Here is a 228,350-nt window from a genome sequence, read left to right as displayed (position 1 = left end):
AGCGTGGCGCACTAAACGTGACAAACAGACAGCCAGATGAGGGCTGTGCTTACAATGCATATATTTTAAAGGAGATAAATGGTGGGCGATGAGAGACTCGAACTCCCGACATCTTCGGTGTAAACGAAGCGCTCTACCAACTGAGCTAATCGCCCGACTGATTTGTCAGTCGCGTGAGAGCCGTTTAGGCAATTCGTGCGCCAAGCGCAAGAGCAAATTTTGGCAATTCGCACAGTTTCGACCATTTTTCCAAAATGACCAAATTCGATGCGCTCATAACACCCGAACTATCGGTAGCTGAGCGGACGATAGAGTTGTTTTCAAGGGGATCGGGCTGGCGCTCCTGATGCCACGTAACATAGGCGTTCGATAAAAAGCACAGCTGCCTTTGGCTTCTAACGCACAAATATGACGCGGATTTAAAAATCAGAAGAAACTAATTCTATTTTATCACATTTCACTAATTAATCTTTCTTGAATTTTCCCCGTGGGGAAAATCGCATTATCTCGCAATGTATTTGGAACATGGAGAAGAATTATAATGCGTAATGTCATTCGCGTTTCTTTGACCGGCCTCTTTCTCGGTGCAAATCTCACAGCAGCCCTCGCGCAGGCGACGCCAGAGCAGATGGAAATGGCCTATAGTGCAGCCCGCAATCAGCTCGGCGTGCTGACCTATTGCAAGGACAAGGGCTATACCGACGAGGCAGCCATCGAAATCCAGAACAAAATGCTTGGATTGATCCCTCCTCCCGCCGATACGTCCAAAGCCGAAGCCGCCGAAGAAACCGGCAAGCAGGGCAAGGTTTCCGTCATGGGTATGGAACAGGATCTCGCCACCAGCGCAAAGGCGCAGAATATTTCGGAAGAAAAGCTGTGCCAGACCATGGCAGATGCCGTGAAGCAGGCCGGTGCGCAGCTCCCCAAGTAAGGCAGCTGGATAAGCGAAAAGAACCCCGCTCAGGCGGGGTTTTGTTTTTTTGGCTTTGTGCGTCGAAAATGATCTTTCAGCGGCAATGCTTGGGTATATTTCAGCAATTTATTAATCATACACGGCGCTTATCTTCTGTTTACCATGCAACTTAAGGGCGCAAAAAGAATTGCCCGTGTAATTTGGCTCCAGGTCAAGACGACCAGCTAATAAAAGCAGAGTCTCAGGAGCAACACATGTCCAAGCTTTTCTCGCGTTTTCGCAAAAATGAATCCGGCGCAACCGCTATCGAATACGGCCTCATCGCCGCTCTAATCGCAGTCGTGATCATCGGCGCAACACAGTTACTCGGAACGAGCATTCGCACCCAGTTTACGGCGATCTCCACTGCTATCACCGGCGCTGGAACAGGCAACTAATTCAATCTTCTTCAAAAGTGCAGGGGTGCCCGGCACCCTGCACTTTTGAACGCGCTTTAAATTTCATGCACCCGTTATTCAATTCCTCGATTTGATATATTTTCTGTCTCATTCTTTAAAAATTCGTCAGATATAGAATGTCTGATGATCGGTATGGGTAGAAGGCCCGTGCTCATATTGCGGAAATCAGCTATCACACCGTAATCTTTAGTGATTTTGCCGATTCACGCCGTTTCTGCATAATGTTCGTCGAAAGAATGTTTGCCAAATGCTGCAACATTCAGCGATGTACAGCGTTCGAGCTTTGAAGGAGCGAAGGCCATGTCATTAAAATCACTTCTGATCGCCGTTGGCATAGGCATATCCGGACTGACGCTCACCGGGTGCGTGTCCGAAGGCTATTATGGCAGCGGCGGCGGCTACTACGACCCTTACTATGTGCAGGGCAGCTATATCGGCACCGGCGTTGTCTATGATAGCGGACGCTATTATCGCAATTACCCGCGTTATTATCGTGATTCACGCTATCGCGATTACCGTTATCGGGATCGGGATCGTCGCCCGAATTACAACAGACCGGACCGTCCGCGCCCGCCGCAAGGTGAGCGTCCGCGTCCACCGCAAGCCGAGCGCCCATCGCAACCACGCCCGGAAGCACGGCCTTCGGGCAGCAACAGGCCCCGCGCCTATATCAGACCGCGAGGCAATGAGCCGCGGTAGGTCGAGAATCAAAAAGGCTGCGAATTTCGCAGCCTTTTCTTTTTTCAGAGCTTGATCACATATTCCTTGCGGGTGGTTTCCAGCACGTCCCAGCTGCCCTTGAAGCCGGGGCGAATGACAAAACTGTCGCCCGCCTTGACTTCACGGCTTGCGCCGCCCTCCTCGCTCACAATCGAGCGACCGGATAGAATGTGACAGAACTCCCATTCGTCATATTCGATCCGCCATTTTCCCGGCGTGCTTTCCCATATGCCGGCAAAGAGGGTGCCATCGGCATTTTCTTCCAGATTCCATGTTCGGAATTTTGGATCGCCGGAAAGAACGCGCTCCGGCAAAGGAGCGCCTTCTTCCGGTTCAATGCCGGTCAGGTCGAAGTCGAGAAACCGGCTCATCCGGTCAGACCTTGGCAAGAGCCTGTTCGATATCGGCTATGATATCGTCGGCATCCTCGATGCCGATAGACAGGCGCACGACATCCGGACCAGCTCCAGCCGCCACTTTCTGCTCGTCGCTCAGCTGCCGATGTGTGGTCGAGGCCGGATGAATCACGAGCGAACGCGTGTCGCCGATATTGGCGAGCAGCGAGAACAGGTCGAGGCTATCCACGAATTTCACGCCCGCATCATAGCCGCCCTTGAGACCGAAGGTGAAAACCGAGCCTGCGCCCTTCGGCGAATATTTCTGCTGAAGCGCATGATATTTGTCATGTGGCAGACCAGCATAGTTCACCCACGATACCTTCTCGTGACCATGCAGCCAGGAGGCAACCTTCTGCGCATTGTCGCAATGGCGCTGCATGCGCAACGGCAGAGTTTCCACACCGGTTAGAATCTGGAAGGCGTTGAATGGCGAAATCGCCGGGCCGAAATCGCGGAGACCCAGCACGCGGGCAGCGATGGCAAAGGAGATGTTGCCGAAGGTCTTGTGCAGTTCCAGACCGGCATAATCCGGGCGCGGTTCGGTCAAAAGCGGATAATTGCCAGACTTCGCCCAGTCGAAGGTTCCGCCGTCGATGAGGATGCCGCCCATGGAATTACCATGGCCGCCAATGAACTTGGTCAGCGAATGCACGACAATATCCGCGCCGTGTTCGATCGGGCGCACGAGATAGGGCGAAGCAAGCGTATTGTCTACGATCAAAGGCAGGCCATGCTTATGGGCGATTTCGGCAATCGCTTCGATATCCACGACTATGCCGCCCGGATTAGCGAAGCTTTCAATGAAGATTGCGCGCGTTTTGCCATCGATCTGCTTGGCAAAGTCGGTCGGATTGCTGGCATCGGCCCAACGCACCTGCCAGCCGAAGGATTTAAACGACTGGCCGAACTGGTTGATCGAGCCGCCATAAAGCTGGCGCGCAGCGACGAAATTATCGCCCGGCTGCAAAAGCGTATGGAAAACGAGCAGCTGCGCAGCATGCCCCGATGCCGTCGCGACAGCTGCGGTGCCGCCTTCAAGCGCTGCGATGCGCTCTTCCAGCACCGCCGTCGTCGGATTGGTAATACGTGTATAAATATTGCCGAACGCCTGTAGCCCGAACAGGGAGGCCGCATGATCCGCATCTTCGAACACGAAGGACGTCGTCTGATAGATTGGCGTTGCACGCGCGCCAGTTGTCGGATCAGGCTTCGCGCCTGCGTGAACGGCCAGTGTTTCTATGCCGGGTGAGCGTTTGGACATCTATTCCTCCTGATAACGAATGCCACTCTTTGAGAGCGGACGTTAGGCTCTGCCAAAAAGAAAGCAAAGGAGGAATTTTTCGACTGATATCAAAGCGCGGAATTTTATTCTCGCTTCATACGCTACCCGATCAAGCGCGGGTATTCTATCGCGGGACAACGATCCATGATGACGGTCAGCCCTGCTTCTTCGGCACGCTTGCCAGCTTCTTCATGAACAACGCCGAGCTGCGTCCACAAAACGGATGGACGCTGCTTCATGGCGAGGATTTCATCCACAATACCCGGCAGCGAATAAGGCTCACGAAACACATCGACCATGTCGACCTGCTCTTCAATATCGGCCAGACGCGCCACGACGCGCTGGCCGTGAATTTCCTTGCCGACCTGCCCCGGATTGACGGGAATGACGCGGTAGCCCTTGGAGAGCAGAAACTCCATCACGCCATTGCTTGGGCGCTCGGGCTTCGGGGAGGCACCAAGAAGCGCAATTGTTTTGACGGATTGGAGAATGTTGCGAATTTGGTCGCCAGACGGATTGTTCATGTTCTTACCTCACCAGTCTCAACTGCGCGACCGTATTTATCGTTCGCACGACAGGATGCCGCTTGCAACACAAGGGTCCACGCTTCTATTCCTATAAAGATTGGGAGGACTGGATGAATATCAATATGACAAGACACACAAGTCTGGCTCCGGTGATGGATATCGACGAGCTGCGCGCTTTCATGAAGCGTGAGTTTCCGCAGCTTGGTAAGAGTTTCGAGATTGTTGCGATTGATGAAGGTTCCACCACGATGCGCCTTCACGCCGACGAGCAACATCTGCGTCCCGGCGGCACGGTTTCCGGCCCTGCGCTATTCGCCCTGGCCGATGTTGCTGCCTATGCGGCTATTCTGGCGCATATCGGCCCGGTCGCGCTGGCGGTGACCACCAATCTCAACATCAATTTCCTGCGCAAGCCCTCACCCGGCGCGGTGGAAGCTGTCGCGAGACTTCTGAAGCTTGGAAAACGCCTCGCCGTCCTCGATATCAGCCTGACTGATGGCGCGACTGGCGAACTGGTTGCTCATGCAACAGCGACTTATTCAATCCCACCGCGTTAAAAGCACCACAAAAACATACGGTATTATAATACCAAATAATCAAGTAATTGATTTCATTATGTTTTTAAAATCATCGTGCAAATACGGGACTTGACGGCGGGGCAGAGTTTGTGTATCGACCCGCCGGAAGCGCGCGAAACTTAATTTTTGCACGCCCGTTCGGGTTGGATATCACCAACACAAGCAACAAAAAAAGCCCTGATGTTCATATCGGGGATTAGTCTAAGGAAGACTTCAATGGCAACTTTTTCTCAGAAGCCGGCTGAAGTGGTGAAGAAGTGGGTACTGATCGACGCCGAAGGTCTCGTCGTTGGTCGTCTCGCAACTATCGTCGCCAATCGCCTGCGTGGCAAGCACAAAGCAACCTTCACCCCGCACGTTGACGATGGCGATAATGTCATCATCATCAATGCCGACAAGGTTGTTCTGACCGGCAAGAAGTACACCGACAAGGTTTATTACTGGCACACCGGCCATCCGGGCGGCATCAAGGAGCGCACTGCTCGCCAGATTCTCGAAGGCCGTTTCCCGGAACGCGTTCTCGAGAAGGCTATTGAGCGTATGATCCCACGTGGTCCGCTCGGCCGTCGCCAGATGAAGAACCTGCGCGTTTATGCAGGTCCGAACCATCAGCATGAAGCTCAGCAGCCGGAAGTCCTCGACGTCGCAGCGCTGAACCGCAAGAACAAAGGGAATGCATAATCATGGCTGAGCAGCTCAACTCGCTCGAAGAACTCGGCACTGTTGCCAAGACCGAAGCTGCCGCTCCGGTTCACGTCCAGAAGCTGGACGCACAGGGCCGCGCTTATGCCACCGGCAAGCGTAAGGACGCCGTTGCACGCGTTTGGGTCAAGCCGGGTTCCGGCAAGATCACCGTCAACGACAAGGAATTCGAAAAGTACTTCGCACGTCCGGTCCTGCAGATGATCCTCCAGCAGCCGATCATCGCTTCGAACCGCGCTGGCCAGTTCGACATCGTTGCTACCGTTGCCGGTGGCGGCCTGTCCGGTCAGGCTGGTGCCGTTCGTCACGGTATTTCGAAGGCCCTCACCTACTACGAACCGGGCCTGCGCACGGTTCTCAAGAAGGGTGGCTTCCTGACCCGCGATAGCCGCGTCGTCGAACGTAAGAAGTACGGTAAGGCCAAGGCTCGCCGTTCGTTCCAGTTCTCGAAGCGCTAATCCGTTTCAAGGAATATTCCCAAGCGCTCCGGCGCTTGGGACCAAATTTCCGAACGGTGATATTTCCGTCGTTCGGATCTACAAAAAAGCGAGCCGCAAGGCTCGCTTTTTTGGTTTCTACCGTCCTCCGACCCCTATTCAAAGGAGGCTAATTTACACTATACTTATGTTATTTTATATTTTTCAAGTATTTTTATTTTAAAATTTTTTAACAGGATAATTACTTTGACCTATATTCCTTTTGGGAAAGTCAATATTATATTGACTGCACTCGCCCCTGTTCAATTTTTACTTTCTTCTGCAGCTTACTCCCAGAGCATAACCGACAATGTCGAGAAAGCTTATTTCGACAGGGCCATCATCTTCGGCGACAGCTTGAGCGATAACGGCGCATTCAGTGAGTTTTTCATAGAAAAACTTAAAAAAATGTACACGACCGACGGACGCTTCAGCAATGGACGCGTCTGGAACGAGTACCTTTTCCGAGACCAGGAAAGGGGCACGAAATTTCGACCAACTCGTCAGCCCCCGGTGATTTTGGCAGCAACACCCCGAACGGTGGCACCAGTGTGAACTACGCCATAGGCGGCATAAAGTATGAGAACCACAAAATACCGGGGATGATCCCCTCTATTGCTGAGGAGGTGACCGAGTTCATTCGTGGGACGAATACCGTTTATCCTCAGACCATCTCTCCTCACACCATCGTGTCTTTATGGGCGGGTGGCAATGATGCTTTGGATGCAATCAAGCACGATGAATCCACGCGAGTGAAAGCTGCATTTAGCGGAAATGAATTGTTCACTTCACTGGAACGCCTTTATCAGGTGGGAGCGCGGCAATTTCTGGTGCCCGACATGCCTGATTTTTCGAAAGTTCCGCGCTATGCAAATGCGCCCGGCGTCATTGCTCGAGAAGCAACCGATGATTTCAACAAGGCCATCGCCACCAGCATCGCTGCCTTTAAGGAAAAGCATCCGGATGCTGTGGTCTACGCCCCAGACGTAGCTGGCATCCTTGACATGGTGGTGAAGCACCCCGGCGTTTTCGGCTTCTCGAATGCGACAGGAAATTGTGTCGATACGCCCTCATGTCTCGACCAGCCGCGCGGTTCCGCAATCCAGAATGAATATGTTTTCTGGGATGATATTCATCCGACGACCCGCACACACAATTACATTGCCAACTACGTGCGGGAATATTGGTCAAACCCCGACTTAGCTGGTTTCTACGCCCGGTCTCCCAATGGCCTGTTCAAGACCGAGCGCAACTTCTTCTTTCCGACATCCGATAAGATCGTATCGGGCTATCTGGATGGAAACAGATCACTGTACAAGATGAACGCCGGAAAGCTGACGCTGACGGGAGAAAACAAATACACCGGCAACAGCTTCGTGGCGGAAGGCGGGTTGGCGCTTGGTAATGGCGGCGAAACCGGCTCCGTCATCGGCGACGTTGATTTGATGCAGAAAGACGCCTTTCTGACGTTCAATCGCAGCAACCTGCTCGAATTCGACGGCAAGATTACCGGCGATGGTCGCGTACAGCAGGTTGGAGACGGCATGACCATCCTTAACGGGCAGAACAGCTACAAAGGGGTGACCGACATTTACGCTGGGGAATTAAAGGTAAACGGCTCAATCACTTCGCCGGTTCTGGTCCACTCCGGCGGTACACTGAGCGGCACCGGTTTTACCGGCAGCATAGTGGCTGGAGCCGGTGCGCATGTTTCCCCCGGCGACTACCGTTCGCCGCGCATGAAACCATTGAACGTGAATGGCGATATCGATCTGAAATCTGGCAGTGTTCTCGACGTGAAGGTCGATGCCAACGGCAACACTTCAGGGATTTATGCTAGCAACAAGGCTATGCTCGCCGGGAGCGTTAAATTCGGCGGCCATCCAAAGTTGACCGTTGACGAAATCAACGCCCGGGTAGGCAAAACAAGCGTGTTCGTGATGGCCGACAACGGGGTCAATGGCCGCTTCAGCGACGTTCTTCCCACCTATCACTTCATCACCGAAAAACTTGAATACAGGCCGAATGAAGTCGAAGTCACCTTCGCAACGGCGGGCAAGTCATTTGCAGAATCGGCGGTAAGCAACCAGCAACGAAGGGTTGCCAACGCATTGCAGGCGCTCGGCCACGATCAAAAGCTCTACAAGAACGTGCTTACATCGCGGATGGAAGACGATTTGTCAGAGGCCTATACCGAGCTGTCTGGCGATATTTACGCATCCACGCTGATATCGCTTCTTTATGACAACCAGTTGCCACGCGAAGCCGTGACACAGCGCATGAATGATCTGTCCGACAGTCGCTTCAATCATTCGGCGCTGAATGCTCCGCTCAAAAGCGGCGTATGGGGACAAGCCTATAATTCCAGAGCGCATTTCCAGAGCATTGGAGAAGCGCAAGCCATGAGCCGCAGCGCGACGGGCTTTATCACCGGCATTGACGGCCAACTGTCGGATAATTGGCAATTGGGTCTCTTCGCCGGTTATCTGCAATCCTCGCTCAATAGCGGCCTGTCGTCTGCGAAAGTCGATAGCTATCAGATCGGCGCCTATGGCGGCTATGCATGGAAAAACTTCAACCTGACTTTTGGTGGCAATGCCAATCTGCACGACATCGACAGCAAGCGCACAATCCGCTTCAGGGAAGTTTCAAACGATAATCGCGCAAGCTACAAAGGCAACAGCTTCCAGGGTTTTGCGGAACTCGGCTACAATATCGATACCAGTCTGGCGCTGCTGGAGCCATTTGCGGGCATTTCCTATGCCTATGCGAAAACCAATGGTTTTACGGAAAATGCGGCTGTGACCGCCCTCTCCGGCTCTGGCGCCACCGGCGACCTTTTAACCAACTATCTCGGCGTGCGTCTTTCGAACAAATACGCACTCTCCGAAAACACCAGCGTCAACACCAAACTGGCGCTCGGCTGGCAGCATAATAGCGCCGACCAGCCGGAAACAATGCTGCGTTTCAGCGACGGTCCCGGCTTCATGGTTGAAGGTCTGCCGCTCGACAAAAACATGTTCTACGCACAGGCCGGGTTGGACCTCAATCTGGCGCATAACACGTCTCTCGGATTGCACTACCGGGGACAATTCGCAAACAAGGCGCAGGATCACGCCATTAAAGTGAACCTCGCGGTCAACTTCTGACGATCAAACAACGGAAAGCGGGCCTTCGGGTCCGCTTTTTGCTATGAATTTCAGGAATCAGCCAGCAGGGAGCCAGCATGATGTCGTCCAGCCGCTTTGCCGTCACACCGGAGCCACCTTATTACGTCGTGAGTTTTGCCTCGCAGCGCATTGGTGACGACGATGGCTACGCCGATATGGCGGTGCGCATGGCGGAACTCGCAGCGCAACAACCCGGCTATCTTGGCGTCGAGAGCGCCCGAGACGCGGAAGGTTTTGGCATAACGAACTCGTTCTGGGCGGACGAAGACAGCATTCGCGCATGGAAGCGCGAAGTGGACCACCTTGTGGCGCAAAAGCTTGGTCGCCAGCAGTGGTATGAGACCTATCGCGTGCGCATTGGCCGTGTCGAACGCGCTTACGGTTTTGATAGAGACTAAAACCTCTTCCCAATTTCTGGCGTGACCGGTTATAGAAGTCAGAACTTCACCGGGGAACGGCCATGCCATCCAAGACCATTGATCACGCATTTACCGCACGCAGCCTGACGAGCGCTGCGACCGACCCGACCCATGCGGGCGTGCTGTCTTTCATGCGGCGCGTCTACACCAAGTCGCTGAAGGGCGCGGAAGCCGTTGTCTGGGGCATTCCGTTCGACGCGGCTGTGTCCAACCGGCCCGGCGCGCGTTTCGGTCCGCAGGCCATCCGGCGCGCATCGACCATTTTCGACAATGACCCGCAATATCCGTTCCAGCGCGACCTGTTCGAAAACCTCGCTGTGATCGATTACGGTGACTGCCTGCTCGACTACGGCAACCATTACAAGACGCCCGCCACGATCGAGCGTGAAGCAACAAAGATCCTCAAATCCGATGCATTTTTGCTGACACTTGGCGGCGATCATTTCGTGACATGGCCGCTTCTGAAAGCCCATGCCGCGAAATATGGCCCGCTGGCGCTCGTGCAGTTCGACGCCCATCAGGACACATGGTTCGACGACGGCAAGCGGATCGATCATGGTTCCTTCGTCGCCCGCGCCGTGCGTGATGGCATCATCGATCCCGATCATTCGATTCAGGTCGGCATTCGCACCCATGCGCCGGAAGATTGCGGCATCAAGATCATTTACGGTCACGAAGTCGAAGACATGACGGCGGCAGAGATTGCCGACACCATTTTGAAACGCACTGCGGGCAAGAAGACCTATCTGACCTTCGATATTGATTGCCTTGATCCGGCCTTTGCGCCCGGCACGGGCACGCCGGTGGCGGGCGGCCCTTCGTCCGCCAAGATGCTGTCGATCCTGCGCAAGCTCACGCCGCTTGACTTCGTCGGTGCGGATGTGGTCGAGGTTGCACCAGCCTATGATCATGCCGATATTACGGCTATCGCTGGAGCGACAATCGCAATGTATTATCTGGGTCTGCTGGCAGAGCAGAAAGAACGACGATGACGGTGCCGCGTTTATGCGGTTGAGAAACTGATTCAAGCGGTTGAAAGACCAATTCCGGATATTGTCGTAACTTTATGAAATCAAAAGGCAAAAGCATGAAACCGAAAATCTTCATCGATGGCGAACACGGCACCACCGGCCTGCAAATCCGCAGCCGTCTGGCCGAGCGCGACGATCTTGAAGTGATTTCAATCCCGGAAGCCGAGCGGCGCAACAAGGATTTGCGCGCCGACTATCTGCGCTCTGCCGACATTGCCATTCTGTGCCTGCCCGACGACGCTTCGAAAGAGGCCGTCTCCCTGCTGCGGGATCACAATTCGACCCGCATCATCGATACTTCGACCGCCCATCGCGTGCATCCGGAATGGGCCTATGGTTTTGCCGAACTGGCCAAAGGCCAGCGCGAACGCATCGCCGAAACGAGACTCGTCGCCAATCCGGGCTGCTATCCAACCGGCGCGATCGCGCTTGTTCGCCCACTACGCGACGCAGGGCTGTTGCCGTCTGACTATCCGGTCAGCGTCAATGCCGTCTCCGGCTATACCGGCGGCGGCAAGCAGCTGATTGCGCAGATGGAAGACAAGAACAATCCGGACTATCTGGCCGCTAACAACTTCCTTTATGGCCTGCCGTTGCATCACAAGCATGTGCCGGAATTGCAGCTGCATGGACGCCTCGACCGTCGCCCGATCTTCAGCCCGAGCGTCGGACGTTTCCCGCAGGGCATGATCGTGCAGGTTCCGCTGTTCCTGAACGAGCTTGAAGGCAGGCCGTCGCTGACAAAGATTCACGCAGCCCTGAGCGAGCATTATGCCGGTCAGGACATTGTCGAAGTCGTGCCACTGGAGGAAAGCGGCAAGCTTCCGCGCGTCGATGCGGAAGAACTTGCCGGCAAGGACGGCATGAAGCTCTTTGTCTTCGGCACCGAAGGCGACGATCAGGTCAATCTGGTCGCCCTACTCGACAATCTCGGCAAAGGTGCTTCGGGTGCCGCTGTCCAGAACATGAACCTCATGCTTGGCAAAGCCTGATGACGACTGAACCGGTATTCCCCGGAAAATGGAATGTCGGTTCGTTCGAACCACTGGCGGATACGCATTCAAGCCTCGTCTGGAAGGTCGAACGCATCGATCATCCGGGCGAGGTTTTTGTTATCAAGCAGCTGAAACCCGCCGGAATGGAGGAAATGCGCGGTGCGCATTATCTGCGCTGGCAGGATGGGCACGGCGCGGCGCGCCTGTACGATCTTGAAGATACGTCGATGCTGCTCGAATATGCGGGCAACTATCATCTCGACGAACACCTCAAAAGCGGGCTTGACGCAGATTGTCTGGTGATCTTCGGGCAGGTTCTGGAAGCATTGCACACACCCTCGCCTGCGCCGGTGCCGTCAGACCTGCAACCGCTCGACAGGCACTTCTCCGGCCTTTTCGCAGTCGCAGATCAGACGCCGATCTATGCGGAAGCCGCAGCGCTTGCAAAAGAGCTGCTGGCGACGCCGCACAAGCCCATTCCGCTGCATGGCGACATCCACCACGAAAACATCCTGCGGGGACAGCGCGGCTGGCTTGCCATCGATCCACACGGGCTGATTGGCGATGCGGCCTTCGATGCCGCCAATATCTTTTACAATCCGCTGGATCGTGACGATCTCTGCCTCGACCTTGATCGCGCAAAGCGCATGGCCGAGCATTTCGCGCCAATCATTGGTCGCTCGCCGTCCTATATTCTTGATTATGCCTTTGCCTATGGCTGTCTTTCAGCCGCGTGGCACCGCGAGGATGGCAATGGTGCCGACGAAGCGCGGGAGCTGAAGATTGCCACCGCGCTGAGATATTTGCGCCAGACGGCTTATCCTGCGTAAGCGCCCTTGGTGCCGCGCCAGTGCGCGACTGCGAAAGCCAGTACGATCAATGCGACGAACTGATGTGTCAGGCCCATATGCAGCGGCACGCTCATCAGCAACGTTCCAATGCCGATGACCGCCTGCACCAGAACCAGGCCGAGCAGAACAATCGTGCGGCGCGCATGGGTGGTGCCCGGCGCGTCTTTCCACACCTGAACGGCATGGAGAACAGTGAGAACTAGCACCGTATAGGCGAACATGCGATGCACGAACTGTACGGTTTTCGGGTTTTCAAACAAATTGCGCCACCATGGCGACTGTATGAAGAGGTCGGACGGAATGATCGCGCCGTCCATCAAAGGCCAGGTGTTGTAGGTGAGACCGGCATGAAGCCCGGCCACCAGACCACCAAGATAGATCTGCACCAGAACGGCAAAGACCAGCCACCCGGCGAAGCGCTGCACGGATCGCTCCGCCGGACGCTCGGTATAGGTGACAAGTCCTCTGGCAATGTAGAAGACCGCGGTAATGATCACGCAGGCCGTGGTGAGATGGATTGCAAGCCGGTACTGGCTGACACTGGTAAGCTCGCTCAGACCGGATGCAACCATCCACCAGCCAATGGCGCCCTGAAAGCCGCCCAGCGCCAGAAGCCCCAGCATACGGTATTTCAGCCCGCCCTTCAGACGCCCCGTCGCCCAGAAGAAAGCAAGCGGCACCGCAACCAGAAAGCCGACGAAGCGCGCCAGCAGGCGATGCGCCCACTCCCACCAAAAAATATACTGAAACTCTTCAAGGGACATGCCCTTGTTGATCTGCTGATATTGCGGGATCTGGCGATATTTATCGAACTCTTCCACCCATTCAGCATGGTTGAGCGGGGGAATGACGCCATGGATAGGCTTCCATTCGGTGATGGAAAGGCCAGAGCCGGTCATGCGGGTGGCCCCGCCCACCATCACGATGGCGATCAGCACGACAAAAACCGCATAAAGCCAATAGCGCACAAGGCGCCGGTCGCGTTCGTCCTTCGACGTTCTCGAACTCCGCTCTCCGCGCTGCGCCATCGATGCTGCCGTCATGCCGTTCTTCCTTCAAACCATCTGGAGCGATACATGCCGCATCGACCCGTCAGTTACAAGGCAAGTCCACGCGACATGCCGCCGCGTTTTTTGCCCTTTCGCAGATCAGGCACAGCGGTTAGTGATGGTGCGGGGAAAAGGAGAGACGCAATCATGCCCGTTAGGCTGAAGAAACTGATCGGCACATTTCTGCTGGTAACGCTGGTGATCGTCTATGCGGTTCTGGCTACGATCATCGCCGTCGCGCATCTCGGCAATTCTCCGGCATGGGTGCATCTCCTCTATTTCATTGTTTCAGGCCTGCTCTGGGTCCTGCCAGCCATGGCGATCATCTGGTGGATGGCGCAGCCACCGCGTAAAAAGCAGCTCTGAGCATATTCAAGGGGCGCAATACAGCATGACTGAGCGGGGCAACATGGCGGGATCGGCCACGCTTACGGAACGCATTATCAGCGATTATTCCGAAATCGAGCGTCTCTGGGCGATAGGGCCTGCCCTGCACGGCGCACCGCAATCCTTCGCCTGGATTGATTGCTGGCATCGTTGCGTCAACACTGACTGTTTCGTCGCCGGAATTTTCGATGCTGAACGCCCGGTTTTTCTCCTGCCTCTGGAAGTCATCCGCCGAAATGGCATGACGATCGCGCGCTATCCCGGCGGCAGCCATGCCAACGGTAATTTCCCTTGGTTGGCCGCAGCACGGTCATCCGCAGTCAACCGCAAAGCTCTGGACCGGCTCATTGCCGCCATATGCAAGGCGCGACCGGATATCGACGCTTTGGCGCTGACGCGCCAGCTTGACGCCGTTGATGATATCGACAATCCGCTTTTTACCCTTGGGCAGAAACGAAACCCGAATCCGGTCCTGATGGTCTCGCTTCATGGTGGTTTTGACGCGGTGCTTGATCGCACCAACCGTCGCCGCAGATTGAAGAAGCACCGCCAGCATGAGCGCCGCTATCAGGAAGCCGGCGGCTGGCGCATTGAACAGCCGCAGACACAGGACGAATCCGACAGCGTTCTCGACCTTTACTTCGCCATGAAAGCCGGACGTTTCCGGCAGATGGGCATAAGCGACCCGTTTGCCGGCAAAGCCGTGCAGACTTTTTTCAAGGCACTCTACGGGCAGGCTCTCACGGCACCAGCGCCCATCTGCGAATTGCGGTTTCTGGAAGTGGGCGGCATTATCCGCTCGATCGTCGGCAAAAACCTCATCGCCACTGGACCGACAGCCGAATTTGCCGCCATCGCCGATGACGATATGGTCCATGCCAGCCCCGGCGAATTTCTGTTCTTCGAAGACATAAAGCGCTGTTGCGATGCCGGTTATGCGGTCTACAGTTTTGGTGTAGGCGATGAACCCTACAAGCGCGACTGGTGCGATATCGAGCTTGAAATCTTCGATACCGTTCTGCCACTCTCGGCCAAAGGCAGGCTTTTTGGGGCGTTGCAATCCTTGCGCAGAGCCGTCGCCAGCACAATCAAGCGCAATCCCCGGCTCTGGCGGCTCGCCAAGCGCATCCGAGCAAGGCTTGCCCGGAGGTAAATAGCGATTTTGATTCAGCTTTCCGCTTTAAGACGCTGTTTTTGAATCGAATTATGCGCGTGGCTGCGGGGTCTTGTCGTCCATCAGAATGACGACATCTTCATAGCCACCCTGATCAAGATCGAGTGCGGCAAGCGCTACATCATTGTTCTCGGGATCGACAATGCTCATCACAACCGTCGCGTCATTATCAGCAACACGGCGAATCTGTGCAGAGGAAGATGGGCCGCATTCCACGATCACGAAGTCATAAACGGTTTCGAGCGCATCGAGAATGAGCGGCAGACGATCGACGGCGCGCATGGCTTCAACCGGGTCTGCTGCACCGAGCGGCACGACATGCGCCTGCGAAAAGCGGTCGCTATGAATGACTTCATTGAAGCGTTTCTCGCCAGTTAGAAGCTCGGTGATGCCGGGCAATTTATGCCCGTCGAGCATTGCGCTCCCCACCGTGCCCTGAGCTGTCATATCCACTAGAAGCGCACGCTTGCCACGGTCGGCCAGATCGCGCAACAGCCGCACAGTCGTTGCCGACGCTTCGTCTCCTTCGGGCGAAACCACAACAATGCGCTTGTCGCGACCGTCGAGCAGACGATTGGCAATGGCTTCCACGCCATTTGGGTTCTTCGTTGCAGGCATGGTCGTCTCCTTCGCCGGTGGCGCAGGTGTCGTCTGTGCGTCAGAGCCAGACGATCTCGTGATAAAAGGCACTGTCCAGGACCGGCGCGGAGCAGCAACCGGCACTTCCTGCTCGGAAAGGGTCGGCGGAACGGCAGCCGCTTGGGCGGCAGCGGTAATCACCGGCATTTCGATTTCCTCGACAGCCTCGACGCGTCGGCCATCGGCGGTCACGAAGGCCCGCCCGCTGAACAGTTCACGCAGCAACACGAAGATCGAGAGTAACAGCAGCCCCGCCACAAAGGTTGCAGCAACAGTCGGCAAAACCATTGGGAAATAGGGAAGCGCTGGTGCGTCGCCCGACAGAATGCGTGCATCGACAGGCACATAATTGCGATCAATACGGGAAGCTGCCTCACGATAACGGGTCAGATAGGTTTCCAGAAGCTCGCGCTGCGCTGCCGCCTCGCGTTCGAGTGCGCGCAACTCGACTTCCTGATCGCCTGCCTGCGCGGCTTGCGACTGCACGCGGTTCAGTTCGCGGGTCAGCTCGTCTTCACGCAGCTTTGCCGTCGTGACATCGTTTTCAAGACTGGCAAGCAGCTTGCGCCCTTCCGCCTTGGTCTGGCGATCAAGGTCGGCCAATTGCGAGCGCAGCGCCTTGATGCGCGGATGGCCATCAAGAAGCGTCGTCGACAAATCGGCAATCTGGGCGTTAAGTTCGATGCGGCGCTCGGCGAGCCGCTGCATCATGCCGGAAGCAACAACTTCGGGCAGCGTATCGACCGGTGTGCCTGCAGAAAGCGCCTTGCGAACACTTGCCGCCCTCGCTTCCGCCGTGGCGCGATCAGAGCGCACACGCGTCAGGTCCGTCGAAACTTCGGAAAGCTGCTGCGATGCAATCGTATTGTTGGTCTGCCCGGTCAATAATCCACGCGAGGCGCGGTAATCGGCGACTTTTTTCTCGGCATCGCGTACACGTGTGCGTAAGTCTTCGATTTCCGGCGCAAGCCAGTTAGTCGCATCGTCATTCGATTGCAGCTTCGCCGCGCTCTGTAGCGCGATATATTCTTCCGCGACTGTATTGGCGATTTGTGCAGCCAACTGAGGATTAGCAGAGGTGTACTGCACTGCGATAACGCGCGAGCCCGTGATATTATACACTTGCAGGTGCTTACGCAGTCGCTGCAGAACCCGCTCATCGGGAGAGAGTTTCTCCGGATTGGCTATCATGCCGAGAAGAATCAGAATCCGGCTGTAAGGCCTTACTTCAATTGAAGTAAATGCCTCATTGTTCGGCAAATCCAACTTGTCGGAAACACGTCTCATGAGATCGTTAGACGTCAGAATCTCTATCTGGCTCTTCACGCCTTCCGGGTCCAGCACCGGGCGCTCGGCAGGATTATCTCCATTGGGCCGCGTGAAGACGGACTCGCGGGTTTCGATAATGATGCGGGTTTCCGCGCGGTAATCCGGCGTCAAAAGCAGACAAATGATCCACGCCAGCGCCGCCATGAGAAGAGCGCCACCAACAATCAAAAGCCAGTTACGGCGCAAGCTTCCAAAAAGCGCGCCTATATCGATGTCTGCGTCTTTCAACGACGAATCGACTTCCGCCATTTCGTTACTCCGCGGGCGCCCGCCGATCATTGACAATCGTCATTCCATCCAGGCCGCATACCCATTTCCGGCCGGAAAAGTAAACGCTTAAGGTAACCATAGAGTTAAGCACTCGACTTTCTGCGTTCTTCATGGGGCATCGCTGACAAAACCACGCAGGATCGTTTTCTATATATTTCAAAGTGCTTAAATGCTCTCGTTACTCTTTCGCCCTCTTCTGGAAAGTTTTTTGACCATCGCCGCACATCTTTACCAGCCATTAACCCTAATCAATCGATAACGCAGTAACAGGAATTCATCTGATCGCGCTTCGGCACCGGTCAGTTTCCATAAATGCGGGTGATGCTTTTCGGGGATACCGAGGCGAGACATGATGGCGAAGACAATTCACAACAAGCGCACAGGCCGTGCTTTGCTCACGGCGCTCGGTCTTGCGGCGATGACGCTGTCATCCGCCTGCACGAGCTACCGCCCTGCACCGCCGGCTTTTCACGAAGCGCTGAACCAGCCCTATATGCTGGATGCGGGCGACCGCGTGCGCATCACCGTTTTCGAACAGGCAAGCCTGACCAACACCTATAGCGTGGATCAGGCAGGCTACGTGGCTTTCCCGCTTGTCGGCAGCATTCCAGCGCGCGGCAAGACCGCAAAGCAGCTTGAAGGCCTGATCGCATCGAAACTGCGCGGCGGTTATCTGCGCGACCCGGATGTCAGCGTGGAAATCGACCGCTATCGCCCGATCTTCGTCATGGGCGAAGTGGGCGCGGCCGGGCAATATTCCTATGTGCCGGGCATGACGGTGCAAAAAGCCATTGCAGCCGCAGGCGGTTTCAGCCCGCGCGCCAATCAGGAGAATGCCGATATCACCCGCCAGTTCAATGGCAAGGTGCTGACAGGCCGGGTTCTGATCTCCGATCCGATCCTGCCCGGCGATACGATTTATGTCCGCGAACGTCTGTTCTGATGGCGATTGATGGCTGATGACAACACCGTTTCCCCTCTGCGTATCGTCCACTGCTTTCGCGAGCCCACTGGCGGATTATTCCGCCATGTCCGCGATCTGGTCGGCGTACAGGCGGAAAAAGGTCACCTTGTCGGGCTCGTCTGCGACGCAACAACAGGCGGTCCTAGAGAGGACGCGCTTCTAGAAGAATTGCGGCCCAAGCTTGCGCTGGGCCTGCATCGAATTGCCATGCAACGCCATATTGGTATCGGCGATGCAGCGGCAGCGTTCAAAGCATACCGCGTTGTCAAGACATTGCGGCCGGACATCTTGCACGGACATGGCGCCAAAGGCGGCGTCTATGCCCGATTGTTCGGCTCTGTTCTACGGGTTTTTAGGTCTCGCGTAGCCCGTATCTATTCACCGCATGGCGGAAGCCTGCATTTCGACCAGAAGACACGCCGCGGCGGCGCTGTCTTTCTGGTCGAGCGACTTCTCGCCCCGATGACCGATGCGGTCATGTTCGTTTCCAACTTCGAGAAACGAATCTATGAGGAAAAGGTCGGACGGCCTTATGGCCTCCATGCGGTGGTCTATAACGGCCTGGCCGATGACGAATTCATTCCCGTTCCCGACGCGCCCGATGCCAGCGACCTTCTGTTCGTCGGCACGATGCGCGATCTGAAAGGCCCGGATATCCTGATCCGCGCCATCGCAGAGCTGCGTGATCAACACGACCTGCCGCTCAGCGCCACCATGGTCGGCGATGGCGCTGAAAAGCCGACCTTTACGGCGCTTGCAAGCGAACTTGCCCTTGGCGCACAAATTCGGTTTCTGCCCGGCATGGCGGCGCGCGATGCATTTGCCCTTGGTCGCCTGATGGTGGTTCCTTCCCGCGCGGAGGCTTTTCCCTATATCGTGCTGGAAGCGCTCGCTGCCGGAAAAACCGTCATCGCCAGCCGCGTCGGCGGTATTCCAGAGATATTCGGCCCCGCATCTCCCGCCCTGTTCGAGCCGACCGTGGAAGCGCTGGTCGCCAAAATCCTTGAACTCAGAGCCGACAACAGCGATTTCGATGTGCAAATGCCCGAAAATTCACGACTTCGTGAACGTTTCAGCGTGCAGTCCATGGCTCATTCTATAGAATTGATTTACCGTGAAACACATTCTTGAGTATTCAGCAGGTCCGATACCTGCGTGTTTCAGAGATTTCTTAGGAATCTGACGGTACACATCCTCCTGTAAACTGATAAGCGAGACATTATCGTGCGGGACAATGATGCTTTTTCTCCATTCGGACGCAAGGCGATTGAAGCCAGCGCCAAGCAGGATTCGAAGCCGCAAGAACCGGTGGAACTCAGCCCTCTGGCGCGCAGCATAGCCGCGCAATATCAGCGGGACACGTTTTCGCCGCTCATGCTCAGCGGCGTCGTGCGTCTGGTTGAGTTCGGCCTCATCTTCCTGATGGGCATATTAAGCCTTGGCTATTATATCGGGCTTCAAAGCGATTATCTGCTCTATTACCCGCTGATCGTCATCGCTGGCGGCGTGCTTTATGTCGCCCTGATGGAAATCAACGACGGCTATCAGGTCAACATCCTCAGAAGTCCCACCCACCATTTGCGGCGGCTGATCATCAGTTGGGCGGCAACGCTCGGCACGCTTGCACTGGTTGGCTTTCTCTTCAAGGTCTCGGCGCATTTCTCGCGCGGCTGGTTCCTCATCTGGGCCGTCAGCACCATCGCCGTCATTCTGATATCCCGCCTTTTCATTGCCTGGAAAATCCGCCGCTGGGCACGCAATGGCACTATGGAACGCCGCGCCGTAATCGTTGGCGGCGGCCCCAATGCCGAAGCGCTGATCCGCTCTCTTGAGCAGCAGCCCGATAACGATATCCGTATTTGCGGTATTTTCGACGACCGCGACGACAAGCGCTCGCCGCCCGTGGTCGCCGGTTATCCCAAGCTCGGCAATATCAACGAACTGATCGAATTTGCGCGCATCGCGCATATCGATCTGCTGATCGTGTCGCTGCCGATCAGCGCGGAAGCGCGTGTCCTCGCCCTTCTCAAGAAGCTCTGGGTGCTGCCCGTCGATATTCGTCTGTCCGCGCTCAACAATCACCTGCGCTTCCGTCCGCGCTCTTATTCCTATGTTGGCTCGGTGCCGATGCTGGATATTTTCGACAAGCCGATCAACGACTGGGATTCGGTCGCAAAACGTATTTTCGACATCGCCTTCAGTCTCATTGGCATTGTGGTGCTGTCGCCGATCATGATTGGCGCCGCCATCGCCATCAAGCTCGACAGCAAGGGGCCGGTTTTCTTCAAGCAGAAGCGCCATGGCTTCAACAATGAAGTCATCAATGTCTGGAAGTTCCGCTCGATGTATACCGAGCAGTGTGACCCGACGGCGCGCAATGCGGTGACGAAGAACGATCCGCGCGTTACCCGCGTCGGACGCTTCATCCGCAAGACCTCCATCGACGAACTGCCGCAGTTCTTCAACGTCGTCGCCGGATCGCTATCGCTGGTCGGTCCGCGCCCCCATGCCGTGGCAGCGCATTCCAACAATCTTCTCTATAATGAAGTGGTCGATGGCTATTTCGCACGCCACCGCGTCAAGCCGGGCGTGACCGGCTGGGCCCAGATCAATGGCTGGCGCGGCGAGATCGACAATGAAGAGAAGATCATGATGCGCACTGAATACGACCTTTATTACATCGAAAACTGGTCGCTCTGGTTCGATCTCAAGATTCTTTTCCTGACACCCGTTCGCCTTCTCAACACGGAAAACGCTTATTGAGCCAGGCAGCGTCCATAGTTGCGCCGATGCGCAATTCAGCGCCCCCCCGGGGCGCGACGGCGCATCAACGCCGGGCGCTGGACCGCCTGATCGTCAACTTCGCAGTTGGGTTGGGCGTGTTTCTGCTGGGTTTCGTGCTGAGCGAACCTGCGCCTTATGAAGTTTATATGGCGGGGCTGATTGCAATTGCTCTGCTGTTCGGGCTTCGCCTGAGCCGAACCAACCTCGTTCTGCTGGCTATCCTCGCGGTCTTCAACTTTGGCGGGGTCTTGTCGACCTTGCAGATGGCCGACCTCAAAAACGCGCCGCTTTATATCGCCGTTTCGCTGTTCCTCGCCTTCACTTCGGTTTTCTTTGCCGCAATGATCGAGATGGATTACCGGCGGCTGCAAACGATCTTCAAGGCCTATCTGTTTGTCGGCCTGATAGCCGCCTTTCTCGGTATTGCGGGCTATCTCAGTCTATTCCCCGGTGCCGATCTCTTCACGCGCTACGGGCGAGCCAAAGGCGCATTTCAGGACCCGAACGTGTTCGGCCCATTTCTTATTCTGCCGTTGAGTTGGACAGTCTATCGCGTCCTCACCGGACGTGCGCGCGACATGCTGGTCTATCTGCCTGCTGCCGCCATCCTGACGCTCGGCGTGCTGTTCTCGTTTTCGCGCGCAGCCTGGGCGATGGTGCCCCTCGCCTGCATGGTAATCCTGCTTACCCTGTTCCTACAAACCAACAATAATCGCTTTCGCCTGCGCCTCCTCGTGCTGTCCTTGCTGGCGGTTGCCGCTGTGGTGATCGGGCTGCTGATCCTCATCGAAATCCCCGGCATCGGCGATTTCTTTCTGCAGCGCGCGCAACTCGAACAAAGCTATGACGCCGATCGTATGGGGCGCTTTGCCCGCCACTGGTATGGCATGGTGCTTGCCACCCAGCATCCGCTCGGCATCGGCCCGCTGGAGTTCGGTCCGATGTTCGGCGAAGACACGCATAACAACTGGCTCAAAGCCGCGCTCGATTATGGCTGGGTCGGCTTTGTGGCCTTCGTCACGCTGACATTCATGACGCTTGGCATCGGCTTTCGCCAGCTTTTCCGCAACAGGCCGTGGCAGCCTTATCTGCTCTGCGCTTATGCGACCTATCTGGGGCATGTGCTGATCGGCAATGTTATCGACACCGATCATTGGCGGCATTTCTATCTGCTGTTCGGGATCATCTGGGGTTGCGCCGGGCTTGAATATAAACACCGGCGTCAAAATTCCCGGCCCGTCGTCCGCCAGCCAGCACAAGCATAGGAGCCCGCTTGCAGTTCATCATCTATGCCGCCGCCGCAATCTGCGAAATCGCCGGTTGTTTTGCTTTCTGGGCGTGGCTGAAACTCGATAAATCGCCGCTCTGGCTCATTCCCGGTATGGCGTCGCTGGCGCTCTTCGCCTACTGCCTGACACTGATCGAGAGCGATACGGCGGGCCGCGCCTATGCGGCCTATGGCGGCATCTACATTGTCGCCTCCATTTTATGGATATGGATTGCCGAAGGCGCAAAGCCGGACCGTTGGGATATGACCGGCGCATGCGTGGCTCTGGCAGGCACCTGCATCATCCTGTTCGCCCCGCGAACATAAGCGATACTGGTAGTTTTCCAGATATCAATTGTGCGCATTTTGCCTTTTTGCCACTTTTAGGGCTTGCGGAAAATACCTTTGCATTCTAAGGCTTTCCCCGGCTCGGAGCGTAGCGCAGCCCGGTAGCGCACTTGACTGGGGGTCAAGGGGTCGTGGGTTCGAATCCCGCCGCTCCGACCATTTTCTTCCCCATATTGTTTTTTCTGAACAATCTCCGCTTTGCGGAGAGCGACAAACCGGTTTAACTCCACCATAAATCATGCGGAGGAGTTCGAGCTTGAAAAACGTCCTGATAACCGGCGGTAGCCGTGGCATTGGCAGAGCAACGGCATTGCGTTGCGCCGCGGACGGTTGGTCCATCGCCCTCAATTACGCCGGAAACACCTCGGCAGCAGCGGAAACTACCGACGGTCTGAAACGTGCAGGCGCCAAAGCCATTGCGCTGCAAGGCGATATTTCACACGAAGAAGACGTTATTTCCATTTACGACCGCGCGGAACAGGAATTGGGCAAGCTGCAAGGCGTTGTTTTGAATGCCGGTATCGTCGCGCAGACGATGCCGCTCGCCGAGATGAGCGCGGAACGTCTGCGCACCATGTTCGATGTCAATGTCTACGGCACCTATCTCTGCGCACGCGAAGCAGCGCGCCGCGTTCAACCGGGCGGTTCCATCGTCATCGTTTCCTCGATGGCGGCAAAGCTCGGCTCACCGTTCGAATATGTGGATTATGCAGGTGCCAAAGGCGCGCTCGACACGTTGACCATCGGCCTGTCGCGGGAGCTCGCACCGAAAGGCATCCGGGTCAATGCGGTTCGCCCCGGTTTGATCGAAACGGAAATCCACGCGAGCGGCGGCAATCCCGACCGGGCCAAAACGCTCGGTGCCGGAACCCCGATGGGACGCGCAGGAAAAGCCGAGGAAGTCGCGGAAGCAATCTATTGGTTGCTCAACGACGCCCCCAGCTACACGACCGCCTCGTTCATCGAGGTCGCAGGTGGGCGCTGACCGGAGTTACATGTCCCGGAGCTGATACGTCTCTGGAACATAGCGGTAGCCCGCACCGTCCTTCTCCAGATAAGCTACTGCCGGGAAGGGCATATGATAGCCGATGAAAGGCAGGCGCTCGACCGCCAGCATGTCGAAGACGCGCTTGCGCGTCGCGACGGCGGTCTCCTTGTCCACATCGAAAGCTACATGCCAATCGGGCCGTTGCAAGGTGATGACAAAATGATTGGCGGTGTCCGAAATCAGCACCAGTTGCTTGCCACCGGATTCGACGCGAAATATCAGATGGCCCGGCGTGTGACCGAAAGCTGCCAAGGCGTGAATGCCCGGGACGACTTCGCTTTTGTCCTCCAGAAAGGTGATCTTCTCGGCCAGCGGTTTCACATTCTTGCCGACAAGCTCGGCACCACCCTTCATCGGACTATCCAGTCGTGCGGGGTCGGTCCAGAAATCGAACTCCTTTTGTCCGGCTGCATAACGGGCATTGGCGAAGGCAGGCTTACCGCCTTCCATAAGGCCGCCAATGTGGTCACCATGAAAATGGCTAAGCACGACGAGCGAAACGTCAGAGGCCTTATAGCCTGATGCTTCCAGCGCACTGACAAGTTTGCCCTGCCCGTTTGCGCGCGCACCGGCACCCATGCCCGTGTCGAATAGGACGAGGTCCTTGCCAGTGTTGATGAGCACCGGCGTAAAGCTATTCACAAATCGGTCAGCAGGCAGCATGTTCGTTTCAAGCAGCGCAGCGACTTCCTTCGGGTCCTGATTGATCGCATAGGTTTTTTCAGGCGCCTCGCCTGCCCGGCGTCCATCAGACAATGTGGTGATTTCAAATTCACCGAGCTGGAAGCGATGGAAACCCGGATTTTCAACTTGCGACGGTTTTTGCACGTTTGAACTGCCCGTTTCGGCTGCTGCTTGGGCAAGGGCCAACGGCGAAAGCGCCATCCCCGCACCGGCAGCAGATGCTGCAACAATGAAATTACGTCTTGAGATGGTCATTGATCGATCTCCTGGCATAATTGTGAGTAAGAATGACAGGATAAACGAAAACAACAGCCGATCCACGACAGAAGCAATCAAGTTAATGTTGGTAGCAATTTCGTCATGCATCTTGCCACAGCACCAGCGAGACACTATCTATCTGGCGCGCGGGACGACCCGCGCCACTGTTTGCATAGGGGACGGCCCCATAGGAGCATCCTATGTTACGGCCAATCGAACCAACCAGCATCAAGCACATCGTCAGGTCCAGAAACACTGGCGGCCACTTGGCCAGCCTTGGCGGTTTCGCACGTTTCGCGTTTGTGAATTCAACGGAACCAATGACATCGGACTTTTGAGAAACTGATTCATCGAAACAGTTTAAGTCCTTGATTTTACCCATTTCCAAAAATGGAGCATACAAATGGCATGGGTCTATCTGGCTATCGCCGGCATTCTTGAGGTCGTCTGGGCATTCTTCATGAAAAAGTCGGAAGGCTTCTCTCTTCTGACACCCAGCATCATCACACTGGTCACGATGATCGGCAGCTTCCTGCTGCTTTCCATCGCCATGCGCAGCCTGCCGCTCGGCACGGCCTATGCGATCTGGACCGGCATCGGCGCAGTTGGCGCTTTCGTAGTCGGCATCTTCATTCTCGGGGAAACCGCAAGTTTCTTCCGCGTTGCAAGCGTTATGCTCATTCTCGCGGGCATCATCGGCCTGAAACTCTCGTCCAGCTGACGATATAAAAAAGGGAGGCCACGGCCTCCCTTTTGTCGATCCTAGCGAACCTGATCCAGCAATCGTTTGCATTCCAGAAGATCGAAAAGCGCTTCCTGCAAGAGCGAGCGGTTGTCCTTCGACGGACGCTTACCGTCCGCGCCAATGGGGCCGTCATCCTCGCCTTTCAGCAAGCCGAACAGCTTGCGTGACGGCTGCGGCGCCTTGATGCCACTCGGCAAGGCCATTTCATTGTCGGCAGCTTCTTCCGCTGCACGCTTGTCAGCCGCAGCCTGCTTCTGGCGCGAGATGACTTCGATGGCCTGCACATCGCCATTGCCCAGAGCAATGATAAACTGCGGATTGTTTTCGCGCAGCAGACGCTGCACGCCCTTGATCGTATAGCCTTGATCGTAGAGCAGATGGCGAATGCCCTTGAGCAGCTCAACATCGATTGGACGATAATAGCGGCGACCGCCGCCACGCTTCATCGGCTTGATCTGTGTAAAGCGCGTTTCCCAGAAACGCAGCACATGCTGGGGAAGATCAAGATCCTCCGCAACCTCACTGATCGTCCTGAATGCATCAGGGCTCTTGTCCATCCACCTGCCCTTTCCAGCAGCAACGGCCCGCTCACCGAGCGATCCGTATAGGCTTTGAAATCCACTTGCGGTCCGCACGATACACGGACAGTGACAATAAGGCGGAATGCCACCAGTTTTCAAAAACCGTGGCCTACTTATACTGTCCGAACGCCGATTGAAACCCGAGGCGTTTCACGCTGAAACTCTTTCCGAAAAGCCTGTGCGCTCCCGGATTCGAATATTAGCGAAATGATTCGTTCCACTATCTCCATTATATAATATCAGAGCTTTATGCGCATCCCTTCACATGGATGACGCTCAACAGCCAGCTTTTGACAGAGGAACAGCGGGGGCACATGGGGCGAGACAGCACCGCCTTCCGGCGAAGCAGGCCCTGTTCCGCGATGTGAGATGGATCAAGACGGCAGCGCAAAAGCAATCATCGTCTTGCCCCAGAACGCGCAAGCCGCCGCTTTTGCCACCTGATCTGGAAAACAAATGCCGCCCGAAGGAACTGGGGCGGCATCGATCTGGATTATTTGCTCTTGGTTTCGCGCTTCTGATGTTCCTGCAGAATGCGCTGCTTGAGAACATTGGAAGCCTTGAAGGTCATCACGCGTCGCGGAAGAATTGGTACTTCTTCGCCGGTCTTCGGATTGCGACCGATACGTTCGTTCTTGTCGCGGACCTGAAAAGTGGCAAATGACGACAGCTTCACTGTTTCGCCATTGACGATTGCGTCACAGACCTCATCGAGAATCATCTCGACCAAAGCCGCCGACTCCGTTCTGGAAAGACCGACCTTCCGGTAAACAGCCTCTGCCAGATCAGCCCGCGTGACCGTTTTACCTCCCATAACCGAACCCACCTGGTTAGCGTTTGAACAGATAATATCCTTACGTGACAGGACGTTACACAAATAAAAGCGGCTCGGTCAAGCCGCGAGTTCCCTCGCGGTGGATCAATTTTGTTGCTTTTCTTTTCCGATCCGATTCCGAACGTGACCCGACGCGCCTGTTTTGCGGCGATTGGCTTACCAGCGCAGCAAAACCGCACCCCAGGTAAATCCGCCGCCCATGGCTTCGAGAAGAACCAGATCGCCCTTCTTGATACGACCGTCGGCAACGGCTGTGGCCAGCGCCAGCGGCACCGATGCAGCCGAGGTGTTGCCGTGGCGGTCAACGGTGATGACGACCTTGTTCTCGGCGATATTCAGTTTCTTGGCCGAAGCATCGATGATGCGCTTATTGGCCTGATGCGGCACAAACCAGTCGATATCGTCTGCCGTAAGGCCCGTTTCCGCGAAGGAAGCTTCGATAACGTCGGTGATCATGCCGACAGCGTGCTTGAAGACCTCACGGCCTTCCATGCGCAAGTGGCCGACGGTCTGCGTCGTCGAAGGGCCGCCATCCACATAGAGCTTTTCCTTGTGGTTGCCGTCCGAGCGCAGATTTGCAGCCAGAACGCCACGGTCCGAGGTCAGGCCCTTGCCTTCGGCAGCTTCCAGCACAACAGCGCCAGCGCCATCACCAAACAGAACGCAGGTTGTGCGGTCGGTCCAGTCGAGAATGCGCGAGAAGGTTTCCGCACCAATGACCAAAACGCGCTCGGCCATGCCGCCGCGAATATAAAGGTCGGCGGTGGTGATCGCATAGATGAAGCCGCTGCAAACGGCCTGCATATCGAAAGCGAAACCGGAGGTAATGCCAAGCTCACGCTGGATTTCTACCGCACTCGCCGGGAACGTGTTGTTCGGCGTCGATGTGGCGACCAGCACAAGGTCGATATCGGATGGCTGCAGGCCTGCATTTTCGATGGCCGCGCGCGCGGCGGCTGCACCCAGCGAAACCGTGGTTTCGCCCTCACCCGCGATATGGCGTTGGCGAATGCCCGTGCGCTGCACGATCCATTCGTCCGAGGTCTCTATGACACCCTCAAAATCGGTGTTCTTCATGACCCGCTTCGGCAATGCCGAACCGATACCCCGCACGACAGATCGTATCATTTTTTATTCCTGTCCTCATAAGCGAACGGAACGGGGCTATTGCCCGCACCGTCGAAATCCGCGCCCATTCAGGGCAAATAATTACCTGGCCGCTTCGCCGCCTTCACTGGACGAAACATGCGGGTGACTGTGGTGAAAATGCGCCAGATCGGCTTCAATTTTCTGCAAAAGACGATTGCGCACCATGTCGTAGCCCACTTCGACTGCCGAGCAGAAGCCTTCGGCGCTCGCGCCGCCATGGCTCTTGATGACAATGCCGCTCAAGCCGAGGAACACGCCGCCATTGACCTTGTTCGGGTCCATCTTTTCGCGAAGGCGATCAAAAGCGCCCTTGGCAAAGACATAGCCGATCTTGGCCAGCAAAGTGCGGCTCATGGCCTGACGGAGCAATGTCGCCATCTGACGCGCCGTGCCTTCAGCGGCCTTCAGAGCGATATTGCCGGTGAAGCCTTCGGTCACCACGACATCGACGCTACCTTTGCCAATGTCGTTGCCTTCCACGAAGCCGGAATATTGCAGACCATCCAGCGGCGTATCGCGCAGGATCTGCCCGGCTTCCTTGATTTCATCGAGGCCCTTGACCTCTTCCGTGCCCACATTCAGCAGGCCGACCGTCGGCTTGCGCACTTCAAACAGCGCCCGCGCCATGCCAGCGCCCATGACGGCGTAATCGACCAGCTGACGCGCATCGGCCCCAATCGTCGCGCCAACGTCCAGCACGATGCTTTCACCGCGCAGCGTCGGCCAGATGCCCGCAAGCGCCGGACGTTCGACATCCGACATCATGCGCAGGCAGAATTTCGACATGGCCATGAGTGCACCGGTATTGCCCGCGGAAACGCAGGCATCGGCTTCACCCGTCTTCACCGCTTCAATGGCCTTCCACATCGTGGACTTGCCGCGCCCGTTGCGCAGCGCCTGGCTTGGCTTGTCGTCCATACCGATGGCGACTTCGCAGGCACGAAACTCGGATGCGGCCTGCAACTTCGGAAAGCGCGCCAGCACCGGTTCAACCTGTCCGGCCAGACCGAAAAAGATAAAACGCATGTCGGGGTGGCGCTCAAGCGCCTTTGCCGCGCCGGGGACGACCACTTCAGGACCGAAATCACCGCCCATCGCGTCAATCGATATTTTTACCACTCTTGATTATTCCTGTTCGATCCCTGCTCGCCCCCTGCTCCCGGGCCGCGCTCGGGGCGCGACAGGGCTTTCGGCGAAAATAGTGGTTTTGCGTTACCGTACAACAATATTCTGTCAAACGCGGCGCAAATCACCGTCAATTACGACTTGTCGCGCCATTCCGACAGCTTTGCAAAGGGCGAAACAGGCTTGTCACCCTCATCACCGGCATCGCCAAAGACCTGAGGTTCTGCTTCGTCAGGCAAACCGGGTTTGCGCGGATAAGGATCGATAGCCAGTTCGAAGAACTCTTCGGCAACCGCGCCCACATCGATCCGGTCGCCGACAAAGGTTTCCGGGCTATCGGCACCGTCTGCATCCAGCATCATTTCACCGCTTTCGTCGAGTTGAACCCGGGCCAGACGCGAATTTTCCGGCACGAAGATCGTATCGACTTCTTCCGCAATCACATTGGTCAGCGGCTCCAGCGTGGTGACACAAGCCTGCACGATTTCCGCATCGATGCGACCGCGCACACGAATGCCGTCTTTTTTCCACGGCGTCAGCAGAAATTCAGCCGAGAACGCGTTCACCGCCTCAAGCGCATGGCTGGCGGCAAGCGCGGCGCGTTCTTTCTCATCGGTGCCGATTGTCACTGTCACGCCCTTCTGGGGCAGGTGCAGAACCGGAACGGGATAGGTCAGCGCCGGCTTGTCAGTCATTTTGTTTTGCCTCTTCAGTATTATCATGCGTCAGCGCGAGCGCTGGATCTTCGGCATCCATAAAGGAAATCTCGCCAGCCACCAGAGTGCTGTCGTCGATTGCGCGCAACCGGTCGCGACAACGCAGAACATATTCGCCTAAATGGCGAGCTTGTGGCCAAAATTCCAGATCAGGCCGAATATTTCGCGTCAGCGCGGCTGCTAGCGCTTCCGCATCGTCGGTGTCTAGCGCCGCGCCGTAGGTGGCGACCCGGCCATAAAACATGCGGGCAAGTTTTTTCATGCGTTTTGGAACACCCTGATCGCCGATTCCCAACTCGCGCAGCGAGTGGTCGACATCCTTGAAAAACTCGTCGGCCACCTCCTGGGCAAGCGCCATCAGAGCCGGATTGTCGCCGCGCATCCGGTGCAGTGTCAGGAAAATATGCACCGACAACATCTCATACCGGCCAAGTGGCGTATCCGGCACATGAAATTGTGCATAAAACCGTTTTTGCCGCGCCGCTGCCACGATCGCCTCGTAAACGCGAAGCACGATAGCCTCATTGGCCTTCGATTTGCGGCGGAAAAGTTGGAGAATCATCCCTGTACGACCGTTCCAGTTGCATATAGAAGCAAGGTGGTTTACCGAAGTTCTCCCGACGGCGAAAGTGCCGCGCTGATAATAGAATTATGGAGAGGTCTTTGTTGCAGCGGATTTTCTCAACTGTGCGTTCCGGCGCATCAACAGGCGCACGCAAGCAGCGTGCTCTTCTGGCTGGTACGGCAATTCTGTTTTCGGCCGCCCTCGCCGGATGCAACACCGCGTCCACGCTGAACCCGTCCGAGACGCTGACGGAAGGCTATGTGCTGGATCAGCAGGCGCTTGATTCGGTGCCGGTCGGCTCCAGCCGCGAGCAGGTGCTGCTGGCGCTTGGCACGCCGTCGACCACCGCGACCTTCGACAACGAAGTGTTCTATTACATTTCGCAGAAGCGCCATCGCATGGCTCAGTTCATGAAGCCGAAGCTGGTTGATCGCCAGATTCTCGCAATCTATTTCGACAAGGACGGCAAGGTTCAGAATATCGCCAATTACGGCATGCAGGACGGCAAGCTGTTCGATTTCGTATCGCGCACCACGCCAACCGGCGGCAAGGACCAGACCTTCTTGGGCCAGGTTATCCAGGGCGTTTCCAAAGCTCCGACCTCCGTGCCCGGAGCGGGAGCAGGCGGACCGGGCGGCAGCTGATCGCCGCAATATCTTATCCAAAGGAAAACCCGCCTCTCGGCGGGTTTTCTGTTTTCAGGATTTGAAAACGGATCAAGCCATATGCGCCAGCACTGCAAGCAGCAGAAGCGCCACGATATTGGTGATCTTGATCGCCGGATTGACCGCGGGACCGGCAGTATCCTTGTACGGATCGCCAACCGTATCGCCCGTCACCGACGCTTTATGCGCTTCCGAACCCTTGAGGTGCTTCACGCCATCGGCGTCGGTAAAGCCGTCTTCGAAGCTCTTCTTGGCATTGTCCCATGCACCCCCACCGGAGGTCATGGAAATGGCCACGAACAGCCCATTGACGATGACGCCGAGCAGCGACGCGCCAAGCGCTGCGAAGGCCGCCGCCTTGGAGCCCGAAATCAGCAGCACGCCGAAATAGACGACGAGCGGCGCCAGCACCGGCAGAAGCGACGGAATGATCATTTCGCGGATTGCCGCTTTGGTCAGAAGATCGACCGCGCGGGCATAATCCGGGCGTTCCTTGCCGGTCATAATGCCCGGCTTTTCCTTGAACTGGCGACGAACCTCCTGCACCACGGCCCCGCCTGCGCGACCCACAGCCGTCATGGCCATACCGCCGAACAGATAAGGGATAAGGCCGCCGAAGATCAGACCTGCCACCACATAGGGGTTGGACAGATCGAACGAAACCGGCCCCATATCCGCAAAGTACGGATAGGTCTGGCCGTTGGCAGCGAAGTAAGCAAGGTCGTTGGAATAGGCTGCGAACAGCACCAGAGCGCCCAAGCCCGCTGAACCGATGGCATAGCCCTTGGTCACGGCCTTGGTCGTGTTGCCGACCGCATCCAGCGCATCGGTGGACTTGCGCACGTCCGGGTCGAGACCGGCCATTTCCGCAATACCACCGGCGTTGTCAGTTACCGGTCCGAAGGCATCGAGCGCCACGATCATCCCGGCAATGCCCAGCATGGCCGTGACCGCAATAGCCGTGCCGAAGAGACCGGCAAGCTGATAGGTGCTGATGATGCCGCCAACAATCACGATGGCAGGCAAGGCGGTTGATTCCAGCGAAACGGCAAGGCCCTGAATGACATTTGTGCCATGCCCCGTCACGGAAGCCTGTGCGATGGAATTGACGGGACGCTTGTTGGTGCCTGTATAATATTCGGTAATCACCACGATCAGACCCGTCACGATCAGACCGATCAGCCCGCAGATGAAGAGATTGGTGCCGGTGATGCTCTTTCCGGCCACAGTGCCGATTTCGCCCCAGCCAATCGTCAGCGTGTTGGCCACACCAAGCCCGATGATGGACAAGAGGCCCGTCACGATCAGGCCTTTATAGAGCGCGCCCATGATGGAGCCGTTGACGCCAAGCTTGACGAAGAACGTGCCTGCTATCGAGGTGATCACGCAGGCTCCGCAGATCATCAGCGGATAGAGCATGACGCTCGACAACACGTCCGAACCATTGAAGAAGATCGCGCCCAGAACCATGGTGGCGACCACGGTAACGGCGTAGGTCTCGAACAGATCGGCCGCCATACCGGCGCAATCGCCGACATTATCGCCGACATTATCGGCGATGGTTGCCGGATTGCGCGGATCATCTTCCGGAATACCGGCTTCCACCTTGCCGACGAGATCACCGCCGACATCCGCACCCTTGGTGAAGATGCCGCCGCCGAGACGCGCGAAGATCGAAATCAGCGACGCGCCAAAGCCGAGCGCCACCAGTGCATCGATAACCGTGCGGTCGGCAGGTGCATAGCCCAGCCAGACAGTGAGAATGAAATAATAAACGGAGACACCAAGCAGAGCGAGACCAGCCACCAGAAGGCCGGTAACGGCACCGGACTTGAAAGCCATTTCAAGCCCGCCTGCCAGACTCAAGGAAGCGGCCTGCGCTGTGCGCACATTGGCGCGCACTGAAACATGCATCCCGATAAAGCCTGTGACGCCGGACAGGATTGCGCCGATCAGAAAGCCGATGGCGGCGCTCAGCGACAGCAAATACCATGCGGCGAGGAACACGACGATTCCGACAATCGCAATCGTGGAATATTGTCGTGTAAGATAGGCCGACGCACCCTCGCGGATGGCGCCAGCGATTTCCTGCATACGCGGTGTTCCCTGATCGGCCGCCAGGATCGAACGGATCGACCAGAAGGCGAAAAGAACGGAAACCACGCCGCAGGCAATAACGAGAAGTAAAACTGCCACTCCCATTTGCATAAAGGCCAACTCCTATTGAGTTTGCGCCGGCTACCGTCAGCTTGACCTCAGATAACATCCGTTTACTCGGCAATTAACGGCAGGCATATGCGCATGAAGGCCCGAAAACCCCTCCCCGGGCCGATTAGAGCGGCATGGAAAGTGCTTGAAGCCACCACTTCGTACCGGGCTTCAACGGTATAGTTTCATCAGGAACTTAACGCCTTGAAATCAAATAATTACAAAGTTCCCTTGCAGTCGAGCATTCTCAATGCCGCATGACCAACATGCGAAACGGTTTAACAAACGTCAAGACGTTCTTTGCCAGCATACAATGAAAGAAGGGCTGTGATTTCTCACAGCCCTTCTTGCTTTTATCAATCTCTAAAACCGCTCTTAGTGGCGCGGCTTGGTCCCACGGCTTTCACCGCGAATAACGAAGGCAAGGCGGTCGAGCACGGCATTGACGAGCTTCGGCTCGTCTTCGGTGTAGAAAGCCTTGGCGATATCGACATATTCCGAGACAATGACGGCGGTCGGCACATCGTTGCGCGAGGTCAGCTCCCATGCACCGGCGCGCAAGATCGCGCGCAGCGTGGAATCGAGACGCGACAGCGGCCAGTCCTCGGTCAATGCCTGATGGATCATCGGATCAAGCTTGAGCTGGCTGTCGACAACACCGGCGACGATGGCGCGGAACCATTGCGGATCGGCATCGAGATATTGCGTACCATCCACTTCCTTGCCGAGGCGGAAGGCTTCGTATTCTGCGACCACTTCCATCACGCCCGTACCGGCAACGTCCATCTGGTAGAGCGCCTGCACGGCTGCAAGCCGGGCAACGCCACGCTTGTTCGCCGTACGCGGCAGGTTTGGTGTCGGGCGACCTTCTGCGGAAGAACTCATAATATTCACGCTCCGAACTTCTTGCGCAGATCAATCATGGTCAGTGCGGCGCGGGCAGCAAAACCGCCCTTGTCCTTGTCTTCACGACGCGCGCGCACCCATGCCTGTTCGTCATTCTCGACGGTCAGAATGCCGTTGCCGATGGCAAGGCTTTCTTCAACGGCCAAATCGGTCAGCGCACGGCAGGATTCGTTTGCAACGATGTCGAAATGATAGGTCTCACCACGGATCACCGTGCCCAGCGCGACATAACCGTCATATTCGGTGCCGTCATTGTCGGCGCCATCGAGGGCAAAGGAAATGGTGGCCGGAATTTCCAGCGCGCCCGGTACGGTCACGACGTCATAGGTGGCGCCCGCATCGTCCAGAGCCGCCTTTGCGCCATCAAGAAGTGCATCGGCAAGATCGTCGTAGAAACGTGCTTCAACAATAAGCAAATGCGGCGCGCGCGCCTCGTGATCGGACATGAGAAACTCCATGACAAATTTTGCGGACCGCAAGACCTGCGGTCAACGCTTAAATCGGGATATGCTTTTACAGCCTGGAATTTTAGGCTGTAAGCCTATTTCCGATATTGCGCAAGCCTTGCCGCATAGCGTGCGAGCTGGTCGATCTCGATATTCACCTTGTCACCCGCTTTTCGCTGACCCCAGGTTGTCACTTCCAGCGAATGGCGGATGAGCAAAACGTCAAATTCATTACCGTTCACACCGTTGACCGTCAGCGACGTGCCATCGAGCGCGACCGAACCCTTCTGGGCGATGAATGGCGCAAGTTCTTCCGGCGCACGCAGGGTGAAGCGCACCGCGTCGCCCTCATCCTTGCGTGCAACGATTTCCGCCTGTCCATCGACATGGCCGGAAACCAGATGCCCGCCCATTTCGTCGCCGAGCTTCAGCGAGCGTTCCAGATTGATATTGGTTCCATTTTCCCACGTGGAGATGGTGGTCAGGCGCAGGGCTTCTTCCCATGCTTCCACTTCAAACCAGCGGGCATTGGTGCCCTTTTCCGGCAGCGCAACGACGGTCAGGCAAACACCGGAACACGCAATCGATGCGCCAAGCTCGATGGTTTCGGGATCGTAGACGGTCTCGATACGCAGCAACACGCCTTCATTCAGCGGCTTGATCCGGTCAACTTTGCCGATATCGGTAATAATGCCTGTAAACATCAAGACTTCCTTACATATTCCGCATAAGCATCGTCACCGAAACGCGCCTGCCTGAGAATTTTGAATTCTTCTGCGATATGGGTTTCAAGGCCCGGCACGGCAACCCCATCGGCAGCACCAATTTCAATCGGTGAGCGGAAGGTAATCAGGCGGTCAACCAGCTTTTCTTCCAGAAAGCTCTTGGCCACACCCGCGCCGCCTTCCACGAGAACGGAACCAATACCCTGCGCGGCAAGGTCGTCCATCAATTCCGGCAAGGCGATCCGGCAATCATGCGCCTCGGTTGCCAGAATGCGGCACCCCGCCGCCTTCAGTTCGTACCGCCGTTCCGGCGATGCATCGTCTGCACAGGCAATCCAAAGCGGCTGCGCATCCGCCGAGTGAACCAGCTTCGAAGCCAATGGCAACCGCAAACCACCGTCGAGCACGACGCGGATGGGCGAGCGCTGTTCAAGCCCCGGCAGGCGGCAGTTCAAAACCGGATCGTCTACAAGCGCCGTTTCGATACCAATCAGGATAATATCAGTTTGCGACCGTAAGATGTGGGATTGGGCGCGCGACACCTGGCCGGTAATCGGCACCTGCCCCTCGCCCTTTTTTCCGATCATGCCATCTGCGGAAAGTGCAAGTTTCAGAATCACTTCCGGGCGTTTCCTGGAAGAACGATTCAGGTAGCCAGCGAGATCATCGGCTGCCTTTTCGGCGAGGATGCCCGGCTCCACTTCAATACCCGCTTCGCGCAGGATGGCGAAGCCCTTTCCGCTGACCCGATCATCCGGATCGGTGGCCGCGACGACAACGCGGGCCACACCGGCACGCACCAGCGCTTCAGCGCAAGGCGGCGTGCGACCATGATGGGCGCATGGTTCCAGCGTCACATAGGCCGTTGCGCCTCGCGCCGCCTCGCCTGCATCGGCAAGCGCCTGCGGCTCGGAATGCGGCCTGCCGCCCAGTGCGGTCACGCCGCGTCCGACGATGACGCCATCCTTGACGATCAGCGTGCCGACGGATGGATTGGTGCCCGTCAGCCCCTTGTGACGACGGGCATAACGGATTGTCGCTTCCATGAAGCGGATATCGTCCGAAGTTACGTCGGAATGCGGAAATTCCAGTGCAGTCATGCCTATCTATCCAGATCGTCCTCGGTATCGGGAGCTGCCAGTTCATCGATCACATTATGGAAATCGACGGCCTTGCTGAAATTGCGATAGACCGATGCAAACCGGATATAGGCAATATCATCCACACCCTTCAGCGCATCCATCGCCAGACGACCGATCTCGTCGGATGTCACCTCCGCCTCCCCCGAGCTTTCAAGCTGGCGAACAATTCCGGAAATCGCACGTTCGATACGCTCGCTGTCGACTTCGCGCTTGCGCAGCGCCACTTCGATGGAGCGGGTCAGCTTGTCACGATCGAAAGGCACACGGCGTCCGCTTTTCTTCACGACCATCAGGTCGCGAAGCTGGACACGTTCGAATGTGGTGAAGCGCCCGCCGCAAACCGAGCAGACACGACGCCGGCGAATGACCGCACCATCCTCCGCAGGACGGGAATCCTTCACTTGCGTATCTTCAGATTGGCAATAGGGACAACGCATGGAACTCTTTCACTCACTCTTCGAAGACTGATTCCTACAGATCATAGCTGATCTGCGCCAATCAACCTACCGAATGCGACACACCGGGTATGACGGGCAAAAAAGCCCCGCTCAACAGGGTTGAACGGGGCTTTTGAAATTCAGACGATCAGGTTTACCCCTGATAGCCATACATCGGGAAACGGTCGGTCAAAGCAACGACCTTATCCTTCACAGCCTGTTCGACGGCGGCATTGCCTTCATCGGAATTAGCGACCTTCAAACCGTCGAGAACTTCGGCAATCAGCGAGCCGATTTCCTTGAATTCGGTTACGCCGAAACCGCGCGTGGTGCCGGCTGGTGTGCCGAGACGAACGCCGGAGGTGACAAACGGCTTTTCAGGGTCGAACGGAATACCGTTCTTGTTGCAGGTGATGTTGGCGCGACCGAGAGCGGCTTCCGCACGCTTGCCGGTTGCGTTCTTAGGACGCAGATCAACCAGCATCAGATGGTTATCGGTGCCGCCGGAAACGATATCGAGGCCATGCGACTTCAGTTCTTCCGAAAGTGCGCGCGCATTGTCGACGACGTTTTTGGCATAGAGCTTGAATTCTGGCTTCAGCGCTTCACCGAAGGCAACAGCCTTACCGGCGATAACATGCATAAGCGGACCGCCCTGAAGACCGGGGAACACAGCCGAGTTGATCTTCTTGGCAATGTCCGCATCGTTGGTCAGAATCATGCCGCCACGCGGGCCGCGCAGAGACTTGTGCGTCGTCGTCGTGCAGACATGGGCATGCGGGATCGGCGACGGATGCTGGCCACCGGCAACCAGACCGGCAATATGCGCCATATCGACCATGAGATAAGCGCCAACTTCATCGGCGATCTCGCGGAAACGCTTCCAGTCCCAGATGCGCGAATAAGCGGTGCCGCCAGCGAGAATCAGCTTCGGCTTGTTTTCGCGGGCAAGGCGAGCCACTTCGTCCATGTCGAGCAGATGGTCGTCCTGACGGACGCCATAGGACACGACATTGAACCACTTGCCAGACATGTTGACCGGCGAACCATGCGTCAGGTGACCACCCGAATTGAGATCGAGACCCATGAAGGTGTCGCCCGGCTGCAGCAGAGCCAGGAACACGGCCTGATTCATCTGGCTACCGGAATTCGGCTGAACATTGGCGAATTCGCAGCCGAAGAGCTTCTTGGCGCGTTCGATTGCCAGTTCTTCCACCACGTCCACATACTGGCAGCCACCATAATAGCGCTTACCCGGATATCCTTCGGCATATTTGTTGGTGAGGATGGAGCCCTGCGCTTCGAGAACAGCCCGCGAAACGATGTTTTCCGAGGCGATCAGCTCGATTTCATGGCGCTGACGACCGAGTTCGTTGCGAATTGCACCGAAAATTTCGGAATCGATGTCCTCGAGGCTTGCATTGAAGAAAGCGTCGGAAAACGCATTCTTGGCGGCGGCGTTGGCTTGAGACATTTTCACACCCTCCGGGTCAGCCGGTAAAAGCTATTGGATGAGGCGCATTATCACACTTGAATGCCCAAGGCCAATGGCCGCAAAGCGAAAAGCATGTTCCAAAATGCGGCAAACCGATTTGATATCGGTTTAACAACTAAAAAAGCCGCCCCGAATATTCGAGGCGGCTCTTTTTCAGTCGGAAATATCGAAAAATCAGGTGTCTGTACCAAGCGCCAGCGAGGCTGCGCCGTCCATCTTGTAAATGTCGTCGCGGAACTGCACGACACCATCACCCGTCGACCAGGCCGAAATGTACACGAAGTGCAGCGGCACGGGATCGGCGACCTGAATAGGCGTGTTGTTGCCCGTACGGATCGTTTCTTCGATGTTCTGGCGATCCCAGCCAGCGGTGTTCTTCAAGAGCCAGACGTCCAGATCGCGAACATTCTGCACGCGCACGCAGCCCGACGAGTCGAAACGCATGAGCTTGTTGAAATAGCTCTTCTGCGGCGTGTCGTGCATATAGACGGCATACTGGTTGTGGAAGTTGATCTTGGTCGAGGACATGGCGTTGATCTTGCCCGGGTCCTGACGGAACATCAGCTTCACGGCGTCGTCCGTGTTCCAGTCGATGCTTTCCGGCGGAACTTCCTGACCGGCCTGATTGTAGAGCCGGATCTTGTTCTTCGCCAGATATTGCGGGTCCTTCCGCATCAGCGGAATGATGTCCTTCTGGATGATGGACTTCGGCGCCGTCCAGTAAGGATTGAGAATGACTTCATGAATCTTCGAATTAAGGATTGGCGTCTGGCGGTCGATCTTGCCCACAACGGCGGTGTGGCGCTGCATGACGCTGCCATTTTCAACGGCTTCAATCCGCGCAGCCGGGATATTCACCATCACGAAACGCTGTTCCTGCATACCGGCGCTGACCAGCGGCGAAAGACGCTGCAAGTTGGTCTGGAGCTGGCCGAGGCGCGTATTCACGTCTACATTCATCGCGGCATAGGTGAACTGGCCCATCACGCCGTCTGCCGGCAGACCATGACGCGACTGGAAGCGCTTCACTGCGGCATCAACATAGGTGTCGAAGGCGTTGGAAAGACCAGCGCCCTGCGGCAGATCGCCAGAGACCATGAGGCGCTTGCGCAGATACTGGACCGACTGGTCATTCACGCCAAGCTGAAGCTTTGCATTGCCCGGAACGGTCGGCCAACCGCCGCGACCGGCAATATCGCTATATTGTGCAATGGCATTTTGAAGATTGCCGACAGTCTGCTGGCTCAGAACTGGCTGGTTGGTCGCAACCTTCTGGCCGCCTGTCGCGCGCGCATCGAACTGGTCATCCCAGTTACCGCGCCGCGGCGACGCGAGCACATCGTTAAAAGCCTGCTGTGCAAAGGACGACGTCGCAAAAGCCGAGGCTGCCACGGAAAGGCCAGCTGTTGCAGCACCGCGCAGGAAGCGGCGGCGGTCCACTTTGAAAGCTTCGGCATTCTTGTCAGTTTTGGTCATTTGCTTGGTCCCAAAAAGGCGCGCCGCTCATAAGGTCAATGTCGGCGGCAGTCGTCCGAGAATATCAGCAACAGTGTTTCAAGGCGATAGCCGACCCGCAACCATATGCGCGCCCGCTTATATCTCCCGACCTGTGGGAAGATGGCACATTCTTGCCCGTACAGTCTTGAGGACTGCTTATGTCTGTTTTTATGGCTTAATCATGTCGCGCGGCCCAGTTTGCAAGCCACGCGCGTCAAGATCGAAGCATAATTGCCCATCCGCCTCAGCAAATGCAGGTCTGTTGTGTCCGTTCTGCAACAAACGCGCCCAAAGGCCGGTCCATTTATCAGAGACGGTAAGCGATGCTGTCGTTCCAGAAGCGGTCGAGACGCTGCAAGGACTTGTTCATCGCCATGAATTCTTCAACCTGAATTCCACCGACCTGTTCGATGGACAGGACGTGACGTTCGTAAAGTGCGGCAACCTGATTGGCGATCTCATTGCCCTTGTCGGTCAGGCTGACGCGCACCGAACGGCGGTCGACACGCGAACGCTGGTGATGAATGAAGCCCATTTCGACGAGCTTCTTGAGGTTGTAGGAAACATTCGAGCCGAGATAGTAACCGCGTGAGCGCAGTTCACCGGCGGTCAGTTCCGAATTACCAATGTTGAAAAGCAGCAGCGCCTGCGTTGCGTTGATGTCGAGCTGACCGTTGCGGTCGAACTCATCCTTCACAACATCGAGCAGACGGCGGTGCAGACGCTCCACTAGTTGAAGGGCTTCCAGATACAGGCTGCGGAGTGCGGCTTCCGGAGCATAGAGCGGAGCGTCGATTTTGCGCTGAGCATTCATCATTGTCTTTGCCTCTCTGTCGGAGCCGCATTCGGGAAATCCACGATGCCGCTCTCTTCCTGTTTTATGCAGCGATGTTTCTCGCTGTTCTGAGAGGACTTTAGGCGAGATGCATAAAATTCGACTTAAAAGTCAGACTTAACAGTAGCTTACCAAAGGGAATGCAAATTCAGGCTTAATGTTTACTTACCTGCGCCCGCGATCAGACCGGAATGCTGGCCTTTGCCTGCCGCCGTTTTTCCAGCGCCAGCAGGACGCGGAACACGATATAAACGAGGATGCAGACGGCGTTGAACGTGACCGTCAACGGCCTGCTTTCAAAGTTCCGTTCAAAGACCGAATAGATGCTGATCTCGCCGATTGCGGCCACGAACCAAAGCACCGGCCCCCAGGTTGCCCGCATCCAGAGACCCGTTGCGGCAACCGGCATTAATACCGCCAGCGCGACCACGGCGGTCTGCCACATCCATGGCATCAGATCGAACCGCCAGAGCAATCCCGGATGAATGCCGATGAGCCGCACCCAATAGAAAACGCCGCTTGCAAGCGCAGTCAGCGCCAGCAACCGAATGAACCATGTAAATGTCCATTCCAGGCCGCTCGGTTGCGTGTGCTGGCGCAGCTCATCCATATGCATCAGCAATTCCTCATGAGAACGTCAGTTCCTTTTCGCCAAGATTGACGAAATAGGCGTTCACCTGTTCCGGTTTCACGTCCTCGATGGAAGCCGGTTGCCAGGATGGCGCGCCATCCTTGTCGATCAGAAGTGCCCGCACGCCTTCATAAAAGTCGTGCGCTTCCAGCATCCGGCTGGCAATGCGATATTCCATGCGCATGCAATCATCGAGATCGAGCGGGCGACCATCGGCGATCTGCCGGAAGGTCACTGCCACGCTGGTCGGCGAGCGCGTTGCGATCACGTTCAGAATATCCGTCGCCGGTTTGCTGCCCGATGCTGCGGCCTTGTCCAGCAGGTTCATGCAATCGGCAAGCGTCGCGCCGGAAAAGCATTCTTTGATCACATTCCGCGCTTCTGCCGGGGTTTCGAAATCGGGATACTGGCTGCGGGTCAATGCAGCGTCGATATCGGCCGTCGCGATGAGATCCTCGCGCACGTCGTTTAGATCGCTGGCTGCAACCGCATGGGTGGCAATTCCGCTCTGGAGGCAATCACCCCAGCGAATACGATTGCCCGTCAAGGCGAGATAATAGCCGAAATTGTCGTGGAGATGCGGCAGGAATGCGCTTCCTCCAACATCGGGAAAGAAACCGATTCCGGTTTCCGGCATGGCGAACATGGTGTTTTCGGTCACGATGCGATGCGAGCCGTGCACCGAAATGCCAGCGCCGCCGCCCATGATGATGCCGTTGATCAGCGAGATATAAGGCTTGGGGAAACGGCCAATGCGGGCATTGAGCCGATATTCATCGCGGAAAAATTCGTAAGCGGGCGTTCCCTCGCGGCCAGACTTGTAGGCAGCCACCACATCGCCGCCAGCGCAGAATGCCCGGCCCTCGCCTTCCAGAATCACGCAGGCGACTTCGGGATCGTTTTCCCAGGCCAGCAATGCCCGATCGAGCGCCAGAATCATTTTGTGCGTCAGCGCGTTGAGCGCTGCGGTCCGGGTCAGCCTTACCAGACCCGCTTTTCCCTTGCGTTCGAAGCCGATTTCGTCGCCACCGCCAAAGTCAATCTGCATATCTTGTCTCCCGTTCCCCCAAATGGGTAGAAAGTGAGACGCCCCGCGTCAATCCCACACAGGCGAGAGTTGGCCAATCTTCTTGGTTTCACCACTTTTCCCGTGATAAACGGTGCGCATCCGAAGTCAGCCCTTTGATTGCATTTGCATCGCGGCTTCCATTCTCGGGAATAATTCAATGAGCGACCGTCAATCCAAATATCTCCCCCCTCATATCGGCAGGCATGTCGATGACGTAACCGGCAGCCGCCGTTTGCGCCGTATGCGCAAGGCCGACTGGTCGCGCAGGCTGGTGCAGGAAACGCAGCTGACGGTGGACGATCTGATTCTGCCATTCTTCCTCACCTATGGAAACGGCGTTTCCGAACCTGTGGAAGCCATGCCGGGTGTGGAGCGCTATTCGGTTGATATGGCGGTGCGCATGGCAGAGAAAGCCGCTAAGCTTGGCATTCCAGCCATTGCCCCCTTCCCGCGCGAAAAGGCCGAAGTGAAGACGGATGACGGCGCCTTTGTCGCCAGCCCCGACAATCTGATCAATCGTGCAGTGCGGGCAATCAAGAAGGAAGTGCCGGAAATCGGCATCATTACCGATGCCGCGCTCGATCCGTTCACCACGCACGGCCATGACGGCATTTTGCGCGACGGCGAAATCGTCAATGACGAATCCGTTGCGATGGTTGTTCGCGGCGCGCTTTCGCAGGCCGAGGCCGGTGCCGACATCGTCGCGCCTTCCGACATGATGGATGGCCGTATCGGCGCGATACGTCAGGCGCTGGACGAGAACGGCTTTCACCATATTCCGATTATGTCCTATGCGACGAAATTCGCCTCGGCTTTCTACGGCCCTTATCGCGAGGCCATCGGCACGCAGGGCCTGCTGAAAGGCGACAAGAAGACCTATTATATCGACCCGGCCAATCCGGAAGAAGCCGTGCGCGAAGCCGAACAGGATATTGCCGAAGGCGCGGACATGCTGATGGTCAAGCCCGGCCTGCCCTATCTCGACATCATCCATCGCCTGAAAAGCGAATTCCGCCTGCCGACCTATGCCTATCAGGTGTCGGGCGAATATGCGATGATCAAGGCCGCCGGTATCAATGGCTGGATCGACGAGGAAAAAGTGATGATGGAAAGCCTGCTGGCTTTCAAGCGCGCCGGTTGTGACGGTGTCCTCACCTATTTCGCGATCGAGGTCGCGGAAAAGCTGAAACAGCAAAGCTAATAATAGCAGGGTGTCAGTGCTTTCTCTGACACCTTCCTTGAAACGGCCTATTTCATTTACCATGTTGATTGCTGTTCCGCCCGGAAGGCGGAGCGACGCCGGACATAGTTTTTACTCCATGAGTTTTATTCCGGTTGTCTTGTTTAACGACTGGAAGGAAAAATGTCCGACCATATCCTGCACGGCGAGATTATGGCTCCGCGTTACGACAGCCGCGCCTTTTTCGAAGGTGTGCGTACGCGCCGTATCATGGCTTTCCTCATCGACTATCTCATCGTCTTTCTGCTGTGCATTCCGGCTGCAATCGTGATCGCCCTGTTTGGCGTGCTCACACTCGGCATCGGCTGGATGCTCTATGGCATCATGTTCCCTATCGTCGCGCTGATCTATGTGTCCCGCACCATGGGTGGCCCGCAGCAGGCGACCAAGGGCATGCAGATGATGAATCTCAAGCTGGTTCGGCTTGAAGGCGGCACGGTGGACCCGATGCTCGCCATCGTTCACTCGGTGCTGTTCTGGGGTCTCAATGTCGTGCTGACGCCGCTGATCCTGCTCGCAACGCTGGTTCTCGACCGCAAGCGCACGGTGCACGATCTTCTGCTCGGCACAGCGGTCATCCGCTCGGATCGTTAAGATCGGGGCCTATCAGGCTTAAGTTCAAAAAAATTCAGAGCCGGCTGCGCAAAATGCCACTTGACGTTTTGCGCCGTCGGTTCGATCCTTGTCCAATATCGTGATGGTTTCGGTATTGCCATTTCGTGGATATTGAATGACCCATCAACCGCAACAGTCTCCGCAGTTTTTCTTGACGGCACCCTCGCCCTGTCCGTATCTCGACGGTCAGATGGAGCGCAAAGTATTTACGCATCTCGTGGGCGACAAGGCCAACGAGATCAACGATCTCCTGACCCAAGGCGGGTTTCGCCGATCCCAGAACATCGCCTACCGCCCGGCCTGCGAGCTTTGTCGCGCCTGCGTTTCCGTGCGCATTCTGGCGGGAGAGTTCGAGATGACGCGCAATATGCGCCGCGTCTGGAGCCAGAACCGCGATCTGGTCGGTCGCGTCCACAAGGCGCAACCCAGCACCGAGCAATATGCGCTGTTTCGCGATTATCTCGACGCGCGCCACCGTTCAGGCGGCATGTCGGACATGACCGTGCTTGATTATGCGATGATGGTTGAAGATACCCATGTCAACACGCAGATCATCGAGTATCGCCGTCGCGGCCCCGACAGTTTTATCGATCCGAAAGGCGATGGCGAGCTGATCGCCGTGGCACTGACCGATGTGATGGCCGACGGCCTTTCCATGGTCTATTCGTTCTTCTCACCGCATATGCATGACCGCTCGCTCGGCACCTATATGATTCTCGATCATATAGAGCGGGCGCGCGCGGCAGGCCTGCCGCATGTCTATCTCGGCTATTGGGTCGAGGGATCGCGCAAGATGCAGTACAAAATCCGCTTCACACCGCAGGAACATCTCGGCCCTCGCGGTTGGCAGCGGTTTGAGGGGTAACGTCGCGTTTTCTGATCTTGCTCCCCCCCGAATGGAGGAGCCATTTTCCCTTATCCTGAGGAGCCGTTGAAAACGGCGCATCACCCTGAGCTTGTCGAAGGATCGAAGGGCTGAGGGAAAACCTACAGATTCTATCTATCCTTGTCCCCTCACCCTTCGAGACGGTTCCCTTCGCTTCGCTCAGGGCACCTCCTCAGAATGAGGGGTGGTGCTATACCTGTCAGAACTTACCCGAACGTGGAAACCCCTTCGGAACAACGCGGCCGGCGGAAGCGCGTGCACCGATCCATTCGATGAGTTCTTCCTTGCTGCGCGTAAAGGTGCGTTCCGCCGAATCCTGCCAGGAAAGCCCTTCGACAATTGCAAAAGTGCGGATATCGGACACGCCGCCATCCTTGTATTTTTGCAGGCGCACGCCCTTGCCGCGCGTCATTTCCGGAATTTCCGAAAGCGGGAACACGACCATCTTGCGGTTTTCGCCGACGACGGCAATGTGATCGCCGGAAACGCGGGCGCAAATCTTCGCCTCGTCCGGCGCCTTTACATTCATCACCTGCTTGCCCTTGCGGGTGTTGGCGACGGCTTCGTTTTCCGGAACGATGAAACCATTGCCCTCATGCGAAACGAGCAGCAGCTTTGCCGACGGATCGTGCACGAAGGCCGTCAGAATATCCTGATCGTTTTCCATATCGACCAGAATGCGGATCGGCTCGCCATGGCCGCGACCGCCCGGAAGCGTATTCGCACCGATGGTGAAGAACTTGCCGCCCGTCGTGAAGAATAGAAGCTTGTCGGTGGTTTCCGCATGGAAGGCGAGCTTAAGCTTGTCGCCTTCCTTAAACGAAAGCGTCGAGAAATCGGCCATATGGCCCTTCATCGCGCGCAGCCAGCCCTTTTCCGATACGACGATTGTGACAGGCTCGCGCTCGATCATGGCATTGTGGATGTCTTCAAGATCGTGGGTCGGGGCTTCCGCGAAATTCGTGCGGCGCTTGCCGAGCTTGGTAGCAGGGCCGAATTTCTCGCGCACCGCCTTGATTTCGGTGCTGATCTTCTTCCACTGGCGCGTGCCGGAAGCGAGCAGTCCTTCCAAATCGGTCTTCTCGACGGTCAGAGCGTCGAACTCTTTGCGGATCTCGAATTCCTCGAGCTTGCGCAACGAACGCAGGCGCATATTGAGGATCGACTCGGCCTGAACATCGGTCAGTTCGAAGGCCCGCATCAATTCCTGCTTCGGCTCGTCTTCCTCGCGGATGATGCGGATAACCTCATCCAGATTGAGATAGGCGATCAGAAAGCCGCCGAGGATTTCCAGACGCCGTTCAATCTCGGCCAGACGATATTGCGAGCGGCGAACCAGAACTTCCTTGCGGTGTTCCAACCATTCGCGCAGCACGCCGCCCAGCGACAGCACATTCGGCACCTTGCCGTGCGACAGCACATTCATGTTGAGCGAAACGCGATTTTCAAGCTCGGTCAGCTTGAACAGCGATTCCATCAGCAGTTCAGGATCGACCGTGCGGTTCTTCGGCTCCAGAACGATGCGGATATCTTCCGCAGATTCATCGCGAATATCGTCAAGCAGCGGCAGCTTCTTGGCCAGCAGCAATTCGGCAATCTTCTCGATCAGGCGCGACTTCTGTACCTGATAGGGAATTTCGGTGACAACGATCACCCAGGTGCCGCGATTGCCCTCTTCTTTTTCCCACCGCGCGCGAACGCGGAAAGCACCGCGACCGGTGCGATAGGCTTCGACAATATTGCCGTGTTCTTCAACCAGAACACCGCCCGTCGGGAAATCCGGGCCGCGCACCTTGGCTTTCAAAAGTGCAGACGGATCCGTTTTCGCTTCCTGCTCGATTTCCGCATATTGCTCCGGCGAGGTGATGAGTTCTTCCACGCCCGCATCGGGATGGTTGATCAGATAAAGCGCCGAGGAGCACAGCTCCGCCACATTATGCGGCGGAATATTCGTGGCCATGCCAACCGCGATACCCGCCGAGCCATTGGCCAGCAGGTTTGGGAATGCGCCCGGCAGAACGATGGGCTCCTCGTCTTCCTCATTATAGGTCGGACGGAAATCGATGGCGTCCTCGGTGATGCCTTCGAGCAGCAGCGTCGCCACTTCGGTCATGCGCGCTTCGGTGTAACGCATGGCGGCGGCATTATCGCCGTCGATATTGCCGAAATTGCCCTGCCCGTCGACCAGCGGATAACGCACCGCGAAATCCTGCGCCAGACGCACCAGCGCATCGTAAATCGACGCGTCGCCATGTGGATGGAACTTACCCATCACATCGCCCACGATACGCGCGCATTTCGCATAGGCCTGATCGGGATTGAGACGCAGCAGGCGCATGGCATGCATGATGCGGCGATGCACCGGCTTGAGACCGTCGCGCACGTCCGGCAGCGCACGATGCATGATCGTGGACAGCGCATAAGCGAGGTAACGTTCCTCGAGGGCCGATTTAAGATCGACCTTTTCGATGTGTTCTTCGCCGTCGCCCGGCGGAATCAGACTTTTTCCCATGCTTCTCAGTACCAAGTGCGCGATTCGTCAGCAAGCGTTCAGGAGAACTAAACCAGTACATTACAGTGCGGCTGCGCCAAATAGGACACGCAAAGCGCAAGGCTGCGCTTGAAATCCACTGCATAGTTGCACAAATCCAGATTGGAGTGTGCAACAGAGCGTCAGTCGCAAATCCGCCGCCATTTACACACTATAGAGCAACCGGAAACTAGTTTTCTCGTGCTGCAACCACAGGATTAGCAAATCTGGTTGTTAAATTAGAACATTTGCGCCTATGAATGCCGCACCCAAATCAAGAGATGAGCCAGGAGCTTCGAATGCAGGTTTTCGTCAACATCAAGCCAGCGGCGCGCATTTTTGCTGCAAGCACAGCGCTTTCGCTGATTTTCGGCAGCGCCGCCATGGCTGCGGATGCCAATGCCGTCGCCGAGCGCCTCAAGGCCCTCTACGAAAAGCAGGGCGGTGAACTGAGCTTTGCCAATGTAAAGGCCGACGGTTCGAATATCGTCCTCGAAGGCACCAAGGTCAAACTTGCCACGCTGTCTCCGAAAGACGTGGAAGTCGGCGATGTGACGCTTGAAGATGTTCAGGACGCACAGGATGGCGGCTTCACCATCGGACAGGTTGTCGTTCCCGACCTCACGCTCGACAGCACCGACGGCAAGAACGATCAGGCCTCCATCAAAGGCATGTCGATGCAGAACCTGCAGATTCCAGCCGAATCCGCCAAGGGTCCGCTCGACAGCATGGTTCTTTACGACAAGATGAAGATCGATGAACTCGCCTTCGGCAAGCCGGGCACGGATGGCGCCACGGTGAAGGGCATCGATGTCTCGCTCGACACGTCGAACAAGGCGGAAAAGATCGGCTACAGCGCCACTGTCGCCAGCATTGACGCCACCTTCGGCAAGGACGGCCAGAACCCGCTTGAGCCGCTGGGCATGAAGAGCCTTCAGGCCGCCGTCAACATGAAGGGCCAGTGGTCGCCGAAGTCGGGCGATGCCACGCTCGATCAGATGGAAGTTGATGCGCAGGACCTCGGCAAGATCAACATTACCGGCAGCCTTGGCGGTTACGATCTGGCCTTTGTCGAAGCCGTGCAGAAGACGCAGGAAGCGATGACCAAGTCGGACGCCGACAAGGACGCCGCCGGTCTTGCCATTCTCGGCCTCGCAGAACAGCTGAACCTCAAAAACCTGACCATCCGCTTTGACGATGCATCTTTGACCGAAAAGCTGCTGACCTATTATGCCAAGCAGCAGGGTTCGGACGCCAAGGCGCTTGGCGAACAGCTGAAGATGATGGTTCCGCTGATGGCCACGCAGCTGAAAAACCCGGATTTCGCCCAGCAGCTGAAAGCGGCATCGGACAAGTATTTCTCCGATCCGAAGTCTCTGACGCTGAGCGCCTCGCCTGACCAGCCGGTCACCTTCGCATCGATCGTTGCAACCGCCTCGCTCGATCCAACGAAGATCATCCAGCTGTTGAAGGTCGGCATCGACGCCAACAACTAAAATCGAAGAAGCCCGGTGAATGCACCGGGCTTTTTTCCGAGATTTGATCCAAAATAAAAAACCCGGCTCAAAGGCCGGGTTTTTTGTTCTCTGAAAAAGAGCTTAGCTCTTCTGAGCCTGGGGAGCCAAACGGATATGAAGATCGCGCAGCTGGGCTGGCGTCACTTCCGAAGGCGCGTTCATCAGAAGATCGAGCGCCTGCTGGTTCATCGGGAACAGCGAGATTTCACGCAGGTTCTTTGCACCGACCAGCAGCATGATGACGCGGTCGATACCGGCAGCCATGCCTCCATGCGGAGGCGCCCCGTACTGGAACGCACGGTAGAGACCGCCGAAGCGCTCTTCCACGTCCTGCTGGCTGAGGCCGACCTTTTCGAAGGCCTTGACCATGACGTCCGGCAGCTGGTTACGGATCGAGCCCGAGGCGATTTCAAAGCCGTTGCAGACGAGATCGTACTGATAGGCCTTGATGGCGAGCGGGTCCTGATTTTCCAGCGCATCCAGACCGCCCTGCGGCATGGAGAACGGGTTGTGCGCGAAGTCGAGCTTCTTGTTGTCTTCGTCCCATTCGTAGAACGGGAAGTCGATGATCCAGGCCAGTTCGAAACGGTCGCGGTCAACGAGGTTCAGTTCTTCGCCTGCACGGGTGCGCGCATCGCCAGCGAACTTGTAGAACTTCGACGGTTGGCCAGCCACGAAGAAGCAGGCGTCGCCATCGTCGAGGCCCATCTGCACACGGATTGCTTCGGTGCGTTCCTCGCCAATGTTCTTGGCAATCGGGCCAGCGCCTTCAAGCTTGTCGCCTTCCTTGCGCCAGAAGATATAGCCAAGACCCGGCTGGCCTTCGCTCTGCGCCCAGGAATTCATGCGGTCGCAGAATGCTCTGGAGCCGCCGGTTTTGGCCGGAATGGCCCAGACTTCGACCTTGGGATCATTGGCGATCATGTTCGCGAAGACCTTGAAACCGGAACCCGCGAAATGATCGGTCACAGCCTGCATTTCGATCGGATTGCGCAGATCCGGCTTGTCGGAACCATAGGTGCGGATCGCGTCGTCATAGGCGATACGGCGGAACTTCTGCGTCACCGGCTTGCCTTCGGCAAATTCTTCGAAAATGCCGCGCATGACCGGTTCCATCGTTTCCCAGATTTCTTCCTGGGTCACGAAGCTCATTTCAAGGTCGAGCTGGTAGAATTCGCCCGGCAAGCGGTCAGCGCGCGGGTCTTCGTCGCGGAAGCAAGGCGCAATCTGGAAGTAGCGGTCGAAACCGGCAACCATCAGAAGCTGCTTGTACTGCTGCGGCGCCTGCGGCAGCGCGTAGAACTTGCCTTCGTGAATACGGCTCGGCACGAGGAAGTCGCGCGCGCCTTCCGGCGACGAGGCCGTCAGGATTGGCGTGGTGAACTCGTTGAAGCCGATTTCGGTCATGCGGCGACGCATCGCGGCAATGATCTTGGTGCGGCTCATGATGTTCTTGTGCAGCGTTTCGCGGCGCAGATCGAGGAAGCGATACTTCAGGCGGATATCTTCCGGATAATCCGGCTCGCCGAAGACAGGCAGCGGCAGTTCCTTGGCTGCGGCCAGAACTTCGATCTCGGTCGCGAAGATTTCAACTTCGCCGGTCGGCAGGTTCGCATTGACCGCATCACCTGCGCGGGCCTTCACTTCACCATCGACGCGGATGACCCACTCGCCGCGAACCGTTTCGGCAACCTTGAAAGCGGGCGAATCGGGATCGGCCACAATCTGGGTAATGCCGTAGTGATCGCGAAGATCGATGAAGAGAATGCCGCCATGGTCACGGACGCGGTGAACCCAGCCGGACAGACGAACGTTCGAACCGACGTCCGTCTTACGGAGGGCTGCGCAGGTATGGCTGCGGTAACGGTGCATGATTTCTGCCTTTTGGTAAGATAAGTCAGTGCAGGCAAAGCGCTGCAAATTCTGGCGGAAAAGCGCATTTTGACCGGGTTTTGTCAAGTCTGCACTCTCTACAAGTGGCGCGGTTCGGACCGCATGACGTAACGTATCGACAAAAAACACGATTTGCACTTGTTATGCTATCGCTTTTGCGCATTCTTTCGGGACAATCAATGTCGCTTTGTCTAAAAGAAACTTATGCAACTCATCACGACCACCGAGGCCCTTGAAGAGGCCGTATCCGCCCTGTCCAAGTCAGATTTCGTCACTGTCGATACGGAGTTCATCCGCGAAACGACGTTCTGGCCGGAATTGTGCCTTATCCAGATGGCTTCGCCGGATCACACCGCGCTGGTGGATGCGCTTGCGCCCGGTCTCGACCTTGCACCCTTCTTCCGCCTGATGGCGGACGAGAAAATCGTCAAGGTTTTCCATGCTGCGCGGCAGGATATCGAAATCGTGTTTCATCTTGGCGATCTCATCCCGTCTCCTGTCTTCGACAGTCAGGTCGCGGCGATGGTCTGCGGTTTCGGCGATGCGATTTCCTACGACCAGTTGGTCCAGAAAGTCACCGGCAAGCATCTCGACAAGTCGTCCCGCTTTACCGACTGGCGCAGACGTCCGCTTTCGGACAAGCAGCTCGACTATGCGCTGGCCGATGTCACCTATCTGCGCGATATCTATCTCTATCTGAAGGAAGAGCTTCAGAAAGAAGGCCGCAGCGAATGGGTGAACGAGGAAATGGCGGTTCTGACCGCCCGCGAGACCTATGATCTGCATCCGGACGACGCATGGCGGCGCGTGAAGGCCCGCGTGCGCAAGCCGATCGAACTTGCCATCATGCAATCCGTTGCTGCATGGCGCGAGCGGGAAGCGCGCGAACGCAATGTGCCGCGTGGCCGTATCATCAAGGACGATACAATTGCCGAAATCGCGCAGCAGCAGCCGCGTGACGCCGAGGCGCTTGGTCGTCTGCGTTCGATCCCGAAGGGGTGGGAACGCTCGGCGCAGGCTGCCGGTCTGGTCGCCGCAATTCAGTCAGCGCTCGCTATCCCTAAGGAAGACCTGCCGAAGCTGCCGAAGCCGTCGCATTCGCCGGAAGGCAGCGCCGCTGCAGCCGATCTTCTGAAGGTTCTGCTGAAGCTGGTGACAGAAGAACACGGCGTTGCCGCCAAGATCGTCGCCAGCTCGGATGATATCGACAAGATTGCAGCCGAAGGCGATGAAGCGAAAGTGCAGGCCTTGCAAGGCTGGCGTCGCGAAGTGTTCGGTCAAAAGGCACTGGACCTGATCGACGGCAAGATCGGCATCAAGTTCGAGAACCGCCGTATTCGGGCGGTGGAATTAGGGGAGTAAGGGAATAAGGCAGTAGGGGAATAGGTGAAAAGGGCTGTATAAACATACTCCCCTATTCCCTTACTCCCTTATTCCCCTCCCTTGTCGCTGATCGCAAAATACAGGTTCTTGCCCGTCAATTTGGCAAGCTGCTGCAGGCGACCTTCCGGGCGGTCCGAAACAAGATCGGCAAGATCGCCCGGCACGACCAGCGCAATGCCGTTTTCTTCCTCACGCCAATAGAGGCGTGGAATGACACCCGGCATCGATGCCGACAAAAGATAGACGACGCGCAGCAACGCGCCGAGCAGTTTGGCCCTTTCGCGCAGGCGCGGTGTGGCAAGCTGCACGATTTCCGGCGCGATCTCGTCTTCAATCAGACCTTCATGGCGATAATAATTGGCAAGCGCCATATAGGACCGGCCCGGATGGTCGATGCCGCCGAACGAGCCGTGAGCGATGATGTTCAGCGCCTGCGAACCGCGATAATCGGGATGCGCGCGCCAGCTTATATCCGCCACAAGACATGCGGCTTCGCGATAACGCGCCTCATCCTCGGTTTCATCAAAGCCCAGTTGCGGCAATGAAAGCGTCGTCCAGACGGCAAGTTCACGCGCATGACGCGGCGAACGCGACCGCAGGATCGCCAGTTCTTCCGCAGAAGCCAGCAATGGGTCGAGTTTCTGTTCGTTCTTCGGCAAGAGTGAGTAGAGATAACCTTCGCGCACGCCCAGTGCCGAGAAGACGATCTTCGACGGCTTCATGCGGCGGATGGTTTCCAGCATCACAGTCGCGCCATAAGACAGAAGCTGGCGACGGTTCTTCGATACCGCCTCAATACCGCGCATCGTGTCGATATTGCCCTTGGCGACGCGCTTGAGAAAACTCTGCGCCTCAACCGGGTCCATCTCGTAGCCATGCATGACCAGCAGGGGATAATGCTTCGCGGTCATATGCAGCTTGGCAAGGTTACGCCACGTGCCACCAACAGCATAGAAAACCTGCCCCTGATGCATTTCAAGCAGCGTTGCCTTTGCAAGCTCCGTGCGTGTGATCTTCGCAGCTTCCGTCAGCTTTTCATCCGACATGTCCTGAAGGCGCAAGCCGCCGAGCGGCAGGGTGATGCCCTCGCCGATATCGTGATCGTTGACGGCCACCAGCTCAAGGCTGCCGCCACCGAGATCACCCGCCACGCCATGGGGCTTGTGGAAGCCGGAAATGATCCCCAGCGCCGAATAATAGGCTTCTTCCTTGCCGGACAGTACTTCAATGTGCCGCCCGAGAATGGCCTCGGCCTGCGCGATGAAATCAGGCCCGTTCTTCGCTTCGCGCGCGGCAGCTGTCGCCAGCGCGTGCACAGAAACCGCGCCCGCCTGTTCGGCCAGCGCACGGAAGCGCCGCAGGGCGCGCAGTGCGATATCGACGGACTTGTCGTTTAGCCGGCCTGTCTTGGCCAGCCCCTTGCCGAGACCGCAAAGGAGTTTTTCGTTGAAAAGCACCGTCGGTGAACGGACGATACCTTCGTAAATGACGAGACGGATCGAATTCGAGCCGATGTCAATGACCCCGATGGGCTTGAGACCCTTCAGACGGCCTTGTGCTATAGCTGGGCTCATGCAGTCGTTTTTCTTTCCGCCTGCGCACGCTTGCGATGCGCGATGAGGCGGGGGGCCGAAGACTTCAGCGACTTTCCGCGACCCGAAAGGCTAGGATTGGTCATGAAATATTCCTGCGCGTTGAAAGCTTCCTCTCCTTCTTCTTTTTCTATCCGGCGAGAGGTGCCATCCGCAAGTAGCTGATAGCTCTGTTGGTTATCAATTATGTTGGCAAACATGATTTGTGATAAAATTTGTTGATGAACTGTTGCGTTGGTGATGGGTACTAAAGTCTCCACACGGCGGTCGAGATTGCGCGGCATCATATCGGCGGAACCAATATAGACAATCGCCTTGTCGGACGGCAGATCATGCCCGTTTCCAAAGCAGAAAACGCGGCTATGCTCGAGAAAACGCCCCACAATCGACTTGGCGCGAATATTGTCCGATAAGCCCGGAACACCCGGCCGCAGGCAGCAAATGCCGCGGACCACCAGATCGATATGAACGCCCGCCTGGCTTGCCTTATAGAGCGCATCAATAATCTGTGGATCCACCAGCGAATTCATCTTCATCCAGATCGCCGCCGGTCGCCCGCCCTTCGCATGCGCCACCTCATCCTCAATGTGCTTGATGATGCGCGCGCGCAAGGTGAAGGGCGAAATGGCGATTTTCATTTCCTCGGCGGGCTGGGCATAGCCGGTGATGAAATTGAAGATATGCGCCACATCGCGGGCAATATCCGCATCCGAGGTGAAGAAGGATAGATCCGTATAAATGCGCGCGGTGATCGGGTGATAATTGCCGGTGCCCAGATGCACATAGGAGCGCAATTTCTGATCTTCGCGCCGCACGACAAGCGACATTTTTGCGTGCGTCTTCAATTCGATAAAGCCGAACACCACCTGCACGCCCGCGCGTTCGAGATCGCGCGCCCAGCGAATATTGGCTTCTTCATCGAAGCGCGCCTTCAGCTCGACCAGCGCCGTCACCGACTTTCCCGCTTCTGCCGCATCGACCAGCGCACGCACAATCGGGCTGTCGTTGGAGGTGCGATAAAGCGTCTGCTTGATGGCCAGCACATCCGGGTCAGCCGCCGCCTGACGCAGGAACTGCACCACAACGTCGAAGGATTCATAAGGGTGGTGAACCACGATATCCTTTTCGCGAATCGCGGCGAAGCAATCGCCGCCATGCTCGCGGATGCGTTCCGGGAAACGCGGATTATAGGACACGAATTTCAGGTCATCGCGCGGGATCGAAACGATTTCCGAGATCATGTTGAGCGCCAGAAGCCCTTCATGCACACTGACGCGATTCTCCGACACGCCAAGTTCCGTCGCCACGAAGACGCGCAAGGCTTCCGGCATTTCGCCATCGAATTCGATACGGATCACCTGACCGCGACGGCGGCGCTTCAGCGCCGTTTCGAAGAGACGCACGAGGTCTTCGGCTTCTTCTTCAACTTCAATATCGCTGTCACGAATGATGCGGAATGTGCCTGCGCCGCGCACCTCATAACCAGGGAACAGCCGACCGATAAACAGGCTCACCGCATCTTCAATGGTGATGACACGATAGACGTTTTGCTGGTCTGTCGGCAGCTGGATGAAACGCTTCAGAGCCACCGGAATGCGCAGCAACGCAGTCATCGGGTGATTGTCGGCGCGGCGCGCCAGTTGCAAGGCAATTGAGAAGCCCAGATTCGGAATGAACGGGAAAGGATGCGCCGGATCGATGGAGAGCGGCGTCAAAACCGGGAAGATCGTTTCAAGAAAATGACTTTCCAGCCATTCCTTTTCCGAATCCGACAAGCCCGACGGGCGAACGATGTCGATATTTTCCTGCACCAGTTCATCACGCAAAATGCGGAAACGTCCCTGTTGCTCGGCCTGCAAGCGGCTCACTTCATCCAGAACGAAATCGAGCTGTTCCTGTGGCGTACGACCATCGGCACTGCGCAGCGCCACACCGGCCCGCACCTGCGCCGCAAGACCGGCGATGCGCACCATGAAGAATTCGTCGAGATTGGTGGCCGAAATAGATAGAAAACGCAGGCGCTCCAGCAAGGGCTGGCGCATATTGGCGGCTTCATCCAGAACGCGGCGGTTGAACTGGAGCCATGAAAACTCACGATTAACGAAGCGATCCGCGCTGTTCATCAGCTCCGCGATTTTATCTTCATTCAAAGCTTTGTGAGCATCGGGAGCGTTTTGCATGTCCGAACCGATATCGGAGGTGCGGGCTGGTTCAGCTGTCATCTCATGAGCCCCGTTCTGGGTTTCGCTTGCCAACACACTGTTTTCGTTCATTTTTCCTAATCCGGCATCTGCCGGAACGAACCGGCGCATCGCAAAGCCTATGGCTGTCACATGACAGTTTGATAGCAAATCACTTAAATATCCCTAGAATTGATGAAAACGCTTCCGGAAACAAGCGTTTCAGGGTAAACGCAAGCAGAGTTTTGAGCGCGCTGGTCTGAGGCGTGCTATATACCGCGAACGACAGCCCGGAGCGTATTATGTCCGATCACATCATTCCTCATTTCCAGAACGACGCCGGCCATAATGCCATTGAAATCGGCGTAAAGGAATTCATGTGCGTCGGCGCAAACCCGCCTTTCGACCATCCGCATGTCTTCCTCGACATGGGCGACGAAAGCGAAGTGGTCTGCCCGTATTGCTCGACCCTTTATCGCTACAATGCCAAGCTGCATGCCGACGAAACCGTCCCGGCAGGCTGCACCTACGACGCCCCAGCCGACAAAGCGGCCTGATCGGCGTCTGTTAAAGCCCATCTCGTCACAGCATTGGGCAAGAAGACCGATATGGGCAAAGGCCACATATTGATAGCAGGAGCTGGTGTCGCGGGATTGAGCGCGACGCTGGAACTTGCAGCACGGGGCTGGACCATCCGGCTCATCGAGAAAGCTTCCGCTCTTTCTGAAGTCGGAGCGGGCCTGCAGCTGGCCCCCAACGCCATGCGTCACATCGAACGCCTCGGTATCGCCGACAGCTTGGCTTCCCACACCGTAACACCTGAAAAGCTCTACCTCGTTGACGGTCGCAAGGCGCGTCCCCTGCTTGCCATGGAGCTGGGTGACAAGGCTTTTAAGCGCTGGCATCATGCCTATGTGGTCTGCCATCGTGCCGATTTGCAATCGGCCCTGTTGCAAGCCTGCGCGGAAAACCCGGCGATCCAGATCAGTCTCAGCAGCGAAATCCTCGATCATAGCGCTCGCGACAAGGGCATCGTGGCGACCGTCAAAAGCGAAAGCGGAACGGAGACCATCGAGGCCGATTATCTGATCGCCTGCGATGGGGTCTGGTCGGTCGAGCGCGCGATTGCCGGTTATGACATGGCGCGGTTCAGCGGCCATGTTGCGTGGCGCGCAACATTGGCAACCAATGCCCTGCCCGCCTCTTTCCTGAGCGCCCTTCCCGAACGCAAGGCCGTATCGGCCTGGCTCGGCCCGAGGATTCATTTCATCGCCTATCCCGTCAAAGCCGGGACATTCTTCAATTTCGTTGCCATAACGGCAGGTGAAAATGCGGGCGAAAACTGGTCCGGAACAGGCGACCGCGCAAAGCTGCAAGCCGCCTATCGGGATTGGGCCAAGCCGGTTCGCGATGTTCTGGCAACTGCCGAAGATTGGACCTATTGGCCGCTTTTCGAAATGTCGGAACCGCAGTTTCTGGGGCCGAACCGCACCATATTTCTGGGCGATGCGTCTCACGCCGTCACGCCATTTGCCGCGCAAGGTGCGGCGATGGCGATTGAGGATGCTGCGGCACTTGCCGAAGCGCTTGATGCCGCCGATCAATCGGCGGGACTGCGCCGCTTCGAAACCGTCCGCAAGGAACGGATCGCGGCGGTCGCCAAACGCGGCCAGCTTAACCGCTTTGCCTATCACGCCACCGGACCAATGGCGCTTGGCCGCAACATGCTGTTTGCCTTGCGCCGCCCGGATACTTTCCTGAAGGATCTGGACTGGCTCTATGGCTATGATGCGGTTGCGGCCATTCGCGGATAGTCGGTTGAAACTCAGCCTGCGTCGCGCGCGGCTTCCAGTGTCGCAACATCGATCTTGACCATTTTCATCATGGCGTCCGCTACGCGCTGACGGACATCGGGCGCACCGTTTTCGAGAATATCGAGCAACATGTCGGGCACGATTTGCCATGCGAAACCGTATTTGTCGGTCAGCCAACTGCATTCCATCGGCGAACCGCCTTCCAGAAGTTTTTCCCAGAAGGCATCCACCTCTGCCTGATCCTTGCAGCGAACGATCAACGAAGCCGCTGGCGTAAACTTGAACGACGGACCGCCGTTGAGGCCGCATATTTTTTGTCCGTCGAGCGTGAAGTTTGCGGTGACCGCCTGTTCTTCATTCTGCTGATGGCCATGCTTGAAGCGGATGAAGCCATCAATCGAAGCCGGTCGCCCGCAGGCGCGAAAAATCGAGACGTAATGATTGGCGGCTTCCTCCGCCTGCCCATCGAACCACAGGCAAATGGTGAGACCAGACATGGTCAATTCCTCCCTGTCTATCCGGTTTGATGTCAGCCCATGACCTTGGCTGCTTCTTCCATATCCATCCACATCAGCTCCCAGATATGGCCGTCCGGGTCCTCGAAGCTGCGCCCATACATGAAACCGTAATCCTGTTTGGCCGCTGGATCGGCACGACCGCCAGCCTTCGCGGCCTTTTCGACCGTATCATCCACCTCGGCCTTGCTGTCGGCGGAAAGGCAGACCAGTACTTCGCTGACCGCGGTGGCATCGGCAATTTTCTTCGGCGTGAACTGGCTGAACTTGTCATGATCAAGGATCATGGCGTGGATCGTATCGGAGAAAACCATGCAGGACGCGGTTTCGTCCGAGAACATCGGGTTCTTCTGCGCGCCAATGGCTTCATAAAAGCTGGTCGAGCGCGCAACGTCTTTCACAGGCAGATTCACGAAAATCATTTTCGGCATGTCATTTCCTCCATTGGCAGGGTGCGGCCCTGTCTCCATTGCGAACATTAATCGCCGCTGGGCCAGACATTTTCTGCCTCTAACGGACATGTCTGGATTAAGTTTGCTTGAACATAATGACAGATAAGTTATATTAAGCAACTATGAAGTTAGGAAAAATAACTAAAAGCGAAAAACAAGCCGCCAAGCGCAGCTATGACGATGCGTGCGCCGCAGCGCATGGCCTTGATTTAATTGGAGAGCGCTGGGCGCTGCTGGTCATGCGAGAGCTGATGCTGGGCCCAAAGCGCTTCAGCGATTTGCGCGCCGATCTGCCGGGCGTCAGCGCCAATGTGCTGACCCAGAGGCTGGAAGGGCTGGAACTGGCGGGCATTCTCCACAAGACCAAATTGCCTCCCCCCGCCTCGGTGCAGGTCTATGAACTCACCGAATGGGGCTATGAAAGCGAGCCTATCCTGCAAGCACTCGGTCGTTGGGCCGCGCGTTCGCCAATGCACGATCCGAACCTGCCGATATCAACGGTGTCGTTCTTGCTATCCCTGCGCACTATGTTGGATAGCGAAAGCGCGCATGGGATGAATGCGACCATCCACCTGCAGCTGGATGGAGAAGATTTCACCGCCCACCTGCATGATGAGGCGCTGGATATCGCCCGTGGTAAGCCAGAACGATGCGATCTTTCGCTGCAAGGCGCACCGCGCATGGTCGCCGCAACGATCTATGGCGGGCAGCCATTATCAGCGCTTGAGGAGGCCGGTCTGCTGATCGTCGAAGGAGATCGCGCCTTGGCAGAAAAGCTTCGCACGCTGTTCCCCTTGCCCGACAAAGCACCCTCCCCGGAATAAATATGCAACTTTTTGGTTGCTTATTTTTACTGCACCTGTAAATTAGCAACCATTGAGTTGCCAATTACGGAGGATTTACACCATGACCCTTGCAAGCACGACAGATCGTATTGAGAAAACCGTTGATATTCGCGCAGGCATTGACCGCGTTTGGCGCGCCCTGACCGACCATGACGAGTTTGGAAGCTGGTTTCGCGTCAAGATCGATGGCCCGTTCGTCGTCGGCACCGCTTCGACCGGCCACATCACCTATCCGGGCTTTGAGCATGTGCGCTGGGAATCCTTCGTCAAGGATATGAATGCGCCGAACTATTTTGCCTTCACCTGGCATCCTTATGCAGTCGAGCCCGATGTCGATTATTCCAAGGAGCCGCCGACGCTGGTGGAATTCAAGCTTGAACCGATCGAGAACGGCACCCGCCTGACGGTTGTTGAAAGCGGTTTCGATGCCCTGCCCGCCGAGCGCCAGCCATTGGCGCTGCGCATGAACGATGGCGGCTGGCAGGAGCAGGTCGGCAACATCAAGGCCCATGTCGAAAAATGAATGAAAGCCCAGCCCGTCACGCCATGGAAATATCCGCTATTTTCGGGGCGCTTGCCGACCCGACCCGACTTGCGCTCATCGAAACATTGAGTGACGGTGAGAGCCGCTCCATCGTGGTGCTGTCGCAGAATGGCAGCATCACACGGCAAGCCGTGACCAAGCACCTGTCCGTTCTCGAACAGGTTGGCCTTGTGCAGCGGGAAAAGATCGGGCGGGAAAGTCACTTCCGCCTGCATCCTGCTCCACTTGTCGATGCCCGCGCCTATCTGGCGGCCGTTTCGACGCAGTGGGACGATGCCTTGCAGCGCCTTCGCCATTTCGTGGAGGATTGAATCACGACTGGTTGAAAAGTAGCGCCGATGTACCTCTGACGAAGCCGAGTTTTTCATAGAACGGCACCAGCCGGTCCGGGCAATAAAGTTCGAAACTCTTCACGCGTTGCAGCTTTTCGTGGCCCAACACACGGTTGACGATGGCTTGTCCGAGCCCTTGTCCCCGGTGATGATCGGAAACGATCACATCGAAAATCATCGCCTTGAAGGTGAAATCGCTCAACACCCGCGCAAAGCCAGCAATCTTGTCTGCATCGTCGAAGCAGAACACAAGCACATCGCAATGATTGAGCATTTGGACGACATCTTCGAAGCTTCGCTCGCGTGTCCACCATTCCTTGCTGTAAAACGCATGAAATTCGCGATATTGCTCAGGCGTGAGCATCTCTTCCCACCGGAAATCCATCACGAAATACCTCCCCGCTTCAATGGGCTATCAGTCGCAAAGGCTTTGCAAAATGACAATCCACTTTGAACAAACCTGCCCCGTCTTTCGGATTTTCGACATTGAAAAAGCCAAGGAGTTCTATATCGGCTTTCTGGGCTTCACCCTCGACTGGGAGCACCGATTTGCAGAGAATATGCCGCTTTACATGCAGGTGTCACGCGAAGGCCTGACCCTGCATCTGAGCGAGCATCACGGCGATGGCAGCCCCGGCGCCAATATTTTTGTGCGCATGCAGGGCGTCGACGCCTTGCATAAGGAAATCACTGCACGCGGCTATCGCTTCATGCGTCCGGGAATTGAGACGGAATCCTGGGGGCGCGTGATGGGCGTGATCGACCCCTTTGGCAACCGCATCCAGTTCTGCGAAGGGCCGCACGCCGAATAAACGGCAGCCTGTCTGCAATATGGTTTCCAACGAAAACACCCGCCAGCGACACTGGCGGGTGTTTTTCAATGCAAGGCAATCGGCCTGATCAGTGCAGGATCTGACTGAGGAACAGCTTGGTGCGTTCGTGCTGCGGATTGTCGAAGAACTCGTTCGGCGAGTTCTGTTCGACAATCTGGCCCTGATCCATGAAGATCACGCGATTGGCGACCTGACGGGCAAAGCCCATTTCGTGCGTCACGCAGATCATGGTCATGCCTTCGGCAGCAAGGCTCACCATCGTATCAAGCACTTCCTTGACCATTTCCGGATCGAGCGCAGAAGTCGGTTCGTCGAACAGCATGACTTTCGGATTCATGCACAGCGCACGGGCAATTGCCACGCGCTGCTGCTGGCCGCCGGAGAGCTGGCCCGGATATTTATTAGCCTGCTCCGGAATTTTCACGCGCGCCAGATAATGCATGGCGATTTCTTCCGCCTTTTTCTTCGGCATCTTGCGCACCCAGATCGGGGCCAGCGTGCAGTTTTCCAGAATGGTCAGATGCGGAAAAAGGTTGAAGTGCTGGAACACCATGCCGACTTCGCGGCGCACTTCATCGATCTTCTTCAGATCGTTGGTGAGTTCGATACCGTCAACGACGATCTTGCCCTTCTGATGCTCCTCCAGACGGTTGATGCAGCGGATCATCGTCGATTTGCCGGAACCGGACGGACCAGCCACGACGATACGCTCACCGCGCATGACCTTCAGGTTGATGTCGCGCAGAACGTGAAACTCACCATACCACTTATGCATATTGGTGATTTCGATGGCGACATCGGTTTTGGAAACCTGCATCTTGGAGCGGTCGACATCGACACCGAGCTCGGATTGCGGGAGGGCGCTTTGTGCACTCATTCCATTATTCCCTTTTGTTCTTTTTATCGTTTGTGACCCGTGTCGAGCCGTCGTTCCATGAATATAGAGTATCGCGACATAGCGAAACAGAAAATCCAGAAAACGAAGCCCGCAAAAATAAGGCCGGTAGCAGGCGTCTGTGGAGAAGCCCAATTGGCATCGGAGAAATTCTGGCGAACAATGCCCAGAAGATCAAACATGCCGATGATGTAGACGAGGCTCGTATCCTTGAAGAGACCGATGAAGGTGTTCACGATGCCGGGAATCACCAGTTTCAGCGCCTGCGGCAGGATGATGAGACCCGTCTTCTGCCAGTAGCTGAGGCCGAGCGCATCCGCGCCTTCATATTGCCCGCGCGAAATGGCCTGTAGTCCGCCGCGCACCACTTCCGCCATATAGGCCGAGGCAAACAACGCCACGCCGATCAACGCACGCAGCAGTTTGTCGAAGGTGACTCCCGGCGGCAGGAACAGTGGCAGCATGACGCTCGCCATGAACAACACTGTGACCAGCGGAACACCGCGCACCATCTCGATGAAAATGATGCTGAATGTCTTGATGACAGGCAGATGCGACCGGCGACCGAGCGCCAGCAAAATGCCGAGCGGCAGTGAGACGGCAATGCCCACGAAGGAAAGAACCAGCGTCACCAGAAGGCCGCCCCAAAGCGGCGTTTCCACGAAGGACAGGCCAAACCAGCCACCAACCAGCAGGAAGAAAGCGACGAACGGAAACACGAAGAAGAACAGAATGGCGTTGAGCGCCTTCTGCGGCACCTTCGGGATCAGAAGCGGCACCAAAAGCACGACGAAGATCAGCGCCGTGAGATTGACCCGCCACCGCTCATCGATCGGATAGCGCCCATAGATGAACTGCTCATACTTGGCCTGAACGAAAGCCCAGCACGCCCCGGACCAGCCATCCGGCTGTGCGCCGCCCTGCGCAACGGTCAGACAGGCGGTGCGGTCGGTTCCGCTCCACACCGCATTGATGAAGAGCCACTGAATCGCCGAAGGCAGAAACCAGACCAGCAGAAACAGAGCGAAGATCGTCAGGGCCGCATCGGTTGGAGAAGCGAAGAGATTGACGCGCAGCCAGTGCGAAAAGCCCTGTACGGAACGCGGCGGCTTTTCGCTATCGACCATTTGCGTACGGATATATTGGAGATCGGCATTTTCCATGGTCATCTCTCCACCAGCGCCATTTTGGCATTGAACCAGTTCATGAGGGCGGATGTAACCAGACTGATGCCCAGATAGATCACCATCCAGATCGCCACGACTTCAACCGACTGGCCCGTCTGGTTGAGGATCGTGCCGCCAACGGCGACCAGATCCGGATAGCCGATGGCGATTGCCAGCGAGGAGTTCTTGATAAGGTTCAGATACTGGCTCGACAGCGGCGGGATGATAATGCGCAGCGCCTGCGGCACGATGATCAGCCGCATCGTCGGGCCGGGCCGCATGCCCACGGCATAAGCGGCTTCCGTCTGCCCTTTGTTAACGCCAAGAATGCCTGCGCGCACCGTTTCGGCAATGAACGACGCCGTATAGAAAGACAGAGCCAGAAACAGCGCCAGAAATTCCGGTTTGACCTGCGCGCCGCCGGTCAGATTGAAAGTACCGAGTTTCGGGACATCGAAGGATACCGGGAAACCGGCCGCGATGAAGGCAAGCAGCGGCAGACCAATGATCAAAGCGATCGCGACACGGATTGTATGGAAGGGCTGCCCCGTCGCCATCTGCCGGCGCTTGGCCCAGCGCGCCACCACGAAAGAGCCGACAATGCCCAATGCGAGCGCCGCCAGTATCAGCCACGCCCCCTCACCCCAGACCGGCGCGGGCATGAAGAAACCGCGTGTATTGATATAGGTGTGCAGCGGTCCGCTGATGCTCTCGCGCACATTCGGCAAGGTGGCCAAAATGCCGAAATACCAGAAGAAAATGACCAGCAGCGGTGGGATGTTGCGAAACACCTCGACATAGACCGTGCAGATCTTGCGGATCAGCCAGTTGCGCGACAGACGACCGATACCGACAAGAAAGCCGATGATCGAGGCCGTGATAACGCCCAAGCCCGCCACATAGAGCGTGTTGACCAGACCGACCAGAATGGCCCGGCCATAGGTGGAATCGCTGTTATAGGAAATCAGTGTCTGGCTGACATCGAAACCCGCGCGACCGTTCAGAAAGCCGAAGCCGGAGGCGATATTCGCGCGCTGAAGATTGGTGATCGTGTTTCCGACGATCCAGTAGATCGAGCCTACGACCGCGACGAACACAATCACCTGATAGAAGATGCCGCGAACGCGCGGATCGTAGAGAAGTGAGGTTCCACCGCCATCATGGCGTTCGGTTGCAGAATAGGAAGCCATATGTTTCCCGTATCTTGGGGCTCTGGCGCAAATTTTTCGGAACGGAAACGGCGCTCCCAAACGGAAGCGTAATTCTCGAAACGTCAATGCAGCCGAACCATACTTTTTTGCGACGGGCCGGTTCAAATGTCTGGCCAGCGAAATGCTATGCGCTCTTGTGGGCAAACGCCCATTTCAAATGCCTGCTACGAAACAGGTCCGATCCCGAGGGAAACCTGTTCTCAGGGAAATAAAGAGCTGACAAATCCGGCATGAGGCGGGTGCAAATGCCCCCACCCCACGTCAGATGCAAAAGCCGTCGTCCTTAGCGGATCGGCATGCCGTATTGCAGGCCACCCTTCGTCCACTGGGCATTGAGGCCGCGCGCGATCTTGAGCGGGCTGCCGCTGCCGAGATTGCGTTCGAACAATTCGCCGTAATTGCCGACGCCCTTGACGATCTTGACGACCCAGTCATTGTCGAGGCCGAGATCGGTGCCGATTTTGGTATCGGCTTCGGTGCCAAGCAAGCGCTTGATTTCGGGGTTGTCGGAGTTCTTCATCTCGTCGACATTGGCCTTCGTGATCCCGAATTCTTCGGCGTTCAACAGGGCATAATGGGTCCAGCGGATAACGTCTGCCCACTTGGAATCGCCCTGACGGACAGCTGGTCCAAGCGGCTCCTTGGAAATGATTTCCGGCAGGATGACGTGATCGTCCGGATTGGCGAGCGTCAGGCGGATCGCATAAAGGCCGGACTGGTCGGTGGTATAAGCGTCGCAACGACCGGAATCGTAAGCCGCATTGGCTTCATCGACCTTTTCGAAGACGACCGGGTTATATTCCATTTTGTTGGAGCGGAAATAATCGGCCATGTTCAGTTCGGTCGTGGTGCCAGCCTGAACGCAGATCGAAGCGCCGGAAAGCTGAAGCGCCGAATTGATGCCGGAAAGCTTCTTCGAATTGATCATGAAGCCCTGGCCGTCGAAATAATTCACGCCCGCGAAATCGAGGCCGAGCGACGTATCGCGGCTGATGGTCCAAGTGGTGTTGCGGATCAGAACATCCACTTCACCAGACTGCAATGCCGTGAAGCGTTCCTTGGCATTGAGCGGCGTAAACTTCACCTTGGTCGGATCGCCAAAGATCGCGGACGCGACCGCGCGGCAATAATCCACGTCGAAGCCCGACCATTCGCCCTTGTCGTCCGGCGAAGCAAAACCGAGAAGACCGGTGTTGACGCCACATTGCAGGAAGCCCTTTGCCTTGACATCCGAAAGCGTGTCGGCAGATGCCCCTGAAGCCGCGCCGAACAGCGCTGCCGCACCCAATAACCCCATTACGATTGTATTTTTCATCTGGCCTGCAACCTTTTTGTTCCCTGGAAACGTCGGGCAAACTGCCCGTGCGTCTCTCTCGTTGTTGTTGCATAGGTTTTTCCGGAAAAAGCGTTGCGCTCCTCCTCAACCCCACGCTGCATAGCAGACCGCCTCTCGCCCTGACCGGTTTATCCGGCCTCTTGATTAATTTTCGAGCACAGCGGCGCCTGTCGCCTTCACCGCCTTATCGAAGGCGATATTTGGGCATTGGTCAAGTTAATAACGGCGGCAAAATCCGCGTTTCGTGGAAAAGCCCGAAACAGCGGTTCAATTTTTTACACGGTTTCCCAATTTCTGGGTAGCGCGGCTAACAAAGTGTGAGGTTCGACACTTGCTGGAATCTCGAAAGTGAAAATAGAGTAATAACAGTTATTTAAATGAACATAGCCCAAGCGCGGCCGTCGAAAACAGCCGCGGTCAGGGCCAGAATCACACAGTGGGGAGCGTGTGCTTATCATCCAGTGAAAAAATAATATTTCGCGTCGCCATGTAGCGCGCCACCCACCAGGTTGCGAGCAATCCAATCGTACAACCTGCCACAATGTCGGTCGGGAAATGCGCTCCGGCAGCAAGCCTGCTGATGCAGAACAATAGACCGATAACGATAATCGGAAAGCGCCAGCGCGGCAGAAAAATGCTCAGCGACATCATCATGATACCCGCCATCATCGAATGGCCCGACGGGAAACTCTCATAGAGAAACTCGCCCTTGAACGGCGAGAAATAGGCTGCACCATATTGATCGAGCAGAAACGGGCGCGCGCGACCGATGGCAAGCTTGCCGATTTCCGTTGGAATACTGCCCGCAACGATGGACGCCAGCACCAGCGTAGCCCAACCGTGCCAGCGCATGAGAATGGGGCGCATCTGTCCCCGATAACCGGGCGACAAGATGAAAGCCGTCACGAGCCAGACGATCAGCGCCACCGCCAGCCACACCAGCGTGCGGATCGCGTCGGTCACGGTTCGCAGGATTTCCATGACGATATTGGTGCTTCCAGCCGCCGCACGAACGATATCGGCGTCCCAAAGGTGGAGGATCAGGATGATGAAGGGCAGCAGCACGACGATTGCGGTCATCTGCATGGTCCAGGAATAGGGAGCTCCCTTATAAGCAGGACGCAGAAAGGAGCGGATAAGTTCAATGGCCGCATATACCGGATTGAGAAGCGTGTTTTTCATATCCGGTGATGACATTCCATTATTCCCTTTTCGCATCGCATCTTGCACTTCGAGCACTGACCACAGGGTTGCATCCAGCCCAGACGCGGCTTATCGAATGAACTTCAAAACATTCCGTTATCGGCGGAATCATTGATCTTTCTGCCAACCGCATCTGGCCGCATCCGGTAGACGGTACGACCATGCAGAGCTCTCTAAAAGAGAACCGGCGGAACGCATGCAACACGGTCTGGAGGCAATTTCGTGGCTAAGCAGCAAGTCAACACGGCGAAACTGGGGATAAACACTCGACTGGCGCATGATGGCTATCAGCCACGCGACTATCACGGCTTCGTCAATCCGCCGGTTGTCCGCGCCTCGACCGTGCTTTTCCCGGATGCCGAGACCATGGCGACCGGCAACCAGAAATATACCTATGGCACGCGCGGAACGCCCACCAGCGATGCGCTTTGCGATGCGATCAATGCACTGGAAGGCTCTGCCGGAACCGTCTGCGTTCCGTCCGGTCTGGCGGCTGTGACCGTGCCACTGCTGGCCTTCCTGTCTTCCGGCGATCATGCTTTGCTGGTGGATTCGATTTACAATCCGACCCGTCATTTTGCCGATACGATCCTCAAGCGCATGGGCGTGGATGTCGAATATTACGACCCGGAAATCGGCGCGGGCATCGCGGCTCTGATGAAGCCCAATACCAAGGTGGTCTTTACGGAATCGCCCGGCTCCAACACTTTCGAGATGCAGGACATTCCGGCCATCGTTGAAGCTGCCCACAAAGGCGACGCCATCGTGATGATGGACAACACCTGGGCAACCGCAGTCTATTTCAAGGCGCTCGACTTCGGTGTGGATGTTACGATTCACGCCTCGACCAAATATCCATCCGGCCATTCCGACATTCTGTTCGGCACCATTTCCGCCAACGAGAAATGCTGGCCGCAGCTTCTCGAAACCCACGGCACGCTTGGGCTTTGCGCCAACCCCGACGATACCTATCAAGTCCTGCGCGGCATGCGCACCATGGGCATCCGGCTGGAGCATCACCGCAAGAGCGCACTGGAAGTTGCCCATTGGCTCGAAAGCCATCCCGCAGTCGCACAGGTTCTGCACCCTGCCCTTGAAAGCCATCCCGGCCACGAAATCTGGAAGCGCGATTTCACCGGCTCGTCGGGCATCTTCTCGTTCGTTCTGAAAGAAGGCGGACAGGCGGAAGCCCATGCTTTCCTCAACGCGCTGGAAATCTTCGGCCTTGGCTATTCCTGGGGCGGTTATGAAAGCCTCGCGCTGCAGGTGCGCGTTGCCGACCGCCTGATTGCCAAGGGCAATTATCCAGGACCGGTCATCCGGCTGCAGATTGGTCTGGAAGATGTTGCCGATATCATCGCAGATCTTGAAAAAGGCTTTGCCGCGATCTGACGGGCATAATCGAGTGCGAGCGCAGGCCCGGCACCTTGCAGCAGCCGGAATGCGCTCTATACTTTTCGCAAAGTGCTTTCAGTGGCACCATATGCGCGATGGTTTGACGGAAAACCATCAGCGCTAAAGGACGATATCATGATGAATGCGGTTTTCATTATTCAGGGTTTCATCGCCATAGGTCTGGCCGTCCTGGCGATTGCGGTCATTCTGCGCTATCGCCGCTAACCACTGTTTTCGCTGCAAATTCTCCTTTATTTTCGAGCAACCGATTTCAAGGCGAATCGTTCTTATTGCATCACTGCTCTTACGGAGGACACAGAAATGCGGAAAGTAGCACTTGGACTGGTGGCGCTGATGGCAATTTCAGGCTGCACCACCACTGAAAAAGATATTTCCATCGGTACGGGTGCAGGCGCCATTATCGGCGGCATCGCCGGCGGCGGGCGTGGTGCTCTGATCGGTGCAGGCGCAGGCGCGCTTGGTGGTTTGCTCGTGCGCGAACTGCGCAATGGAAATTGCGAATACCGCAACCGTCATGGCAAAATCTACGTGGCGCGCTGTAAGCGTTAAGCCCGGCCCCACCAAGCAAACGTATACAAAAGCGCCGGACATCCCGGCGCTTTTTCTTTGTCCCGTATATTGCTCTTCTCACCGATTGCCCTGACGTCCGACTGTTTACCAAGTTCCAAAGAGGAACTTTCGCCCGACAGCCTCGTTTCATAAAAGATTGTCGTCATTCATCGTGTTCATTCAGGGAGATGTTCGATGAAACTTGCTTTGAAAGCTGCCATTGTGGCGTTGGGAGTCTTGTCGGCTGGCGCGGCGCAGGCCGCAAACGCCATCTCCACCGCCAATCTCAATATCCGCACCGGCCCCAGCACCAGCTATCCTTCTATGGGCGCCATCCCGGGCGGCGCGCCGGTGACAGTACACGGCTGCACCTCGGGTTATGGCTGGTGTCAGGTGAGCTATGGCGGAACCCATGGCTGGTCGTCGTCACGCTATATCGCGTTTCAGGAAGGAACGGTCGGCAGCGGCTATTCCAATGATTTCGGTCGTAACGCAGCCCTCATCGGCATTCCGCTGATCGCCGGAGTGGCCATCGGCTCCGCGCTCAATGATCGCGATGACTACTATTATCGTCGCGGTTATTGGGGACGCCCTGACTATCGCTATCGTAACCGGAACTGGGATCGTCCCGGCTGGCACGGCGGACGCCCGGGCGGTCATGGCCCACGTGCCTATATCCGCCCACGCGGCAACGAACCGCGCTAAGCCGGCCACGAGATCATAAAAATGGCGGGGTATTGCCCCGCCATTTTTCAATCATTCGGACACCGTCTGCGGATTGAGGTTCAGCATCGGGATCGAGCTGTTCGGCAACATGGTCGATGGCAACTGGCCGTTCCATCTTTCCGCCTGCGTCAGCGATACGAGACCCGGATTATCCCGCAGCGCGTCACCACGCGCCTTGATGGCGGTTGCTTCCGCATCGCCCCTCAGACGAATAGCTTCCGATTCCGCTTCGGCTTGAAGACGCACGGCATCGGCCTGCGCTTCGGCTTCCGCACGGCGCGCATCAGCTTGCGCCTTGGCCTGCGTGACGGTGATTTCCGCCTGCACCTTTTCGCGCTCGGCATTCTGGCGCAAACGCTGCACTTCGACTTCCGCCAGCATGCGCTGCTCGATGGATTGTTCATAGGCGTCGGAGAAGTCGATATTCTCAATCTGGACGCTATCGACAACCACCGGCCCACGCACGCTACTCTGGATGGCTTCGGCGATCTCCTGATTGAGACGGCTACGCTCCTGAATGGCAGTCACGGCATTGAACTTGCCGAACACCGTCTTGCTTTCCTCGAAAACGCGACGCTCGACCAGACGCGACAGCAGGCCGTCCTCGCCGCCGTAATTGGCGTAGACTTCCTCGACGCGATCCGGCGGGATGCGATAATTGACCGACAGATTCATGGTCGCCGGTTGCTGGTCGCGGCTATAGGCTTCCATCTGGTTATAGATCGCCGCCTTCGACTGTACCGAAACGCGAACGATGGAATCAATCAAGGGAATCTTGAAACCCAGTCCCGGCTGCGCGACCCCGGCGACCGCGCCATATCGCAGGACGACACCGCGTTCGCCTTCGTCGATCGTGTACCATGAGCCCAGAATAACGCTGAGCAAAACCAGACCGATGAACCCGGCCACCGCCGTTGGAATATAACGCATGCCCTCTCCTCTTCACTTATTAAAGCTTTGCTGAAATACACGCGAAAGCTGTAAACAAGAAAGACAATCGGGCTCTATCCACCGGATATCGACAGTTTTACTGACAATGACAGGGATCAAACCGGCTTATGATCTGCCGGTATAGGGGAAGCAGATCATAGAATTGGGTTTGTCCTTGTTGGGGCAGCATTTCTGCGGGGGTGCGACGATACAACCATCCGCTTGTCCGTCTGGCGCCGCATAGGCAATCGGAGTGAGAAAAACAATAGCAAACGATACTGCGAGAAACACGAGCTTCATAACAACCTTTCCGACGAGAAGACCGGCGCCTTTAAGCGCGATTCTCACCGTCGCGGTATTCCAAGTCCTCAGGACCAAGAACCGGCGTGCAAATCCATGCGCGCAACATTTCCCACGGGATGAACGCATGGAGGCAGAACGGAACGGAAATTTGGGAAAGGTGGCGATCCCGGCAGGATTCGAACCTGCGACCTACGGCTTAGAAGGCCGGTGCTCTATCCAGCTGAGCTACGGGACCACGTCTTTGAAAAGTCGAAGACATTTTGAGCGCTTCGGGCTTCAGTAAAAGCCCGAGCGATCATATTCCGGCCCTAGCGCGATGACCAAGACCGGGCAAGCTGTCAATGCGTCCAGGGCATCGTGCGATCGAAGCGGAAATTGTCCGAATAGGACACTTTGCGGCGCTTCGGTTCGTTCGGCTCGGCAACGCGATAGGCAATGCCATAGCGCTTTGCATAAGCGATGGCGTCTTCCTGGTTATCGAAAGCGAGACGGATCTGGCTTCTCATATCGCCTGACGACGTGTAGCCCATCAGTGGCTCGACCGTGCGCGGGCTTTCCGGCTCGTATTCGAGGATCCATTGATCTGTCTTGGCCTGACCGGACTGCATGGCAGTCTTAGCTGGACGGAAAATGCGTGCAACCATTTGAAGAACCTTGGACTATGCTCTTGCCGCCCCCAAAAGGGCTCTGAATTTCAACAAGGCAATAGTAGACCCACCAACCCATGTCAACGCGATAAAGACACGCGCCGCAAGCCAAGCACTGGATAGCTTGCTTTTTCAGGTCAATCATGGTGGGGAAAACATGGTCGGAGCGGCAGGATTCGAACCTGCGACCCCCTGATCCCAAATCAGGTGCGCTACCAGACTGCGCTACGCTCCGTGGCCCTCTCGGACGTTGAGTTCCCTAGAGAATTCGCTTTCCTAAGGCAAGAGCTATTTTCAAACTTTCATAAAAAAATCGAACAGTTGACGCAAGAGTTGGACCTGTCTCCGCCAAAAGCTCGCTTGAATGCACCGGCCCGCGCATCGCAAGCCGGTGCAAATTCGCGGATAGAATCAGTCTTCCGAGCCGTAAGCGTCGAAATCGAAATATTTGTCGTTGATTTCCTTGTATTTTCCGTTCGCACGGATGGCCTTGATGGCGGCATTGAACTTTTCCACCAATTCGGGACGTCCCCTCTTCAAGGCGACGCCCACGCCAACACCGTGAATTTCCGGGTCGGGCGGATAGGTGCCAACCATCTTGCAGCAGGCGCCATCCGGCGTCTTCAGCCATTCGGCCAGCGTGACGCTGTCATCATTGGCGGCATCGAGGCGGCCATTGGCCAGATCGAGGCGATATTCGTCAGCGGTCGGATAAGCCTTGATCGTGCTGTCGGTGAAGGCGTGTTCGGCATAATTGGCATGGGTGGTGGAAACCTGCACGCCGACCGTCTTACCTGCAAGGTCCGCCTTGGTCACGCCCTTGATGTCGCTATCCTTGGGAACCGCGACGCCGGGAGGCGTGTTATAATATTTATTGGAGAAATCGACCTGCTTCTTGCGCTCTTCCGTGATCGACATGGACGATACATAGGCGTCGAACTTATCAGCCTGCAGCGCCGGGATCGTGCCGTCCCATTCCTGCGTGATGAACGTGCACTCGGCCTTCATTTCATCGCAAAGCGCCTTTGCGATATCCACGTCGAAACCAGCCAGGGTGCCATCCGGCTTAATGAAATTGAACGGAGGATAGGCGCCCTCAGTGCCGATGATGAGTTTCAGCGGTGCTTCGGCATTTGCAGCAGTCGTTGCCAGTCCGCCGATCATGGTTGCCATCGTCGCCACCGAAGCAGCCACGACGATACGCTTCAAGACACGCATGCTAAGTTCTCCCAATTTGCTTTGGCTGGTTCCCTTATTGATGTGCCGACCCAGCCGCCGGCAGGGTAATCACAACCAAGTCAATGCAAATTGACGACTCGCAGTGCCTTCCCCCGCTCTATCAATAGATGTTTCTTTTAAATCTGGACAATGTCTTTTCGTGTGAAAGCTTCAGTATCAGTCCTACTGAGCCTTCGCTCGCAATACACGTCAACGACGCACACCGCCATGTCATGAGTGACAGGCGATGAAAGGATAGTGCCGCTCTAACTGCCCGGTTCTACCCGAACAGCCCGACAAACATCCACACGACGAGGGATGCCATCAGACTGACAATCAACACGGTCAGAACCTGGGTTCCCTGCCTGCCCTGACGAACATTCTGTGCCTCGAATTCCTTCGGCGGCAATGTGCGCGTGACCATGACAGCCTCCTCTCAAAGAGGCCTTCCAATATGCGCTGAAATAACGACGAAAAAGCGGCCTGTATTGGCGCATGCTTTTCCCGAATCAGAACAAGTCCTGACGTTACGTCATTTGAACAAACACAGTCTTTTCTCCTGCACGAGCAGCATATCCATGCCTAAAGTAGCAGAAGAGCCCGAATTGACAGTCCTGGTAAAGTAAGTTTACCAATCAATCGTCTAAAGAAGTCAACAATCAGCAATAGGCACCTCCGGGGAGAGGATGGTGTCAGTTGCCTCTTCATCGGCAGACAGACCGGTGAAGCATTTTGCATTGAAGAGAGGAACGTTTTTCAGTCCAGGAAGGGAGGAAACCATGCCCTGGAATCAAGTATACGACCCTTTGGGCAGCATGTTCTGGTCAACATTGCTTGCCGCTTTGCCAATTGTCGTCCTGTTGGGCGGCATCGGCTTTCTCCATATGAAAGCTCATACTGCAGCAATACTCGGTCTTCTGACCGCTCTCATCATCGCCGTTGTAGGATTTGGTATGCCCGCCGACAAGGCAGGCGCAACTGCCGTCTATGGCGCGGCCTACGGGCTTTTGCCCATCGGCTGGATTATCCTGAACGTCATTTTTCTCTATCGCCTTACTGAACAGACCGGGCAATTCAACATTCTGCGCGACTCGATCGCCGGGATTACGCCGGATCGCCGTCTGCAGCTGCTGTTCATTGCCTTTTCCTTCGGCGCCTTCTTTGAAGGAGCGGCTGGTTTCGGCACGCCAGTTGCGGTCACTGCGGCGATGCTCATGGGACTGGGCTTTGCCCCTCTCCCGGCAGCCGGCCTGTCGCTGATCGCAAACACCGCGCCTGTGGCCTATGGCGCGCTTGGAACACCAGTCATCGCGCTTTCCGCCGTGACCGGCATCGATCTTCTGCAACTATCAGGCATGATCGGGCGGCAATTGCCGTTCTTCTCGGTTATCGTGCCCTTCTGGCTGATCTGGGCCTTTGCCGGACGCAAGGGCATGCTGGAAGTCTGGCCTGCCTTGCTGGTTGCCGGTGTGGCCTTTGCGATTCCGCAATATCTGGTTTCAAACTTCCATGGTCCGTGGCTGGTCGACGTGGTTGCCGCCGTCTGTTCCATGGCAGCGCTCGCCGGATTTCTGAGAATATGGCAGCCGAAACGCATCTGGACTTCCACCAGCCTCGATGCCGACGAAGTCGCCGCGTCCTATACGCCACCGCAGCAACATGCGAGCGGAATCGTTTTCCGTGCGTGGTTGCCATGGCTGATTCTGTCAGTCTTCGTGTTTCTGTGGGGCACGCCACAGTTCCGTGCATGGCTCGACTCACTCTGGGTGCTGAAAGTGCAGGTGCCTTATCTGCATAATCTGGTGTTCAAGGTGCCGCCCGTCGTCGCCGAAGCTCATGCGGAAGCGGCGGTCTATACGCTCAATCTGCTGTCGGCCACCGGGTCAGGCATCCTGCTTTCCGCCATCGTGGCGGGGCTAGTGCTGGGTTTCAATCCGTTCAAGCTTTTGAAGGAATACGGCAAGACCGCCTATGTGGTGCGCTTCTCGCTCATCACCATCGCGGCCATGCTGGCGCTGGGCTATGTCACCCGCTATTCCGGCACGGATGCCACGCTTGGCCTTGCATTCGCGCAGACCGGCTGGGTCTATCCGTTCTTCGGCGCGATGCTGGGCTGGCTCGGCGTTGCCCTCACCGGCTCGGACACGGCATCCAACGTTCTTTTCGGCGGCTTGCAGAAGATTACCGCCGAGCAGCTCGGGCTCTCGCCAGTACTGATGGCTGCCTCCAACTCGTCGGGTGGCGTCATGGGCAAGATGATCGATGCGCAATCCATCGTTGTCGCGTCCACGGCAACCCAGTGGTACGGGCATGAGTCGAAGATCCTGCGCTATGTGTTCTTCCACTCGGTTGCGCTGGCGTCGCTCATCGGTCTTCTCGTGATGGCACAGGCCTATCTGCCGCCATTTACCCATATGGTTCCGGCGGAAACCCTGCCTGCCATAACGCACTGATTGCCGATCAAGTCCGCAACAACCCACGCGAGCGCATGGCCGCGTGGGTTTTCTTTATCGGAACCGATGGCGCATTCGGGCGTTCCATTCTTACCCCTCACGTTAAGGAGTTGAATGTGAACAGAAACGGGCTTTATCTGATTATCGGCGCATTGATCGTCGTTGCCGCCGGTCTGGCTTTTTACGTCTATCGCGAAGAGACGAAACCCGCCGGGATCGAGTTAAAAATCGGAGAAGGCGGTGTTTCCGTCGAGGAAAACTGACCTCTAAAAGGTTATAAACATATAAACCGATTTAGATTTCAAGTGCTTACGCTTTGTGATGCAACGTTCTGGGCAGCTCCGTGTTATCTGCATCGCCAGATGAACGGAGGATCAAAATGAGTATCCAGACTGTTTCCGATGAACTTTATCGTCGTCACGAACGCGAATGGGCACAGTGGCGTGACGCAGTTGAAGAGCAGGAATCGAACCAGAAACAACAGGATAAGGTTTCCGGCGAGACTTCTTGTGACGGCAAGACGTCCGGACACTGATTAGCCTCTTCTCGAAGAATTGGATGCGCCGCGAAAGCGGCGTTTTCCGTTTGTGGCCTGCCCTTGCCCGTTAAGCGCCAGGTAACGAAATGCGAAGGAAGACTTGTTAGCGTCTAGCCATCGCGATTCGAACAGGGGTCAGACATATGGCTGCACGGAAGCCCACCCGAAAAGCTGCACCGAAAAAGAGGTCCCGCTCCTCCAAGGGCGGATCTGGTTCGTCTGCGCCTGTTCTGGCGTTGGCGGCCATTCTCGGACTTGGCGCCTTCAGCCTATGGGCCACGTCGCAACACAAAAGCCCGCAAGCCGCGCTGACGGCACTTTTCCAGCGCTCCGCGACCAATCCTTTTGCATCGACCCCGCCCCGTACGGAAAGCAAGCCCACGGTTACCGCGAAGGCTCCAGAAACGACCGCACCGTCGAAGGACAAAGACAAGGACTATGGTGCAGCCGTCGGCCCTGTACCGCGTCCGTCAGCGCCCGTAGCGCCTGTCGCTCCGAAGCCCGTTCAGCAGGCGGCGGCTCAAGCCCCAACTCAAGTCACCGTTCAAGCGCCGAAGCCGCCACGCCCGACCAATCAACTCGTCGCCTCAGCGCCGACCGGCCCGCATATGATGCCGCCGCGTGGCGTCAACACGCCTGCGCATTCGCCTTCGGTCGTCTACGCCCGGACGCAGCTGACCATTCACAAGAATGCATGGGACAAATCCGCAGCCATCGGCACCGTCGCAAAGGGACGCGAGATGCGCTCTTACGGCAAGACAGGGCGCTGGCATCGCGTCATCGTGCCTAAGACCAATATGATTGGCTGGGTTCATGAAGATCAGCTTGTCGGCGGTCGCAACAAGCCCGACAGCGCAACGCTGATCACCGGCTCGGTCACGAAGAAGCCCGAGATCGCTAAAAGCGCGCCTCTACAGACGCAGTCCCGCATCGTCCCGCCCAAGGCGGTTGGAGATAAGAATTAGGCTTTTTTAAATTCCGCAGCCATGGCTGCAATCTGCGGATCGCCAGGAAGATATTCAAACCCGGCGCCGGTCAGTGACGACGTGTCCGCTGTCAGATCACCGAACAGCTGCTCATAGAGCCCCTTTTTGCCGAGTGCCGTCAGCAGCAGGCGCATCAGCATTGGCGGCACGGGCAGAAGGCGCGTCGGACGCCCCATAGCCTTACGGGCGATGGATACCAGTTGCCGGGTTGAACGCGGTTTGGGTTCAGCCAGATGGAACACCCGCCCCGCGACTTTTTCAGCCGGAGCTTGCGATAGGAAAGCAAGTGCGCGGGCGGCATTCTGCAAGGATACGAAGCTGCGCTGGTTGTTCGCCATGCCGAACGGTAGCGGAAATGCACTATCGCAGAGCTTCATCAAGGCCCGGAGATTGGCGCGTGCACCGGGACCGTAGACGAGTACGGGACGCGCAATGACAACCTCGATGCCGGTCATCGCCAGCAGCGCCGCTTCCGCCTTCGCCTTAGCGCGTCCATAATCGTCGTCTGCCCTCGGCGATAGTGGCATGTCGGGCGTCAACGGCGTTGGATTTCCGGCAATGGTATAGATGGTTGAAACGAAGACGAAGCGTTTCACGCCCGCCTGTTTCGCCTTTTCGGCCAGTTCAACAGTCAGTCGGTGATTGACGGCATCGAAAGCATCAGCGTCCGGTCGTTCCGCGCCCGTGCGATGGGCAAGGGCCGCGCAGTGCACAACGGACTCCGTGCCGGAGAAATACGCATTCGCCAGATCGTTGCGAGAGAGGGGCGTGACCTGATGCCCTTCGTCATACAGCTGCTGCATAAGCGCGCTGCCGATAAACCCGCCTGCCCCCGTGACGACAATCTTCACCGTCAGCCTGCCTTGTCGCCCGTTTGGCCATCCGTATCAGCCAGCACCTGCGCCGCCAGCGCCCGCGTGATGCGGGTTTTCTGTTCCAGAGCCGCCCGGTCGAGCTTGTCGACAATCTGGATCGCAGACAGGAGCGAACGTTCAATCCGGCTGACCAGATAGGTCACGACATGCGGCTCAACGCTGACCTGACGATCGGCAAAAAGCTTGTGAATGACACCCGACAACAAAAGATCGTCCGGCTCGGCGATTTCCACCACGGTGGCCGCTTTCAGCCGCGAAGCGAGATCGGGCAGCTTTACGTTCCAGTTCGCGGGCCACAGGCGCGACGTCATCAGGAGTGACGGCCCGAAACCCTGCGCGGCATGCTGGCGAACGCTGTTGATGAGGTGAAACAGCCCCGTTTCATCGAACGGCGCGCCGCCAATATCGTCAATCAGCACGGCGCGCTCTGCCGCAGCCTGAACGATTTCATCGGTAATCCGCGCGGGATCGACCAGAAGCGCATCTGTACCTGCGCGCCAGATTTCGGCGAGATGCGTCTTGCCCGCACCGGTAGGCCCGGCCAGGATCGTAACCGGCGATACCCAGTTCGGCCAGCGGTCGATAAGGTCAACCGCCGCACGGTTCGAGCCCGTGACGATCAGGTCTTCGCGGTGATAACCGGGCTGGTGTTCGAGATTCAGCGGAATCTGACGCGGGGCGTCACGCATCGCTGCCTCCCGCACACCCGTCCAGATTGCGGTTCAGTCTCATTTGTCCCTGCCTGCATTCGGGCCTGCATTCTCGCCTGCCTCGATCAGCGGCCCCGCATCCGGGTCGCGACGACGAAAGGCTGGATCGTACATCGGTGAATTGAGATAGCGATTCAAGGCAAAACGCACAAGCACCCCGACTGCCGCCGCAGCGGGCACAGCGACCAGCATTCCGGTGAAGCCGAACAGTGAACCGAACGCGAACAGAGCGAACATGAGCCATACCGGATGGAGGCCAACCGACGAGCCAACCAGCTTGGGCTGGAGGATGTTTCCTTCCACGAACTGGCCGATGAAAAACACCGCCGCGACGGCACAGATCATGATCCAGTCTGGCCAGAACTGCACCAACGCCACACCAATGGCGAGTGCCAGACCGACGAACGAGCCGATATAGGGAATGAAGGAGATCAGACCGGCAAAAAAGCCGATCAGCAGGCCGAAATTGAGCCCCGTCAGGGTCAGTCCCAGGGCATAATACGTGCCCAGAATGAGGCAGAGCGTGCCCTGCCCGCGAATGAAGCCTGCAACCGCTGCATTCATTTCGCGCGCGATCTGGCGCACCGTGTGAAGCTGCGCCCGTGGCACCCAGGAATCGATGCGATTGACCATCCGGTCCCAGTCGAGAAGCATGTAGAAAGCGACGACCGGCGTGACGACGAAAAGTCCCGCAATATCGATCAGGGATTTCCCCGAATTCCACAGGGACTGGAGCAGTGTGGTCATGAAACCGGCACCCTGCTGAACCAGCGCGCTGAGATTTTGCTGAATGACCGAACTGTCGATGCCGATATATTTCTTCAGCCATTGCGAGTTTTCGTTAGCGAGCAACGACTGCAATTGCGTGATGTATCCGGGCAGTTTGGAAATGAAATCGGCAAGCTGCGTCGCCAGAATTGGCACGATGATCATCAGCCCGACGACGAGCGCAATCAGAAAAACCAGCAGGATGACGACAGTTGCAGTCAGACGCGACAGGCCGAAACGCTGGAGCCTGTCAGCCACGGGATCGAGGAAGTAAGCCAGAGCCATGCCCGCCACAAAAGGCAGCAGAACCGAGCTGAACACCACCAGAAACAGAACGAACAAGGCCATTGTCGCGAGCCAGAACATCGCCTGACGCCGCACCGTCGTTCCCGTCAAACTGCCGACTTCGACATTGACGTGGATATTGCCATCCGAAGCGATGGCATCCGTCTGGCGAATGACTTTGCTGCCAGCCGTCTGGTTGGTATCTGTTCTGGCGCTTGTCTGGCGTGTCGGCGTCGGCTTCTTGACCATATGGTTCCGTTCTCTGCAAATATCTGCTGGCAAAACAATATCAGAATTGCATTACCGGCATCTTATCGCTGATGCTCGGCTCATTTCGTACTAAGAGTAGACTGGCCCGCGCGAAATGCAAAGCCATGCGACAAACGCAGTCATCGGCACGACGACGACCGATCATGCGAAAAACTGGGCAGAATCCAGCAGAGTTTTGCGCTTTTCCCGCTTCTTGACCTTGCGGGCAGCGCCATCTCGTGGCATTGCGCGCTAGGGTCTGAACTCGATTAGGATTTGGAGCGCGGTATGAGCGAAAATCGCTCAGCTTTAGGAGCGAACGCGAAGGTGGAGTGTATCTCCATCAAGTGTTCGCGACGAAAAGATGAGGGATTTCCGTCATATTCCGAAGGAACGCGGTGGATTTTGTCCCAGAATGCGTCGAAAAGCCCTCATGGAGATTTACTCCATCACGGTCTTTTCTCCTATTCTAAAACAAAATCCAGCTCGCGCCGCGCCCGAAACCTAATCGAGTTTAGACCCTAGTGGATAGCACCCAGTTTCAGGAGCAGGCCATGTCCTCGGAAAACAAGCTCGACGGCCATAATGGCCTGACCTATGCGCAGGCAGGTGTCGATATCGATGCCGGCAACCTGATGGTTGAAAAGATCAAGCCACTCGTGCGTTCGACGCGCCGTCCCGGTGCGGATGGCGAGATCGGCGGTTTCGGCGGCCTGTTCGATCTGAAAGCGGCAGGCTTCAAGGACCCGGTTCTGGTCGCCGCCAATGACGGCGTGGGCACCAAGTTGAAGATCGCCATCGACGCTGACAAGCATGACACCGTTGGTATCGACCTCGTCGCCATGTGCGTGAACGATCTGGTTGTACAGGGTGCGGAGCCGCTTTTCTTCCTCGATTATTATGCCACCGGCAAGCTGTCGCCCGATCAGGGCGTGGACATCGTTGCAGGCATTGCCGAAGGCTGTCGTCAGGCTGGCTCGGCGCTGATCGGCGGCGAAACCGCTGAAATGCCCGGAATGTATCGCGACGGCGACTACGATCTCGCCGGTTTCGCCGTGGGCGCGGCAGAGCGCGACCGGCTGTTGCCGCGCGGCGATATTGCCGAAGGCGATATCATTCTTGGCCTCGCCTCTTCCGGCGTTCATTCCAACGGCTTTTCGCTGGTGCGCCGCATTGTTGAACTGTCCGGCCTTGGCTGGAAGTCCGATGCGCCATTCCAGCCGGGTTCGACGTTGGGTGAAGCGCTACTCACCCCGACCCGCATTTATGTGAAGCCGCTGCTTGCAGCCATCCGCGCTTCGGATGGTATCAAGGCGTTGGCGCATATCACCGGCGGCGGTTTCCCCGACAATATTCCGCGCGTTCTGCCGGAAGGTCTCGCTGCCGAAATCAACCTGACGGCCATCGCCGTACCGCCCGTTTTCTCCTGGCTTGCCAAGACCGGCAACGTGGAAGCCAATGAAATGCTGCGTACCTTCAATTGTGGTATCGGCATGATCGCCGTCGTCACGCCTGAAAAGGTTGACGAAGTGGTCGCGGCCCTCGTGGCTGAAGGCGAACAGGTCGTCACGCTCGGTCGCATGATCGCACGCGAAAAGGACGGCGTCGTCTATAAGGGCACGCTCGCACTATGAGCCGCAAGCGGGCCGTTATTTTCATCTCGGGCGGCGGCTCCAATATGGAGGCGCTGATCCGGGCTGCGCAGGCGCCCGACTTCCCCGTTGAGATTGTGGCTGTCTTCTCCGACAAGGCAGATGCAGGCGGCCTTGCCAAGGCGGAAGCCGCTGGCGTTGCCACACAAGTTTTCACGCGCAGGGATTTTGCGTCGAAGGAAGAGCATGAAGATGCGATCCTCGCCGCGCTGGCTGCGCTGAAGCCTGATTTCCTCTGCCTCGCTGGCTATATGCGGCTTCTGTCCGGGCGTTTTATCGCGCCCTATGAAGGACGCATCCTCAACATCCACCCTTCCCTGCTGCCACTTTTTCCGGGCCTCCACACACATCAGCGCGCTATCGACGCCGGTGTGAAACTTGCAGGCTGCACCGTGCATCTTGTGACGGAAGGCATGGACGAAGGCCCCATTTTGGCTCAGGCTGCCGTGCCGGTCATCGACGGCGACACTGCCGACACGCTGGCGGCACGTGTTTTGAAAGCCGAACATCGGATTTATCCGCTCGTTCTGCGGCAGTTTGCGAATGGCCAGAAGGACGATGATGCGTCTCTAGCCGACGCGATGCTCGTGAGCGCCTGAGGGCGCTTCCGCGCATATGCGCGACAAATTCATCACACCCCAAGTTTTTTGTTAATAAAACTTTAATTTCCCGCAAAAAGCTCTAATTCAGATTTGTAATGGAACTTGCTTCGGCAATCCCCGTTATTGAGACGAGCCTATGCAGCCCCGTCTCTTTCAATATGTGTTCAAGAAGAGGACAAGATCATGTCTCTCCGTTTTTCGACTTCCTTCCTGTCCGCAATGGCCGTCATCTCCGGCATTGCTGTCACCGCTCCCGCCATCGCGGCAGACTTCGTAGCTCCTCCCGCTTCGGGTCGCACGCAGCCGCGTTCGGAAGTCGGCACCCTGACCTGCGACATTTCCCCGGCGATCGGTGTGATCATCGGCAGCCAGCAGGAGGTTGATTGTGTGTTCCGCCCTGCGCGCCGTGGTAATCCTTTGGAACATTACACCGGAACGATCACCAAGCTCGGCGTTGACGTCGGCTTTATCAATGGCGGCACTGTCGCCTGGGCCGTCTGGGCTCCGACCGTTCGTCCGGAAGGCGCACTCAAGGGCCGTTATGTCGGCGCTTCGGCCAATGCAGCCATCGGCATCGGTTTCGGCACGAACATCCTGACGGGTGGTTCTTGGAAGACGATTTCGCTGCAGCCGATTTCGGTTCAGGGCCAGCGTGGCCTCAATGCAGCTGTTGGTGTGTCCAAGCTGAAGCTGAACTACGCCGGTTAATCGTTAGCCTGCTTTACGGAAAAGCCGCGCCGAAGACATTCGGCGCGGCTTTTTATTACGCAAGTTTTCTGATCCAGATCTTTGTGTCATGCACCGCCAGACCGCCATAAGGAGCGGCGGGCTCCGCACCGAGCAGCGTATTGATCCCCTCGCCGCGCTCGAATGACGTGTTTGGAAAAATGCCTTCCGACACCACCACGCCGCGTTTTTGACCAGCGCGAAGCACGGCGTGCAGCACCACTTCGCCGCGATGATTGCCGATCTCGATCCGCTCGCCATCGGCAATGCCAAGTTCCGCCGCATCGTCCGGATGAATCAGCAGTTCCGGGCGGATTTCCTTGGCCATAGAGGTCTGCGTTTCGGCAAAAGTCGAGTTCAGGAAATTATGCGCCGGTGATGTCGCGAGCCGGAACGGATGCTCGGCATCCGCCACCTCAATGACTTCCCAATAATCCGGGAATTCCGGGATCGAGTGGAACTCGCCTTGCAGGCCCATGACTTCCGGCGGACGGTCCGGTGCAGGACTACCCGTCCAATCGGGGCGGAAGCGGAATTTGCCATCGGGCCATTTGAAGCCGTTGATGTAATGCGCTTCTTCGAAAGGCGGTTGCTTGTCCACAAAACGCCGCTCTCTCAGTTCGTCGAAATGCGGCAGATCGCTGTTGGCGTTCATATTGTCAATCAGCGTGCGCTCATCGACAGAAAAGCCCGGAAGGTGGCCAACGCCGAGCCGATTGGCCAGTTCGTTGATGACGAAAATATTCGGTCGCGCCTCGGCTAAAGGTTCGATTAGCTTTGGCCCAAGCACCACGTGCTGCTGGCCGCCGCCGCGATATATATCGTCATGTTCCAGGAATGTGGTGGCGGGCAGCACGACATCGGCCATCTTGGCCGTATCCGTCATGAACTGCTCGTGCACGGTGACGAACAGGTCCTCGCGCGCAAAACCTTTGCGGACAAGACGCTGTTCCGGTGTCACATTCATCGGATTGGTGTTCTGGATGAGCATCGCCATGACGGGCGGGCCGTCATAAAGCGCCTCGCGATCGCCGGTAAGAACGCGCCCGATCTTCGACTGGTCGAGGAAGCGGATGGTCTTATCCTGCATCGCCCGGCCTTCAATCTCGCGCTTGTCGAATTTGAAGATGCTGGCGTTTGAGTGAAACGCGCCGCCGCCTTCATAAAGGAATGCCCCGGTCACGCAGGCGATAGAGGCTGCGGCATGCATATTCACCGCGCCATTGCGCTGCCGCGTGAAGCCATAGCCAAGGCGGAAATAGGTCCGCTTGGTCTTGCCGACCAGATGCGCGAAGGCTTCGATTTCCTCAACCGTCAGCCCAGTGATAACGGAGGCCCATTCCGGCGTGCGGGTTGCCAGATGCGCTTCCAGCCCCTTCGGGTCGTCGGTGTAGCGCTCCAGATAATCCCAATCGGCGAGGCCGTCGCGGAACAGCACGTGCATGACGGCGCAAGCAAAGGCGCCATCCGTACCGGGCTTGAGTACGATGCCCATATCGGCCTGTCGCACGGTCGCATTGGCATAAATGTCGATGACCACGATCTTGGCACCACGCTCTTTGCGCGCACGCACGGCGTGGGTCATGACATTAACCTGCGTGGCGGCAGCATTGGTGCCCCAGATTACCACCACGTCAGCCTTGCTCATCTCGCGCGGGTCCGGGCCGATCAGGCTACCAGTTCCGGCGAAATAGCCCGTCCAGGCCATATTGGTGCAAAAACTGTCGAACTGATTGGAATAGCGTTTGGCGAAGCGAAGACGGTTGATGGAATCGCGCTGAACAAGCCCCATCGTGCCAGCATAATAATAAGGCCAGACGCTTTCGCTGCCATATTCGGCTTCGGCTTTCAAAAACCGTTCGGCAATCAGATCAAGCGCCGCTTCCCAGGACGCCTGTTTCCATTCGCCCGCGCCCTTAGCGCCGGAGCGTATCAAAGGGTGTTTCAGCCGGTCTGGATGATGAACGCGTTCGGCATAGCGCGCCACCTTGGCGCAGATGACCCCCGCCGTATAGCTGTTGTCCTTCGAACCGCGCACACGACCGATGGTGCGCTCGTCCAGAAGTTCGACGTCGAGCGCGCAGGTGGACGGGCAGTCATGCGGGCAAGCCGAATGACCGATCTTGATATTGGATATGGAAATTTGCTCGTTCATATTTCTTTATTACCGCAAGCGCTCACACGGCGAAATATGTTTTCAACGTAGGACCTCTAAGACAGACGAAGCGTAATCGCACCCAGCACAATCAGTGCCGCAGCCACAAAACGCGGCAACCCTACCTTTTCCTTCAGCACGACCGCAGAAATGATCATGCCAAACAGGATGGCGGTTTCACGCAAGGCCGCCACCACGGCAATCGGCGCCATGGTCATCGCCCAGAGTGCCAGCCCGTAGGAACCGAGCGTCCCCACGCCGCCGATCAGCGCCGGACGCCAGCGATTGCGCATATAGCTGATAAAACGGTCGGGCTCGCGATAGAGCGCCCAGCCCGCCAACGGCACGGCATTGATGACAAACAGCCACAATGTATAGGAAAGCGGCGCACCCGACGCCCGCACGCCAAGACCGTCGATGATGGTGTAACCGGCAATAAACCCGGCATTGGTCAGCGCCAGAATGGCCGTGCGACTGGAGGTGCCGCGATTGCGCCGCCTTGCTTCCAGCGCCATGGCCAGCACGCCCGAACAGATGAACACAATGCCGAGCCAGCTCTTCCAGCCCATGACCTCGCCCACCAGCGGCGCGCTGACCAGCGCAACGAGCAAAGGCGGCGTGCCGCGCATGATGGGATAGGCCTCGCTCATATCGCCGGATTTATAGGCCGCCGCCACCAGCGACATATAGAAAGTCTGGGTGACGGTCGACATCAGTATATAGACCCAGCTGACCGCATTCGGCATCGGCAAAAATGGCACGATGAACAAGGCGATAAAACCGGCAGCGCCGGTCACGCTGGCGGCAGCGAAAAACTTGTCGCCGCTGCTTTTGACGATGGCGTTCCAGCTCGCGTGAAGAAACGCGCCAAACAGGACGATCAGAAGGACGCCACCGGACATTGCAAGCTCGACTCAGGTGAAGATGCGGTTGGTGACCGCTGTATGTCACATTTATGATAGTCGTGGCGAATCGGAAATTGGTATCCTCTTGCCGAAAGCGGAAAGCCGTGAAACAAGCGCGATCATGAATTATCGTCACGCCTATCACGCCGGAAATTTCGCGGATGTCGTCAAACACGTCATCCTCGCCCGTATCATCGACTATCTGAAGCGCAAGGATCAGGCCTTTCGCGTCATCGACACCCATGCGGGCATCGGACTTTACGACCTGAAGGGCGTCGAAGCGGGCAAGACCGGCGAATGGACCGGCGGCATTCACCGTGTCATCGAAGCGGTCGAAAAAGGCCAGATTGAACCGGCAGTGCTGGAACTGCTCAAGCCTTATCTCGATGCGGTGCGTGCGGTGAACGCGGACGGAAAACTCCGCCACTATCCTGGTTCGCCTTATGTGACGCGGCATTTGTTGCGCAAGCAGGACCGCCTGTCAGCGCTGGAACTGCACCCGCAGGATGCGGCCAAACTGGCAAAGCGCTTCGACGGCGATTATCAGGTGCGCGTCATTGAACTCGACGGCTGGCTGGCGCTTGGCGCGCATCTTCCGCCAAAGGAAAAACGCGGCCTCGTGCTCGTTGATCCACCTTTCGAAATTGAAGGCGAATTCGACCGTATGGTGGATGGTCTCGCCAAGGCGCACAAGCGCTTCGGCGGCGGCACTTATGCGCTGTGGTATCCGGTGAAGGACCGCAAGGAAACCGAGCGCTTCGCCAAGCGGCTTCATGAAACCGGGATTCCGAAGATCATGCAGATCGAGCTGGCGATTCGCCCGCCCTCATCCGAACCGCGCCTCGATGGCACCGGTATGATTGTCGTGAATCCGCCCTATACACTCGAAAGTGAGATGCAAACCGTGCTTCCCAGCCTTACGAAACTGCTGGCCGAAGAAAAGGGTAGCAATTTCAGTGTTCGGTGGATACGCGGCGAGACGGATCGCTCTTGACCGCTGCCGCGCGCTGAAAGAAACTGCGCGAAGCAAAGCTTCGGCTATCACAGACATAAGCGCGCGCTTCGCGTTCGCATTTTGGGACAGGATAGAGACATGCAACTTACCTCGGGCAAACTGGATCGCTTCGGTCGCTTTTCGCGGGCCGCCCTCTTCGCCGCCTCCGTCCTGCCGGTGACTTTTGCAGCCCTGCCCGCCAGCGCTGCCGATTATCTTCAGTCTGCACCAGCCGTGGTCGATAACACCGTCTGCAACCAGCAGAGCGTGCTGCGCTCGGTGGTCTCGCGTTTCGGCTATCAGGTGCGCCACGTTCCCGAACTGCCGCAAGTCGGCATTTCAGCGATGAGCGATGTTCAGCTGACCCGTTATGAGCCGAAGACCAACCCGGCAGAAATCGAACGCACCTATTGCAAGGCCACCGCCGTATTGAGTGACGGCCAATACCGTTCCGTCTGGTATCTGGTCGAAGAAGGTCAGGGTTTTGCATCGGTCGGTCGCAACGTGGAATTCTGCGTTGAAGGCTTCGACCGCTGGTATGTCTACGACGCGCCAAGCTGCCGCGTCCTCCGCTGACCTGACCGGAGGTTCCATGCTGCGAAGACTGGCGGCTGTCCCAAGCGCTTTGCTTTCGATTGCCCTGATGGCGACGACAATATTGTCGGGTGCAGCTCTTGCTGACGACCAGGACAATGGCGATGTGCCCGGCGATTTCGACTTCTATGTGCTGTCGCTTTCTTGGTCACCGAGCTATTGCGCGTCGGAAGGCCGTCGCGCCAACAAGCAGCAATGCAACAACCAGCGCCCTTTCGGCTTCGTCGCCCATGGTCTCTGGCCCCAAAATGAATGGGGCTATCCGACCAATTGCCAGCTCGACAATGTGCGCAGCCGCGGCGGTTATGTTCCGCGCCAGATTATTTCCAGCCTGTCGGACATCATGCCGGCCGCTGGATTGATAGGCCATGAATGGCGCAAGCACGGAAGCTGCTCGGGTCTGTCCCAACGCGATTATTTCGACACGCTGCGCAACGCCTATGAGCAGGTCAATATTCCGCCCAGCCTTCGCAATGTAAGCGGTGACCGCCGGGTTGACCCAATGCTGGTCGAAAAAGCCTTCCTTGCAGCCAATCCGGGCATGAAGGCCAGCAGCATTTCTGTCACCTGCCAGCGCAATTATCTTCAGGAAGTGCGCATCTGCATGACGAAGGATCTCCAATATCGCGCCTGCCAGGAGGTTAATAATAACGCCTGCCGCAGCCGTTCGGTCATGATGCCGGCAACCCAATAATCTTCATTCTCAGGAATCACACATGACGCAGATTCTCTATTCACCCGCCTCGCCTTACAGCGCGAAGGTGCGCATGGCCGCGCATTATGCAGGCGTCCCTTTTGAAAGCGTGGTCGTGAACACGTCGGCGGAGCCGGAGAACCTCATCAGCGCCAATCCGCTTGGCAAGATTCCAACCCTTGTTACCGATGACGGCAAGGCCGTTTTTGACAGCCGCGCCATTACCCAATATCTGAACCGCGTTTCCGGCAACAAGCTTTTCCCGCGCAACGCGGAAAAGCGCACCGATGCCGAGCGTTATGAAGCCATTGCCGATGGCCTGGCCGACGTTCTGCTCGCGCATGTCTATGAACGCCGCCTGCGCCCGGAAGATAAAATCCACCAGCCATGGCTGGATCTGCAATGGCGCAAGGCCGAGCGTGCGCTCGACCTGCTCAATGAGGCCCCGCCGCGTCTGGCGGGCAAGCTGCATGCGGGCCATATCGCCGTCGCTGCTGTGCTGGGCTATCTCGCGCTGCGCTTCGATGGCAAATGGGAACGTGGACGTCCGAAGCTGAAGCGCTGGATCAAGCGTTATCGGGAACTGCATCCGGAACTGGCGGCTTTGCTGCCGCAAGGCTAAGTTCTGCGCCAAGCTTTCAAATGCCCCGGATGGCAGCCGCTATCCGGGGCGTTTGTATTTTCAGCGATTATTGATTGCCGTCCAGCGCCTTCAGGATGCGGTAACCGGCCTTGATCCGTGCATCGTTCGGATAATTGCGGTTCGCAAGCATCACAATGCCGATCTTTTTGCCCGGCACAAAGGCCACATAGGCCCCGAAACCACCGGTCGAACCGGTCTTGTTCAGCAGCATGTCGTCCGACGGCTGCAAAGGTGGGGCGAGCTTTTCGATTTTGTGCGATTTCATCGCCATATCGGAGGTGTTGCCGCCAAGCAGCGTTTTCAGACTCAGAGGATAGGCGTAACGCTCCCAGCCAAGGCTCTGTGTCATGTCACCGACCTTGTAATAGCCGGTATGCGTGGCCGCTACGGCCTTTTGCATCGGCTGACCAAGCGATGTGCTGTCCATATTCAACTGAACGAAACGGATCAGGTCCGGCGCAGTGGTCTTGATTCCATAAGCCTGCGCGTCGAAGGCGCCGGGAGACACCCGGATCGGCTTGTTGGCTTTCGAATAGCCATAGGCGTAATTCTTCATCTGGCTTTCAGGCACCTGGATGAATGTGTGCTTCAGGCCGAAGGCTGGAATGAGCCTCGTTTCCATCACCTTGTCGAAGGGCTCGCCCATGCTTTGAGCGGCGAGATAACCAAACAGACCGATACTCGGATTTGAATAGCGGCGCTGCGTGCCCGCAGGATAATCCGGCTTCCAATTCTTGAAATAGTCGATCATCGTCTTGTGGTCGGTGACACTGTCTGGAAATTGCAGGGGCAAACCGCCAGCAGTGTAGGTGCCAAGATCAAGCATCGAGACGTTGTCGAAGCTGCTGCCTGCCAGTTTGGGAGCGTATTTCGTCGCCGTGTCCCCCGGTTTAAACGCACCCTCCGCAAGCCCCAACCCGCCGAGCGTCGCGGTAAAGGTTTTGGAGACGGAACCAATCTCGAAGATCGTGTCTTCGGTCACCTTCTGTCCGCTTTCCTTAGAGGCGACGCCATAGCCGAAAAAGTAGGTCTTGCCACCCGCCGTAACGGCGACAGCCATTCCGGGAATCTTGTGTTCGGCCATGACAGGCTTGATCGTTTCATCGACCAGATGCCTGATTTCTTTCTCGCTCGGCGCGTTTGCGGCCTGTACGGAGACACTGGTCAACAGGCTGGCGACGGCAGTTATGCTCAAGGCGGAAACGGTAGTTTTTCTCATGACTTATACGCAATCCTCATTGTGAACCGATTTCCCTGCCGCGTGGGAGACATGCGGAAGGAATCGGTGTTTTCTCATGTGAAATAACGCGCGTTAAACCGGATGCAGGTGAATTGAAATCAAAACCCGTCTATTCGGCACTCTCGATATAAGCGAGCTATACGTCCGAAACAAACGACGTTATCTTGCCTCTGACATTAGAAAAATTTGGGTATAGCGATGGTCCGGCCTCATCTTCCGCTGAATGCACTGCGCGCCTTCGAGGCGTCGGCACGCCATCTCAGCTTCACCAAGGCGGCAATCGAATTATGCGTGACCCAAGCCGCTGTCAGCCATCAGGTGAAAAGCCTCGAAAGCCGCCTCAATGTCACCCTGTTCGAACGCTTGCCGCGCGGATTGCTGCTCACCCATGAAGGTGAAACGCTGCTGCCCACCTTGCGGGAGGCCTTCGATAACATTGCCGGGACGCTGGAACGTTTTGAAGGCGGACATTATCGCGAGGTTCTGCGCGTTGGTGTGGTCGGAACTTTGGCCGTCGGCTGGCTGATCCCTCGCCTGCGCGATTTTCAGACCACGCATCCGTTTATCGATTTGCGGCTTTCGACCAATAATAACCGCGTCGACATCGCCGCTGAGGGACTGGATTTTGCGATTCGGTTCGGGTCCGGCGCGTGGCACGGTGTCGAGGCAATCCGCCTTCTGGAAGCGCCGCTTTCGCCCTTGTGCATTTCGGACATAGCCAGTCAGCTGAAAACACCGCCTGATCTCGCTCGCCATACGCTGCTTCGGTCCTATCGGGCCGATGAATGGTCGCAATGGTTTGCTGCTGCTGGCGTCACCGGCGACATGCCGCTACCCAAAAGCATCATGTTCGATTCGTCGCTGGCCATGATGGAAGCTGCAATACAGGGGGCAGGTGTCGCGCTTGCGCCGCCGTCAATGTTCACCCGGCAGCTTCACGCCGAAACAATCGTCCAGCCCTTCCCGCAAACGGTGACGATGGGCAGCTATTGGCTGGCCCGACTTCAATCGCGCCCGGAAACGGACGCGATGGCCGCTTTTCGTAAATGGCTGATCGATACCGCACAGCAGGAAGGTTATTGAGGGCCTGTCTGCCCGAAGAAAATTCGGGCAACAAAAAACCGGGCAGTTGCCTACCCGGTTTTCCGTGTTCAATTATCAGATAATTAGAACTTGTAGCCGAGACCAACGCGGATGTCGTGGGTGTCGAGCTTGTTGCCAACGGTGGTGCCACCGAGGTCATAGTCCTTGTTACCGAACTGGGTGTAGCGGTATTCAACGCGGCCCAGGATGTTTTCGGTCAGCTTGGCTTCCATACCGGCACCAGCAGTCCAACCAACGCGGAACTTGCTTTCGTCGTCGCCATTGCCGCTCAGCTTAACCTGCGAACCAGCGATACCACCGGTGATGTATGGCATGATCGGGTTCAGGTCGTAGCCGAGACGTGCACGCAGCGAGCCTTCGAAGCCCTGCTTGACTTCCAGACCGTCCTTGGACTTCTTGGCCCAGGAGTAACCAGCGTCACCTTCAACACCGTATACGAACTGGTCCTGCTGGAAGTTCCAGCCAGCATAAGCGCCAGCCTTCCAGTCGTCAGGCTTTACGGTGCCGACGATGTCGTTCTTGGCCTTGTTCCAGCCGTAGCCGAGGTACAGACCGGTATAACCGCCAGCCCAGGTGTTCTGGGGAGCCATTTCGACCGGAGCCGGAACAGGAGGCTGTTCCTGAATGGCGTCAGCTGCAAAGGCAGTCGCAGAGAACGGCAGCAGCGCAGCCGAGGCGATTACGAGAGACTTAAGAGTGCGCATAGCATTCTCCTTACACAAATTACGTTTGACACGGTCCCTTATCGGGCGGGCAGCATGTTGGGAGTTCGAAGTTGCCCATGCCGTGCTGATGGGGAGGAGGTATCGTCGGTAATTGCGGCACGAAATGCCCGCTTCTGTGAAGAAAACCCGACGAGAAAATGGCAAAAATGCGATGTTGCATTCTCGCAACGCCAAGCTTTTGTGACTATATGAGCAGGTGCGGATTGTTGCGGGGCAATCAACTCACTCCCTCGCTACGAGAAGCAACTGATATTGTTCGCATTTTGTCAGTAGCGGACGTATTTCCCGCTATTAATGGATGCAATCTGACGAGCAAAATGGCATGAAAATCACGAGAGAATCTCGATAAGAAAGTGTTTACCGTGTTGAACGAACAGGAAGTCAGCCAGCTTGCAAAATGTCCGGTCCTCGTGACGGGCGGCGCACGGCGCATCGGAAAGGCGATTGTCGAAGACCTCGCAGCCCATGGCTTCCCTGTTGCGATCCACTGCAACCGTTCCATCGAAGAAGGTCAGGCTCTTGCCGATGCCATCATTGCGCGCGGCGGAACGGCCTGCGTCGTTCAGGCCGACCTCTCATCCGAGCAGGATGTGCGCGGCCTTATTGCGCAAGCCGAGCGCCAGATCGGCCCGATCCGCCTGCTCGTCAATAATGCGTCCTTGTTTGAGGATGACCGGGTTGGTGATCTCGACATGGCTTTGTGGGACAAGCATTTTGCGATTCACCTCAAAGCCCCGGTCATGCTTTCCGAAGCAATGGCCAAGGCTCTGCCGGAAGCAGTGGACGGGCTGATCGTCAATGTAATCGACCAGCGCGTCTGGAAGCTCAATCCGAACTTCTTCTCCTATACGCTGTCCAAGACAGCGCTTTGGAATGCAACCCGCACACTTGCGCAGGCATTGGCCCCGCGCATTCGCGTCAACGCCATTGCGCCGGGTCCGACCTTGCCGAGTGAACGCCAGCGGCCGGGTGATTTTGAACGACAAGTCAGCAAGGTCGCCTTGCAACGTGCGCCAGAATTGCCGGAATTCGGGCGCACAGTGCGTTACTTCTGGGAGAATCGTTCCATTACCGGCCAGATGATCGCGCTTGACGGCGGGCAACATCTGGCATGGGAAACCCCCGACATCGCAGGAATCACTGAATGAGCGGCAACCGCAAAAACCATGACGATACTGGCTCTAACCTGCCGTCCGACGACGAGCAGGACGTGGCCGGTATTATCATTGGCGATGCGGAAGCCGAAGATGATGAAGACAGCGACGACACCGGTTCCGAAATTGTTGCTGCGCCTTCAATGGCCGATCAGATCCAGTGGGACTCGTCCGATGGACTGCCGGATACGGCAGGTCTCAGCGGTCAGGATATCATCAACGCCTTCGTGAAACGGCTGCCGAACAATCCCGGCGTCTATCGCATGTTCAACAGTGACGGTGACGTGCTTTATGTCGGCAAGGCGCGCAATCTCAAGAAACGCGTTTCCAATTATGCGCGCGGCATAGCCCATTCGAATCGCATCGTCCGGATGATCCGCGAGACGGCGATGATGGAATTTGTCGTCACGCGCACCGAAACCGAAGCGCTGCTGCTCGAAGCCAATCTGATCAAGCGATTGCGCCCGCGCTTCAATGTGCTGATGCGCGACGACAAGTCGTTTCCCTATATTCTGCTGACGGGCGATCATCGCGCGCCGGGTATTTTCAAGCATCGCGGCGCACGCTCTCGCAAGGGCGACTATTTCGGCCCCTTCGCGTCGGCCGGCGCGGTAGGACGCACAATCAACGCGTTGCAACGCGCCTTTCTGCTGCGCACCTGCACCGATTCGGTATTCGAAAGCCGCACGCGCCCCTGTCTGCTTTATCAGATCAAGCGCTGCTCCGGTCCGTGCACGCACGAAATCAGCGATGCCGATTATGCTGAACTGGTCTCGGAGGCCAAGGCATTCCTGTCCGGCAAGAGCCAGTCGGTGAAAGACCATCTGGCCACCGCCATGCAGGCGGCATCCGCCGATCTCGATTTCGAACATGCGGCAGTCTATCGCGACCGTCTGGCAGCCCTTTCGCATGTCCAGTCACATCAGGGCATCAATCCGCAGACCGTCGAAGAAGCCGATGTGTTCGCCATCCATCAGGAAGGCGGCATGACCTGTATTCAGGTCTTCTTCTTCCGCACCGGCCAGAACTGGGGCAACCGCGCTTATTATCCAAAAGCCGACAGCTCGCTTGGCCCGGCGGAAGTTCTGGGCGCATTCCTGTCGCAGTTCTATGACGACAAGCCCTGCCCCCGCCTTGTGCTTCTGTCTGAGGCCGTGGAAGAACAGTCGCTCATCGCCGAGGCGCTTTCCACCCGCGCCGGTCATAAGGTGCAGGTCAATGTGCCCCAGCGTGGCGAGAAGAAGGACCTTGTCGATCACGCCCTGACCAATGCGCGCGAAGCGCTGGGCCGCAGACTTGCCGAAACCTCGTCGCAGGCGCGCCTGCTGCAAGGCATGGCAGAGACATTCGGCCTTGCGCGTACGCCACGCCGCATCGAGGTTTACGACAACTCGCACATCATGGGCACGAACGCCGTCGGTGGCATGATCGTCGCCGGACCGGAAGGGTTCGTCAAAAACCAGTATCGCAAGTTCAATATCCGCTCGACAGATATCACGCCGGGCGATGATTTTGGCATGATGCGCGAAGTGATCGAGCGTCGCTTCTCAAGGCTGGTGAAGGAGCATGGCGCGCCGGATGAAGCACCCGATCCGGAAAGCCCTGAAGTGCCTGAAATAAATGACAGTTTCCCGGCCTGGCCCGATGTGATTCTCATTGACGGTGGACAGGGGCAAGTGGGGGCTGTGCGTCAGATTCTCAACGAGATGGGTATCGCCAATCTGGTCAATGCAATCGGCATCGCCAAGGGCGTGGACCGTGAAGCGGGACGCGAACGGTTTTTCGTGGAGGGTAAGCAGCCTTTCACCCTGCCGCCGCGCGATCCGGTTCTCTATTTCATCCAGCGCATGCGCGATGAGGCACACCGGTTCGCCATCGGCACGCATCGCGCACGGCGCAAGAAAGAAATGGTCAAGAACCCGCTCGATGAAATTGCGGGAATCGGTCCATCGCGCAAACGCGCATTGCTGCATCATTTTGGAACGGCAAAGGCTGTTTCCCGTGCGGCGATGGAAGACCTGATGCAGATCGACGGCATATCGGAGGCAATGGCACGCACCATTCACGATCATTTTCGTGACCGGTGACGCAATTTTGATGCGCTTTTGCGCGCCAGCGTCATAAGGTCCGAGCAGAACACCTGCACAAGAGTTGATTTTATTGGTCATCCCTGTTGATGTGCACAAAATAACGTTACGGCGGAACAATGCAGAACAAACATACCCTCTCCTTGCCCAACATCCTCACATATGGACGGATTGTCGCCGTGCCGCTTGTGGTGTTGTGCTTCTTTGTGGAGGGGCGCCTCGAATCCAGCGACTTCGCGCGCTGGACCGCTCTTGGCCTGTTTATCGTGGCCAGCATCACCGATTTCTTCGACGGCTATCTTGCCCGTATCTGGAAGCAGACCTCGACCATCGGTCGCATGCTTGACCCGATCGCAGACAAGCTTCTCGTATCCGCCATTCTGCTGCTTCTGGCCGCCGATGGCACCATCGCCGGCTGGACGCTCTGGGCGGCGATCATCATCCTGTGTCGCGAAATTCTGGTTTCCGGCCTGCGTGAATATCTGGCGGAACTGAAAGTCAGCGTTCCGGTTTCGCGTCTTGCGAAGTGGAAAACCACAGCGCAAATGGTTGCATTGGCCTTTTTGCTCGCTGGCCCTGCCGGTGATAAAATCATGCCCTATGTAACGGAACTGGGCATTGTCCTGCTGTGGATTTCGGCAATCCTCACGCTTTATACGGGCTGGGATTACTTCAAGGCAGGCCTGAAGCACGTGATGGATTAAGCTCGTGAGCGTTAAAGTCGTCTATTTCGCCTGGGTGCGGGAGAAAATCGGCAAGGATGAGGACCTCATCGTCCTCCCTGCCCCGAAAGTGACGGTCGGCGAACTCATTAGCCAGCTGAAAACCCACGGCGAAGAATATGAAGCCGCTTTCGAACATGGCGACGTTATCCGCGCGGCGATCAATCAGGAACATGCCGAACACCACGAATTCATCCAGGACGGCGACGAGGTAGCACTTTTCCCGCCCATGACGGGTGGCTGATATGAGTGGGCAACCAATTTGCCCGCTGTTTGTCAGCGTTCGCGAGGAAGACTTCGACGCGACTGCCGAAGTGGAAAAACTTCGCGACGGGCGCAAGGATATCGGGGCCATAGTCACCTTCACCGGGCTTTGCCGGGACGAAAATGGCCGCCTCTCCGCGCTTGAACTTGAACATTATCCGGGCATGGCCGAAGCCGAGATCAGGCGCATTGCCGAACAGGCGATGGCGCGCTGGCCGCTTCTCGGCATATCCGTCATTCATCGCTATGGGCTCATCAAGCCCGGCGACAATATCGTCCTTGTCGCGACCGCTTCCGCGCATCGCCTCGCCGCCTTCGAGGCCGCCTCTTTCCTGATGGATTTCATGAAGACCGGCGCACCGTTCTGGAAGCGCGAACACCTCGCCGATGGCACTGCGGATGGGTGGGTAGAGGCCAAGGCAGACGACGATTTGAGTCGTCAGCGGTGGCTCAAGTCACGCGATACTTGAGCCGTCCAAACAGTGCGCTGATCTATTTGCTGAAAACTGCGTTTATCTTTAAGTGCGAATTAACTATTTAAACCCCTAAAATAAAGGGTAATTTGGGTCGCATTTACTTGTGCTGCCACAATTTTCACATGAAGATTTCATTACTGTCAGCGGAGTGAATCAGGCTCCCGTCAGATATGGATCGCGAACGGAGCAATGGGCACGGCAACACTGTCACGACGGGGATTCTCCCCGACTGTGCAGGAATAAGGTTTCGGACTTTAAGAATGCGAAAACTACTGAAAAGCACTCTTTCCATTGCGGCGGCTCTTGTGGTCGGTCTTGGCGCGCTTGGTGGCGCCGCCTTGTTCCTCACCACATCCATGCCGACCAGCAGCATTGCTGCGGAAAAGACTGTCAGTGGCAAGGTCATGTATCGTGAGCGCATCGCCCTGCCCCCCGAGGCCAAGCTGACCGTGCAGCTTGCGGATATCTCGCTTGCCGATGCGCCGTCCACAACGATTGCCGAAACTCGCATTGAATCCGCGCAAGGATCGCCGATCCCCTTCGCGATCAATTTCGACACCGATCAGATTCAATCCGGCCACACCTACGCCTTGCAGGCCCGTATCACGGCTGGCGATACGCTCTGGTTCGTCAATGACCAGAATTACACCATCGATCCGGCCAATCCCGGTGCTCCGGTGGAAATGCGCGTCGTCATGGTTCGCAAGAGCGCCGACGAAGCCGTGTCCATCGGTATTGAAGGCAAGGACTGGCTGGCAGAAGACATTCAGGGCGGCGGCGTGATCGACAATGCCCAGACCACACTGACCGTCACCTCCGATGGTTCCGTCAGCGGTTCGGGCGGCTGCAATCGTTATTTCAGCAAAGCCACGGTGACGGGCGAGAATATTTCCTTTGCCGAGGTCGGATCGACCTACATGCAGTGTCCACCCGCACTCATGAACCAGGAACGCAAGTTCCTCGATACATTGACCAGAACGCGATCCTACAAGATTGATACGGTGGGCAAGCTCGTCCTTCTCGATCAGGAAGGCAAAGAGATCGCGACACTGGCGCAAAATCTCTGATCTGATTTGAGAGAAGATACAAAAAAGCCGGGCGCGAGCCCGGCTTTTTTCATGCATGCGGATCGGATTAGCCGACGATTTCGGTGCCCGAGAACCAGTAAGCGATTTCTTCGGCAGCGGTTTCCGGAGCGTCGGAACCATGAACCGAGTTTTCGCCGATCGACAGGGCGAATTCCTTGCGGATCGTGCCAGCGTCTGCGTTTGCAGGGTTGGTGGCGCCCATGACTTCGCGGTTCTTGGCGATTGCGTTTTCACCTTCGAGAACCTGAACGATCGTCGGGCCCGAAGACATGAATTCAGTCAGTTCGCCGAAGAAAGGACGATCCTTGTGAACAGCGTAGAAGCCCTGTGCTTCACGCAGGCTCATCCAGACGCGCTTCGAAGCGACAACACGCAGACCAGCTTCTTCAAGCTTGGCGGTGATTGCGCCGGTCAGGTTGCGGCGGGTCGCGTCGGGCTTGATCATGGAGAAGGTACGTTCGATTGCCATTATGACACCTTGTTTGCTGGGAAATTTTAGAAAAGTGAGGCTCTATACCGTCGATAAGCCTGATTGCCAAGAGCTAGCGAGCATCGCCACCCGTTTACCGGCTTGAGACGGCAGAAATTTGAAGGCATAGATAACGCCATTCTGATTCAGGCTGTCAGATAGCGGGGGATTGCATGGAACAGCATTTTCAAATGTTTGCGTGGTACAATCGCTGGGCGAACGAGCTGCTTTATGCCGCCGCTGCCGATCTGAGCGATGAAGAATACCGGCTAGATCTCGGCCTGTTTTTCGGCTCGGTCCATCGCACGCTCAACCATCTCCTGGTTACCGACCGCATCTGGATGAAGCGTTTTACCGGCGAAGGCGACCATCCAAAGCAACTCGACGCCATCATCACCGACAATTTCATCACGCTGCGCGATCTACGCCATGCCGAGGATGAGCGCATCTGCCGCTATACCGAAGGGTTAAACGCCGACAAGCTCGCAGGGCGCTTTACCTACACGACCGTTTCCGACATGCGCACGATGAGCCAGCGACTGGCGCCTTCGCTTGCGCATCTGTTCAATCACCAGACCCACCATCGCGGACAGATCCATGCGGCCCTGACGCGGCTCGGCAGCAGCGCCCCATCGCTTGATCTCTCGCAATTCCAGCGCACGGAAGGCGGTCGCCGCTTCGCCTGATCTATGTTGATACTTGCGGAAACCCCCGGAGCCGTGCAAAAGCCTGTCCATGCTTATTCTCGATGACATTTCCGTCCGCATCGCCGGACGCCTTCTGATCGATCATGCCAGCGTGACACTGCCTGCCGGGTCGAAGACCGGCTTCGTCGGTCGCAACGGCACCGGAAAGTCCACCTTGTTCCGGGTGATCACCGGTGATCTCGCGCCGGAAACCGGCAGCGTATCAGTGCCGAAGAACACCCGCATCGGTCAGGTGGCGCAGGAAGCCCCCGGCACCGAGGAAGCGCTGATCGAAATCGTGATGAAGGCGGACAAGGAGCGCACCGCGCTTCTTGAGGAAGCCGAAACGGCCACCGACCCGCATCGCATCGCAGAAATTCACACGCGGCTTGCCGATATCGACGCCCATTCAGCCGAAGCGCGCGCAGGCGCGATCCTGTCCGGTCTCGGCTTCAACGCGGAAGCGCAACGGCGCCCGGCGTCGGCCTTCTCCGGCGGCTGGCGCATGCGCGTGGCGCTGGCTGCGGTGCTGTTTGCCGAACCGGACCTGCTGCTGCTCGACGAACCGACCAACTATCTCGATCTCGAAGGCGTGTTATGGCTGGTGGATTATGTGAAGCGCTATCCACACACAGTCATCATCATCAGCCATGATCGAGATCTCCTGAACTCGGCCACAACTTCGATCATGCATCTCGACCAGAAGAAAATCAGCTTCTGGCGCGGCAATTACGATCAGTTCGAGCGGCAGCGGCATGAAATGCTGGAATTGCAGCAAAAGGCCCATGCCAAGCAGGAAGCGCACCGCAAGCACATGGAATCCTTCGTCGAGCGGTTCCGCGCCAAGGCAACCAAGGCCAAGCAGGCACAGTCCCGCCTCAAGGCGTTGCAGAGGTTGAAACCGATCGACCTTTATGTCGAGAGCCATGTGCAGCCGTTCAGCTTTCCCGACGCGGAAAAGAAGGCCGCCTCGCCCATCATCGCGCTGGATCACGCTGATGTCGGCTATGTGCCGGGCAAGCCGGTGCTGCGCAATGTGACGCTGCGCATCGACAATGATGACCGCATCGCGCTGCTGGGATCAAACGGCAATGGTAAGTCCACACTGGCCAAGCTGATCGCGGGCCGGTTGAAGCCCGAAAATGGCACGCTGACCATTTCACCCAATCTGAAGGTGGCCTTTTTCGCACAGCATCAGCTGGACGATCTGGTGCCGGAAGACAACGCCATCGAGCATGTGCGCAAGCTGATGCCGACCGAGCCCGAAGCAAAGGTTCGCTCTCGTGTGGCGCGAATGGGGCTTTCGACGGAAAAGATGCTGACACCCGCCAAGGATCTTTCCGGCGGCGAGAAGGCGCGTCTTCTGATGGGGCTTGCGACCTTCCACGGTCCAAACCTTTTGATCCTCGACGAACCGACCAACCATCTCGACATCGACAGTCGCGAAGAGCTGGTCCATGCACTCAACGCCTTCAACGGTGCTGTCATCCTGATCGCGCATGACCGGCATCTGATCGAAGCCACGATGGAACGGCTTTGGCTGGTGCGCGAGGGCGGCGTGAAAGCGTTTGAAGGCGATCTTGATGAATATCGCCAGATCGTACTGGCTGACGCCAAGGGCGAACCCGCCACTGACCGTGACGAAGGTCCAAAGGTCAACAAGGCGGAGCAGCGCAAGCTTGCTGCGCAAAAGCGCGAAGCCATGGCCCCCTTGCAGAAAAAGATCAAGGAAACCGAGAGCTTGATGCAGAAACTGCAGAAACAGATTCAAGCTTTCGCCGCTCAGCTGGAAGACCCGGCGCTCTACGAGAAAGAGCCACAAAAGGCCATTCGCATCAACAAGGATATGAGCGATGCGAAATCCGCGCTCGCGAGTGCGGAAGAAAAATGGCTGGAGCTTTCATCGGAATATGAAGAGGCGATGGCGGATTAATCCGCCATTGCTCAACCGATAAATCCAAGAGCGAACACAAGCGCCAGCAGCACCCATCCGACGATGCGCGCCCAGACCGGCAACGGTCTTGGCCCGAAGCGGACTGCCAGAACCGCGAAAATGACGGTCAGGATCGGAAATCCGAAATAGACCGCGACGTATCCGCTCGATCCTTCAAAAGACGAGCCGAAAACGCCAAGCCGCTCAAGCGGAAACAAGGCGATAAATGCCACCACAGCCGACAAAAGAAGCAAAAGCAAACGGTCTGAAATGGTGCGGACAAGCTGCATGGGATCAGCTCTGTCGGCGCAGACGGGTGCGCATCAGGCCATAGACGCCCAGCACACCCAAAACCAGACCGATGGTGGTAAAGGTTTCGTCCGGTGTTTCCGCTCCACGGCGCAGAACCAGATCGGCCTTCGATATTTGCAGGCCGTCCGTATTGCCCTGAACAAGACGAAACGCATATTGGCCGGGGATGACCGGATCAATATCGCCCGCACTCTGGCGCAGCGGCGTCCCGTCCTGCGGGCGGTCCGTATTGACGGAGCTGCTGTTCGAAACGAAATCAAGCCCCTGCGACAGAACCGGCTGGCCGTCGCGGCTGACGGCAAGCGTCAGCGCAGACCGACGTTCCGCCGGGACATAGCCGGGCAAAGGCGTGGCATCGATGAAGACCCGCACCGGCGCATCGCCCGTTTCAAGGCGCACTTGCTGCACCTTGAAACCGCTCTGCCGGTTTTCCAGCATTGTCCAGCGACCGATCTCGCTGCCGGTGAAATGGCGCATATACCACGGGTAGCCCAAGCCAAGCCCGACGCCCGCCACGATCATCGCAACAAAAACCGGACGCATCAGGCTTTCCGCTCCCAGCGGCGATCCGGCGTCTGCTGCCAGTAAGTCAAATCGTGATTCTCCGCCTTGAAGGCTTTCCATTGCCCGCGCGCAATATCGAGCTGGTCCTGATCGTGACCGTCAAACATCACCACAAGCCGTTCGTAATTGCCGACCTGCTCCAGCCCGGCGCCTTCCACCAGAAAGCGGACAGTTGCGCCATTGGCATTGTTTTCGGTCGTCGTCAGCAGGACAGGCTGCAGCTCCGGGTTCGGTTCCGCATCGGTGCCGTGGGCAACGAAGGACGTGTCGGAGAAGGTCCACAGCAGATTGTCCAGCGCATCCCGCCTTTCCTCGCTGACGGTCTGCACCGTCACGCGCCAGCCGCGCCCAAGCGATCGCTCGACGAGGCCCGGCAGAGCTTCGTCGAGGGTCGATTCCGTCAGATGGTAGAACAGGATTTCTGCCATGCATGTCCCAGAAATGTCTGCGAAGCGGGGCGGAGAAAATGATTCACATTCCCGCCCCATCTTCTTGTTTCAAAAAGAGTTTAGCTTTCGAAATGATCGCGGACAAGGCGGTCGAGCAGACGCACGCCGTAGCCGGAAGCCCAGGTCTGGCTATATTCATTTGCCGGAGACCCCATTGCTGTGCCTGCCACGTCGAGATGCGCCCACGGCGTTTCACCGACAAAGCGCTTCAGGAACTGAGCAGCGGTGATCGAGCCGCCATAACGACCGGCGCTGTTCTTCATATCGGCGAATTTCGAATCGATCATCTTGTCATATTCGGCGCCGAGCGGCAGACGCCACAACTTCTCACCCGTCGCCTGACCGGCATCGTAAAGCTGGTCAGCGAGTTCATCGTCGTTGGAGAACAGACCTGCATGATACTGGCCGAGCGCAACCATGACCGCGCCGGTCAGCGTGGCCAGATTGATGATAAAGCGCGGCTTGAAGCGATCATTGGTGTAGTGCAGCGCATCCGCCAGCACCAGACGGCCTTCCGCATCGGTGTTGATAACCTCGATGGTCTGGCCAGACATGGTGGTGACGATGTCACCTGGACGCTGCGCATTGCCGTCAGGCATGTTTTCCACAAGGCCGATCACACCAATCGCATTGACCTTGGCCTTGCGTCCGGCCAGCGCGCGCATCAGGCCCGTTACGGCTGCCGCGCCACCCATATCGCCCTTCATGTCTTCCATGCCGCCAGCGGGCTTGATCGAAATGCCGCCCGTGTCGAACACGACGCCCTTGCCGACAAATGCGACGGGCTTTTCCTTGCCCTTCGCGCCCTGCCACTCCATGACGACGAGACGCGGCGGGCGCACCGATCCTTGCGCAACCCCGAGAAGCGCGCCCATGCCAAGCTTCTTCATTTCCTTTTCACCGAGAATCTCGATCTTCACGCCGAGCTTCTCAAGCTTTTCCGCTTCTTCGGCAAACTCCACCGGGCCGAGTACATTGGCTGGCTCGTTGACGAGATTGCGCGCCTGGATGACGCCATCGGAAACGGCTTCAGCCACTTCAAAGGCCTTCTTCGCGCTGTGCGTATCGGCAACGTTGATGGTGATCTTCGCGGCGTGTTTCGGCTCGGCGTTTTCCTCGTTCTTGCGCGTCTTGTAACGGTCGAACTTGTAGGACCGCAGAATCATGCCAAGCGCCACATCGGCAGCTTCGTCGCCCGCAATCGTCGTTTCCGGCAGAGCCAGCGTGACGGTCGCGCGTTCGGACTTGCCGATTCGCGAAAATGCCGCACCGCCGATCTTCAGCCAGTCATCATTGCCAAGCTTGCCCGGCTCGCCAACGCCGACGAGAATAATCTTGTCGATGCCGCCAGCCGTCGTTTCGATTGCTTCAGCAGTCTTGCCCAATGCGCCGGTGAAATCCGAGATTTCAAGGATGCGCGCAATCTTTTCCGCCCCACCGACAGCCTGCGCCGCCTCTTCAGCGAAGCCTCCGCCTTTAGCAACCAGAACGATGGCTGCGCCTTTTTCGGGTGCTTCAAACGCGCTGAAAGAAATCGAAGGACGTTTAGACATGATAACTCCAAACCGATGGCCGATGAACAAATGACACGATTGTGTCGCGACTTTTCATCACTCATGTGAGACGAATATGGCGAAACAGCAAGGGTGCAAGCCCTTCCTTATCAGTTTTGCGTTAACTTGGGTGAAGCGCCATCACATGCAATCGATATTCTGGTCACACCCTCGGTCATTCCAACAGCTGTTGCGCAGAAACATGTTGCTTCGGACATTTCAATCCTTTTAACAGACAACAGCTAGCGCCAGCGCTTCGCTTTTAGTAATCTGTTAACTGCGTTTATTCGGGCAATCTTAGCCAAGCGGCATTAGATTAAGTTCATTATTGCGAGTGCCGTTCCAAAATGGTGAATGGGCTCCTTCAACGGAACCGGGATGTAAACTCCACCTATGCGATTGATAGAGTTGTACATCCTGCGCCGCGTGGCGATCATGTTCCTCGCGGTGCTGGGCGCGGCGGTGGGCATTACGTGGACGGTGCAGGTGCTTCAGCGCATCGACTTTCTGACGACCAGCGGACAGACTTTTCAGACGATCATTCAGTTCAGTTCGCTGCTGATCCCGTCCGCCATCCCGCTGGTGATGCCTTTTGCACTGATCATCGCCATCACCCAGACGCTCTCGACGATGAACCAGGACTCCGAACTTGTCGTCATCAATGCATCGGGCGCGCCGCGCAGTGCTGTCATGCGCCCGATTCTGATGCTTGCGGCGGTGATTTCCATCGTTTCGTTTCTCGTCGCCAATTATGTCGATCCTTATGCGCGCATGAACATGCGCGCGATGATCGCCAATGCCAGCGCCGACCTCGTCAATCTGATCGTGCAGGAAGGCAGCTTCCGCAAGTTGGCTGACAATCTCTATATTCAGGTGGCCGAGCGCCGTTCCGATGGCAGCATTGGCGGGTTGTTCATCGCGGATTCACGCGATCCGTCGCTCGATCTCATCTATTACGCAGCCGACGGCGGCATCGCCACGACGGAGACCGGCGCCAACATGCTGCTCATGCAGAATGGCGAAGTGCAGCGCCGCAGTGTGTCCGATGGCACGGTTTCGATCATCAAATTCGATTCCTATGCTTTCGACCTCAGCCAGTTTGCCTCGGCCGGCGACGATTATGTGATTTATGCCAAGGACCGTCCGCTATCCTATCTGCTCAATCCGGACCCGAACGATCCGATCCTGCAAACGCGCCCGCTGCGTTATAAGGCGGAACTGCATCGCCGTTTGACACAATGGCTCTATCCGGTGGTCTTTGCGATGATCGCACTGGCTTTCGCCGGCGATTCCCGCTCGCATCGTGAAGCACGGGTGTCCGCATCGTTTTCGGCCATCAGCACCGCCCTTCTCGTCTATTGGGCCGGGTATTTCGCCTCGGATCGCGCCGACAAGGACGCGTCCTATATTGTCGTGATGTATTTCGTGCCGATTGCCGTCATGCTCTTCACCGGCTTTGCGCTGGCGACCGGGCGCAGCATCGGGCTGCCCAACAAGTGGAACGACAGGTTGCTCGACAGCTTCGACCGTCTCCGGAAGTTTGTTTCCGATCTTTATGATCGCGTGACGGGCCGCTTCCGCGGCAATGCGGGAGGTCAGGCATGATCGGTTGGACGCTCGGTCGATACTTCTTCACGCGCTACGTGCAGATCACCTTCTATTTTCTGCTCGGCATTTTCGCGCTTTCGATGCTTCTCGACTTCACCGAGAATGCCAGCAAACTCTCCAATCTGCCTGACTATACGGTGTGGGCGGCGCTTGGCCTTTCCGCCATGCGCGTGCCGTTCATCATGCAGCAGATGATTCCATTCGTGGCGCTGTTTTCCGCAATGGCGACGCTGATTTCGCTTAACCGCAAATATGAGCTGGTCGTCGCGCGTTCGGTTGGTGTCTCGGCCTGGCAATTTCTGCTGCCCGCCTGCTTCGGCGCGCTGCTATTCGGCGTCGCGACGATTCTGGTGCTCAATCCGCTGGCGGCCTATGGCTTCTCCAAGGCTGAGGAAATTGCGGCGACGTGGAAAAACGGCAAAGTGACCGATGTTTCTGCACTGCGCGATCCATGGCTTCGCCAGAAGACCGACGAAGGCGAAACCATCATCGGCGCGAAGAGCATTCTGGATCAGGGCGCAAGGCTGGCCGACGCGACGTTCATCCAGTTCGACAGCCAGAAGAATATCAGCGTGCGCTATGACGCCCGCACGGCCCAGCTGATGGATGGTCATTGGCAGCTTACTGACGTGACGCGATTCGCGCGCGGCGAAGAGCCCAAGAAAATGGACAGCTTTGCGATCCCCACGCAGCTGCGACCCGAATATGTCGAAGAGAAGCTCGCTTCTCCCGATACGATTCCCTTCACCCAACTACGACGCAAGATCGAAGTCGCGCGTTCATTCGGCTATTCAGCAAACGCATTTGACATGCAATACCAGTCACTTCTGGCTTTGCCTGCGCTTCTGATGGCGATGACGCTCATTGCTGCAACAGTGTCCCTGAAATTTGTGCGTTTCGGCCAGTCCGGCGCGATGATTCTGGGTGGCGTTGTCGCTGGCTTCATGCTTTATGTCGTTTCGGTACTGGTCAAAGCATTCGGCAATGCGGGATTCGTTCCGCCGTTTGTAGCTGCCTGGGTTCCTGTGATTATTGCGACATTCTTTGGTGTCTCCTTTTTGTTGCATAAGGAGGATGGTTAGTGGGTTTGAGTAACACCCGCATGGTATTGCCCCAGCTGCTCACGCGCTTCTCGCGCGGGACTGCCTTGGCGTGCGTCCTTGCTTTGCCTTTCATATCTGTCGCAGTCATGCCCTCGCCCGCTTCGGCGCAGGACGCATTGGGAGCCAATTATCAGAGCGATCCGAATGCACGGATGCTTCTGCAGGCGGATGAGCTTGTCTATGATCGCGATGTGAACACCGTTACCGCTCAGGGTCGGGTCAAGATCGAATATGACGGCAACCGCCTTGTCGCCGATAAGGTGACCTATAACCAGCAGACCCGACGCATGACGGCGACCGGGAATGTGGAAGTTGTCGAACGCGACGGCAACAAGATCTATTCCGATCACATGGATGTCACCGACAGTTTCCGCGATGGCTTCGTCAATGGCCTGCGCGTCGAGACGACGGATAATACGCGTTTTGCCGCCGAAAGTGCTGAGCGCAGCAATGGCGAAATCACGACGTTCAATAACGGCGTCTACACGGCTTGCGAAGCGTGTAAGAAAGACCCCGACAGGCCTGTTCTGTGGCAAATCAAGGCCCGCAAGATCATCTGGAACAGCACCACGAAGACAGTGCGTTTCGAGCGCGGCAAGTTCGAGTTCCTTGGCATTCCGCTGGCCTGGTTCCCGGCCTTTGAAATGGCTGACCCGACGGTCAAGCGCAAGAGCGGCTTCCTGTTCCCGGGCTTTGCCTATAAGGATGATCTCGGTTTCGGCATCAAGAACTCCTATTTCTGGGCTCTTGCACCGAACTACGACGTGACGCTTTCGTCGACCTATTACACGAAACAAGGCTTCCTCAACGAAGCCGAGTGGCGTCATCGTCTTGAAAACGGCACCTATAACCTGCGTATCGCAGGCATGCATCAGGCCAAACCCGGTGAGTTTGATGTCGCGACAGTTGATCGCGATGTGGACAACCGCGGCATGGTGTCCTCGAAAGGTGATTTCGAGATCAATTCGCGCTGGCGTTACGGCTGGGACGTTATGGCCCAGAGCGACCGTAATTTCAGCCGCACCTATAATATCGAAGGATATAACGGCGGAACGCAGGTTTCGAAGATTTACCTGACCGGTATCAACAACCGTAATTACTTCGATCTGAATTTCTATCGCTTCAATGTGCAGGAATCTCTTCTGCCTGATAACCCAAGCGAAATGCATTCGAAGCAGCCTTGGGTTCTGCCAAGTCTGGACTATTCCTATACGCTGCCTGAGCCTGTTTATGGCGGCGAACTGAACATCAACACCAATCTGCAAGCGCTTTATCGCGACAATTCAAATTTCTCAGTGCCTGAAGCAAACTCGCGGTTTTACCCTCGCATTCCAGGCTTTGGTGGCACGAGCGCCCGTCTGACGAGTGAAGCGGAGTGGAAGCGCACCTTCATTACGCCATCCGGTCTGGTGATTACGCCTTTGCTTGCGCTCCGCGCGGATGCAATTGGCACGAATACCAGCCTAGATACGAATATGAGCGAGTACACGGCGGCCGTCGTACGCTCTGAAGCCCTGCGCGCCATGGCGACGGCTGGCCTCGAATTGCGCTGGCCGATCCTGTTCTCGAGCACCAGTTCAACGCATATCCTCGAACCAATTGCGCAGATCTATGTGCGCAACAATGAGCGTTATGCTGGTGAATTGCCGAACGAAGATGCACAGAGCTTTGTCTTCGACGCGACGAACCTGTTCTCGCGCGACAAGTTCTCTGGTTATGACCGCGTTGAAGGCGGCACGCGCGCCAATCTCGGCTTCCGCTACTCCGGCAGCTTCAACAACAGCGATTGGGCGCTCTACGCCTTGGCGGGGCAGTCGTTCCAGCTGGGCGGCCTGAATTCCTATGCAACGAGCGACTTCGTGAATGTCGGTGCGGATTCGGGTCTCGACAGTGCGCGTTCGGACTATGTTGCGATGATCGGCACGTCCAATTCGACAGGTCTGGCGCTGGCTGCACGCGGTCGCTTCGATAAGGACAGCCTGTCGGTACGTCGCGGCGAACTTGAAGTGCAGCAGAGCTGGCAAAAGCTGACGCTGACGGCGCAATATGCTTATATCACCCCTCAGCCAGCCTATGGCTATAATGATTTGCGTCAGGAAGTGAGCGGCACCGCTTCGGCCAAGGTCAATGCGAACTGGCGTGTTTTCGGCTCGGGCACTTACGATCTCGTGTCGAATACCCTCGTCCGTGCATCGTCCGGCCTTGCCTATGATGACGAATGCTTCACTTACATGATGGCATATACGCAGACGCGTAATCCCGGTGAGGACAAGGCTTCGCACGGCATCGGCTTCAACATCTCATTGCGCACGCTCGGCGATATCGGCAGTGGCAACCAGACATTCTAAGATCTATGATCGGAAACATATTCTTATGTTTCCGATCATATCTGCTCAAAGCCGTTCCCAGCAAAAAACGGCTTATGTGAAATTTGCGATTTCACTCAGTAAACAATCCCTAATCGTCTTGTAAAATGCGCGAGGGTCATTGTTTCGCCGCACTGGCTCCTCTATACAGACAGCAATATAGTTGGTTTCCGATACTCTTGCGGCTCGATGACAAGCATATCCGGAACCGAATGAGTACATCCGGTGAAGGGTTCCGTTCACCGACCGTAAGGAAATCGGGAAACAAGATGATGTTTGCAAGACCTCTTTTCGCCTCCCTGTTAAGCGCGGCTGTCTGTCTGACGGCGCTCGGCACGGTTGCACTTCCCACCTCGGCTTTTGCCGCTGGGGAAGCTGAGGTCAAGGTTGTCGTTTCCGGCAATGCGATCACCAATGGCGATATTCAGCGCCGGGCAGCTTTTTTGAAGCTGCAGCGCAAGGGCGGCAATACCACCCAGCTCGCCCGTCAGGAACTGACCGACGAAATGCTGAAGCGCATCGAGATGAAGAGCCGCGGCATCAACGTTTCCGATCAGGAAGTCGATCAGGCCTATGCAGGCTTTGCCTCCCGCAACAAGATGACGCTTGCGCAGTTGAATCAAGTGCTCAATCAGGCAGGTGTTACGCCGGACCATTTCAAGAAATACATCATGGTCCAGATGGGCTGGGGACGCCTTGTCAGCGCCCGTTTCCGTGCCACCGGCATGGTCAGCGAACAGGATGCCGTTCAGCGCATGCTGAAGGACGGCGGCAAGAAGCCTGTTGCGACCGAATACCACCTGCAGCAAGTCATCTTCGTCGTACCGACCTCGAAGCGGTCGCCCGCCCTTCTCGCCAAGCGCCGTCAGGAAGCCAATGCGCTTCGTTCGCGCTTCCAGAGCTGCGACGCGACGCGCCAGCAGGCAAAAGGCATTATCGATGTGACTGTCCGCGATCTTGGACGCATTATCGAACAGCAGCTGCCGGGTGAATGGTCGAAGGATGTCAAGGCCGCTGGCGTGGGCCGCACGACACCGCCGCATGACACGGAAAAGGGCGTCGAATTCCTCGCCGTCTGCGCCACGCGCCAGCTTTCCGATGACCGCGTCGCACAGCTCGTTTTCTCCATGGAGGGCGCGGACACGCCAGAAGGTCAGGAAAAGAAGGCGGACGCGCTTGCCACCAAATATCTGGATGAGCTGCGCAAGAAAGCCACCATCGTTAATCGCTAACATTCCGGCGACAGCACAGCTGTCGTTCAGGATAAGGCAATGATATGAGCTGGCACGGTATTTTCCGGTTGCCAGCTTTTATTTTTGGAATCAGAAGCATGTGCGCACAGTCTGTTCTTCCGCTCGCGGTTACTGTCGGCGACCCATCCGGTGTCGGCCCGGATATCGCGTTGGCCGTCTGGCTCAGACGGGATGAATTGTCCCTGCCCCCTTTTGTGCTGCTGGCCGATCCTGCACAGCTTGAAGCACGCGCGCGGCTTCTCAATCTCGACGTCCAGATCGAAGCGGTCGCAGACGCTGCCGCATCACGCGAGGTTTTTGCACGCGCTTTGCCCGTCTTGCCGCTCGTGAACAAGCACAGCGAAAGCGCTGGTAAACCACTGACTGACAATGCCGCAGGCACAGTTGAAGCGATTGAGCGCGCTGTCGCGCTTACGCTCGCTGGCGAGACGTCCGCCGTCGTCACCTGCCCGATTGCCAAGAAGCCGCTTTATGAAGCCGGATTCCAGCATCCGGGGCACACCGAATTTCTGGCAGAGCTTGCAAGCCATCACGCTGGCACGACAATCACGCCGGTGATGATGCTCGCCGGGCCGCAATTGCGCGCCGTCCCCGTGACCATTCACATCCCGCTTGTGGAAGTGCCGCGCCAGCTCACGACCGAGAATATTCTCGAAGTGTCGCGCATTACGGCGCATGAACTGCGCGAGCGGTTCGGGATTGCCAAGCCGCGTCTGGCGCTTTCCGGCCTCAACCCGCATGCGGGCGAAGGCGGCGCCATGGGCAAGGAAGACGACGCGATCATTCGCCCCGCAGTGGAACAATTGCAACTGGAGGGCATCGACGTGCGCGGTCCCCTGCCCGCCGATACGATGTTCCACCCTCAAGCGCGTGCGGCATATGATGCAGCCATCTGCATGTATCACGATCAGGCCCTGATACCAGCCAAGGCGCTCGCCTTTGACGAAACCGTCAATGTAACGCTCGGCCTGCCCTTTATCCGCACCTCGCCGGATCATGGCACAGCGTTCGACATTGCAGGTCAGGGCTTAGCGCGACCAGACAGTCTGGTTGCAGCAATCCGCCTTGCGCATGAGCTGGCAAAAAATACAACAGGTTCCAAGGCATGAGCATCGACAATCTGCCACCCCTTCGCGAAGTCATCGAACGGCATGACCTGATGCCGAAGAAGTCTCTCGGGCAGAATTTTCTGTTCGATCTCAATCTGACTTCCAAGATCGCCCGTCAGGCGGGCGATCTGAAGGACCAGCCAGTTATCGAGGTTGGCCCCGGCCCCGGTGGGTTGACCCGCGCCCTTCTGGCGCAGGGCGCCTACGTGACGGCAATCGAGCGCGACGAACGCTGCCTTGAGGCGCTGGCGGAAATAGAGGCCCATTATCCGGGCCGCTTGCGGATCATCTCCGGCGATGCGCTGGAACAGAATTTCAAGACACTGTTTCCCGATGGTCCCAAGCCGCGCATTGTCGCCAATCTGCCCTATAATGTCGGTACGCAGCTGCTTTTGAACTGGCTTCTGGTCGAGCCGTGGCCGCCGTTCTACTCCTCCATGACACTGATGTTCCAGCGCGAAGTGGCAGAACGCATCGTGGCAACACCCGACAGCGATCATTATGGACGCCTCGGCGTGCTGGCAGGCTGGCGGACAAAATCCAGGATCGCGTTCGACGTGCCACCGCAGGCCTTTACACCGCCGCCGAAAGTCATGTCGTCCGTGGTGCACATCGTTCCGCTCGAAAATCCGCTGCCCTGCAATGCAGCGGCACTCGGTCAGGTGACGCAGGCCGCTTTCGGACAAAGGCGCAAGATGCTGCGCCAAAGCCTGAAACCCATTGGCGGTGCGGCCCTTCTGGAAAAGACCGGCATTGACGGCACCCGCCGCGCCGAAACGCTCAGCGTCGAAGAATTCGTCACTCTGGCGAATGCCCATCGCCCATGACGTGATTTAATGGTGGCCACCAGCCACCCGGCCCGCCTTTTGACTATTGGCCGGTCGGTCATGCGGTTCGGTCTTGTCCTTGGCGTCTGAGCCGTCTTTCAGAATCGGCAGCGTCATTTCATTGACGATCTGACCGACGTGATCGATTTCCTCGCGGAAACTCGACAGCGACGAACCGGAGAGCTTTTCACCAGCATTGAGGCGCGCGGTCAGCGGGTCGACATATTGATCGCCGACTTTCAGCTCATAATAAAGATGCGGACCCGTGGAATAGCCGGTCGAGCCGACATAAGCGATGACTTCGCCCTGCTTGACATGCTGGCCGACGCGCAGTCCTTCCTTGGCCGAGGAAAGATGCGCATAGGTGGTGCTGTAACCGCCCTGATGGCGGATACGCACATATTTGCCATAACCCTTCTGGTATGAAATCAATTCCACGACGCCGTCGCCCGCAGCCACGATCGGCGAACCGATCGGTGCGTCGTAATCGACACCGTTATGATGCTTGCGGACGTGCAGAACCGGGTGGATACGCCAGCCGAAACCATCGTTCAGTCGCCCGTTCGGCAAAGGTTTGTGCATCAGATATTTGGTCATCGAGGAGCCATCCTCGTTGAAGTAGTCCGTGGCGCCGCCCTTGCCTTCGTGACGATAGAGGCGCTTGCTTTTACCGTTGGTGGTGAATTCCACAAATACCAGTTCCGGGTCGGTTTCTGCGCTTTTCCTGAAAAGAAGGTCGATCAGATCCGGCGCATTGACGCCCTTCTCCAGCACGACACCGTTCTGTTCCGCAAGCTTCTCGACTTCGCGCACGATTTCTCGTGGAGCGCCCGCCTGAACCAGCCTCGTTTCTATCGAACCATTGCTGTTTCCCGCCGGAGCTGGTGGATGATAGGCGCTCAGCATGGCATCGCGGGACAAACGCGCAAAAAGCCGCTCATTACCGGTCGAATGAAAGACACCGTCATCCGCCCGGCCATAGACGGCCTTGTTGGCATTGCCGTGGTTGAAGCGGGCCAGCGAAACATGGGCGGCGGCATCGCTGCCGTCTTTTTTGTCGACCAGCAGTTCCAGATTGTCGCCCGGAAGCAATTCGGTGCGGGCCAGCGCTTCTTCCAATCTCTGACTGTCTTCGGCGGCGATCCCCGCGGCCTGCAAAAGCGCCTCTATTCGTTCCCGCGATTGCGGCGCAACGATGATTTCATGCACATCCGCCTTCTCATGGGCGGCGGGCTTGGCAAGGCTGACATTGACCGGAACGCCACGCTCCAATTCGGACAGCGGTTGCGCCGGTTCGCAACACTTGGCCGCTATTGTTGTTCCATCCATCGTATCGTCAATGGCGGGCCGCCTGGCGTCGCGGCCTTTCACATCCAGCACCACATGCTGATAGGTATAAAGCCGCGCATCGCCATCCTCGACGCCTTCCGCAATATCGATGCGGCGCGACACGCGATGGCTTAAATCATTATTCACGGCGGGCACGAGCCGCGCATCTTTGGCTGCGGCGCGATGCCGGCGAACCAAGCTTGTCGGGCTGGCAAAAGCTGGCTGTGCGGCACGACCATGGCGCACAAGCCCGCCGGTCGCGAGTATCATCGCGCCACCGGCAATGACCGTGACGGAGGCCAGCGCCAGACAGAAACGCATATGCGTGTGCAAGGAAAAGCGAACCCAGCGCACCGGCCCAAGGCTACGATGTGATAACGGTTCCGCCTTCATATTTGTGCCAGCAGGTGCAAAGACGGACCCCAATGGGTTCACCGTCGCAACTGCAAGCTTGCGATGGAAGTATCCTGCCCTCGGGGCCATACCGACAATACTCTAGGTTCTCTGCAAATATCGGCGGAACTGCTGCTGATAGAGCGGCCAAATTAAGACCTCCGGTGGAGGTTATCCACCGGAGGTAAATCACAAATTATTTATGATTGCTGGTCAGTCCCGCGCGCGGTTGCGGCGGTGCTGGGACAGTGTCGACCAGGAGTAGAGCGCAAGCCCCGCCCAGATCAGCACGAAAGCGCCAAGCTGCACGGTCGAAAACGGCTCGTGGAAGATGAAAATCGCGAAGAAAAACAACATGGTGGGCGTCATATACTGCATCAGCCCAAGCGTGGTGTAGCGCAGAAGTTTTGCACCGCCCGCATAAAGAATAAGCGGGATGGCGGTGAACGGACCGGCAAGCAGCAGGAGACCGACATTCGAAACCGGACCGGCGAAGAAATGGTCCTGACCGGTCGAGCCGAGCCATGCCACATAGGCGAGCGCCGGAATACACAGGATCAGCACTTCAAGCGTGAAGCCCTGCAATGGCTGCATCGGCAGTGATTTCCGGAAGAAGCCATAGAGACCGAAGGACACCGGCAAAGCGAGCGACACCCAAGGCAAGCCGCCAGCATTGAACGTGAGCAGCAGGACAGCTGCCGCGGCAAGGCCGACAGCCACATATTGCACCTTGCTCAACCGTTCACCGAGAAACAGGCCGCCCAGCACCACATTGAACAGCGGATTGATGTAATAACCAAGTGCTGCGCCCATGACCTGGTCATGCGCGACCGCCCAGACATAAATGGTCCAGTTTGCGGTGATAAGCGCCGCGGTCAGCGCCGCCATTGCAAGCATACGCGGCTGTCGAACTGCGTTGAGAATATCCTTGAATTGCCCAAGCGCGACCAGCAGCAGCAAAGCAACCGGCACCGACCAGATGACGCGGTGAGACACCACTTCCATAGCCGGAATATGGGCTACCATTTTCAGATAAAACGGCAATGCGCCCCAAAGCGCATAGGCGCCGAACGCCATGAGAAAACCTCTGGCCCCATCCGAAAGACGGGTATCGGACAGGGTCTCATCGGTCATTGTCTCTCTCCACTCGAAAGCAAATCCGCTTTTGAATAAATCGCATAGCAGATGACTTGTTCAGCCACTGCTATGCGCTTCTCAATACATAAAATCCATTCAATTAAACTGATTGAAGCATCAATCCTGGTGAATGATGGCGGTTATTCCGCAGCCGCAAGCCCGGCCATGGCGCGGTTTTTCATAAGTTTAAAATTCACGGAATCCATCAGCGCCTGAAATGAGGCATCGATGATATTGTCCGAAACGCCAACCGTGCGCCAGCGGGCGCCTGTGGCGTCGCCCGACTCGATCAGGACGCGCGTGATCGCCGCCGTACCGCCATTCAGGATACGCACCTTGAAGTCCACGAGTTCGAGATCTTCGATTTCCGCCTGATAGCGACCGAGATCCTTGCGCAGTGCAATGTCGAGTGCATTGACCGGGCCGTGGCCTTCGGCGACAGACATGCGCACTTCGCCATCGACCTCCACCTTGACCACCGCTTCCGACACGGTCTTCAGCATGCCATTGGCATCGAAACGGCGCTCGACGAGACAACGGAACGACTCGACCTTGAAGAATTCTGGCTGCGGATTGAGCATATTGCGCGCCAGAAGTTCGAAACTTGCATCCGCGCCCTCATAGGCATAGCCTTCCGCCTCGCGCTCCTTGACCAGTGTGATCAGCGTGTCGAGGCGGACATCGTCTTTCGCAACGCGGATGCCGCGACGCTCCAGCTCGGCGATGAAATTCGACTTGCCGCCCTGATCCGAAACCATGACGCGACGGCTGTTGCCAACCGTTTCCGGGGGAACATGTTCGTAGGTCTGCGGTTCCTTGAGCAAGGCCGAAGCATGGATGCCCGCTTTCGTCGCGAAAGCTGATGTGCCGGTATAAGGCGCCTGCTCGGTCGGCGGACGGTTCAAAATATCGTCAAACGCACGCGAAATACGGGTGATCGCCTTCAGCGAAGCCGGTTTGATGCCGAGTTCAAACCGCTCCGACCAGTATGGCTTGAGCAGCAGCGTCGGGATCAGCGAAACCAGATTGGCATTGCCGCAGCGCTCGCCAATACCGTTCAGCGTGCCTTGCACATGCCGCACACCGGCATCGATGGCGGCAAGCGAAACGGCAACGGCCTGTTCCGTGTCATTATGGGCGTGGATGCCGAGGCTTTCACCGGGCACCACGGCCTTCACCGCATTGACGATTTCGGCAATTTCATGCGGCTGCGTACCGCCATTGGTGTCGCAGAGCACAACCCAGCGTGCGCCCGCCGTATAAGCCGCCCTGGCGCATTCCAGCGCATAGTCCGGATTAGCCTTGTAGCCGTCAAAGAAGTGCTCGCAATCGACCAGCGCCTCACGGCCCGCCATACGCGCAGCCGTCACCGATGCCGTGATCGATTCCAGATTTTCCTCATTGGTGCAGCCAAGCGCCAGCCGCACATGATAGTCCCAGCTTTTGGCAACGAAACAAACAGCATCGGCGGAAGCCTGCAGCAGGCTCGACAGTCCCGGATCGTTCGACGCGGAAACACCAGCACGTTTGGTCATGCCGAAGGCGGTAAATTTCGACCGCGACGTCTGACGGCGCTTGAAAAAAGCCGTATCGGTCGGATTGGCGCCCGGATAGCCGCCCTCGACATAATCGACGCCCAGTTCCTCAAGCAGCGCGACAATCGACTTCTTGTCCTCGACAGAAAAATCAATGCCGGGGGTTTGCTGCCCGTCGCGCAAGGTCGTGTCGTAGATGTAGATGCGTTCGCGTGCCATAAATGCCTGCCTGTCGGTGGGTCTCTATTGGTTCAACGTTACCGTTGCGGCCAATTATCTGTGTCGTAGTCCGGATGCTGATAGGAAATCATCGTCCTGACAAATTCGATGCTCTCCGGATCGCGTTCGGTTGCATAGCCGGGAAGGTTTGCAAGTCCGCTCACATAAGGAAGCTGCTTTTCGATGCCCCATTGCACGGTCGGCTCCACTTCCTCCGGCGCATCGAACGCACCGATGGCGATCGCGATGCCATCCGGCGCTTCATAGGTGAGCGGGGTTCCGCATTCCGGGCAGAACCCGCGTTGCACATGATTGGAAGAGCGAAAACGCTTCGGCTCGTTGCGCGTCCATTCCAGTTTTGCCTGATCGACGGAAACCAGCGGCGCATAGAAATTGCCGAAAGCCTTCTGGCACATGCGGCAATGACAGATGGAGGCCGAACCCAAAGCGCCGTCGACGCGGAAACGCACCGCGCCGCATTGGCAGCCGCCGGTATAAATCGGCTTGTTATCGAGCGTCATGTTGTCCTCCCCAATCAAAAACGCTGTCAGCCTACCACATCCCACGTCGTCATGCGCTCGCCCGTGGCAGGATCCTTGCCATCCTTGAGCTGCACGCCTTCCGCGAGAAGCGCATCGCGGATGCGATCAGCTTCCGTGAAGTTCTTCTCCTTGATGAAGCGCAGGCGTTCCGCAATGCGCGCCTCAATGGCATCCGTATCGACATTCGCCTTGGCGAACACCGGCACATCCTCCGCCGTCACGAAGTAAGGATCGAGCAGGCCCATCAGCGCCATGCCCTCGCCTAATGTCGCAATATCCTTGTTCTTGAACGCCTTGCGCAATGCGGTGATCGCGACCCAGCTGTTCAGATCGTCGGACAGGGCTTCCGTCACTTCACCGATTGCGGTGAGCTTCTCTGGCGCCGCAAACTTTACATCACGCAGCAGACCATACCAGCGACGCAGTTCGTCGGCTGATTCAGCCAGACGCTGTGCCGTCCAGTTGATCGGTTCGCGATAATGGGTTTGCAGCATCGACAGGCGCGCAGCCAGACCGACCCAGCGATCACGGATTGCGTTGTCGTCCCACGCACCCAGTTGCGGCAGGCCGCCATTCAGTACGTCACGAATGGTGATGAAATTGCCGAGCGATTTCGACATTTTCTGCCCTTCGACCTGCAGGAAGCCGTTATGCATCCAGATATTGGCCATCCGCTCGGTGCCGAATGCGCAGCAGGACTGCGCGATTTCGTTCTCGTGGTGCGGGAAGACCAGATCGATGCCGCCGCCATGAATATCAAAGCGGTTCTTGTCCGGATCGTCGCATTTCAGTCCCCCGCCGAACGGCTCCAGAAGTTTGGCCATCGACATGGCCGAGCATTCGATATGCCAGCCCGGACGGCCGAGCGTCTCGATACCCGCGGGCGATGGCCAGCCCGGTTCGCCTCCCTTTGAAGGCTTCCACAGCACGAAATCCATCTCGTCACGCTTGTAGGAGGCAACGTCCACACGCGCACCCGCCAGCATTTCATCGAGCGAGCGGCGCGCCAGCGCGCCATAGCGCGGACCGCCGAACGTCTTGACGCGCTCGTTCATGGCGGAGGGCGAAAACAGCACGTGATCTTCTGCCACATAAGCGACGCCGATGGAGACCAGACGGTCAATCATCGCGCGCATTTCGTCCATATGCTCGGTCGCGCGCGGCTGAACACTCGGCGCCAGATTGCCGAGCGCCGTCACATCGGCCTGAAACTGCGCATTGGTGCTTTCCGTCACACGCCGGATGGCCTCGTTGAAAGGCAGCTTCGGATAATCGCGTGCGGCGCGCGCATTGATCTTGTCGTCAACGTCGGTGATGTTGCGCGCATAGGTAACGTGTTCGGAACCGTAAACCTGGCGTAAAAGCCGGAAAAGAATGTCGAAGACGATGACCGGGCGCGCATTGCCGATATGGGCAAAATCATAAACGGTGGGTCCGCAGACATACATGCGCACATTGTCGGCATCGATGGGGGAAAAATCCTCCTTCGTGCGGGTCAGCGTATTGTAAAGACGCAATTGCGGCGCATCAGCCATGGAACCATTCCCCAAAAAAACCAGCAAATCCAAGTGAATTCAATGCACAACGGATCGCAGCCATCTGGCCGGGGCGTTATCATCCTGTTTTATGGAAGGGAGACGAAAACGGCCGGGCCAGCAGGCTGCTAGCCAATAATGATCGCACAAATACAAATGTTCGTGGTCGGCGTTTTCATGGCAGCACTTATCCCTGTCCGGCGAACGACAGTCAAGCGCTTTTGCTGGGGGGTGATTATTTTGCCAGGAATTGAGAGCGCCAAAATGTTGCATTTCTGCAACCCCGATAATCCTTGACGGGCGTTAACCGGATTACCCCAAAACCGGCCCCAAACAGCCTTCATTCGGTCTCAATCCATCACAAAATAGTGAGTGTAAATTACTTAGGCGTAACCGAAGTTCGGTTGGTTTTGGAAGCATTCGGGACCGAACGCTTCGGGGAAAGGAAGTAAAAATGTCTAAGAGTGAACTGCAACCGCGTCAGGACCGTCTGGTCGACAAGTATCGTGAAATTGGCCCCGCCGCGCTCGTCGCCGCCTTGATGACGGCAGCAAAGCGCAGCAGCGCAGGCCGTAACGACAATCGTCGTCATTCTATACTGGCCACCAAAAAATTCGCCAAGTAAGCGGTAACGACCACTATTAAGTCGCGCAACGCGGTCAGAACATTGAAAGCTGACCGCCGGAACTGTCTTCGGGTTCCGCTTTGGCCTTGCGCTTTTGCGGTGCTTTCTGAGCTTCCATCGTTTCTTCGACACGCGTCTGCAGATCCGGCGTGGCGTTGCTCACCTTGTTGACCTTGTCCGAGACGGGTATAACCTCGAAAAAATCCTCCTGCACCGGGCGCATGATGTCCGCCACTTCGCGCGGCAAGTAGCGCTTGCAGTCGAGCCAGCGTGCAAAATCTTCGGGCTGCACCACCACCGGCATGCGTTCATGGATAGGACGCAGGAGTGCATTGGCGCTTGTCGTCAAAATGCCGCCCGTATCGATCTGCGACCCGTCGGCACCGCTCCAGGTTTCGATCAGTGCACCGAAGGCGACCATGCCGCCATTGCGTGGGCGTACCCAATAGGCTTGCGCCTTGTTCTTCCCCTCGCGACGCCATTCATAAAAGCCGGAAGCCGGAACAAGCGCGCGACGGTGATTCAGCGCGGCGCGAAACGAGTTCTTCTCGGCAGCTGTTTCCGAGCGGATATTGAACACCAACGACCAGTCATTCGGGTCTTTCACCCATGATGGCACAAAACCCCAGCGCACCAGCGTGCCCACCCGATCCGGGCGGTTACCGCCTACCGGAGGCATGTTGCCGACAAAACTGGAAAGAGACGGCGTTTCGCCCGCCACTATGGTCAGGATCGGCTGGGTCGGGGCGATATTATAGCGAGGAGGAAAATCCTCCGAGATCATGGCAGCCAGAAAGATCTCGAGTTCTTCCCGACTTGTCGTCAATGAAAAGCGTCCGCACATGGTGGCCATGTTCAGGTTTTTGTGCTGGTGGTCAAGACCGGTTTGCGATTGCCAAAACGCCGCAAGCCGATCATAGCTATTCCATGCCCACGATCCCCGTCATTCCCGTTCCGCTTCATATTCATGGCGTTTCGCTGATCTGTCGTCGCGATGGCCGCTTTCTGCTGGTCGAACGCGGCAAGGAGCCGTGGAAAGGCTGGCTGGCTTTTCCGGGCGGAAGCATCGAAGCGGACGAGACGCCGGAACAGGCCGCCATTCGCGAGTTGAAGGAAGAAACTGCGCTCGATGTCAGCGCGCTTTCCCACGTCATCACCGTCGATCTGGCGCTGGAAGGCAAGGCCTATGAGAAAAGCTATTTCCTGTCGGTCTTTCGTGCGCTGGATATTTCAGGGCGCGAACAGGCCGGCGATGACGCTGCCGCGATCCATTGGCTAACGTTGGAAGAAATGGCCCATGCCCGCGTGACTGACAGCACGCTCGACGTCGCCCGCTCCGTTGCGGAAAGCGAAGATGGCTTGGGATATTGATCGGCCTCGTTTCATCCTGTTTGACAATCTGCCTTGAAGCAGCCCCTATTTCACGCAACAAGTGCATTTCATGTGAGAGGGTTTCCGATTGAAAGGCATGAAACTGTTCCGGTTCGCATTGTTGATGTGGGCAGGCGCAGCCGGTCCGGCTTTTGCGCAGGATGCGCCCTATGAGGGCAAGATGTTGCGGCTTGCCGAGGTTCTGGGCTCGCTGCACTATCTGCGTAACCTGTGCGGAGAAGCAGGCAGCGAATGGCGCGACCGCATGGACGCGATCATCGCCGCCGAGAAGCCGTCGGAGGGCGAAAGGGTGAGGATCGTTTCGAGCTTCAACCACGGATATCGCGTCTTCAGCGACAATTATACCAGCTGCACCCCTTCCGCGCTTGCGGCGATAGACCGCTATATGAAGGAAGGCGAAGGCTTGTCGAACGAGATCATCTCGCGCTATGGAAATTAACCAATCATACACTCTTATGCGGATTGCGGAGAATAGTCTCGTTCAAATCCGGTATAATCTGTTAACACTGTCTTAAGAAGGCAGGCAGGCCGCAAATGGATTGCGCTCCCGGAACACGGTGAGACATCCGCAAAACGGCAGAAAGGCGAAAGCCAGGATGAAGTCTATGGAACATGCACCGACCGATCTGGACGAGATGATCGCACGCGAGAAGAAACTCGTGGCTATCGAATATCAGAACGAGGCCTGGGCGGACGGTATTTCCGAAGGCATTGAGCCTGAAATCCTCGCCGAAGCTGCATTTACAACCGCGCTGACGGAACTGATCCGTGAGGCTGGCGACGATTGTGCGCTCGAACTGATCGAAAAGATGCGCGAACAGATCGAAGCTGGCGCTTTCCTGCCAGCACGCATCCTGCAATAGCTAAGCCATAACGTCGCCGGTCGAGGGGCAAGAACCGGCCGTTCCCACCAGTCGTCCTCCGACAACGCCGATGCATCCTGCAATCTGGAATTCCGTCCGACCGCTCGCGCTCATCGCGGGCATGATGCTCGTCTCACTGCCCGCCTTAGCGGCAGCGGATCAATTGGCGTTTGTGGATCGTTCTGAATTCTTGACACTGCCAGCCTATCGCACCGCACCGGACGAACATCCGGCTTCGTCGCCGATACCGCTTCCCAATGCGCTGCCGCATCGGGTGCCCTCTGCAACACCGCAGAACGTGCCCGCCAGCCCTGCCCAACCGGTTGTTAAACCGATGCCGGAAGTGTTGCGCGATTTCGACAATCTGCCGCAGCCTGTCCGGCAAATGCGCGAGAAAATGCTCGCCGCCGCACAATCCGGCGATATCGAGCTGTTGCGCCCGCTGTTGGGCGAAGCCCACAACAGCACACAGTTTTCGCTGGAAGACCACGAAGAAGACGTCATCGAATTTCTGAAATCGCTGGCTGGAGATGCGGAAGGCCGCGAAATCCTCGCCATCATCGCCGACCTGCTTGGCACAGGTTATGTGCATGTGAATGCCGGAACGGATGATGAGGTTTATGTCTGGCCCTATTTCTACGCCATGCCGCTCGACAGGCTGACACCGTCGCAGACCGTCGAGCTTTTCCAGATCGTCACCGCCAGCGATTTCGAAGACATGAAAAAGGCAGGCGGCTATATTTTCTACAGCATCGGCATTGCGCCCGATGGAAGCTGGCGCTTTTTCACCGCCGGGGAATAATTACCCCACTGGCCCACGCGCGCGGCTTGGCGACTGGTTATAGATGCGCTGCCAGGCACGGCGAAACTGCCGCGCCGACGCGAAGCCAGATTTTTCGGCCACATTCTCTATATCGAGATCTGAATTAAGCAGCATTTCGCGGGCCAGACCAACTTTCAGCCGGTTGACGTAATCCGTCACGCTCATGCCAGCATGTTCATTGAACAGCCGCGAGAGATTGCGCGGGCTCGCGCCACTCACATCGGCAAGCTTTTCGACAGGCCATGCTCCGGCGGGGTCCGCTGCGATGGCGTCCTGCGCACGGTGCACGACGGGGTTCATGTGGTTACGCCCTTCAAGCCAGGGCGAAAGCTGCGGATCGCCGCCGCTACGCCGGAGGTAAACAACCAGATAGCGCGCCACCGACAAGGCGACTGCGTGGCTGGTCAAATCGGCCACGATTTGCAGCATCAGGTCGATCCCGGCGGTAATACCCGCACTGGTCAGCCGTTCGCCGTCTTCCACGAAAAGCCGGTTTTGCAGCACTTTTGCGGTGGGTGCTGACTTTTCCAGTTCTGCGATGGCCATATGGTGCGTCGTGCAGACATAGCCGTCGAGCAGGCCAGCGCGCGCTGCCAGCAAGGCGCCGGAGCAGATCGTGACCAGCCGTACACCGGGGCAGACGACACGCTTCAGCCAGCCGATAATTTCATTCTCAAAGACAGCGTCTTCATCGCGGCTGGGGACGGGCCCGCCAAGCGGCATATCCGTGGAACCGGACACGATCACCAGCGAACCCTGCGGCACGCTATCCGGCAACGGTTCGACGCCAGTTACTGCCAGACCGATGGAACTGTGAACAGTGTCGAGCGGCCCGACATAATGCACCGCAAATTCGACCTTGTCCTGATCGAGATTCGCCTTGCGCAACACTTCCAGCGGTCCTGCCACGTCCAGCAAAAGCAGACGTGGCGGAACGATGACATAGACGGGAATGATTTGCCTGCCGTCTGTCGGTTGCGTCATGCGGCCTTCCGTTCCTGCTGGCCAGCCAGCGCTTCTTCCACCGTGGCGATACGGGCGAAGCGATTGGCCAGTACGAGTTCAGTGCGCGCACGAATCTCGGCAGCGCTCCATTCACGGCCCGTTGCGTCAGTCATCGGGAAGGTCAGCGTCGCCTCGCCGACGAAATCGACCGTATAGCCCAGATCGGACGCCTGACGTGTGGTGGTTTCGCAGCACTGTTCCGTGCGAATGCCGGAAACGATCACCCGGCGAATACCGTTTGCTACCAGCCATACATCGAGACCGGTGCCGACCAGCGCACTGTGACGACGCTTACGGAACACCGCATCCGGCGTGAAGGAGAGCGGCGCGAGCGTGCGGACATGGCCCGATGCTTCGGCAAAGTTGCCGCTCTCTTCCATGTGGAAAATCTGCACAACCGGAATACCCGCCTGCTTTGCGCCATCAATCAGCTTTTGCTGGCGCTCGACATAGGCGGCCACATCGGCCTCACGATAATAAGGCTGGTGCCGGAAGGATTCCTGCGCATCGACGACAAGCAGAACGGTATCTTGAGCGGACATTTTTGTTCTCCTACAGTGTGAATATAGGAGAGAATTTACGCCGTACAGACTGGAGCGAAAGATAGATGCCGGACAAAGATGGGACAAATCACGCCATTCGTTCGAACAGCGTGAAAACCCATTATCCGCGCGGCAGAGCCTCGATGAATTCAACCGGCTCGCCCTGATGCGGGTTCACGATTTCCGCATCCCACATCACCTTGATGCCGCGAACAATCGTCCCGACCGGCCAGCCGGTGACGGTCTTGCCGTGGTAAGGCGTCCAGCCAGCTTTTGAGCCTGCTTGTTCATGCGTGATGGTTTCGCGGCGCTTCATGTCCACAATGGTCAGATCAGCATCATAGCCGACAGCGATGCGGCCCTTGCGCGACATGCCGAAAATACGGTTCGGGCCGTGGCTCGACAGATCAACGAAGCGTTCCAGCGAGAGTTTGCCCGCATTCACATGGTCGAGCATGATTGGCACCAGCGTCTGCACGCCGGTCATGCCGGATGGCGAGGCCGGATAAGGCTTCTGCTTTTCTTCCAGCGTATGCGGGGCATGGTCGGAGCCCAGCACATCGACGATACCCTGATCGATACCCTTCCAGATGCCGTCGCGGTGGCGGTTGTCACGCACCGGCGGGTTCATCTGGATGAGATTGCCCAGTGTCTTGTATTCATCGGCGGAAAGCGTCAGGTGATGCGGGGTTGCTTCGCAGGTCGCAACATCCTTATGCGCTTGCAGAAAGTCGATTTCCTCAGCCGTGGAGATATGCAGCACATGAATGCGTGCGCCGGTTTCATGCGCAATGCGCACCAGACGTTCCGTGCATTGCAGCGCGGCAATTTCATCGCGCCAAACCGGATGGCTGGACGGATCGCCCTGCACGCGCAAACCTTCGCGCTGCTTGAGGCGGAATTCGTCTTCCGAATGGAAGGCGGCGCGGCGGCGTGTATTTTTCAGGATGGAGCGAACGCCGTCATCGTCTTCAACGAGCAGATCGCCGGTCGAGGACCCCATGAACACCTTGATGCCTGCGGCGCCCGGAAGGCGCTCCAGTTCGGCAACGTCCTTCGCATTGTCGCGTGTGCCGCCGACCCAAAAGGCGAAATCGCAATGCATGCGGTGGCGTCCGCGACGAATTTTGTCTTCCAGCGTTTCGACGGTCGTGGTCAGCGGCTTGGTGTTCGGCATTTCAAAGACAGCCGTAACCCCGCCCAGCACGGCGGCGCGGGAACCGGTTTCCAGATCCTCCTTATGCTCCAGACCCGGCTCGCGGAAATGAACCTGGCTGTCCACGACGCCCGGCAGGATATGCAGGCCGGTGCAGTCGATCACTTCGCCTGCCGACGCCTGCCCCAGAGAGCCGATAGCAGCGATACGCCCGTTGCGAATACCGATATCGCGCTGCCCGGTGCCGTCATGATTGACGAGGGTTGCGCCTTTCAGAATCGTGTCGAACGTCTCGGCCATTGTGCTCTCCTACGCTGCTGATGGGACTTGCGAGCCTTTCCAATGGGGATTACGTAACGAAGGCGCGAAACGCAAGGAAGAAGCGATGACAACGGCAGCCGAAACGATCAATCTTTCCAACAGAGCACTGGTCCACATCACCGGCGAAGACGCGGAAAAGTTTTTGCAAGCCGTGATCACGACCAATCTGGACAAGCTCGGCCCTGACGAAGCCAAACCGGGTGCGCTGCTGACGCCGCAGGGGAAAATCCTGTTCGATTTCCTTGTCTCGCGTATTGAAAACGGTCTGCGCTTCGAGATGCCCTCAAGCATTGCAGCTGATTTCTGCAAGCGCATGACATTCTATCGCCTGCGCGCCAAAGCGGAAATTATACAATTGCCGGAATCACTTATCAGCGTTTCCTGGCAAACTGATTCCGCTCCTTCACAAGATGATTCAACAAAACGCGATTCCCGCTTTCCGGCTGAGCTGAATGTGCTCCGCACCTATGGTCAGGCCGGTGAAAATGCCGACGCATCGGCTTGGACGAAGCTGCGCGCCGAATATGGCATCGCAGAAGGCGAAGCCGATTTTGCCTATAGCGATGTGTTTCCGCATGACGTCAATTTCGACCAGATCGGCGGCGTCACCTTCCCGAAGGGATGCTTCATCGGACAGGAAGTCGTCTCGCGTATGCAGCATCGCGGCACGCCGCGACGCCGGGTTCTGGTCGCCAAGTCGGAAGGCAATCTGCCGCCCCTCGGCACACCTATTACGGCAGACGGACGTGAAGTCGGCAATCTCGGCAGTTCTGCAAAGGGCGTCGGCATCGCGCTTGTGCGCATCGACCGCGTCAAGGATGCAATGGATGCAGGTACGCCCCTGCTCGCTGGCGAAACACCGCTAGAACTGAGCCTCCCGCCTCATGTTCGGTTCGGCTTCCCGGAAGCCGAAGCAGGCAACGCCTGATGGCGGCTGCGGATAAATCATCCGGCAAGGCTCGTGCCTGGCAACGCATGTTGTCGGGCCGCAGGCTGGACCTGCTCGACCCCTCGCCGCTCGATGTGGAAATCGAAGACATTGCGCATGGCCTCGCCCGTGTGGCGCGCTGGAATGGACAGACCATCGGCGAACATGCGTTTTCCGTCGCCCAGCACTCCCTGCTGGTGGAAAAGATATTCAATCGCCTCGTGCCCGATGCAAGCGTCGAATGGCAAATCCTGACGTTGCTACATGACGCGCCGGAATATGTCATCGGCGACATGATCTCGCCGTTCAAGGCGGTGATGGGGGGCAATTACAAGCTGATTGAAACACGTCTGCAAACCGCCATTCACCACCGCTTTTCCCTGCCTGCAACATTGTCGGCAAAGCTGAAACCGCTGGTAAAACGTGCCGATCAGATTGCCGCGTTTTTCGAAGCCACGCGACTGGCCGGTTTCAGCGAAGGGGAAGCCATCAAATATTTCGGTCGCCCGCGCGGCTTCGATCCAGCCAATCTGGACCTGACCCCACGCCCGACGCAAAGCGTGCAGAGCGATTTTCTGGCGCGCTTCGCCTTGCTGGAAGAAAAGCGCAAGAGCGGCTCATGACGCTGATCGCCGTCAGCCCCCTCTCCCAACTGGCTCAACAGCTTGAGCATCACCGGCCAAGCCATGTCGTAACGCTGACCAGCGGGGATGTTCCGGCATTGCCGGAAAGCGATGCTATGCGGCGTCTGGTGCTGACATTCAACGACATTACCCAACCGCGTGAAGGCATGGTCGCGCCAGACACGAGCCACGTGCAAGCCTTGCTCGGCTTTGTGCGCGCATGGCCCAAAAACGCGCCGCTGCTCATCCATTGTTATGCAGGTATTTCCCGCTCAACCGCTGCAGCCTATATCGCGGCCCTAGCGCTCAATCCGCAAAGCGACGAAGCAGGGCTGGCAAACGAATTGCGGAAGCGGTCGCCTTCCGCCACGCCGAATATCCGCCTGATCGAGATTGCAGATGAGATTCTGGGACGTAATGGTCGGATGGCTGCTGCGATCCAATCGATCGGTCGCGGTGCGGAAGCCTTTGAAGGTCAAGTTTTCAGCCTGCCTGTCCGCGTTTTAGCGCATTTAAAAAACCCCCACGGGAATCGGGCGGCGTCTGCGCGCGCGGTTCCCAGACATGGCGCAGGAAGAAATAACCCGTCATCTTGAACGCATGGTCGATGTCTTCATAAGACGACGCACGCACCGCCGTATCATTGACGAAAGCAGGCAAGGCCAGAAGCTTGTCGGCCCAAGGCGCGCCAGCCTCGCGACAAACGGCACGGCCGGATTTCGGCGAGACATAGATCAGCTCTTCACGGCGGCCCGTGGCGGCGCATTCCTTGAGATCTAGGCCGAAGCCCAGCTCTTCCAGCATCATGACTTCGAACCGCAGCAGCAATTCGCCGGATGCGAGCGGATCGTCAAAATGCTCGATGATCAGCCGCAGCGTTTCATAAAGGCCGCGATGGGCGTCGCGTTCCGGCAAGAGCCGCAAATGCGAGGCTGCAAGCTGGATGCCATAAAGCGCGACCGGCGTTTCAATGAGCCTCGCTGCGGCAAAGCCCAGCGGCTCAATAGTGAAACTGCCCATATGCTCATCCAGCCGCGCCCACCAGCCGATATCGACATGGTTGCCGGGCTGGAGCAGCGGCTGCATGCGGCGGGATCGCCCGCCGCGCACCATGCCCAGATGTCGGCCATGTTCACGGGTCATCACTTCGACAATGGCGCTGGTTTCACCATGACGACGTGTGCCCAGAATTATGCCTTCATCATGCCATTCCATAGAGGTCAGTTTTGATTGTCAGGTTGGGAAATCAAGTCCCATTTCGCGATAGCGCTCGGGATCATTGCCCCAGTTTTCGCGCACTTTCACGAACAGGAACAGGTGAACCGTCTGTTCGAGAATTTCCGAGATTTCCTTGCGCGCCGACTGGCCAATCGCCTTCACCGTCTCGCCCTTGTGACCAAGCACGATCTTCTTCTGGCTTTCGCGCTCGACATAGATGACCTGCTCGATACGAACCGAACCATCCTTGCGCTCTTCCCAGCGTTCCGTTTCCACGGTCGAGGCATAGGGAAGTTCTTCATGCAGGCGCAGGTAAAGCTTCTCGCGGGTGATTTCGGCTGCGAGCTGGCGCATCGGCATGTCGGAAATCTGGTCTTCCGGATAATACCACGGGCCGTTCGGCACGTTTTCAGCCAGATATTTCGCCAGATCCTTGCAGCCCGAGCCATTCAGTGCCGAGATCATGAATGTCTGGTCGAAGGTCACCAGTTCATTGGCCTTCTGTGCCAGCGTCAGCAGAACCGGCGGATCGACGCGGTCCACCTTGTTCAGCACCAGCACCTTCTTCTGGCGCACATTCTTCATGCTTTCCAAAAGCGCTTCGGCATTCTCATTGAGACCGCCCTGCGCGTCCAGCAGAACCAGGATGATATCCGCATCCTTCGCACCGCCCCAGGCGGTGGTGACCATGGCGCGGTCGAGCCTGCGCTTCGGGCGGAATATGCCGGGGGTGTCGACCAAAACGATCTGAGCCGGACCCTCGATGAAGATGCCGCGCACCAGTGCGCGTGTTGTCTGCACCTTGTGCGTGACAATCGATACTTTCGTGCCCACAAGCTGGTTGACCAGTGTGGATTTCCCCGCATTTGGCGCCCCGATCAGCGCAACAAAGCCCGAGCGGGTCTGCCCGGTTTCCGTTTCGCTTTCTGTCGGTGTCGTCCGATTATTCATTGTCCATCCTTCCAGACGATATTTTTATAGAGCGTGATCCCCTTGGCACGCCCGCCTCCCGTGCGACCTGTCGTCATTACAACGAAATTTGTCGCAATCGATCAATTATAACCGATCTCGATTGAAAAAACGTGAGTTCTTGCGTCATATAGTTTCGTCGCGCTTCCACACGCCTTGGCGGTAGAGCATAGCCTCTGCAGCACTCTGTTCGGCGATGCGCTTGGAGCGCCCCTCACCGTTTTCCGGCGCAAAGCCTTTCACCTGAACTTCGACCACGAAAAGCGGGTCATGGTCCGGGCCGCTGCGGCTCAGGACCGAATAGGACGGGTGCACATTGCCCTGCTGATGCGCCCATTCCTGCAATTCCGTCTTGGCATCGCGGCGCCCTGCGCCGGTCTCCAGCGACCGTTTCTTCCAATAACGCTTAATGAAGGAGCGCGCGGCTTCAAGGCCGCCGTCGAGATAGATCGTCGCGATCAGCGCTTCCACGACATCGGCGCGCACATTCATGAGGCGCTTGTCGTTCAGCGATTTGATATCGGAGCCGGTGTGAATGAAATTGGCGAGACCGATTTCGTCGGCAATCGCCGCACAGGTTTCGGCATTGACGAGCGCATTGAGGCGCACCGACAATTCGCCTTCGGAAGCCTCGGGAAATGCCTCAAACAGCATTTCTGCGACAGCGAGCCCCAGCACACGGTCGCCAAGAAATTCCAGCCGCTCATAATTCGCCCGCGATGGGGCCTGTACACTTGAATGGGTGAGCGCACGTTCCAGCCGTTTCAAATTAAGAAAACGGTGTCCTGTGCGCTCTTCCAGAATGGATGCTGCCTGCCCTGCGGAAACCATCTCAGTTTCCGGTGACGGCCGTGTGGGGCGCAGCATTCACAGAACTGAACAGACGGCTGAAACGCACATCGGTCGGCCATTTCCAGATTTCCAGCGGGCTGGCTTTGTCCGCGATGGAGAAGAAAATAATATTGGCGCGACCGACGAGGTTTTCGAACGGCACATAGCCGACGCCGAAGCGGCTATCGAGCGAGTTGTCGCGATTGTCGCCCATCATGAAGTAATGACCGGCTGGCACTTCGAAGACGCGGGTATCGTCGCCGATGGAATTGGGTGCGAGATCAAGCGTGTCGTAGGTCACGCCATCCGGTAACGTCTCACGATAGACCTCGACCGGACGGTTTTCTTCCGTCACATCGGGATTGTCGATGGTGCCGATGCGGTCGCGCTTGACCGGCTGGTCGTTGATATAAAGCACACCACCGCGCATCTGCACGCGGTCACCCGGCAGGCCAATCACACGCTTGATGTAATCAACGGACGTGTCGCTCGGCAGCTTGAAAACCACCACGTCGCCGCGCTTCGGTTCCGCGCTCCAGATACGGCCCGAAAAAAGGTCGAGACCGAAAGGCAGCGAAAAGCGCGAATAGCCATAGGCATATTTCGACACGAACAGATAATCGCCTTCCAGAAGCGTCGGGCGCATCGAGCCCGATGGAATGCTGAATGGCTGGAAAAGAATGGTGCGGATCACCAGCGCCAGCAGCAGCGCCTGCACGATAACGCTGATGGTTTCGCCGAGGCCGCCGGACTTCTTGGTTTCACTCTTGCTGGACACGCTCATTGTCTCTCCGCTTGCGATAACGCGATCATTTGTTTTCACGCATTATCCGACGCAAAACCGCTTCGCACTTTTGCTGGAAATGCTCTATTAACCGCTTGGATTGCGTGAGGCAATCCGCGCACTGTTTTCTCGCACGATTATGAGCAGGAGTTTACCTGTCACAATCCCAACAAGTTTCGTGTGGGCTACGAAAACCGCTCAAGCCGATTCCGGCAACGCCTCGATGATCACGAAAGCCTGCGCGAGAGGAAAATCATCGGTAATTGTCAGATGTATGGCAGCGCGTGTTCCCGGCGGCAGGAGTTTCTGCAACTGGGTGGCGGCTCCACCCGTCAGATGCATTGTGGGCTTGCCGGAAGGCAGGTTCACCACCCCCATGTCGCGCCAGAACACACCGCGCGCAATGCCGGTGCCGAGTGCCTTGGCGCAGGCTTCCTTGGCGGCGAAGCGCTTGGCATAGGATGCAGCCCGCTGCTGGCGGCCATCCGATTTCTTCTGTTCGATTTCGGTATAAACCCGATTGCGGAAGCGGTCGCCGTGCCGCTCAAGCGCTTTTTCGATACGCCGGATATCGATAAGGTCACTGCCTATTCCGACGATCATGTTTGCTGCAGCCCCCGTTCGCCGTGCAGCCTGTGCTTTTCAGCCAGTCGCTCCACACGACGACGGCGAAAGCCCGAGACAGCATAGCGTGTCACAAAATAGACAAGCACGGCGCAGGCTGTGCCCAGAATTGTCGAACCGAACAGCATCGGCTTCAGAAGCGGCGTCCAGATTTCATCGAAATGCATCGTTTCGAGAGCACGGCCAAAATGCACAGGCGGCGCTGCATCCACACTGCCATTCATGATGAAGCGGCCCAGTTCGAACGTGCTGCCCCAGATGAAGGGTAAAGTCAGCGGATTGGCCAGCGTGGTGCCGATGGCGGCAGCTGCAATATTTCCTGCCAGAAAATAGGCAAGCACAATCGCAATGATCAGATGAAAGCCGAAAAACGGGGTAAATGCCGAGAAGACACCCACGGCCAATCCTGCCGCCACCGCATGCGGCGACGCGGTGATGCGCAGAATCCTCTTGCCCCCGTACTTGAAAGAACGGGAAAAGGAGCGACGCGGCCAGAGCATAAGTCTCAGGCGCTCGCGTCGGGTCAGCGGATTTCGGCGTTGGAACAACATGGGCTCTTAATACTGCTCTCCTCGAGCGGAAACAATTGCTTTTATTAGATCATCCTATCGATCATGCATCGCGGTATTCTGTCGGCGCCAGCTCTGGTTTCGGCTGGTAATGACGAGGGGATACGCCCAGCATGCGGCGAAACATTGTCGTAAAGGCCGAAACACTGTCATAGCCGAGATCGAGCGCCACGCTGGTTACGGCTTCTCCTTCCGAAAGCCGGGGAACGGCGGCGAAGAGACAGGCCTGCTGACGCCACACCGAAAGGCTCACCCCTGTCTCGCGCTGGAAATGCCGGGTAAACGAGCGCCGGCTCATGGCAAGCCTGTCCGCCCAGTCATCGATTGTGACGCGCGAAGACGGGTTCTTGACAAAGTCGCGACAGAGCTTTTGCAAGCGCGGGTCGTTCGGAATGGGCAGTCCAAGCGACCTTTGCGGCAGCGTATGCAGATCACGCAGGATCAGTTCGATAACCAGCGCGTCGCGGCTGCCCGCTTCCGGTATGCTGTCGATCATGGTCGCATCGATGATGAGACAGCGCATCAGATCGGTCAGCCCCACGACATGCAGATAGTCGGGCACGCCGGATACGGCATCGGTGCTGATATAGATCGAGCGCATATAGACATCGCCGACGATCTCGACCGAATGCTCGATGCCAGCCGGTATCCACATGGCATGATCGCCGGGGATCATCCAGCGACCGGCATTGGTTGTAACCAGAACGACGCCCTGCGAAGCACACAACAGCTGCGCACGCGAATGGCTGTGGAGCGGTACGAAATAGCCGTCGGGATATTTCGTCGGAAGCGCCACTACCGGCCCGGTCATGGTCTCCAGCATCGCCACGCGGTCTTCGTGGAATCTTTGCAGTTCCTCGCTCTCGGGTAAGAAAAGACGTGATGGCGATGGCGGCTTCATCTCAAATTCGTTCTTAAACAGCTTAGCTTGGCCCACTCTGACAAGTAATGGACCAAATCACGAAAGCGGGCGGCGAGCAATATGCTTATGAAGAGAGAACTGGAGAGTACGCTTGACGAAATCTCCTTTCGGAATGGCATCCAAACGCTCCTTTTCTTTCCAATATGCGGGAAGGTTGGAACGAAAGACGGATACTTCTTATAAAATGCGTTTGATCTGATTGAATTGGGTCGGCGCTCTGCACGTTTATTTTAACGCACATCTTATCCGAAAACCGCTGATGCTTTTCGGGATGTGTTCGAGGAGTCGCATTATGAGCATGAGTGCTGCGCAGCAGCCGTCCAACAGCGGTGCGGACAATACGGTCCTCACCATCATATTGGCCACAAGCATGGGCCACTTTCTGAACGACATGATGCAGTCGCTCCTTCCGGCCATCTATCCGATGCTGAAGGACAATTACAGCCTGTCCTTCTGGCAGATTGGTCTTCTCACCTTCACTTTCCAGATGACGGCATCCATTTTGCAGCCACTCGTCGGCATCTATACCGACCGCAAGCCGATGCCTTATTCGCTGTCTTTCGGCATGGGCTGCACGCTCGTCGGCCTCGTGCTGCTGGCGACCGCGCATCATTATTCGGTACTGCTGATGGGCGCTGCCTGCGTCGGCTTCGGCTCGTCCGTTTTCCATCCGGAAGCATCGCGGGTTGCACGACTGGCCTCGGGCGGCAAGCACGGTTTCGCACAATCGCTGTTTCAGGTGGGCGGGAACTTCGGTTCGTCAATCGGCCCGCTGCTTGCGGCATTCGTCGTGCTGCCCTTCGGCCAGATCAGCGTTTCGTGGTTCTCGATCGCGGCTTTGGCGGGCATGTTGCTGCTCTGGTATGTCGGTAACTGGTATAATCGCTATCGTCTGGCCAATGCCCGCAGGGCGCAGCCTGACAAGACGCTGCCGCTGCCGCGCAACCGGGTAATCGCCACGGTGGCCGTGCTCGCGCTGCTGATCTTCACCAAATATATCTACATGGCGAGCCTGACGAGCTACTACACCTTCTACACGATCCACCATTTCGGCGTGTCGGTGCAGACCTCGCAGATCCTGCTGTTCCTCTTCCTCGGCGCTGTGGCCGCGGGAACGATCTTTGGTGGCCCGATCGGTGATCGCATCGGAACGCGCAAAGTGATCTGGGTGTCGATCCTCGGCGTTTTGCCCTTCACTCTGGCTTTGCCTTACGCAAATCTTGAGATGACGGCTGTGCTGACGGTGATCATCGGCTTCATCCTGGCCTCGGCCTTCCCTGCCATCGTGGTCTTTGCGCAGGAACTGCTTCCGGGACGTGTGGGCATGGTGTCCGGTCTGTTCTTCGGCTTTGCCTTCGGCATGGCCGGCATCGCAGCCGCAGTTCTTGGCATCGTCGCCGACCGCAAGGGCATCGAGTTCGTCTATACGATCTGCTCATATCTGCCATTGCTCGGCCTTCTGACTGTCTTCCTGCCAAAGCTGGAAAAGAACCGCAAAGCGAAAGCCTGAGCCCGGACTTGAAAAGCGCTCCCCCCGAAGAGGGGGAGCGCCGCACGTCCCCCAACGGCGGCGCTCCCATGCCACCGACCTTTTGACGGCCCGGTACAGCGGCATCTTTGGAGCGGCTCTAATGGAACCGCTCGATCAGGCTAGACGCAGGATCACACGGCGAAGCTGAAGCCTTGCACCGTTTCCCTGCGGAATTCATCAAAGGCCGCCGCAACGAGGCGGATCAGTGGCTTACCATCTTCGGTAGCGCGGATGAGGCTACCCTTCACTTCGACCAGACCATCGGCGACCAGCGGGCGCAGCAAGGCGAGTTCGTCGGAGAACTCCATGCCCGGCGCCACATCATCGAGATCGACCTCAAAATTGCACATCAGCGCGGAGATAATTGCAGAACGCAGCCGGTCGCTTTCGCGCATCGTATAGCCGCGCACCGTGGCAAGTTCGCCCGCATCGACGGTCTTGCGATACTGCCCGATATCGGGAATGTTCTGTGCATAGCCGCCCGGAAATTGCGAGATGGAGGACGGCCCAAAACCGATCAGGGTCTGGCTTCGATCCGTGGTATAGCCCTGGAAATTGCGATGCAGCAGACCCTTGCGGGCAGCAACGGCCAGCGCATCGCCCGGCAAGGCATAGTGATCAATACCCACCGGCTCGTAGCCGAGAGCAGCAAAACATTCGGCGACCACGCGCGACTGCGCAAAGCGCGCTTCAGCGTCGGGCAGTTGGCTCGCATCGATCAGGCGCTGGTTGGCGCGGCGCTGCGGCAGATGCGCATAACCATAGCAGGCGACGCGGTCCGGACGGAGCAAGGCAACCGTCTCGCAGGTGCGGCGCAGACTGTCCACCGTCTGCATCGGCAGGCCGTAAAGCAGATCGAAATTGATTTTCTCGATGCCCTCACCGCGCAAAAGCCATGTGGCTTCCGACACGGTTTCCATCATCTGCACCCGCCCAATCGCCTTTTGCACACGAATATCGATATCCTGGACGCCAAGGCTGGCGCGGTTGACGCCCATGAAAGCCAGCGTCCTGACGAGGTCCGGCGTGACCGAACGCGGATCAAGCTCAATGGCATGCTCCATCGTCGGCGCAAATTCGAACACCGAGCGCAGCGCTGTGATAATTTCCAGAAACTGGGAAGAATTCAGGATCGAAGGCGTTCCGCCGCCCCAGTGCAGATGGGTGACGCGCGGACGGCCGGTCAGCACATGGCCCACCGTTTCGATTTCGTTCAATAGCGAATGATAGAAACTCTCGACGACATCGTCGCGTATGGCGACCTTGGCGTGGCAGCCACAATAATAGCAGAGCTGCTTGCAATAAGGCACATGGATGTAGAGTGAGGTGCCCTCGCCCGGGCCAATCTGGCGAAGCCAGCGATGCGCAGTCTCGGATGCGAAGGGAACGAAATCGGCAGCCGTCGGAAAGGACGTATAACGCGGAACAGCAAGTGCAGCGTAACGCTTTATCGCTTCTTCATGCATGGCGCACCAACCTCGCGCGGCGCGCGGACTGGCGAAGTTCGGCCAGTGCGAACGGAGACGCCGATGCCTGAACCGGAATTGCAACCTGCAGGACTGGACGGCATGATGCGGCACGATATACCGCATGAATGACAGCCAATGTTGCAGTGACCAGCCACAAGAGCACCCGTCTTTCTCCCCATTTACCGCGCGGCCGTCCCTTTTGTAGCCGCATCAATCTTTATGGTAGAAATTACAGGGCAACGCGGCACCCCGCATTGATTTGAATCAACGGGTGACGATGAATGAGCAGAGTATTGGGAGCTGGAGAATTTTCACCAGAAGTGCTGCACGCCTATACGGTGAAATCAGCGCACCGGACTGATTTCAGGCCCAGCTTCGATCAGGCAGAATATACGCTAAAACAAAGAATTAGAGCGATTACAACAGATCGACCTTAGACCGTTTTAAAGCGCGTCGAAATCCATGCCCGCAACAGCTGCAAGCGAACGGCGCGACAGAATTTCGACCGTATTGGCGTCGATGAGCTGGATCAGGCCCTGGCTCTTCAGCTTGGTGAAGCTTCGGCTCACCGTTTCGATGGTAAGCCCCAGATAATCCGCGATATCCGTACGGTTCATCGACAGATGCACCGGATTGGAGCGTTCACCGCGCTTTTCGGCGCGGGAGGACAGAACCAGCAGGAAGCTCGCAAGTTTTTCCACCGGCGCAAGACGACCGAGCACGAGCTGGTTGTCGCGCGCGGTGCGCAGTGCAGCCCGCGTCATCTGGTGCAGCCTTTCCTTGAGCTTTGGAAAGCGCTCCATCAGATTTTCCATTTCCTTCGTGGAGAAGGCACACAGGACCGAAGGCACCACTGCTTCCGCCGACTGCGAATAGACATCATCGTCGGCAAGACCGAGATAATCGCCGGGAAACAGGAAGCCCGCAATCTGGCGGCGCCCATCCGGTAGAGAGGTATAGATGCGCAACATACCGGACGTCAGGCTGAAGACCCGCCCCTTCAGCTCACCCTCCTCGACCAGCATCTCGTTCGCATCCAGCCTTTTGGACGTCATGATCGCTTCCAGCGCACCAAGATCGCCGTCGTCGAGCGCAGCACAAACCGCCATACGGCGCACATCGCAGTCGACACAGATGCCGCACGGCGCGCGAAAAGGCGATTTCGGATCGAAAACTAAAGGTGCTACAGCCACGATGGATTCCTGTCGGCGAGAACTGATCGGACTCTTCTATCAACCATCTAGATTACGTAAATAAAAGGCCCCACGTAAAGGGGAATCTCACCGCAGAGCTTTTAATAGCCCTGCGGCATCAAAACTTATATTATATCCAGCCAGAAAGTCTTTTAATATACAACGTTTCTAAAGAACTTCCCGGCAAGAAATAACCGTCAAATATTGCGGCTGCCCGGCTTGATGGCCGGGATTGCCGCCAGTTCCGGCGGCAGATTATCGGCGGGGTAAGCTGGCACTTCATATTCCGCAAGCGCGATCAGCTTGGTGCCAACATCAGCCTTGCCCGCCGACCGGTCAACGATGCAGGCCGCAGCAACAACCTCGATGCCGAGCTCTTTCATGCAGTCGATGGTTTCGCGGATCGACAGGCCGGTCGTCACGATATCTTCCACGATCACCACGCGCGCGCCCTTGGGCACATCGAAGCGGCGCAGGCGGAAAACGCCGTTTTCGCGTTCGACCCAGACCGACGGCACACCCAGATGGCGCGACGTTTCATAGGACGGGATAAGACCGCCAATGGCCGGCCCGACCACATAGTCGATGGGACCGAGATTGGCCGTCTTGATCTTTTCTGCCAGCGCCTTGCACAGCTTTTCCGTCTTGTCGGCATGCATGAACACACGCGCCTTCTGAAGGAAAATAGGGCTGCGAAGGCCGGAAGTGAGAATGAAATGGCCTTCGAGGATCGCTCCCGCTTCGCGGAAGACGGCAAGCACGCCTTCGGTGTTCATTTTGGTCCTATCCGTTCACGCGCTTGGCGCCGCTGACGCTCGCGCTTTCTTTCAATTGGGAAATGATGCGGTTGAGGTGTTTCAAGTCCCACACCTCGACGTCGATGATCATTTCGGTAAAGTCCGGTGCGGTGCGCACCATGGAGAGATTGTGAATATTGGCGTCGTTGGCCGCAACAATCTGGGCGATTTCCGCCAATGAGCCCGGTGAATTGATCGCCGAGACGCTGACGCGGGCCGGAAAGCGCTCATGCATCGTCTCATCGATATCCCAACGCACATCGATCCAGCGTTCCGGCTGATCGTCATAGGCGGTCAGCGCCGGTGACTGGATCGGGTAAATGGTGATACCGGCGCCCGGCTGGAGAATGCCGACGATACGGTCACCCGGCACCGCGCCTTCCGGCGCAAAACGCACCGGCAGATCGGAATTGGTGCCACGGATTGGCAGAGCACGCTTGCCCGGCTTCGTCGCGGTTTCCTGATCCTTGCCCTTATCGGCCTCGGAGCCTTCACTGCCTTCGGGAACCTTGAAGATCATCCCGGCAGCATTTTGAATGTTGAACCAGCCTTTTTCGCCGGTCTTGGCGGGGTTGTTCTGCGTTGTGACACGCGTATCCTGATAGTCTGGATAAACGGCCTTCACCACATCGGTGGACGGCAGTTCGCCGCGCCCGACGGCGGCCAGCACGTCTTCCACATCCTTTCGCGCCAGACGCGGCAGGCCCGGTTTCAGGATATCCTTGCTGAATGGCTTTCCGGCGCGCTCGAAAGCGCGTTCGAGAATACGCATGCCGAGGCCGGAATATTGCTTGCGCACGGCGGAGCGGGTCGCACGGCGGATCGCAGCGCGCGCCTTGCCGGTCGCAACCAGAGATTCCCAGGCCGCAGGCGGCACCTGCGCCTTGGAGCGGATGATATCCACTTCGTCACCGTTCTTCAGCTCGGTCATCAGCGGCATGATGCGGCCATTGACCTTGGCGCCAACACAGCTGTCACCAATATCGGTGTGCACGGCATAGGCGAAATCGATCGGCGTCGCACCGCGTGGCAGTGCAATCAGGCGGCCCTTCGGCGTGAAACAAAAAACCTGATCCTGAAACAGCTCCAGCTTGGTATGTTCCAGAAACTCTTCCGGATTATCGCCTTCGGAAAGCTGCTCGATGGTCTGGCGCAGCCAGGCATAAGCGTTGGTTTCCGTCGAGATCGCGTGCGGATTGTTGGCGCTGCCGCGATCCTTATAGATCGAATGCGCCGCCACACCGAACTCGGCAATTTCATCCATCGCACGGGTGCGGATTTGCAGTTCGATACGCTGGCGTGACGGACCGATAATGGTGGTGTGCAGCGAACGATAGTCGTTTTGCTTCGGCGTTGAGATATAATCCTTGAACCGCCCCGGCACCATCGACCACGTCGTATGGATCAGCCCCAGCGCCCGATAGCAATCCTGCACCGTATCAACCATGACACGGAAGCCGAAAATGTCGGACAGCTGTTCGAAGGACAGGCCCTTGGTTTCCATCTTGCGGAACACCGACCACGCCTTCTTCTGGCGGCTTTTGACACTGGCCTTGATGCCGTTCTTCTCGAAAATCTCGGACAGGTCCTTTTCGATCTTCTGCAGGAGACCGCGGTTTTTCTCTAGAAGTTCAGCCAGACGGTCCGTAACCGCGCGCCATGCATCGGGATTGATATAGCGGAAGGCCAGCTCTTCCAGCTCTTCGCGCATGTCCTGCATACCCATGCGGCCAGCGAGCGGCGCATAGATATCCATGGTTTCTTCGGCAATGCGCAGGCGCTTGTCCTCGCGCATGACGCCGAGCGTGCGCATATTGTGCAGACGGTCGGCAAGCTTGACCAGAAGCACGCGCACATCTTCGGCGATGGCCAGAAGCAGCTTGCGCAGGTTTTCCGCCTGCACGGCCTTCTTGGAAACCAGATCGAGCTTCTTGAGCTTGGTCAGTCCTTCGACGAGCTTGCCGATTTCCGGTCCGAACAGCTGGTCGATTTCCTGACGGGTCGCGGTGGTGTCTTCGATGGTGTCGTGCAGAAGCGCGATGGCGATCGTCGCCTCATCCAGATGCATGTCCGTGAGGATGGCCGCGACTTCGAGAGGATGAGAGAAATAAGGGTCGCCGGAAGCACGTTTCTGGCTGCCATGTTTCTGCATGGCATAGACATATGCCTTGTTGAGAAGCGCCTCGTTAACATCCGGCTTGTATCGCTGCACACGCTCCACAAGCTCATACTGGCGCATCATCTACGACAACTCCCTCAAACCAACGCCGGGCGGTTCGCGGCCACGCCGCAAAACAATGACACCCCAATCGAGCACAACTTCGCAAATTATCGAGTGTTTTGCGAGCTTTAGCACCGACTTTCTGCCAACAGGATTAATTTCAGACAGAAATCAATTTCCTGCAAGCCGCCGCAGCGATCATTTTATGTTCACGCGCGTAAAAATACGCGCCGCGGCCTGATGAGCCGCAGCGCGTGTATAAAAAGGCAACCCGAAAGCGGATTAGAAGTCGTCGTTCTTTTCCGGAGCGACCAGACCTTCGATACCGGCCAGAAGCTCTTCTTCCGACATGCGGTCGAAAGACACAATGTCTTCCTCGGCAGCATCGGCAATGCCTTCAGCCAGTTCGTCGGACGACGACGTGATCTGGGCAGGAGCAGCAGCTTCCGGTTCATCCACTTCCACATGCTTCTGCAGCGAGTGGATCAGGTCTTCCTTCAGATCGTCCGGCGAAAGCGTTTCGTCGGCGATTTCGCGCAACGCAACGACGGGGTTCTTATCATTGTCGCGGTCGACAGTGATCGAAGCGCCCTGGGAAATCTGGCGGGCGCGATGACCGGCGAGCAGAACCAGCTCGAATCGGTTCTCGACTTTGTCTACGCAGTCCTCAACAGTGACGCGGGCCATACACGGTCCCTTTCATTTTCGAACTTTAAACGGATTTTTTTCAGCACATAACGCCTGTCGGGCGAAATTACAAGCCAAAGCGGGATTACAGGCGTTAAATAGCCTTAATCCGTTCATATACCCTCGATTTTTAACGATATACCGCATAATATCTCATCGCATTTCAAAATGGAACAATATTAAGCAGACCAAAATTCGTTCCCATATCGAAATTGCTACATTAGGTAAATTAGCTCACTAAAATAACAACCTATGGTTGCTTGTTTTTCTATAATATGTCCTTAGAAACGCTATAAACGCTATTGGTAGAAATATTTCGCCAGCCGACGTTTGTGAAACAAATCTGAATACGCGGTCGACGGTCCACACTCCCGTTAGGCTGTAGAGTGGATATATTGCACGATGTTCGATTCTCGTGAAAAAATTGCGCTTTTTATTGACGGCGCCAATTTATACGCAGCATCCAAGACTCTGGGCTTTGACATCGATTACCGCAAGCTTCTGAAGGCGTTTCAGAAGCGCGGTTATTTGCTGCGCGCTTATTATTATACGGCGCTTGTTGAAGATCAGGAATATTCCTCGATCCGCCCACTGATCGACTGGCTGGATTATAACGGTTACAAAGTCGTCACCAAGGCCGCCAAGGAATTCACCGATTCGACCGGTCGCCGCAAGGTGAAGGGCAATATGGACATCGAACTCACCGTCGATGCCATGCAGCTCACCGACACGGTTGATCATTTCGTCATCTTCTCTGGCGACGGCGATTTCCGTTCGCTCGCAGAAGCCCTGCAGCGCAAGGGCCGCAAGGTTTCCGTCGTTTCGACGCTGACGACCCAGCCCGCGATGATCTCCGACGAACTGCGCCGTCAGGCCGATCATTTCATCGATCTTGTTTCGCTGAAGGCTGAAATCGGTCGCGATCCTTCGGAGCGCGCGCCACGCCGCCAGGACGACGATCTCGAAGAGAATTATTGATATCGGTCAGGGTTCGATCCATGCACCAGCATGAATTTTGAGCCCTCCCGACGAATAATCCACTTTTCTACCTGAATCAAAAAGAGCGCCTGACGGCGCTCTTTTTCCTTGGAATGCGATCAGCCCCGGTCGCGGAGCAAGCGGGCCTTTTCGCGGCCCCAATCGCGCTTCTTTTCCGTCTCGCGCTTGTCATGATTCTTTTTACCGCGCGCCACGGCCAGTTCCAGCTTCGCGCGTCCGCGATCGTTGAAATAGAGCTTCAACGGAACGACCGTCATACCGTCGCGCGATACGGAGTTGAACAGGCGCGATGCTTCGCGGCTGCTCACCAGAAGCTTCCGCAAACGGCGCGGCTCGTGGTTGAAGCGATTGCCCTGCGTATATTCCGGAATATAAGAGTTGATCAGCCAGAACTCGCCATTCTCGAAGCTGGCATAGCTTTCAGCGATATTCGATTGATTGGCGCGCAGGGACTTCACCTCGGTGCCGGTCAAAACCAGACCAGCCTCGAGCGTGTCCAAAATCTCGAAATTGAAGCGCGCCTTGCGGTTTTCCGCGATGATCTTGCGTGCAGGGGAATTCTTCGGCTTGTTCATAACTGCACTATATAATGTGTTGCATTTAAAATGAAAACGCTCCCGCGACGGCGGGAGCGTAAAAATCAGCAGCTTGCAATTCTTTTAACGAGCAGCCACGCTAATGCCTGCTCAGTTGATGAGACCTGCATGCTTCATGGCGTGATCGATCTTCTCCGCCGTCGAAGCTTCGACCTGCACCATCGGCGAGCGCAGGCTGTTTTCGACGCGCCCAAGACGCGACAACGCATATTTCGGGCCAGACGGGTTCGGCTCGATGAACAGCGCCTTGTGCAGCGGCATCAGACGGTCCTGCAGTTCCAGCGCCTTGGCGAAATCGCCAGCCTGGCAGGCATCCTGAAACTCGGCGCATAGACGCGGCGCGATGTTCGACGTCACCGAAATGCACCCTACCCCGCCATGGGCGTTGAAGCCGAGCGCGGTCGCATCCTCGCCCGAAAGCTGGATGAAATCCTTGCCGCAGGTGCCACGCTGTTCTGAAACGCGCTCGATCTTGCCGGTCGCGTCCTTCACACCGATGATGTTCTTGTGATCGCGCACCAGAGCGCCCATCGTTTCCGGCGTCATGTCGATGACCGAACGGCCCGGAATATTGTAGATGATGAGCGGAATGGAGATCGAACGCGCAACCTGCGAGAAGTGTTCGTAAAGTCCACGCTGGGTCGGCTTATTGTAATAAGGGGTCACCACCAGCACGGCGTCGGCGCCAGCCTTTTCGGCATGCTGCGCGAGTTCAATCGCCTCGACAGTATTGTTCGAGCCGGCACCTGCAATAACCGGCACGCGACCGGCGGCCACTTCGATGCAGACCTCGATGACGCGCTTGTGCTCGTCATGGGAAAGCGTCGGCGTTTCGCCGGTGGTGCCAACGGGAACCAGACCTTTGGTGCCCTCTTTTATCTGCCAGTCAACGAATGCACGAAAAGCTTTTTCATCGAACGCTCCTTCACGATCGAATGGCGTGACAAGCGCGGTAATTGAGCCCTTCAGCATCAGTAACTCCTGAAAAAGATAGACAGAACCTCAAACCGCAGGGGCGCTCGACCTCATATGCGGTTTGCGGAGGCGTTGAACAATAGTCTTGCAGCACGAATGGAGCAAGCACATTGCAAGCGGAAAACAGGGGTATTACGGCAGATTTGCGACGAAAATTCCGGCTTTATTCCAATGTCATCTTCGCTCATCCCGACAGCCCGTAAAGCCCGGTATTCCGCATGGCCGTTTCGTCCCCGTTTGCACTATCTTATAAAGCTTTTATTAATCATAGTTTCATTCCTGGGGCCTATCCTTGACGACAAGATATGCGGGCGAAATGAAAGGCTAACAAAAGCCGAATTTTGCTAACATATTTTGCAGCAACCAAGTCCCGGCTAGCCGGATTTTTGTTTCAGAGTGCGGATGTCTAAAGAAGTCGTAGCGATCAATATCAGACGAAAAGCCCTGCTTGCAGGATGCCTTATTGCGGTTGCCGTGCAGCCGTCGGCGTCGTTTGCGCAGTCGTCACTGCCGACTCAAGTGCCGACCCCGCTCGTGCGCCCGTTTGCGCCTGCCGCAGCACCGTCTCCGGCGTCGCCGATGAATCTCGTGACGCCAACGCCGCGTCCCACCCCGCCCGATCCGGTTATCACCTCGTCATTCAGCCGCGTGGAAAACCCGGCGGCCATTGGCGGCACGCTGAAAAGCGGGCTTGATGCGCTTTATTCGAAAGATGTTGCAAGTGCGGTTGCCTTTCGCAACGGCATGCCACGCGGTTCGCTCGACCGGCAGATTCTGACCTGGGCCATTGCGACCTCGGGCGTCGAAGGCGTCACCAGCAGCGAAATCGCCGCTGCGACTGCCGAACTGCCCGGCTGGCCCGGCATTTCCACGCTTCAGCGCAATTCTGAACGCGCTCTATTCAAGGAAAACCCGCCTGCGGGAACCGTCATGGCGGCATTTGGCAGCCGTCGCCCGGTGACTACCGAAGGCATGATCGTGCTCGCTCGCGCCTATGTCGGTATCGGCAATCCCGGCAAAGCCCACGAACTCCTGTCTCCTTGGTGGGCAACGCAGCGCCTCTCGTCTGAAGACGAGCAGAAAGTGCTGAAGGAATTCAACGGCATCCTGACACGGGAAGACCATCAGCGGCGTTTTCTGCGCGCGATCTATAATGACCGTATGGCATCGGCAAAACTGCTTGCCGGTCCCGCGCAAGCCCAGTCGCTGTATAATGCTTTTGCAGCCGTCTCGCAGAAATCGCCCACCGCAGCGGCGACGATTGCCGCCGTGGACCGTTCGTGGCAGGCGAATGCGGCCTATCAGTTTTTGAAGATTCGCTATCTGCGTCGCACTGAGCGCTATGATGACGCGACCGAGTTGATGCTGAAAGCGCCGCGTCAGGCAGCCATGCTGGTCGATCCGGACGCATGGTGGACCGAACGGCGTATTCTGTCGCGCGAGTTGCTTGATCTCGGCAAGCCGCAACTGGCCTATAAGGTGGTCGCGGCCCACGCTGCCGAATCGCCAACAGTTGCCGCCGAAGCGGAATTTCATGCTGGCTGGTATGCGCTCCGCGCGCTCAAGCAACCCAAGACTGCCGCACCGCATTTCGCCAGAATTGCCGAAATCTCCGCCCGTCCAATTTCCGCGTCCCGCGCCTATTATTGGCTCGGACGCGCTGCGGATGCGGGAAGCGGCGGCAATGCGCGCGATTTTTATCGTCGCTCGGCCCATTTCGGCACGACATTCTATGGCCAGCTTTCCGCAGCCAAGCTGGATGAAAAGGCGCCGGAACTGATCTATCCGAAGCCGACCGAGACGGATCGCGCGCGCTTTGCCAACCGCCATGCGGTGCAAGCCATCAAACGTCTCGAACAAATCGGTTATGCCACCAAGGCGACATCCATCTATACGCAGCTTTCGCAGGAACTCGACAGTGTCGGCGAACTGGCTTTGCTGGCCGTCATGGCAGAGCGCAACGAGAACCATTATCTGGCACTGCGTGTCGGCAAAACCGCAGCCCTGCGCGGGCTGGATGTGGGTGCGCTTTCGCATCCGCTCGGCGCCATTCCGGCCAGCGCCAATATCAGCGGCTCGGGCAAGGCGCTTGCCTATGCCATCGCGCGTCAGGAAAGCGAGTTCAATGTCGGCGCAGTTTCGAAGGCCGGCGCACGCGGACTGTTGCAGCTGATGCCTGCGACCGCCAAGAGCGTCGCAACGCGCAACGGCATGCCCTTCTCTGCACCGCGCCTCACGAGCGACGCAGGCTATAACGCGACGCTCGGCGCGCATTTCCTGGGTGAACAGCTCGACCGTTTCAACGGTTCTTATGTGCTGACTTTCGCCGGATATAATGCTGGACCGCGCCGCGCTTCGGAATGGGTCGAGAAATATGGCGATCCGCGCGGCCAGTCGATTGAAGAGGTCGTGGACTGGATCGAGCGCATTCCCTATTCGGAAACGCGCAATTATGTGCAGCGCGTGATGGAAAATTACGAGGTCTATAAAGCGCGCCTGACCGGTTCCGCCGATATTGAAACCGATCTGGTTTACGGGCGCCGCTAGAGCGGTTCCGATTATGCTTCGGATTTTTTCGTAGGCTTTGCCTTCGGCTTGGCTGGAGCCTTCCTGGCTCTGGCTGGCCGTTTGGCCGCTGGCTTGATCGTGGTCTCCACAAGCCTTTCTGCCTGGCCGATCCAGTTTTCGCGCACGATTCGGCGCGGGAACCCGATGTGACGTTCGACCCATGCAGCTTCCTCATCCGACCAGTTTGCGATCTGGTCATAATGATAGACGCCAAGCCCATTCAGCATCGATTGAATAGCCTTGCCTATTCCGCCGATCACGGTCAGTTCGTCTGCCTTGCCTTCGCGCGGCGCATCCAGCAGTTCCGGGCGGCCCGGATCGTCCGGCACACTCTGTTCTTCCGGTTGGACCAACTGCACCGGCAGCGGCCCGCCAACAACTTCGGCATCCGGCACAGGCGCTTTCTTCGGCGTGCTCGCCTTTACGGGCTTCTTGTCTTTCGCAAGCGGCGCGGTCACCGCCTCTTTCACAGGCGCGGGCTGAACCGGCTCCGGCTTCTCATCCACGGCTGGTGCCGAAAGCGCAGCCGCGACGATTGTGCGTTCCTCGTCGGTCATGGCCTTGTTCTTGCGTCGGAACAATCTGCCCAGAACGCATCCGACGATAAACGCCACTGCAACAAGGATCGCCAGTTGAATGATCAGCAACGGCATATCGGTTTCCCTCGTATTCTGTACTACGCGCCCTAACCTCTCGATTCGGCGCATTTTATCTCTCGGCTCGCTTTTGAAGCCCACGCAGTTCGGAATGGCGGCTCTATTTACGACCGCTCAGCCATCCGACAACGATCCCGATCAATACCGCCGCGAGAAGAACGGGCCAGAATGTTTCAGCAAGATAAAGCATCAAAACCTGCACTGGGTTTCATAGGTCAATTCCAATCCGTCAGTCATAATAAGAAAGCAAAAATTGAAACAGCGAAACTGTCATTTTCGAACAGGAAAGTCGCTGGATTAACCTGCCGCCACGGAAGCTTTAATCCACAGAATCACGGCTCAACCAAATCTGATGCCGCAAGCTTCAAATCGAACGGTAGCGGCTTGGACAAAATATCCGCCATCGACTGATACTCCTCGGCACTTGCCGCCTTCCCTTTTATCGAAAGCGATCCGTCCGTAATCGTTATCTCGCCATCGGCAAGCCCTTTGGTCAAAGAGAGCGCAAACAGCACACCGTCGGAAAAATGTGGCCAGCTGCCGCGCGCCAGCGCCATTTCATCGTCGAGCGACAGGCCCGGTGCAGCCGCTTCCGCAGCCTCCATAATCCGGTCGCGCAAGGTGTTTTCAGGGATAGAGCCGGTGAAAACCAAACCGTCATTGCTCTTCTCTATCTTAAAAACATAAGGCGACGCGGCCGGCAGAACCGATGTGAGGTCGGTGATGTCGTTTACTCCCCACACAGCGCTCAATGCAGCACGTGCAGCGTCTTGCGCTGCCGGGTCGGGCGCGATGCCCTTCAGGGTGACATCGCGGCCTTCAATATCAAAACCCGTCCAGACATAGGGCGCCAGCGCTTCGGAGGTGCGGCTGGAAATATCGGTCTGAACACGATCCACGCCGAACCACAGCGCCAGCGCCGTCAGTGTTGCGGTCCACGTTAGCCCCGGCCAGAACCAGCTTTTCATGTCGCCTCACCTTCCGTGTCTGTGATCCGCTTCGTCCGAGCGGCGCATTTCAATAGCTCGTTCGTACAAAGACAGGACATTCCACAAATGCAAGAGCCGTTCGAATCAGAGAACAACAAAAAACCCGGCAGCTGAGCTGCCGGGTTTCCTGTAACCAATCCGTAAAGGATTAGAACGAACGCTGGAAGCGGATGGTGCCGCCGATTGCGTCCTTTTCGGTGATGCCACCGTCATAGGCGCGCCAGTCGTTGCTGAAGCGGGTGTAGTTGATTTCTGGCGTAATGGTGAAGCCAGGAACCAGCTCGTAAGCAACGTTAGCAGCAATTGCGGTCTTGCCCCAATCGTCATGCGCGCCCTGAAGGTTGAAGACAGCCTTGTCGGTTGCCTTGAACTTCAGACCACCCCAGACAGCCCAATCGCCGCCCCACTGGCCGTACATCTGGTCCGGATTTTCTTCCGAAGCGTATGCACCCTGCAACCAAACCGAGAAGCGGTCGGTGATGTTGACGTCGCCACGAACCTTGGCAGCCCACTCTTCGATGACCGAGTCGTAAGCCACGACGCCAGCGATCGAACCCCAGCCGCCAGCATACTTCAGGCCGCCAACAACGTGTGGCATGTAGCCGTCGATTGCGTAGTCGCCAGCGCCCGTAAAGCCACCGTCGTTGTCCGCACCCTGTTCAAGAGCGATCACAGCCGAGAAGCCGTTGCCGCCAGTGAAGGTGTACGAGATCTTGCCCGTGCGGTATGCGCCAGCAGAGACCACGTCATCGTTGATGATGTCGCCGAGGTAACCGGTGAAGGTGTGGAATTCCGACTCATCGATACCGACCTTCAGGCCGCCGAGTTCGATATAAGCGAACTGCATAACGACGTCGGAAGAGTTCGAGCCATAAACGCCGTCTTCACGCGAATTAGCCGAAGCATAGTTGAAGCGGGTTTCGGTGAAGGTCTTCAGCGTGCCGAGTTCGGTTTCCGAAGCGGTCGAGGTGCGGAGCGCGAAACGAGCGCCCTTATCCCAACCTTCACGGTCCTGACCGGAATAGACGTTGTCGCCGCCCTTTACGTCGTAACGGACGTAACCATGGATGCGCAGGCAGGTTTCGGTGCCCGGGATGTAGAAGTAGCCAGCGCCGTATGCGTCGCAAACGCGAACATATTCAACGGCTTCGGGCTCTGGCGCGACGATTGCGTCGGCAGCCTGAGCGCCGGAAGCTGCAACCAGAGCTGCAGCGGAGCCGAGAAGAAGGCTCTTGATGTTCATTTCTGACCTCCAGTCAAAGTTAAAAACGGGTCTGGGCATTTTGATTTGGCTGAAGGACAACCTGTCCCCATCCCCTTGTGAAAAAGTCGCCCCGAAGCGCTCCTTCTTCTGGATGTGAAGATACTCGCCCGTTCCCTCGTTTCAACTGCGAATACGGCTTACCCGCCCCGGCAAGCCCTCTATGCAGAATGGTTGTTGCAGAAAAGACACGAAATTGTCAGCTTTGGTGGCCCTTCTTTAGAGTTTATTAACATTCCTAACCACGAATTAACCGATCTTAACGATTGAAAACGTAGATTTTTTTAAGTTAAGCGCCAAAACAGCGTCGAGATTCCACCATTTGCCACCTGGGAACAGAAAGTGTCCTGCGGATGTCCGTAACTTGGTGATTCCTCTTGTGAGAGGCCGAATCTCTAATGTTCTGAATGGCATGATTGTGCGACGGACCAATGAAGAGCGCATAGCCGAAACGCCGCAAATCAAGCCTGCACCATGGTTGCCTTATATATAATGCGTGTAATTCGCAGGAAATTTTACCAGCTGTTGCGTAAATCGCTTGAAATGCCTCGGCGTACCGGCTATCTCGCCCTTACCGGAGAGGTGGCCGAGTGGTCGAAGGCGCTCCCCTGCTAAGGGAGTAGACCTCATAAGGGTCTCGTGGGTTCGAATCCCATCCTCTCCGCCACTAGCTGCAATCAGCTTTCCAACTCCTTCCCCAAAATCATCGATAGTATCGTCTCTTTGAGCCGTTTCTCGACGCATATTCAGGCCGTGCGATGCGAGCGTTTTTGACACTTTGAATCTCGAAAATACGTAACATACTGATTTATAGGTATTTTCTGGTTTCCCTCCGATTCTTGACTGGAGGTCAGAAATGAACATCAAGAGCCTTCTTCTCGGCTCCGCTGCAGCTCTGGTTGCAGCTTCCGGCGCTCAGGCTGCCGACGCAATCGTCGCGCCAGAGCCCGAAGCCGTTGAATATGTTCGCGTTTGCGACGCATACGGCGCTGGCTACTTCTACATCCCGGGCACCGAAACCTGCCTGCGCATCCATGGTTACGTCCGTTACGACGTAAAGGGCGGCGACAACGTCTATTCGGGTCAAGACCGTGAAGGTTGGGACAAATCAGCTCGCTTTGCACTCCGCACCTCGACGGCTTCGGAAACCGAACTCGGCACACTCAAGACCTACACTGAAACCCGCTTCAACTACCTCGCGAACAACTCGCGTATAGACGGCGTATACGGCACCACCGATTCTGAAGTTGTACTTCAGTTCGCTTATATCGAACTCGGCGGCCTGAAGGTCGGTATCGATGAGTCGGAATTCCAGACCTTCACCGGTTACCTCGGCGATGTCATCAACGATGACGTGGTCGCAGTTGGCGGCTATCGCACGGGCAAGATCTCGTACACCTTCACCGGTGGCAACGGCTTCTCGGCTGTGATCGCTCTTGAACAGGGTGACGACGGCTTCACCATCGACGGCTACATGCCGCACGTTGTTGGCGGCCTGAAATATGCAGGCGGCTGGGGTTCGATCGCTGGTGTCGTAGCTTACGACTCGGTCATCGAAGAGTGGGCTGCCAAGGTTCGCGGCGACGTCAACATCACCGACCGTTTCTCGGTTTGGTTGCAGGGCGCGTACTCGTCGGAAGAATCTCCGCTGCAGATGTACGGCCAGTGGGGCGGCGATTGGGCTGTCTGGGGTGGTCTGAAGTTCAAGGCAACCGACAAGGCTGTCATCAACATTCAGGGCGCGCATGACGACTGGGGCAAGACCGCAGTTACGGCCAACGTTGCTTACGAACTGGTTCCTGGCTTCACCATCACGCCAGAAGTTTCCTACACCAAGTTCGGCGGCGAATACCGTAATGTCGTTGACGAAGACAACGCTTTCGGCGGCATGGTCCGTTTCCAGCGTTCGTTCTAATCAGATCGAGCTTGAACAGAAAGACGCCAGCGGGAAACCGCTGGCGTCTGCAATCGTAGAATCGTTGTTCACAGAGTTGTGAAACCACCCGCCTCGAAATGGGGATTTCGGCCGGTGGCGATGAGGGGAATTACCGAGAAACAGAAAGATGGGGACAAACGGGGGGCCTTAAACAAGGATCGCACCATGTCTCTGCATAAAATTAGCCTACTTATCTTGTGCTTCTTAAATTATTCCATTAGTTGTGCAGCCCGGAGAATGCCGGGGGGCGCAAAATGATAACTATTGGGGAAACCAAAGTCGGTTCTGGTGACAAATACGCGCCAATCATCGACTACAATCTGAACTACGCATCCGACAGAAGCCAAAACCATCGCCTCGTGGAGAAATTCTCCATCGCCGAGTTGACGGGAAAATATATAAACATTCTGTGGGATGACGGCTCGCACAAGTATAATGTGAGGTCGTTTCTCGGCGAGATTGACGAAATTCTGAAGGGCGAACGCTTTTCAGGTTTCGATCAGGAAATGCTTGATTCCCTTATTGGCACGCTCCGTGAGCGCGGCAACAGCAATGCAACCATCAACAGAAAGATGGCTGCGCTGAGCAAGCTGCTGCGAAAGGCGCATAAAATGGGGGATATCTATAGTCTGCCGGAGTTCGTCCGACAGAAAGAACGGGTCGGACGCATCCGTTTCCTCGAATATGAAGAAGAAAAGCGCCTGTTCGCCGCAATTAAATCGCGCTGCGAAGACAGTTTCCGTCTTGCCGTATTTCTGGTTGATTCGGGCTGCCGTCTTGGCGAAGCCATCGGTTTGACCTGGAACGATTTGCAGGACCATCGCGTCACCTTCTGGCTCACCAAATCCAACAGAAGCCGTACCGTTCCCCTCACCCGCCGTGCTGCAAAGGCAACGAAGATCGCACATGAGCGCCTCAAAGGCCCATTCTCGATGCTCAATCAGGTTCGGTTCCGCCAGATCTGGAACGAAGCCAAGATGGAAGTCGGCCTGGGCACTGACGATCAGGTCGTACCGCATATTCTGCGCCATACCTGTGCTTCGCGCCTCGTTCGCGGTGGGATCGATATCCGCCGTGTGCAGATGTGGCTCGGTCATCAGACACTGCAAATGACCATGCGATATGCGCATCTGGCTACGCATGATCTCGATTCCTGTGTGAAAGTGCTGGAGATTCACTAGGGATTTCCGGCCAACGTCTGGAGCGCCGACAGGGACAAATCGGGACACATCTGATTTCGATTACGCTGCGGTGCGAGAATCGTAAACAAAAACAACGCGATTGGATTACTCCACGCGGACGCAGCCCTTCGTAGAGTTGTGGTTTAATGCCTTAAAACATGTCTTCCATATTTGACTGCATCCTCTTCTCGCGACAGCACTGGAAGCGGAACTCTTAATATCGGCCTCATCTGCCATTGCGGTTCGGAAGCCGAAACGCACCTCCTTAATGGAGCGGTGCGAATTCCTCAGTCCTTACGACCACGCATTCTTCTGTGGTTTCCGCTTTGCGTCGGGCACGCCTTAGCCGGCCAGTGATTGAAAACACACTCCGAAAAAGCGTCCTCGCCTCCTACTATCGCGCCTCGAACCTTTATCGACCGCCTTCGTCAAAACGACACGACGGAACACGCCGCACAGCTGATCGCAATAAACCTCGCATCAACAGTACCCGATTGAAAATCCGGGATCGTCAGCGCTTTCTCAGCTAAATGAAATTGATGCGTTGACCACATCACGAATGCCGCCAACCCTGATCACCTATTTTAATATCCAGCAAATGGACCGCTAAACACGCCTTTCTCACCATTCTGGTGGAACCGACGGGCAGGTCTTGCTATGCCTGATTATCGGGAGGACGAACGGCCATGCGGCAGCAGTTGCGGACCATCTCGCCCGACCGAGCCGCCTTCATTGCCTGACGGAAAGCTGACTGGATATCGCCATGGGATCACCCCGCCTCACGCCTCTTGTGGAAAAGCTGCCTTCAACCGTGCCGTTTGTCGGCCCCGAAACGCTGGAATTGCAGCGCGGCAAACCGTTCAAGGCCCGCATTGGCGCCAATGAGAGTAGTTTCGGCCCAGCACCTTCGGTGATCGAAGCGATGCAGCGCGAAGCTGCAGAGGTCTGGAAATATGGTGACCCGGAAAATTACGAACTGCGCCATACCATCGCCGGGCATCACGGCTTGAAAGCCGAGAATATCATGCCCGGTGCTGGCGTCGACGCCCTACTTGGTCTGGTCGTTCGCCAGTATGTTCAAGAGGGTGACAAGGTCATCAACTCACTCGGCGGCTATCCGACCTTCAATTATCACGTCGCAGGTTATGGCGGCGCGTTAGTGACGGTGCCTTATCGCAATGATAAATCGGATCTGGATGGCCTGCTCGCTGCTGCAAAGCGCGAGAATGCAGCCATCGTCTATGTGGCCAACCCGGATAACCCGATGGGGACCTGGCACGAAGGCGCCGACATTCAGTCATTCATCGACGGGCTTCCGGAAACGACGATGCTCATTCTGGATGAAGCCTATTGCGAGACCGGACCGGATTCGGCCTTCCCACCTTTCGAAACAGATCGCCCAAATATTCTGCGCATGCGCACCTTCTCCAAGGCTTACGGTTTGGCGGGCATTCGCTGCGGTTATGTCGTCGGCAGCACTGAAGCGATCCGCTCATTCGACAAAATCCGCGACCATTTCGCCGTCAACCGTGTCGCGCAGGCAGCAGCTATCGCAGCGCTGAAAGATCAGGCCTATCTCAAGGACGTTGTCGGCAAAATCCATGCCGGTCGCGACCGTATCGCTGCCATTGCCGCGGCCAATGGCTTGAGCGCCATCCCTTCGGCAACCAATTTCGTGGCTATTGACTGTGGACGCGATGCAGCCTTCGCCTCCGCCATTATGAATGGACTGATCGCGCGCGATGTTTTCGTGCGTAAGCCCGGCGCACCGGTTCTCGACCGCTGCATTCGCGTGAGCGTGGGAATCGAAGAGCAGCTGGATGTCTTCGAAGCCGCCCTGCCCGGCGCATTGGAAGATGCCCGCCAGTCCGTCAAAAGCACCGAAACCGTTTGAACAGCGAGCCATCATGTCCAGTTTATTGAATGGCAGACCCTATAACGTTCTTTTCAGCACGCTCGGTGGCCTTTGCGGCGCGCTAGCAATTGCTGCCTATGCGGGCGCTGCCCATGGGGGTGAAAACCACCTCGGCAGCATAGCACCTTTGCTTCTGGGGCACGCGCCAGCCCTGCTCGTGCTGGCCCTATTGGCACCTGCAAGCCGCGCAGCCATGATCGGCGGCGCACTTCTGGTCGTAGGCCTTGCACTCTTCTGCGGTGATCTTTTCATGCGCGATATCACCGGCAATCGGCTGTTTCCCCTTGCCGCGCCGACAGGCGGAAGCCTGATGATTCTTGGCTGGCTCGGTGTTGCGCTGACCGGCTGGTTTTCACGACAAAAATAAAGGGCCTCACGGCCCCTTTTTCTTAAAGTGTGTCGCGTTCAGTCATATTCACGCGACACATTTTAAGCTTTTGTTTTTACGCATGTCTCCCGAAACTGGTTCCCACTTCGGGAGACATGCTTTAGATCAGGAATTGCCCTTGAGGCGTGCATTGCAAAGGCTGTAATAGCCGCCGCCCTTCTGCACCCACTTCAGGCCGCCAAGTGCATTGGCATCCTTCAATGCGTGATACTGCTCAAGGCAGGTGTGCATGCGCGCCTTGCCAGCCGATTCATTCGAATATTTCGCAGAAACGGCAGTTGGGAACTTCACGCCCTTTGGAGCCGCGACGGTTGGTGCAGCAGGTTCGCTATTGCCATCCGTGCTGAGCGCAATCGGATCGGCTCCGGCGCCGCATTCGGCCTTACGGAAATCGTTCCACTTCACGCCACCATCTGTGCCTGCGTCCTTGGCAGCCTGATATTTGGCGCTGCACTGCTTCATCGTCAGGCCCTTGGCGCTGTCATCAGCGGCAGGAGCTGCCGTTTTTGCAGCCTTGGCGGCTGGCGCTGCTGCGGCAGGTGCCGCCGGAGCAGCTGCAGTATCGTCGTCGCCGCACTGCGCTTTGCGGAAGTCGTTCCACTTCAGATTGCCGAGCGTTCCGGCGTCTTTGGCGGCCTGATACTTGGTGCTACATTCCTTCATCGTCAACGCGCTTGCAGGCGACGAGAAGGTGAAAGCCGCTGCACCCATAATGATGGCGGTGCCTGCCAAAGCTGTGATGGTTCGAATGGACATTGCGTCACTCCCTATCGAATACGGCCCCTTGGATCGCGAGACACCGGATTGATGCTTCCCGACCAATCTCTATTGCATATGCAGGGATTCTATATTCCTCAGCATATGCCGGAATTAAGAAGAACGCAGGCCCAACCTGTTGCTCCTGTTCATTCCTTTTCCGCGCCAACATTGCTCCTGGCAAAATTGACTGTCAATCGTTTGCTTAATATTACAGGCTCTGGCAATACAAATTTTCTAACGATCATTTTCGGCCCGTTATGGTTACCGCCTTCATAGTAACGACATAGTAACGTCATCAAATTGACCCCTTTCTATTTAAGCAGAAACTGCATTAAGGACGGTGGACGATGCCACAGCGTATCATGATTATCGGTGGCGCCGGTTCAGGAAAATCAACGCTGGCGCGGGAACTGGGCCAGATGCTGGACCTGCCGGTCATCCACATCGACACCATCTACTGGCAGCCCGGCTGGGTGATGCGTTCGCTGGATGAAATCGCGCGTCTGACAAAGGAAGCGGCGGACCGTGAGGCCTGGGTTTTTGAGGGCAATCACAGCCATACCATGGCCTATCGCGCCTCGCGGGCCGACATGCTCATCTTTCTCGATATTTCAACTGCTCGTCGCCTCTGGCGGATCATCTGGCGCATCGTGAAATATCATGGCCGCACCCGACCGGATATGGGCTTAGACTGCCCGGAGCGTTTTGACTGGGATTTCATCAAATGGGTGGTCGATTATCGCAAAAATGGGCGAATTCGCGCCCTGAAATTCATGGAAGAGGCCCCAAATCGCCTGATAAAGCGCCATTTACGCGAGCCCCGCGAAGTGGACGCTTTTCTCGACAGCATTCGTCGCGAAACAAAACAAAAGCAAACCGACCATAAAAAGTAGCGAGCCAATAAAGGCAGGCGTAAAATAGCAATATTGCAAATGATGCCAAGGCGCTCTGGCACTGCTATATTCCATGCGTCTCCCAAGACTTGACGCTCGTGTACGATCATTGCAACAATGACCCTATCGGCACAGCGCAATCATCTGTTAAACGAGCGCCGGACCCAATCCGGCTTTTGACTTTTGAGCCGGTTTTCCGGCTCTCGCTGCTGGAGTCCGAACGTGGCCAATATCGCAGATAGCGCCGCTCCGCTTGCCGGTGTGCCCAATACAATGAGCCACGACCGTCATCGCCTCTACGAAGACGCGATGGCCATGCTCATTGGCACGTCGTTCATCGCGCTCGGCATCAATCTCTACAGTCATGCAACTTTGATGACCGGCAGCACCGCCGGTATCGCCCTTCTCATTCAATATGCGACGGGCACAAATTTCGGCCTGCTCTATTTCCTGATCAACCTGCCTTTCTATTATTTTGCCATCCGGCGCATGGGATGGCCATTCACGATCCGCACCTTCGTTGCGGTCGGCATGTTGTCGGGTTTTGCCTGGCTTATACCGCAGAGCGTCGATTTCAGCACGGTCAATCCGCTGTTTGCAGCGCTGATGGGCGGCACCTTGATGGGAATGGGTGTGTTGGCACTTTTCCGCCACCGCTCCGGCGTCGGCGGCGTCAATATTCTGGCGCTCTATCTCCAGGACGCTTATAAAATTCGGGCGGGCTGGTTTCAGCTCGGCCTTGATCTGGTGATCATGCTGGCATCACTGTTCTTCATCCCGTGGCAGAACATGGCGCTGTCCCTGCTGGGCGCAGTGGCGATGAACCTCATCATCGCGATCAATCACAAGCCGGGCCGCTATCTCGGCATGAGCTGATGCAAAAAAGCCGCCTTCGAAGGCGGCTTTTGTTTCCGGTCATGACTTTCGCAGTATCAGTGCGTGGTCATCCATTCGCGTGCATCGCGAAGGGCTGCGGCCAGTTCAGTCTTGCTCATTGTGGCGGCCACCTGATTGCGCATCCGGGCGGCCTTTTCGTTGCCGCGAATGGCAGCGATGTTGAGCCACTTATGGGCTGCGACCACGTCGATCTCGCAATCACGACCGATTGCAAACTTCATGCCCATTTCCAGAAGAATGCGGTCCTGCGAGGCGATCTTTTGCTGCTGCGTAAAGCTCTGAAACTGTGCCATTTTTCTTTGTCCCTGTTAAATCCCGAGAACCGTCCGGTCTTTCTTTCGTGGCGGTTGCTACCGCTTTGAAAACGCCGTCTCTGTCGTTCCGTTCATAATGTCGAGAATAGAGCTCAGGGCTGAAATGCGCGTTAAACCAGATGCTTAACGTCTGACCAACAAAATCCCAACAAGGTGTAAACTTGGGATTTTGTTAAACATCCAAGCCTCGCGGATTGCTGGGTTTTTCCAAAAATTCAATTCAAATCCACTCGGTGCATGGAAACCGGATGATAACCATAGGACAAACGCTGTCCGTCGGATTGGTGCATTTCGACGTTTACACATGCGCAGAGAATCCCTTCACCAACGCTCCCGCGAGAGTGAAAATTCCACTTCCGCTCTTGCGAAATCTCGTTTACGTTTACGTTTGCGTAAGTCGTGGCGATTGGGGGAGAACACTGTCGTCTTGCAAAACCGGCGCAATCCGAGGCTTTTCGATCAGGCAAAGGCCCCGGTTACGGCGACCACGGCAAATGAACGAAGCGGTTTGCGCCATATCCCGATGGAGCGGGACTGGCGCACATTGGGAGGAATGAATGATCCGCACTCTTATTCTTGGAATGACACTTGCAGCCAGTTTCGCCGCGCCCGCCCTGGCGGAGGAAGGCATTGTGGGCAGCTGGAAGCGCCCGAACGGTACCATCATCAGCTATGCGTCCTGCGGCGGCAACAAATTCTGCGGCACGGTCATGACCGGCGAGTACAAGGGCAAGTCCATCGGCACCATGTCCGGCACGGGTGGCAGCTACAAGGGCGAAGTCAACAAGCTCGACGAAGGCAAGACCTATACGGGCAAGGCATCGGTGAAGGGCAACACACTATCGCTGTCGGGATGCGTACTCGGCGGCCTGATCTGCAAGAGCGAAAGCCTGACGCGCCAATAATCGCGGCGGCAACAGTCACCAAACGAAAAGGGCGGCCTGAATAGCCGCCCTTTCCTTTTATTCCGCGTTTAGCGCGCTTTCTGGCCGAAGAGAATCTTCTGCGCTTCCTTGTCGTTAGCGAGATTGGATTTTTCGCGCTCTTCCTTACCGACAAGCAGACCGCGCGCGACGGCCGGACGCGCGTTCATGGTTTCATGCCAGCGCTTCACATTCGGGAAATCATCGAGGTTCTGCTCGTAGTTCTTGAAAGCATTCACCCAGCCGATACTGGCCATATCCGCGATGGAATACTCGCCGGTGATATAATCCTTGCCTTCGAGCTGACGGTTCAGCACGCCATAAAGACGGTTGACCTCATTGGTATAGCGGTCGATGCCATACTGCACCTTTTCCGGCGCATAGAGACGGAAGTGCCCCGCCTGACCCGACATCGGCCCCAGCCCGCCCATCTGCCACATCAGCCATTCGTCGACGGCCACGCGCTTGCGTTCGTCAGTCGGGTAAAACTTACCGAACTTACGTCCAAGATATTGGAGAATAGCGCCGGATTCGAAAACCGAGATCGGTTCGCCGCCCGGCCCTTCGGGATCGATGATCGCTGGCATGCGGTTGTTTGGGGCAATCTTCAAGAAGTCCGGTTTGAACTGGTCGCCCTTGCCGATATTGACATATTTGACCTCGTAAGGAACGCCCAGTTCCTCCAGCATGATGCTGATTTTGACGCCGTTCGGCGTTGGCCAATAGTACAGCTCGATGGGCTTTGTCTGTTCAACCATGGGCTTTCTCCAACTCGTTCGAGTGTGTGCAGCAGATTTGTGCGGGAAGCGTCCCGCGTTCCAATGATGGGAAACATAAGACCCATTTCGACAGGCACAAGACCAATCCGGCGCATTTAACGGAACATCAATATTTTTGAACCGCACATGAACGACCGTATCAGCTGCGGTTCAGGCGCGCTCGCTAAACTGGGCAACAACAAGGACGGATTTGAACCTTTTGGGGGCTTTCATGTTGCTCAGGCGCCTGACGATCGTTTGTCTGCTCATTGCCGGATTGGCGGTTGTCGCCGGCGTCTTCGCAGACAGGAAACACGATAGCTATCGTGACCAGACGATGTTCGGCCCGCTGGCTTCCATGCAGGTCAAGACGGGGAAACAGCCATGACCAAAACCATTCGTTCCAGTGCCGCAATCGCGCTGCGCGTATTCCTATTCACAGCGATTTTCACCGGCCCGGCGGCAACCTTCGCCTATATGCAAATCGGCGAGCACACCAAGATGAGTGGCGTCGGCCTTGTGCTCTATGTCAGCCTGCAACGCACCGCATAATCTGCTTCATTTTATGGTCATGGACTCTGCTATACTAAGCCATGACACAGCGAATCGAACAATCATTTCTCAACGAAATCAAAACGCCGTCGCCGGTCGAGCCGGAGGTGTTTACCGATGCGAGCGCGGCGGTTGCCGCGCTGCAAAAGCTTTACGAGCGCAATACGGGTTTTCTGCGCAATGCTTTCGAGAAAGTGGCGCGCGGGGAAATACGTGCCCAGCGATACCGCGCCTTCTACCCCGAGATTTGCCTTTCCACATCGAGCTTCGCGCATGTGGATTCGCGTCTGGCTTTTGGCCATGTTTCGACGCCGGGCGATTATTCCGCCACCATTACCCGTCCCGACCTGTTCGACCATTATCTGACCGAGCAAATCCGCCTGCTGATGCGCAATCACGGCGTGACGGTCACGGTGCGCGAATCGTCCACACCGATCCCGATCCATTTTGCCTTCATGGAAGGCACCTATGTGGAGGCCTCGGTCGCGAGCGCCTTCCAGCATCCGCTGCGCGATCTGTTCGACGTGCCGGATCTGGCGGCCACCGACGACAAGATCGTCAATGCAGACTTTGAACCCGCGCCGGGCGAACCGATGCCGCTTGCGCCCTTCACGGCACAGCGCATTGATTATTCGCTGCACCGGCTGGCGCATTACACGGCGACCAGCCCGGCGCATTTCCAGAACTTCGTGCTCTTCACCAACTACCAGTTCTACATGGATGAGTTCTGCGCCTATGCCCGCGATTTGATGGCGCAGGGCGGCGGCGGTTACGAACAATTCGTGGAACCGGGCAATCTCATTACCCGTGCGGGCGAAACCGCGCCAAGCAGCGGCACCCCATTGGGACGCCTGCCGCAGATGCCAGCCTATCACCTGCAGCGCTCCGACCATTCCGGCATCACCATGGTGAATATCGGCGTTGGACCTTCCAACGCCAAGACAATCACCGACCATATTGCCGTGCTGCGTCCGCATGCATGGCTGATGCTCGGCCATTGCGCAGGCCTGCGCAACAGCCAGCAGCTTGGCGATTACGTGCTGGCCCACGCTTATATGCGTGAGGATCACGTTCTCGACGACGACCTGCCGGTCTGGGTTCCCCTGCCCGCGCTGGCGGAAATTCAGGTCGCGCTGGAAGAAGCGGTCGAAGAAATCACCGGCCTCGAAGGCTATGATCTCAAGCGCATCATGCGTACCGGCACCGTTGCCACCATCGACAATCGCAACTGGGAACTGCGCGACCAGCGCGGCCCGGTGCAGCGTCTTTCGCAGGCACGCGCCGTTGCGCTCGACATGGAATCGGCCACCATCGCCGCCAACGGCTTCCGCTTCCGCGTACCCTACGGCACCCTGCTCTGCGTTTCGGACAAGCCACTGCACGGCGAGTTGAAGCTGCCGGGCATGGCGACCGAGTTCTACAAGCGGCAAGTGGCGCAGCATCTGCGCATCGGCATCCGCGCGGTGGAAAAGATCGCCGCCATGCCGGATGAAAGGCTGCATTCGCGCAAGCTTCGAAGCTTCTACGAGACGGCGTTCCAGTGAGGTTAGGGGAGTAGGGGAATAAGGGAATAGGGGAGTAGGTCTTCGGGAATGCGGCCTCAGCACCAACATACTCCCGTACTCCCCTATTCCCTTATTCCCTTATTCCCCTACTGCCCTCCTTCCATCATCACGCCGTAATCCATCCCTAAAGGCATCTCATGTCGAAGAGCCGTGAGAATATCCCCTTCCTGTTGCTGCTTGCCGCTGTAGCGGTATCCATCCCGCTCGTGCTGGGATTTCTCGGTGCGGTCCATCCGGCGCTCGATTCGTTTTCGCATTTTCGGGCACATCTCGCGGTTCTGATGATCGTGCTGGCTCTGCCGCTGCTGTTCACCAAGATGCGGCGCGAAGGTGCGATGTTGCTGCTGTTCGCCATCATGGCGCTCAGCACCACGCTCGGCATGGCGCGTGATTTTCTCAGCGATACGGCAGGCGCAACCTCAGCCGAAGCAACAGGGCCGCGCTATAGCCTCGTTCAGATCAATCTGCGGGAGGACAATCCGGAGCCAAAGCGCATCTTGCAAATGATCGCTCGCGAAAAGCCGGACATCATCACCTATCAGGAAGCCAGCGAGCAGTGGACGAAGTGGCTCGATATTCTCCAAGGGACTTATCCCTATCGCCTGCATTGCCGTAAGGATCCCCGCACTTGGGGCGTGGGTATACTGTCCCGCCGTCCTTTCGTTGAAGGCGCACAACCTGTTTGCATCGGTGATGGCGTGCTCGCTATCGCCCCCGTCGATCTCGGCGGCACGCATGTCAACGTAGCTTCACTGCATTTTTCATGGCCATGGCCGCGCTGGCAGCCCTATCAGCTTGGCTTCATAGAGCCGAGCTTAAGGGAGTTGGCTGGGCCGACGATCATCGCTGGTGATCTGAATGCCGTGCCGTGGAGCAATACCGTTCGCCGGATTGAGGCCGCGTCGAAGACCGCACATATGACAGGCATCGGGGGAAGCTGGTTCCCGTCGTTCCTGCCGGTGTCGCTAGCGCCTTTTCTCGGCCTGCCTATCGATCAGATTTTCACAAGCCCGGATATTGTTGCGCCCAGGGCTGCAGCCCGCGAAGATGCCGGGTCGGATCACCTGCCCGTTCGGCTGGACTTTTCGGTCCCAGCCCCGGTGCGCCCGGACGAAGACGAACCGGAAACGCAGTCCGTCATGCTGCAATAGAAGGAACTCCTCATGCAGATGTATCAGGTCGATGCGTTTACCGATCGCCTTTTCGGCGGAAATCCCGCTGCCGTTCTCGTCCTTGACGATTGGCTACCGGATGCACTGATGCTGGCAATTGCGCAGGAGAACAACCTCGCCGAAACCGCCTTCGTCAAGCCTCGCCCCGATGGAGCATGGGATTTGCGCTGGTTTGCCCCGGCGCATGAGGTTGATTTCTGTGGTCACGCTACCCTTGCGACAGCCCATGTCTTGTTCACCACGGCCAAGGCGGACACCCTGCTGGTCTTCCACAGCAGAGTGGGAGAACTGCGTGTGTCGAGGGAAACGGATAGCTACAGGCTAGACATTCCCCGCCTGTCGCCGGAAACCATTGACGCTTTGCCCCGCGAAATTGCCGATATCTTCGCCGAGCCGCCTGTCCACATTTTTCGGAATTTTGAAAACTTCTTTGTCGATCTCGGCAGCGCCGATGCCGTGCGGAGTTTTGTGCCGGACCTCGCCGCAATTGCCCTTCTCGGCCCGGTCGGTCTTGTTGTGACCGGGCAAGAAACGGACGATGCAAAGCCGGACTTCGTGTCCCGCTATTTTGTTCCGGGCGCAGGCATTCCAGAAGACCCGGTTACAGGGTCGATCCATGCCACGCTTGTGCCCTATTGGGCCTCACGGTTGGGACGCGACAAGCTCATGGCCTATCAGGCGTCGGCACGCGGAGGGTGGCTCGACTGCGAATTGAACGAGGATCGCGTTATTCTGCGGGGAAATGCCGTGACTTTCATGGAAGCCACGATCTTTCTGCCCGAAACGACATAGCTGTCATTCATCTGCAATAAAAAAGGCGGCCAACGGCCGCCTTTTCGCATTACATGTTCACATAGACCGGTCCTTCGCCGCCTTGTGGCGGGACCCAGTTGATGTTCTGGTTCGGGTCCTTGATATCGCATGTCTTGCAATGCACGCAGTTCTGCGCGTTGATGACGAAACGAACATCCTTGGCGCTTGGGTCCGCAGCCGAGTTGCCGTCCTTGTCCACCCATTCATAAACGCCTGCCGGGCAATAACGCGTCGATGGGCCTGCAAAAACATCGTGTTCCGACGTCGTCTGCAACTGCATATCGCGGACTTGCAGATGGATTGGTTCATTCTCGTCATGATTGGTGTTCGACAGAAACACCGACGACAGACGGTCGAAGGTCAAAACACCATCCGGCTTCGGATAGTCGATCTTCTTGTGCTTTGCTGCCGGTTCGAGCGACTGCGCATCGTTCTTGCCATGCTTCAGCGTGCCAAAGAACGAGAAGCCGAACAGCTGGTTCGTCCACATATCGAGACCGCCGAGAGCGACGCCCACCACTGTGCCAAACTTCGACCACAGTGGCTTGACGTTGCGGACCTTTTTCAGGTCCTTGCCGATCAGGCTCGAACGCCAGCTGTTTTCGATCTCGACCGGTTCGTCATTGGCGCGACCGGCTGCAATGGCTTCCGCCAGCTTGTCGGCGGCGAGAATGCCGGACAGAACCGCATTGTGGCTGCCCTTGATGCGCGGCACGTTTACGAAACCTGCCGAGCAACCGATCAGCGCGCCGCCCGGGAAGGACAGTTTCGGCACCGACTGGAAGCCGCCTTCCGTAATCGCGCGCGCGCCATAGGACAGGCGCTTGCCGCCTTCGAACACGTCGCGGATGGCCGGATGCGTCTTGAAACGCTGGAATTCTTCAAACGGCGACAGATACGGGTTCTTGTAGTTGAGGTGCAGCACAAAGCCGACCGCAACCATATTGTCTTCGAGATGATAGAGGAACGAACCGCCGCCGGTCTTCATGTCGAGCGGCCAGCCGAACGAATGCTGCACCAGACCCGGCTTATGCTTGGACGGATCGACCTGCCACAATTCCTTGAGGCCGATACCGTATTTGCCCGGTTCGCGGCCTTCATCCAGCTTGAACTTCGAGATCAGCTGCTTGGCCAGCGAACCGCGCGCGCCTTCACCGATCAGCGTATATTTGCCGAGCAGCGCCATGCCGCGCGTATAGTTCGGCCCATGCGTGCCGTCGCGCTCGACGCCCATGTCGCCGGTGGCGACACCGATGACCGCGCCTTCGTCATTGTAAAGCACTTCGGTTGCGGCAAAGCCCGGGTAGATTTCGACGCCAAGTTCTTCCGCCTTCGTGCCAAGCCAGCGGCAGACATTGCCGAGCGACACGATGTAATTGCCGTGATTGTTCATTAATGGCGGCATGGCGAAATTCGGCAAACGCACCGAACCGGCAGGGCCGAGCAGCAGGAAATGATCGTCCGTCACCGGCGTCTTGAAAGGGTGCCCCTCGTCGTCCCGCCAGTCCGGCAGCAACTGGTCGATGCCCACCGGATCGACAACCGCGCCAGACAGGATATGCGCACCGACTTCCCCGCCCTTTTCAAGGACCACGACAGAAAGCTCTGGATTGACCTGCTTCAGACGGATCGCCGCCGCAAGACCCGCAGGGCCCGCGCCGACGATCACAACGTCAAATTCCATGCTCTCGCGTTCGGGAAGCTCCGGGTTCGCATGTTCTGGGGCTTCGGACATTCATCCCTCCGTTCGGTATGCCATCATCGTCTCATTACGACAGCGAGATGATGCATCCAATTGTTTTTACGCATAATCCCCTTGCGAATACCCATCAACCAGCGCATTGGCCAGTAATGATTGGCATCCGATTGGATTTACCTGTTCCCGTCATTCGCCTTAACCTCTTACAGAGTTAGTCACTGTCGCAAATGCGTCCAATTGTCCAAAATCAGCGTCTGACTGCGTTTAATCATATTTACTTTAACGTAAACGTCAATTTCAATTGTTTGAAATCAGTGCGCTGGATTTTTTGTCGCGACCGGGGTGGTTTTCACCTCCCCGGCAAGCTTCCGGTGGTTAGTCGGCGGTTTGATCGTGAAAAGCGCGGCGCGCTCTTGCATTCGCGGTCAAAATTCGCCACCTCATCTATTGAGGTACAAAATGACTGATGGCCGCGAGATACTGGATATGGAAGGCTTGCTCCGCTTCTATGCGGAAGCGGGCGTTGACATGCCGCTCTCGGAAACGCCGATTGACCGCTTTGCCGAACCGCAGCGTGCGCCTGCCGCGCCACGACCGGACATGCAGGCCACAGAGCGCCCTCGCCCGCCACAGCAGCAGCCCAACCAGCAAAGCCGTTCGCAAAACTGGCAGCAACCCTCGGCCGCCGCAACGCCTTCGCCGGAAAGCAGGCCTGTTCAGGCCGCAGCCGACGTGCCCGATACGGCCCAGATCGCTCTGGCCCGGGAGGCCGCGGCACAAGCCGCGACATTGGACGAACTGCGCGAGAAGCTTGCGGCCTTTGACGGCTGCAATTTGAAATTCACCGCGAAGAACCTTTGCTTTGCCGATGGCGATCCTTCCTCCGACATCATGTTCATCGGCGAAGCGCCGGGACGGGATGAGGATATGGAAGGGCTGCCTTTCGTCGGCAAATCGGGCCAGCTTCTCAACCGGATGATCGAATCCATCGGTCTGAAGCGCGAGAGCGTTTATATCGCCAATACGATCCCCTGGCGCCCGCCGGGCAATCGCACGCCGACGCCGCTGGAAACCGAGCTTTGCCGCCCGTTCATCGAACGGCAGATAGAGCTTGCCGCGCCGAAAATACTGGTCGCACTCGGCGGACCGGCAGGCAAGGCGCTGACCGGAGCAACCGAAGGCATATTGCGGCTTCGCGGCAACTGGAAAATCCACCGCACGCCATCCGGCATGGAAATTCCTGTGCTGCCGACATTGCACCCGGCCTATCTTCTGCGCACACCGGCACAGAAGCGTTTTGCCTGGCGTGATTTTCTGTCCGTGAAGTTGAAACTAGACGAATTACGCAATTGATATTTCGGCCTTTCGGTGTCATCGCCTCTCGCACGAGAGCAATGCTTGTCACCAACATGCCGCAAACTTGTTCTATTTCGCCGCTTGCCAAAGCGCCTGACGGCGACAAGTAGTTTTAAAATCCAGACTCTTCGTTTCGGAGTATTTCATGGCTGGCCAGCTCCTGCCCATCGCCGCCCTGCTTGCAAGCACGTTCCTGATGCTGCTTGCCGGTGGCCTCGCGGGTATTCTTCTGCCGCTACGCGGCGGAATGGAAGGCTGGTCCACAACCACCATTGGCTGGATGGGAACAAGCTATTCGCTGGCCTTCACCATCGGCTGTATCGTCGTGCCGCATCTGGTGCGCCGCGTCGGCCATGTGCGCGTGTTTTCCGCTTTGTTGACCTTGCTGTCGATGGCGCTGTTGTTTCATGCGCTTGTGGTCAGCCCGGCGGCCTGGATGATCTTTCGTGGTGTCGCAGGCTTCTCGCTCGCAGGCAGCTACATGATTATCGAAAGCTGGCTGAACGAGCGCGTGACCAATGAATCGCGCGGGCGCATTTTCTCGATCTATATGATCATCACTATGCTCGGGCTTATGTGCGGACAGTATATCCTGCCCTTCGGCGATGCGATGACGCAGACGCTGTTCATCGTCTGCGCGATCATCTATGCCAGCGCCCTGCTGCCAACGGCCTTGTCCAGTGCCCAATCGCCGAACCCGCTGACGCAAGTGTCGCTCGACATCAAGGGGCTTTACCGCCGCTCACCCGCCGCAGCCATCGGCTCGCTCATCGCCGGTATCGTCGCCGGTACGTGGAACTTTCTTGCCGCGATCTATGGCGAGATGAACGGTCTTTCGACCTTCGGCATTGCGACCATGCTGGCCTCCGCAATGATCGGCGGTGCCATTTTCCAATATCCGCTCGGTCGCGCTTCTGACTTCGTGGACCGGCGCTATGTCATGGTTCTGGCCGGGCTTATCGGCTTCGCATTGTCGCTGGTCATGGTGCTGTTCCACCCGACCGCGCCTTATGCAATCTATGCGATGATGTTCCTGTTCGGCTCGGTGATCTATCCGATCTACAGCCTTAATGTCGCGCACGCGAATGACTATGCCGACGCCAGCGAATTCGTCAAAATCTCCGGTGGACTGCTGATCATCTATGGTGTGGGCAGTGTGATCGGACCCGCACTTTCCGGCCCGCTGATGGATGCCATCGGCCCTTCCGGCTTCTTCGTAACCATGGCCATCGCCTTTGGCGTTTATGGCCTGCACGCCTTCTGGCGTATTCGCAGGCTTCAGCGCCCCGCGATCAGCGAGCAGAAAACCGAATACAAGTTCCACACACCGGACGGCCAGTCCACGCCGGAAACCATGCAGCTTGATCCGCGTTCCGAAGGGCCGCAGGAAACGACAAGCTGATCTTTACTGGCCTTGCGGCGCGTTGACCTTATGCGGTTCGAGCGCGAGCTTGTGTTCGCGATAGATGATGAACCCGCCCGCTGCCATCACAATGACGCTGCCGACCAGCATTTCCATGGTCGGCACATCACCGAACAGCAGGAAGCCGATCAACAGGCCAAGCAACATCGACGTATATTCAAAGGGCGCGATGGTAGACATCGGCGCATGACGGTAGCATTCGGTGAGCAAAATCTGCGCAATGCCGCCCGCAAATCCCGCACCGACAAGCAGAGCCAGCTGTGTCCAGCTCGGCACGACCCAGCCGAAAGGCAGGCTAAACAGCGCAATGACGCTTGCCGATAGCGAAAAATAGATCACGATTGTTGCCGTGCGTTCTGTCTGCACCAGACGCCGCACCAGCAGCATGGCGATGGCGGAGGTGAAAGCTGCACCCAATGCGGATAGCGCCCCAATCGCCTCGGCCTGCCCGACATTGCCTTGCGAAAACAGCGTCATTCGCGGCCAGATAATCACCAGCACGCCGAACAGGCCAACCAGAACCGCGCTCCAGCGATAGAACCGCACGACTTCATGCAGGATGACCGCGCCGAGAATCACCGTGATCAGCGGCGAGGCGTAATTAATGGCGATTGCTTCGGGAAGCGGCAGTTTCATCAACGCAAAGAAGCTCATCGTCATGGAACAGACGCCGACCAGACCACGCCAGAAATGACTGAAACCGTGCTGCGTCCGAAACGCGCCGGAAAGCTGCCCACGCCATTGCAGATAGAGCAGAACGGCAATCACCGCAAAAAAGGATCGGAAGAAAATCAGCTGCCCAAGCGGCACGCCGTCAGCGGCCTTGAGCATGGTGGACATGCCGACGAAAACGGCAACGGAAGCAATCTTGAGGCCGATGCCGAGCATCGGATTCGAGTCCAGCCCTGCCGCCTCAACAGGTGCACTCGCACGAGCGTTCACGATGCAATTCCCCAAACGTACCGCGTAAAAAGCGTGGCCTGAATATTATGACCACATTGATTTCTTAAGCTTGTTTGCAGAGAACCGCCACCCGGACTTGGCGTGATCGCGAAATTTAATTGACGCAAGCGCTTTTCTTGTCGTTTGCGCAAAAGCCGGGTACGAATCCAGCATGAGAGCGGTTCCTGTTTAGACGGAATCGTCGGAACCGCTCTATCCATTTGTGTTTACGCATTTCCGAACGCAAAACCGCTTCGCACTTTTGCTGGAAATGCTCTGAAGTCCACAGAAAGAGTTCCGCAATGCGTACAGAAACCGGCCAGACATTTCGTCTCGAAGATTACCGCCCGACGCCTTACGCGATACCGGAAACAAAACTCGACTTCACGCTGGAGCCGGAAAACACCATTGTCCGCGCCGAGTTGACCATCGAGCGCCGCCCGGGCACCGCGCCCGGCACACCGCTGGTCCTCGACGGCGACGAACTGAAGCTCGTCAGCATCGCCATCAACGGCACGCCGCTTGCTGATAACAGCTATGCCGCGACGCCAGATCTCCTGACCATCAGCGATTTGCCGGAAGGCGAGCGTTTCACGCTGGAAATCGTCACCGCCGTCAACCCGTCGACCAACCGCCAGCTGTCAGGGCTTTATCGCTCCAGCAGCGTGTATTGCACGCAATGCGAAGCGGAAGGCTTTCGCCGCATCACCTATTATTATGACCGGCCCGACGTGCTTTCCGTCTATACCGTGCGTGTCGAAGCCGACCGCGAAGCCGCACCGATCCTGCTCGCCAATGGCAACCCCGTTGAAAACAGCGCGACGGCAGGCAATGCCGACCGGCACTTTGCAGTGTGGCACGATCCGCATCCGAAGCCGTCCTATCTCTTCGCTCTCGTTGCCGGCTCGCTCGGCGTCGTGAAGGATCATTTCACCACCGCTTCGGGACGTCCGGTTGATCTCGCCATCTATGTCGAGCATGGCAAGGAGAAGCGCGCGCTTTACGCCATGGATGCGCTGAAGCGCTCCATGCAATGGGACGAGGAAAAGTTCGGGCGCGAATATGATCTCGATGTTTTCAACATTGTCGCCGTGTCGGATTTCAATATGGGCGCGATGGAAAACAAGGGCCTCAATGTCTTCAACGACAAATATGTGCTGGCCGACCCGGAAACCGCAACCGATCTGGATTATGCCGGTATTGAGGCCGTCATCGCGCATGAGTATTTTCACAACTGGACCGGCAATCGCATCACCTGCCGCGACTGGTTCCAGCTCTGCCTCAAGGAAGGGCTGACCGTCTATCGCGATCACGAATTCTCTGCCGACCAGCGCTCCCGCCCGGTAAAGCGCATCGCCGAGGTGAAGATCCTGAAGGCGCAGCAGTTCCCGGAAGATGGCGGCCCCCTCGCCCATCCGGTGCGCCCGCGCGAATACCGCGAAATCAATAATTTCTATACGGCGACGGTCTATGAAAAAGGCTCGGAAGTCGTGCGCATGATCCGCACGATCATCGGCCCGGACCTGTTCCGCAAGGGCATGGACCTCTATTTCGAGCGCCATGACGGCGATGCCGCCACCATCGAAGATTTCATCAAGGTTTTCGCCGACGTTTCCGGACAAGACTTTGCGCAATTCGCGCTCTGGTACGATCAGGCAGGCACCCCGCGCGTGGAAGCGGATTTCGATTATGATGCGGCGGCTGAAACCTTCACCATCCGTTTGAAACAAGCGCTGGCGGCGACACCCGGCCAGCCGGTGAAAAAGCCGATGCATATCCCAATCGCGTTCGGCCTTATTGGGCCAGACGGCAAGGATATAGAGCCCACTTCCGTGGAAGGTGGCGACGTGCATGACCATGTCATCCATCTGCACCATGCGTCTGAAACCATTCTTTTCCACGGCATCAAGGCGCGCCCGGTTGCCTCGCTGCTGCGCGGCTTTTCCGCGCCGGTCAATCTCACTTCACCGCTCTCCGAGGAAGACCTGACATTTCTGGCGCTGAACGACAGCGATCCGGTTGCGCGCTGGCAGGCCATGACCAGCATTCTCACCCGCGCCCTGCTCGACGGCGCAAAGCGCGTTCGCGGCGGTTATCAGCCGGAGCTGAATGCCAAGGTAGTTGAACTGGTCGGTCGCGTTGCGTCCGACGAAACGCTCGACCCGGCGTTCCGCGCACTCTGCCTGACGCTTCCAAGCGAAAGCGACGTGGCGCGTGAAATGGGTGACAATGTCGATCCCGACGCTATCCTTGCCAGCCGTGACCACTTGATCGCCGCGATTGCATCGGCCTATGCGACCGATTTCGCGAAACTTTACGACGGTCTCAAGCAGACCGGCGCGTTCACGCCGGATGCGGAAGCCGCAGGCAAGCGTTCCTTGCGCAATGCGCTGCTCGATTATCTGAGCCGCCATGAGCAGAACCAGCGTCGTGCCGCCCTGCAATATGCAGATGCCGACAACATGACCGACCGCTTCGCAGCGCTGACGATTCTCGTCCATCGCTTCGGCGATACGGATGAAGCACAGGAAGCCCTGTCCGGCTTTGAACAGCGTTTCGGCGGCGACGGCCTTGTCATGGACAAATGGTTCAATGTTCAGGCAACCCGACCCGGCGACCATGCGCTGAAAACGGTGCGCAAGCTTGCCGTCCATCGCCTGTTCTCGCTCGACAATCCCAATCGGGTGCGCTCGCTGATCGGCTCGTTCTCGGCGTCGAATCCGACCGGTTTCAACCGCAAGGACGGCGCGGCCTATGCGTTCTTCGCCGACACGATCCTCGCCATCGATCCCGAAAACCCGCAGCTCTCGGCGCGGCTTTTGACCTCGATGCGTTCGTGGCGGTCGCTCGAAGAAACGCGGCGCGAACACGCCCGTGCCGCTCTTGCCCGCATATCGGGTACGGCGAAGCTTTCCACCGACCTGCGCGACATCGTGGACCGCACTCTCGCCTGATTCGCTGGCGACAATCGAAACAGCATGATTCGCCCCTGCCCGCCGCCTCGTCGCGGCTGGCAGGGTGAACAGCTATGCCCGCCAGCGCTTGTCTGACAAGCTTTCGGAGCGAGCATGTTTTTCATGAGTCTTTTCATGGATTTAAGCGCGTCAGCTGACGAACTGATTCCAGTTAAGAGCTTGAGATTCATAAGAAAATCAGCAGCAGCAAACGGGCTTTTTTACGTCTCGTTAACGAAATCGCTGGACAGCGCGAATCACTTTTGATTCATTGAATGCATTCGGAGGTGGCGTATTCCGAATCACTTCACTCGCAGGCATTTCACGAGGGACCATCAGATGGCGAGCACCGACGCGTATGGCGCGCCGGCGGGGACGCATTGCGAATCCGGTCGGAAGAGAAGGAAAGGCAAGGTCTCTGGCCATGTCCGTCTTCTCGCGGGTCCGGCCTATGGCAAGTTTATCTCGATGGAACCCATTCTGCGCCGCCTCGTTCCCGCGCTGATCATCATCTTCCTCGTCATTTTGGGTGTCGCCCGCGTGTTCTCCATGCTGGCCTGGCATGACGAAATCGAACAGCAGCACAAGGCTTCGCTGTCGGCGGCGACCGCCAATCTCGCGCAAATGATCGAGCGCGTGGCGAACGGCACCACGGCAGGCGCGCAGATTTCCGCCAAAGACCTTCAGGACACGATTGCCGAATTTCGCTCGCGCGGCCTCTCCTCGCCCGGCATGACGGTTGCCGTCCTGGACGGTCAGTCGTTGGTGGTCGCAGCCTCCGGCCCGCTCTCCGATTTGACCGGGAAGCCGATCGATACGATCCTGACGGAAGCGCAACCGCTGTTCCTCTTTGCCGAGCGCGCAGGCGTATTGAAAGTGATGTTGCAGGGCGAAGCCGCCTATGGCGCCTTGTCCAAGCCACTGACGGCGCCCTATTCCGTCATAGCGACGGAAGCAGAAAACACGATCTTTGCCGAATGGCGTCGCGCCGTGTCGCTCAACGTCACGCTCTTTGCAGGCACCACCGGCGTCATGTTCGCCATTCTCTACGCCTATTTCAGTCAGGCAGCGCGCGCTCGCGAAGCCGACGATCTGTCCAACCAGATCCAGCGCCGGATTGATCTGGCCATGGCGCGCGGACGCTGCGGCCTCTGGGATTGGGACATGGCGCGCGGGCGCATCTACTGGTCGCATTCCATGTATGAAATGCTGGGCTATGAAGCGCAGGACGCGGTTCTGCCCTTTGGCGATGTCGCTGCGATCATCAATCCTGAAGACGGCGACCTTTATTCTCTTGCTGAGCAAGCCGCCGCTGGAGACTTCTCACATGTCGACCGCGTGTTCCGCATGCGCCATGCGGACGGGTCGTGGGTGTGGATGCGTGTGCGTGCCGATATTGCCGCCGAGGGCGACCTGCATCTGGTCGGCATCGCCTTCGACGTCAGCGAACAGCACCGCTTTGCGGAAGCGACAGCGGAAGCGGACATGCGCATCCGCGAAGCCATCGAGAATATTTCGGAAGCCTTCATTCTCTGGGATTCCAACAACCGTCTGGTGATGGCGAATTCCAAGTTCAGCGAATATGCGGGTCTGCCAGTCTGGACGCTGAAGCCGGGCGTGCCGCGCAATGAAGTCGACGCCCATACGCGCCCGTTCACCTTCGAACGCCGCATGGCCAACGAACACAATCGCGCAGGCGGTCAGACCTTTGAACGCCAGCTCAGCGATGGCCGCTGGCTACAGGTCAACGAACGCCGCACGCAGGATGGCGGCCTCGTTTCCATCGGCACCGACATTACCCAGCTCAAGCTGCATCAGGAACGTTTGGTGGACAGCGAACGTCGCCTCATGGCAACGATCCACGATCTGTCCATTGCCCGCAAAGGCGAGCGCGACCGTGTGCGCGAATTGTCCGAACTTGCCCGCAAATACGGTCAGGAAAAGGAACGCGCCGAAGCCGCCAACCGCGCCAAGTCGGAATTCCTCGCCAATATGTCCCATGAGCTGCGCACGCCGCTCAATGCGATCATCGGCTTTTCGGAGATGATCCAGGCGGGCACCTTCGGGCCCCTCGGCTCCGACCGCTACGAGGAATATATCAACGATATTCACACCAGCGGTAACTTCCTGCTGAATGTCATCAACGACATTCTCGACATGTCGAAGATCGAAGCCGGTCATTTCTCGCTCGACCGTGAGCAGATCGACCTTTGCCCGCTCATAAATGAGACGGTACGCATGATTTCGCTGCAGGCCGACGAGAAGAACATCACGGTCGAAACGCGCATCGAAGATGCGATGCAGCTCTATGCCGACCGCCGCGCGGTCAAGCAGGTGTTGATCAATCTTCTGTCCAACGCGGTCAAGTTCACGTCCCATAACGGGCACATCACAGTGCGCGCCCGCAAGGCCGGATCGGCCCTGTTCATGACCATTCAGGACACGGGCGTCGGCATTCCAAAATCGGCATTGAAGAAGATCGGCCAGCCGTTTGAACAGGTTGAAAACCAGTTCACCAAGAGCCATAGCGGCTCCGGCCTCGGGCTCGCCATCACCCGTTCATTGGCCGAACTGCATGGCGGCTGGCTGCGCATCCGCTCGACCGAAGGCGTCGGCACGGTGGTTGCGGTCAGCATACCCGACCGCAAGGCGGTTCAGATCAGCGGGCACAGCACCGCGATCCACGCGGCGTAAATTTAGACGCTAACGAGCTTCTCAAAGCTCGCACGCACTTCCTTCGCCAGTTCGGTCAGATGATGTTCGACACGCTTGATGTCGGGCATATCGGCGGCGCGGCACAGAAGATCGATCATGCCCGGAATGAACTCGTCGCGCGGGGCATCGCCGCCGAGACACAGGCGAATGGTCTGGCTGAGATTGGTGTAAAGCCGGTGTGCTTCAACCAGACTGTCGGCAAGGGCTGGTTCCGCATAGGCCGGGTCGAGCGATGCCAGCACCTCCTCCGTTCCAAGCGGACGCGGCTTCTTCGTCACCTTGCCGACCAGCGCCGCAAACTGGGCGATGAATTCCAGATCGACAATGCCGCCCGGTTTCAGCTTGAAATCCCAATCGTCGCGCGGTGGTTTTTCCTGATAGATCAGGTCGCGCATTTCGCGCACATCCTTGGCAATCTTCTTCACGTCACGCGGCGTTGATAGCACCTCGTCGATTTCCGCCGTGATATGCGCAATAAAATCCTCGTCGCCGTGGATCGGGCGCGCGCGCGTGAGCGCCATATGCTCCCAGGTCCAGGCTTCAGTGCGTTGATACTTGCCGAAGGATTCAATATGCGTTGCAACAGGTCCCTTGTTGCCCGAAGGGCGCAACCGCATGTCGACTTCATAGAGCACGCCCTCCGCTGTCGGCGCAGACAGCGCGGCGATCAGGCGTTGCGTCAGGCGGATATAATATTGCGACGGGGCGAGCGGCTTTTCACCGTCCGATTCATCAGCATCCGTGTCATGATCGTAGAGCAAGATCAAATCAACATCGGAACCTGCCGTCAGTTCACGACTGCCAAGCTTGCCCATGGCGAGCAGCGCGGATTTCGCGCCTTTGACCTTGCCGTGGCGACGCTGCAATTCGGCCTCCACGGCCTCGAATGCTTTGCCGATCATCAGCTCGGCCAGATCAGAAAAAGCGCGGCCGGCGCGCACGCCGTCAATCGCGCTTGTCAGCAGGCGAATGCCGATCAGGAAACGGTGTTCAGCCGCGAAGATGCGCAGCCGGTCCAGCACTTCCTCATAGTCGGTCGCGGCCCCGAGAAAGACGCGCAGCCGTTCTTCAAGATAGGAGCGGGTCGGCATTTCTGAAAAGATAGCCGGGTCGAGCAGTCCGTCGAAAACATGCGGATTGCGGGTGATGATTTCGGCCAGCCGTGGCGCGGCGCTCATGATCATCACAAGCAGATTGAGCAGGCGCGGATTGGATTGCAGCAGGCTGAAAAGCTGGATGCCCGCAGGCAGACCTTGCAGGAAACTGTCGAACCGCAACAACGACTCGTCGGCGCGCTTGGTCTCGGCGAAGGCTTTGAGGAGCGCAGGCGTCAGTTCGGTCAGGCGCTCGCGCGCTTCCGCTGACTGCGTGGCGCGATAGCGTCCGAAATGCCAGGTGCGGATGACACGGCAGATGTCGCTCGGGCGCTCATAGCCCATGGCGGCGAGCGTCTCCAGCGTACCCGGATCGTCCACATCGCCGGTGAAGACGAGATTGCCGGTCGAGGTGCCCAGTTCCGGCGCCTGTTCGAACAGGGCCGCATAGTGCTTTTCAACGATCTTGAGCGCTTCGAGGAAAACATCGGAAAACTCTGACGGATCAGCATAGCCCATCATATGGGCGACACGGGCAAAGCCTTCGTCGTCTTCAGGAAGAATATGGGTCTGCTCGTCGGCAATCATCTGGATGCGGTGTTCCACATCGCGCAGGAAATAATATTCCTTGGCCAGCGCATCGCGCGCTTTTTCCGTGATCCAGCCGCGCTCCGCCAGTTGGCCGAGCATCGGCACAGTCTGATTGCCGCGCAGTTCCGGAAAGCGTCCGCCAGCGATCAATTGCTGGGTCTGGACGAAAAACTCGATCTCGCGGATACCGCCGCGACCAAGTTTCACATTGTGCCCGCGAACGGCAATGTCGCCATGGCCCTTATGGGCGTGGATTTGCCGCTTGATCGAATGAACATCGGCAATCGCCGCATAATCGAGATATTTGCGCCAGACATAAGGGGAGAGTTCAGCCAACACCTGACGACCGGACGCGCGATCACCGGCGACGGGCCGCGCCTTGATCATGGCGGCGCGCTCCCAGTTCTGCCCGCGCCCTTCGTAATAATGCAGCGCCGCGCCAACGGGAATGGCAAGCGGCGTCGAACCCGGATCTGGACGCAAGCGAAGATCAACTCGGAAGACATAGCCATCCGCCGTGCGATCCTGAAGGATGCGGACAAGACGCCGTGTCAGACGCGAAAACGTGTCCACGCATTCATAAGGATCGCCGATGGCCGGTTTGGTTTCGTCGATGAAGACAATCAGATCAATGTCGGAGGAATAGTTCAGCTCGCGGGCGCCGAACTTGCCCATGCCCAGCACGATCCAGCCGCAATCCTTGTCGGGCTTGTTCCTGTCGGGCAGCTTGATCTTGCCCGCAGCATCCGCATCGCGCAGCAAAAAGCGCACGGCAGCACCGGTGCAGGCCTCGGCCAGATCGGTCAGCCAGCCGGTGGTGGCTTCGGTGTCGAAAATATGCGCCAGATCGCAAAGCGCGATCAGCACATGCGCTTCGCGTTTGAAGCGGCGCAGATCGGCCATAAGCGAAGCTTCGCTCGCGCCCTCCTCCATGCAGCACACGGAAACCGTCGCAAGAATGTCGTGCAATGCAGTTTCTGGCGAAGCAGAAACGATCCGGCTCAAAATAGATGGATGCCGGTTCAGCGCTTCGCGAATGAAGGGCGACAGATCGAGTACCGCTGACAGGAAGGCCGAAGCTTTCTGCGTTTCCAGCAGAGCGGCGACTTTCGGCAGTTCGTCCTCGCGGGACCGTTCAATCAGATCGGCGAGGAAAGATCGCGCCCGATCAGGATCAAGCGGCACCAGCGCACAAAGGTCTCTCTCGAAAAACAGTGCCTTTGTATCGTCAGCCGCCATGATCCCCTCATCGAATTATGCTTATTTCACCTCGCCCTGCGGCAACGGAAATTCCAGAACAGCACGCAGTCCCGGTTCGTTGCTTTCAAGACGAAGCGCGCCACCGTGCAACTTCATGACCGCCTTGGCAAGACTCAAACCGAGGCCGGAACCCGGTTGCGTACGGCTTTCCTCCAGACGCACGAAACGTTCTGTCGCCTGTTCGCGTTTTTCCTCGGGGATGCCCGGTCCATTATCGGCCACGATGATCCGCACCCAGTTAGCATCGCGCTCCATGGCGAGCGAGACATTTGCCTCGCGTTCCTCGCAACTGGCATATTTGATCGCATTGTCCACGAGGTTCGAAACTGTCTGGCCCACCAGTTCGCGGTTGATATGCAGCACCACCTCGTCCAGAGCGCCAAGCGTCAGCTTCCCATTCGCGTCTTCCGCCACCGGCTCATACATCTCCGCCACATCACGCACGATGGGCGCGACCGGCAGGTCTTCGAGGTTTTCCGTCGAATAACCAGCCTCAAGACGCGAAATCATCAGGATCGCGTTGAAGGTGCGGATCAACTGATCCGATTCGCCAATGATATCTTCCAGAGCTTCCCGATATTCCGGCCCCGCCTTTTTGCCCGCCAGTGCTTCCTCGGCGCGATTGCGCAGCCGGGTCAGCGGCGTCTTGAGATCGTGAGCAATATTATCGGAAACCTGCTTCAGCCCTTCATTCAACTCCAATATGCGCCCGAGCATGACATTGAGATTGCCCGACAACCGGTCGAATTCATCGCCCGAGCCGTTGACCGGCAGACGCCCGGTCAGGTCGCCATCCATGATACGCTGCGAGGCTTTGGATACGTCATCGATGCGCTTCAAGGCGCGGCGTCCGACCACGAGCCAGATCAAAAGCGCGCCCGCGCCCATAATGCCAAGCGCCAGCATGAGTGAACTGCGAATGATGTCGCGGAAGCGCTCCGGCTCGCCAAGATCGCGCCCGACCATCAGGCGCATGCCATTTGGCAGCGCAATTACCACGGCAACGGCGCGATGATCGCTTTCTGCCCCCTGTTCGCCATAGCGCTTGTAGACAAAGGCGCGCTCAACAATGCCGTCCGTGTCCAGCACGCCTGGTTCCACGCTTTCGACATTGCCTGCCAGAATGCGCCCCGTTGGGTCGGCGACCAGATAAAGATAAGCGCCCGGCTGGCGCGAGCGATAATCGATGCTGCGCACAAGCTGCGGAATACCGCCGCGCGCATAGCTCTTGCCGATGCTGGCCACCTCTTCGCCCAGTGCCTGTTGGGTCTGGGCGGTGAGGATCGAAGCCGACAGATTGGTCATGTAAAAGACCAATGCGACGGCCCCGACCACGAAGAGAAGCAGATAAAGAGCCGACAGGCGCACCGCCGTGGTGCGCATAAGCGCGGAAAACCGACCCATCAGTCCACCTTGGCGGCGGTCTGTTTGGCACGCCCGGCCTTCAGCATGTAACCGGCGCCACGCACCGTATGCAGCAGCGGGCCGTCAAAGCCCTTTTCGATCTTGGAGCGCAGACGCGAAATATGCACGTCGATCACATTGGTCTGAGGGTCGAAGTGATAATCCCATACATTTTCCAGCAGCATGGTGCGGGTCACCACCTGCCCGGCATGACGCATGAGATATTCGAGAAGGCGAAATTCACGCGGTTGCAGCGTGATATCGACATCCTGACGGCGCGCCGTATGCGCAAGCCGGTCAAGCTCGAGATCGCCGACGCGATAGATTGTGTCCGCCTCGCGTGGGCTGGAACGGCGCTGCAATACTTCTACGCGCGCCAGAAGCTCGGAAAATGCATAGGGCTTGGTCAGATAGTCATCGCCGCCAGCACGCAGGCCCGTCACGCGGTCATCGACTTCGCCGAGCGCAGATAGAATTAGCACCGGCGTTTCCATGCCCTTGGCCCGCAGGCCCGCCACGACAGACAGTCCATCGCGCTTCGGCAGCATACGGTCCACGACCAGCACGTCATAAGTGCCGTTTTCCGCCAGCGCATAACCGGTCTCGCCGTCACCGGCAATATCTGCCGAATGTCCGGCTTCGCTGAAAGCTTTCTCCAGATAACGAGCAGCTTCGCGGTCATCTTCAATAACGAGAATTTTCATGGCGCCACTTATAAATTACATTCGGAGATAAAGCACATCCCGAAAAGTGTAAGACAGTTTTCGGATAAGAGGTGCGTAAACAAAAACTGAGAGCGCAGATCTGATGCAATCAGATCGAAACGCGCTCTAAGACGATGCCAGGCAGTTACCCGCCTGGCATCGATTGTTCAGAAGTCGCTACGGATACCGGTCATCAACCCTGATCGATCGGCAAGGCCACGAAGCGGCTCTGATCGTTGCTCTGCAATTGCAGCAGCACAGCCTTGCGACCCGACTTGGAGGCTTCGCTGATGGCGTTGTTGATGTCTTTGGCGCTCTTCACCGTCTGGTTGTTGACGCTGACGATGACATCGCCGGAGCGAACGCCACGGTCGGCGGCATCGCTATCGGGATCGACATCGGTAACCACCACGCCGTCACCATCTTCCGAAGGCGTCACGGTCAGGCCGTAGCTGTCGAGCGTTTCGCTCTGCTGGCCGCCCTTGTCTTCATCCGTCGTACCGCCAGCCTGCTTCAGATCCTTCGGCATCGCCTCGATGGTGATGCTGATTTCTTCAGCCTTGTTCTTGCGCCAGACGCTGAGGGCTGCCTTTTCGCCCGGATTGATACCGGCAACCTTGCGGGCCAGATCACGCGGATCCTGTACCGTTTCCCCATTTACGGCGGTGATCACGTCACCGGCCTGAATGCCAGCCTTGGCTGCGGGACCATCCTTCTGCGGTGCAGCGACGATTGCGCCCTTTTCCTCGGCCAGACCAAGCGAAGCAGCGATATCCTTCGTCACCGGCTGGATCTGCACGCCAATCCAGCCGCGCTCAACCGAGCCCTTCTTGATGAGCTGATCGACAACCTGCTTTGCAGTGCCCGACGGGATTGCGAAGGCGATACCGACGCTGCCGCCCGAAGGCGAGAAAATGGCGGTGTTGATGCCGACGACCTGACCGGACAGGTTGAAAGCCGGGCCACCCGAGTTGCCCTTGTTCACAGCCGCGTCGATCTGGATGAAGTCGTCGTAAGGACCAGCTCCGATGTCACGGCCACGGGCCGAAACGATACCCGAGGTCACCGTGCCGCCGAGACCGAACGGATTGCCGACTGCAACAACCCAATCGCCGACGCGCACCTGATTGTCATCGCCGAAAGCGACATAAGTGAACTTGCGCTTGGCATCGTCAACCTTCAGCACGGCAAGGTCGGTGCGCGGATCGGTGCCGATCAGCTTGGCGTCGAGTTCGGTGCCGTCATCCATGACGACCGTATAGGCGTCACCGTCGGAAACGACGTGATTGTTGGTGACAACATAACCGTCTTCAGAGATGAAGAAGCCGGAGCCCTGTGCATAGGGGCGCTCATGACCCGGACGGCCCGGACGCTTGCCGGGGCCACGGCGACCATCGGGACGCGCATCGCCACTCGGCGGTTCCATGCCGAAATCACGGAAGAAGCGCTTCAGCGGATGATCGTCGGGCAGCTGGTCAAAACCGCGCGCACCAAAATTCTGACCGCCACGGCTATCGGCTTCCTGAACGTTCTTCTTCACGGTGACGCTGACGACGGCAGGACGTACCTTTGAAACCAGATCAGCGAAGCCGACAGTCTGCTGCGGCGGCGTCACCTGAACGGCTTCCGCGCGGGCATCGTTGAGTGCGCCAAGCGGGCCAGTCGCGACAAACGCGCCTGCAAGGGCAGCGCAAACTGCAACGGCTGCAACGCTCTTGCGGTAATGGGAAGTCTTAGCTCTGGACATCTATTTCTCCTTGCGAGCAGTAATCGGCCCGTGTTCTCGTCATCGGGAAACGAGGCCCTGAAGATCCTTTATAGAGCGCAGGATAGCTACAGCTACCTTACCGCTCAATTTCCGCAACATGAAAGTTTCGTAAGGTTGAGCGCGCGCAAGGTAGAAACTTGCTCATAAATATAGAGGATTATTTATTATTCAGAAGTCGGGAAAGCTCAGCTTTTTCGCTTTCGGAAAGCGGCTGCGCCGCTTCGCCAAGCCTGCGTCGCCCCCGAAACGCGAAGACGAGCGCCACCGCGCCGATCAGAAGCACCATGACCGGAAATCCCCAGAGCAGAACCGTGCGGGCCGACAGGCGCGGCTTCAACAGCACGAACTCACCATAACGGGCAACCACAAAATCCTTCACCTGATCGTCCGTATCACCTGCTTTCAGGCGGTCACGGACGAGAAGGCGCAGATCGCGGGCAAGCTCGGCATTCGAATCATCGATGGATTCGTTCTGGCACACCAAGCAGCGCAACTCGCCGGATATGGTGCGGGCGCGCTTTTCAAGCGCCGGGTCGGGCAGAACTTCATCCGGGTTGACGGCGAGTGCCGCCGTTCCCTGAATGGCCAGAGCAACGGCAAGGGCACACGTGGCAAAGAGGTTGCGCATCTTCATGCTGCGGCCTCCGCTTCCTGCGACGAGGTCTTTCGCTTGGAGGCAGGTGCGCCGACGCGCAAGCGGCGGTCGGCCAGCGAAAACAGGCCGCCCAGCATCATAACCAATGCGCCATACCAAATGAGCGTGACCTGCGGTTTCCACCAGATACGAACGACCACCGAACCGTCGCCCGGCTCATCGCCCAGTGCCACATAGACCTGACTGAACCAGAGCGTGCGAATGCCCGATTCGGTCGTCGGCATCTGGCGTGCCGGGAAGAAGCGCTTGGATGGCTCTATCCGGCCAAGATCGCGCGCACTGGAATCGAGCAAAGTGAACGTACCGCGATTTTCCGTAAAATTCGGACCCGTCAAAGGCCGCAACCCGTCAAAACGCAACGTGTAGTCCTGAACCTTGACCGTATCGCCCGCACGCATGATGAGCACGTTTTCGGTGCCGAAGGTCGTCACGCTCACGATACCGAGCAGCGTCACGCCAAGACCGATATGCGCCAGCGCCGTTCCGAAAACGGAGCGCGGCAGCCCCTTGAAACGCGCCCAGGCCTTCGTTGCCGAAACCTTGCCGATACCGGCTTTCTGTACCAGATCGGTAAGGCTACCGAAAATCAGCCAGGCGGCGAGACCGACGCCGCAAGCCGCAAGCAGCGATTTGGCCGAAGTGGTCCAAAGCACGATACCGGCCACAACCAGCGCCAGGGCGAAAGCCGTCATCAGTCGCTGGGCCACGCCGTAAAGGTCGCCGCGTTTCCAGGCGAGAAGCGGCCCAAACGGCACCGCAAACAGAAGCGGGATCATTAGCGGACCGAAGGTCATGTTGAAGAACGGCGCGCCGACGGAAATCTTCTCGCCCGTCATGACTTCCAGCAGCAGCGGGTAAAGCGTACCGATCAGAACGGTCGCAGCGGCCGTGGTCAGGAACAGGTTGTTGAAGACCAGCGCCCCTTCCCGCGAAATCGGATGGAAAATGCCGCCAGCGGTGAGGCTCTGGACGCGAAGCGCGAACAGCGACAGGGAACCGCCGATAAAAATGGCGAGAATGGCCAGAATGAAAAGCCCGCGCCCCGGATCGGTCGCGAAACTATGCACCGAGGTCAGCACGCCGGAACGCACGAGGAAGGTTCCGAGCAGCGATAGCGAGAAGGTCAGGATCGCCAGCAGGACCGTCCAGATTTTCAGCGCCGAGCGCTTTTCCATGACCAGCGCGGAATGCAGCAAGGCGGTGCCGACCAGCCATGGCATGAAGGATGCGTTTTCGACCGGGTCCCAGAACCACCAGCCGCCCCAGCCGAGCTCGTAATAGGCCCAGTAGGAACCCATTGCGATGCCGCCGGTCAGGAACACCCATGCCACCAGCGTCCATGGCCGCACCCAGCGCGCCCAGGCTGCATCAAGACGACCTTCCAGAAGGGCGGCGACAGCAAAGGAGAAGCAGACGGAAAAACCGACATAGCCGAGATAAAGTAGCGGCGGATGAATGGCGAGGCCGATATCCTGCAAGATCGGATTGAGATCGCCGCCTTCCATCGGGGCCGGAAGGATGCGCGTGAACGGGTTCGACGTGAAGATGATGAAGGCCAGAAAAGCCACAGCGATCCAGCCCTGCACGGCCAGCACATTAGCACGCAATGTTTCAGGCAGATTGCCGGAAAATGCCGCGACCAGCGCGCTGAAAAGCGTCAGGATGAACACCCACAACAGCATGGAGCCTTCATGGTTCCCCCAGACGCCGGTGATCTTATAGAGAAGCGGCTTTTGCGAATGCGAGTTTTCGACAACGTTCAGGACCGAGAAATCGGACACGACATAGGCATGGACCAGCACCGCTGAGGACAGGACGACAAGCGCAAAAACCGCAAGCGCCGTTGGCACGGCCACCGACATGAGCTGCGTGTCGCGTCGGCGGGCGCCGATCACCGGCACGACCGACTGAACGATCGACAGAGCCAGCGCCAGCACCAGAGCAAAATGGCCGATCTCGACACTCATAGGCAGTCTCCCGGCATAATTATTTACCTTCCCACACGCCTTTGGCCTTCAGGCTATCGGCAAGATCCTTGGGAACATAGTTCTCGTCATGCTTGGCAAGCACATTGTCGGCGCGAAACACGCCATCTTGTCCGAAACGTCCTTCGGCCACCACACCCTGCCCTTCACGGAACAGGTCGGGCGGAATGCCTTCGAACACCACTTTCACGGTCTTGATCGTATCGGTGACGGTGAAGCGCAGCTCGCTGCCTTCTCGGCTGACCGAGCCTTCCTCGACCAGACCACCCAGACGAAAACGAGAACCGGACGTCAACTCCTGTTCCGTCAGATCAGCGGGCGTGCGAAAGAAACGGATGTCCTGATTGAAGGCCATCAGCATCAAGCCAACCGCCACGGCCAGAACCGCCAGCGCACCGCCGATCAACATCAGGCGCTTGCGTTTTCTCTGGCCGATTGTCCGGGCAAGACTGCCAGCAGGTTTCGGCTTGCGTGCGTTTTCTTCTGCGGTCGCGCTCATTTCTGTGCCTCTAGACCCAAGCCGGATGCAAAACTGCGAAGTTCGGTCCGCTGTTCTTCCGCAAGGGCGGTCATGCCCCGGTTCAGGGCATCAAGCGCCGCATCGCGGCGATGCAGGATCATATAGGAGCGCACGAGACGCTTCCAGCCTTCGACATCCCCGCTATTCTGGCGAAGACTTTCATCAAGACGTTGAACCATGCCCTCGATCATCGTCTGACGGTCTTCCGCCGACAGGGACGAAGCCGCTTCGATATCGTCGGATGACGGGCCTTTTTGCTCTGTCGGCTGGTTGGCCGAAGGATTGCTTAGCCGCGCAATGGCCTGTTCGACCTGACCACGCCAGGGGGCATCAGCTGGCGCCTTGTCCAGAAGGGTCTTGAGACGGGCGGCGGCGGCATCGGGGCGACCGTCCTGCATCTCGCCTTGCGCAAGATAGAATTGCGGACGCGGATCGTTCGGATCGAGCGCGACAGCTTTGTTCAGAAACGTTTCTGCCTCGGCGGTGATCGTGCCGCCGGAAACTGCGGCAAGCCCTTCGGCCAGACCCAGCAAGCGCGGGAAATTTTCGCCGTCAATGCGCATGGAAGAACGATAGGCATTCACCGCATCCGCTGGACGGCCAAGACGCATATAAATCGGCGCCAGCACATCCCAGCCGCGCGCATCGTCGGGATTTTTCGCCAGATGCGCTTCGGCCCGCGCGATCAGTTCATCAACGGAACCGCGATCAGGATTATCGGAGAGACGGTCCGCAAGCGGCATGGATGGCACGTCCGGCTTGCCAAAAAGCGGATAGACGCCCCAGGCGATCAATGGGACCGCCAGCACGGCAACCAAGGCCAGAACGCGGCCCGACTTTGTGGCCTGCGCTGCGCTCACAGCGTCCTGACTTACCTTTTCAGCACTCAGAATGCGACGGGAAATTTCAATTCGCGCCTGTTCGGCGCTTTGCGGGTCGATCATGCCGCGCGCGGCATCGGATTCGACCTCGCGCAGTTGATCGCGATAAACTTCAAGGTCGTTCTTTTCGGCAGGCAAAAAAGCCTGCTTGCGCCGCGTTAGAGGCAACAAGACAGCCAAAGTGGCTGCTAACGTCAATAATGCTGCAATCAACCAAAATCCCATGGCTACGACTTAAGCGTAGGCATGGGAAAAACCAACCTCTACCTGCCACAACTGGCCGCCTAGGGCAATTCGCCGCAAAGGCCGCCCGTGAGTTGATCAGGTCAGCGGCGTCCAGCTGCCGTCCGTGTTGCGGCAGGCGGTGCCGCGCACGGTCTGCTGCGAACCGCCAATATCGAAGGTGTGCGAATATTGGCGGCAATTCTGCGAGCCGACCTGATAAGGCTGTGCCGCAGTGACATCACCGGAGTTCGAACCGCCGCTCCAGGAAACGGCTTTGCCGGCTGGCGAATATTCAAGCGCACGATATTCGGCTTCCAGCGCTTTTTTGCGGTCGCCCGCGCTCAGCTGGTTTGCCGCATTGCCAAGCAGGCCGTTGCCCAGCGATGCGAGCAGGCTCGATTCCGGCTTTGCAGATGACGACGATCCGCCAAGCGATGTCAGCCCTCTGCCACCACCCGATGTGCCACATGCCGCCAAGGCCAGCGACAGCGCAACCATGGTCGGAACGACCAGAACCGGAGAAGAAAACCTCAATTCCATCATCATAACAAACCGGCCCTCATGAACCAATGAGCTTGCATATTATCGCATCATGCGATCTTGTAATTTCAATTTCTTAGAGCATTTCCCGCAAAAATGTGAGCCTGTTTTGCATACGGAAATGCTAAAAAGCAAAGACGCCGTTTCAGCCTAAAAGACAACCTTAATCTTCGGCAAGCGGCAACACACTGCGAACACGCAGGCCCCCGAGCGGGCTGCGGTCGAGATGCAACTGGCCGCCATATTCACGAACGGTATCCTGCACGATGGCAAGCCCCAGACCTGTGCCCGGCTTGGTTTCGTCCACGCGGCTGCCGCGTTTCAATGCGGCCTCGATCTTGTCGTCCTCAAGTCCCGGCCCGTCATCCTCGATTACGATTTCAAACTGCCGTTGCCCGCCCATTGCTGCCCCAACGGTGATATTCACCCGACGGCTTGCCCATTTTCCGGCATTTTCAAGCAGGTTGCCGATGATTTCCTCAAGGTCTTCCTTTTCACCGGCGAAGATCGCGTGCGGGAGATCATTGCGCAAGCTGACATGCAGTGCAGGGTTAAGCTTGGCGGTCACCCGTTGCATGCGCTCCATCACCGGCGCGACAGAGGTGCGGAAAACCACACTGTCCCGTTGCGCCGCTATGCGCGCACGTTGCAGATAATGCTGGATCTGCACCTGCATGGCCTCGCTCTGCTCCTGCACGACGCGGCCCTGATCGCCGCCGATGGCGCGGCCTTCATTGACCAGCACGGACAGCGGCGTCTTGAGCGAATGAGCGAGGTTGCCGACCTGCGTTCTCGACCGCTCGACGATTCGGCGGTTGTTTTCGATCAACGCATTCATTTCGCGGGCAAGCGGCGCAATTTCCATCGGCAGTGAGGCATCGAGCTTGGATGAACGCCCCTCGCGAATATCGGTGAGTGCCTGACGCACCTTGTCGAGCGGGCGCAGGCCGAACAGGATGATGGCTGCATTGATGAGGATGCTGCCGATACCGAACACCGCAAGATAGGCGGCAAGCTTCGTCCTGAAATCGGAAATCTCGTTCATGACTTCGCTGAGATTGCCCATCACGCGGAAGCGGGCCACCCGGCCCGCATTATCCAGCACGACTTCCGTTTCGACGATGAAAAGCTCTTCGCCATTGAGTCCCGGCAAAGAATAGCTGCGCATGAAGGAACTGTCGAAAGGCGCCTGCGTGATCGGCATTTCCGGGACAATGCGCCCAATCAGCGAGGGCGATTCCAGCTTGCCGCTAACATTGGGTGCGAGCGGGTCCACCGACCAGTACCAGCCGGAAAGCGGGCTTGAATAGCGCAGTTCACCCAGTTCGGGACGTCCTTGAAGCACGCCTTCCGTCGATACACTGACAGCGCCAACAAGGCTGAATAGATGTGCTGTCAGAAGCCGTTCGAAATTGCTGCGGGCGGCATCGCTATAAAGCGAGCCGATGAGGGTCGCGACCACCACCAGCGCGGCAATCACCCACAACGTCGACAATGTGACGACGCGAACGGCGAGAGAGCGAAGCGATGGGATGACGCGAAAACGCTTCAGTTGTCGTTCCCCTTCGGTTCAGCTCCGGTATCGGAGCGCATACGATAACCCATGCCGCGCACGGTCTCGATCAGATCGACACCCATCTTCTTGCGCAGGCGTCCGACGAAGACTTCAATCGTATTGGAATCGCGATCGAAATCCTGATCGTAGAGATGCTCCACCAGTTCCGTGCGGGAAACCACTTCGTCCATATGATGCATGAGATAGGACAAAAGCCGGTATTCATGCGAGGTCAGCTTCAGCGACACGCCGTCAACACTGGCCTTGGAGGTCTTGGTGTCGAGATGCAATGGACCGCAGACGATTTCCGACGAGGCATGACCGGCAGCACGACGAATGAGCGCACGAAGCCGCGCCAAAACTTCCTCGATATGAAAAGGCTTGGCGACATAATCATCCGCACCGGCATCGATACCGGCAACCTTGTCGCTCCAGCGATCACGGGCGGTCAGCATGAGCACAGGCATGGCACGGCCGTTCCGACGCCAGCGTTCCACGACGCTGATGCCGTCAATACGCGGCAGTCCGATATCGAGAATCACTGCATCATAGGGTTCCGTATCGCCCAGAAAATGACCTTCTTCGCCGTCATAGGCGCTATCGACCACATAACCGGCGGCAACCATCGCATCGGAAAGTTGCCGGTTCAGGTCCTTGTCGTCCTCAACAATCAGGATACGCAAGCGGGCTGTCTCCCTTCAAAGGATCAGATGCAACGCAAAAGCCGGTCTGCTTCTTACAACGCAAACCGGCTCTAAAACCCATGCCGGGAATTTTATCGATTGGGCACAGCCACTTCGACGCGACGCGGACGTTCACCGTCGCGACCGGGGACCAGCACGACGACAACGCAAACCGGCGCACCGTTCTGGGTGGAAGGGGTGGCCTTGGCGAGCTGTCCGCCCTGTTTGGCCGCAACCTGTTCGCCCACGGCGGCGCAGTCGCTGGCAGCGGCGATCAGAAGATTGGAGGTCTGCGGCGCAGCAATCGGCATGGCGCCAGCATCGGCAATGCCGCCGACGGGCAACAAGCCAAAACTCACCGCGAGAAGCGCGAAAACTTTGAGTGCAGAGTTCTTTTTCATCATGCCGCCTTGTATAGCGCGCGACAGCTGAACGATGCATGAACAGCCTGTTCCCGCTATAGATCTTAAAGAATATTTTCCCTTAGCTATCACGCTTTGTGAAATTATGAAATGCGCGATGTTGCCCTGATACCGCCAAAAATCGTAACAATTCCAGCGATTGCAGCCGCCAGTTGCAGTAAAACATCTGTTAGTGCTTCGGGATCTAGATGCCGTCCGCAATCCCGATAGCGCCCGCCAGCCCCTTAATTATCGGGACCTGACCGTGCGGGGAAAATACTAGGATTTGTAGTCCGTCACGTCGTTTCTCCAGAAATTATAGGCCAGCCGCCAGATTGAGTATAGCCGTATCACCAGCGTCGATTTCGTGCTGACCATCGCTACACCGACTGGAACGCATCCGCGTCGACGTCGGCGGCGCGAATTACCTTGGCATAGGTCCAGGACGGTACAGCGACCTGTTCGCTACGAACCGAAACGCCATTTTGCCAAATCTCAACTGCGTAATGTTCGCGTTCCTCGCCGAGCGGAATGTCTTCGCCAAGCGAGTTGTCGGCATCAACCCGCCCGTGCCGCCAAATAGGTGAGAACGGATTTTAGTCGAGCGAGAGCGATTGCGAGAACGTAATGTGCATATTGCGCGTTAGCGCAGAGCTAAGCTGAAAGCGCCACGCTCACTCACCCCTCGCCGTCTAAGCCAGAAATGTTTTGTAGCCCAAAAAAGCCGCGGTCGATCTCACATCATCCAGCCTTAGCGATGAGCGTTTGGCTTCGAACATCCGGCTTCCCCATTGGAGCTCCTTGCAGAAGGTAAAATGCCCGGTAGGGCCGCATTTTTAAGTCGTTCGCTGAAACGCTTACACACCCCAAGAGCCGACCAGGAGGCAAGGCTCGCCGAAGTCGATCCTATGAGCATTAGTTCCGTTCGTCCAAGTACCGCTTCAAGCGCTAACGCTTTCGTGATCTTGACGCTTGCAGCGCCACCGAAAACTATGCCGCAGATAATGCCGACCACGAAGCGGGCCGCCGCCTCTCGTCTGCCATGCGGCGGCATATAGAAAAGAGATATAATCGCGCCTGCAATTGAACCTGCCACCTTGGAGAACCACAGCCAGGCGATGTCGGACGCAAAAAAAGTGTCGTTCAGGGTGCTCATAACGACCTCCAATCTTGTTGTGAGGCTTATAGACAACCGCGCGCCTCTTCTCGTCGAGGAGAACAGGGCACACGCAAATGGCTGCGGCGGGTCGTGCGCTGGGAGTTCTGCGATAACGTTAGGTAGTAAGGAAGGCGAGAATTCTGCCCGAAAGCACCCCTGCAGCGCTGAAAGCCTTGGCTTTATGCCCATCCAAGGCAGCACCGTCCGCCGGAACGAAGACCGACAGTCTATTCGAAATTGAGCTAGTTGTTGTCACAGGGAATTCCGAGCAGCATGTGCGGGGTTTCTTAGACCGTTACTCGGTGCATAAACCCGTACGCTTAATGCGCCTGCTGAATGCCCAGCAACGTCGTTTTCCCGTACGCCCGCAGCATTATGCGAACCAAGCGCCATCAGCGCGGCTTGCAGCGGCACGGAAGCAAAAAACGTAAAGCGGGATAAAGAGATGCCAACCACCACCAAGCAAAATCCGCCACGCCTGTCTTGTCGTGATATCCAACTGCGGCACCTGTGCTCATAAAAACCCCGGAAGCGCGAGCGCCTTCGGGGTTATGAACATGTTTGGTTCGACAAGTTAATCCCGCAGTCAGCGACTGCGGTTACACTTCTTCGACCGTACCGAATGACTACCAAAGCACCGTTACGCAGTCAAGGACTTTTTTCCTATTTAACGAATATTTTCCTGTTTTATGATATGGGCTGCAAATTCCATATTTAAGCATATACTTGAAAATAACATCTGCCCGGAACATCCGCTTCACCCTCAGCTCAAAGCGCCGAATTATAAAATAGCGGGCAACATTATGTTTCTGCTGCTTTTTCACGATTGCCATTAAAAATTTGCTCCTCCCTCCTTTGGCAACCAATCGTCAACTTCCACCCACTAGGCTCCTGGCCTATTAGTTTGCTATAATAAAAGAGCAAGTTCAGTGCATTTCCCAATTCTCTAGTGCCGAAGTCAGAGTTTATGCGTCATACGGCAGACAAAGATTCCGGAAAAAAGCAGCGGAAACCCTTCCGGGTTTCGCGCCTGATTGGACTCGACGCCTGGATTGATTCAGGCCTGTACAATCTGCATTTCCGTCTCGGCGAATGGTGGGAAAACATAACCATCTTTTCGCGCCGTTTTCGTGTGCGCGGTTTCCGGCGCTTTGTCGTCGAGGTTCTGGACGAGGGTTTTACGCTCGGCGTCGCGGGTTCTGTCGTGCTTTTGATGCTGGCGCTGCCCGCTTTTGAGGAAACCAAGAAAGACTGGCGCGCGCAGGACGATTATGCCGTCACTTTCCTTGACCGTTACGGCAATGAAATCGGCCAGCGCGGCATTCTCCACCGTCAGGCCGTGCCCATCGATGAATTGCCGGATCATGTCATCAAGGCGGTACTGGGCACCGAAGACCGGCGCTTCTTCGACCATTATGGCATCGATTTCTGGGGCCTCAGCCGTGCGCTCAGCCAGAACATGCGCGCCAATGGCGTTGTGCAGGGCGGCTCGACGATTACCCAGCAGCTTGCAAAAAACCTGTTTCTCTCCAACGAACGAACGCTGGAACGCAAGATCAAGGAAGCCTTTCTGGCGCTCTGGCTGGAAAGCAATCTGAGCAAGAAGGAAATCCTTCAGCTCTATCTCGACCGCGCCTATATGGGCGGCGGCACATTCGGTATTGCAGCCGCGTCCGAATTCTATTTCGGCAAGAACATCAAGGATGTCTCGCTCGCGGAAGCCGCCATGCTGGCGGGTCTGTTCAAGGCACCGGCCAAATTCGCGCCACATGTCAATCTGCCCGCTGCACGCGCACGCGCCAATGTCGTCTTGTCCAATATGGTGGAAAGCGGTTTTCTGAGCGAAGGTCAGGTCGCCGTCGCCCGCCGTCATCCGGCGAGTGTCATCGACCGCGCCAAGAATGAAAGCCCGGACTATTTCCTCGACTGGGCCTTCGATGAGGTGAAGCGCGTGGCAGGCCAGATGCCGCAGCACACGCTGATCGTGCGCACCACGCTGGACAGCAATATCCAGCGGGCAGCGGAGGAATCGCTCGAATATCACCTGCGCCAATATGGCAAGGACTATAATGTTGCGGAGGCCGCAACTGTGGTTCTCGCCAATGACGGCTCGGTGCGGGCGCTTGTCGGCGGGCGCGACTATGGCGAAAGCCAGTTCAACCGCGCTACCCGTGCGCTGCGTCAGGCGGGCTCGTCCTTCAAGCCTTATGTCTATGCGGCAGCAATGGAAAAGGGTCTGACGCCCAAAACCATCGTCTCCGATGCGCCCGTCAGCTGGGGCAACTGGTCGCCGCGCAATTATGGCCGCAGCTTCGCGGGTCGGGTCGACCTGACGACGGCACTCGTGCGCTCGCTGAACAGCGTGCCGGTGCGCCTCGCCAAGGATTATCTGACCACGGCACCGATTGTCGCCTTGACCAAGGCGATGGGTGTGGAATCGCCGATCTCCTCGCACAAGACGATGGTGCTTGGCACATCCGAAATGACGGTGATGGATCAGGCCACCGGCTTCAATGTGTTTCCGAATGGTGGCATGGCGGGCAATCGTCACGCCTTCACGCAGATCGTTTCTTCGGACGGTCGTGTATTGTGGGATTTCACCCGCGATGCGCCAAAGCCGCACCGCGCTCTGTCTGAAAAGGCCGCTTTCGAGATGAACTCGATGCTGGTTCAGGTGCCGGAGCGCGGGACGGGCCGTCGCGCCGCGCTGCCCATGACCCGCGTGGGCGGCAAGACCGGCACGACGCAGAACTATCGCGATGCCTGGTTTGTCGGCTTCACCGGCAATTTCACGGCGGCGGTCTGGTTCGGCAATGACAATTTCACGCCGATGAAGGATTTGACCGGCGGCATTCTGCCTGCCATGGCATGGCAGCGCATGATGTCCTATGCGCATCAAAACGTCGAACTGAAGCCGATACCCGGCGTCACGCCGCCTTTCCCCGCCCCGCCGAAAAACCCTGCGCCACAGGTGGCCAACGCCAAGCCGGAAGAAACCATGGCAGCGCCGCCACGGGTTCTTTCTCCGATGGCAACCAAGGTTCTCAAGGAGTTGCACGACCGTTTCATGGCCGCACCGCCTCTGCCGAAAATTGCCGAGCGGACCAAGATTTCGGTGCTTTGAGGATATATGCTTAAAACCATTCTCAAAGCTGCTTTTGTACTGGCGCTTGCGCTCGGCGGGGGCATATTCAGCGTCCATTTCATCCTCGACCGTTTCAACGGTTTTGGAGAATTGCAGGTTGGTGCCTGGACCGCATTTCCCGACGATGGGACGGCGAATGCCGATCCCTACTCGCGCGCCCGCGCCGCCCGCAAGGCCTATCTGGCGCTTGGCGCCGCAGAGGGGCTGCCCTTCTTTGCGCGCCGCGACAGCAGCGGACGCGACTTGCAACGCGGCTGCACCTATCGCCTGACCGGAGCCACGCCGCCAGCCCGTTTCTGGACGATCTATCCGGCCACGCCCAACCTCACTCCGATCAAGCCGCGTGACGGCCTGCAAGCAGCGCTTCATTCAAGAGAAGTCCTCTATGAAAGCGACGGCAGTGTTTCCATCACCATTGGGCCCGATGCCCGCCCCGGCAACTGGCTGCCGGTGGAAGGCCGTGGAGGCCTTATTCTCGTCATGACGCTTTACGACACGCCCGCCGCAAGCTCGTCGGGCCTGTCCGATCTCGTCATGCCTGTACTCGTGCGCACGGGGGACGACTGCCATGGGTAGGATCATCCGTCTCATCCTGCTCGGCCTCGTCGGCGCAGCCATCGTCCATATCTGTGTGCTGTTGCTGGTCCCGGTCTATTCCGACACGAATGCGTGGGCGCGTATCGAAAGCGCCACCACGCCCTATCGTTTCTTCGCTCTCGACGAGAACAAAGGCCCGGTCGGCGACAGCGACCCGCTGGTCAAGGAAGCGACCTGCCGTTTCGATCTGGCCGACGGGCCGGTTCATATGACCACGGCGGGCATTGTCCCCTACTGGTCCTTGTCGGTCTATGCGCCGAATGGCGACAATCTCTACAGCATCAACGATAACGTCTCCAATGAGCGCAAGCTTGATCTCATCATCGCCGATCCCGTCGGCATGGCGAGCCTCAAGGCGGACGGGTCGCAGATTGATGCGCAATCTCTGGCCGTCGAGCAGAACATTGGCGAAGGGGCTGCCGTGTTGCGTGTTTTCATGCCCGACGCGACCTGGAAGAAAGAGGTGCAACGCTTCTTCGATGACGCCCAGTGCGCGCCCTTCGAGGGCAGCTAAAGGCATCCAGATCTTCTGCGGCACGGTTAATGAGTTGCTAAGGCTTCATGCCTATTATCCGGTGTGCTGACCATTGCGGGGACCTTTGATGGCAGCGAGTGTATGCCTACCGGAGTATTCTGCGTGACAAATGATCAGTTCCGCGCCCTGGAGGAAATTTCAGGCAACCGGAGCCCGTCGAATTCAAAAGCGGGGAGCAAAGCGGACGACCTTCTGGCGGCCGCGATTTCTGCGTTCGCCGGTATCACGCGCCCCGGTCGTCAGGACATGCAACAGCTGGAAGATCTGGTCACGCCGCTTTTGCAGTGCGCGACCACGCGCGGCAAGCGTCACGCAGCCAATGCCCTTGCCCAGTTGGAAGAAGCCCCGCGCCGCATCATTCTCGCGCTTGCCGCCGAGCCGGTGGAAATCTCGGCCCCCATTCTCCTGCGTTCGCCGCTATTGCGTCCGGGCGACCTGATCGATCTCATCGGCCAGAACGGGCTTGCCCATGCCCGCGCCATTGCCCGCCGTCAGTCCGGCGATATTCTGCTGCAAGGCGTGTTGCGCAGCTTCGCCGATCCGGTGATCGACCGCACGCTGACGCTGCAGGACAATCTCGCGAATATCGAAGCCGAGCCGCTTGAAAAGCCGCAAATACCCGATCTGTCGGCAGCGAAAGCGCCGCTGATGAGCGGCGGCAGCTCGGAACGTCTCGCGCGCACGCTGCAACAGCCCTTCTTCAATGCGGGAACCTTGATCGGCTCTGACCGCCTGATCGAAACGGCGCTTTTGATCGACAGCCAGTTTTTCCGCAACGCGCTTGCCGATGCGCTCGACCTGTCGTTCGAGCGTGCTGACGCCGTCATCGGCAGATGGCCGGAGTCGCATCTGCCGATTGCTTTGAAGGCGCTTGGCCTCCCCGCCGCCGAATGCTTTCTGGTGATGACCGCTGTTCTGGGAACCATCGACACCGATCGCGACGGGCTGCGCGAATTCGTGCAAATCTACCGTTCCATCGATCGGGAAAAAGCCATGGCGCTGGTGCGCCGCTGGAAAGCCGAGGATATGTCGGCCATGCTGCGCAGTAAATTGCGTGAAATGGCTCATGATGATGAACCGCTGGCCGAGGCCGCCAACAGCGATGGACCGGCTGCGGATAGCAGGTTCGCCAAGTAAAGTTCAGAACGTCTCGCCGTCCTGCGCGATAGTGAAGAACAGAGACGCGTCGGTCACATCTTCCAGTTCGACCAGCCACAGGTCCGGATCAAAACGGATTTCCCGCTGCATCCTGTCGCCTGCCGCTATGTCGTCGGCATCGTGGAGAATGCGCAGAAACTTGCGCTCGCCATCATTGTCTTCTTCATAGGACGTCTGCGGCGCAGGCGAATAAAGATCGCATGTGCCGAAACGCGAACTGACCTTGATGAATATCGCGCCTGCTTCCGTCGAACCGCGCCGGGCGAGATAGGCAAAGCCACCCTCACCCTGCACTCGGCGGATCAATGCGGAAACCCAGAAATCCGATGTCAGTCGCATGGCCGCGTAACTACTTTTCTTTCGCATTATCCGACGCAAAACCGCTTCGCACTTTTGCTGGAAAGGCTTCTAGCTGATGAGCCCGATTTCACGCATCTTGGCAATGAGCGTGGAATCGATTTCGCCTGTCTGGCGCATGCCGAACAGCTTCTGGAACTCGCGAATGGCTGATTCCGTCGCCTTGCCCGGCTGGCCATTGACCGGCACCATATCATTGCCGAAAGCCTTCAGCCCGGCCTGCACGCGGATGATATCCTGCGAAGAGATTTTCCCCGCCGGACCTGCCGGTGCGCCAGCCGGTTCGCTCTTCTGAACCGGCTTTTGATAGGCGGCAAGATCAGGCTTCGGCTTGGCCGGCGTCTCGCTTTTCAACACAGCCGGTTGTGCGGATAGTTGCGGGCGCGGCGTCGGCACAGCCACGACTTCGATAGCCTTGGCGACCTCATCCTGTTGCGCAGGCGCCGGGCTTTCGACCTGCGCCGGAACGCTGGCCTGCTGCACGCCCAGTTTCTGCTGCAAGGCGCGCCAGCGATCCACAGCCTCGCGGGTCTGCGGGCCGGTAAAGCCATCCACCGGGCCTTTATAGACGCCAAGCATGGAAAGACGCTGTTGCAGACGGGCAATCTCCAGATCGGCATTCGGCGCGAGCGCAGGCAGCATATCGTCGGTGGCCGTGACCGGCATGCGATCTGCCGAAAGGTCGGCATCGCTCACGCCCTGCGTGGTCGTCTTGCCCGTTGCCTGCGGGTCAGCCGTTGCCGTTTCTACTGGCTTTGTTTCCTGCTGACTGGCGGCGGCGGTGCCGGGCAGAACGGCGCGTGGCGTCGGCTTGAAAACGAAATCAGGTCTCGTACGGAAGAACACGGCATTATGCGCCTCCGGCTGATACCAGAGCGCATTGGCCGACACGAAACTCATTACCACGAGAAAGGCCGTCGCTCCGCCGGTCAGAACCGGATTGCGCACGACAAAGTCACCGGCAACGATCGCCAGTGCCGAGGCCGAGTTGAAGAAGAATTGGAGGAGCCGTGTCCCCAGACTACGCTGTTTTGCGGGTCTGCGTGTGGAGCGGTTCTGCGATCCGCTCTGGGTTCTGCTCCCGGTCTTCGTCGTTCTGCCAGTCATTGCGCCTTTCTCCCTGGTGACGGTGCATATCGATCACCGTGCCAAGTTCCTGTTGTTCGTCATCTCCCGCGAGATATTGCGGACCTGTCACCGGAAGACGGACGGTCACAACCGTGCCTTCGCCGGGACAGCTCTTGAGGTTCATCGATCCCTGATGCAATTCCACGAGGCCCTTGACCACGGATAGTCCAAGGCCACTTCCTTCCTGAGCGCGCGTATAGCTGTTATCGGCGCGCACAAAAGGCATGCCGATGCGCTGCAAATCTTCCGGCTCGATACCGATGCCGGTGTCCGAAACGCTGATTTCCAGCATAGCGCGACCGTCAGCCACCACACGGGCGGCGTCAATGGTGACGCAACCGCCGGTCTCGGTGAACTTCACGGCATTGGCCGCCAGATTGAGCAGGATCTGCTGCACCGCGCGACGGTCGGCCATCAGTTCGCCAACGCCGTTGCCGACGCGATGGCAGAAGGCAACGCCCTTCTTTTCCGCCTGCGGCAGCATGACCGAGGTGCACATTTCGGCCACGTCGCGGAAGGCAAAGTTCTGCGGCGCAATCCCGTAAGTGCCGGTTTCCAGCCGCGAATTGTCGAGAACCGCATTCACCAACTCCAGCAGATAATGCCCCGACTGATGGATCAGGCCCGCATATTCGCGCTGCTTTTCATTGGCGAGCTGACCACCCACCCCATGCGACAGCATGTCGGAGAAACCGATGATGGAATTGAGCGGCGTGCGCAGTTCGTGGCTGACCGAGGCGAGCAGACGGCCCTTGCCGACGCGCTCCGATTCCAGCTCCGCCTTCAAGGTTGCGATTTCATCCAGAAGCTTTTGTTCGCCTTCCAGCGACCGACCGACCAGCGTGATTACGCCAGCGGCAGTCAGCCCTTCCAGACGATAGGCACGGAAAACCGGGCTTCCAGCTTCGATGGAGCGCAGACGGATATCGACACGTTTCGATGCAATCCCCGAACGCAGATCGGCCAGAAGCGAGAGATATTGCACGCGGTCGGCAACATGGACGCGGTCGACCAGAGCGGTCGTTTCCAGCATTTTTGGCTGCATGCCGAGAAGCTTTGCGGTCTTGTCGCCGACCGATGCGATGACGCCTTCTGCATCCAGTACGAACTGCACGTCGCCCTCGGCAATAGCAACCTGCGGCATGGCGGTTTCATTGTTCTGTGGCTTGACGGCCAGACCCACGCTGCGCGCGACAAGGCTTGCCGCATAAAGAACCAGCACTGTGACGGAGGCCAGCGAACCACCGGCAATCACGCCGCCGTTTGTCATCGCAAAAGCGCCGACAATGGCAAGTGCTGCAACAGCGCCAGCAATTGCGGCAGCAGGCTTGCGGCTGACAAGCCAGATTTCCAGCGGCAAGGCAGCCGCCATCAGCCACAGAGCGGCATCGCTACTGGAGACCATGCCAATGGCGGCAAGTCCCGCGCCATAGGCGACAAAATTCAATGTTCCGAGGAGAGCGGCGCTCAATCCCATCAGTGAGAGAGCGCAGAAAATCATCGCCATACCGGCGAAGCTGGCGGCGAGAATGGCAAATTCAGTCGGCCCGGATGCGAGACCGGAAGCCAGAACGGCAGCAACAAGCAGCAGCGGCACAACAACGACCGAACCGACAACACGCATAGCCGTCGCGTCGGGCGTGTTCACCCAGCGGCGGCAAAAACGTTCGTAAAAACGGCCGAGCGTCTGCACACCAGTGCGAACGGTCTTAGCTGCTTTCAAAAGAATGGCGTTCAACGTGCGCTACTCACTCAAACTCATACACATACTCATCCGCCCGAAACATTCGGAAAAGAACATTCCCGGCGATCTTCAGATTGCAGGTGAGGCTTTAAGGAAACGATAAAACGAGGCCCATGAATGCAGATAAGCATCGCGGGAGCCGTGCTTTTCGACCTATGGTAAACAGAGGGTAGCGATTGCTTGTACGAAAGCGCGAAGATTGCACAATCTTCCGCCTACCACTGCGCACATCACAGAATTGCGAATCGCGCGGTTACGGAATCTTTTCGATTTCATCGGACATTGGCGACATCGTTCGATTAGCTGAAGGCGAGCAACAGCAACAAGGCCATGATCCGTTTCCTCATCAAATCCGCTATCTGGCTGTCGCTGGCATTCATTGTAATGCCGCGCTTTTTCCCAGCGGAACAGGAAAACAAAAGTGCCGAAAAGCCCGCTGCCATCGCTGAGACGCGTGGCGAGCCGAGTACCGTGGATCAGCTTTTGGCCAATGGCAAAACGGCGATTGAGATCGGCAAACTCTGCATGAACAATCCGAGTTTCTGCGAGAATGGCACGTCGATGATTTCAAGTGCGGGCAGCGGTTTGCTCAAGGGCAGCGGCCAGATGCTCGATTATCTGAGCCAGCGTTTCGGCAACAAAAGCGAAACGCCTGCTGACCCGCAACCCGTAGCCGTCGCTGAAAAACCCGAAACGACAGTCTCCGAAATCCTGTCCGAGCAAGCCGCTCCTCAAACAAGCGGTTTGATCAATATCCCGATCCCGACCTCTCGTGCGGCAGCCTTGCGGGCACTGGATCGCCGGACGACTGGCGCGATCCCTGCAAAACACTGATCTTTCCCGTGACCTTACCACCATTCATGACTATATAAGCGGCACAACACCCCAAAGACGGCATTTCAGGCGAGTATCATGACGACCACAATCGATAGCATCATGTCCGACTTCGAATTTCTCGACGACTGGGAAGATCGCTATCGCTATGTCATCGATCTCGGCAAGGAACTGTCGCCCTATCCAGATGACGCGCGCGATGCAGAACATAAGGTTCAGGGCTGCGTCAGTCAGGTCTGGCTCAAGACCATGCCGCATAGCGGCGCAGATCCGGTGATCGAATTTCTGGGCGATTCCGATGCGCATATCGTGCGTGGTCTGGTCGCCATCGTTCTGGCGCTCTATTCCGGCAAACGCGCCTCGGAAATTCTCGCCATCGAGCCGGAAAGTGTGCTGAAAACGCTTGGCCTTGACGAGCATCTGACCCCACAGCGCTCAAACGGTCTGCGCGCCATGGTCGCCCGCATCCGCCGTGAAGCGGAAGCGGCCAAGCTCTCAGCCTAGTACCTTTTCCACCGACAGAGCAGCTGCAAGCAGGTTTTTGTCGGTGTCGCCGCGTGCGGTCAGCATCAGGCCTGTCGGCAGCTTCATGTCCGGCATAGGCAGCGTGATGCTGCACAGATCGAACTGATTGCCGACCTGCGTATCGCGTAGCGTCAGACCTTCCACACGATCATATTCGTCCTCGTCGTGACTGACCGAAGCAATCGTCGGCGCGACAATCGGTGTGGCGGGCGTGGCGAATGCATCGAAGCCATTCAACCGCTCATCCATCTCGCGGATCAGCTGATTTCGGGTTTCCACCATGGCGCGATAGGTTTCATCCGGCACGTGCAGGCGCACCGATAGCGGGCGCTTCACCCGCAGATCGACATTGGCGTCGGGGTCGCGCAGCCAAGTGTCGGCATGAATGCGGCTGGCCTCGATGCCGACAATCGACCCGGAGCTGCTTGCCTCTCGCCAGCGCTGGATCAAATCGTCCAGCATGATATCGACAAGCTTTACGCCTGCCTTTTCAAGCACCGCCAGCGACGCCCCGAAATGCGCAGCCACATCCGGCTCCATGGCGTCCAGCAAATAGCCCCTCGGCACGGCGATCCGCAGGCTGGAAAGCGGCACCGCATCCGGCAGAATCGGTGTTTCGCCCGCCATCACGGCATCGGTCAAAATGGCATCCGCCACCGTCCTGGTGAGCGGCCCAATGGAATCAAGCGAAGGCGCCAGCGGAAAAGCGCCATCCAACGGAATGCGCCGCGCCGTCGGCTTGAAACCGACAATGCCGTTCAGCGCCGCGGGAATGCGCACCGAACCGCCCGTATCCGACCCGATGGCGATTTCGCTGGTGCCTTCCGCTGCCGAGACCGCTGCGCCCGACGACGACCCACCCGGAATGCGCGTCGGATCGACGGCATTGCCCGGCTCCCCATAATGCGGGTTGAGACCGACTGGCGTGAAAGCAAATTCAGTCATATGCGTCTTGCCGACGATCACCGCTCCCGCCTCGCGCAGCCGCTGCACGATGGTCGCATCCTGGACCGCAGGTGCGGCTGTGCGCCGAACCACAGACCCGGCCAGCGTCGGTTCGCCCGCGACATCGAAGAGATCCTTGATCGAGACAATGCGGCCATCCAGCGGACCAAGGGCCTGCCCTGCTCCAAGCCGTGCATCAGCGGCATCTGCTTCCGCCCGCGCCCGCTCCGCATAAACCTTGCTGAAAACACGCTCATGATCGCGGCGGGCCTCAAGCCGCGTCAGAATAGTTTCCAGCCGATCCCGGACATTCGACGACATGCAAATTCTCCCCAATTTCCCCGCCCGGTCACACCGGCTTTTCCCTTGCGATAAGGTGGTGTTCGGTCACTGTCAATCGGGGGTATCTGGCCCCGCCTGAAATGACCGTGCGGCAAAACAGTCGCGGATTGCGGGCAGCGCTTCCCTCCCCGTTTGCGTGGTTGGACCACTGGTCGGATAGGCCAGCACCAGACGCTGGCGCAGCGTTTCATCCTCAATCGGCAGGCACACGACTTTTCGTCCATCATGGCTGAAATCGTGGCCGGGCCGCGTGAAAAGCAGCGACACGCCGAGACCATTCGCCACCATGCCGCGCACCATCTCCACCGAGGTGGTCCGCAGCACGATATTCGGCGACAGACCCTGCTGCCAAAATGGCACCAGCAGAAATTCGCGGCTGAGCGGCAGATCGACAAGAATGAACGGATAGCGCGCCAGTTCCGCCAGCGTCACGCTCTGCTTCGCGGCCAATGGATTGTCCGGCGGAACGACCGCATGCGGTGCGTAAGACAGCATGGTTTCCCATGTGACTGTCTCCGGCAGACCGACATCATAGGTAATGCCGAGATCGACAATGCCTTTTTCCAGCGCCCGCGCCATGCCTTCCAGATCGAACTCGCGCAGCTTCACGCGCATATCGGGAAACGCCTGTTTCAAATGGCCCAATATGCCCGGAACACAGACCGGCCCCAGCGTGCTGAAATAACCGAGCGTCAACCGTGCCGCACCCTCACCCTTGCCCGATAGAGCAAAATCTTCCGCGCCAGCCAGAAGCAGCCGCGCCTCTTGCAGCTTGCGACTGCCGAAAGGCGTCAGCTCCAGCCCCCTAGCCTGCCGCCGCTCGAAAAGCGGTTGCCCCAGATCACGTTCCAGATCGCGGATTGCCGCCGATATGGAGGGCTGCGAAACATTGAGCTTTTCGGCAGCGCCCGTTGCGCTGCCAGCCTCGGCGGAAGTGACGAAATAGTGGAGTTGACGAAGCGATATCATTAGAGGATTTTCCTATAATGACTGCTCGATTTCAATTCTTTTTCCGATACTGAACTGCGTTTAGCCTCCCCTTAAATTAAACAATAAGGGGATACGAACATGTTCAACGAAAGGGCGCCGTGCCTCGACGGGATTCGCGTTTTGGATTTCACGCGCGTTCTGGCCGGGCCGTTTTGTACGGCCTTGCTTGGCGATCTGGGCGCGGAAGTCATCAAGATCGAAAGTCCGGAAGGCGACGATTACCGGCACATCACGCCGGGCACAACCGACGGCGGTGGGCTGTTCCTGCTGATGAACCGCAACAAGAAGAGCATCTCCATTGATCTGCGCAAGGAACGCGGGCGGGATATTGTCCGCCAACTGGCAAAGAATACCGATATCATCGTGGAGAATTTTCGCCCCGGCGTGATGGACCGGCTGGGGCTCGGGTTTGCCGAGCTTGCCAAAAACAATCCGCGCCTCATCCATGTGGCGATTTCCGGCTTCGGCCAGCAAAGCCCGATGGGCAATCTGCCTGCATATGATCTCGTCGTGCAGGCGGTAACCGGCTTCATGGATATTTCCGGCGAACCGGATGGCCCGCCGATGATGACCGGCGAATCCGTTGCCGATCTGACCGCCGGGCTTTTTGCGTCCTGGTCGGCGCTGGCCGCACTTCTTGCCCGCGAACGAACCGGCAAGGGCCAGTTTGTCGATGTCGCCATGTATGATTGCCTGTTCAATCTTCTGCCTGCGGCGCTGACCCAGCAGCTTTATGGCAGCAAATCGCCGAAGCGGGTCGGGAATCGCCATCCTTTGAGCGCGCCATTCGGTGTCTTTGCGGCAGCGGACGGCTATCTGACGATTGCCGTTTTGAGTTCGAAGCAATTTGCCGGTCTGGCCGAAGCTTTGGGCGAACCCCAGCTTGCGACCGACGAACGCTTTGCCACGGCAACCGCACGCAACGAAAACCATGCCGAGCTGAAGGCCATCATCGAAGCATGGAGCACGGCAATGGGTGTCGAACAGGTGATCGACGCCTTGCAGGCCCATGACGTGCCCTGCTCGCCGGTGCTTTCTGTCTCCGATGCAACCGCCAGCGAACAGGTGCGCGCGCGTGGTCTCCTGCCGGAAGTCACGTCCGCCAGCGGCCCGGTGCGCGTTCTGCGCCAGCCGGCCAAGTTTTCCGGCATGGATTGCCCCGCCCCGACACCGCCACCCGCACTGGGCGCGCATGCCACCGACATATTGCAGGAAAAACTGGAACTTACTGCCGACGATATCGAAAGCCTCGTGCGCGACGGCGTGTTGCACGGCCTGACATTGCAACCGCAGCAGCTTCTGAAGGAACCCAACCATGACGCATGATTGCCTGCTGACCGACGAACAACGGATGATCCGTGACAGTGCGCGCAGCTTCGCCCGTGAAAAACTGGCCCCAACCGCAGCCATGCGCGACCGTGAGCACCATTATTTTCCGCGCACCGAAATGCAGGAACTGGGAGAGCTGGGTTTTCTCGGCATGCTGGTTTCCGAGGAATGGGGCGGCGTTGCAACCGACCATCTGAGCTATGTTCTGGCGCTGGAAGAAATCGCCGCCGCCGATGGCAGCATCGGCGCGATGATGGCGCTGCACAATGGTCTCATTTCGACTCCCTTGCGCGTACATGGGAGCGATCGGCAGAAGGAACTTTATCTGCGTCCGCTGGCGGAAGGTCGCTTCAACGGTGCTTTTGGCCTGACCGAACCGGAAGCAGGGTCCAATGCCTTTGCGATCCGTACCAAGGCGGTCCGGGTCGATGGCGGCTTTCGCCTCACCGGCGCAAAACAGTTCATGTCGAATGGCAAATCCGCCGATATCGCCATCATATTTGCGGCAACCGAGAGCGATGACCCGCGCCGCCGCATCACCGCGTTTCTGGTCTCCCCGACCGCGCCCGGTTATGTCTGCGTTCGCATCGAAGACAAGCTCGGCCTTGCGGCCTCGGAAACCTGTCAGGTGCAGCTTGACGATGTCTTCGTTGCCGACGACCATGTGCTGGGTGAAGTCGGCGGCGGCTATGCTCTGGCGATGAGCACGCTGGAACTCGGACGCCTTGGCATCGCGGCGCAGTCGCTTGGGCTGGCGCAGGCGGCCTTCGACCATGCCCATGCCTATGCGCTGGAACGGCAGACATTCGGCAAAGCCATCATCGAACATCAGGCAGTCGGTTTCCGGCTGGCAGAAATGCACACGCAAATCGAAGTGGCGCGCAGCTATCTGCATTATGTCGCAAGGCTGCGTGATGCAGGTCAGCCCTGCAAGACGGAAGCCGCCATGGCGAAACTGTTTGCCTCCGAGATTGCTGAAAAAGTCGCCTCTGAAGCGATCCAGGTGCACGGCGGCTATGGTTATCTCAAGGATTTCGCCGTCGAACGCATTTATCGCGATGCCCGGATCTGCCGCATCTACGAGGGAACCAGCGATATTCAAAAGCTGATTATCGCTGGGTCCCTCGCAAAGAAAGGCAAGGCCGTTTGACTGCCGAGAGCGGCCTCACCTCGTATGAGGCCGCGCTGCGGGGCGGTAGTCATCCGCCCCCCAATGCAGCACCACGCCCCGGCGACGATCACTGTCACGTGGCGGATTATAGTGCCGGTGCAGCATGGCGAGGCCCGCTTTCAGCATGACCTTGGCGGAACGCACCGGCCATTGACGCTCGCGCTCCACCCGCTCCAGCCCTTTCAGGAAACAGCAAACATCGACCAGCACGCGGCTTAATTCCGGCCCGACCGCCTCCAGCGCCCGCTCCACCCGCATTCGGCTCGCAAGTGCGATGTCGGTCAGTTCCGCCATGCCGCCTGCCCCACCGCGCCCGCCGCCGCCAACGCTGATATCCCAGCGCGACGTGATCGACGGCATCAGCGAACCCCGCGTGAAATCCGCCCGCAAGCGTTCTCCTGCGTGGAACTCATCCTCCGAAATGAAGGCATTGCCGTCAGGACCTTTACGGCGATAGAGCATGGCCAGCGGCGATTCCGCCAGATTGACCTCGACCTTCTCCCCCGATGCCAGTTCAATCAGCGCCGTCACCCGCCCGCCGCCATGATCTGGCTCAGGCGGCGCGATTTTGGTCGATTGCGTGCGCCTACGCCCATTACCGGAGAGCGCCAGCTTCTGACCGTCCATCCGCAGCAAACCTTCGCCGCACATGGCGGCGACTTCATCGCGGGCAACCGCAATCGTCCCCTGCTCGCCAACCAGCAGCATATGCGAATCGCGAACCGAATCCTGCATTTCGCAAGCACCTGTTTTGAGGAACCGCATCACGCGCATTTCGGACGTCGAGATCTGTGTGGTCATGCCGCCATCCTCCAGGTTGAAAAAGCCGAATTCACGATGCGCTCAAAGGCGGTCACGATGGCGTCGAAATCGACATCATCGCGCATATCTTCCACGAGATGGCAGGCATGCATCACCGTTGTGCGATCCCGCGCAAAGCCGGTGGCCACCTCCCGCATGGCCAGACCGAAGGACGTATGCGCCACATACATGCCGATCTGCCTGACCCGCGCCACATTGCGCCTGCACCGGGTTGGCGCACGCAGTTCCTTGCCATCCACACCGAACGACGCCACGAGGAGATCAATCAGCGTTTCGCACAATTGGACGCTGTATTCCTGCCGCTTTCGATCTGGCAATCCCTCAACGGGGTCGAGAAGAAGGGGCCTCCCATGTCGTGCCGCGATCAACCGCAAAGCATCAAAAGCATCTGCCCGCGTATGAATGACATCCGTTAGTTCCAAAGACATTCATCTTCCCTCATCTGAATAGGAATATCTTCTTATAATGAGAAAATTGCAAGGGAGGATAAGTTTGCGGGATAAAGTTTGGAGTGTCCGGCACCGCGTTGGAGGATGACGCTTCTGGCGCTTTGGCTTGAGCCACCTGACCGCCCACCCCAAGGGTTTCTCTAACTATTTGCTTTAGAGAGCGTTTTTCAACAGCCATCCGCAAGATCGGCGACACCGAGAGTAAACCGACCGTCCCTCCGCCCGTCAAACAGATTCACAGATTTTAGGAATATTATCCACACCATACAGAAATCGCCGATCCTGTTTGTATCGACAAACGAGGACAAGGCGTATGAAAACAGCGCTGGAACAGGCCCGCAGAATCTTTCTCGCCGAACGGGAGCAAGACCGGATGAGCGCCATGCAGCGCGTGGCCCTGCAAATCGTGGCGGGAATCGATATCGACTGGCTGGTGCAGGCATCGGAGACGGAAAAGCAGCAAGCAGCGCGCCGCCTCACGCGACTGATCGAACGCGAACGCCTCAAGGGCACCAGTGGTCACTGGAGTTATGATCTCAACCGCCACATTGCCTTAAAACAGGCGCTCGACAGGTTGGAAGGCAAAGCCGATCGTGATGTTGCTGCACATATACGCGGCCCGCGAAAGAGTTATAGTCAACGCCGACGCATTCGAACGACCGCGCCTGATAGCAATCACAAGCAAAAGCCCATCTCGATATAAAACAATCTTTGTCGCGTCCAAATCGAAAGCTCAAATACGAGAAGCACAGTGCTAAAACACAAAGAGCGCGCCCGGGCCTGCTCATGGCAGGTCAGGGCACGCTCCATATTTTTGCTTCAGGCACATTAATATCCGAAAACCGCTTCACGGTCTTCGCGATGCGCCGTCAGGATCGCTGATTAAGCGCCCTTCGGCTTGCGGCCGAGGCCCATCTTCTTTGCCAGACGCGAACGAGCGGCAGCATAGTTCGGAGCAACCATCGGGTAGTTAGGATCGAGATCCCACTTTTCGCGGTACTGTTCCGGGGTCATGTTGTAATGGGTCATCAGGTGACGCTTGAGCGACTTGAACTTCTTGCCGTCTTCGAGGCAGATGATGTAGTCGTCATGAACCGACTTCTTCGGATTGACGGCTGGCTTCGGCTTTTCAACAACAACCGGCGCTTCTTCACGTTCCACGTGACGCTTGAAAGCGGCATGAACATCAGCAATCAACAGCGGCAGCTCGCCCGCACGAATCGAATTATTGCCAACATAAGCAGCGACAACATCCGCGGTCAGGCTCAGAAGCAGTTCTGCGCTTTCGTCGTGCGTATCCAGATTTTCCATCGGTTTTCCTTTTTTTACTTCTTATGTTTTTGTTTTTCCGCAACTTTCGGCATCGATGACACATCTGAAGTCGGGATTGCGTATCTCAGAACTCTACCTAGCTCTTTTATGACCGCACTTAACAACTATCATGATCTTTTGCAATAGAATTGTTGTGCGAAACTACATTAATAATAGCCTATTATTCTTTAAGCCACAAATAAAAAGAACGAAAACAAAGCCTTTTCATGGAAATAGCACCCCGGCAATCTCACTGGCACAATCATGGCGCGCATCGTTTATTGACGATAAAGCAACCGCATATAGTTTTTCAGCACGGCTCGCATAATTTGCATGACCAAGTTTAGCAACCGTTTTTGCTTTAAGCTATGATCTGGCCTCGCGAAACAAACACATTTTGCTGATTGCAGCACTGCCTCTAAAATCGGGCGCGAAAAAGGCATAGCTTAAATATATTTCATTGAAATCAACTCGCTTTCGACCGTGCCTGAAACTATATATGCCTCAATATCCGCCTTTCCAAAGGGTCGTTAAAGCGATCCGCAACAATTTGAAACAATGTTCATCGGATTTCAGAATGCCTCATAACGCTCGCCCGCCACAGCCTCCGCACGCCCCGAAACATCCGCATAGCGACACCCGCCACGGCATCACCCGCACCGACGATTACGCCTGGCTTCGTGCGGAAAACTGGCAGGACGTCTTCAAGGACCCGTCGGTTCTTTCCCCGGAAATACGCAAACATCTCGATGCCGAGAACGCCTATCAGGCAAGCCTGATGCAGAACACGGAAGCCCTGCAGAAAGAGCTTTTCGCGGAGATGCGCGGCCGCATCAAGGAAGATGATTCGTCGGTTCCGTTGAAGGATGGCCCCTATGCTTACGGCGTTTCATACCGCACCGGCGGCGAGCAGCCCTATTTCATCCGCACGCCGCGCGACGGCGGTGCCGAAACAATCCTGCTCGACGGCGACAAGGAAGGCGAAGGCAAGGCCTATTTCCGTCTTGCTTCGGCAGACCATGCCCCCAATCACAATCTGTTGATCTGGGGCTATGACGACAAGGGATCGGAATTCTACAAGCTGAAGGTTCGCGATCTCACGACCATGGCGGAACTTTCGGACATCGTCACCGATACCAATGGTGGCGGCACGTGGGATGCGGAAAGCAAAGGCTTTTTCTATACACGGCTTGATGAAAACCATCGCCCATCGAAAGTATTCTATCACCGCATCGGCACCGACCAGTCCGAAGACCGGCTGATCTTTGAAGAACAGGACGCTGGCTTCTTCCTCGGCGTCGGCGGCTCCGCGCTGGACGACTATATCTTCATCGATATTCACGACCACGAAACATCGGAATGCTGGCTGCTGCCCGCCAATGATCCGGCGGCCAAGCCGGAACTGATCATGGCGCGCAAAAGCGGCACGGAATACGACATTGCGCCGGGCGGCGATGAATTTTTCATTCTGACCAATGCCGATGGCGCGAAGGATTTCAAGATCTGCAAAGCGCCAGCCAGCGCGCCGCAGCCGGAAAACTGGGTGGATGTGGTGACGGAAAAGCCGGGCCGCCTGATCCTGTCCCACTCTGCCTACAAGCATCACCTCGTCTGGATCGAGCGGGACAACGGCCTGCCGCGCATCATCATTCGGGATCGCAAGAGCGGCGAAGAACATGCCATTGCCTTTGACGAGGAAGCCTATTCGCTCGGCCTGCATGGCAGCGCCGAATACGACATCGAGGTCATCCGCTTCTCCTATTCGTCGATGACGACGCCGGAACAGCTCTTCGATTACAATATGCGCACCCGCGAGCGGACGCTTCTGAAGACGCAGGAAGTGCCGTCCGGCCATGATATCGACGATTATGTGACGCGCCGCATCCTTGCGCCCGCAGCCGATGGCGAGCTGGTGCCGGTCTCGATCCTTTATCACAAGGATACCAGGCTGGACGGTTCGGCTCCGTGCCTGCTCTACGGCTATGGCTCCTATGGCATCACCATTCCGGCAAGCTTCAGCACATCGCGCCTGTCGCTGGTGGATCGCGGCTTCGTCTACGCCATTGCGCATATTCGCGGCGGCAAGGACAAGGGCTTTGCCTGGTATGAAAACGGCAAGCGCGACAAGAAGACGAACACTTTTACCGACTTCATCGCCGCCGCCAAGCATTTGGTCAGCGAAGGTTTCACCAGTCATGACCGCATCGTCGCCCATGGCGGCTCCGCTGGCGGCATGTTGATGGGCGCGGTCGCCAATCTCGCGCCGGAAGCCTTTGGCGGGATTATCGCGGAAGTGCCGTTTGTCGACGTGCTGAACACCATGCTCGACGATACGCTGCCACTCACCCCGCCGGAATGGCCGGAATGGGGTAACCCGATTGCCTCGGAAGCGGATTATCGCACCATCGCCGCCTATTCGCCTTATGACAATGTGACGGCGCAAGCCTATCCGGCCATTCTGGCTGTTGCAGGCCTGACAGACCCGCGCGTCACCTATTGGGAACCGGCGAAATGGGTTGCCAAGCTGCGCGAGTTGAAAACCGATGACCACCCGGTGCTGTTCCGCATCAATATGGATGCCGGCCATGCGGGCGCTTCGGGCCGTTTTTCGCGGCTGGAAGAAGTCGCCTATACGCAGGCTTTCGCGCTGAAAGTCGTGGGCAAGGTTACAGGCTTCGAAGGTTGATACACGATCACGCTCCAGGGGGTTTATCTCGCTGGAGCAAATGAAAAGCAGCTACACGTTTGACAATCAACGCCCTATACTATCGCAGATTGAATGTCGTCATGGAGATTGCATCATGAAAACCGGATGCGTGACTTTTCTGGCGAGCTTGGCATTGGCGCTTCCAGCCCTTGTGCCCGCCACCACGGGCGCGAATGCGCAAGTGCGGAAAGACGTGAGCGAATATGCGGGACGGCGCTGCAGCGCGCCGCCAAAGGGCAGCGGCATTATTTTCGGTCAGTTCAGCGGTGTGGACGATTCCCCCATGGTCAGCATGGACGGCATCGTTCCAGTCGATCGCATGCGCTGCTTCACCAACCTGTCCGAGTGCAAAGGCTGGCTCTATACCATGCAGAGCAAATATACCAATGCCGGTCCGGCAACAGTTGCCCGCTGCATCAAGCGATAAACGCCGCCCAAAAAACTGCAATTTTTGGCAGCACCATAAAATGGCAATATCATTGTCGGACGATAAGCGCGGGGCCGCATAAGGGGAACGAGAAGAACACTATCGGGGGGCTGAAATCGATTTGGGAGGATCGACTATGCAGCAGGCGAGCTATGTTCATGGCGCGAGTGACCGGCTTCTGATCGGCGATACGATTGGCAATCATCTCGACCGCATCGCCCGGCAATATCCCGACCGGGCAGCAGTGGTCGTCCGTCACCAGAATATCCGCCTGACATATGCAGAATTGAACGCTCGCGTTGACGCCCTTGCAGAAGGGCTCCTCGCCATTGGCCTGCGCCCCGGCGAACGGGTCGGCATCTGGTCGCCAAACAATCTGGAATGGATATTGACCCAGTTTGCCACGGCGAAAGCGGGCCTGATCCTCGTCAATATCAATCCGGCCTATCGGACGCATGAATTGGAATATGTGCTTGCCAAGGTCGAATGTTCGGCGCTGATCCTCGCGCCATCGCTCAAGACCAGCAATTATCTGGATATATTGCGCTCTATCGTGCCGGAAATCGATAGCGCGCGGCCTGGCCATCTCGTGGCGGAACGGCTGCCTGCCCTGCGCTGTGTGATCCGGCTTGGCGAAGAACAGACCGCTGGCATGATGAATTTCGATGCGGTTGCCGTCGCAGGCGATGAGGCCGCGCGCGACGAACTGCGCCGGCTGTCGGAGGAGCTGCAATTCGACGATCCGATCAATATCCAGTTTACCAGCGGCACCACGGGCAGTCCCAAGGGTGCAACCCTCTCCCACCACAATATTCTCAATAACGGCTTTTTCGTCGGCGAAGCCATGCGCCTCACCGAACAGGACCGGCTGTGCATTCCCGTACCATTCTACCACTGCTTCGGCATGGTGCTCGGCAATCTGGCCTGCATGACCCATGCCGCCTGCATGGTGATCCCGAATGACAGTTTCGATCCGCTTCTGACATTGCAGACGGTGCAGGATGAACAATGCACCGGACTGCATGGTGTGCCGACCATGTTCATCGCCATGCTGGATCATCCCGAGTTCGCAACCTTTGATCTTCAGAGCTTGCGCACCGGCATCATGGCCGGATCGCCGTGCCCAGTCGAAATCATGCGCCGGGTGATCAGCGAAATGCACCAGAGCGAAATCACCATCGCTTACGGCATGACCGAAACGAGCCCCGTCAGTTTTCAAAGCTCGACCAACGACCCGCTGGAAAGGCGCGTTTCAACCGTTGGCCGCATCCATCCGCATCTGGAAGTCAAGATTGTCGATGCAGATGGCCGGATTGTTCCACGCGGCGAAAAGGGCGAGTTGCTGACGCGAGGCTATAGCGTCATGCGCGGTTACTGGAACGATCCGCAAAGCTCGGCGGGCGCTGTCGATGATGCGGGCTGGATGCATACCGGCGACCTCGCCACCATCGATGCGGAGGGCTATTGCAACATTGTCGGGCGCATCAAGGACCTGATCATTCGCGGCGGCGAGAACATCTATCCCCGCGAGATCGAAGAGTTCCTGTTCACCCACCCGGCGATCAGCGATGTGCAGATTTTCGGTATTCCCGACCGCCGGTTTGGCGAGGTTATCTGCGCCTGGGTCAAGCTCAGTCAGGACGGACGCCTGAACGAAGCGGAACTGGTCAGCTTCTGCCAGCAGCGGATCGCCCATTATAAAATCCCGGCGCATATCCGCTTTGTCGATCAATTCCCCATGACCGTTACCGGGAAAATCCAGAAATTCGTCATGCGGCAAACCATGATCGAAGAACTCGAATTGGAAGAAATCAAAACCGCCTAAACCTGTTATTGCGTCTTATAGCCATTGGCATGCGGTGGAATGGCTTTCAGATAGGCTGCGATTGCAGCGCGGTCGGCCTCGGTCAGATGCGCCATATTGGACACCACGTCCGTCATCGATCCCCCAAGCGAATCGAAGTCGGGCGTGAAGCCGCTTTGCAGCGCATAGGCGATATCGTTTTCGCTCCAATCGCCAATACCGCCCTCGCCGGTGGTGATATTCGGAACCACGCTCTTCTTACCGTCGCTGCCGGTTTCCGCCGATAGCGCGCCCGCCAGCCATTGGCTGGTTTGCAGCCCGCCAATCAGATTGCGCGGGGTGTGGCACTCGCCGCAATGACCGAGCGCTTCGGTCAGATATTGTCCGCGCGTCACGAGGTCGGATGCATCGGCAATATCCACGGCGGGCGCATCCGACAGGTAAAGATGCTTCCAGATGCCGAGGCTGCGGCGAATATTGAAGGGAAATCCAAGCTTGTGGGGTGCTGCGACATTATCCGATGGCGGCAATGTCTTCATAAACGCGTAGAGGTCGGCCACATCCTGCGGCTCCATTCGGGTGTAGGATGTGTAGGGAAAGGACGGGTAGAGATGCTCGCCCTGCTTTCCGACGCCTTTGAGCATGGCATTGGCGAAATCCTGAATGGTCCAGGTGCCGATGCCCTGTTCGGACGGCGAAATATTGGGCACGACGAAGGTGCCGAAATCCGAGACCAGCTCATACCCGCCAGCAAGCACCTTGCGCGCATCGCCTGCAGCGCCCGGCGCCGCATGGCAAGAGGCGCAACCGCCCGCCCAGAAAACCTGTTCACCCCGCACCGCATCGCCGGGCTTCATGGAAGCCAGAACGGCGCTATCCACTTTTTGCGGCGTGGTCAGAATCCAGAAGGCGGCAGCGCCAATGACAAGCACAGCGCCCGCGGCATATGCCAGTTTGCGGACCATCCTACCCATTCCATTGTGGCAGTTTCGGTATCAAACGAAACTGCCGGTCTTGCAAAGCTGATCAGTTTTTCTTGACGCGATAGGCCTGATGGCAGGAACCGCAATTGGCAGCGACCTGCTGAAATGCCGTTTTCAGCGCATCTACATCCTGCGGCTTGGCAGCCAGAGCAGCGGCTGCATCGGTGCGGAATTTTTCGACATGCTTGACGAAATCGTCCTTGTTTTCCCAGATTTTCGGCGAAGCTTCGGTGTCGCCCTGATCTGACCCCGCCGGGAACAGCGTATCGACATCGAGCTTTTTGGCGTCGGCGTCAATTTTCTCAAGCGCCGCCAGAACCGCCGCTGCATCGAACGGCTTTTCGCCTTTGACCACCGGCGCGATCTGGCCAACCGAACGGCCCAGATCCTTCATGATGGCCTGACGATCAGCAATCGCATCGGCCTGTGCCAACCCGATACTGGCGACGAGCACTGCCGCAGAACCAAGTGCAGGAAAAAACAAGCGCATGTAGTCCTCCGCATTTCATTGAACAAAACCGATCTATTGGCAAAATATCCGATACAATCTCTGCCATTGCAACGATCGTTCCCAACATATCACCATCAAGAAAAGTAAAACGCGCACATTACAGAGGTTTATACAATTCCTTCACGATAACGTGAAAAACATGATAGAATTAGTACTGTTTAATTTGAGCATTTTACTGGACAGCTCAATAAGAAGAAAAAAGCCTCGCCATTCCGAATGCATACAAAAAAAGCCCCGCATGGACGGGGCTTTTTCCCATAACATCAATGGGTTGGCATTATGCCTGTTCGTACATTTCCAGCACGTAATCCCAGTTGATCAGGCTGTCGACGAAAGCTTCGAGATATTTCGGACGCAGGTTGCGATAATCGACATAGTAGGAGTGTTCCCACACGTCGACGCCGAGGATTGGCTTTGCGCCATGAACCAGCGGGTTTTCGCCATTCGGCGTCTTGGAGATTTCCAGCTTGCCGTCCTTGACCGAGAGCCATGCCCAGCCCGAACCGAATTGGCCGACGCCAGCAGCGATGAAATCTTCGCGGAACTTGGCGAAGCCGCCGAGATCGGATTCGATTGCCTTTTCAAGCTTGCCTGGCAGCTTGTTGCCGCCGCCGCCCTTCTTCATCCACTTCCAGAAATGGATGTGGTTGTAATGCTGGCCGGCATTGTTGAAGAGGCCCTGATTCTTGCCGTAGCTTTCCTTGACGATGTCTTCCAGGCTCTTGCCTTCGAGGCCGGAACCTTCAAGCAGCTTGTTGCCGTTGGTGACATAAGCCTGATGGTGCTTGTCGTGGTGGAGTTCAAGCGTCTCGCGCGACATGAAAGGCGCAAGTGCTTCATAGTCATATGGAAGGGCGGGCAGTTCGAAAGCCATTGGAAACTCTCCTCTTTATCTCTCAACGCGCGGCGGGCAATGCGGTTGCCTACCCGAAAAATTGCGTGCGGACTCTACATAGGCCCCAACCGCGTGAGCGGCAATGAAATATTATTGAAATCACAGTAGGATGAACCCCATTCAGGATTTCCGCATCGCCGCATCGATAAAGGGGTAACCGTGTCCGGTACAATTAGTTCCTATGTCTTCGACGCCTATGGCACATTGTTCGATGTCCATTCGGCGGTGCGGCGGCATGCGGACAAGGCCGGGCCCGACGGGCGCGCCTTTTCGGAACTGTGGCGCGCCAAGCAGCTTGAATATTCATGGGTGCTGAGCCTGATGGGCGCTTACAGCGACTTCTGGAAGCTGACGGAAGAGTCGCTGGATTTCGCCTTTGCGCGCTATCCTTCCGTCGATCCGTCGCTGCGCAACGACCTGCTCGACGCCTATTGGAAACTCGATTGTTATCCGGAAGTCCCCGCAGCGCTCAAAAATCTTAAGGATCGCGGCGCACGACTGGCCATCCTGTCGAACGGCTCGCCTGCCATGCTGGAAGCCGCCGTGAAATCGGCGGCCCTCGACGTTCTTCTCGATGATGTCATTTCGGTCGATGCCGTGCGCAAATACAAGACCTCGCCTTCGGCCTATGAGCTGATCACCATGCAATGGCGGCTTTATCCGTCCGCGATCTCCTTCCAGTCGTCCAATCGCTGGGATGTGGCGGGCGCGGTCAAGTTCGGCATGCGCGGCGTGTGGATCAATCGTTCGGGCCAACCGGACGAGTATAAAGCGTTCGCGCCTGCCCTGATTTTGCCGAGTCTCCAGCTTCTTGGCTGACACGCCAAGCGGCGAAAAAGAATATTTCACTAAAATTTGAATTACCGGGCTTCTTCCAAATAGGCTGATTGCCCGCAAAATTGTGTCGTGAGCGCAACACGCGTGCAACGGGGGGCTTTTCGCCACTTTTAGGCCCTATTCACACCGGCTCGGCGCCACAATTCTAGGGCGTTTTCCGGTCAGTCAAATCTTCAGGCTTCGGGAAACACTTACCCGAGTCCGTGCCTTCCACCCACGGCGCCTCTACCATATCTGGTTTGGTCGCACTTCGTTAACCCTGATTGTTGTATTCGTAACCCTCCCGTCACTAGTCTGGTTTTCTTATGCAAACGACCCTCACCCGCCGCTCTTTCCTGACGGCAATGACTGCCACTGCGGCTGCCGGTCTCGCCGGTTGCGCCCAGTTGGGACAGAATGTTCCTATCATCGATGTCGATGCGTCCGGCAACCCGATCAACAGAACGCCGCAGGCCAATGTGGATTCGTCCTTTGGCGGCTGGGAGCAGATGTATGCTTCCGTCAACGATGGCGGCTTCCAGCTTCCGGCGATCCCGATCCAGAAGATGGACAAGCGTTATCTGCGTCAGGTCGTACAGGACCCGACCGGCGAAATGCCCGGCACGCTGGTCATCGATACCTCCAACCGCTTCTGCTATCTCGTGCTCGATAATGGTCAGGCGCTGCGCTATGGCGTCGGCATCGGTCGAGAAGGCTTTGCATGGTCCGGTCGCGCTGTGATCCAGTACAAGCGCCAGTGGCCGCGCTGGACGCCGCCGGATGAAATGGTAGCCCGTCAGCCGGAACTGGTCCAGTACAGCGCTGCCAATGGCGGCATGGCTCCGGGCCTTAAGAACCCGCTTGGCGCGCGTGCGCTCTACATCTTCCAGGACGGCAAGGACACGCTCTATCGCCTGCACGGCAATCCGGAATGGTGGTCGATCGGCAAAGCGGTTTCGTCGGGCTGCGTGCGCTTCCTCAATCAGGATATCATCGATCTTTACGATCGCGTGCCGCCGAAGTCTCAGATCCTGGTGATGTGAGTTAAGGGAGTAGGGGAGTAAGGGAATAGGGCAGTATGTTTTTGCCGCCTGAAAATCTTATCCCTTACTCCCTTATTCCCCTATTCCCTTACTTCTTGAAACTGCCGAGAATGCCGCGCACCAATGCGCGACCCAGCGAATTGCCGACCGTACGCACGACGGACTTCATGGCTGTTTCCGCAACGGTCTGACGACCTGAGCGCTTGCCCGTGCCCAATGCCGTGCCGAGGAGGTCGCCAAGTATTCCGCCGCCGCCTTCTTCCTCCTGCTTGGCTTTCTGTTGCTCGACCGTCGCGTTCTGCGCCTTGCGCGCCAGCATCTCGAATGCTGAATCGCGATCAACAACCGTATCGTACTGACCCGAGACCGGGCTTGCGGCGATGATCCTGGCGCGTTCTTCCGACGTCAGCGGGCCGATGCGCGACGATGGCGGGCGGATCAGGGTGCGCTGCACCATGGACGGCACGCCCTTGGCCTGCAAGGTCGAGACCAGCGCCTCGCCCGTCGCCAGATTGGTGATTGCATCGAAGGTCTTGAAATCCGGATTGGGACGGAACGTATCGGCGGCGGTTTTCACCGCATTGGTCTCGCGCGGCGTATAGGCGCGCAACGCATGCTGCACGCGGTTGCCGAGCTGCGCCAGAACCGTTTCCGGCACGTCGAGCGGGTTCTGCGTCACGAAATAGACGCCGACGCCCTTGGAACGGATCAGACGCACGACCTGTTCGACACGGTCGACCAGCGCTTTCGGCGCTTCATCGAACAGAAGATGCGCCTCGTCGAAGAAAAAGACCAGCCTTGGCTTGTCCGGGTCGCCCACTTCCGGCAGCGCTTCAAACAGTTCCGACATCAGCCAGAGTAGAAACGTCGAATAAAGGCGCGGGCTCATCATCAGCTTGTCGGCGGCAAGCACGCTGACCACGCCGCGCCCGTCCGTCGTCGTGCGCATCAGGTCGGCAATGGTCAAAGCCGGTTCGCCGAAGAATTTGGCCCCGCCCTGCTGTTCAAGCACCAGCAGCGAACGCTGCACCGCGCCGACCGACGCCTTGTTGACGTTGCCATATTTGCCGGAAAGCTCGGCGGAACGATCCGCCATTTCCTTGAGGATCGCCTGAAGATCCTTGAGGTCAAGCAGCAGAAGGCCTTCTTCGTCCGAGAGGCGGAAAGCGATATTCAACACGCCTTCCTGCGCTTCCGTGAGGTTCATCAGGCGCGACAGCAGCAGCGGCCCCATTTCGGAAATGGTGGCGCGAACCGGGTGTCCCTGCTCGCCGAAAATATCCCAGAAAATGACCGGCGATGCGCGCAGCTCGTAAGGCTTGAGCTTGATTTCCTCGGCCCGCTTGTTCAGGCCGTCATTTGCAACGCCGATAGCGGCAATGCCCGACAGATCGCCCTTGATATCGGCACAGAAGACCGGCACCCCGGCGGCGGAAAAGCTTTCCGCCAACACCTGCAAGGTCACGGTCTTACCCGTACCCGTCGCGCCGGTGACCAGACCGTGCCTGTTGCCATATTTCAGCGCCAGATATTCCGGCTGCTGGTAGGAATCGTCGGGCTTGCGGCTTGCGCCAAGGAAAATTGCATCGTCAGCAGTCATCAGGCGATTTGCTCCTCATTTCGACCGGCACATCCACAGCGCAGTTTTTTCAGATATAACTGCCGCATCGTCATGCGACAACGATAAAGCCCATGCTCCACAGAGAGAACCGGTTTTGCTGTCACAAAAGCTGAAAAATTTCCCTATATTTTTGATCCGGACAAGCTTGCAAAGCGATAGCGAGAATGCATATTACGTAAACGTAAGATTTTTGGGAGAGTTTCCATGGAAGAACTGATCGCACGCATCACCTCGAATGTCGGCATCGATGCCGCGACGGCAGAAAAGTCTGTCGGCATGATCCTCGCATTCCTTCAGAAGGAAGGCCCGGCGGATCAGGTTCAGCAGCTTCTGGCCGCTATTCCGGGTGCGGAAGAAGCCGTTGCGCAGGTCAAGGGCGGCGGCTTTCTGTCCAACCTGATGGGTGGCGTGATGGGCCTTGGCTCGCAGCTCATGGGCGCTGGTCTCGGCATGGGTGAAATTTCCGGCGTCGCCAAAGAAACCATCCGCTTCGCCAAGGAAAAGGCCGGCGATGCACCGGTCGATGCGGTGATCGGCTCGATCCCGGGTCTCGGCCAGTTCGTCTGAGAACGAACACTCTGTAATGAAAAAACCCCGGCAATGCCGGGGTTTTTGTTTATGCCTCTTTGTTTATCGTTCTCGCCCCCACATGGCGGGCGCGTCCTGACAGCCAGCCATTAATACTGGCCCCGATCCACAGAATCACAAAGAAAAGGCCGCTTGCGGCAAAGCTTCCCGTCGCGCTGTGAATCATGCCGACGACCAGCGGCCCGATGGCCGCGAGAATGTAGCCGACGCATTGCGCCATGCCGGACAGATGCGCCGCCGTATGCGAATCCGGCGAGCGCAGCACGATCACCATCATTGCAGCGGCAATCAATCCGCCCTGCCCGATGCCCTGAATGATTGCCAGTATCCAGAAGCTCCATTGCGGCAGATAGAGAAAGCCGATCAGCGCAAGCGATGCACAGGCGCAGAGAAAGACATTGATAAAGCTCTGGCTTTTCTGACGCACCGCAATGGACGGGATCAGCAGGCATGTCACGACCTGCGCCATGATCGAAAACGACACCAGACCGCCCGCCGCAGCCGGGCTCATACCCCGCTCGCGCAGGATCGGCGCCAGCCAGCCGAACACGATATAGGCCGTCGACGATTGCAGCCCCATGAAAAGCGTCACCTGCCAGGCAAGCGGATCTTTCCAAAGGCCCACGACGCGGAGGCCCGAATGCGCGACATTGTGCTTGCTGCGCAGCGCCTGCGGCAGCCACAACACCAGAACCAGCGCCGCCGGAATGGCCCAGAACGCCAGAGCGAGATTCCACGAGCCGCCAAGCATGTTCTTGATCGGGATCGTGAAGCCCGCCGCCGAAGCTGCACCACCGCAAAGCGCCATGGTGTAAAGACCGGTCATGATCGCGGCGGTCTTCGGAAAATCGCGCTTCACCACCCCTGGCAGCAGCACATTGCCCATGGCAATCGCCGCCCCGGCGAGTGTTGCGCCCATATAGAGCGACCAGAAAGACCCGACACCACGCAGCGCCGTGCCGATGGTCAGCACAACCAGCACGGCCAGCAGCACACGCTCGGCGCCGAAACGCTGGGCGAGACGCGGCGCGAAAGGCGCGAACGCGCCAAGGCAGACAACCGGCAAAGTCGTCAGCACGCCCGCGGCCAGCGACGACATGCCGGTTCCATCGATGATTTCCGGCAAAAGCACCGAAACACTGGAGAAAACCGGCCGCAAATTGGCGGCAATCAGCACCAGGCTCAGCCCCAGCAGGATGCGTGAAGCCTTGCTCGGCATTTGCGGCGCAGAGGGCGGCGGAACGCTGTCCGCTTCAGCATCAACAAGCTGTTCCGGCTGCGATGGCATGGTGTACTCCACCCGTGCTGCGGGAGGCACGGCATTGATGCGGCTCATGATGCGAGCAACCTTTCCAGTTCTTCAATCAGCGGCGCCATAAAACGACGAACCGTCGCGCTGGCCTTGTCCGGGTCGCCGGTCGCGATGGCATCAACGATCTGGCGATGCGCCTCATAATCCGGTTCCGGCAGTTCGCCATCCAGCGTGGCTTCAATCGATTCGCGGATCGATGCGGAAAAGAAGCCATAAACTTCGATCAGCGCATCGTTGCCGGAAGCTGCGGCGATGGCTTCATGGAATGCAAAATCGCGCTCAACGAACGTCGCCCGGTCGGTCTCCTCGCGCAGACCGCGTGAAGCCAGCATAGATTCCAGATGCGCAATCGTCTGCGGCGTTATGCGTTGCGCGGCCAGGCGCGCAGCCTCCACTTCCAGCGCCGCACGCATTTCAAGCCGGTCGCGCAAGCTTGTATGGCGTATGCGGTTCAGACTCCGCGCCGTGTCGGCCTTAGAACGAACATAGGTGCCCGAGCCCTGACGTGTCTCCAGCATGCCCTGTGCCACAAGCGCCCGGACGGCCTCGCGCACCGTGCCACGACTGACACCAAGCCGCGCCGAAAGCTGGGCTTCATTCGGCAGTTGCTCGCCCACAGCCCAGCGCCCCGACGTGATTTCGGAACGAATGGATTGCGTCGCCGCTTCCGTCAGGCTTTTGCGTGAAACCGTCTTCATAGAGCTTGCCAAATTCATCGGATGACTTGATGAATTAGCGGAGCGCGCTAAACCTGTCAACAGGCGCGATTATCTTGTCACAGTCCGGGCTAATCCCGCACTTGCGTGCGCCCAAATATTTTCATTTGGCTTCAAAATGCTCTAACAATTTTCGCGCAGATTGTATTTTCATTCGCAGCCAGCAGGTGCCAGCATGATCACGCTCTACAGCCTTTCCGGAGATCACCTTGAGAAAACGGAAGTCGAACCGGGCACACCATTACCGGACAGCGTGATCTGGATCGATCTTTCCACACCCGGCGTCAATGAAGATCATATTGTCGAGGCGTGGACCGGCATTGCCATCCCTACCCGCGAAGACATGACCGAGATCGAGGAATCGAGCCGCTTTTACATGGAAAACGGCGCACAATATCTCACCGTGCCCATCCTCCATGCCGTCGATCTCGATCATCGCGAACTCGCGCCGGTGACCTTCATATTGCACGGCTCGCGCCTGATTACCGTGCGCTATGCCGACCCCAAATCCTTCACCACCTATATTCTGCGCTCCACCAAGCCGGGTAACGGGCTGATTTCCGCCAAATGCACCGGGCTTTCGATCATGCTCGGCATCACCGAAGCCACCACCAATCGCCTGGCGGATATTCTGGAAGGTGTGGCGGGCAAGATTGACGCCGCTTCGCACTCCATCTATCGCCGCCAGCCGAAGGCGCGACCAATGACGACGCAGGATTTCCGGCACATATTGACCCAGATCGGCGGTCAGGGAACCTTTCTGTCGCGCATGCGTGAAAGTCTTGCAGGCATAAGCCGCATGCTGGTCTATCTTTCAGCAACCAGCAATCCGGCGACGGGAAAAAAGGAAACCCGCTCCTGGATCAAGTCCCTGGAACGCGACATGCAATCGCTGACTGCCTATGTGGATTTTCTGTCCAACAAAGTCACCTTCCTGCTCGACACCATCGTCGGACTAATTTCGGTTGAGCAGAATGCCATCATCAAGATATTCTCCGTCGCCGCCGTGGGCTTCATGCCGCCAACGCTGGTCGCGTCCATCTACGGCATGAACTTTTCCTTCATGCCGGAACTAACATCGCCCTGGGGCTATCCGATGGCGCTCGGATTGATGGTCGCCTCGGCCCTGCTGCCGCTCTATTATTTCCGCCGCAAAGGCTGGCTCTGAGCCCTCTTCTCGACAAGAGTGCAACTATGTTATATCATCGGTTATAACATAGGAGAAAAGCCATGAACGTCACTTTGCGCAAGATCGGCAATTCCGAAGGCGTGATCCTGCCCAAGGAAGTGCTCGAACGGCTAAATTTGAAAACCGGCGACAAGCTGCAACTCGTCGAGACGCAGAGCGGTCTTTCGCTGGAACCCGTAGACGACAGTTTCGAGCAGCAGATGGAAGCGGCTCGCAGAGTCATGGACAAATATAAGGTCGCCTTGCAGAAGCTCGCCGAATGAGCTGGCATTTTCTGTCACGTCGCGTTGTTGAAGCCATCCATGTCGAGCAGTTGCAGCGGCATGGAGGCGCGCAGGGGCTGCGCGATGAAAACGCGCTCGAATCCGCGCTGGGGTGGGCGCAGAACAAAGTTGTCTACGGCGATCCCGATCATGCCGACATCGCTGCGGCCTATGTCTTCGGACTGGGTCGCAACCATGCTTTCGTGGATGGCAACAAGCGCACGGCAATTGTTACCGCGGTCACCTTTCTGGCGATCAACGGTTATATGCTCACCGCCGATGACGGTCTGCTCTACAGTTTTACAATGGGTATAGCATCCGGTGAAATCGACGAAAATGGTGCTGCCGCCTTCTTCCGCGATCACAGCGTGGTGGTGGAAGACTAAATTTGAGCCTTGATCGACACGATTTCCCAATCCTTGCCGTTGATCTTCAGCACATCGCCAGCAGGCTTACCGAACAGCATGATGGCGACCGGCGCGACATGCGAGATCTTTCCGCTTGACGGATCGGCCTCATCTTCGCCCACGATGGTCCATGTCCGGCTGTTGCCATCGTCCAGATTTTCCAGCTCCACGGTCATGCCGAACCGCACCACATCGCTGTCGGTATCCGGCACGGACAATTCCGCCGTTTCGCGCCGCACCGTCCAATAGCGCAGGTCACGCGATATGCGCGCGATGGCCGAGCGTTCACCGGCGACATTGGCTTCTGCAAGTTCACGCTGGAGACGCGCAATCTCGTCATCCATCATCTTCAGGCCGGTCGGCGTGACAAGATTGCGATGCGGACTGATCGGACGCTCGCCGAGATCGGTCGGCGCATCATCCTGTTCTTTTGTAAAAGCTCTGCTCATTTCATGAATGTAGGCGGCGCGTAACGCCCCGGCAAGCCTTCTCCCCGCTCGGTCCGCGCCATCCAAACCAAGGCACAGTTTTTATTGATTGATGAGTCAATCAAAGATAAAATAGCTCAACAGGTCTGAAAATCGGACAAGGATTGAGACGATGCCGAAGATCGGGATGGAACCCCTGCGGCGGCGTGAACTGATCGACGCTGCCATACGCACCATCGGACAACGCGGTTCGCTGGATGTGACCGTTGCGCAGATCGCCCATGAAGCGGGCGTCTCGCCTGCGCTCGCGCATCATTATTTCGGCGGTAAGGACAAGCTCATCCTCGCCACGATGCGCCATTTGCTGCGCGAACTGGGCCGCGATCTCAATGAGGCTGTGAAGCTGACGGAAACGCCGCGCGAACGCATTGCAGCCATCATCGCCGTCAATTTTTCCGCTGCGCAGTTCACGCAGGAAACCATCGCCGCCTGGTTGACATTCTATGTGCACGCCCAGCAGTCGGAAGACACGCGGCGACTTTTGCGCATTTATGCGCGCCGCCTGCATTCCAATCTGGTCTTCGCGCTGGAGCAACTCACGGGCCGCGAGCGGGCGCAACGCATTGCTGAAGGTGCGGGCGCGATGATCGACGGGCTTTACATTCGTCATGCGCTCGGTGCCGACGCGCCCGACGCCCAATCCGCCATTGCATTGGTGGAAGATTATATTGCAGTTCAGCTGTCGGTGGGAACATGAGCATGGAAGCGGATTTCGTCATCATCGGCTCCGGCTCCGCCGGTTCGGCCATGGCCTATCGCCTGTCGGAAGACGGGCGCTATTCGGTAATCGTTATTGAATATGGCGTCCCGGATGTCGGGCCTCTGATCCAGATGCCCGCCGCCCTCTCCTTTCCGATGAATATGGAAACCTATGACTGGGGTTTTTCCACCGAGCCGGAACCGCATATTGGCGGGCGCAGCCTTGTCACGCCGCGCGGCAAGGTGCTGGGCGGTTCGTCCTCGATCAACGGTATGGTGTATGTGCGCGGCCATGCCCGCGATTACGACTTCTGGTCGGAAAGCGGCGCGCAGGGCTGGGCCTATGCCGATGTGCTCCCCTATTTCAAGCGCATGGAAAACGCGCATGGTGGGCAAGAAGGCTGGCGCGGAACCGACGGGCCGTTGCATGTCCAACGCGGTAAGCGCGACAATCCGTTGTTTCATGCCTTTGTCGAAGCGGGCCATCAGGCCGGGTTTGAAGTGACGGAAGATTATAACGGCCAGAAGCAGGAAGGCTTCGGACCCATGGAGCAGACGATCTATAATGGTCGTCGCTGGTCTGCGGCCAATGCCTATCTGAAACCGGCGCTGAAGCGCCCGAATGTCAAGCTGGTCAAGGGGCTTGCGCGCAAGATCGTGCTTGAAGGCAAGCGCGCCGTTGGCGTGGAGATCGAGGCGGGACGCAGTTTCTCGACCATCCACGCGCGGCGCGAGGTGATCATCGCCGCTTCCTCCATCAACTCGCCGAAGCTTTTGATGTTGTCCGGCATCGGTCCGGCGGCGCATCTGAAAGAACACGGCATCGAGGTAGTAGCGGACCGCCCCGGCGTCGGGCAGAACCTGCAAGACCATCTGGAAGTCTATATCCAGCAGGAATGCACCCAACCCATCACGCTTTATTCCAAGCTGAACCTGTTCTCTAAAGCGAAGATCGGAGCCGAATGGCTGTTCTTCAAAACCGGCGACGGCGCGACCAACCATTTTGAATCCGCCGCCTTCGTGCGCTCCAAAGCGGGCGTGGAATATCCTGATATTCAGTATCACTTCCTGCCGGTGGCGATCCGCTATGACGGCAAGGCCGCAGCGCAATCGCACGGTTTCCAGGCCCATGTCGGGCCCATGCGCTCCAAGTCGCGTGGCAGCGTGACGTTGCGTTCCGCCAACCCGCGTGAAAAGCCTGTCATCCAATTCAATTATATGTCGCATGAAGACGACTGGGCCGATTTCCGCCACTGCGTGCGACTGACCCGCGAGATTTTCGGGCAAGCGGCCTTCGACCCCTATCGCGGTGCGGAAATCCAGCCCGGCGCGCAAGTGCAGACCGATGATGAAATCGACAATTTCATCCGCGAGCATGTCGAAAGTGCATTCCACCCGTGCGGCACGGTCAAGATGGGCGCGGTTGACGATCCGTTTGCGGTGGTCGATCCTGAATGCCGCGTGATCGGCGTTGAAGGTTTGCGCGTGGCGGATTCATCCATCTTCCCGCGCATCACCAATGGCAATCTCAACGGGCCATCGATCATGGTCGGCGAAAAAGCGTCCGATCATATCCTTGGCCGCACACCGCTGGCACGCTCCAATCAGGAGCCGTGGATCAATCCGCGCTGGCAGGTGTCGGACCGCTAGTTAGGGGAGTAAGGGAATAGGGGAATAAGGGAGTATGTTGTTCGCAGCCAAAACATACTCCCTTATTCCCCTACTGCCCTATTCCCTTCTTTTCGAAGGAACACACCATGAAAGCACAACCCAAGGCCTCGCACTTCATCGGCGGGTCATACGTGGAAGACAAAAACGGCAAGCCGCTTCCCGTGATTTATCCGGCGACCGGCGAACAGATCGCCAAGCTTTATTCCGCCACGCCAAGCGTGATCGAAAGCGCCTATGCGGCGGCGATGAAGGCGCAGGAAGCATGGGCGGCGTTGAAGCCCGTCGAACGCGGTCGCATCTTGCGGCGGACGGCGGAAATTCTGCGCGAGAAGAACAAGAAGCTCTCTAAGCTCGAAACGCTCGATACCGGCAAAGCGCTTCAAGAAACGCTGGTTGCGGATGCGGCCTCGGCTGCCGATGCGCTGGAGTTTTTCGGCGGCATTATTTCCGGCTTCAACGGTGAATTCGTGGAACTCGGCGGTTCCTTCGCTTATACGCGGCGCGAAGCGCTGGGCATTTGCGTCGGTATCGGCGCGTGGAACTATCCGATCCAGATCGCCGCGTGGAAATCCGCTCCCGCACTCGCCATGGGCAACGCCTTCATCTTCAAACCATCGGAAAACACGCCCCTCTCGGCCCTTGCTTTGGCGGAAGCCTATCAGGAAGCTGGGCTGCCCGATGGCCTCTTCAATGTCGTTCAGGGCTACGGCGATGTGGGCGCGGCGCTCGTCAATCATCGCCAGACGGCCAAGGTCTCGTTGACCGGCTCGGTTCCGACCGGCAAACGCATCATGGCGCAGGCAGGCGAACATCTGAAACACGTCACGATGGAACTAGGCGGAAAGTCGCCCCTGATCGTGTTCGACGATGCCGATCTCGAAAGCGCCATCGGCGGTGCGATGCTGGGCAATTTCTACTCGACCGGACAGGTCTGTTCCAACGGCACCCGCGTCTTCGTGCATAAGAAGGTTCGCGAACGTTTTGTCGAGCGGCTGGTCGAGCGCACGCGCAAGATTCGCATCGGCGACCCGCTGGATGAAGCCACCCAGATGGGGCCGCTCGTCAACAGCGCCCAGCGCGACAAGGTTCTCTCCTATATCGAAAAAGGCAAAGCCGAAGGCGCAACGCTTGCCTGCGGCGGCGGCATTCCCAAGCTACAGGGCTTCGATAAGGGTTACTTCATCGAACCGACCGTCTTTACCGACGTGACCGACACCATGACCATCGCGCGCGAAGAAATCTTCGGACCGGTCATGAGCGTTCTGGAATTTTCGGACGAAGATGAAGTCATCGCACGGGCTAACGATACCGAATTCGGTCTGGCGGCGGGTGTTTTCACCGCCGATATCGCGCGCGGTCACCGCGTGATCGGCCAGATCAAGGCAGGCACCTGCTGGATCAACGCCTATAACCTGACGCCCGTGGAAGTGCCGTTCGGCGGTTACAAGCAGTCCGGTATCGGGCGCGAAAACGGCGTTGCAGCCCTTGCCCATTACAGCCAGATCAAGACCGTCTATGTCGAGATGGGCAACGTCGACAGCCCTTATTGAGCATTCAGGTAACGTGCGCGGCGGCATACCCGCCGCGCAAATCGATAAAATCAGATCAGGCCACGCGATGCGAGATTACGCATCAGATGCGACGAGCCGAACCGCCACGGGCTGCATTCCGTCGACAGGCGCACGGTGTTGGTCAGCGCACCAAGCTGCGGATTGGAGATGGTCACCACATCGCCGATCTTGTGAGTAAAGCCCTGCCCCGGCGTGTCGCGGTCTTCGACAGGCGCAAACAACGTTCCCATGAACAGCACGAAACCATCCGGATACTGATGGTGCTTGCCGATGGTCTGGGCAACCAGATCCAGCGGATCACGGCTGATTTCCTTCATGGTGCTGCGGCCATTGAGAACATAGCCATCCGGTCCTTCGACCTTCAGCGCCAGTTCCGCCGAGCACACATCGTCCATCGAATAGGTTTCGTCGAACAGGCGAATGAATGGGCCAACCGAACAGGACGCATTGTTATCCTTGGCCTTGCCGAGCAGCAGGGCCGAACGGCCTTCAACGTCGCGCAGGTTCACGTCGTTGCCAAGCGTCGCGCCCTTAACCTGCCCCTGACTGTTGACCGCAAGTACCACTTCCGGCTCCGGGTTGTTCCAGGTGGAAATCGGATGCAGGCCCACTTCCGCACCATGACCGACCGCCGACATGGGCTGGCTCTTTGTGAAAACTTCCGCGTCGGGGCCGATACCGACTTCGAGATATTGCGACCAGACGCCTTCTTCTATCAGCGCCGCCTTGACGCGGGCCGCCTCTTCCGAGCCTGCCTTGAGGTTGCGCAGGCTGTCGCCGATGATCGCACCTACACGCTCGCGGATTTTCAAAGCAAGATCGGGATTGCCAGCAGCGCGTTCCTCGATCACGCGTTCGATCATGGAGCGAGCAAAGGTAACGCCGCAGGCCTTGATCGACTGCAGGTCGTTCGGTGCCAGAAGATGCAGCGCGCTTTCATCGCCGGGCTTTCCGGAAAACAGGGCTTCTAGCGAACCGATATCCTGTCCGGCGGTTGCGCGTACATGAGCCAGCGCATCGTCAAGTTCAAGCAGGTCGCGCATCGTCGGTGCAGCTTTGGTGGTAATGTCGATGACGCGCCCTTCGCGCAAAGTCACCAGAACCGGCCCCTTGGCCGTCGGGCTCCATGCTCGCCCGACAAATGTTCCCGAGGCGAAAGTTTCATTGCTGCTCACGTTTAATGCTCCTCACCGGTGTTATGCGCGGCACTCCAGACCGCATGCCTATCACTGAACTCAAACCACACTGTCGCGCCCGCAAAGCTTTCACGTTTCGTGTGATAATGCACTAACAGTTCAGTCAGTGTTTAAGGCATAAGGCAGAGAACATATTTGCGCAAAGCAAAAAATGCGGTGACGGGCATCAACCGCGCCAGTTGCGGTAAGGCGTTGAGCTTGGTGGTCAAGCGGATACTGTGTCACTCAATTGCTTTCGATGCGGTGATATCCGTACCGCCTAACAATCCGGCTATTTGAATTGCTAGTCGGTTTATGGCTTCACTCCACTGTTACCGATTTTGCCAGATTGCGCGGCTGATCGACGTCCGTGCCCATCAGGTCAGCGGTGTGATAAGCCAGCATCTGGATCGGCAGCGCATAGACCAGCGGCGTGATGAATTCCGGCACGTCCGGCAGGACGATCGTTGCCATCGTATCGACGCTGGCG

219 protein-coding genes, 5 tRNA genes and 3 pseudogenes are annotated in these 228,350 nt (G+C 57.4%); 112 read left to right on the top strand and 115 right to left on the bottom strand.

Annotated elements, in window-relative coordinates; translation table 11 throughout:
* Positions 1–79: 79 nt before the first annotated feature.
* A tRNA-Val gene (locus D8666_RS01135) sits at positions 80–155 on the bottom strand.
* Between the two features lie 386 nt (positions 156–541).
* Here D8666_RS01135 and D8666_RS01130 point away from each other — a divergent pair.
* The 3 genes from D8666_RS01130 (at position 542) to D8666_RS01120 (ending at position 2,070) form a co-directional block, all read left to right on the top strand.
* Entirely contained in the window at positions 542–931 is a 390-nt protein-coding gene (locus tag D8666_RS01130) for a pore-forming ESAT-6 family protein (RefSeq protein ID WP_121535790.1), read from the top strand.
* Positions 932–1,167: 236 nt separating this feature from the next.
* The gene (locus tag D8666_RS01125) at positions 1,168–1,350 is read left to right on the top strand and encodes a Flp family type IVb pilin (protein WP_121535787.1); all 183 of its coding nucleotides are present in this window, start codon (positions 1,168–1,170) and stop codon (positions 1,348–1,350) included.
* Between the two features lie 321 nt (positions 1,351–1,671).
* Complete coding sequence (locus D8666_RS01120; RefSeq protein ID WP_121535784.1) at positions 1,672–2,070, top strand: hypothetical protein; 399 nt, start codon at positions 1,672–1,674, stop codon at positions 2,068–2,070.
* Between the two features lie 44 nt (positions 2,071–2,114).
* Here the strand turns inward: D8666_RS01120 and D8666_RS01115 are convergent, their stop codons facing one another.
* From D8666_RS01115 to D8666_RS01105, 3 genes are all read right to left on the bottom strand, one after another.
* Positions 2,115–2,462: a cupin domain-containing protein gene (locus tag D8666_RS01115; RefSeq protein ID WP_121535781.1), complete on the bottom strand. Its 348-nt coding sequence runs from the start codon at positions 2,460–2,462 to the stop codon at positions 2,115–2,117.
* A 4-nt stretch (positions 2,463–2,466) separates the two neighbouring features.
* Positions 2,467–3,750, bottom strand: coding sequence for an O-acetylhomoserine aminocarboxypropyltransferase (locus D8666_RS01110; RefSeq protein ID WP_109368754.1), 1,284 nt, complete (start codon positions 3,748–3,750; stop codon positions 2,467–2,469).
* A 122-nt stretch (positions 3,751–3,872) separates the two neighbouring features.
* Positions 3,873–4,295, bottom strand: a complete 423-nt coding sequence (locus D8666_RS01105) for a CoA-binding protein (protein ID WP_121535778.1) — start codon at positions 4,293–4,295, stop codon at positions 3,873–3,875.
* A 113-nt stretch (positions 4,296–4,408) separates the two neighbouring features.
* On the opposite strand from D8666_RS01105, the gene D8666_RS01100 reads away from it, so the two are divergent.
* The 9 genes from D8666_RS01100 (at position 4,409) to D8666_RS01060 (ending at position 12,499) form a co-directional block, all read left to right on the top strand.
* The gene (locus D8666_RS01100) at positions 4,409–4,855 is read left to right on the top strand and encodes a PaaI family thioesterase (protein WP_121535775.1); all 447 of its coding nucleotides are present in this window, start codon (positions 4,409–4,411) and stop codon (positions 4,853–4,855) included.
* A 237-nt stretch (positions 4,856–5,092) separates the two neighbouring features.
* Entirely contained in the window at positions 5,093–5,557 is a 465-nt protein-coding gene (rplM, locus tag D8666_RS01095) for a 50S ribosomal protein L13 (protein WP_078340528.1), read from the top strand.
* A gap of 2 nt (positions 5,558–5,559) precedes the next feature.
* Entirely contained in the window at positions 5,560–6,036 is a 477-nt protein-coding gene (gene rpsI / locus D8666_RS01090) for a 30S ribosomal protein S9 (RefSeq protein ID WP_078340527.1), read from the top strand.
* Between the two features lie 225 nt (positions 6,037–6,261).
* Complete coding sequence (locus tag D8666_RS01085) at positions 6,262–6,609, top strand: SGNH/GDSL hydrolase family protein (protein WP_121535772.1); 348 nt, start codon at positions 6,262–6,264, stop codon at positions 6,607–6,609.
* Positions 6,606–9,203 (top strand): autotransporter domain-containing protein, encoded by a 2,598-nt coding sequence (locus tag D8666_RS01080; protein ID WP_147437981.1) that lies wholly within the window; start codon positions 6,606–6,608, stop codon positions 9,201–9,203. Before D8666_RS01085 ends, D8666_RS01080 begins: the two co-directional genes overlap by 4 nt.
* Before the next feature lie 80 nt (positions 9,204–9,283).
* Positions 9,284–9,622 (top strand): antibiotic biosynthesis monooxygenase family protein, encoded by a 339-nt coding sequence (locus tag D8666_RS01075; RefSeq protein WP_109370209.1) that lies wholly within the window; start codon positions 9,284–9,286, stop codon positions 9,620–9,622.
* A gap of 62 nt (positions 9,623–9,684) precedes the next feature.
* Complete coding sequence (gene speB, locus D8666_RS01070) at positions 9,685–10,635, top strand: agmatinase (protein WP_121535766.1); 951 nt, start codon at positions 9,685–9,687, stop codon at positions 10,633–10,635.
* A gap of 95 nt (positions 10,636–10,730) precedes the next feature.
* Entirely contained in the window at positions 10,731–11,666 is a 936-nt protein-coding gene (argC, locus tag D8666_RS01065) for an N-acetyl-gamma-glutamyl-phosphate reductase (protein WP_121536292.1), read from the top strand.
* Complete coding sequence (locus D8666_RS01060; RefSeq protein ID WP_121535763.1) at positions 11,666–12,499, top strand: aminoglycoside phosphotransferase family protein; 834 nt, start codon at positions 11,666–11,668, stop codon at positions 12,497–12,499. Before argC ends, D8666_RS01060 begins: the two co-directional genes overlap by 1 nt.
* Here the strand turns inward: D8666_RS01060 and D8666_RS01055 are convergent.
* A complete protein-coding gene (locus D8666_RS01055; protein WP_121535760.1) occupies positions 12,487–13,563 on the bottom strand; it encodes a COX15/CtaA family protein in 1,077 nt (358 codons plus the stop codon). The genes D8666_RS01060 and D8666_RS01055 overlap by 13 nt on opposite strands.
* 153 nt (positions 13,564–13,716) lie before the next feature.
* Between D8666_RS01055 and D8666_RS01050 the strand changes: the two genes are divergently transcribed.
* Complete coding sequence (locus tag D8666_RS01050; protein WP_109368747.1) at positions 13,717–13,935, top strand: DUF2842 domain-containing protein; 219 nt, start codon at positions 13,717–13,719, stop codon at positions 13,933–13,935.
* Positions 13,936–13,960: 25 nt separating this feature from the next.
* On the top strand, positions 13,961–15,109 hold the full coding sequence (locus tag D8666_RS01045; RefSeq protein ID WP_235858867.1) for a GNAT family N-acetyltransferase: 1,149 nt from the start codon (positions 13,961–13,963) through the stop codon (positions 15,107–15,109).
* A gap of 51 nt (positions 15,110–15,160) precedes the next feature.
* On the opposite strand, the gene D8666_RS01040 is transcribed toward D8666_RS01045, so the two are convergent.
* Positions 15,161–17,347, bottom strand: coding sequence for a GumC family protein (locus D8666_RS01040; protein ID WP_121535754.1), 2,187 nt, complete (start codon positions 17,345–17,347; stop codon positions 15,161–15,163).
* A 373-nt stretch (positions 17,348–17,720) separates the two neighbouring features.
* Between D8666_RS01040 and D8666_RS01035 the strand changes: the two genes are divergently transcribed.
* The 7 genes from D8666_RS01035 to D8666_RS01005 all read left to right on the top strand — a co-directional run bounded on the left by D8666_RS01035 (position 17,721) and on the right by D8666_RS01005 (position 23,716).
* The gene (locus D8666_RS01035) at positions 17,721–18,311 is read left to right on the top strand and encodes a polysaccharide biosynthesis/export family protein (RefSeq protein WP_371830778.1); all 591 of its coding nucleotides are present in this window, start codon (positions 17,721–17,723) and stop codon (positions 18,309–18,311) included.
* 9 nt (positions 18,312–18,320) lie between these two features.
* On the top strand, positions 18,321–19,463 hold the full coding sequence (locus tag D8666_RS01030) for a glycosyltransferase (RefSeq protein WP_121535751.1): 1,143 nt from the start codon (positions 18,321–18,323) through the stop codon (positions 19,461–19,463).
* A 93-nt stretch (positions 19,464–19,556) separates the two neighbouring features.
* Positions 19,557–21,095, top strand: coding sequence for an undecaprenyl-phosphate glucose phosphotransferase (locus tag D8666_RS01025; RefSeq protein ID WP_121535748.1), 1,539 nt, complete (start codon positions 19,557–19,559; stop codon positions 21,093–21,095).
* A gap of 26 nt (positions 21,096–21,121) precedes the next feature.
* Entirely contained in the window at positions 21,122–22,381 is a 1,260-nt protein-coding gene (locus D8666_RS01020; protein ID WP_121536290.1) for an O-antigen ligase family protein, read from the top strand.
* Positions 22,382–22,389: 8 nt separating this feature from the next.
* Positions 22,390–22,710 carry a YnfA family protein gene (locus D8666_RS01015; protein ID WP_121535745.1) on the top strand — a complete coding sequence of 107 codons (321 nt, stop codon included), beginning with the start codon at positions 22,390–22,392 and terminating at the stop codon, positions 22,708–22,710.
* Between the two features lie 103 nt (positions 22,711–22,813).
* Positions 22,814–22,890 (top strand) — tRNA-Pro (locus tag D8666_RS01010).
* Between the two features lie 97 nt (positions 22,891–22,987).
* On the top strand, positions 22,988–23,716 hold the full coding sequence (locus tag D8666_RS01005) for an SDR family oxidoreductase (protein WP_121535742.1): 729 nt from the start codon (positions 22,988–22,990) through the stop codon (positions 23,714–23,716).
* 6 nt (positions 23,717–23,722) lie between these two features.
* Here the strand turns inward: D8666_RS01005 and D8666_RS01000 are convergent, their stop codons facing one another.
* A complete protein-coding gene (locus D8666_RS01000) occupies positions 23,723–24,718 on the bottom strand; it encodes an MBL fold metallo-hydrolase (RefSeq protein ID WP_121535739.1) in 996 nt (331 codons plus the stop codon).
* A gap of 406 nt (positions 24,719–25,124) precedes the next feature.
* Here D8666_RS01000 and sugE point away from each other — a divergent pair, with 406 nt between their 5' ends.
* A complete protein-coding gene (gene sugE / locus D8666_RS00995) occupies positions 25,125–25,442 on the top strand; it encodes a quaternary ammonium compound efflux SMR transporter SugE (RefSeq protein WP_109368740.1) in 318 nt (105 codons plus the stop codon).
* 41 nt (positions 25,443–25,483) lie between these two features.
* Here the strand turns inward: sugE and D8666_RS00990 are convergent, their stop codons facing one another.
* The 6 genes from D8666_RS00990 to D8666_RS00965 all read right to left on the bottom strand — a co-directional run bounded on the left by D8666_RS00990 (position 25,484) and on the right by D8666_RS00965 (position 30,434).
* On the bottom strand, positions 25,484–26,023 hold the full coding sequence (locus D8666_RS00990) for a MerR family transcriptional regulator (protein ID WP_109368739.1): 540 nt from the start codon (positions 26,021–26,023) through the stop codon (positions 25,484–25,486).
* Positions 26,024–26,540: 517 nt separating this feature from the next.
* Positions 26,541–26,861 carry an integration host factor subunit alpha gene (locus D8666_RS00985; RefSeq protein WP_078340512.1) on the bottom strand — a complete coding sequence of 107 codons (321 nt, stop codon included), beginning with the start codon at positions 26,859–26,861 and terminating at the stop codon, positions 26,541–26,543.
* A 177-nt stretch (positions 26,862–27,038) separates the two neighbouring features.
* Positions 27,039–28,010 (bottom strand): beta-ketoacyl-ACP synthase III, encoded by a 972-nt coding sequence (locus tag D8666_RS00980; protein ID WP_121535736.1) that lies wholly within the window; start codon positions 28,008–28,010, stop codon positions 27,039–27,041.
* Between the two features lie 81 nt (positions 28,011–28,091).
* The gene (gene plsX / locus D8666_RS00975) at positions 28,092–29,150 is read right to left on the bottom strand and encodes a phosphate acyltransferase PlsX (RefSeq protein ID WP_109368737.1); all 1,059 of its coding nucleotides are present in this window, start codon (positions 29,148–29,150) and stop codon (positions 28,092–28,094) included.
* A 140-nt stretch (positions 29,151–29,290) separates the two neighbouring features.
* Positions 29,291–29,851 (bottom strand): YceD family protein, encoded by a 561-nt coding sequence (locus tag D8666_RS00970; protein WP_121535733.1) that lies wholly within the window; start codon positions 29,849–29,851, stop codon positions 29,291–29,293.
* The gene (locus D8666_RS00965; RefSeq protein ID WP_109368735.1) at positions 29,844–30,434 is read right to left on the bottom strand and encodes a ubiquinol-cytochrome C chaperone family protein; all 591 of its coding nucleotides are present in this window, start codon (positions 30,432–30,434) and stop codon (positions 29,844–29,846) included. Before D8666_RS00965 ends, D8666_RS00970 begins: the two co-directional genes overlap by 8 nt.
* Before the next feature lie 89 nt (positions 30,435–30,523).
* Here D8666_RS00965 and D8666_RS00960 point away from each other — a divergent pair, with 89 nt between their 5' ends.
* Positions 30,524–31,081 (top strand): outer membrane protein assembly factor BamE, encoded by a 558-nt coding sequence (locus D8666_RS00960; protein ID WP_109368734.1) that lies wholly within the window; start codon positions 30,524–30,526, stop codon positions 31,079–31,081.
* A 72-nt stretch (positions 31,082–31,153) separates the two neighbouring features.
* On the opposite strand, the gene D8666_RS00955 is transcribed toward D8666_RS00960, so the two are convergent.
* From D8666_RS00955 to D8666_RS00905, 11 genes are all read right to left on the bottom strand, one after another.
* Positions 31,154–33,310 (bottom strand): sodium-translocating pyrophosphatase, encoded by a 2,157-nt coding sequence (locus D8666_RS00955; RefSeq protein WP_121535730.1) that lies wholly within the window; start codon positions 33,308–33,310, stop codon positions 31,154–31,156.
* A 375-nt stretch (positions 33,311–33,685) separates the two neighbouring features.
* On the bottom strand, positions 33,686–34,195 hold the full coding sequence (gene nusB / locus D8666_RS00950) for a transcription antitermination factor NusB (RefSeq protein WP_109368732.1): 510 nt from the start codon (positions 34,193–34,195) through the stop codon (positions 33,686–33,688).
* 5 nt (positions 34,196–34,200) lie between these two features.
* Positions 34,201–34,662 (bottom strand): 6,7-dimethyl-8-ribityllumazine synthase, encoded by a 462-nt coding sequence (locus D8666_RS00945; RefSeq protein WP_109370205.1) that lies wholly within the window; start codon positions 34,660–34,662, stop codon positions 34,201–34,203.
* A 95-nt stretch (positions 34,663–34,757) separates the two neighbouring features.
* Positions 34,758–35,366: a riboflavin synthase gene (locus tag D8666_RS00940; protein ID WP_109368731.1), complete on the bottom strand. Its 609-nt coding sequence runs from the start codon at positions 35,364–35,366 to the stop codon at positions 34,758–34,760.
* A complete protein-coding gene (gene ribD / locus D8666_RS00935) occupies positions 35,366–36,487 on the bottom strand; it encodes a bifunctional diaminohydroxyphosphoribosylaminopyrimidine deaminase/5-amino-6-(5-phosphoribosylamino)uracil reductase RibD (RefSeq protein ID WP_121535727.1) in 1,122 nt (373 codons plus the stop codon). The genes D8666_RS00940 and ribD overlap by 1 nt, the downstream gene beginning before the upstream one ends.
* A 2-nt stretch (positions 36,488–36,489) precedes the next feature.
* Entirely contained in the window at positions 36,490–36,966 is a 477-nt protein-coding gene (gene nrdR, locus D8666_RS00930; RefSeq protein WP_109368729.1) for a transcriptional regulator NrdR, read from the bottom strand.
* Between the two features lie 154 nt (positions 36,967–37,120).
* Entirely contained in the window at positions 37,121–38,440 is a 1,320-nt protein-coding gene (gene glyA, locus D8666_RS00925) for a serine hydroxymethyltransferase (RefSeq protein WP_109368728.1), read from the bottom strand.
* A 195-nt stretch (positions 38,441–38,635) separates the two neighbouring features.
* The gene (locus tag D8666_RS00920) at positions 38,636–39,937 is read right to left on the bottom strand and encodes a L,D-transpeptidase family protein (protein WP_109368727.1); all 1,302 of its coding nucleotides are present in this window, start codon (positions 39,935–39,937) and stop codon (positions 38,636–38,638) included.
* 328 nt (positions 39,938–40,265) lie between these two features.
* On the bottom strand, positions 40,266–40,775 hold the full coding sequence (gene ldtR, locus D8666_RS00915; protein WP_078340499.1) for a transcriptional regulator LdtR: 510 nt from the start codon (positions 40,773–40,775) through the stop codon (positions 40,266–40,268).
* A 199-nt stretch (positions 40,776–40,974) separates the two neighbouring features.
* A complete protein-coding gene (locus tag D8666_RS00910) occupies positions 40,975–41,409 on the bottom strand; it encodes a DUF6163 family protein (RefSeq protein WP_109368726.1) in 435 nt (144 codons plus the stop codon).
* A gap of 10 nt (positions 41,410–41,419) precedes the next feature.
* On the bottom strand, positions 41,420–42,472 hold the full coding sequence (locus D8666_RS00905) for an enoyl-CoA hydratase/isomerase family protein (RefSeq protein WP_121535724.1): 1,053 nt from the start codon (positions 42,470–42,472) through the stop codon (positions 41,420–41,422).
* Positions 42,473–42,650: 178 nt separating this feature from the next.
* Here D8666_RS00905 and hemB point away from each other — a divergent pair, with 178 nt between their 5' ends.
* From hemB to D8666_RS00890, 3 genes are all read left to right on the top strand, one after another.
* Complete coding sequence (gene hemB / locus D8666_RS00900) at positions 42,651–43,694, top strand: porphobilinogen synthase (protein WP_121535721.1); 1,044 nt, start codon at positions 42,651–42,653, stop codon at positions 43,692–43,694.
* A 162-nt stretch (positions 43,695–43,856) separates the two neighbouring features.
* Positions 43,857–44,327, top strand: a complete 471-nt coding sequence (locus tag D8666_RS00895) for an RDD family protein (RefSeq protein ID WP_109368723.1) — start codon at positions 43,857–43,859, stop codon at positions 44,325–44,327.
* A 136-nt stretch (positions 44,328–44,463) separates the two neighbouring features.
* Positions 44,464–45,213 carry an arginyltransferase gene (locus D8666_RS00890; protein ID WP_109368722.1) on the top strand — a complete coding sequence of 250 codons (750 nt, stop codon included), beginning with the start codon at positions 44,464–44,466 and terminating at the stop codon, positions 45,211–45,213.
* Between the two features lie 220 nt (positions 45,214–45,433).
* Here D8666_RS00890 and parC read toward each other — a convergent pair whose 3' ends face one another.
* Positions 45,434–47,746, bottom strand: coding sequence for a DNA topoisomerase IV subunit A (parC, locus tag D8666_RS00885; RefSeq protein WP_121535718.1), 2,313 nt, complete (start codon positions 47,744–47,746; stop codon positions 45,434–45,436).
* Between the two features lie 317 nt (positions 47,747–48,063).
* On the opposite strand from parC, the gene D8666_RS00880 reads away from it, so the two are divergent.
* Entirely contained in the window at positions 48,064–49,260 is a 1,197-nt protein-coding gene (locus tag D8666_RS00880; protein WP_121535715.1) for an aq_1923 C-terminal domain, read from the top strand.
* Between the two features lie 102 nt (positions 49,261–49,362).
* Here the strand turns inward: D8666_RS00880 and aspS are convergent, their stop codons facing one another.
* On the bottom strand, positions 49,363–51,153 hold the full coding sequence (aspS, locus tag D8666_RS00875; RefSeq protein ID WP_121535712.1) for an aspartate--tRNA ligase: 1,791 nt from the start codon (positions 51,151–51,153) through the stop codon (positions 49,363–49,365).
* Between the two features lie 225 nt (positions 51,154–51,378).
* On the opposite strand from aspS, the gene rnd reads away from it, so the two are divergent.
* The gene (gene rnd, locus D8666_RS00870; RefSeq protein WP_109368718.1) at positions 51,379–52,536 is read left to right on the top strand and encodes a ribonuclease D; all 1,158 of its coding nucleotides are present in this window, start codon (positions 51,379–51,381) and stop codon (positions 52,534–52,536) included.
* A gap of 68 nt (positions 52,537–52,604) precedes the next feature.
* On the opposite strand, the gene ppx is transcribed toward rnd, so the two are convergent.
* A complete protein-coding gene (gene ppx, locus D8666_RS00865) occupies positions 52,605–54,131 on the bottom strand; it encodes an exopolyphosphatase (RefSeq protein WP_121535709.1) in 1,527 nt (508 codons plus the stop codon).
* Positions 54,128–56,371, bottom strand: coding sequence for an RNA degradosome polyphosphate kinase (locus D8666_RS00860; protein WP_371830777.1), 2,244 nt, complete (start codon positions 56,369–56,371; stop codon positions 54,128–54,130). The genes ppx and D8666_RS00860 overlap by 4 nt, the downstream gene beginning before the upstream one ends.
* A 260-nt stretch (positions 56,372–56,631) precedes the next feature.
* Here D8666_RS00860 and D8666_RS00855 point away from each other — a divergent pair, with 260 nt between their 5' ends.
* Both D8666_RS00855 and D8666_RS00850 read left to right on the top strand, forming a co-directional pair.
* Complete coding sequence (locus D8666_RS00855) at positions 56,632–56,886, top strand: zinc-finger domain-containing protein (RefSeq protein ID WP_119041191.1); 255 nt, start codon at positions 56,632–56,634, stop codon at positions 56,884–56,886.
* Between the two features lie 51 nt (positions 56,887–56,937).
* The gene (locus D8666_RS00850; protein ID WP_121535703.1) at positions 56,938–58,143 is read left to right on the top strand and encodes an FAD-binding protein; all 1,206 of its coding nucleotides are present in this window, start codon (positions 56,938–56,940) and stop codon (positions 58,141–58,143) included.
* Between the two features lie 11 nt (positions 58,144–58,154).
* Here D8666_RS00850 and D8666_RS00845 read toward each other — a convergent pair whose 3' ends face one another.
* Both D8666_RS00845 and D8666_RS00840 read right to left on the bottom strand, forming a co-directional pair.
* Complete coding sequence (locus D8666_RS00845; protein ID WP_121535701.1) at positions 58,155–58,640, bottom strand: VOC family protein; 486 nt, start codon at positions 58,638–58,640, stop codon at positions 58,155–58,157.
* A 32-nt stretch (positions 58,641–58,672) separates the two neighbouring features.
* Positions 58,673–59,089: a VOC family protein gene (locus tag D8666_RS00840; protein ID WP_109368712.1), complete on the bottom strand. Its 417-nt coding sequence runs from the start codon at positions 59,087–59,089 to the stop codon at positions 58,673–58,675.
* A gap of 143 nt (positions 59,090–59,232) precedes the next feature.
* Between D8666_RS00840 and D8666_RS00835 the strand changes: the two genes are divergently transcribed.
* From D8666_RS00835 to D8666_RS00825, 3 genes are all read left to right on the top strand, one after another.
* On the top strand, positions 59,233–59,934 hold the full coding sequence (locus D8666_RS00835; RefSeq protein ID WP_121535698.1) for a winged helix-turn-helix transcriptional regulator: 702 nt from the start codon (positions 59,233–59,235) through the stop codon (positions 59,932–59,934).
* Positions 59,935–60,016: 82 nt separating this feature from the next.
* Positions 60,017–60,478: an SRPBCC family protein gene (locus D8666_RS00830; protein WP_121535695.1), complete on the top strand. Its 462-nt coding sequence runs from the start codon at positions 60,017–60,019 to the stop codon at positions 60,476–60,478.
* Positions 60,475–60,810 (top strand): ArsR/SmtB family transcription factor, encoded by a 336-nt coding sequence (locus D8666_RS00825; protein WP_235858866.1) that lies wholly within the window; start codon positions 60,475–60,477, stop codon positions 60,808–60,810. The genes D8666_RS00830 and D8666_RS00825 overlap by 4 nt, the downstream gene beginning before the upstream one ends.
* Before the next feature lies 1 nt (position 60,811).
* Here the strand turns inward: D8666_RS00825 and D8666_RS00820 are convergent, their stop codons facing one another.
* Positions 60,812–61,216, bottom strand: a complete 405-nt coding sequence (locus D8666_RS00820) for a GNAT family N-acetyltransferase (protein ID WP_235858878.1) — start codon at positions 61,214–61,216, stop codon at positions 60,812–60,814.
* A 52-nt stretch (positions 61,217–61,268) separates the two neighbouring features.
* Here D8666_RS00820 and D8666_RS00815 point away from each other — a divergent pair, with 52 nt between their 5' ends.
* The gene (locus tag D8666_RS00815; RefSeq protein WP_121536288.1) at positions 61,269–61,643 is read left to right on the top strand and encodes a glyoxalase superfamily protein; all 375 of its coding nucleotides are present in this window, start codon (positions 61,269–61,271) and stop codon (positions 61,641–61,643) included.
* 88 nt (positions 61,644–61,731) lie between these two features.
* On the opposite strand, the gene D8666_RS00810 is transcribed toward D8666_RS00815, so the two are convergent.
* From D8666_RS00810 to lpxE, 5 genes are all read right to left on the bottom strand, one after another.
* Complete coding sequence (locus D8666_RS00810; protein WP_121535689.1) at positions 61,732–62,541, bottom strand: amino acid ABC transporter ATP-binding protein; 810 nt, start codon at positions 62,539–62,541, stop codon at positions 61,732–61,734.
* A 23-nt stretch (positions 62,542–62,564) separates the two neighbouring features.
* Positions 62,565–63,722, bottom strand: coding sequence for an amino acid ABC transporter permease (locus D8666_RS00805; protein WP_109368708.1), 1,158 nt, complete (start codon positions 63,720–63,722; stop codon positions 62,565–62,567).
* Positions 63,723–63,724: 2 nt separating this feature from the next.
* Entirely contained in the window at positions 63,725–64,915 is a 1,191-nt protein-coding gene (locus D8666_RS00800) for an amino acid ABC transporter permease (protein ID WP_121535686.1), read from the bottom strand.
* Between the two features lie 304 nt (positions 64,916–65,219).
* Positions 65,220–66,251, bottom strand: coding sequence for an amino acid ABC transporter substrate-binding protein (locus D8666_RS00795; protein WP_121535683.1), 1,032 nt, complete (start codon positions 66,249–66,251; stop codon positions 65,220–65,222).
* 450 nt (positions 66,252–66,701) lie between these two features.
* Complete coding sequence (lpxE, locus tag D8666_RS00790) at positions 66,702–67,469, bottom strand: lipid A 1-phosphatase LpxE (protein WP_109368705.1); 768 nt, start codon at positions 67,467–67,469, stop codon at positions 66,702–66,704.
* Between the two features lie 228 nt (positions 67,470–67,697).
* Here lpxE and D8666_RS00785 point away from each other — a divergent pair, with 228 nt between their 5' ends.
* From D8666_RS00785 to D8666_RS00775, 3 genes are all read left to right on the top strand, one after another.
* The gene (locus tag D8666_RS00785; protein ID WP_109368704.1) at positions 67,698–68,867 is read left to right on the top strand and encodes a cystathionine beta-lyase; all 1,170 of its coding nucleotides are present in this window, start codon (positions 67,698–67,700) and stop codon (positions 68,865–68,867) included.
* 324 nt (positions 68,868–69,191) lie between these two features.
* Positions 69,192–69,440 carry a YMGG-like glycine zipper-containing protein gene (locus D8666_RS00780; RefSeq protein WP_109368703.1) on the top strand — a complete coding sequence of 83 codons (249 nt, stop codon included), beginning with the start codon at positions 69,192–69,194 and terminating at the stop codon, positions 69,438–69,440.
* A gap of 195 nt (positions 69,441–69,635) precedes the next feature.
* Positions 69,636–70,145, top strand: coding sequence for an SH3 domain-containing protein (locus D8666_RS00775; RefSeq protein WP_121535680.1), 510 nt, complete (start codon positions 69,636–69,638; stop codon positions 70,143–70,145).
* A gap of 51 nt (positions 70,146–70,196) precedes the next feature.
* Here D8666_RS00775 and D8666_RS00770 read toward each other — a convergent pair whose 3' ends face one another.
* From D8666_RS00770 to D8666_RS24095, 6 genes are all read right to left on the bottom strand, one after another.
* Positions 70,197–71,096, bottom strand: a complete 900-nt coding sequence (locus D8666_RS00770) for a prohibitin family protein (RefSeq protein WP_121535677.1) — start codon at positions 71,094–71,096, stop codon at positions 70,197–70,199.
* 461 nt (positions 71,097–71,557) lie between these two features.
* A tRNA-Arg gene (locus D8666_RS00760) sits at positions 71,558–71,634 on the bottom strand.
* 103 nt (positions 71,635–71,737) lie between these two features.
* The gene (locus tag D8666_RS00755; protein ID WP_121535671.1) at positions 71,738–72,043 is read right to left on the bottom strand and encodes an ETC complex I subunit; all 306 of its coding nucleotides are present in this window, start codon (positions 72,041–72,043) and stop codon (positions 71,738–71,740) included.
* Positions 72,044–72,204: 161 nt separating this feature from the next.
* A tRNA-Pro gene (locus D8666_RS00745) sits at positions 72,205–72,281 on the bottom strand.
* Between the two features lie 176 nt (positions 72,282–72,457).
* The gene (locus D8666_RS00740; protein ID WP_121535665.1) at positions 72,458–73,264 is read right to left on the bottom strand and encodes an ABC transporter substrate-binding protein; all 807 of its coding nucleotides are present in this window, start codon (positions 73,262–73,264) and stop codon (positions 72,458–72,460) included.
* 280 nt (positions 73,265–73,544) lie between these two features.
* Positions 73,545–73,688, bottom strand: a complete 144-nt coding sequence (locus D8666_RS24095) for a hypothetical protein (RefSeq protein WP_167836022.1) — start codon at positions 73,686–73,688, stop codon at positions 73,545–73,547.
* 355 nt (positions 73,689–74,043) lie between these two features.
* Between D8666_RS24095 and D8666_RS00735 the strand changes: the two genes are divergently transcribed.
* From D8666_RS00735 to D8666_RS00725, 4 genes are all read left to right on the top strand, one after another.
* Entirely contained in the window at positions 74,044–75,717 is a 1,674-nt protein-coding gene (locus D8666_RS00735) for an L-lactate permease (RefSeq protein WP_121535662.1), read from the top strand.
* A gap of 116 nt (positions 75,718–75,833) precedes the next feature.
* Positions 75,834–75,980 (top strand): hypothetical protein, encoded by a 147-nt coding sequence (locus D8666_RS00730; RefSeq protein WP_119045079.1) that lies wholly within the window; start codon positions 75,834–75,836, stop codon positions 75,978–75,980.
* A 116-nt stretch (positions 75,981–76,096) separates the two neighbouring features.
* Positions 76,097–76,252: a hypothetical protein gene (locus tag D8666_RS24090; protein ID WP_167836021.1), complete on the top strand. Its 156-nt coding sequence runs from the start codon at positions 76,097–76,099 to the stop codon at positions 76,250–76,252.
* Between the two features lie 146 nt (positions 76,253–76,398).
* The gene (locus D8666_RS00725) at positions 76,399–77,220 is read left to right on the top strand and encodes a hypothetical protein (RefSeq protein ID WP_121535659.1); all 822 of its coding nucleotides are present in this window, start codon (positions 76,399–76,401) and stop codon (positions 77,218–77,220) included.
* Here D8666_RS00725 and D8666_RS00720 read toward each other — a convergent pair.
* The 3 genes from D8666_RS00720 to D8666_RS00710 are packed head-to-tail and all read right to left on the bottom strand — an operon-like array spanning position 77,217 to position 80,128.
* A complete protein-coding gene (locus D8666_RS00720) occupies positions 77,217–78,092 on the bottom strand; it encodes an NAD-dependent epimerase/dehydratase family protein (RefSeq protein ID WP_121535656.1) in 876 nt (291 codons plus the stop codon). The genes D8666_RS00725 and D8666_RS00720 overlap by 4 nt on opposite strands.
* A gap of 2 nt (positions 78,093–78,094) precedes the next feature.
* Positions 78,095–78,805, bottom strand: a complete 711-nt coding sequence (gene hdaA / locus D8666_RS00715) for a DnaA regulatory inactivator HdaA (RefSeq protein ID WP_121535653.1) — start codon at positions 78,803–78,805, stop codon at positions 78,095–78,097.
* A gap of 39 nt (positions 78,806–78,844) precedes the next feature.
* Positions 78,845–80,128 carry an AI-2E family transporter gene (locus tag D8666_RS00710; RefSeq protein ID WP_121535650.1) on the bottom strand — a complete coding sequence of 428 codons (1,284 nt, stop codon included), beginning with the start codon at positions 80,126–80,128 and terminating at the stop codon, positions 78,845–78,847.
* A 554-nt stretch (positions 80,129–80,682) separates the two neighbouring features.
* On the opposite strand from D8666_RS00710, the gene purM reads away from it, so the two are divergent.
* The 3 genes from purM to D8666_RS00695 all read left to right on the top strand — a co-directional run bounded on the left by purM (position 80,683) and on the right by D8666_RS00695 (position 83,090).
* Complete coding sequence (gene purM / locus D8666_RS00705) at positions 80,683–81,762, top strand: phosphoribosylformylglycinamidine cyclo-ligase (RefSeq protein WP_109368691.1); 1,080 nt, start codon at positions 80,683–80,685, stop codon at positions 81,760–81,762.
* The gene (gene purN / locus D8666_RS00700) at positions 81,759–82,379 is read left to right on the top strand and encodes a phosphoribosylglycinamide formyltransferase (protein WP_121535647.1); all 621 of its coding nucleotides are present in this window, start codon (positions 81,759–81,761) and stop codon (positions 82,377–82,379) included. The genes purM and purN overlap by 4 nt, the downstream gene beginning before the upstream one ends.
* Before the next feature lie 186 nt (positions 82,380–82,565).
* The gene (locus D8666_RS00695) at positions 82,566–83,090 is read left to right on the top strand and encodes a DUF992 domain-containing protein (RefSeq protein WP_109368689.1); all 525 of its coding nucleotides are present in this window, start codon (positions 82,566–82,568) and stop codon (positions 83,088–83,090) included.
* 55 nt (positions 83,091–83,145) lie between these two features.
* Here D8666_RS00695 and D8666_RS00690 read toward each other — a convergent pair whose 3' ends face one another.
* Together D8666_RS00690 and D8666_RS00685 are read right to left on the bottom strand one after the other, a co-directional pair.
* Positions 83,146–85,263 (bottom strand): molybdopterin oxidoreductase family protein, encoded by a 2,118-nt coding sequence (locus D8666_RS00690; RefSeq protein ID WP_121535644.1) that lies wholly within the window; start codon positions 85,261–85,263, stop codon positions 83,146–83,148.
* A gap of 56 nt (positions 85,264–85,319) precedes the next feature.
* On the bottom strand, positions 85,320–86,165 hold the full coding sequence (locus D8666_RS00685) for an EamA family transporter (protein WP_121535641.1): 846 nt from the start codon (positions 86,163–86,165) through the stop codon (positions 85,320–85,322).
* A 124-nt stretch (positions 86,166–86,289) separates the two neighbouring features.
* Here D8666_RS00685 and D8666_RS00680 point away from each other — a divergent pair, with 124 nt between their 5' ends.
* The 4 genes from D8666_RS00680 (at position 86,290) to D8666_RS00665 (ending at position 89,072) form a co-directional block, all read left to right on the top strand.
* Complete coding sequence (locus tag D8666_RS00680; protein WP_121536286.1) at positions 86,290–87,162, top strand: 23S rRNA (adenine(2030)-N(6))-methyltransferase RlmJ; 873 nt, start codon at positions 86,290–86,292, stop codon at positions 87,160–87,162.
* Between the two features lie 99 nt (positions 87,163–87,261).
* Positions 87,262–87,738: a phage portal protein gene (locus D8666_RS00675; RefSeq protein WP_121535638.1), complete on the top strand. Its 477-nt coding sequence runs from the start codon at positions 87,262–87,264 to the stop codon at positions 87,736–87,738.
* A 16-nt stretch (positions 87,739–87,754) separates the two neighbouring features.
* Positions 87,755–88,450: a ribonuclease T2 family protein gene (locus D8666_RS00670; protein WP_121535635.1), complete on the top strand. Its 696-nt coding sequence runs from the start codon at positions 87,755–87,757 to the stop codon at positions 88,448–88,450.
* Between the two features lie 22 nt (positions 88,451–88,472).
* Positions 88,473–89,072, top strand: a complete 600-nt coding sequence (locus D8666_RS00665; RefSeq protein ID WP_121535632.1) for a glutathione S-transferase — start codon at positions 88,473–88,475, stop codon at positions 89,070–89,072.
* A gap of 67 nt (positions 89,073–89,139) precedes the next feature.
* On the opposite strand, the gene ampC is transcribed toward D8666_RS00665, so the two are convergent.
* Positions 89,140–90,312 carry a class C beta-lactamase gene (gene ampC / locus D8666_RS00660; protein ID WP_121535629.1) on the bottom strand — a complete coding sequence of 391 codons (1,173 nt, stop codon included), beginning with the start codon at positions 90,310–90,312 and terminating at the stop codon, positions 89,140–89,142.
* Positions 90,313–90,531: 219 nt separating this feature from the next.
* On the opposite strand from ampC, the gene D8666_RS00655 reads away from it, so the two are divergent.
* On the top strand, positions 90,532–91,416 hold the full coding sequence (locus tag D8666_RS00655) for a LysR family transcriptional regulator (RefSeq protein WP_121535625.1): 885 nt from the start codon (positions 90,532–90,534) through the stop codon (positions 91,414–91,416).
* 83 nt (positions 91,417–91,499) lie between these two features.
* On the opposite strand, the gene omp25 is transcribed toward D8666_RS00655, so the two are convergent.
* Positions 91,500–92,141: an outer membrane protein Omp25 gene (omp25, locus tag D8666_RS00650; RefSeq protein ID WP_109368681.1), complete on the bottom strand. Its 642-nt coding sequence runs from the start codon at positions 92,139–92,141 to the stop codon at positions 91,500–91,502.
* Positions 92,142–92,515: 374 nt separating this feature from the next.
* Here omp25 and D8666_RS00645 point away from each other — a divergent pair, with 374 nt between their 5' ends.
* The 6 genes from D8666_RS00645 (at position 92,516) to D8666_RS00620 (ending at position 97,932) form a co-directional block, all read left to right on the top strand.
* The gene (locus tag D8666_RS00645; protein ID WP_371830776.1) at positions 92,516–93,310 is read left to right on the top strand and encodes an SDR family oxidoreductase; all 795 of its coding nucleotides are present in this window, start codon (positions 92,516–92,518) and stop codon (positions 93,308–93,310) included.
* On the top strand, positions 93,307–95,403 hold the full coding sequence (gene uvrC / locus D8666_RS00640) for an excinuclease ABC subunit UvrC (RefSeq protein ID WP_109368680.1): 2,097 nt from the start codon (positions 93,307–93,309) through the stop codon (positions 95,401–95,403). Before D8666_RS00645 ends, uvrC begins: the two co-directional genes overlap by 4 nt.
* A 119-nt stretch (positions 95,404–95,522) precedes the next feature.
* Positions 95,523–96,107, top strand: a complete 585-nt coding sequence (gene pgsA / locus D8666_RS00635) for a CDP-diacylglycerol--glycerol-3-phosphate 3-phosphatidyltransferase (RefSeq protein ID WP_078340745.1) — start codon at positions 95,523–95,525, stop codon at positions 96,105–96,107.
* A 4-nt stretch (positions 96,108–96,111) separates the two neighbouring features.
* Positions 96,112–96,369, top strand: coding sequence for a molybdopterin converting factor subunit 1 (moaD, locus tag D8666_RS00630; protein WP_109368679.1), 258 nt, complete (start codon positions 96,112–96,114; stop codon positions 96,367–96,369).
* A gap of 1 nt (position 96,370) precedes the next feature.
* Complete coding sequence (locus D8666_RS00625) at positions 96,371–96,859, top strand: molybdenum cofactor biosynthesis protein MoaE (RefSeq protein WP_121535622.1); 489 nt, start codon at positions 96,371–96,373, stop codon at positions 96,857–96,859.
* 266 nt (positions 96,860–97,125) lie between these two features.
* Positions 97,126–97,932 carry a YbaY family lipoprotein gene (locus D8666_RS00620; protein ID WP_121535619.1) on the top strand — a complete coding sequence of 269 codons (807 nt, stop codon included), beginning with the start codon at positions 97,126–97,128 and terminating at the stop codon, positions 97,930–97,932.
* A gap of 67 nt (positions 97,933–97,999) precedes the next feature.
* On the opposite strand, the gene ndk is transcribed toward D8666_RS00620, so the two are convergent.
* The gene (gene ndk / locus D8666_RS00615) at positions 98,000–98,422 is read right to left on the bottom strand and encodes a nucleoside-diphosphate kinase (protein WP_109368676.1); all 423 of its coding nucleotides are present in this window, start codon (positions 98,420–98,422) and stop codon (positions 98,000–98,002) included.
* A gap of 173 nt (positions 98,423–98,595) precedes the next feature.
* Here ndk and D8666_RS00610 point away from each other — a divergent pair, with 173 nt between their 5' ends.
* Together D8666_RS00610 and D8666_RS00605 are read left to right on the top strand one after the other, a co-directional pair.
* The gene (locus D8666_RS00610) at positions 98,596–99,108 is read left to right on the top strand and encodes a DinB family protein (RefSeq protein WP_121535616.1); all 513 of its coding nucleotides are present in this window, start codon (positions 98,596–98,598) and stop codon (positions 99,106–99,108) included.
* A gap of 49 nt (positions 99,109–99,157) precedes the next feature.
* A complete protein-coding gene (locus D8666_RS00605) occupies positions 99,158–101,041 on the top strand; it encodes an ABC-F family ATP-binding cassette domain-containing protein (RefSeq protein ID WP_109370200.1) in 1,884 nt (627 codons plus the stop codon).
* Positions 101,042–101,052: 11 nt separating this feature from the next.
* On the opposite strand, the gene D8666_RS00600 is transcribed toward D8666_RS00605, so the two are convergent.
* The 4 genes from D8666_RS00600 to D8666_RS00585 form a co-directional block, all read right to left on the bottom strand.
* Positions 101,053–101,331, bottom strand: a complete 279-nt coding sequence (locus D8666_RS00600; protein WP_109368674.1) for a hypothetical protein — start codon at positions 101,329–101,331, stop codon at positions 101,053–101,055.
* Positions 101,332–101,335: 4 nt separating this feature from the next.
* A complete protein-coding gene (gene bspB / locus D8666_RS00595) occupies positions 101,336–101,896 on the bottom strand; it encodes a type IV secretion system effector BspB (protein WP_121535613.1) in 561 nt (186 codons plus the stop codon).
* Positions 101,896–102,345: a DNA polymerase III subunit chi gene (locus D8666_RS00590; RefSeq protein ID WP_109368672.1), complete on the bottom strand. Its 450-nt coding sequence runs from the start codon at positions 102,343–102,345 to the stop codon at positions 101,896–101,898. Before D8666_RS00590 ends, bspB begins: the two co-directional genes overlap by 1 nt.
* A gap of 80 nt (positions 102,346–102,425) precedes the next feature.
* Positions 102,426–103,919 carry a leucyl aminopeptidase gene (locus D8666_RS00585; RefSeq protein ID WP_121535610.1) on the bottom strand — a complete coding sequence of 498 codons (1,494 nt, stop codon included), beginning with the start codon at positions 103,917–103,919 and terminating at the stop codon, positions 102,426–102,428.
* A gap of 393 nt (positions 103,920–104,312) precedes the next feature.
* On the opposite strand from D8666_RS00585, the gene lptF reads away from it, so the two are divergent.
* The 6 genes from lptF to rsmA all read left to right on the top strand — a co-directional run bounded on the left by lptF (position 104,313) and on the right by rsmA (position 112,185).
* Positions 104,313–105,524: an LPS export ABC transporter permease LptF gene (gene lptF / locus D8666_RS00580; RefSeq protein WP_121535607.1), complete on the top strand. Its 1,212-nt coding sequence runs from the start codon at positions 104,313–104,315 to the stop codon at positions 105,522–105,524.
* Positions 105,521–106,609, top strand: a complete 1,089-nt coding sequence (gene lptG / locus D8666_RS00575; protein WP_109368670.1) for an LPS export ABC transporter permease LptG — start codon at positions 105,521–105,523, stop codon at positions 106,607–106,609. Before lptF ends, lptG begins: the two co-directional genes overlap by 4 nt.
* A gap of 20 nt (positions 106,610–106,629) precedes the next feature.
* Entirely contained in the window at positions 106,630–108,978 is a 2,349-nt protein-coding gene (locus tag D8666_RS00570; protein WP_109368669.1) for an LPS-assembly protein LptD, read from the top strand.
* Between the two features lie 287 nt (positions 108,979–109,265).
* Complete coding sequence (locus tag D8666_RS00565; RefSeq protein ID WP_109368668.1) at positions 109,266–110,228, top strand: SurA N-terminal domain-containing protein; 963 nt, start codon at positions 109,266–109,268, stop codon at positions 110,226–110,228.
* A 98-nt stretch (positions 110,229–110,326) separates the two neighbouring features.
* A complete protein-coding gene (pdxA, locus tag D8666_RS00560; protein ID WP_109368667.1) occupies positions 110,327–111,358 on the top strand; it encodes a 4-hydroxythreonine-4-phosphate dehydrogenase PdxA in 1,032 nt (343 codons plus the stop codon).
* Positions 111,355–112,185 carry a 16S rRNA (adenine(1518)-N(6)/adenine(1519)-N(6))-dimethyltransferase RsmA gene (gene rsmA / locus D8666_RS00555; RefSeq protein ID WP_109368666.1) on the top strand — a complete coding sequence of 277 codons (831 nt, stop codon included), beginning with the start codon at positions 111,355–111,357 and terminating at the stop codon, positions 112,183–112,185. Before pdxA ends, rsmA begins: the two co-directional genes overlap by 4 nt.
* A 6-nt stretch (positions 112,186–112,191) precedes the next feature.
* Here rsmA and D8666_RS00550 read toward each other — a convergent pair whose 3' ends face one another.
* From D8666_RS00550 to cysS, 5 genes are all read right to left on the bottom strand, one after another.
* Positions 112,192–113,997: a M23 family metallopeptidase gene (locus D8666_RS00550; protein WP_371830775.1), complete on the bottom strand. Its 1,806-nt coding sequence runs from the start codon at positions 113,995–113,997 to the stop codon at positions 112,192–112,194.
* Between the two features lie 123 nt (positions 113,998–114,120).
* Positions 114,121–115,041, bottom strand: coding sequence for an EamA family transporter RarD (rarD, locus tag D8666_RS00545; protein ID WP_109368664.1), 921 nt, complete (start codon positions 115,039–115,041; stop codon positions 114,121–114,123).
* A gap of 143 nt (positions 115,042–115,184) precedes the next feature.
* Complete coding sequence (gene cimA / locus D8666_RS00540) at positions 115,185–116,798, bottom strand: citramalate synthase (protein WP_109368663.1); 1,614 nt, start codon at positions 116,796–116,798, stop codon at positions 115,185–115,187.
* A gap of 38 nt (positions 116,799–116,836) precedes the next feature.
* Positions 116,837–117,319 (bottom strand): GFA family protein, encoded by a 483-nt coding sequence (locus D8666_RS00535; protein ID WP_121535604.1) that lies wholly within the window; start codon positions 117,317–117,319, stop codon positions 116,837–116,839.
* Between the two features lie 26 nt (positions 117,320–117,345).
* The gene (gene cysS / locus D8666_RS00530; RefSeq protein ID WP_109368661.1) at positions 117,346–118,875 is read right to left on the bottom strand and encodes a cysteine--tRNA ligase; all 1,530 of its coding nucleotides are present in this window, start codon (positions 118,873–118,875) and stop codon (positions 117,346–117,348) included.
* A gap of 454 nt (positions 118,876–119,329) precedes the next feature.
* Here cysS and D8666_RS00520 point away from each other — a divergent pair, with 454 nt between their 5' ends.
* Positions 119,330–119,500, top strand: coding sequence for a hydrolase (locus tag D8666_RS00520; protein ID WP_109370198.1), 171 nt, complete (start codon positions 119,330–119,332; stop codon positions 119,498–119,500).
* Between the two features lie 34 nt (positions 119,501–119,534).
* Here D8666_RS00520 and D8666_RS00515 read toward each other — a convergent pair whose 3' ends face one another.
* On the bottom strand, positions 119,535–120,344 hold the full coding sequence (locus D8666_RS00515) for an SOS response-associated peptidase (RefSeq protein WP_121535601.1): 810 nt from the start codon (positions 120,342–120,344) through the stop codon (positions 119,535–119,537).
* A gap of 83 nt (positions 120,345–120,427) precedes the next feature.
* On the opposite strand from D8666_RS00515, the gene D8666_RS00510 reads away from it, so the two are divergent.
* The 4 genes from D8666_RS00510 (at position 120,428) to D8666_RS00495 (ending at position 122,557) form a co-directional block, all read left to right on the top strand.
* Entirely contained in the window at positions 120,428–120,871 is a 444-nt protein-coding gene (locus tag D8666_RS00510) for an NUDIX hydrolase (protein ID WP_121536284.1), read from the top strand.
* A 97-nt stretch (positions 120,872–120,968) separates the two neighbouring features.
* Complete coding sequence (locus D8666_RS00505) at positions 120,969–121,331, top strand: TIGR02301 family protein (protein WP_109368659.1); 363 nt, start codon at positions 120,969–120,971, stop codon at positions 121,329–121,331.
* A 166-nt stretch (positions 121,332–121,497) separates the two neighbouring features.
* The gene (locus D8666_RS00500; RefSeq protein ID WP_171318934.1) at positions 121,498–121,755 is read left to right on the top strand and encodes a hypothetical protein; all 258 of its coding nucleotides are present in this window, start codon (positions 121,498–121,500) and stop codon (positions 121,753–121,755) included.
* 70 nt (positions 121,756–121,825) lie between these two features.
* The gene (locus D8666_RS00495) at positions 121,826–122,557 is read left to right on the top strand and encodes a hypothetical protein (RefSeq protein WP_121535598.1); all 732 of its coding nucleotides are present in this window, start codon (positions 121,826–121,828) and stop codon (positions 122,555–122,557) included.
* Here the strand turns inward: D8666_RS00495 and D8666_RS00490 are convergent, their stop codons facing one another.
* The 3 genes from D8666_RS00490 to D8666_RS00480 form a co-directional block, all read right to left on the bottom strand.
* Positions 122,558–123,562: a GlxA family transcriptional regulator gene (locus tag D8666_RS00490; protein ID WP_121535595.1), complete on the bottom strand. Its 1,005-nt coding sequence runs from the start codon at positions 123,560–123,562 to the stop codon at positions 122,558–122,560.
* Positions 123,559–124,125 carry an isochorismatase family protein gene (locus tag D8666_RS00485; RefSeq protein ID WP_121535592.1) on the bottom strand — a complete coding sequence of 189 codons (567 nt, stop codon included), beginning with the start codon at positions 124,123–124,125 and terminating at the stop codon, positions 123,559–123,561. The genes D8666_RS00490 and D8666_RS00485 overlap by 4 nt, the downstream gene beginning before the upstream one ends.
* Before the next feature lie 121 nt (positions 124,126–124,246).
* On the bottom strand, positions 124,247–125,581 hold the full coding sequence (locus D8666_RS00480) for a dihydroorotase (protein WP_121535589.1): 1,335 nt from the start codon (positions 125,579–125,581) through the stop codon (positions 124,247–124,249).
* A gap of 85 nt (positions 125,582–125,666) precedes the next feature.
* On the opposite strand from D8666_RS00480, the gene ygfZ reads away from it, so the two are divergent.
* The 3 genes and pseudogenes from ygfZ to D8666_RS00465 all read left to right on the top strand — a co-directional run.
* Positions 125,667–126,530, top strand: coding sequence for a CAF17-like 4Fe-4S cluster assembly/insertion protein YgfZ (gene ygfZ, locus D8666_RS00475; protein ID WP_235858865.1), 864 nt, complete (start codon positions 125,667–125,669; stop codon positions 126,528–126,530).
* Positions 126,530–127,153 (top strand): YfbR-like 5'-deoxynucleotidase, encoded by a 624-nt coding sequence (locus D8666_RS00470; protein ID WP_121535586.1) that lies wholly within the window; start codon positions 126,530–126,532, stop codon positions 127,151–127,153. Before ygfZ ends, D8666_RS00470 begins: the two co-directional genes overlap by 1 nt.
* Positions 127,150–127,653, top strand: a pseudogene (locus D8666_RS00465) (tyrosine phosphatase family protein); the annotation flags it as partial. The gene D8666_RS00470 and the pseudogene D8666_RS00465, both read left to right, overlap by 4 nt.
* Here D8666_RS00465 and recO read toward each other — a convergent pair.
* The 7 genes from recO to D8666_RS00430 form a co-directional block, all read right to left on the bottom strand.
* Positions 127,637–128,368, bottom strand: a complete 732-nt coding sequence (gene recO, locus D8666_RS00460; RefSeq protein ID WP_078340715.1) for a DNA repair protein RecO — start codon at positions 128,366–128,368, stop codon at positions 127,637–127,639. The pseudogene D8666_RS00465 and the gene recO sit on opposite strands and share 17 nt — an antisense overlap.
* Before the next feature lie 18 nt (positions 128,369–128,386).
* The gene (gene era / locus D8666_RS00455) at positions 128,387–129,322 is read right to left on the bottom strand and encodes a GTPase Era (protein ID WP_078340714.1); all 936 of its coding nucleotides are present in this window, start codon (positions 129,320–129,322) and stop codon (positions 128,387–128,389) included.
* A gap of 144 nt (positions 129,323–129,466) precedes the next feature.
* Positions 129,467–130,171 carry a ribonuclease III gene (rnc, locus tag D8666_RS00450; RefSeq protein WP_121535583.1) on the bottom strand — a complete coding sequence of 235 codons (705 nt, stop codon included), beginning with the start codon at positions 130,169–130,171 and terminating at the stop codon, positions 129,467–129,469.
* Position 130,172: 1 nt separating this feature from the next.
* Positions 130,173–130,955, bottom strand: a complete 783-nt coding sequence (gene lepB / locus D8666_RS00445) for a signal peptidase I (protein WP_121535580.1) — start codon at positions 130,953–130,955, stop codon at positions 130,173–130,175.
* 198 nt (positions 130,956–131,153) lie between these two features.
* The gene (gene acpS / locus D8666_RS00440) at positions 131,154–131,558 is read right to left on the bottom strand and encodes a holo-ACP synthase (RefSeq protein WP_109368649.1); all 405 of its coding nucleotides are present in this window, start codon (positions 131,556–131,558) and stop codon (positions 131,154–131,156) included.
* The gene (gene bspA, locus D8666_RS00435; protein ID WP_121535577.1) at positions 131,555–132,130 is read right to left on the bottom strand and encodes a type IV secretion system effector BspA; all 576 of its coding nucleotides are present in this window, start codon (positions 132,128–132,130) and stop codon (positions 131,555–131,557) included. Before bspA ends, acpS begins: the two co-directional genes overlap by 4 nt.
* Before the next feature lie 61 nt (positions 132,131–132,191).
* Entirely contained in the window at positions 132,192–133,049 is an 858-nt protein-coding gene (locus tag D8666_RS00430; protein WP_121535574.1) for an AraC family transcriptional regulator, read from the bottom strand.
* 313 nt (positions 133,050–133,362) lie between these two features.
* Here D8666_RS00430 and D8666_RS00425 point away from each other — a divergent pair, with 313 nt between their 5' ends.
* The gene (locus D8666_RS00425) at positions 133,363–134,580 is read left to right on the top strand and encodes an MFS transporter (RefSeq protein ID WP_121535571.1); all 1,218 of its coding nucleotides are present in this window, start codon (positions 133,363–133,365) and stop codon (positions 134,578–134,580) included.
* Between the two features lie 152 nt (positions 134,581–134,732).
* On the opposite strand, the gene hemN is transcribed toward D8666_RS00425, so the two are convergent.
* The 5 genes from hemN to rpoZ all read right to left on the bottom strand — a co-directional run bounded on the left by hemN (position 134,733) and on the right by rpoZ (position 140,968).
* Positions 134,733–136,067 (bottom strand): oxygen-independent coproporphyrinogen III oxidase, encoded by a 1,335-nt coding sequence (hemN, locus tag D8666_RS00420; protein ID WP_121535568.1) that lies wholly within the window; start codon positions 136,065–136,067, stop codon positions 134,733–134,735.
* 446 nt (positions 136,068–136,513) lie between these two features.
* Positions 136,514–137,179, bottom strand: a complete 666-nt coding sequence (locus D8666_RS00415; RefSeq protein WP_210261576.1) for a helix-turn-helix domain-containing protein — start codon at positions 137,177–137,179, stop codon at positions 136,514–136,516.
* Between the two features lie 281 nt (positions 137,180–137,460).
* Positions 137,461–138,039 carry an orotate phosphoribosyltransferase gene (gene pyrE, locus D8666_RS00410; RefSeq protein ID WP_109368643.1) on the bottom strand — a complete coding sequence of 193 codons (579 nt, stop codon included), beginning with the start codon at positions 138,037–138,039 and terminating at the stop codon, positions 137,461–137,463.
* A 7-nt stretch (positions 138,040–138,046) separates the two neighbouring features.
* A complete protein-coding gene (locus tag D8666_RS00405) occupies positions 138,047–140,302 on the bottom strand; it encodes a RelA/SpoT family protein (protein ID WP_109368642.1) in 2,256 nt (751 codons plus the stop codon).
* Between the two features lie 261 nt (positions 140,303–140,563).
* Positions 140,564–140,968 carry a DNA-directed RNA polymerase subunit omega gene (rpoZ, locus tag D8666_RS00400; RefSeq protein ID WP_109368641.1) on the bottom strand — a complete coding sequence of 135 codons (405 nt, stop codon included), beginning with the start codon at positions 140,966–140,968 and terminating at the stop codon, positions 140,564–140,566.
* A 402-nt stretch (positions 140,969–141,370) separates the two neighbouring features.
* Here rpoZ and D8666_RS00395 point away from each other — a divergent pair, with 402 nt between their 5' ends.
* Positions 141,371–141,946, top strand: coding sequence for a LabA-like NYN domain-containing protein (locus D8666_RS00395; RefSeq protein ID WP_109368640.1), 576 nt, complete (start codon positions 141,371–141,373; stop codon positions 141,944–141,946).
* A 119-nt stretch (positions 141,947–142,065) separates the two neighbouring features.
* On the opposite strand, the gene smpB is transcribed toward D8666_RS00395, so the two are convergent.
* A complete protein-coding gene (smpB, locus tag D8666_RS00390; protein ID WP_109368639.1) occupies positions 142,066–142,542 on the bottom strand; it encodes an SsrA-binding protein SmpB in 477 nt (158 codons plus the stop codon).
* Positions 142,543–142,653: 111 nt separating this feature from the next.
* Complete coding sequence (gene dapA, locus D8666_RS00385; protein WP_109368638.1) at positions 142,654–143,535, bottom strand: 4-hydroxy-tetrahydrodipicolinate synthase; 882 nt, start codon at positions 143,533–143,535, stop codon at positions 142,654–142,656.
* A 405-nt stretch (positions 143,536–143,940) separates the two neighbouring features.
* Between dapA and D8666_RS00380 the strand changes: the two genes are divergently transcribed.
* Positions 143,941–146,085, top strand: a complete 2,145-nt coding sequence (locus D8666_RS00380) for a lytic transglycosylase domain-containing protein (RefSeq protein WP_121535564.1) — start codon at positions 143,941–143,943, stop codon at positions 146,083–146,085.
* Between the two features lie 11 nt (positions 146,086–146,096).
* Here the strand turns inward: D8666_RS00380 and D8666_RS00375 are convergent, their stop codons facing one another.
* The 3 genes from D8666_RS00375 to D8666_RS00365 all read right to left on the bottom strand — a co-directional run bounded on the left by D8666_RS00375 (position 146,097) and on the right by D8666_RS00365 (position 148,994).
* Positions 146,097–146,759, bottom strand: a complete 663-nt coding sequence (locus D8666_RS00375) for a helix-hairpin-helix domain-containing protein (protein ID WP_121535561.1) — start codon at positions 146,757–146,759, stop codon at positions 146,097–146,099.
* 335 nt (positions 146,760–147,094) lie between these two features.
* Positions 147,095–147,730 carry a BON domain-containing protein gene (locus D8666_RS00370; protein ID WP_121535558.1) on the bottom strand — a complete coding sequence of 212 codons (636 nt, stop codon included), beginning with the start codon at positions 147,728–147,730 and terminating at the stop codon, positions 147,095–147,097.
* Positions 147,731–147,899: 169 nt separating this feature from the next.
* On the bottom strand, positions 147,900–148,994 hold the full coding sequence (locus tag D8666_RS00365; protein ID WP_121535555.1) for a porin: 1,095 nt from the start codon (positions 148,992–148,994) through the stop codon (positions 147,900–147,902).
* A 594-nt stretch (positions 148,995–149,588) separates the two neighbouring features.
* On the opposite strand from D8666_RS00365, the gene D8666_RS00360 reads away from it, so the two are divergent.
* From D8666_RS00360 to D8666_RS00340, 5 genes are all read left to right on the top strand, one after another.
* Positions 149,589–149,679 (top strand) — tRNA-Ser (locus D8666_RS00360).
* A gap of 189 nt (positions 149,680–149,868) precedes the next feature.
* Positions 149,869–150,927: a porin gene (locus tag D8666_RS00355; RefSeq protein ID WP_121535552.1), complete on the top strand. Its 1,059-nt coding sequence runs from the start codon at positions 149,869–149,871 to the stop codon at positions 150,925–150,927.
* A gap of 275 nt (positions 150,928–151,202) precedes the next feature.
* A complete protein-coding gene (locus D8666_RS00350; protein ID WP_109368632.1) occupies positions 151,203–152,129 on the top strand; it encodes a tyrosine-type recombinase/integrase in 927 nt (308 codons plus the stop codon).
* A 763-nt stretch (positions 152,130–152,892) separates the two neighbouring features.
* On the top strand, positions 152,893–154,023 hold the full coding sequence (locus D8666_RS00345) for a pyridoxal phosphate-dependent aminotransferase (RefSeq protein ID WP_121535549.1): 1,131 nt from the start codon (positions 152,893–152,895) through the stop codon (positions 154,021–154,023).
* Positions 154,024–154,036: 13 nt separating this feature from the next.
* Positions 154,037–154,411, top strand: a complete 375-nt coding sequence (locus D8666_RS00340) for a DUF423 domain-containing protein (protein WP_109368630.1) — start codon at positions 154,037–154,039, stop codon at positions 154,409–154,411.
* A gap of 126 nt (positions 154,412–154,537) precedes the next feature.
* Here the strand turns inward: D8666_RS00340 and D8666_RS00335 are convergent, their stop codons facing one another.
* Positions 154,538–155,188, bottom strand: coding sequence for an antifreeze protein (locus tag D8666_RS00335; RefSeq protein ID WP_109368629.1), 651 nt, complete (start codon positions 155,186–155,188; stop codon positions 154,538–154,540).
* Between the two features lie 350 nt (positions 155,189–155,538).
* Between D8666_RS00335 and D8666_RS00330 the strand changes: the two genes are divergently transcribed.
* Entirely contained in the window at positions 155,539–156,084 is a 546-nt protein-coding gene (locus D8666_RS00330) for a P-loop NTPase family protein (protein WP_109368628.1), read from the top strand.
* A gap of 222 nt (positions 156,085–156,306) precedes the next feature.
* Positions 156,307–156,960 carry a YitT family protein gene (locus D8666_RS00325; RefSeq protein WP_109368627.1) on the top strand — a complete coding sequence of 218 codons (654 nt, stop codon included), beginning with the start codon at positions 156,307–156,309 and terminating at the stop codon, positions 156,958–156,960.
* A 56-nt stretch (positions 156,961–157,016) separates the two neighbouring features.
* Here the strand turns inward: D8666_RS00325 and D8666_RS00320 are convergent, their stop codons facing one another.
* Positions 157,017–157,274: a hypothetical protein gene (locus tag D8666_RS00320; protein ID WP_109368626.1), complete on the bottom strand. Its 258-nt coding sequence runs from the start codon at positions 157,272–157,274 to the stop codon at positions 157,017–157,019.
* Between the two features lie 578 nt (positions 157,275–157,852).
* On the opposite strand from D8666_RS00320, the gene D8666_RS00315 reads away from it, so the two are divergent.
* On the top strand, positions 157,853–158,200 hold the full coding sequence (locus tag D8666_RS00315) for a DUF2147 domain-containing protein (protein ID WP_109368625.1): 348 nt from the start codon (positions 157,853–157,855) through the stop codon (positions 158,198–158,200).
* A gap of 68 nt (positions 158,201–158,268) precedes the next feature.
* On the opposite strand, the gene D8666_RS00310 is transcribed toward D8666_RS00315, so the two are convergent.
* Positions 158,269–158,976 carry a glutathione S-transferase N-terminal domain-containing protein gene (locus D8666_RS00310; protein ID WP_109368624.1) on the bottom strand — a complete coding sequence of 236 codons (708 nt, stop codon included), beginning with the start codon at positions 158,974–158,976 and terminating at the stop codon, positions 158,269–158,271.
* 232 nt (positions 158,977–159,208) lie between these two features.
* On the opposite strand from D8666_RS00310, the gene D8666_RS24085 reads away from it, so the two are divergent.
* The 5 genes from D8666_RS24085 (at position 159,209) to D8666_RS00295 (ending at position 163,057) form a co-directional block, all read left to right on the top strand.
* Positions 159,209–159,364 carry a hypothetical protein gene (locus D8666_RS24085; protein WP_167836020.1) on the top strand — a complete coding sequence of 52 codons (156 nt, stop codon included), beginning with the start codon at positions 159,209–159,211 and terminating at the stop codon, positions 159,362–159,364.
* Positions 159,361–159,528, top strand: coding sequence for a hypothetical protein (locus D8666_RS24080; protein ID WP_167836019.1), 168 nt, complete (start codon positions 159,361–159,363; stop codon positions 159,526–159,528). The genes D8666_RS24085 and D8666_RS24080 overlap by 4 nt, the downstream gene beginning before the upstream one ends.
* Before the next feature lie 41 nt (positions 159,529–159,569).
* Positions 159,570–161,072: an AMP nucleosidase gene (locus D8666_RS00305; RefSeq protein ID WP_121535546.1), complete on the top strand. Its 1,503-nt coding sequence runs from the start codon at positions 159,570–159,572 to the stop codon at positions 161,070–161,072.
* A gap of 158 nt (positions 161,073–161,230) precedes the next feature.
* Positions 161,231–162,244, top strand: coding sequence for an endonuclease/exonuclease/phosphatase family protein (locus D8666_RS00300; protein WP_121535543.1), 1,014 nt, complete (start codon positions 161,231–161,233; stop codon positions 162,242–162,244).
* A gap of 12 nt (positions 162,245–162,256) precedes the next feature.
* Positions 162,257–163,057: a PhzF family phenazine biosynthesis protein gene (locus D8666_RS00295; RefSeq protein ID WP_121535540.1), complete on the top strand. Its 801-nt coding sequence runs from the start codon at positions 162,257–162,259 to the stop codon at positions 163,055–163,057.
* A gap of 49 nt (positions 163,058–163,106) precedes the next feature.
* Here the strand turns inward: D8666_RS00295 and D8666_RS00290 are convergent, their stop codons facing one another.
* Positions 163,107–164,813 carry an electron transfer flavoprotein-ubiquinone oxidoreductase gene (locus D8666_RS00290; RefSeq protein ID WP_121535537.1) on the bottom strand — a complete coding sequence of 569 codons (1,707 nt, stop codon included), beginning with the start codon at positions 164,811–164,813 and terminating at the stop codon, positions 163,107–163,109.
* A 423-nt stretch (positions 164,814–165,236) separates the two neighbouring features.
* Here D8666_RS00290 and D8666_RS00285 point away from each other — a divergent pair, with 423 nt between their 5' ends.
* On the top strand, positions 165,237–166,130 hold the full coding sequence (locus tag D8666_RS00285; RefSeq protein ID WP_109368619.1) for a uracil-DNA glycosylase: 894 nt from the start codon (positions 165,237–165,239) through the stop codon (positions 166,128–166,130).
* A gap of 148 nt (positions 166,131–166,278) precedes the next feature.
* Positions 166,279–167,535, top strand: a complete 1,257-nt coding sequence (locus tag D8666_RS00280) for an MFS transporter (protein ID WP_121535534.1) — start codon at positions 166,279–166,281, stop codon at positions 167,533–167,535.
* Between the two features lie 3 nt (positions 167,536–167,538).
* Here the strand turns inward: D8666_RS00280 and D8666_RS00275 are convergent, their stop codons facing one another.
* Positions 167,539–168,444 carry a DMT family transporter gene (locus D8666_RS00275; protein WP_121535531.1) on the bottom strand — a complete coding sequence of 302 codons (906 nt, stop codon included), beginning with the start codon at positions 168,442–168,444 and terminating at the stop codon, positions 167,539–167,541.
* Positions 168,445–168,800: 356 nt separating this feature from the next.
* Between D8666_RS00275 and pepN the strand changes: the two genes are divergently transcribed.
* Both pepN and D8666_RS00265 read left to right on the top strand, forming a co-directional pair.
* Complete coding sequence (gene pepN, locus D8666_RS00270; protein ID WP_121535527.1) at positions 168,801–171,452, top strand: aminopeptidase N; 2,652 nt, start codon at positions 168,801–168,803, stop codon at positions 171,450–171,452.
* Between the two features lie 339 nt (positions 171,453–171,791).
* Positions 171,792–174,146, top strand: coding sequence for a PAS domain-containing sensor histidine kinase (locus tag D8666_RS00265; protein WP_121535524.1), 2,355 nt, complete (start codon positions 171,792–171,794; stop codon positions 174,144–174,146).
* 2 nt (positions 174,147–174,148) lie between these two features.
* Here the strand turns inward: D8666_RS00265 and D8666_RS00260 are convergent, their stop codons facing one another.
* From D8666_RS00260 to D8666_RS00195, 14 genes and pseudogenes are all read right to left on the bottom strand, one after another.
* Positions 174,149–177,091, bottom strand: a complete 2,943-nt coding sequence (locus D8666_RS00260) for a bifunctional [glutamine synthetase] adenylyltransferase/[glutamine synthetase]-adenylyl-L-tyrosine phosphorylase (protein WP_121535521.1) — start codon at positions 177,089–177,091, stop codon at positions 174,149–174,151.
* Positions 177,092–177,112: 21 nt separating this feature from the next.
* Positions 177,113–178,519 (bottom strand): sensor histidine kinase, encoded by a 1,407-nt coding sequence (locus D8666_RS00255; RefSeq protein ID WP_171318999.1) that lies wholly within the window; start codon positions 178,517–178,519, stop codon positions 177,113–177,115.
* Positions 178,516–179,220: a response regulator transcription factor gene (locus D8666_RS00250; RefSeq protein WP_109368612.1), complete on the bottom strand. Its 705-nt coding sequence runs from the start codon at positions 179,218–179,220 to the stop codon at positions 178,516–178,518. The genes D8666_RS00255 and D8666_RS00250 overlap by 4 nt, the downstream gene beginning before the upstream one ends.
* A gap of 193 nt (positions 179,221–179,413) precedes the next feature.
* On the bottom strand, positions 179,414–180,967 hold the full coding sequence (locus D8666_RS00245) for a Do family serine endopeptidase (protein ID WP_109368611.1): 1,554 nt from the start codon (positions 180,965–180,967) through the stop codon (positions 179,414–179,416).
* A gap of 178 nt (positions 180,968–181,145) precedes the next feature.
* The gene (locus D8666_RS00240) at positions 181,146–181,622 is read right to left on the bottom strand and encodes a cytochrome c-type biogenesis protein (RefSeq protein ID WP_121535518.1); all 477 of its coding nucleotides are present in this window, start codon (positions 181,620–181,622) and stop codon (positions 181,146–181,148) included.
* Entirely contained in the window at positions 181,619–183,610 is a 1,992-nt protein-coding gene (locus D8666_RS00235; protein WP_121535515.1) for a heme lyase CcmF/NrfE family subunit, read from the bottom strand. Before D8666_RS00235 ends, D8666_RS00240 begins: the two co-directional genes overlap by 4 nt.
* Before the next feature lie 19 nt (positions 183,611–183,629).
* Entirely contained in the window at positions 183,630–184,127 is a 498-nt protein-coding gene (ccmE, locus tag D8666_RS00230; RefSeq protein WP_109368608.1) for a cytochrome c maturation protein CcmE, read from the bottom strand.
* A complete protein-coding gene (ccmI, locus tag D8666_RS00225) occupies positions 184,124–185,254 on the bottom strand; it encodes a c-type cytochrome biogenesis protein CcmI (protein WP_121535513.1) in 1,131 nt (376 codons plus the stop codon). Before ccmI ends, ccmE begins: the two co-directional genes overlap by 4 nt.
* A 96-nt stretch (positions 185,255–185,350) precedes the next feature.
* Positions 185,351–185,800 (bottom strand): RT0821/Lpp0805 family surface protein, encoded by a 450-nt coding sequence (locus D8666_RS00220; RefSeq protein WP_121535510.1) that lies wholly within the window; start codon positions 185,798–185,800, stop codon positions 185,351–185,353.
* A 157-nt stretch (positions 185,801–185,957) separates the two neighbouring features.
* The gene (locus D8666_RS00215; protein ID WP_235858863.1) at positions 185,958–187,289 is read right to left on the bottom strand and encodes an ATP-binding protein; all 1,332 of its coding nucleotides are present in this window, start codon (positions 187,287–187,289) and stop codon (positions 185,958–185,960) included.
* 53 nt (positions 187,290–187,342) lie between these two features.
* The gene (locus D8666_RS00210; RefSeq protein WP_109368604.1) at positions 187,343–188,032 is read right to left on the bottom strand and encodes a response regulator transcription factor; all 690 of its coding nucleotides are present in this window, start codon (positions 188,030–188,032) and stop codon (positions 187,343–187,345) included.
* 92 nt (positions 188,033–188,124) lie between these two features.
* Complete coding sequence (locus tag D8666_RS00205) at positions 188,125–188,433, bottom strand: hypothetical protein (protein ID WP_109368603.1); 309 nt, start codon at positions 188,431–188,433, stop codon at positions 188,125–188,127.
* A gap of 104 nt (positions 188,434–188,537) precedes the next feature.
* Positions 188,538–188,719 (bottom strand): annotated as a pseudogene (locus D8666_RS24625) (hypothetical protein).
* A gap of 465 nt (positions 188,720–189,184) precedes the next feature.
* Positions 189,185–189,589, bottom strand: coding sequence for a DUF6107 family protein (locus D8666_RS00195; protein ID WP_109368602.1), 405 nt, complete (start codon positions 189,587–189,589; stop codon positions 189,185–189,187).
* 970 nt (positions 189,590–190,559) lie between these two features.
* On the opposite strand from D8666_RS00195, the gene D8666_RS00185 reads away from it, so the two are divergent.
* The 4 genes from D8666_RS00185 (at position 190,560) to D8666_RS00170 (ending at position 195,006) form a co-directional block, all read left to right on the top strand.
* Positions 190,560–192,716 carry a penicillin-binding protein 1A gene (locus tag D8666_RS00185; protein WP_109368600.1) on the top strand — a complete coding sequence of 719 codons (2,157 nt, stop codon included), beginning with the start codon at positions 190,560–190,562 and terminating at the stop codon, positions 192,714–192,716.
* 6 nt (positions 192,717–192,722) lie between these two features.
* On the top strand, positions 192,723–193,313 hold the full coding sequence (locus D8666_RS00180; protein ID WP_121535507.1) for a DUF1214 domain-containing protein: 591 nt from the start codon (positions 192,723–192,725) through the stop codon (positions 193,311–193,313).
* The gene (locus D8666_RS00175) at positions 193,306–193,848 is read left to right on the top strand and encodes a DUF1254 domain-containing protein (RefSeq protein ID WP_121535504.1); all 543 of its coding nucleotides are present in this window, start codon (positions 193,306–193,308) and stop codon (positions 193,846–193,848) included. Before D8666_RS00180 ends, D8666_RS00175 begins: the two co-directional genes overlap by 8 nt.
* A gap of 123 nt (positions 193,849–193,971) precedes the next feature.
* The gene (locus D8666_RS00170) at positions 193,972–195,006 is read left to right on the top strand and encodes a DUF2336 domain-containing protein (protein ID WP_121535501.1); all 1,035 of its coding nucleotides are present in this window, start codon (positions 193,972–193,974) and stop codon (positions 195,004–195,006) included.
* Positions 195,007–195,009: 3 nt separating this feature from the next.
* Here D8666_RS00170 and D8666_RS00165 read toward each other — a convergent pair whose 3' ends face one another.
* The 3 genes from D8666_RS00165 to D8666_RS00155 form a co-directional block, all read right to left on the bottom strand.
* A complete protein-coding gene (locus D8666_RS00165) occupies positions 195,010–195,366 on the bottom strand; it encodes a DUF1491 family protein (protein WP_121535498.1) in 357 nt (118 codons plus the stop codon).
* 69 nt (positions 195,367–195,435) lie between these two features.
* Positions 195,436–196,491, bottom strand: coding sequence for a peptidoglycan-binding domain-containing protein (locus D8666_RS00160; protein ID WP_121535495.1), 1,056 nt, complete (start codon positions 196,489–196,491; stop codon positions 195,436–195,438).
* The gene (locus D8666_RS00155) at positions 196,406–198,250 is read right to left on the bottom strand and encodes a sensor histidine kinase (RefSeq protein WP_121535492.1); all 1,845 of its coding nucleotides are present in this window, start codon (positions 198,248–198,250) and stop codon (positions 196,406–196,408) included. Before D8666_RS00155 ends, D8666_RS00160 begins: the two co-directional genes overlap by 86 nt.
* 336 nt (positions 198,251–198,586) lie before the next feature.
* Between D8666_RS00155 and D8666_RS00150 the strand changes: the two genes are divergently transcribed.
* Together D8666_RS00150 and D8666_RS00145 are read left to right on the top strand one after the other, a co-directional pair.
* Positions 198,587–199,090, top strand: a complete 504-nt coding sequence (locus D8666_RS00150; RefSeq protein ID WP_121535489.1) for a hypothetical protein — start codon at positions 198,587–198,589, stop codon at positions 199,088–199,090.
* A 78-nt stretch (positions 199,091–199,168) separates the two neighbouring features.
* Positions 199,169–199,594: a SufE family protein gene (locus D8666_RS00145; RefSeq protein WP_078340179.1), complete on the top strand. Its 426-nt coding sequence runs from the start codon at positions 199,169–199,171 to the stop codon at positions 199,592–199,594.
* On the opposite strand, the gene D8666_RS00140 is transcribed toward D8666_RS00145, so the two are convergent.
* On the bottom strand, positions 199,586–200,881 hold the full coding sequence (locus D8666_RS00140; RefSeq protein ID WP_121535486.1) for an amidase: 1,296 nt from the start codon (positions 200,879–200,881) through the stop codon (positions 199,586–199,588). The two genes, D8666_RS00145 and D8666_RS00140, sit on opposite strands and share 9 nt — an antisense overlap.
* A gap of 72 nt (positions 200,882–200,953) precedes the next feature.
* Complete coding sequence (locus D8666_RS00135) at positions 200,954–201,871, bottom strand: LysR family transcriptional regulator (protein WP_121535483.1); 918 nt, start codon at positions 201,869–201,871, stop codon at positions 200,954–200,956.
* Positions 201,872–201,970: 99 nt separating this feature from the next.
* Between D8666_RS00135 and D8666_RS00130 the strand changes: the two genes are divergently transcribed.
* Positions 201,971–203,218: a CaiB/BaiF CoA transferase family protein gene (locus tag D8666_RS00130; protein WP_121535480.1), complete on the top strand. Its 1,248-nt coding sequence runs from the start codon at positions 201,971–201,973 to the stop codon at positions 203,216–203,218.
* Entirely contained in the window at positions 203,208–204,371 is a 1,164-nt protein-coding gene (locus tag D8666_RS00125; protein ID WP_121535477.1) for an acyl-CoA dehydrogenase family protein, read from the top strand. Before D8666_RS00130 ends, D8666_RS00125 begins: the two co-directional genes overlap by 11 nt.
* A gap of 15 nt (positions 204,372–204,386) precedes the next feature.
* Here the strand turns inward: D8666_RS00125 and D8666_RS00120 are convergent, their stop codons facing one another.
* Positions 204,387–205,193 carry a DUF6456 domain-containing protein gene (locus tag D8666_RS00120; protein WP_121535474.1) on the bottom strand — a complete coding sequence of 269 codons (807 nt, stop codon included), beginning with the start codon at positions 205,191–205,193 and terminating at the stop codon, positions 204,387–204,389.
* Positions 205,190–205,636 (bottom strand): helix-turn-helix domain-containing protein, encoded by a 447-nt coding sequence (locus D8666_RS00115; protein WP_121536280.1) that lies wholly within the window; start codon positions 205,634–205,636, stop codon positions 205,190–205,192. The genes D8666_RS00120 and D8666_RS00115 overlap by 4 nt, the downstream gene beginning before the upstream one ends.
* 340 nt (positions 205,637–205,976) lie before the next feature.
* On the opposite strand from D8666_RS00115, the pseudogene D8666_RS00110 reads away from it, so the two are divergent.
* Positions 205,977–206,258 (top strand): annotated as a pseudogene (locus D8666_RS00110) (cytoplasmic protein); the annotation flags it as partial.
* A 287-nt stretch (positions 206,259–206,545) separates the two neighbouring features.
* Here D8666_RS00110 and D8666_RS00105 read toward each other — a convergent pair.
* The gene (locus D8666_RS00105) at positions 206,546–206,974 is read right to left on the bottom strand and encodes a Ros/MucR family transcriptional regulator (protein WP_109368585.1); all 429 of its coding nucleotides are present in this window, start codon (positions 206,972–206,974) and stop codon (positions 206,546–206,548) included.
* A gap of 577 nt (positions 206,975–207,551) precedes the next feature.
* Between D8666_RS00105 and D8666_RS00100 the strand changes: the two genes are divergently transcribed.
* The 3 genes from D8666_RS00100 to D8666_RS00090 all read left to right on the top strand — a co-directional run bounded on the left by D8666_RS00100 (position 207,552) and on the right by D8666_RS00090 (position 211,933).
* Positions 207,552–209,660 (top strand): S9 family peptidase, encoded by a 2,109-nt coding sequence (locus D8666_RS00100; protein WP_121535471.1) that lies wholly within the window; start codon positions 207,552–207,554, stop codon positions 209,658–209,660.
* Positions 209,661–209,775: 115 nt separating this feature from the next.
* On the top strand, positions 209,776–210,108 hold the full coding sequence (locus D8666_RS00095; RefSeq protein ID WP_121535468.1) for a metallophosphoesterase: 333 nt from the start codon (positions 209,776–209,778) through the stop codon (positions 210,106–210,108).
* Positions 210,109–210,244: 136 nt separating this feature from the next.
* Complete coding sequence (locus D8666_RS00090; RefSeq protein WP_121535465.1) at positions 210,245–211,933, top strand: AMP-binding protein; 1,689 nt, start codon at positions 210,245–210,247, stop codon at positions 211,931–211,933.
* Between the two features lie 5 nt (positions 211,934–211,938).
* On the opposite strand, the gene D8666_RS00085 is transcribed toward D8666_RS00090, so the two are convergent.
* From D8666_RS00085 to D8666_RS00075, 3 genes are all read right to left on the bottom strand, one after another.
* Positions 211,939–212,877: a c-type cytochrome gene (locus D8666_RS00085; protein ID WP_121535462.1), complete on the bottom strand. Its 939-nt coding sequence runs from the start codon at positions 212,875–212,877 to the stop codon at positions 211,939–211,941.
* Between the two features lie 61 nt (positions 212,878–212,938).
* Complete coding sequence (locus D8666_RS00080; protein ID WP_109368580.1) at positions 212,939–213,385, bottom strand: c-type cytochrome; 447 nt, start codon at positions 213,383–213,385, stop codon at positions 212,939–212,941.
* Between the two features lie 298 nt (positions 213,386–213,683).
* Entirely contained in the window at positions 213,684–214,280 is a 597-nt protein-coding gene (locus D8666_RS00075) for a superoxide dismutase (RefSeq protein ID WP_121535459.1), read from the bottom strand.
* 180 nt (positions 214,281–214,460) lie between these two features.
* Here D8666_RS00075 and D8666_RS00070 point away from each other — a divergent pair, with 180 nt between their 5' ends.
* The gene (locus tag D8666_RS00070; RefSeq protein WP_235858862.1) at positions 214,461–215,120 is read left to right on the top strand and encodes a haloacid dehalogenase type II; all 660 of its coding nucleotides are present in this window, start codon (positions 214,461–214,463) and stop codon (positions 215,118–215,120) included.
* A 323-nt stretch (positions 215,121–215,443) separates the two neighbouring features.
* Complete coding sequence (locus D8666_RS00065) at positions 215,444–216,160, top strand: L,D-transpeptidase (protein WP_109368578.1); 717 nt, start codon at positions 215,444–215,446, stop codon at positions 216,158–216,160.
* 88 nt (positions 216,161–216,248) lie between these two features.
* Here the strand turns inward: D8666_RS00065 and D8666_RS00060 are convergent, their stop codons facing one another.
* Positions 216,249–217,760 carry a helicase HerA-like C-terminal domain-containing protein gene (locus D8666_RS00060; protein ID WP_121535456.1) on the bottom strand — a complete coding sequence of 504 codons (1,512 nt, stop codon included), beginning with the start codon at positions 217,758–217,760 and terminating at the stop codon, positions 216,249–216,251.
* Positions 217,761–217,985: 225 nt separating this feature from the next.
* Between D8666_RS00060 and D8666_RS00055 the strand changes: the two genes are divergently transcribed.
* Positions 217,986–218,348, top strand: a complete 363-nt coding sequence (locus D8666_RS00055) for a hypothetical protein (RefSeq protein ID WP_109368576.1) — start codon at positions 217,986–217,988, stop codon at positions 218,346–218,348.
* A 49-nt stretch (positions 218,349–218,397) separates the two neighbouring features.
* Here the strand turns inward: D8666_RS00055 and D8666_RS00050 are convergent, their stop codons facing one another.
* Positions 218,398–219,657: a CynX/NimT family MFS transporter gene (locus D8666_RS00050; protein WP_371830786.1), complete on the bottom strand. Its 1,260-nt coding sequence runs from the start codon at positions 219,655–219,657 to the stop codon at positions 218,398–218,400.
* Between the two features lie 44 nt (positions 219,658–219,701).
* Positions 219,702–220,379 (bottom strand): FadR/GntR family transcriptional regulator, encoded by a 678-nt coding sequence (locus D8666_RS00045; RefSeq protein WP_109368574.1) that lies wholly within the window; start codon positions 220,377–220,379, stop codon positions 219,702–219,704.
* A gap of 193 nt (positions 220,380–220,572) precedes the next feature.
* Here D8666_RS00045 and D8666_RS00040 point away from each other — a divergent pair, with 193 nt between their 5' ends.
* The 3 genes from D8666_RS00040 to D8666_RS00030 all read left to right on the top strand — a co-directional run bounded on the left by D8666_RS00040 (position 220,573) and on the right by D8666_RS00030 (position 222,235).
* A complete protein-coding gene (locus D8666_RS00040; RefSeq protein ID WP_109370193.1) occupies positions 220,573–221,565 on the top strand; it encodes a magnesium transporter CorA family protein in 993 nt (330 codons plus the stop codon).
* A gap of 62 nt (positions 221,566–221,627) precedes the next feature.
* A complete protein-coding gene (locus D8666_RS00035) occupies positions 221,628–221,849 on the top strand; it encodes an AbrB/MazE/SpoVT family DNA-binding domain-containing protein (RefSeq protein ID WP_109368573.1) in 222 nt (73 codons plus the stop codon).
* A complete protein-coding gene (locus D8666_RS00030; RefSeq protein WP_121535450.1) occupies positions 221,846–222,235 on the top strand; it encodes a type II toxin-antitoxin system death-on-curing family toxin in 390 nt (129 codons plus the stop codon). The genes D8666_RS00035 and D8666_RS00030 overlap by 4 nt, the downstream gene beginning before the upstream one ends.
* Here the strand turns inward: D8666_RS00030 and D8666_RS00025 are convergent.
* Complete coding sequence (locus D8666_RS00025; protein WP_121535447.1) at positions 222,232–222,705, bottom strand: GreA/GreB family elongation factor; 474 nt, start codon at positions 222,703–222,705, stop codon at positions 222,232–222,234. The genes D8666_RS00030 and D8666_RS00025 overlap by 4 nt on opposite strands.
* A gap of 151 nt (positions 222,706–222,856) precedes the next feature.
* On the opposite strand from D8666_RS00025, the gene betI reads away from it, so the two are divergent.
* The 3 genes from betI (at position 222,857) to betB (ending at position 226,664) form a co-directional block, all read left to right on the top strand.
* Positions 222,857–223,441, top strand: coding sequence for a transcriptional regulator BetI (gene betI, locus D8666_RS00020; RefSeq protein WP_121535444.1), 585 nt, complete (start codon positions 222,857–222,859; stop codon positions 223,439–223,441).
* A gap of 2 nt (positions 223,442–223,443) precedes the next feature.
* On the top strand, positions 223,444–225,093 hold the full coding sequence (gene betA / locus D8666_RS00015) for a choline dehydrogenase (RefSeq protein ID WP_121535441.1): 1,650 nt from the start codon (positions 223,444–223,446) through the stop codon (positions 225,091–225,093).
* Positions 225,094–225,200: 107 nt separating this feature from the next.
* Positions 225,201–226,664 carry a betaine-aldehyde dehydrogenase gene (betB, locus tag D8666_RS00010; RefSeq protein WP_121535438.1) on the top strand — a complete coding sequence of 488 codons (1,464 nt, stop codon included), beginning with the start codon at positions 225,201–225,203 and terminating at the stop codon, positions 226,662–226,664.
* Between the two features lie 50 nt (positions 226,665–226,714).
* Here betB and D8666_RS00005 read toward each other — a convergent pair whose 3' ends face one another.
* The gene (locus D8666_RS00005) at positions 226,715–227,860 is read right to left on the bottom strand and encodes a fumarylacetoacetate hydrolase family protein (RefSeq protein WP_121535435.1); all 1,146 of its coding nucleotides are present in this window, start codon (positions 227,858–227,860) and stop codon (positions 226,715–226,717) included.
* Positions 227,861–228,350 lie beyond the last annotated feature (490 nt).

Source organism: Ochrobactrum soli (genome assembly GCF_003664555.1).
Taxonomy (GTDB): domain Bacteria; phylum Pseudomonadota; class Alphaproteobacteria; order Rhizobiales; family Rhizobiaceae; genus Brucella; species Brucella teleogrylli.
The sequence above is the reverse complement of the archived record's forward strand: the minus strand, read 5'-3'. Positions and strand labels throughout refer to the sequence as shown.

Coding starts and splice junctions, on each gene's coding strand:
- dapA (WP_109368638.1), bottom strand. CDS start 143,535: ATGCTGAAGGGCTCAATTACCGCGCTTGTCACGCCATTCGATCGTGAA.
- D8666_RS00165 (WP_121535498.1), bottom strand. CDS start 195,366: ATGCGACTGACATCGGATTTCTGGGTTTCCGCATTGATCCGCCGAGTG.
- D8666_RS00710 (WP_121535650.1), bottom strand. CDS start 80,128: ATGGTCAAGAAGCCGACGCCGACACGCCAGACAAGCGCCAGAACAGAT.
- D8666_RS00275 (WP_121535531.1), bottom strand. CDS start 168,444: ATGCTCGGCATCGGCCTCAAGATTGCTTCCGTTGCCGTTTTCGTCGGC.
- rnc (WP_121535583.1), bottom strand. CDS start 130,171: ATGGTTTCCGCAGGGCAGGCAGCATCCATTCTGGAAGAGCGCACAGGA.
- D8666_RS00060 (WP_121535456.1), bottom strand. CDS start 217,760: ATGACTGCTGACGATGCAATTTTCCTTGGCGCAAGCCGCAAGCCCGAC.
- D8666_RS00495 (WP_121535598.1), top strand. CDS start 121,826: ATGCATCCTGCAATCTGGAATTCCGTCCGACCGCTCGCGCTCATCGCG.
- D8666_RS00320 (WP_109368626.1), bottom strand. CDS start 157,274: ATGGCACAGTTTCAGAGCTTTACGCAGCAGCAAAAGATCGCCTCGCAG.
- lptG (WP_109368670.1), top strand. CDS start 105,521: ATGATCGGTTGGACGCTCGGTCGATACTTCTTCACGCGCTACGTGCAG.
- D8666_RS01050 (WP_109368747.1), top strand. CDS start 13,717: ATGCCCGTTAGGCTGAAGAAACTGATCGGCACATTTCTGCTGGTAACG.
- D8666_RS00265 (WP_121535524.1), top strand. CDS start 171,792: ATGGCGAGCACCGACGCGTATGGCGCGCCGGCGGGGACGCATTGCGAA.
- D8666_RS00245 (WP_109368611.1), bottom strand. CDS start 180,967: ATGTCCAGAGCTAAGACTTCCCATTACCGCAAGAGCGTTGCAGCCGTT.
- lptF (WP_121535607.1), top strand. CDS start 104,313: ATGCGATTGATAGAGTTGTACATCCTGCGCCGCGTGGCGATCATGTTC.
- D8666_RS00610 (WP_121535616.1), top strand. CDS start 98,596: ATGGAACAGCATTTTCAAATGTTTGCGTGGTACAATCGCTGGGCGAAC.
- ygfZ (WP_235858865.1), top strand. CDS start 125,667: ATGACAACGGCAGCCGAAACGATCAATCTTTCCAACAGAGCACTGGTC.
- D8666_RS00825 (WP_235858866.1), top strand. CDS start 60,475: ATGAATGAAAGCCCAGCCCGTCACGCCATGGAAATATCCGCTATTTTC.
- D8666_RS00620 (WP_121535619.1), top strand. CDS start 97,126: ATGCGAAAACTACTGAAAAGCACTCTTTCCATTGCGGCGGCTCTTGTG.
- speB (WP_121535766.1), top strand. CDS start 9,685: ATGCCATCCAAGACCATTGATCACGCATTTACCGCACGCAGCCTGACG.
- D8666_RS00520 (WP_109370198.1), top strand. CDS start 119,330: ATGTCTAAGAGTGAACTGCAACCGCGTCAGGACCGTCTGGTCGACAAG.
- D8666_RS00105 (WP_109368585.1), bottom strand. CDS start 206,974: ATGGAAAATCTGGATACGCACGACGAAAGCGCAGAACTGCTTCTGAGC.
- D8666_RS00840 (WP_109368712.1), bottom strand. CDS start 59,089: ATGCCGAAAATGATTTTCGTGAATCTGCCTGTGAAAGACGTTGCGCGC.
- D8666_RS00805 (WP_109368708.1), bottom strand. CDS start 63,722: ATGGAAAATGCCGATCTCCAATATATCCGTACGCAAATGGTCGATAGC.
- hemB (WP_121535721.1), top strand. CDS start 42,651: ATGAGCGACCGTCAATCCAAATATCTCCCCCCTCATATCGGCAGGCAT.
- D8666_RS00770 (WP_121535677.1), bottom strand. CDS start 71,096: ATGCGTTATATTCCAACGGCGGTGGCCGGGTTCATCGGTCTGGTTTTG.
- hemN (WP_121535568.1), bottom strand. CDS start 136,067: ATGCATGAAGAAGCGATAAAGCGTTACGCTGCACTTGCTGTTCCGCGT.
- D8666_RS00515 (WP_121535601.1), bottom strand. CDS start 120,344: ATGTGCGGACGCTTTTCATTGACGACAAGTCGGGAAGAACTCGAGATC.
- ccmE (WP_109368608.1), bottom strand. CDS start 184,127: ATGAGCGCGACCGCAGAAGAAAACGCACGCAAGCCGAAACCTGCTGGC.
- D8666_RS00240 (WP_121535518.1), bottom strand. CDS start 181,622: ATGAAGATGCGCAACCTCTTTGCCACGTGTGCCCTTGCCGTTGCTCTG.
- D8666_RS00690 (WP_121535644.1), bottom strand. CDS start 85,263: ATGAACGAGCAAATTTCCATATCCAATATCAAGATCGGTCATTCGGCT.
- D8666_RS00890 (WP_109368722.1), top strand. CDS start 44,464: ATGACCCATCAACCGCAACAGTCTCCGCAGTTTTTCTTGACGGCACCC.
- D8666_RS00235 (WP_121535515.1), bottom strand. CDS start 183,610: ATGAGTGTCGAGATCGGCCATTTTGCTCTGGTGCTGGCGCTGGCTCTG.
- purN (WP_121535647.1), top strand. CDS start 81,759: ATGAGCCGCAAGCGGGCCGTTATTTTCATCTCGGGCGGCGGCTCCAAT.
- D8666_RS00910 (WP_109368726.1), bottom strand. CDS start 41,409: ATGCATATGGATGAGCTGCGCCAGCACACGCAACCGAGCGGCCTGGAA.
- omp25 (WP_109368681.1), bottom strand. CDS start 92,141: ATGCGCACTCTTAAGTCTCTCGTAATCGCCTCGGCTGCGCTGCTGCCG.
- D8666_RS00260 (WP_121535521.1), bottom strand. CDS start 177,091: ATGGCGGCTGACGATACAAAGGCACTGTTTTTCGAGAGAGACCTTTGT.
- purM (WP_109368691.1), top strand. CDS start 80,683: ATGTCCTCGGAAAACAAGCTCGACGGCCATAATGGCCTGACCTATGCG.
- D8666_RS01000 (WP_121535739.1), bottom strand. CDS start 24,718: ATGACCATCTCAAGACGTAATTTCATTGTTGCAGCATCTGCTGCCGGT.
- D8666_RS00195 (WP_109368602.1), bottom strand. CDS start 189,589: ATGAGCACCCTGAACGACACTTTTTTTGCGTCCGACATCGCCTGGCTG.
- D8666_RS00350 (WP_109368632.1), top strand. CDS start 151,203: ATGATAACTATTGGGGAAACCAAAGTCGGTTCTGGTGACAAATACGCG.
- D8666_RS00985 (WP_078340512.1), bottom strand. CDS start 26,861: ATGGGAGGTAAAACGGTCACGCGGGCTGATCTGGCAGAGGCTGTTTAC.
- hdaA (WP_121535653.1), bottom strand. CDS start 78,805: ATGCGTGACGCCCCGCGTCAGATTCCGCTGAATCTCGAACACCAGCCC.
- D8666_RS00065 (WP_109368578.1), top strand. CDS start 215,444: ATGCAAACGACCCTCACCCGCCGCTCTTTCCTGACGGCAATGACTGCC.
- D8666_RS00395 (WP_109368640.1), top strand. CDS start 141,371: ATGTTCGATTCTCGTGAAAAAATTGCGCTTTTTATTGACGGCGCCAAT.
- D8666_RS00365 (WP_121535555.1), bottom strand. CDS start 148,994: ATGAACATCAAGAGCCTTCTTCTCGGCTCCGCTGCAGCTCTGGTTGCA.
- D8666_RS00090 (WP_121535465.1), top strand. CDS start 210,245: ATGCAGCAGGCGAGCTATGTTCATGGCGCGAGTGACCGGCTTCTGATC.
- D8666_RS00960 (WP_109368734.1), top strand. CDS start 30,524: ATGGAGAGGTCTTTGTTGCAGCGGATTTTCTCAACTGTGCGTTCCGGC.
- D8666_RS00305 (WP_121535546.1), top strand. CDS start 159,570: ATGACACAGCGAATCGAACAATCATTTCTCAACGAAATCAAAACGCCG.
- rplM (WP_078340528.1), top strand. CDS start 5,093: ATGGCAACTTTTTCTCAGAAGCCGGCTGAAGTGGTGAAGAAGTGGGTA.
- parC (WP_121535718.1), bottom strand. CDS start 47,746: ATGGGAAAAAGTCTGATTCCGCCGGGCGACGGCGAAGAACACATCGAA.
- argC (WP_121536292.1), top strand. CDS start 10,731: ATGAAACCGAAAATCTTCATCGATGGCGAACACGGCACCACCGGCCTG.
- D8666_RS01100 (WP_121535775.1), top strand. CDS start 4,409: ATGAATATCAATATGACAAGACACACAAGTCTGGCTCCGGTGATGGAT.
- D8666_RS01120 (WP_121535784.1), top strand. CDS start 1,672: ATGTCATTAAAATCACTTCTGATCGCCGTTGGCATAGGCATATCCGGA.
- pdxA (WP_109368667.1), top strand. CDS start 110,327: ATGTGCGCACAGTCTGTTCTTCCGCTCGCGGTTACTGTCGGCGACCCA.
- rnd (WP_109368718.1), top strand. CDS start 51,379: ATGCAACTCATCACGACCACCGAGGCCCTTGAAGAGGCCGTATCCGCC.
- D8666_RS01110 (WP_109368754.1), bottom strand. CDS start 3,750: ATGTCCAAACGCTCACCCGGCATAGAAACACTGGCCGTTCACGCAGGC.
- D8666_RS00330 (WP_109368628.1), top strand. CDS start 155,539: ATGCCACAGCGTATCATGATTATCGGTGGCGCCGGTTCAGGAAAATCA.
- D8666_RS00145 (WP_078340179.1), top strand. CDS start 199,169: ATGACGACCACAATCGATAGCATCATGTCCGACTTCGAATTTCTCGAC.
- D8666_RS01105 (WP_121535778.1), bottom strand. CDS start 4,295: ATGAACAATCCGTCTGGCGACCAAATTCGCAACATTCTCCAATCCGTC.
- D8666_RS00685 (WP_121535641.1), bottom strand. CDS start 86,165: ATGTCCGGTGGCGTCCTTCTGATCGTCCTGTTTGGCGCGTTTCTTCAC.
- D8666_RS00850 (WP_121535703.1), top strand. CDS start 56,938: ATGGGCAAAGGCCACATATTGATAGCAGGAGCTGGTGTCGCGGGATTG.
- D8666_RS00820 (WP_235858878.1), bottom strand. CDS start 61,216: ATGGATTTCCGGTGGGAAGAGATGCTCACGCCTGAGCAATATCGCGAA.
- bspA (WP_121535577.1), bottom strand. CDS start 132,130: ATGTTGTTCCAACGCCGAAATCCGCTGACCCGACGCGAGCGCCTGAGA.
- D8666_RS00535 (WP_121535604.1), bottom strand. CDS start 117,319: ATGACGCTCGATAACAAGCCGATTTATACCGGCGGCTGCCAATGCGGC.
- era (WP_078340714.1), bottom strand. CDS start 129,322: ATGAATAATCGGACGACACCGACAGAAAGCGAAACGGAAACCGGGCAG.
- D8666_RS00585 (WP_121535610.1), bottom strand. CDS start 103,919: ATGTCTAAACGTCCTTCGATTTCTTTCAGCGCGTTTGAAGCACCCGAA.
- D8666_RS00180 (WP_121535507.1), top strand. CDS start 192,723: ATGCTTAAAACCATTCTCAAAGCTGCTTTTGTACTGGCGCTTGCGCTC.
- D8666_RS00980 (WP_121535736.1), bottom strand. CDS start 28,010: ATGATACGATCTGTCGTGCGGGGTATCGGTTCGGCATTGCCGAAGCGG.
- D8666_RS00625 (WP_121535622.1), top strand. CDS start 96,371: ATGAGTGGGCAACCAATTTGCCCGCTGTTTGTCAGCGTTCGCGAGGAA.
- D8666_RS00735 (WP_121535662.1), top strand. CDS start 74,044: ATGCCCTGGAATCAAGTATACGACCCTTTGGGCAGCATGTTCTGGTCA.
- D8666_RS00470 (WP_121535586.1), top strand. CDS start 126,530: ATGGCGGCTGCGGATAAATCATCCGGCAAGGCTCGTGCCTGGCAACGC.
- D8666_RS00295 (WP_121535540.1), top strand. CDS start 162,257: ATGCAGATGTATCAGGTCGATGCGTTTACCGATCGCCTTTTCGGCGGA.
- D8666_RS00830 (WP_121535695.1), top strand. CDS start 60,017: ATGACCCTTGCAAGCACGACAGATCGTATTGAGAAAACCGTTGATATT.
- D8666_RS00340 (WP_109368630.1), top strand. CDS start 154,037: ATGTCCAGTTTATTGAATGGCAGACCCTATAACGTTCTTTTCAGCACG.
- rpoZ (WP_109368641.1), bottom strand. CDS start 140,968: ATGGCCCGCGTCACTGTTGAGGACTGCGTAGACAAAGTCGAGAACCGA.
- D8666_RS00055 (WP_109368576.1), top strand. CDS start 217,986: ATGGAAGAACTGATCGCACGCATCACCTCGAATGTCGGCATCGATGCC.
- D8666_RS00205 (WP_109368603.1), bottom strand. CDS start 188,433: ATGAAAAAGAACTCTGCACTCAAAGTTTTCGCGCTTCTCGCGGTGAGT.
- D8666_RS00220 (WP_121535510.1), bottom strand. CDS start 185,800: ATGATGATGGAATTGAGGTTTTCTTCTCCGGTTCTGGTCGTTCCGACC.
- D8666_RS00300 (WP_121535543.1), top strand. CDS start 161,231: ATGTCGAAGAGCCGTGAGAATATCCCCTTCCTGTTGCTGCTTGCCGCT.
- lpxE (WP_109368705.1), bottom strand. CDS start 67,469: ATGTCATCACCGGATATGAAAAACACGCTTCTCAATCCGGTATATGCG.
- D8666_RS24085 (WP_167836020.1), top strand. CDS start 159,209: ATGTTGCTCAGGCGCCTGACGATCGTTTGTCTGCTCATTGCCGGATTG.
- D8666_RS00815 (WP_121536288.1), top strand. CDS start 61,269: ATGACAATCCACTTTGAACAAACCTGCCCCGTCTTTCGGATTTTCGAC.
- ppx (WP_121535709.1), bottom strand. CDS start 54,131: ATGAGCCCAGCTATAGCACAAGGCCGTCTGAAGGGTCTCAAGCCCATC.
- D8666_RS00150 (WP_121535489.1), top strand. CDS start 198,587: ATGATCCGTTTCCTCATCAAATCCGCTATCTGGCTGTCGCTGGCATTC.
- pyrE (WP_109368643.1), bottom strand. CDS start 138,039: ATGAACACCGAAGGCGTGCTTGCCGTCTTCCGCGAAGCGGGAGCGATC.
- D8666_RS01030 (WP_121535751.1), top strand. CDS start 18,321: ATGGCTGATGACAACACCGTTTCCCCTCTGCGTATCGTCCACTGCTTT.
- D8666_RS24080 (WP_167836019.1), top strand. CDS start 159,361: ATGACCAAAACCATTCGTTCCAGTGCCGCAATCGCGCTGCGCGTATTC.
- ldtR (WP_078340499.1), bottom strand. CDS start 40,775: ATGATGAATGCTCAGCGCAAAATCGACGCTCCGCTCTATGCTCCGGAA.
- D8666_RS00285 (WP_109368619.1), top strand. CDS start 165,237: ATGACTGATGGCCGCGAGATACTGGATATGGAAGGCTTGCTCCGCTTC.
- D8666_RS00600 (WP_109368674.1), bottom strand. CDS start 101,331: ATGCAGCTTGTCCGCACCATTTCAGACCGTTTGCTTTTGCTTCTTTTG.
- D8666_RS00860 (WP_371830777.1), bottom strand. CDS start 56,371: ATGACAGCTGAACCAGCCCGCACCTCCGATATCGGTTCGGACATGCAA.
- D8666_RS00405 (WP_109368642.1), bottom strand. CDS start 140,302: ATGATGCGCCAGTATGAGCTTGTGGAGCGTGTGCAGCGATACAAGCCG.
- D8666_RS00590 (WP_109368672.1), bottom strand. CDS start 102,345: ATGGCAGAAATCCTGTTCTACCATCTGACGGAATCGACCCTCGACGAA.
- cysS (WP_109368661.1), bottom strand. CDS start 118,875: ATGGCTGATGCGCCGCAATTGCGTCTTTACAATACGCTGACCCGCACG.
- rarD (WP_109368664.1), bottom strand. CDS start 115,041: ATGACCGATGAGACCCTGTCCGATACCCGTCTTTCGGATGGGGCCAGA.
- D8666_RS01125 (WP_121535787.1), top strand. CDS start 1,168: ATGTCCAAGCTTTTCTCGCGTTTTCGCAAAAATGAATCCGGCGCAACC.
- D8666_RS00510 (WP_121536284.1), top strand. CDS start 120,428: ATGCCCACGATCCCCGTCATTCCCGTTCCGCTTCATATTCATGGCGTT.
- D8666_RS00290 (WP_121535537.1), bottom strand. CDS start 164,813: ATGTCCGAAGCCCCAGAACATGCGAACCCGGAGCTTCCCGAACGCGAG.
- D8666_RS00675 (WP_121535638.1), top strand. CDS start 87,262: ATGCAACTTACCTCGGGCAAACTGGATCGCTTCGGTCGCTTTTCGCGG.
- D8666_RS00670 (WP_121535635.1), top strand. CDS start 87,755: ATGCTGCGAAGACTGGCGGCTGTCCCAAGCGCTTTGCTTTCGATTGCC.
- D8666_RS00965 (WP_109368735.1), bottom strand. CDS start 30,434: ATGATTCTCCAACTTTTCCGCCGCAAATCGAAGGCCAATGAGGCTATC.
- D8666_RS00570 (WP_109368669.1), top strand. CDS start 106,630: ATGGTATTGCCCCAGCTGCTCACGCGCTTCTCGCGCGGGACTGCCTTG.
- ccmI (WP_121535513.1), bottom strand. CDS start 185,254: ATGGGATTTTGGTTGATTGCAGCATTATTGACGTTAGCAGCCACTTTG.
- D8666_RS00895 (WP_109368723.1), top strand. CDS start 43,857: ATGTCCGACCATATCCTGCACGGCGAGATTATGGCTCCGCGTTACGAC.
- D8666_RS00780 (WP_109368703.1), top strand. CDS start 69,192: ATGCGGAAAGTAGCACTTGGACTGGTGGCGCTGATGGCAATTTCAGGC.
- D8666_RS00095 (WP_121535468.1), top strand. CDS start 209,776: ATGAAAACCGGATGCGTGACTTTTCTGGCGAGCTTGGCATTGGCGCTT.
- D8666_RS00490 (WP_121535595.1), bottom strand. CDS start 123,562: ATGACGCAACCGACAGACGGCAGGCAAATCATTCCCGTCTATGTCATC.
- D8666_RS00355 (WP_121535552.1), top strand. CDS start 149,869: ATGAACATCAAGAGCCTTCTTCTCGGCTCCGCTGCAGCTCTGGTTGCA.
- D8666_RS00725 (WP_121535659.1), top strand. CDS start 76,399: ATGGCTGCACGGAAGCCCACCCGAAAAGCTGCACCGAAAAAGAGGTCC.
- D8666_RS01045 (WP_235858867.1), top strand. CDS start 13,961: ATGACTGAGCGGGGCAACATGGCGGGATCGGCCACGCTTACGGAACGC.
- D8666_RS00695 (WP_109368689.1), top strand. CDS start 82,566: ATGTCTCTCCGTTTTTCGACTTCCTTCCTGTCCGCAATGGCCGTCATC.
- D8666_RS00795 (WP_121535683.1), bottom strand. CDS start 66,251: ATGAAAAATACAATCGTAATGGGGTTATTGGGTGCGGCAGCGCTGTTC.
- D8666_RS00080 (WP_109368580.1), bottom strand. CDS start 213,385: ATGCGCTTGTTTTTTCCTGCACTTGGTTCTGCGGCAGTGCTCGTCGCC.
- ribD (WP_121535727.1), bottom strand. CDS start 36,487: ATGACTGCACTGGAATTTCCGCATTCCGACGTAACTTCGGACGATATC.
- D8666_RS00945 (WP_109370205.1), bottom strand. CDS start 34,662: ATGTCCGATCACGAGGCGCGCGCGCCGCATTTGCTTATTGTTGAAGCA.
- D8666_RS00955 (WP_121535730.1), bottom strand. CDS start 33,310: ATGCAAATGGGAGTGGCAGTTTTACTTCTCGTTATTGCCTGCGGCGTG.
- D8666_RS00130 (WP_121535480.1), top strand. CDS start 201,971: ATGTTCAACGAAAGGGCGCCGTGCCTCGACGGGATTCGCGTTTTGGAT.
- D8666_RS24095 (WP_167836022.1), bottom strand. CDS start 73,688: ATGGTCACGCGCACATTGCCGCCGAAGGAATTCGAGGCACAGAATGTT.
- D8666_RS00035 (WP_109368573.1), top strand. CDS start 221,628: ATGAACGTCACTTTGCGCAAGATCGGCAATTCCGAAGGCGTGATCCTG.
- D8666_RS00085 (WP_121535462.1), bottom strand. CDS start 212,877: ATGGTCCGCAAACTGGCATATGCCGCGGGCGCTGTGCTTGTCATTGGC.
- ampC (WP_121535629.1), bottom strand. CDS start 90,312: ATGAGAAAAACTACCGTTTCCGCCTTGAGCATAACTGCCGTCGCCAGC.
- D8666_RS01130 (WP_121535790.1), top strand. CDS start 542: ATGCGTAATGTCATTCGCGTTTCTTTGACCGGCCTCTTTCTCGGTGCA.
- D8666_RS00040 (WP_109370193.1), top strand. CDS start 220,573: ATGATCACGCTCTACAGCCTTTCCGGAGATCACCTTGAGAAAACGGAA.
- sugE (WP_109368740.1), top strand. CDS start 25,125: ATGGCATGGGTCTATCTGGCTATCGCCGGCATTCTTGAGGTCGTCTGG.
- nrdR (WP_109368729.1), bottom strand. CDS start 36,966: ATGCGTTGTCCCTATTGCCAATCTGAAGATACGCAAGTGAAGGATTCC.
- glyA (WP_109368728.1), bottom strand. CDS start 38,440: ATGTCTCAAGCCAACGCCGCCGCCAAGAATGCGTTTTCCGACGCTTTC.
- D8666_RS00990 (WP_109368739.1), bottom strand. CDS start 26,023: ATGGACAAGAGCCCTGATGCATTCAGGACGATCAGTGAGGTTGCGGAG.
- D8666_RS00250 (WP_109368612.1), bottom strand. CDS start 179,220: ATGAAAATTCTCGTTATTGAAGATGACCGCGAAGCTGCTCGTTATCTG.
- D8666_RS00030 (WP_121535450.1), top strand. CDS start 221,846: ATGAGCTGGCATTTTCTGTCACGTCGCGTTGTTGAAGCCATCCATGTC.
- ndk (WP_109368676.1), bottom strand. CDS start 98,422: ATGGCAATCGAACGTACCTTCTCCATGATCAAGCCCGACGCGACCCGC.
- betA (WP_121535441.1), top strand. CDS start 223,444: ATGGAAGCGGATTTCGTCATCATCGGCTCCGGCTCCGCCGGTTCGGCC.
- D8666_RS01040 (WP_121535754.1), bottom strand. CDS start 17,347: ATGGCGGAAGTCGATTCGTCGTTGAAAGACGCAGACATCGATATAGGC.
- D8666_RS01075 (WP_109370209.1), top strand. CDS start 9,284: ATGTCGTCCAGCCGCTTTGCCGTCACACCGGAGCCACCTTATTACGTC.
- D8666_RS00280 (WP_121535534.1), top strand. CDS start 166,279: ATGGCTGGCCAGCTCCTGCCCATCGCCGCCCTGCTTGCAAGCACGTTC.
- D8666_RS00605 (WP_109370200.1), top strand. CDS start 99,158: ATGCTTATTCTCGATGACATTTCCGTCCGCATCGCCGGACGCCTTCTG.
- D8666_RS00160 (WP_121535495.1), bottom strand. CDS start 196,491: ATGACTGGCAGAACGACGAAGACCGGGAGCAGAACCCAGAGCGGATCG.
- D8666_RS01115 (WP_121535781.1), bottom strand. CDS start 2,462: ATGAGCCGGTTTCTCGACTTCGACCTGACCGGCATTGAACCGGAAGAA.
- D8666_RS00310 (WP_109368624.1), bottom strand. CDS start 158,976: ATGGTTGAACAGACAAAGCCCATCGAGCTGTACTATTGGCCAACGCCG.
- D8666_RS00370 (WP_121535558.1), bottom strand. CDS start 147,730: ATGAAAAGCTGGTTCTGGCCGGGGCTAACGTGGACCGCAACACTGACG.
- lepB (WP_121535580.1), bottom strand. CDS start 130,955: ATGAGCGTGTCCAGCAAGAGTGAAACCAAGAAGTCCGGCGGCCTCGGC.
- D8666_RS00845 (WP_121535701.1), bottom strand. CDS start 58,640: ATGTCTGGTCTCACCATTTGCCTGTGGTTCGATGGGCAGGCGGAGGAA.
- D8666_RS00970 (WP_121535733.1), bottom strand. CDS start 29,851: ATGACTGACAAGCCGGCGCTGACCTATCCCGTTCCGGTTCTGCACCTG.
- D8666_RS00120 (WP_121535474.1), bottom strand. CDS start 205,193: ATGACCACACAGATCTCGACGTCCGAAATGCGCGTGATGCGGTTCCTC.
- D8666_RS00550 (WP_371830775.1), bottom strand. CDS start 113,997: ATGGCCCCGAGGGCAGGATACTTCCATCGCAAGCTTGCAGTTGCGACG.
- D8666_RS00800 (WP_121535686.1), bottom strand. CDS start 64,915: ATGGCTTCCTATTCTGCAACCGAACGCCATGATGGCGGTGGAACCTCA.
- D8666_RS00050 (WP_371830786.1), bottom strand. CDS start 219,657: ATGCCATCGCAGCCGGAACAGCTTGTTGATGCTGAAGCGGACAGCGTT.
- D8666_RS00335 (WP_109368629.1), bottom strand. CDS start 155,188: ATGTCCATTCGAACCATCACAGCTTTGGCAGGCACCGCCATCATTATG.
- D8666_RS00680 (WP_121536286.1), top strand. CDS start 86,290: ATGAATTATCGTCACGCCTATCACGCCGGAAATTTCGCGGATGTCGTC.
- D8666_RS00920 (WP_109368727.1), bottom strand. CDS start 39,937: ATGACCAAAACTGACAAGAATGCCGAAGCTTTCAAAGTGGACCGCCGC.
- D8666_RS00135 (WP_121535483.1), bottom strand. CDS start 201,871: ATGATATCGCTTCGTCAACTCCACTATTTCGTCACTTCCGCCGAGGCT.
- D8666_RS00940 (WP_109368731.1), bottom strand. CDS start 35,366: ATGTTTACAGGCATTATTACCGATATCGGCAAAGTTGACCGGATCAAG.
- cimA (WP_109368663.1), bottom strand. CDS start 116,798: ATGGCACGCGAACGCATCTACATCTACGACACGACCTTGCGCGACGGG.
- D8666_RS00485 (WP_121535592.1), bottom strand. CDS start 124,125: ATGTCCGCTCAAGATACCGTTCTGCTTGTCGTCGATGCGCAGGAATCC.
- D8666_RS00025 (WP_121535447.1), bottom strand. CDS start 222,705: ATGAGCAGAGCTTTTACAAAAGAACAGGATGATGCGCCGACCGATCTC.
- D8666_RS00775 (WP_121535680.1), top strand. CDS start 69,636: ATGAAACTTGCTTTGAAAGCTGCCATTGTGGCGTTGGGAGTCTTGTCG.
- D8666_RS00500 (WP_171318934.1), top strand. CDS start 121,498: ATGGAACATGCACCGACCGATCTGGACGAGATGATCGCACGCGAGAAG.
- acpS (WP_109368649.1), bottom strand. CDS start 131,558: ATGATCGTCGGAATAGGCAGTGACCTTATCGATATCCGGCGTATCGAA.
- D8666_RS00075 (WP_121535459.1), bottom strand. CDS start 214,280: ATGGCTTTCGAACTGCCCGCCCTTCCATATGACTATGAAGCACTTGCG.
- D8666_RS00835 (WP_121535698.1), top strand. CDS start 59,233: ATGAAGTTAGGAAAAATAACTAAAAGCGAAAAACAAGCCGCCAAGCGC.
- D8666_RS01035 (WP_371830778.1), top strand. CDS start 17,721: ATGGCGAAGACAATTCACAACAAGCGCACAGGCCGTGCTTTGCTCACG.
- betB (WP_121535438.1), top strand. CDS start 225,201: ATGAAAGCACAACCCAAGGCCTCGCACTTCATCGGCGGGTCATACGTG.
- rsmA (WP_109368666.1), top strand. CDS start 111,355: ATGAGCATCGACAATCTGCCACCCCTTCGCGAAGTCATCGAACGGCAT.
- D8666_RS00505 (WP_109368659.1), top strand. CDS start 120,969: ATGAAACTGTTCCGGTTCGCATTGTTGATGTGGGCAGGCGCAGCCGGT.
- D8666_RS00810 (WP_121535689.1), bottom strand. CDS start 62,541: ATGAGTGCACAAAGCGCCCTCCCGCAATCCGAGCTCGGTGTCGATGTC.
- D8666_RS01060 (WP_121535763.1), top strand. CDS start 11,666: ATGACGACTGAACCGGTATTCCCCGGAAAATGGAATGTCGGTTCGTTC.
- D8666_RS00655 (WP_121535625.1), top strand. CDS start 90,532: ATGGTCCGGCCTCATCTTCCGCTGAATGCACTGCGCGCCTTCGAGGCG.
- D8666_RS24090 (WP_167836021.1), top strand. CDS start 76,097: ATGAGTATCCAGACTGTTTCCGATGAACTTTATCGTCGTCACGAACGC.
- D8666_RS00905 (WP_121535724.1), bottom strand. CDS start 42,472: ATGCAGATTGACTTTGGCGGTGGCGACGAAATCGGCTTCGAACGCAAG.
- D8666_RS00425 (WP_121535571.1), top strand. CDS start 133,363: ATGAGCATGAGTGCTGCGCAGCAGCCGTCCAACAGCGGTGCGGACAAT.
- D8666_RS00045 (WP_109368574.1), bottom strand. CDS start 220,379: ATGAAGACGGTTTCACGCAAAAGCCTGACGGAAGCGGCGACGCAATCC.
- D8666_RS00315 (WP_109368625.1), top strand. CDS start 157,853: ATGATCCGCACTCTTATTCTTGGAATGACACTTGCAGCCAGTTTCGCC.
- D8666_RS00345 (WP_121535549.1), top strand. CDS start 152,893: ATGGGATCACCCCGCCTCACGCCTCTTGTGGAAAAGCTGCCTTCAACC.
- D8666_RS00855 (WP_119041191.1), top strand. CDS start 56,632: ATGTCCGATCACATCATTCCTCATTTCCAGAACGACGCCGGCCATAAT.
- betI (WP_121535444.1), top strand. CDS start 222,857: ATGCCGAAGATCGGGATGGAACCCCTGCGGCGGCGTGAACTGATCGAC.
- D8666_RS00125 (WP_121535477.1), top strand. CDS start 203,208: ATGACGCATGATTGCCTGCTGACCGACGAACAACGGATGATCCGTGAC.
- D8666_RS00375 (WP_121535561.1), bottom strand. CDS start 146,759: ATGCCGTTGCTGATCATTCAACTGGCGATCCTTGTTGCAGTGGCGTTT.
- D8666_RS00430 (WP_121535574.1), bottom strand. CDS start 133,049: ATGAAGCCGCCATCGCCATCACGTCTTTTCTTACCCGAGAGCGAGGAA.
- uvrC (WP_109368680.1), top strand. CDS start 93,307: ATGAGCGGCAACCGCAAAAACCATGACGATACTGGCTCTAACCTGCCG.
- D8666_RS00140 (WP_121535486.1), bottom strand. CDS start 200,881: ATGTCGTCGAATGTCCGGGATCGGCTGGAAACTATTCTGACGCGGCTT.
- D8666_RS00880 (WP_121535715.1), top strand. CDS start 48,064: ATGCAGGTTTTCGTCAACATCAAGCCAGCGGCGCGCATTTTTGCTGCA.
- D8666_RS00565 (WP_109368668.1), top strand. CDS start 109,266: ATGATGTTTGCAAGACCTCTTTTCGCCTCCCTGTTAAGCGCGGCTGTC.
- rpsI (WP_078340527.1), top strand. CDS start 5,560: ATGGCTGAGCAGCTCAACTCGCTCGAAGAACTCGGCACTGTTGCCAAG.
- aspS (WP_121535712.1), bottom strand. CDS start 51,153: ATGCACCGTTACCGCAGCCATACCTGCGCAGCCCTCCGTAAGACGGAC.
- D8666_RS00740 (WP_121535665.1), bottom strand. CDS start 73,264: ATGCGTGTCTTGAAGCGTATCGTCGTGGCTGCTTCGGTGGCGACGATG.
- D8666_RS00175 (WP_121535504.1), top strand. CDS start 193,306: ATGGGTAGGATCATCCGTCTCATCCTGCTCGGCCTCGTCGGCGCAGCC.
- recO (WP_078340715.1), bottom strand. CDS start 128,368: ATGGAATGGCATGATGAAGGCATAATTCTGGGCACACGTCGTCATGGT.
- D8666_RS00100 (WP_121535471.1), top strand. CDS start 207,552: ATGCCTCATAACGCTCGCCCGCCACAGCCTCCGCACGCCCCGAAACAT.
- D8666_RS01020 (WP_121536290.1), top strand. CDS start 21,122: ATGCGCAATTCAGCGCCCCCCCGGGGCGCGACGGCGCATCAACGCCGG.
- D8666_RS00480 (WP_121535589.1), bottom strand. CDS start 125,581: ATGGCCGAGACGTTCGACACGATTCTGAAAGGCGCAACCCTCGTCAAT.
- smpB (WP_109368639.1), bottom strand. CDS start 142,542: ATGAACAAGCCGAAGAATTCCCCTGCACGCAAGATCATCGCGGAAAAC.
- pepN (WP_121535527.1), top strand. CDS start 168,801: ATGCGTACAGAAACCGGCCAGACATTTCGTCTCGAAGATTACCGCCCG.
- D8666_RS00185 (WP_109368600.1), top strand. CDS start 190,560: ATGCGTCATACGGCAGACAAAGATTCCGGAAAAAAGCAGCGGAAACCC.
- D8666_RS01055 (WP_121535760.1), bottom strand. CDS start 13,563: ATGACGGCAGCATCGATGGCGCAGCGCGGAGAGCGGAGTTCGAGAACG.
- D8666_RS00380 (WP_121535564.1), top strand. CDS start 143,941: ATGTCTAAAGAAGTCGTAGCGATCAATATCAGACGAAAAGCCCTGCTT.
- bspB (WP_121535613.1), bottom strand. CDS start 101,896: ATGCGTCCGGTTTTTGTTGCGATGATCGTGGCGGGCGTCGGGCTTGGC.
- nusB (WP_109368732.1), bottom strand. CDS start 34,195: ATGAGTTCTTCCGCAGAAGGTCGCCCGACACCAAACCTGCCGCGTACG.
- pgsA (WP_078340745.1), top strand. CDS start 95,523: ATGCAGAACAAACATACCCTCTCCTTGCCCAACATCCTCACATATGGA.
- D8666_RS00755 (WP_121535671.1), bottom strand. CDS start 72,043: ATGGTTGCACGCATTTTCCGTCCAGCTAAGACTGCCATGCAGTCCGGT.
- D8666_RS00665 (WP_121535632.1), top strand. CDS start 88,473: ATGACGCAGATTCTCTATTCACCCGCCTCGCCTTACAGCGCGAAGGTG.
- D8666_RS00415 (WP_210261576.1), bottom strand. CDS start 137,179: ATGGCGGTTTGTGCTGCGCTCGACGACGGCGATCTTGGTGCGCTGGAA.